This window comes from Roseivirga seohaensis (assembly GCF_001592945.1).
In the GTDB taxonomy this organism is placed as follows: domain Bacteria; phylum Bacteroidota; class Bacteroidia; order Cytophagales; family Cyclobacteriaceae; genus Roseivirga; species Roseivirga seohaensis.
The window spans coordinates 115,343-346,028 of record NZ_LRPB01000034.1 but is presented as its reverse complement, the minus strand read 5'-3'; the positions used below and the strand labels follow the sequence as shown (position 1 = coordinate 346,028).

Here is a 230,686-nt window from a genome sequence, read left to right as displayed (position 1 = left end):
AAGCATCGCCATTTTTAAATAAGGTTTCAAACTGCTCTAAAAATTGAGTTTTAGCCTTTGATTCATCATAAATATCTAGTCGATGGGTAGTTAGTTTCAGCCAATCTGCTGGCATATTTTCTAATACCTCTTTAATATAATTGAGCGTTTTACTGCCTTCCATAATTTGAAAATTAGATAGGCCGCTATAATACATCAATTCGCTTTATTATGTAAATCTTAGTGCAGGTTTTGTGTTCACTATAGCTTCAAAAATAGACTTGCTTTTTAAGTGGGCTTGCAAAGCATTACTGGTTTTTTCCGCGCTTTACGATCTTAACAATGCGGTTGTAAATTATGTCAGCTAAATTCCAGTTGTATAATTGGGGGTCTGTTGTATTTGTAAACTGAATAATCACCGTGTCGATGTCTTTGTGATACTTTGCAATGCTCTGATAGCCAGGCACCCAGCCCTTGTGTTCATATTCGTAAATTGACGAATAGATTTCCTGTTCTCCTTCATCGAATAATGATCCATCGTTCAATGCCCTTATGAAAATCCCCACATCCTCTGCCGATGCCAACATACCTTGGTTATCGGTTTTTAAATCATAAGGGTGTCCAACATGATAGCCACTCATTACATTATCTATATTCACATCATTAATGGAAGCAAATGTGTTTTTTAACTGAAGTCTATTAAGAATTTCTTCCTGAATGAACTGAAAATGAGTGTAGCCCAATACTTTATCCATAATTTCGGTGAGCAATAGGTAATTGGTATTGCTGTATTCATAGTCGGTGTCGGGTTTGAAATTGGCGGGTTTATCCAGCACTAATTCTAGATTTTCCTTATTGCTTTCTTTTGGAGCCGCCCAATAATCGGGGGTGTCAGTATAATTCGGAATTCCACTTCGATGCTGCACCATCATTCTTAGGGTAATCGCATTGGCATTCTCAATTCTTCCGTTGAGTTCAGGAAGATAATCAGTCAGCGTTTTATCCAGCGACAAGCGGCCATCAGCAGTAAGTTTTGTTACCGATACAGCAGTGAATAATTTGTTAATGCTAGCTAGTTTGAATAAAGCTTGTGGGTAGGCCGGTATTTTCTCTTCACGGTCGTGCCAGCCAGCGGCATAAAATGCGGGTGCTTTTCCGGCTTCGTCTACATAAACGATAATCCCTTCAAATCCATGATCAAGGGCTTCGTTGGCTTGTTCTTGTACACTATTTGGAAGTGGTAATATCCAAGCCCAAACTAAAATCCAAGGCACAAAAAATAAAGAACCTACGCTCGCCAGAATGAATATTATTTTAAAAAGTCTTTTGGCTTCTTTCTTTTTCATGCGTTTTGAAAATTTGAGATGAACATTAATGGAGCGCCTTTATGTTTTATTTTCTGAATTAGGTTTCTTTCTTTTTAAGAAGAAAAAATAAGCAAGAATTAGGGGGAAGAAAGTAAAGAATTTAAGGCCATTGGTAATGGCGCTATAAATGAAAATGCCGATCAATAAGCCGATCATAAAGGCAGTCGTAATCCTTTCCGATTTTAACTTTTTTTGCTTCTGAATTAATTCCTCTTCAGTTGAGGCTGTTTGTTGTTCTTGTTTCATAATTATGACTGTTCTACTTTTTTCCTCTTTTGAAAACTTTAGACAGGCCTTTAAAAAGCGTCAAGGCTATAATACCTACAATCAAGCCAACGATAAACTCACCCAATATTCCGGGTATGGCATGGATAAGCTCATGTATGAAATGAATGTTGTGAACATATATTCCTCCGGCCACTAAAATCATGGCGATGGTCCCCACAACGGTTAATACTCTGATCAAAACGGGCAAAGTCTTTATTAGGGCAGTGCCTATACTTTTTGATGCCCCAGCTTGAATGCCGCTCTTTGCAATCAGCTTATAGCCTATATCATCCATTCTTACCAGTAATGCTACTAAGCCGTAAACACCAATAGTGGCCAGTATGGCAATAACCGTTACCACAATAATTTGAACATTGATGGGTTCCTCAACCACTGAGCTTAACGCTATTATAACTATCTCTACTGAAAGTATAAAATCTACAATAATAGCAGATTTAATTTTTTTAGCTTCTCGCGCTAGTACTTCCGTCTTCGATGGTTTTATCAAGTCAACAGCTTGTTTAGTGTGGTTTCTATGGAATAGGTAGTGATATATTTTTTCGGCACCCTCAAAAGCTAAATACATACCGCCAATTAATAGAATGGGGACAATTGCTTCTGGTAGATAAGCACTCAATAGAAAAGCAATAGGCAGAATTATGAGCTTGTTTAGGAAAGAACCCTTAGTTATCTTCCATAACACTGGCAATTCTCTAGAGGAAACAAAACCCGAGGCCTTTTCGGCATTTACGGCCAAGTCATCTGCCAGTAAGCCGGCTGTTTTCTTGGTTGCCACTTTGGTCATCACCGCTACATCATCCATGAGCACTGCAATGTCATCGAATAGCGCAAAAAATCCTGAAGCCATATTATGTATTATCTGTTTTGAATAGGTTGAATTCCTCTACTTTAGAAATGTGAGTTAAATCTAGTGAAACTGTGCAACGGCTACAACTTTCAAGTGCAGTCTCTTTTCTTTCCCTGAGCCAGCTTCCGCAGGCAGGGAACAAAGGGGCTAAAACGTTAATGTTAGAGGTTTATGTTAAATCATGTCGGTTCGAAACCAATCTACTCATCCTCGATACAATCGAGGATGAGTAGATTGGTTTTCACAAACGGAAAAATTTTATTTTCTTTCTAATCTCTTTTTACGGCCCATCGTTAGGTAAAGGATTGATCCCAGCATGGGTACAAAAATTACGACAAGAACCCATATAAGTTTGTCGTTGCCGTTAAACTGATGCTTTAATATGCTCACCAGACATAGAATTGGCAAGAGTATAGCCAGTAATATGACAGATTGATACAAAATCAAACCAATACCCGGTGATATTAAATCCATGTTTTTTCTTTTTTAAAATGAAATGCAACCTTATTCATCAGTCACAAACACAAAGTATAGCCATGAATTTACTGATTTTAAAGACGTAAATAAAATAGATTTATCTTGAACCTCTGATACAATTGAGGAGAGTTAGATTAAACCGTGGGCTATATGAATGTATAACTTTAGTAAATGGTTTTAACCATTTTAATTGGGCTTATTGTCTACAAAAACTAAGGATGTAGATGACTGCTACTTGTTCATTTGTCCCAGTTTTTCGATTTTCTTCAACCATTTTAGCCTAAAATCTTCTTTGGATAGCCTTATTGGCCCAATAGCGGTGATCTTTACTTTTTTTACACCAATAAACTTCAAGGTTCCTCTTTTCATGGCATTATGGCTGGGCCCACGATAAACTAGTCTATAGTACCATGTTGGTTGATCCATTGTGCAGATTATTCTTGCTGTTTTCCCTCTCAAATGCGGATCCCACAGTAGTGACTTTTCTCTTTTACTAAAGGCAAACCCAGGAAGTAGTACCCGGTCTAAAAAACCTTTCATTATGGCAGGTACAGAACTCCACCAAATAGGATAAATCCAAACCAAATGATCTGCCCATTTTAATTTCTCTTGGGCGTCTAGTAAATCAGGCTCCAGTTCAGTTCGCTTCCGATAACCAAATTGAAGGTTTGGGCTGAAATTCAGTTCTCGAATATTAATTTCTTTGATCTCAATATTCGATTCTCGTGCGCCCTTCTTATATGCTTCTGAAATTGCAAAACTGAAACTCTCTGCATCAGGATGACCATTTATTATGAGTGTTTTTTTCATGTTCATCAGAAAATGGGTTTCAATTTTGATTCAAATTTAGAGCTTGTCAAATTTTCAATTTTGAAAAATTTATAAAGCACAAAACAGGCGGGCACAGTTAAGAAAAGCGTGCAGACAACGAAAGTACCCACGCTCGAGAAAATATCTAAAACTTGTGTGCCAGTTTCTCCAATGTATGATGCGATACCATCCTTCTGCTTTATGAAATATTGATGAACCGATAGTGAGTAATCGTAAAAGCGAATTGAAGTTTCGTAGCCCAACCAAGCAGGATAAAACCATTTTCTAATGGATTCCCACCACTTTCCCCAAATAGACTTAAGTTGTCTGTTGTTTTCTTCCATGGTTTGTTCTTTTCAACAAAAGTCACTCTAATGGAAGAGTTGGAATTTGATATAGATCAAATTGAGTTTTTAAGACCTCTTATTCTGCTCAAAGTTTCAAGAGTAATACCTAAATAGGAGGCAATATGAGTTAGGGGAATTCTTTGGGTTATATCGGGATATATATTTAAGAGGTGTTTGTACCTATCTTCCGCTTTATTGAATTGAATGGTATACAATCTTTCGCAAAGACCTAACATTGTTTCTGTTACCACTTTACTAATAAAACGTTCAAAATCATGATGCTTGCTGGATAGCTTTTCAACGGTGTCTTTTGAAAACTCCAGAACAACTGAATCTTCCACAAACTCAACATAGTGAGGGCTTGGTGCATCACTAAAAAAACTCACAACAGAAGCCATAAACTGATTTTCGAAGGTAAACCAATCTGAAATGTCTTTACCATCTTTTAAGTAATAAGCCCGTGCACAGCCTTTCATAATTAAATAGGCTTTTTTAGAAAACTGCTTTTCACGAATTACCACTTCACCTCTTTTGAAGGTGTTAATTTTTGAACTGGCAATGAATTCTTGTTTACATTCAGTTGATAGCGGAGTATATATTTCTCCAATTTCGTCTAATATTTTCTCACTATCCATTTCCAACGGTTTGTGTATAACTTTTCTTTTTTGAGCTATAGTATTGGCAAATATAGATAATGGAGTAAGAGTCTCCTATGTTGCTTGTAAAGAGGGGGTAATTGGTGTAAACCGTTGAAACGGTTAATGGAAACCTTTTACTTTATAGCCCACGGTTTAAACCGTGGGCTATTTGAATGCATAACTTTAGGAAATGGTTTTAACCATTTTAATCAGGTTGTTGGTTTAATTTTATAACCGAAAAGAGCGTTGAGTAACGCAAAGGGTAAATAAGTTGAACGACAATGATCTAGCGCCTACTGACCTTGGAAAGATTAATTGTTCGATGATGTCTCTTTTCTTTCCCTGAGGAACGAAGGGTCTAAAGCTTCAATGTTGTAATTTAGGTTAAATCGTGTCGGTTAAAAACCGATTTATCTTACCACCTCGATGCAATCAAGGATGAGTTGGTTATTTTTCGCTCTGTAGAATTTCTAGCAATTTTTTCGGGTTCTGTCGGTTATCCCAAAAGGCAGAAATCAGAATGGAATCTTTCGTTACTTTATAATAGATACTGAAGTTACCTAGCGAGGCTACGAAAACATCTTTAAAATCAGTGGATTTGTAAATGAAAGGAGATTGGGCGATTTGCTTAGTTCGTTCGGTAACTAAACGGACTAATTTTTTTGAATATCGGGGTGACTTGTTCCTATTTACCCAATATTCGAGTACTCCGACAAATTGGATATCGGCTGTTTTAGTCCATATCACATTGCGTTTAGCCATTCTAGATTTCTTTTGTCCATTTCAGCTTGTGAAATCAGCCTACCGTTTTTTATGTCTTCCTCACTCATTTCTAACATCTTTTTTTGTTCCTGCGAAAGTTGAACAGTTTGGCTTTCTGGTACACTAGAAGAAACGAGCTTGTCCAGTGCTTCCAAAACCTCCTTGTTTTGTATTGTTAGGATTTTATCAATCAATCCATTCCTTAATTTATCTACAGTTGCCATGTTGATTTTCTTTACCTAAATATCTTTAAAATTGATGAATTTGACTAATGCTTGATTACCTGATTAACTGGAAAACCAGATGCAAAGTTAATTTCTCTACTAGTTCGAAACCGATTTGTCTTAAAAACCTCGATGACTAGGGCAAACCGTTGAAACGGTTGATAGAAACCTTTTACTTTATAGCCTACGGTTTAAGCCGTGGGCTATTGGAATGCATAACGTTAGGGAATGGTTTTAACCATTTTAATCAGGTTGTTGGTTTACTTGTTTAATCGCAAAAAGGGAATTAGTTGAACGACAATGATCTAGCGCCTACTGACCTTGGAAAGATTAATTGTTCGATGATGTCTCTTTTCTTTCCCTGAGCCTGCCTGCCGCAGGCAGGGAACGAAGGGTCTAAAGCTTCAATGTTGGAGATGAATATGGTTTCCCAAGGACAGAGTCCTTGGTGAATAGTGGTCACAGGTTCGGAGAACCTGCGACAGTGGAATCGAGGATGTGTTGGGCTAACCGTCTGTTGGTAATAAAAATGAAATACCAAATTCAAGAATAGTCAAACCTATCAGAAGGCCGAACATTGAAAGGAATTGGATTAGAGCTTTACGTTTTGAAGTTGGGTCGTTCTTCTTAAATAGGCTCATCATAATTCGAGCAACAAAATAGATGATTATCCCTGCCTTTATTATGGTTAGAATTGCAAATACTGCCGATCTCATAGGTAGCTACTTTGGAAGCTGTGGTCTTTTGGCATACTCATCGGTTTGAAACCAACTTGTCTTTCATCCTCGATACAATCGAGGATGAGTTGGGTTTATTTGGTGGTTAGTTGAGGGATGCTGAAACCAGTTCAGCATGACGCTCCGAATGGGCTTCATTGAATCGTCTTCCTGAGCTTGTCTCAGGATCCGTTTGCTATACCCAGTGATTGCAAGGTTTCATTTAGCATATCAATCGGTTTGAAACCGATTTGTGTTACATCCTCGATACAATCGAGGATGAGTTGGTTAACCGCCTGTTGGTAATAAAAATGAAATGCCGAATTCAAGTATGGCCAAACCTATCAGAAGGCCGAACATTGAAAGGAATTGGATTAGAGCTTTACGTTTTGAAGTTGGGTCGTTCTTCTTAAATAGGCTCATCATAATTCGAGCAACAAAATAGATGATTATCCCTGCCTTTATTATGGTTAGAATTGCAAATATAGCCGATCTCATAGGTAGCTATTTTGGAAGCTTTTGTCTTTTGACTTACTCATCAGTTTGAAACCGACTTTTCTTACATCCTCGATACAAGCGAGGATGAGTTGGGTATAGCGATTTAATCGACTGCCGATATGTTATGTTTTATTTTTTCATTCAAATAATTGATAAATGCAGAGCAAGAAACGAGCATGAACTTCGCATCTTCGAAGGTGACTTCCACATCGTCTTCTAAAAGTGAATGTCTTATACCACCTGAGTCGCTCGTATATCCATATAAAGATGAGAAAGCACTTTTCAATGCTTTATGAAGTCTATATTTCTTTTCAATTACTTTAATAGCCGCTCCTAGGGTTGCACTGTCATCTTTGACAATGATTGCACAGATAGATTCTACTGCCGATATGGATTCTTTAATGGAGTTTCTGTAATCTGGGTTTTCGCGATTGCTCAGTAGTTCCAATGATGTTCGCAAATGTATGTTTACTGAGTTAATCGCTGATGAATCATTAATTGCTGTTTCGATTGCAGAAATCTCATCTTCACTTGTTGTCTTTATAACCTTATTGTCTATTAATCTGTATCCAGATAACTCTCTCTTGAGAACATAGTTACATTTCTCCATAAATTCGGTGTGCAGAATTTTGGAGTCTAACTCCGAGATGAATTCCAGAAGGTCATAAATCTCATACCAGTGCATAATGTCAAAAAACTTCGCCTTCAAGTAAGCTCGGAAATCACTATCGTACATTGTGTAATACTCTGGAGCTTCATCTTTACGTTCATTAAAGAATTCTGTCCAGATGTGATCACATACAGCCTGAGCATCTTTTTGTGTCAGCTGCTCAAGTTTTGCGAATAAGGTATTAAGAATTAGGTTCCAAAGTCTATTGTAGAGTGCTGCGTCAATCGAGTCCAATTGTAAAACCTCTCTTACTTGTTTCTTGCCAATTCTTTGTGAAAAGCGCATGTTATTTTCGAACGTTTGGTAACCTTATATATTAATTAGGTTTAAGGTATGTATACTTCATGAAATTTTTTAAAAACCACTTATAATTTTCAAATAGTGTTGACTAAAAAGTGTTTTAATGGTCTGTCTACACCAGCTCCCAACAAAAAAACCGCTCCTTTCGAAGTGGTTTTTTATACTTTATAGGCACTTTGGCTTAATACTCAATACGCATTACCGAGCTACGCTCGCGCAGCCACCCATTCCTTAGCATTTAAAAAGGCTTTAATCCACGGGCTGAGGATGTCTTTACGTTGCTCTATTGGATAGTGCGCCCAGTTCCAAGGGAAGATAGAACGCTCGAAATGCGGCATAATGGCCAAGTGTCTGCCGTCTTTACTGGCCAAGCCTGCTACATGGTAGTCAGAACCGTTTGGCGAAGCAGGGTAGGCCTCGTAAGAGTATTTAGCAATTACATTGTAAGCCGATTCTTTCTCTGGTAAAGCAAAACGGCCTTCACCGTGCGCCACCCAAATACCAAGCCTTGCACCCGAAAGCGAGCCTAGCATCACCGAGTCATTTTCTGGAATGGTTACATTCACAAAACCCGACTCAAATTTGCCTGCAATGTTGTGTTTTAATTTAGGATGCGTTTCGTGTTCTGGATACAGCAAACCAAGTTCGCCCATCAACTGGCAACCGTTGCAAATCCCCAATGAAATGGTGTCTTCACGGGCATAGAAATTGTCGAGGGCGGCTTTTGCTTTTTCGTTATACAAGAAAGCACCGGCCCAGCCTTTGGCAGAGCCCAATACATCCGAATTGGAGAAGCCACCTACAAAGGCAATAAAGTTTACATCGCTCAGGTCTTCGGCACCAGAAATAAGGTCGGTCATGTGAATATCCTTCACATCGAAACCAGCCAAATGCATGGCATAAGCCATTTCTCTGTCGCCATTCACGCCTTTTTCACGGATAATCGCTCCTTTGATTCCCGTTTTCTCTTTGCGGTCGGGGTTTAAGCCCAATGAAGCATATTGACCTTCGAAGCCTTGCGGGAAATTGAATTGTAAAGGTTGTTTTTTATAGTTTTCAAAACGGGTTTTGGCCAGTTCGGCACCGCTTTGTTTTTGGTCTAATAAGAAAGAGGTTTTGTACCACAGGTCTCTCATTTCCAATATATCGAAGTTGTAATCAGCGTTGGCTGTTTTAATCGATAGTTTGTCTTCCGATTTTGGTACGGCAATTTCATGGTAAGTAACGCCCAACGCTTTCAATCTGTCTTTTACCGAAACGTTGTTTTCGTTTCCGATTTGAATAATTAAACCTGGCTTTTCAGAGAAGAGCAATTGCGCATCGTCTCCAGCCTTGATGCCAGAAAGGTCTACTTCCAAACCAAATTCTTCTTGAGCAAAACACATTTCCAATAAGGCAGTCACCATCCCTCCAGCAGAAATATCGTGTCCGGCCAAAATGTGTTCTTCTTCAATTAGGGTTTGAATCAAATCGAAAGTTTTGGCAAATTTGGTGCTGTCCTTCACCATTGGTGCCGAAGTGCCCACTTTGCCAATGATTTGAGCAAATGAGCTTCCGCCCAGTTTAAAGTCATCTTCAGAAAGGTCGATGTACAATAAAGAAGAGTTAACAATCGGTTGAAGCACAGGCTCTACTACTTTCTTTAGGTCGGTTACTTCGCCTACGGCAGAAATAATCACAGTACCCGGTGAGTACACCACATCGTTCTCGTACTTCTGGGTCATCGACATGGAATCTTTCCCCGTAGGAATATTGATGCCCAATTCGATGGCAAACTGACTTACGCCTTCTACCGCTTTGTATAAACGAGCGTTTTCGCCTTCGTTTTTCGCTGGCCACATCCAGTTGGCGCTCAACGATACGTTTTTGATTCCACCTTCAATCGGTGCCCAAATAATGTTGGTCAAAGCTTCGGCAATCGAAAGCTGAGAACCTGCCACGGGATCGACCAAAGCCGACACTGGCGCATGACCGATAGAAGTAGCAATTCCTTTGATGCCTCGGTAATCGAGTGCCATTACGCCCACGTTGTTCAATGGCAACTGAATTGGCCCTGCCGTTTGCTGCTTGGCCACACGCCCCGTAACGCAACGGTCAACTTTGTTGGTAAGCCAATCTTTACACGCCACTGCTTCTAACTGAAGCACCGCTTTTAAATAGTCTTCAATTTTAGCGTTATCATAAGCCAAGTCCGCAAACTTGTTGGCTACGGTTTTGTCTTCCAAAATCGTTTTTGGAGAAGAACCAAACATGTGCGAGAGGTTCCAATCAATTGGGTTTTCACCCGAAACTTTATTTTCGAATTTGAAGTGTTGGTCGCCAGTGGTTTCACCCACTACATAGAAAGGAGCCCTTTCTCTTTTGGCCACGCGCTCCATCAATTCAATGTCTTTTTGCTTCATTACCAAGCCCATTCGCTCTTGAGATTCGTTACCGATAATCTCTTTGTCGGAAAGGGTAGGATCGCCTACGGGCAGTTTCTTCACGTCAATGGTGCCGCCCGTTTCTTCTACCAGTTCCGAAAGGCAGTTCAAATGACCGCCTGCTCCGTGATCGTGAATAGAAACGATTGGGTTGTCATCCATTTCGGCCATGGCGCGCACCGCGTTGTACACACGTTTTTGCATTTCTGGGTTCGAACGCTGAATGGCATTTAATTCAATACCACTAGAAAATTCACCTGTATCTACCGATGATACGGCACTTCCGCCCATACCAATGCGGTAGTTGTCGCCACCCATTACCACGATTTTATCGCCTGCCGCAGGAGACTCTTTCAAGGCATCTTTTTTCTTTCCGTAACCCACACCACCGGCCAGCATAATCACCTTATCAAAACCGTATTTTTTGTCGGCTTCTTGGTGTTCAAAAGTAAGTACCGAACCAGCAATCAGCGGTTGACCGAATTTATTTCCAAAATCAGAAGCGCCATTCGAAGCTTTTATCAGAATGTCCATTGGGGTTTGGTACAACCATTTTCTTTCAGGCATGTTGGCCTCCCAGTTTCTGTCGTTTTCTAAACGAGAATAGGAAGTCATGTATACGGCAGTTCCAGCTAAAGGCATAGAACCTTTTCCGCCCGCCATTCTATCTCTAATTTCTCCGCCTGCACCCGTGGCCGCTCCGTTAAAAGGCTCTACGGTAGTAGGGAAGTTGTGTGTTTCGGCTTTCAATGAAATAACCGAATCAAAGTCTTTGGTTTCGAACCAGTCGGCTTTGTCTTGGGTTTTTTGTGCGAATTGCTCCACACGAGGGCCTTCCACAAACGCTACGTTATCTTTGTAAGCAGACACCAATCTACCTGGGTGCGCTTCTGAAGTTTTACGAATAAGCTTGAATAGGGAAGTAGGCATTTCTTGACCATCGATAATGAACACGCCATTAAAGATTTTGTGACGGCAGTGTTCTGAGTTTACCTGAGAAAAACCGAATACTTCGCCATCGGTTAGTTTTCTGCCCAGTTGCTCGCTAACTCCGTTGAGGTAATCAATTTCTTCTTGGTTCAGCGCTAAACCTTCTTGCTGGTTATAAGCCGCAATGTCTTCGATATAAAGCACAGGTTCTGGCTTTACATCAATGCTATAAATCTGCTGATCTAAACCTTTATAGGCTGCTTGCAACATGGGGTCGAAAGCGGTTTTGTTTAAATCTACTTTGTCAAATTCTTCGATACGCTCAATTCCGGCAACGCCCATGTTTTGGGTAATTTCTACCGCATTGGTACTCCAAGGCGTAATCATTTCTTTTCTGGGGCCAACAAAGTGACCTTCCAACACATCGCTTTCAATCAAAGTAGCATTGCCAAAAAGCCATGAAAGCTTTGGTATGTCTTGATCTTGAAGGGGTTGAGTAAGGCCTAGAGCATAAATTTTGTCGTTTCCTGCATCGAAAAACTGAATCATTAGAACGAGGTTTTAAGGGGTGTAGATTTAGGTGAGCAAAATTAGTAAAAGATTCGGCATTGGGAATTAAAAACGTGGAGATTGAGCAATGTGATTTTTTAAAATTGGAAACCAAGATTGTTGATTTTATTTCAAGGGTTGAATCTTTACTTCATTCGAATGCAGATTTGAATGTTTTTGAAAAAGCAGATGGATTTTAAATAATTCATGATTGGCTGACTAATTAAATATACCCTCATAAGGGTATGTTTTTTATCATTGTGATAATGGTACTTTGAGCATCTCAATTATTGAGATACCTCAACCAAAGCTAAATTGTATCATGTCCAAACGTCTGTTGGCAGCCGTGTGTTTATTCCATATGTCGCTATGCGCTTATGCCGAACAAAGTGCTCAACTCGTTACAGCCTTAATAAACGGCTGTGGCCCTTCTGAAGGAGCCAGCGAATACCTGATAATCTATAGTGGGGGTAGTTCTTTTACAGCCAATTCCACCAATATTAATGTTCAATATTCTTCAACCGACATTGCTAGTTTAGGTACTATTACTGATTCTTTTGTTGCAGGTGGGAATTCTACCTATGTTTCTAGCCTTAATGCTCAATTGGTAGGTTGTGATTTTTCCTTTATCAATGTAATTCCAGGCTCTACCTCAATTGCTGCAGGTAGCCACATTTTGGTCTTGAATGACGATGTGGTAAACACTATTGATTTTAGCGCTTTTTGTGGTCAGAATTTAGGAAATATTTATGTTATGTTTTCTGACGATACTAGTTGGCCAGCAACTGGCAAATTTGCTAACTCTCCGTCATCAAATCGACTTTTTCGTTCGATTATAAATGGTACTCAAACCGATTTTACTTACATAGACAATTGGGACACAGACTCTGATGGGGATTATGTGACTTGGAATGATGGGGGTGGTGCGGGTTCAGTTTATAGCAACTATGCTAGCTGTGTTCCTGATAATGCTAACTCTCTTCCCGTAAATCTGTTGAGCTTTACTTGTCTCCAAATTGAAAATTACGTGCAAGTGGAGTGGAAAACAGCTTCTGAAGAGAATAATAGTCATTTCACAGTGTATCGATCTTCGGATGGGCGAGAGTGGCATGAAATAAGAATGTTATCGGGAAAGGGAACCACTAATGGACTTACATCTTATTCAATTACCGATACACCGCCTTATTCGGGAAGATGGTATTACCGATTAAAGCAAACTGACTATAATGGTGAGTTTGAATTTTTTGAAATTATATCCATTAAATTCAAAACCGAAGAGTCCGAATTGAAAATTTTTCCGAACCCAGCTAGCAGTGTGTTTCATGTAAGGAGCATGGCTTTTATTGAAGAGATATGGGTGATTAATAGTTATGGAAATATGATTACTAGAAAGCCTGTGTCAAGGGTTGATCAAGTAAGCACTTTCTCAATAACTGATTTGCCGCCTGGGGTGTATCATTTAATTATTTTTGACAAATCAGGTCAGCGCCAAAAGGTCAAATTTATGGTAGATAATTAATTATTAGCGCTGGAAGTTTAAATAAAAATAGAGTTTTCGGCTTCAGGTAAAAAAAAACCGCCAGCTCATCGTATGATGTTGAACTGACGGATGATTAATTGTTTTGTATGCCTAAGGCGGTTACTTCATTTTACTCAATTGCTCTTCTCCAGCTTTATTGATAGCGTAATCGCGCCATTTTTCATATTCTTCTGCATCCATATTTTTTTCTGCAGCACCTGCTGAAGGAGGGGTGAAGCTAAAGCTCGATTCCCACCATTGACGGGCATATTCTTTGGCTTGTTCTTTATCAATTTCAAATTGGCTGACCTGACCGTCACCCAATAACCAAGGTTTTTCTTGGCTGCTGTATTTTTGAAAAATCATTGTGCGCATTTTGGTACCCATTTCATCATTTCTTTGAAAATGAGCTTTTGAATAAGCCAGTGTTTCAGGCTCTATCATTTTGTTATCCCAAAAGCGTTTTGATTTAATAATCTGTGCGGATGTAAGAAGATAGCCTTCACCGAATTCTAATAGTGAGCCTTCTAAATCACAAGATCTAGCAGGTTTCTTCTTTTTCTTTCCGAAACTAAATAATCCCATTGTTGTTTGTTTTGAATTTTGATTTAACCGTTCGCAATATGCGAAGAAAAATATAATTTATTGTTGTCGCCTAGGGTAAACGACATTGATAAGCTGCTATTGTGAAATTAACTTTCAGCGGATTTTAACTCATTTACAAGGTCGATATAAGCTTTCATTGCATTCTCTTTGCTTTCACCTTTAAGTTTTTCCCACGCATTGTATTTGGCAGCAGCTTTAAAGTCGAAACCGCCCGGTCTTTCAGTATCGTTGTCTCCGTGGGTAGCTTGTTTGTAAAGGGCGTACAGCTTTAAAAGTTGTTCGTTGGATGGACGTTGGGTAAGGGTGTCCACTGTTTTTAATGCATTCTGAAATGCTTCGTTTGATTCCATTCCGATGTTATTTATATAAATTTGAAATCTAAAATTATTGAATCTTCAGCGATATGCAATTAAGAAAATGGGGCGAAATGATTTTAAAGAGCTCAATAGCGATTATCGCCTTTATGGGTTCGTTTTCTTTTGCTCAGGCTCAGGATTTTTATGACGTTAGTTATAAGGCAGGCCCTGTTTTTAAAATTGTTAGTCCGAAAATTAGAATCGATAGCGATTACGTCCGTATTCCGGAAGAAGGAAATGAGATTGGCTACCAGTTTGGCTTGTTTGCTAAAGTAAGGGTGAATAATGTTTATGTACAGCCTGAGTTACTTTTATCTACTGCCCAAAGTAGATTGGATTTCTTGAATTACGATGGTGTAGTTGGATTTAATCCTAGTGCTGAATTTGAATTTACCACACTAGAAATTCCGCTTTCGATTGGTGTTAATATTGGCAACTTGAGGTTAGATACTGGCCCCGGTTTTAGTTTAATGCTTTCTGGAAACGAGTATTTTTTGAATGAAAGGATTAACGTAACTCAAGAATATAATCAGATGACCATTCTGTGGCGGCTTGGTCTTGGGCTTGATATCAATCACCTGTTGCTTGATTTTAAATATGAATTTGGCTTGAGTAAAACTGAAGAGAGTTTATCCCGACTGATTGAGAGAGAATTGGTGCCTAAACAAAGCCAATTGGTTTTCAGTATTGGCTACTCAATTGTTAGGGATTAGCGGCATTTTAAAAAGCCCAGCTCAGTTTTAAACTTAGGTCGAAATTTGCCGACCAAGCTGTTTCTTTTTTGTTCGATGAATAACTTAAATCAAACCATTCCCAAAAGCCGGGTTGTTGGATGTAATTTTCAGGTATTGAAGGGTAAGTAACTTTTCTATGCCTTAACCCTATACCAAAATAGGTTTCAACAATAAAGCCTCGGGTTAAATAATACTGTAATCCAATATGGGGGGTGATGGAAACGAATTGTTTATTAATTCTGGTTTTTTCTCTAAAGTGAAATCGCTGATTAGGTATTGGCTCGGTGTAATAGCGGATGTCGGCATCGTTTTGCTTATGAAAGAACTCGGCTGCTATTCCTGAATACCAACGTGTGTTTTCATGGTTTCTGAAAAAGTACTTTTCCTCCAATACTATTTTATATCCCTTACTATTCCTAGCGAAATCATTGTCTCTGCTTAAAAAGTGAGTATAGCTTAGTTGAGTGCCAAACTTACTTCCGTGCAATCGCTCGTAGCTTACTTCAATTCCAGGGTGATATCCTATTACCATTGAGAATGGATTGAATCCAACTTTATTTTTTCTGTATAACAAAGTGCTGTCCATAGGGAAGTAAGCCGTATAAGCATTACCCGGTCTATTCAAGTCAATAAACACTTTCCTTGGGTATTTCCATTTCTTGCCTGTGATTTCATCCACTAAAAAGCCAGAAAAATAAGGACTGAAAGTGTTAAGCCAGTATACAGGTGCTTTTTTAGGGAGAATATGTACTTGCTTGGTTTTCTCCTCAGTAAAAATTGATACTGTAATAGGCTCTTTGCTGTTTTTGGCTACAAATGTAACGGGGTCACTCAGTTTGTTAACCACTGTGTCGCCTTCATAGATATAGTTGACAGCTTGGTCGGACTTTATACTTACCTGCGAATAATTGCCATTAATGACTGTAGCACAAGAAGAAATTAGCCATGCGAGGCTAATTAGAAGTAAAGTATTGCGCATACAAAAAGTATGGGGTTTTAAAAGTCTAAATTTCGTCTAATATAGAACTTCCTTCCGAAATATCTCCTGAGGCCCACTTCCAAGCTTCGTGTAGCCTAATTTTTCCATTACTAAGTATTTCTGGGCGTGAGTAGCACATGCCTTTTGATACTTCTCCCTTTTGATTTACTTGGTGGTAATGCATTTCGATATACCCTTGGTCATCAACTAATCCCGATATATGCCCTTTAACCACTTGTCCCCCTTGGTATTGAGCACTAAGAACTGATCCTTCTTGTATATATTCAAAAACTGTTTCGCTCGAAATTTCGCAGTTTGCTGTATTTATTACAGCTCTGAATTTGCGCTTATGATAGTTCATTAAGGTTTTTAGTGATGATGTTAGGGCACAATTAATGAAAATATCTTTACAGATATTGTACTCCTATTCAATGATAAAAGAAACTTAATATTGAAGTTGATTTACTGGTAGTGCTAAAATCACTTGGGTTGCATTAATGCTATTGTAAATGAAAAGGAGCAAACCACATTGATTTGCTCCTTCTGTATTCTGAAAATAGTGTTTTGCGTCAAGATTTTTTTACAGCCGCAAAGGCCTTCAGTCTTTCGTCTTTTAAAGCGCCATTAGAAAAGAAAGACATGCCCTTGGCTCCACCTGCCTTGGCAGCAGCTATGGCCTGAGCAATTTCTTCTGGTTTCATTTCTGGTAAATAAACACCTGTATGTAGAGGGAATTTACCATTCAAATCATTCACGCCTTGTTGTGTAGCATATTCAATCCAAGGAATATCTTCTTCATAGAAGTTGTGGTAAATCATAGGGAACACAATGTCCAAATCCCATTCGTTCCAAGACTGGCGCACGAGTTTTCTGGCCAATTCGGGGTAAGGGAATACTGCTGCCGACATTTTTTTGCCTTTGGCATGTACCGCAGCCGAAACCTGATTTACTAGTTTAGTAATGCTGTCCCAACGGTATTTTCTCCATTTTTCATCTTGGCTCGGGTCTTCTAAACTGTCGGGTCTGTATCCATTTTCTGCTTCGAAATTACCTTGGCAAGTTTCGCAATAGCAGAAGTCATATTCGGGCATTTCGTGGTCTTGTACTAAGTCGTATTTGGCCCAAAGCCCTTTGGGAAGAATGACATCGCAATAGCGAACATAATCTAAGTGAATGGCCGAAAGCCCTTCGATGTCGCAATGCGATACCATGAAATTCTTTACATATTCTTGCACTTCAGGTTTAGAAGGGCAAAGCCATTGGTAATAACCTACATACGGATTCACATCAAGACTCGACTCTCCATTTCTGCTCACGGCATACCATTCCGGATGCGCTTGTGCTTCGGTGTCGCCTGGGCGGTTCATGGTCCAAAGCCAAGCATGTACTTCTTGCCCAAGCTCTTGTGCTATCGGAATTAACTTCTCTAGCATTTGGCGTCCACCGCCAATAATAAGCCCGGTTATTCCTGCTTCGCGAAGCCCAGTTAATTCTGTTCTCCAGTCGGAAATAGTTTTTTCGTTGTTACCATCTACCCACACCCAGTATTTAAAATCTTCGTCTGTAGAAGTTGTTGTTCCGCACGAAGTAAGTAGGGTAGGTGCCAGCATAAAGGCTGCTGAACCAAGGCCAATGTTTTTTATAAAGTCGCGTTTTTTCATGGTTTTATTTCTTTCCAAATTCTACCTGTTTCATTAATGAACCAAGTAGCATCTGTCGTTTGTGCTTTTAATAAATAGGTCTGTTCCGTATTGTTCAAGCTGTAGGTTACAGCCTTTGATCCGTCTACTTGATTTGGTAGGTTGAAATTTTTGAGTGATTGATCAAATGCTTTATGTTCTCTTCTGAAATCAATTTGAGCACGATGAAAATAGTAAAGTACTTGCCTTATTTCTTCTTCGGCTTTATTAACTTTTATAGTACTAAAGCTTTCATCAAGCACATTTTTATTGGAAAACTGAACAATGCCCCAAAACTCAGGCTCATGCATGGCAATGGCCCTTTGTGGCGACCATACCCAATTGTGTTCTGGTAGATTTTTACCTGTTTTAGGGTCTTTCTGTTTTACATATTTTCCATCTATAACTTCCGTTTTCCATTGCACGCGAGAGAAATTCAAACGCCATTGGTCGCCATTATTGGGTGGGGTTTTCATACTAGTAGCTTCGCTGAGGGCATCCCAAGGAATGGCCACTTCAACTGACCAACCTTTATCTTTATCACTAGGGGCGTTTAGGGTTCCGTTGACATGTACAGCTGATTTTAGTCCGTGAATGTCCCAATGATCTATGGCGTGCCCGCCATTGCGGTAGGGGCGGGTAAGTAGTAAATCCCAAACAGTATTGAGGGCATTTACTTCATACTCATAGTAATTATGGGTGTCGCCATCTGGGTCGATGAAAATCTCGAAGTCATTATCGTAAAAAATCACTGCATCGCGTTCGGTAAGTGTTGCCCAAACATGCGGTTCTTCCATTTCAGCATAAAAGTAGAAGTAGTCTTCATCCCAGAGCATTTTCATTTTGGTATCGAAATAAGGCTTTGGTTTTTTACTTCCCTCAATATCTATAAAAGTATCTGTCCATGGCGCTGCCTGCCAAGCGGTTTCATTCCCTAAACCATCAATTTTGAGGGGAGTGCTTGTTTTATGGCTTAGGTAAGACCGCCCTTGAATAAACTGAAATTGGGCTTTGACCATAATGCAATGACCAAAAAGAATTACGAAAAATAGGAGATGTTTCAACTTCATAAATAAAAAAAACCTCTTCCGTTTCGGGAAGAGGTTCAATATCATAAATTCTTAAGAGTAATTAAAAAATGTCTACCCCAAAGTATGTTTTCAAAACAGTAATAATGAAAATGAATCCAAGAACAGCTGGAGCTAAGTAGCCTACAGCAAAATTCAGGTACTTCTGAAGGAAAGAGCCTTTGTAGTTAGGAGCACCGTGAGAGAGTTCTTCATCCAAATTGTGCTTTTTCCAAATATGTGCTGCAAAGAAAACTATCAAACAGCCACCCAAAGGCAGAAGCGTATCATTGGCTACGTTGGCAATAAAACTCAAGAAATCTGTAGCGGTTTCAGAGCCTGGGTAAGTAATAAAGTTGGAGAAGAAATCAGAGTAACCATTTCCTAACAAAGAAGGAATACCTATTAAGAAGATAGCACCTGCTACCAACCAAACCGCTCTGCTTCTTCTTACATTTTTCTCATCCACTACATAAGCTACTGGTACTTCAAGTAGAGATACAGTTGATGTAAGGGCAGCAAAACAAAGTAGTACGAAGAACAATGTTCCTGCTATTGCGCCAAAAGTTCCACCAATAGTTCCGAAAATTTGAGGAAGCGTAACGAAAATTAGACCAGGGCCACTACCTACACCGTCCATAGTTCCTCCACTCATAAAACCAATTAGAGGGAAGATCATCATACCCGCCAAAACAGCAATACCCACATCGGCAAGCGTAATAAAGGCCGCAGCAGAAACAATGTTTTCTTTTTTGTTTACGTATGAACCGTAAGTAATCAAGGCACCCATTCCCAAAGAAAGAGAGAAGAAAGCTTGACCCAAGGCATTGATAATTACCTCTGAACTTAGTTTAGAAAAATCAGGAATCAGATAGAATTTAATGCCGTCCATTGCATTTGGAAGGGTTAAAGAATAGCCTACAATCAGCAAAATCATGATTAACAGTGAAGGCATTAGGAACTTAGCCGCCTTTTCGATACCACCTGATATACCTTTAGACACTACAAAAGCAGTAGTAGCCATAAATACCATTCCGTAGGCACCTACTTTAAATACATCTTGAACAAATTCGCTGAAATGATCTGCGATAGCAAAGTTTCCAATGGCCATTTCATACACATAGCCAAAAGCCCAGCCCGCAATTACGTTGTAGAAAGAAAGAATAAGGAAGCCACTGAAGATTCCCATTTTTCCTACAAAATTCCATTTTTTAAAGCCTAAGGCATTGAATGCCCCAACAGGGTTTTTTTCGGTTTTTCTACCAATAGCGATCTCGGTAACCATTACCGGATAACACAATACAAAGCAAAAAATAAGGTACATCACCACAAATGCTGCACCTCCTCCTTGTCCTACTTCATAAGGGAACCCCCAAATGTTACCTAATCCTACTGCCGATCCGGCTGCCGCCATAATGAAACCCAACCGACTTGAAAAACCTCCTCTTGTAGCCATATTTGAATAGTTTAAAACCCGAATATATGTGTTTAAATTAATCCGTGCCCCCCATTGGTCATAAAATCTTTCAGAAATTCCCTTACTGGTAGCCTTTACATAGATTTCGACCTTAATTTCGACTTATTGGCAGAAGAAGATAGAATAGAAGGTTAGAAATACGATTAAAATCCCTTTTTTTAGGGTTCAAAATTTAAACAAGCATGGAGCCTTTTTTTACTAACGATGCCATAGTTCTCGGTTTACTTCTGATTGTGATTGCCGCAGTATTTCACACTTCGCATTCACCAAATCCTTTATGGAAGAAGTTTTACACTATTGTACCAAGTATTCTGCTTTGTTACTTTTTGCCTGCTTTACTCAATTGGCCTTTGGGTTTGATTTCGGGGGAAGAGTCAAACCTATACTTTGTAGCATCACGCTATTTACTACCGGCCAGTTTGGTCTTGCTTTGCTTAAGTATTGATTTAAAGGGAATTATTAACCTTGGGCCAAAAGCCCTGATTATGTTTTTTGCCGCCACCATCGGTATTGTGATCGGTGGACCGATTGCCATTTTATTTATTTCGGCCGTTGCCCCAAGTGTTTTAGATGTTGGGGGTGCCGAAGAAGTGTGGCGCGGTTTAACCACAGTAGCGGGTAGCTGGATTGGTGGAGGAGCCAACCAAGCCTCTATGAAGGAGATTTATGAAGTGAGCGATGAGCTCTTTTCTCAAATGATAGTAATAGATGTGATCTGCGCCAATATATGGACAGGCTTTTTGCTCTATGGAGCCAATCAGGCCAAAAGGGTAGACCGTTGGCTGAAATCAGATACTACTGCCATTGATGACTTAAAGAAAAGGGTAGAGGATTACCAAGCGAGTATTGCCAAAGTACCTACCCTCACCGAAGTAATGACTATTCTGGCGGTGGCCTTTGGGGCTACTGCTTTGGCACGTTGGGGAGCTGATTCTATTCAGCCCGTGATGGAAAGAAATATTGATTTTCTTGATAAGTATAACCTTACATCACTTAACTCAGACTTCTTTTGGTTAGTCGTGATTGCGACCACCGTAGGCGTAGGGCTTTCGTTTACCAAGGCCAGAAAACTAGAAGGTGCAGGCGCTAGCCGTTTAGGCTCAGTATTTATCTTTATTTTGGTGGCTACCATTGGTATGCAAATGAACATTCGCGAAGTGTTTGATAACCCAGGGCTGTTTGCGATTGGCATCAGCTGGATGTTCGTTCATGTGATTATCATGATTGTAGTGGCGAAGATTATTAAAGCGCCATTCTTCTTTGTGGCGGTGGGCAGCCAAGCCAATGTAGGTGGAGCCGCTTCGGCTCCAGTGGTGGCTTCGGCATTTAGCCCAGCTTTAGCCCCAGTAGGAGTATTACTTGCCGTTTTAGGCTATGCACTCGGTACATATGGCGCTATTCTCTGCGCTCAGCTAATGGAGTGGGTTTCGCCTTGAGGGGGGAGTTTTGGGCAAAATTTAAAAAGCTTATTTATTTTTCTTGACTATCATTATATTACAGTTAAATTTGTAACCAATGTGTAAGGTTAAGTAATGTGGTTATGGAAGAATATATATCATTATCGGAAACGGCTGAGCTTGTTGGTAAAAGTAAAGAAACCTTACGTAGATGGGATAAGGAGGGTGTTTTGAATGCCGTCCGTGAACCAGTTTCAAATTACAGAGTATATCGTAAACGTGATGTTCAGACTCTTTTAGGAACTCTATTTAATAAGGAGGTTGAGGATACAGTTTCAAATTTTATAGAACCAGATAACGAGTACTCTGTCTTAGAACTTTTTGCAGGTGCGGGTGGATTAGCTATAGGCTTGGAAAGGGCAGGAATTAAATGTAGAGCGCTTAATGAAATTGATAAATGGGCTTGTCAAACGCTTAGAAATAACAGACCAGCTTGGAATGTTCTTGAAGGAGATATTAAGGAATTCAATTTTTCTGAATTTCGTAATGAGGTTGATGTAGTTACTGGTGGTTTTCCGTGTCAAGCATTTAGTTATGCTGGAAAAAAATTAGGACTTAATGATGCAAGAGGAACTTTGTTTTATGAGTTTGCTAGAGCAGTACAGGAGGTAAATCCCGCAATTTGTATAGGTGAGAATGTACGTGGTTTGTTAAGTCATGAGCAAGGTAAGACACTACAAGGTATGATTTCTATTTTAGATGAAATAGGTTATAATGTAGTTCCTGTCCAGGTGTTAAAAGCTATACATTATAGAGTACCTCAAAAACGAGAGAGACTAATTCTGGTTGGAATAAGGAAAGATATAGATCTCCCTTTTTCATATCCTAAACCACATAAAAAAATATATAACCTTAAGGATGCCTTGAAAAAAGGAAGCTTATATAATAGTGATGTTCCAAAATCCAATGGAGCAAAGTATCCAGAGTACAAAAAGGATATACTTGATTTAGTGCCACCTAAAGGGTATTGGCGTGACCTTCCACTTGAGTTACAGAAAGAGTATATGGGAGGAAGCTTTTATTTAGGTGGTGGCAAAACAGGCATGGCTCGAAGGATAGGTTGGGATGAACCTTCTTTGACTTTGACTTGTAGTCCTGCTCAGAAACAAACTGAAAGGTGTCACCCAGATGAAACGCGGCCTTTTACTGTAAGGGAATATGCTCGAATTCAGACGTTTCCTGATGATTGGGAATTTGCTGGCTCTACGGCTCAGCAGTATAAACAAATTGGGAATGCGGTACCAGTTAACCTTGGTCAAGAATTGGGTTATTCGATTGTGAGATTTCTAAATGAGTATTATTCTTCAATGAAAAATTAATTTTCATCTTGGTTATTGAAGCTTCTTTTCAATCTCGATAGCTAGCGTTTTGATCGTTTGTTCAATAACTTTAGTTGCATCAACTTCCAAGGCGACTTCACCAACTGCATCAATAAGTTCAAAGTAGAAATTTTCTCTTCCCGTAAGTCTATGCCAAAAGTCTTTACCTGTGTAGACAGGGAAATTTTCATTGATTCTTTTGTAGTGTGAACTAAGCTCTGATTTTTCACCATAGACAACGCCAACAATCATGTCATTTATTCCGACATTTAGATTATTTGTTCTTGCTAATGACCTGACGCCATTGAAATGATTAACTATGGTTGTTACATCATCATGATTAATTGTATTCGGGCCTGCCTTGAGCTGACAGTATTTTTTACGTCCATCAATAGCATCAATGAATTCAATATCAATTCCCTGAGTGGTTGACCCTAAACCTTGAAATAGTGTGCTAATTAAATTTTGAATCTTCATTCCAAACGAAGTGGTGATAGAAGCTCCTAAAACCCTAGGTAATACTAAAGCTCTCGCTATGCTTTCTGAGTCATCATTACCCGTTAGGAAATTAGCTAAGTACTTAAATAAAAATGGATTGATATTATACTCAGAAAGCTTACTGGCTCTTTTGCAGGCACCATCAACATGGCTTTTAACAATTTTTTCACGAAAGAAGGTTTTGGCATTCTTTAATATTTGCTTTCTCTGTTTGTCATCCATGCTTTAGAAATTGTAGAGTTTAGATTCCTGAATTGGAAGAATTAAAGATATAAATTTATTTGAAAGACTAAACCACCTACCTTCTCTCAATCTCCGCCTGAATCTTTTTACGAATAGGTAGAAAAACCAATAAGGGGAATACCACACCTGCAATTACGAGAAAGGGGATCAACTGATAGGCTTGCGGATTATGTTTTACCAATGCAGTAACAACTAGAATAATTGCAGAGATGGCGGTTAAAACTAACATCATGATTTGTAGCCTTTTGAAGTGCTTTTTCTTTTTCTCCAGCTCTTCTAAAGTATATTTCGAAAACTCATTTTGTGTAGACATAACGGTAAAATCAAATGCTGATGAAAATGGTTTAGTAATTATCAAGAATCTGAAAAAGCTCGTCCAGTTTAGGGGTTAGAATAATCTCTGTTCTACGGTTTTTAGCCTTGTTTTCGGGGCTATCGTTTGCTACTACTGGAGTACTTTCTCCTCGACCCGAAGCTGTGATTGATGTGGGGCTTACGCCACCTTCTACCAGAATTCTAACAATAGAAGTAGCACGGAGTACGCTCAAATCCCAGTTGTCGCTCATGTATTGTGTTTTTCTAGAGAATGGAACATTGTCTGTATGGCCTTCTACCATAATATTAATGTCGGGATTGGTTTTAATGGCATTGGCCAATTGTTGTAATGCACTCACACCTTTTTGGTCAACGGCTATACTTCCCGTTCCAAACAATAATTGCTCGGCCAAAGAAACATACACCTTACCGTTTCTTACTTCTACTTTTAAATCGTCTTCATTAAAGTTGAGTAGCGCATTGGTTACTTTGTTTTTTAAAGCTTGCACAGCCGCTTCTTTGTCAGAAATTAGCTTTTCTAATTCGGCTACACGGGCTTCACGCTTGCTTAAATCTTCAGCCAGTTCTTCGTTTCTCTTTTTCTGAATATTAAGGTCTTCTTCCACCGCCAACAATCGCTTTTGCTGACGCGCCAAATCTTGGTTCAACTGCCCACTGTTGGTCAATAGGTTTTCATACAGTCCTTTAATTCTGCCGTGTTCAGAACGCAGAGCTTTTAGTTCCTTATCAATAATATCGAAGTCGTTTTGTAGAGCGTTTTTCTCAGTGGTTAAATCATTGAGCTGAACTTCTAAGCGGTTGATTTTTTCATTGGCTACGGCAAGCTCCCTTTCTAATTGAGCTTTGTCTGAGGCTAATTCGTTTTTCTCGGCCATTAGGGCGTCAAAATCTTTTTTTGCCACACAAGAAGATAAAGAAAGAACTATTACAATTGAGAAGTAAGAAAGAAGCTGTTTCATAGCATAAGGTTTAGTAGGCAAATATGTATAATCTGAATCAGAAAATCACGGACAATAACGATGGACGGCCTTAAAAAGATTGTGCTGCATGCATAATAATTTATATCTTGGTAATCGAAGCAAAAGAGACTATGAGAACAGACGGAATGCTCAAAGAAGGAGCACTAAAAGATCAGACTATAATTGTAACGGGTGGAGGAACTGGCCTTGGCCGTGCGATGGGTACTTATTTCTTAGAATTGGGTGCCAATTTGGTAATCACCAGTCGTAAGATTGAAGTATTAGAGCAAACCGCTAAGGAAATGGAAGCCGAAACGGGTGGAAAAGTTTTGGCCGTTCAATGCGATGTTCGTGATTACGAACAAGTAGAGAATGTACTGAAAGTAACCGAAGAGCGTTTTGGTCAAATTCACGCGCTTTTGAACAATGCTGCTGGAAATTTCATCAGTCCTACTGAGCGCCTTTCTAACCGCGCTTTCGACACTGTAATTGGTATTGTATTAAAAGGTACCACCAATTTCACTTTGGCTTTGGGTAAAAAATGGATAGCCAATAAACAACCAGGAACCGTACTGAACATTGTAACTACTTATGCTTGGACGGGCTCTGGCTATGTTGTGCCATCGGCATGTGCTAAAGCCGGTGTTTTGGCCATGACTCGCTCATTGGCAGTAGAATGGGCTAAATATAAAATTAGAATGAACGCCATTGCGCCAGGGCCATTCCCTACGGAAGGAGCATGGAGCCGTTTATTGCCAGGGGATTTAGTGAAGAAATTCGATCCAGCCAAGTTGGTGCCAGTTGGCAGAGTAGGAGAGCATCAAGAATTGGCCAACCTAGCGGCTTATTTAATGTCGGATTATTCGGCTTATGTAAACGGAGAAGTGGTGACCATTGATGGCGGTGAGTGGCTGCAAGGTGCAGGTGAATTCAGTCATTTAGAGAAAATTCCGCAAGAAATGTGGGACATGCTTGAAGCCCAGCGCGGAAAAAAGCAATAAGCCCCAAGCTACTTTGGGGCTACTGGAAAGCCAAGCGTAAAATTAAAGATATTGAGTTGTAGCGGATGTCTTTATGGCTCATTAAGATATTTCAAGAGTGACCAGCATGTTTTTGGTCACTCTTTATTTTTGCTATGCCGTTTGCGAAACAGCTTTTAAACCTACTATTGATCCAATAAGTGTGATCATAAAGAAAACACGCCAAAAACTGGCAGGGTCTTTAAAGAATAGAATTCCTACCAAAGCCGTACCCACTGCTCCAATACCTGTCCACACGGCATAAGCAGTACCGATAGGAAGTGTTTGAGTAGCTTTGATCAGTAAGGTCATGCTTATGGTTAAGGCAACGAAAAAACCAGCATACCACCAATACACTTCATTTCCTGTTGCCTCTTTAGCTTTGCCCAAACAAGAAGCGAAGGCCACTTCGAACAAGCCCGCAATAATCAATAGAATCCAATTCATAATTCTGAAATTTTATGAAGGCAAATTTCAGTAAACTGAAACGCTAACGGTTATACAAATGATAAAAAAGAGAAGGGAGTTACCGAATACTTGACCTGATTCTGCTGAGGCTCACTTGTGTAATACCTAGGTAAGATGCTATGTGTTTTAACTGTACTCGTTGAAGAAGGTCTGGGTTTTGGTTTAAGAGCTCCATATATCTTTCTGAAGCCGTTTTAAACTGCCTAGAGATTAACCGTTCTTCGGTTTTTATTAACTCTTGCTCTGCTAATTTTCTTCCCCAATTGGCAATATAAATATCTTGATCGAATAACTTTTGCAAGTGCTCTGATTGAATTTCATACAATTCAGAATCTTCCAGCAGTTCAATACTTTCATAGGCAGGTAATCCTTTCACATAGCTTTTCATGGAAAGCACAACGTCTCCTTCTTTTCCAAACCAAAAAGTAATCTCACCTTCGGGCTGCGCAACAAAGGCCCTTACAATTCCTTTTTTGATAAATAGTAATTTCGGTTCAACCCGATTGGCTTTTAAAACTAGAGATTGCTTGGCTAATCTTACTTCGTTAATAATTGTAAGAAGTTTAGCCCTGGAAATAGGAGGGATTTGGTAAACGTTGTCGATGATTTGTTCAATGGTCATTTATTATTCAAAAGTAGGGAATAACATGAAAAAATAGGCACGCTCCGCTTACACAGAGCGCGCCATGAACAAAACAACCACTATAAATCAACCTTCAAAGAAAGGATGATGTTTCTTCCGGCAGCGGTAATACCCGAACTGTACGGGCGGTAACGCTGATCGGTAATGTTTTCTACCCCACCGCTAATGGTCATGCCGTTGGATAGTTTGTAAAGTGCTTTGAAATTAAGTGTGTACCAGCTTGGCGAATAAGGGTTACCATTACTGTCGGCAGCATACATGTAATCTTTACCTTTTTCTTCAGCTGGCATATCATCGAAACTTACTTCGCCACCGTACATGGCATACAAATCCATTTTAAGGTTTTGATGATTGTAAGTGATTTTAGTTACACCAAACGAAGGAGCCGCATGTCTCGATGGGCTTAATGTACTATCGTCAAGTTCTTCTTCTCCATGCTGAAAGTTGTAGCGCGAAGAGAAGCCAAAACCAGAATCGAATTTAAATTCAATGCCAGCCTGAATACCATATACTTTTGTATAAGCAGCATTCTGAACCGCCTGAACTTGGCTCAGTTCACCATCGTACATAATCTCATCCTGCCCATTTAGGGTGAAATCTCTTCTCACCAAGGCGTTTTCTAATCTGGTATAAAAACCTGTAACATCAACTCTGATAGATGAATTGAAAATCTTAGCAATTCCCAATTCAGCATTATAGGCATATTCAGGGCCTAATTCTGGGTTCGGAACTACTACAGCACCAGGCTCAGAGTCAAACACTTTTCCCGCATCATCTACATTTGGCGACCTAAAACCAGTAGATAAATTGGTAGAAATTGTCATGTCTGTTTCTGGGTTGAACACCAAGCCTAAACTACCTGTAACAGCACCATTCGAAATTTCAGCTGTTTCAAAAGGGAAAGGGTAAAAACGTGTATCGAACTTAGCGTCTAACTTAAAGTAGTTGTAGCGCGTTCCTGCCTGAACCAGTAGTTTCGGTGAAATGCGGTGTTGCAACGAAGCATACAGTGCATATGATGCCCAAGAAGACTGCGGATAGCGGGCAGGACCTTCAACAACATCGCCAGTCGTAATGTCCTCATCTGTTCCAGTTGAGTTAACGTCATCATAAACAGCTTCGAAACCATAAAACAGTTCTGTGTCTGTTTTTAGGGCTTTGTCAAGGTCAAGATTGAAAGAATAGGCGTTTACTTTTTCTACTCTCGAAGCTCTTGTCGGCTTGTTAAAATCTCTGTCGATTCTACTTTCTTCAAAGAACTGATGTGCTAAGCGAACAGTCATTTGGTCATATAAGTGACTGTCACCTTGATGGGTGGCTGTTATATTATTCATTAACCAAACCTGCGGTCCGTATTGCCATTCTGCACTTCTCGGTAAACCCCCTCGGGTTCTGATTAATCTGTCGTAACGAGAATAGTTTGAAGTGGTAGAATAGTGTAAGCCATACACCAAATCCCAGTTTGCGTTTGGTTTGAACCGTACTTTCTGCATCAAATTGGTTTGTTCATACCCCGTTGGCTTCTGAACTAATGGATCCTCATTTGCCACCATTACGTCTACTCCATTTTGGCGTTCCACATAAAATGGTCTTAAATAATCATCTGGGCCATTGGTACCCATTCTCAAATCTCCAAAATTGGAATTCGAAAAACTGGTTACCGAAGCCCATTTGTTCCAACCAACATTGATGTCGAAGTGAGTTGTTTTCTCACCGTTTGCTGATGAGTATCTTGCTACAGCGGCACCTTTCACTAATGTTTCAGAGGTGTGAGATAATTGTGGGTTGAGTGTTCTAAAACTCATTACTCCACCAATCGCGTCACTACCATACATAACAGAACCTGGACCAAACAGAATTTCAGCGCTTTCTGTAGCAAAAGCATCGAGAGAAATTACGTTTTGTAAATTACCGCTACGGAAAATGGCGGTGTTCATTCTAACGCCATCTACTGTAATCAATAAGCGATTAGTAGAAAAGCCTCGAATCATAGGACTACCGCCTCCTAGTTGACTTTTCTGAATAAAAACATCTCCGGTGCTACCGAGTAAATCGGCTGCCGTTTGAGAGTTTTGCAATTGTATATCTGAAGGTGTAATGGTTTTAATTTTGTTAGGAACATCTTGCCGGTCTTGATGCCAACGGTTGGCCGAAACCACCACATCGTCCATAGATAACTTAGATGCAACTAATTCTACAGTAAAATTGGTTTGGGCAAGAATGGCATAACTCACCATTGCTTTTTCGTAGCCCAACATTCTTACTTCGATAATTTCAGCACCTTCAAAGGCTGTAATATCTGCTTGACCTTTAATGTTTGTAACCACAAAGGCCCTGGGTGAATTGCTCGCCAAAGTAGCTAACTCCAGCGGTTCACCAGTATTTTTGTCAATAATGGTAACGGTTTGCGCTATTCCTGAAAAGGTACATAGCACAAAGCACCACATGAATAAATATTTCTTCATTGGTAAAATAGAAAATGATGTATAAATTTTTACTCAGCCATACAGGCTTGTAACACATGGAATAGACTTCCATGATGCTTGAGTTAAAATACTATTTATACATTATAGCGCGGGGGAGGGCCATCCACACCTTGCGACCTAGGGTCGTAGGTCATTTCTATCTCGAAAAACTGAGTGGAAACAATGGGGTTAATAAAAGTTGTGGATTGCACACTTGGCTGGATGTAGAGTGCTTTAACCAAAGAGACCACCAATTGACTATCGTCTTGCTGATCTGATTTTCCACCAAAGTGAAGTGCAATTAGTTCGTTCAGTTTGTGGTTAACTATTGACTCTAGTTTATCCCAATAGGCATAAAAGTAGGTGGTATCACCTTTTACTTCTCGGGAAATAATATCGTACATCTGATCCTTATATTCGAACTCGCCATCGTGTTCCCAACGTAAATCAGACTTCATTTGAGCCTCTGTAAAGGCTAGGTGAACCATTTCTACTGGGTTTTCTTCGTTTGCTATTGCTAGGGTAGCATGTTGCTTTGCTTTTGCTCTTTCCATTTCAAGAAATAGGTAGGTACCTCCGAATGGGAGGGTAAGCAAAGCGAGCAATATGGTGGCAATAGTAGCTTTCAACGGAATAACAGATTCATAAATGTAACCTTATCAAAATCAAATTTCGAATCTTTTGTATGAAATGCGTGCTTGTTATAGGCTTGGTTCAAAATATGGATAACTGGGAAAACTAGTAAAATAGGAGGTGCTATTTTTCTTCGAAGTCAATTTTATAAAGAATTAAACCTGAACCCGGAGCTACCTGAAATATTTCTTTGGTGTGCTTACCTTTTAGTGAAAGACTAATTTCCTCCAAACTGGTTTCTCCTTTGCCAAGAAGAAAAAGTTGGCCTACCATCATTCTTATTTGGTGTCTTAAAAAACCTACGGCCTTTACTCTGTATATGTAGCTTTTAGTAGGGAAGAAGTTGGCGCTAAACTCTTGGTTCTCTTCAATTCTAGAAAAAAGTATTTCTCGTTGAGTAATGGTGTCTTCTTTGGGTCTTTTGCAATAGGCTTTAAATTCATGTATACCTTCAAATAATTTGGCGCCTTCTTTCATCAACTCAAGGTTTAATTCCTCAGGTACGGTTGTTATAAAAGGGGCGCTAAAAGGATGTGGTTTTTCACCAAAAGCGAAAAGGTAAATATACTCTTTGGTACGAGGTGATTTGATAATATTAAAACTCGAGTCTACTTTTTTGATGCCAATTGCTTTGATGTCTGGTGGCAGATTGAGGTTTGTTCTATGTAAAAAATCGGCTTCGTCTTGAATTGGCTCATGAAGAAAAAGCTCAAAGGCATTGTCTAAGGCTGAAACTTTAGAGTCGGTACGGCTACTGCCCATGGTTTTGAAGTCGCGGTGTCCGAGCACAAAAGCCAAGGTGCGGTCGATCATGTAGTGAATGGTTTTTACCTCTGGTTGTTTTGCCCAGCCATGAAACCTAAAGCCTATATATTGAATATGAATGAGGTAAAAGTGTTGCGCCTTCATTCCGCGAAATTAAGATAATTTGGTAGATGGTATTGGTACGACCCCGCTGGGGTCGGGAGATGATCCTATTGCATTGTGGTTTTTCTATAAAGATATGACCCCGCTGGGGTCGGTTATTACGAATAAAGCCAGCTGAGCATCCCATCGGGATGCCACATTTATAGCAATGAGATGTTTGAACAAGCCAGCAACCCTGAAAGGGTTGAACCTATTCTATTCGTCCAGCCAGTCGAATAGGTATTCATTTTTGAATTCAATTTTATATTTATTTAAAAATTCAATGTATTCTTCTTTGAAGGTCTTTTTTCGATGATGGTCTTTTTGGTTCATAATATAAACGATTACCTTATCAAGGTCAGAGTGGCTATAAGAAAATGCGCCAAATCCGATTTGCCATTCAAACTTCCCTTTTACATGTCCATGTTCGTTGATCCATTTGTTAGAGGCTTTTTTGACTTCTCTCACTAAATCTGACAAACAACAGGTTGGTCTCATTCCTATCAAAAAATGAATGTGGTCGGGCATTCCATTAATGGCAAGCATCTTTTGCTCCTTATTCTGAACAATCCCGGTGATGTATTTATATAAGTCATCCTCCCAAGCCCTCAGAATCAGGCTTTGGCGACCATTAACAGCGAAAACCACCTGAATATAAATTTGGCTGTATGTTCCTGTTGACATTTGAAACCAATTCTAGTTTTACTTCAGCGGCTATGTAAACACCCCCTTTCTACAACTCCTTAATTCGAATATTTCTAAAATAGACTTCATCTCCGTGGTTTTGAAGACTAATACGGCCTGTTTTTGACTTGGCGTAAAACTCATATTTCGCCCATTTACCTGCTTCTTTGCGTTCATACCAATCTTCGCTGCCTTCTTCAAATTCTAATATTTTTTCATCATTCAGCCAGTGTTCTACATGCCCATCCTTGTAAACAATTTTGATTTTATTCCATTCCATAAATGGATTTGGCTTTTTAGTTTCGGAAGGAGCATGCATTGCGTAGTTAGCGCCTACCATTTTATTGGCTTCACTTTCAGATCTAGAGAATTCATCGTCAAGTAATTGAAATTCTGGGCCTGTTAAGTAGTCGTGTCCATTACCTTCTAATTGCACCACATGGTAGAAAATACCACTGTTTCCGCCTTTCGAGATTTTGTATTCAAGCTCAAGTTCAAAGTTGCTGTAATCTTCAGTAGTCATGATCGACCTATTGAAACCAGCATTCTTTTCTCCTAAACCTACGTTACAAGCAATTGTACCGTCTACAATTTGCCATTGTTCCATAATGGGTTCTTCTCCATACATTTCCCAGCCACTAAAATCGTTACCGTTAAAAAGCGAAATCCATTCTTCGGTTTGGTTGGTGTTGTTTATAGATTTTTCTTCGTTGCTTTTAGAGTTTCCGCAACTCACAGCTAAAAAGGTGACAAATAGAAAAACTAAGCTGTATTGACGTTTCATAGGTTGATTTTTTTTCGAGCCTCAAGATAAATAAATTATGAAATAAATTTTGAAATGCTTTGTTCTTACCGATATTGAACACAAATCCCGAAATACTAATAACTTAGGGGCGAGAAACAAATAGAATTATTAAGTAACATGAACATTTTTGTAGGCCGGTTGAGCTACGAAACCCAAGAAAGTAACCTGCGCGCGTTGTTTGAACAGATTGGTCAGGTAAAAAGCTTAAAGATCATCACCGATCGTGAAACCGGTAAATCCAAAGGATTCGCTTTTGTAACCATGGCAAACAGAGAGGATGGCCAAAAAGCCATTACTCAGCTGGATGGTACATCTTTAGACGGAAGAAATATTTCTGTTTCTGAAGCTGAAGACAGAAAATCAAATGAACGTAAACCTGCTGGTGGCCAAGGTGGTCAGAGACCAGAGTTTAAGCCCAGACGAGAAGAAAGCCGAGAGGAAGATGATTTTGATGGTGGAGGTAGACCAGAGAAAGGCGGGCAAGGTTTGGATTGGTCTGAAGCACCAACAAAAGGAACACCAAGAAAAAATGCGCCCAACAAAAAGAAAAAAGAATCTTTGAAGGGCAGAGGTGGAGATGATGATGGCTTCAGGAAAAAGAAGATGCCACCAAAACCTTCTAAATCTAAAAAGAACCGTGGTTGGGGAGAAGATGATGATGACGATATCTTCGGAGACTTTAAGTTCTAAAGTGCTCTAATCTAAAAATAATATAACTTGGTGTATTCTAGCTTTCTTGGCTTGCGTGCACCAAGTTTTTATTTTTCCACTTGCCCGTTTTATACCAACCTAAGGTGATTAAAGCAGGAATTACATTAGAAATTGGGAAAGACCACCATAGGCCATTGTAACCCAACGCTGTGTGTGAGGATAAAAACCAAGCCACAGGGAATTGGATTGCCCAAATGCCTATTATGGTTAATATCATGGAAGAAATAGTATTTCCCGACCCTCTCAGGGCACCTATGATCGACATTTGCAAACCCATAAAGCCAAAGCTGAGAGATGTGATTTTGAGAAAATCAACACCCATTTCAACTACATGGTCATCACCTGTTAAAAATGCCCGCGTGAGTGGTTCAGCAAAAAGAAAAAATATTAACCCCACTATAGAAAGAGAAACGAAACCTATAACAGACGAGTAGTATGTAGTTTTCTCAGCCCTATCAATGCGTTTTGCGCCCATGTTTTGCCCTACTAAAGTAGTACACGCCTTTGAAAGACCTAAGCTGAGGATTACCACAAAGCTAATTAAACGAGAGCCCACTCCGTAAGCGGCCAACACTTCCGTACCGAAACGGGCTACCAAAACAGTCATAAGCGTAAGGCCTAAGGCTCTGGCCGAAATTTCGATTGAAGATGGAAAACCGAGTTTAAATGCTTTTTTAAGTAATGGCCAATCGAAGGAAAAAGCCTTCATACTCAACTTAATTTCTGTTGTGCCTTTGAATAAAATGTACATACCCACTGCAATAGATAAAAACTGGGTTACCAAAGTAGAGACAGCAGCACCTGTTACTCCATAAGCTTGAATTGGCCCCCAACCATAAATAAATAATGGGTCGAGAAAGAAGTTAAGAAGCAAGGTAGCGCCATTGATATACAGTGGTATTTTCACTTCGCCAACACCTCTTAATAGCGATTGGAACATGATAAAACCAAAGTTGAAAATCAATCCAATAAAAATGGTGCGCTGAAAAAGGTTGGCTTCATCAAAAATGATTTCTTCTACCCCAACAATGTTCAGTATTTGTGGTGAAAAAATATAGGCAACAATAGATACAATCAATGAAATTAAAAAGGCCATCAAAAGGGTCTGCCGTGCTACATGGTTTACCATTTTAATATTCTTAGCGCCAGCGTATTGCGCTACCAAAATGGCACCAGCAAAGGCAAAACCTGAGCTGAGAGAAATCAACAGAAAGTTAATCGGAAAACTGATTGAAACTGCTGCTACAGCATTGGCACCTAATCTACCCACCCAAAATGCATCTACCAATTGATAGCCCGTTTGTAATAGGTTTACACCAATGATGGGCAAAGCCAGCATGGTGAGCGTTTTTAATATTGGGCCTTCGGTAAGTGATTTACGAGGGGATTTCATGTCTGTGCAAATCTAAATGATTAGACAAAAGATGTAACCTTATTTAATCAAAGAATGCACTTGGAGCATAAAATTTTAAATAGAGAAAATAACTTGCTCACTCCGTTATAATAAGATTAAGGATATTTCTTAATTTCATTCTCCGGTTCGCAGCTTAAGGGGCTATCGGAATGAAAATATTAGTCAATTAAACTGTTTGAATTATGTTTTTGAAAATGATTTTGCCTGCCATACTTGGTGTCTTGTTGATGCCTAGTCAATTATCACCTAATAGTGAATCTGAAAACCATCTTTACTCCATAGGTGATGAACTGGAATACTTGGCGCAGAATGGTAAGTTTGGCATTACAATGCCAGGCGAGTATACGGTTTCGAAGGTTGTAGGTGAATCGACAAACACCATTAAAGTGACCTCTACAATTGGTGAAGAAACCTATTTGTTTAGCTGGACCTTGCACACTGAATTACTTGGAGATCATAAAGGCTTGGCAGATGTTTCTCTGGAGTCATTTAATGAACAAGTGCAGGGCGATATTCTAAACCAGGATATATATAAATATAAAAGCAACGAAGGCAAAAAGGCTACTATTAGTCTTATGGAAGGTCAAGCAATATGCTTTTATAGGGTTATTCTTATGGGGCAATATCAATTTCAAATGGTTGTGGTAACCGGAGATACAGAGCTTGATGAGGCTGGGAAAAAGTTTTTAGATTCGTTTAAATACTCAGAGTAAGAAAAGGGGCATTGGCCCCTTTTTTATTGCACTAGGTCATCGGTATTCACATCCATTACCTGAATAGCCAGAATGGAGATAATACAATAGGCCAAGAAATAGTTAAAGCCTTCATAAAGTTCGGCCCGAATGCTTTCGTTTTCGCCTGTGGCCAAGAAAGCCAGCAAAATACCCACAACAAATACATCGGCCATTGACCACTTTCCGATTAAGCCTACAAAACGATAAAGGGCCTTTCTCCCCGGTAGTTTTCTAAAGGCCAAAACAGCCAATAGAATTACGGCTTTAGCTATGGGCACTATGATGGAGAAGATAAGAATCAACCAAGCTACTAGGTCATTGTCTGTCTCAAAAAGTGACTGTATGCTTTCTACCACACTTTGTGTTCTTTCAAAAAGTGTGAATTCACCAATTAATGGCAGTTGGGCTCCAATGTTGATTTGAATAATGGGTTTTGTAAGGCCAGGGTAGAGGCAAACCAACGATGCAATAATTAATACGAGTGCTACAGCGTTCCTTTTATTCATAGTAAAATTCAGTTATGGCTAAGACGAACAATCTTTATAAATGTAATCAGAAATGAAAAAGAGCCTTGGTTTTCTGGCTCTTTTTCATTCTTTCAATCTGTATTTATTTAATTAGTACCCTTCAAACGTACACCAGAATTGGGCATCCATTCCAATTGGCGAGCCATCTGGAGGAGTCAATGCATTGGTTGGTGTTACTTCTTTAGGGTTTTCTAAAAAGCGAGTGATTTTAAACGCTAACTCATTTTGAAAAGTGTCATTGCTGCTGGCTAGTTTTTTAGCGAATTTTCTTAGTGCTGCCATGGCTTCGGCTTGGGTAGAAACAGAGGCTTGAGAGCTCATGCTTAACGACATCAATTCGCTGATAAAGCTGTCGGCAACTACTTTCTGTAGTTCAGCACGGTAACCAGTGTAATTTGCATCGAAGGCAAGGTTTGCCACGGCATTAATCACATCCTGAAGTCCAACCTGATTACTGTCCATTGCTTTTTGCTGAACCAAACGTGTAGCACGCTGCGAATTAAATAAGAAGCTCATTGTAGTTCCTGCTACGGCTTCTCCTGGAGAAACCGGATCGAAAAGCACTCCTGTTCTTACATTAAAGGTTTCTCTTGATCTTCCGTACCCTGGTGTTCTCGGAGGAATAATTTTAAGAATGTGAGCCGGTACTTCTAAATTCTCAGGTTTCAATACGTTGATTAAAGCTGAAAGCGCTGCTTTTTGCTCTCCAACAGGCACTGTTTGCTGCAAAGGCTGAGAGTCGCCCCTTAGTTTGTAGTTGTAATATGCACCTCCAATTACCTTAGAGGCTGCCTCTAACTGGTAGCGGTGTAGCATGTACATCGGTACAAATACTTCTTCCAAAGTTGTCATAGGAGCCTCCATAGGAATGTTTTGCTCAGAGAAGTTTTTCAAAGCAATTGCTCTTACTTCCATTAATCGGTTCAATTCATCCACAGGGCTTTTTCCGTTATCCCAAAGGTGAGAGAATGGGTGTGCACTACCCGGAGATCTAGAATCTGAATCGGTAATAAAATGCAAACCGTCTTTCAGTCCTTTTTCTATTATGTCATTTAACGCTTTGTCTTCATCTGTTCCTTTCGGAAAGTCTTGATAACCGTAAGTTACCGCTACTTTATCCCATTCGCCAATGCCAGTATCGTAAGGAGCGTCTAATGAGATTTTACCGTTTTTCAGACCAATTTGAGGGTGAGGGTAATCCATTACCGAAGCATCCCCATCGGCACTAGAAGCATAACTGTGGGCCAAACCAATAGTATGACCAATTTCATGTGCAGACAGTTGTCTTAAACGAGCAAGGGCCAATTTGAGCATGATGGGGTCAGGCGTAGTGCCGTTTTCATAAGGGTTGATTAAACCTTGAGCAATCAAGAAATCTTGACGAACCCTTAGCGAACCTAAACTTACGTGGCCTTTAATAATCTCTCCGGTACGCGGATCAGTAACAGATGATCCGTAAGACCAACCGCGAGTAGAACGATGTACCCATTGTACTAGGTTGTATCTAACATCCATAAGGTCTGCATCGGCTGGCATTTCGCGCACCTGAAAAGCGTTTTTATAACCAGCAGCTTCAAAAGCTTGGTTCCACCATCGTCCACCTTCAATAAGTGCAGATTTGATGGGCTCTGGAGCACCTCTGTCTACATAATAAATAATTGGTTCAACGGCCTCACTTACTTTTGCGGTAGGGTCTTTCTTGGCTAATCTATGTCTGTTTATAAATCTTTTTGTAATATCTTCCTGAATTGGTGTTGCGTAATCCATGTAAGAAGTACCAAAGTAACCTGATCTTGGATCTAGCTTTCGTGGTTTGTAACCAGCATCTGGTAATTCAACAAAAGAGTAGTGCATACGCACGGTTACAGCATCGGGGTTTGGCGTTACACTTCTAATGAAACCACCAGTTGCGCTTCCCACTAGTGTAATTGTAGCTTCAAATTCTGAATTTTTCGGAAAGTTCTTCAACATAGGAGGGTAGATGGCCGAGCGGCTAGCATCGAAACGGTAAGAACCCTGACGAGAACGATTAAGTGTATTGGCTACACCATAAGAATCGGTAAGAATCATCGGAGTGATATCTATTAATACTACACCATTCTCTTCAGCTTCTACTTTAAAGCCCTCTAATACCGATTCGGCAAAAGCTTGTTTTACAGCTTCCACTTCGTCTACATTATTAGAAACAGCTCGATATCTGTAATTTGGTTCAACCAAAAGTACTTTAGAACCAACTCTTCTGAATTCTACCACACTGGTACCGCCTAATTTACCACGGTCAAGACCAATGTCATTAGAACCAATACCGGCTGCTAGAGAGTTGATGTAGAGAAATTCTTTATCGAAATTCTTTATTTCTAGATAAATCTTACCGGCATCTTCGTTCCAGTAATAATTAAAAAAACCTTCTTTTTTAATGGCTCCTTTGGTGATTTCCGCAATGGTTTTTTGCGCAAAAACTTGGAAAGAAAGCACCATCAAAAAAGAGAATAAGAGTGTCTTTTTGAGCATGATGTTTTTCGTTTTAATTCAAGTTGATTCCGTCAATATAAGAAGTGTTTATATACTCTGCCTAACTTTTATATTTGTAAGGAATAGATAACAATTAGAAACTAAAACCTATGAAAACGAAAATCAGCTTATTTTCAATTTTCATGCTGTTTATGTTCTTTCAGGCAACCGCCCAAAAGAAACCACTAACACATGATGTTTATGATGACTGGAAAAGCCTGCAATCCACCACTATAAGCAATGATGGTAATTGGACCGCTTATAGAATTAGCCCTCAGGTAGGAGACGGCATACTTGAAATCAAGAGCCTAACCAACAACAAAACCTATACCCTCGATAGAGTAGGTAGGTATTCATTCACTAAGAATAGCGATTTTGTGGTAGCTACCGTTAATCCCGAATATGAGAAGGAGCATGCGCTGAAACTTAAGAAAACCACTAGCGCAAAAATGCCTAAAGATTCTCTTTTCATAGTAAACCTTAAAAGCGGTGATATCAAGAAAATTGCTAGGGTAAAAAACTATCAGTTACCAAACGAATCTACCGAGTTTGTTGCTTGGATTCATGAAGCTGCTTTGGAAGAAAAAGCCAAAAAAGAGGAGGGCGAAAAATCTGAAGAAGACAAAAAGCCGAAGTCTAAATCTAAAGGAACAGAATTGGTGCTTTACAACATGGTTTCTGGTAGCGAAAAGCGCTTTGAAGGTGTTATGGATTATGAGTTAACCACAAAAGGTAACTATCTGTATTTCGAAAAAGATGAAGCAGATTCATTGAATCCTGCTGGTGTATTTGCCTATAATACAAAAACTGGTAAAGAGGTTACTTTAAACTCAGGCTTAAAGGATTACAAAAAACTTACCACTACAGAGGATGGAGAAGAGTTGGTGTTTTTTGCTACTAATTCTGACAGCAAAGCTGATGATAAATATTTTAGTTTAATGCACTGGAAAGCAGGCAATAATGAGGCAAAAATCATTGCAGACACTACTACGGCTGGTCTTCCTAATAACTGGATGGTAAGTGATAATAGTAATCCACGCTTTTCAGAAAGCGGAAAAAGATTGTACTTCGGAACAGCTCCACGCCCTGTAAAATATGCATACGAAGAGGATACTACTTTATTAGATTCTGAGCGCCCTGCGGTAGATGTATGGTCTTATAACGATCCGTACATTCAGCCAATGCAAAAATTAAGAGCCAATAGAGATAAGAATCAGACTTTCGATGTAGTGATGGATTTGAAATCAATGAAAATGGTTCAATTAGGTACCCCGAACTTAGAGAGCATTTACATTGATACCGAAAATGACCGTGACTTTGTATTGGCTACAGACGACCAAGCTTATAGAATTCAGTCTACTTGGGATACTCAACAGCCACGTGACTACTACAAAGTTGACGTGAATACAGGTAAAGCCAAATTGATTATGGAAGCTGGCAGAGGCTTTATGTCTCTTTCACCAGAGGGTAACTACCTAACTTGGTACGATCCTGAATTGGAAGATTGGTTTGCTATGGATGTAGCTACTGAAACTGTAAGAAACTTGACAGAAGGGATTGATGTGAGTTTTGCCAATGAGTTACATGATTCCCCGTCTTTAGCTGGTTCTTACGGAGCGGCAGGTTGGAGCGAAAAAGATGCTGCTTTCTTTATTAACGATCGTTTCGATATCTGGAAAATTGATCCAAAAGGAAAATTAGCTCCTGAGAACGTAACCAATGGTTTTGGTCGTAAAAACAATATCACTTTCAGATATCAGTCACTAGATAGAGACGAGAAGTTTATCTCAATGAAAGCGCCAGTATTGCTTAGCGCCATGCACCAATGGACAATGCAAGATGGTTTTTACACTGCCAACCTGTCAAAAGCTTCTAACCCAACAAAAGTGGTTATGGAAGATGTGAGTTTTGGTAGGTTAATCAAAGCGGAAGATTCTGATCGCGTTATCTTTACTAAATCTACTTATGAAGAATTTGGCGAGTTGTATGTAGCTAACAGCTATAAAATGGATGGTTTGAAAAAGCTTACCAATGTAGGCGCACAAGAAGATCCTTACAATTGGGGTACTGCCGAACTAATTCAGTTCAATTCTTTACAAGATGGAGAAGAAATGCAGGCCATTCTTTACAAGCCAGAAAACTTCGATCCGAACAAGAAATATCCAATGATTGTTTATTTCTACGAAAGAAGATCAAACAGCTTACATAGCCATCCAAGTCCAGCGCCAAGTGCAAGTACAATCAATATTCCATATTATGTAAGTAACGATTACTTGGTATTAGTTCCAGATATTAAATATGAGTTGGGTTATCCTGGGCCTAGTGCCTATAACCATGTGGTTCCGGCTACAAATGCTGTTGTAAATATGGGCTTTGTGGATAAGAGCAAAATGGCGATTCAAGGCCAAAGCTGGGGAGGTTACCAAGTAGCTTACCTTGTTACTAAAACAGATATGTATGCTGCGGCAGGTGCAGGAGCGCCAGTTGTAAACATGACCTCTGCTTATGGTGGAGTGAGATGGGGTAGCGGTATGAGCCGTATGTTCCAGTACGAGAAAACACAAAGTCGTTTGGGCGGAACACTATGGGAAACTCCAACACGCTACATCGACAACTCTCCACTCTTTAGAATGGACGAAGTGGAAACACCTTTGTTTATTATGCACAATGATGAAGACGGTGCGGTGCCGTGGTACCAAGGTATTGAATATTACATGGCCTTGAGACGTTTGCAAAAACCATCTTGGTTAGTGGTGTACAATGGCGAAGACCATAACCTTGTTCAGCGTAAAAACAGAAAAGACCTTTCTATCAGAATGGGTCAATTCTTCGATCACTACTTAAAAGGTGCGCCAATGCCAGAGTGGATGGCGAATGGTTTGCCAGCTACACTTAAAGGAAGAACTTTAGGTTACGAATTGGTAGACGAAACCAATAACACTGTAGAAGGAGAAGGTGCTAGCTTAATGAAGGAAAAAACAAAAGGGAATAAATAGTTAAGCAATTAACAGATTAGATTTTTAAACTGGCGAGGCTTCTGCTTCGCCAGTTTTTTTATGTGCTTATGGTTCTAGTTTTTTTATTGAAGGAAAGGACTAAACTATAGCATTGGGTGTTGGAGTTCAACTTGTATCGAAAGATTATTCGCTTGGTTATTGCGCCTTTGCTATAGGCTACGGCCAGCAGTAAAAGCTAAGGCGTAAGCGTTGCAAACCAGCTGAAGTTTTTAGTAATGATGATATTGACGTGAAGCAATTTCACCATCTAGTTATAGAATGTATAAGGTTACTTCGCTATTGTGTTCTACAGAATCTCAGCTGACTAGAACGAAGCAATATTCTTATCTCGTCCTTACAGGACTTCTATTATAATATGGTTTCTTTTTTACGAAGGGTGCAACCCTTCGTTTTGTTATTTAGCCCTTTCAGGGCTTTGAATGACTGAATGCTATACAAATAATTTTCAAATGAGCTTTGTTGTAATTTTCAGCGGCAACGGAACTTCGGAGCGTCATTGCGAACCTGCCAAAGTTTTTCGAAGTGAGAATATTGACGTGAAGCAATCTCACCGCTAAATTGATTGACCATTAAGATTGCTTCGTCACCTTTCTTTGCTAACGCCAGAAAGTTTTCTCGCAATGACGGTAAACGCAAACTTTGTTGGCTATTAAATACCAAATGCCAATAGATATTACTGTTTTATTAATTAATTTCACTAAACTTATTGCTTGTTAAAAGGTGCGTATAGCATATCGTATTTGATGGCTATCCGTCACTTTTGTGCAATCATAATATCGCTATACGTCATGTTTGTGACGCATACATAACGTTAAGCACAATCAAGCTTATCACGAAATAAAGACTTATGAAATTAGAAGATTTAGGCGAACAGGTACTTAGAGACTACAAAACAGTCAAGTATTTTCCTTTTTTCAACTCAGCCGGATCTCCTTTCATATTGACTTCTGATTCTCTTGGATATCTCGAAGCATGGATTGATAGAAAGTATAATTCTATAAAACGAGATAAAGCTCGGATGAAAAAGAAATTAGAGAAAGCACGTTATTTCACTCAACTCTCAAAAGATTTCTATAATTCAGCATCTCATGCTAGCATGCCATCAAAGGGAACCTTAATCTACTATTCTTTCATCAATTTGGTTAAGGTGTTTCTAATTCTAAAAGGCGGTTTGGATTTAGAGACCAAAACAGAACATCATGGTTTGTCTTTACCGTCCGACTTTAAGTTAAAACTTAAACTTGCCAGTAACTCCGGGGATGGAGTTTCTATTTTCCACGAGTTTTCAAAGCATATAGGAAAAGAAGTAAAAAATACTGAAGGTGCTGAAATTCGATTCTTTGACTTATTGCGAAACCTTCCTGAAGTCCATGAAATCGGATATGCTCTCAATTTATTTCCTGATACCAAAAGGAAATTTTTACCAGTAGATGTTTATATACGTACCAATTCCTACCGAAATAGGATTTACTACACAATTTCTCATGAAAAAAAATTTGATAAGGAAATGAAAGTAGAAAAACTCACTAAGGGAATTTGTCAGAAAAAAATCTACCCATTGGAAATTGAAGATGATCAAAAATTCCACCATTATCGCTCACATTTTGAAGTCTCTTACACAAAAGGATCATCGAAAAGCTGGAACATATGCTACCCGAAAATAATTAAAGACATAAATGAGCTCAACATTGCCCCAATGCTAACTAGACAAGGGTATAGATATTATCTAGATTTAGAACCTTACAGACTGCATCGTCTATCCTCTATATTAGGTTTTGCTTACTACTTAGGAACAGTTGCCAGATATAGACCAACTTTGAATGAGGAAATACTTAAAGGTCAATATCAGTCCATAATTAATGAGGCGGTTATATCATGCCCGAACCAATTTTTTTATCTAATGGTGAGCCACATTACAAGTCAAGTATGCGCAATACCGATGGCTAACATCTCATAAATGTGCTTAACAAACACTATCATCCATAAGCTTAATGGGCTATTTGCAAAGGCTAGTGCGATGAGATACTTTTATAGATATTTGAAAACTCCAGCTTACGGATGATAGTTAGACGTTACCTGCAAGCTGAAAAAACGACACAACAGATAAGATGACACCAGAAGAATTTGCAAAGAATTTTTATCTAGAACGGAAATCCCTTGTGGACTTATATCTAAGTTCAGACAGCGAAATTGATGTTTCTAAACTAATTGCGGATTTACAACTTGACGAGCAGAAGACTGAAAAAATTCGACAAATATTGAATGGTGTTCTAAGAGATGCATTTTACACAACCTTGCTAGGGCTTGATGGAGAAGCTCAAATCGGAGAACGACAAGAGACCTATAAGATTGAAGATGAAAATGGAAATGAAATCACGGGTGGAGAAATTGAGAGTTATGCTTGGGAATATTTTCACAACAACAAATTTGAGTTCGATAATTCAACCGCTGACTTCATTGCGACTTTGACTTATAGAACTACTGAACAAGGCGGAAGGAAAACAGCAGCAAAATCGGGCTACAGACCACAATTGAAATTTGACTTCGAAGAAATGCAAACTTCAGGACAACAAACATTCATTGACAGAGAACTCGTTTTTCCGGGCGACACTGTCGAGACAGAAATAAAGATCTTGGCAGTAGACTATTTTGAAGGTAAATTGTCCGAGAAGATGGAGTTTGAATTTAGAGAAGGTCCAATCGTCATTGGAACAGGAAAAATAAAGCACATAAAAAATAAGAAATTAAAAAAAGCCAGCAGGTAACAAAGCATATAGCTTATGGCGGGTAAACGGCTGCCAGCAAGGTTTTCCCTTCATAGCTAGCTTTGGTTTCGGGGACAAGAAAGTGCTTCGAAACCGCCACAAAGCCATATGCAAACCATTAACTCCACAAAAAAAAGCACCTCTCGGTGCCTTTCAATTCTTCATCTTAATTAAAGTTCGTTTTACCACTTAATAGGCATTTCAGCAATGGTGTTTTCCCAGCCTACCATAAGGTGAGTACCGCCTTCCACTTCTTTAAACACCATAGAAAGGTATTCGATTGGCTCGTCAGACTTGCTTACTGGGCCGTCTACTTGCGCTACTTCTTTGCTGTCTTTTAAAGTGTAATTGCCCCAAGTGTTAAGTTTACTGTGCAGCACAAACGTCCATTTGTCGGTGTTGGGAATTGCAAATAGGGTATAAGTACCTGCTTTTACTCTTGTAGTACCTACGGTTACATCTTGGTAAAAAGTGATTTCATTGGCTTCGTTAGCGCCTAAACGCCACATTTGGCCAAACGGAGCGGCTTTTTCGCCTAGCATAGTTCTGCCTTTTAATTGAGGACGGCTGTAGTAAATTTTGATTTTAAGGTCTTTTACAGGTCTGCCCATTACTTCATCCAATGGTTGTTGGTCTGGGAAATAAGCAGCGTCCATTGGGCTTGCATCTGGCCCTGGGAATTTCTGTGCTTGCGCATTGAAAGTGACCAATAAGGCCGCAATAGCAAAAAGCGTAAAGATTGATTTTTTCATGGTTATGGTTTTGTTTGTTTAATGAATGCTTTGAACTCTAAATTAAAGCAATAGGTTTTGCCAGCCTTAATAGAAAAACAGATAAGCGATAAAAATTGCTGCAATTACGCCCACAAGGTCGGCTATAAGACCAGCGGTAACCGCATACCTAGAGTTTTTAATATTCACCGAACCGAAGTACACGGCCAGCACATAAAAAGTGGTTTCGGTAGAGCCTTGGAACACGCTAGATAGTCGACCAACAAAAGAATCGGCTCCAAAGGTGCGCATGGATTCCACCATCATTCCTCTGGCGCCACCGCCACTTAGGGGTTTCATTAAGGCAGTAGGGAGGGCATCCACAAAATCGGTGTTCATGCCGGTAAGGGCAAACACTTCGCGAAGCCCATTTACAAGAATATCTAAAGTGCCCGATTGACGAAATACGCCAATGGCCACCAAAATGGCGACTAAATAGGGGATGATCTTGATGGCTACATTGAAACCATCTTTAGCGCCTTCAATAAATGCCTCGTAAACGTTGATCTTATTTTTGAGCGCAAGCCCGATAAAGGAGGCAATCACTGTAAAGAGAATAAGGCTACTGGCTACCGAAGAAATCACTTGCACTTGCTCTTGCGGAATGCTTTGGAAATAGTAAATAGCAAAAACAATAAAGGCCGTGAGCGAGCCTAAATAGAGTAGTATGGTTTTATTGAGCAGGTTAATTCTTTGGTAAAGTGCAACCGTAACCAACCCCGCCAAAGTAGAAAAGAAGGTAGCCAATAAAATAGGGATAAAAATATCTGCCGGATTGGCTGCGCCTTCTGTAGCCCTGTAAGCCATAATCGAAACAGGAATAAGCGTTAAACCCGAAGTGTTCAATACCAAGAACATAATTTGGGCATTGGAGGCAGTGTCTTTGTTGGTGTTTAGTTCTTGCAAACCACTCATGGCCTTTAAGCCTAGTGGAGTTGCGGCATTATCGAGCCCTAAAAAGTTCATCGAGAAGTTCATGACCATAGGGCCAAATACTGGATGATCTTTTGGAACATCGGGGAATATTTTGGTGAACAGCGGACTGATAAATCGGGCAATAATGGCCACTACTCCACCTTTTTCACCCACGCGCATAATGCCCATCCACAAGGTTAAAACCCCAGTTAAGGCCAATGAAAGCTCAAAACCTGTTTTCGCCATGTCGAAAGTGCTTTGGATCATGGCAGGAAAAACTTCAGTATCACCAAAGAAGATCAGTTTGATGAGCGCCACCACAAAGGCGATCAGGAAAAAGGCAACCCAGATGTAATTTAAAGCCATGGGTGAATTTAGAATTAAGATTGACGATTTACAATTTTGTTGGTCGGGGTGCTATTTCGAATGAGGTATTTCAAACCAAATTCATCAAATGCACTGCTGCCATACCAGCCGTTTCGGTACGCAAACGATTGGCGCCCAAACTCACTTTTACAAAACCTGCAGCCAAGGCCATTTCTACTTCGCGTTCGCTGAAATCTCCTTCAGGGCCAATCATCACTAAGTTTGAAGCCGAATTGACCAGCTTGTCTTTCAATAAAACTTCGTTTTCAAAATCTACATAAGCGATAAACTTATGGTCGGCTGTAGCTTCATTGATGAAGTTTTTGATGGAAGTCAGTTCATCGAGTTGTGGCATAAAAGCCTGGCCGGATTGCTTCATGGCACCAATGGCTTTTTTTTGAATTCTATCCAGCTTCAATACTTTTCTTTCAGAATGATCGCCCAAAATGAATGAGATTCGATCTACGCCCAACTCCACTGCTTTTTCCACGAACCACTCGGTGCGGTCTAGGTTTTTGGTAGGGGCAATGGCCAAATGTCTGAAAGTGGAATGTGGCTTGACCTCTTCTTTGCTTATAATTTCGAAAGCACACTTTTTATGGTTCGCCTCGGTAATGTTAGCGGTATAAAAGCTGCCTTTGCCATCAGTAAGTTGAATGCTATCGCCTGATTTTAAGCGCATCACTTTAACGGCATGCCTCGACTCTTCGTCATCTAAATGCAAAGTGCCAGCGGGAATATCGGGTTGATAGAATAAATGCATAAACGGGTTTGGTCACTAAAATAGGAATAGATGCCTTGATTTCAATTATATTCGTTGCGAATGAAGGCAGAGAGAATTTTTTCACCCCAACAATACCGCTGGATTCAGCTGGTCATCAACCTGCTTTTTATTGCGGTTTGGTTCTTTGCCAACGAAGGCCTTTCGTTTTGGGACGATTATACTTACCTCAATTTTGCCAATGAAATCAATCAAGGCACTTTCGAAGTGACCACCAACCATTTCACAAGTAGGTTGGCCTTGATTTACCCCACCGCTTGGTTTATTGACCTCTTTGGGATTAACCAATACAGCATGGTGATTTTCCCCATGCTATGCGGTTTGGGCCTCATCAACCTCTTTTTCTTTTTGGGGAATAGGGTGAATTACTGGATCGGACTTTTGGGCGGAATGCTCATCCTTTGTGATTACCACATGATCAATTTTGCCATTCATCTTTTTCCAGAACTGCCATTAACGCTCTGCATTTTTATATTTCTGGTGGGCTATTATTTGGTGTTGAAAAATGAAGCCGATTATCGGCTGACTGGATTTATAACTGCCACTGCATTACTGGGCGCATTTCTGATTAAAACCACGGTGTTTCTATTGTTGCCGCTGCTGGCTTACCTATTTATTACCGACAGAATTAATAGAAGGAATAAAGGTTTTTGGCGCATCTTCATCAGTTTGGGGATTTTCTATTTTCTGCTCCACGGTTTTTGGTATTTAGAAACCAAAGGCAGCTTTATGTATCGGTTCGAAAATATCGCTAACAACCATGTGGCCACCGTAAAAACCTTTTTCGATAAAGAATCGCTGCTTTGGAAACGCCTGACTTATCTACCACTCATTACCTTCACCAAGGGTGGTTATTTTATTCCGCTATTATTGGCTTTGCCTGCCATAATTGGCTTAAAGCGAAAGGATTTCAACCTAAAACAAGCAGATAAATTTTGGCCGATCACGAGTCTAATCTTAATTCTGAGCTATTGGTTCTTTTCTACCAACTGGCGGTATTATAGTCCGCTGCCGCTAGAAACACGCCACATCGCTTTTTTCATTCCTGCTTTTATAATGACAGCCGTTACTTTTTGGGCTCAGCACAAATGGTTTGAATTATTGAAAAACAAAGCCGTACTAATTGCAGCAATACTTGGCTTTTTGATGATTCCGGCTTACACCATTTACAAATCCGGCAATCGAGGTTTTAAGGCGGAACAAAGCATTGTACAGCAATATTTGGTGGAAGATAAAGCAGCCCAAACCGTGATTACCGATGGACTCAATTCTTACGGCTATTCTTACTTTTACAATTTCGACAAAGTTGAAGATAAGTATTTCTGGTTTTCAGAAATGGATTTTTCTCAAATCGAAGTTGGTGATTATGTGCTGCTGAATGAAGCCTACTTCAATGAAGAATATAACGATACCGCCAACTTTGCCGCCTTTAAAAAGGCCGTTGCTGAAAAACAATGGCGCCTCGATTTAATTGAGGAAAAGGGAAGGGTGAGGTTTTATAGAATAAGCCGCTAATTTCTAACCCTTTGTACTTTGAATCGATTTTTGGATTGATTCAAAGCCTGAGAAATAAAGCAACAACCCTTTTCCTACTAAGTAAGGACTATACTTTTACTCAAATAATTCGTTAATTTGAATTATGGACATTCAAGCAGAGAAGCGAGATTTAATTCAATGGTTGTCAGGACTCAGTGATCTTCGAATGATCAAACTTGTCGGGACACTAAGAAAGGCATCTGAAGCAGATTCAGGTTCAAAACTCACCAAAGCTGAAATATCCGCTATCGATCAAGGCTTGAAATCCATAAAAGAAGGAAAGGTTAAATCTCATGAGGATGTTATAAAACTCACAAAGAAAGAATTCCCAAACCTTTTCGAATAGTCACCATGGAAGTCATTTGGTCAGATGATGCTTTTGAAGACTATTTAGAGAATATCAGATTTCTAATCAGACGGTGGTCTGAAAAATCAGCAATTAATTTTATTGACGAAGTAGATACTATAATTGACCTTTTAAAATTAAACCCTGAAGCATTTCCATTAAGCAATTATAAGAGTATTAGAAGGGCTGTTGTAAGGAAGTAAATCACACTTTTCTATAAGGTAGAAGATGAAACAATCATCTTGGTTCGCTTCTGGAATACTTATAAAAACCCAGAGTCCCTTAAAATCTGACTTAAAAGATGAAAAGGGCAGGGTGAAGCTTTATAGAATCAGGCTTTGATAACAAATTCATCTCTATCACTTATTCCTCAGTTCGAATTTTGGATTGATTCAAAGCTTGGGAAATGAAGCAACAACCCTTTTCCTACTAAGTAGGGGCTATACTTTTATTGCTATAATTCGTTACTTTGTACTATGGATATTAAAACAGAGAAACTTCATTTAATAGAGCGACTGATACAATTGCAGGACGCTACTATTGTTTCTCGTGTAAATGCTTTTCTGCAAAATGCACTGGAGGAGAGGGATGAATTATTGGAAAACTCTATTGATAAAGGGGTTGAACAATCCAAGTCCAACCAAGTTCATGACCACGAGAATGTAATGTCCGAAATGAGAGCTAAGTATGGCTCATGAATTTCGTGGTTAAATGGACAACTGAAGCCAAATTCACTTTGAACCAAAACCTTGACTATTTGAGCAAGGAATGGGATGTATTAACCATCAATAATTTCCTTGATCGAATTGATGAAGTAGTAAACTCAATTCAACAAAACCCTAAATAATATCCTGTCTATAGAAAGTCTGATCAGGTTCATAAGTGCGTTATAAATAAGCACATTACTTTGTTTTATAGAGTGTCAAAGTCAGCCAATAGAATTGATTTAATCACTTTTTGGAATACTCACCAAAACCCAGAATCCCTTAAAATCTGATTTTTGAGGTAAAGGGCAGGATGCAGTTGTTTGTAGTTTCATCTCTTTAGACCTTTTTTTTAGTTTTAATTTCTAAAAATATTAGCCTGACTAATTATTTTGGTTTTTCTGTGTTAGCTTTGATTCTACTTTCACAGCAAGCTGCATATGTCATTTGATAGAATTAAGGAGAAGTTGAATATACTGGCCGATGCTGCCAAATACGATGTTTCCTGCTCGTCTAGCGGAAGCAAGCGTACCAATAAAGAGAAAGGCTTGGGGAACTCCTCGGGCATGGGGATTTGCCATAGCTATACTGAAGACGGCAGGTGTGTCTCATTACTCAAAATCTTAATGACCAATCACTGCATATTCGATTGCGCTTATTGCGTTACGCGCAGAAGCAATGACATTAAGCGAGCCGCTTTTAAAATTCAAGAGGTGGTTGACCTTACCATCAACTTCTACAGAAGAAACTATATAGAAGGACTGTTCCTTAGTTCTGGCATTTTTAAGGATGCTGATTACACCATGGAGCGGTTGGTGGCTGTGGCTAAGAAGTTAAGGTTAGAGGAGAAGTTTAATGGTTACATTCACCTCAAATCTATTCCAGGGGCTTCAGATGAACTGATGCGCGAAGCTGGCCTTTATGCCGATAGGCTGAGTGTGAATATAGAAATCCCTACCGTTTCTGGTCTCAAACTTTTAGCGCCAGAGAAAGATCACAAGGATTTTTTGAAGCCCATGGCGAAGGTCAAAAATGAAATCATTCAGTATAAATCGGAAAAGAAGATTATTAAAAGCACACCTAAGTATGCACCTGCTGGCCAAAGCACTCAAATGATTGTGGGGGCAACAGGTGAGACCGATCAGCAGATTCTTCTTACTTCAGCTTATTTCTATAAGGAATTCAATTTAAAGCGTGTGTATTACTCTGGCTACGTGCCGGTGATTGCAGATGAACGTTTGCCTCAATTGGGCACACAAGTACCAATGCTTCGCGAAAACCGGCTTTACCAAACCGATTGGCTGATGCGCTTCTACGGTTTTGACGTGCGCGAGATTGTTGATAAAAACAATCCTAATTTGGATTTAGAAGTAGACCCGAAGCTGGCTTGGGCTTTACGTAACCTGCATGAATTTCCGGTAGATATAAATAAAGCTGATAAATTTATGTTACTGCGCGTGCCTGGAATAGGTGTGAAGTCTGTGAGCAAGATTATTCAGGCCAGACGTTTCAGAAAACTCAATTGGCAACACTTGGCTAAACTTGGGATTGCCTCTAATAGGGCGAAATACTTTATTACCTGTGAGTCTTCTGAATTTGAAAAGAGAGACCTAACGGCCGAACAAATCAGAGGATTCATTCTTCAAAATTCATCTTCAAAATTTCGCAAACTCGTATCTCCACAATTAAATGTATTCGGATAGTCTCAATTTTAATTTAACGGATTGCATTCTTGAATACGATGGGAGTTTCGATGGCTTTTTATGTGCCGTGCATGAGTTTTACGTTCTAAAGCTTAATCAGGGTGAAATTCAAAAAGAGGGAAGTGCTCAGGGAACTTTGTTCGCTAAAAGAATCAAGGTAATTACCCAATTACCGCTAGTCGAAAAAGTATGGAAGCGATTTAAAGTTAGGATTGGTGGTTCAGGTTGTAGTCAAATTTTTCGTGCTTTTCTGAGTGAAGAAATTGGGATTGAAAATACTTTGCTTCGTTATATTCAGCATGCACTAAACTCACCTCAGCCAATTCATTCAGATTTCTCTCATCCCGATGTGCTCAAGGTATCGCAAATGGTAAAAAGTGTGGGCAGAGAAAAGCATAGAATGGAAGCCTTTGTAAGGTTCAGACGCACTAAAGATGGAATTTATTTCACCCATATAGCCCCAGATTTTAATGTACTTCCATTAATCTCAAAGCATTTTCAAGAGCGTTACGCAGACCAAAAATGGATGATTTATGATGAAAAACGCCACTATGCACTTTATTATGATTTAAATAAAGTGGAAGTTGTTGAACTACACTTGAAAGAAAAGCTCGAGTTGTATAAAAACCCCGAGGGTGTATATGATGAACAAGAAATTGAATTTCAAGAGTTATGGAAAGACTATTTTAAAAGCACGAATATCAAATCGCGTAAAAACGATAAACTGCATACACAGTATGTACCCAAACGCTATTGGCGTTATTTAACGGAGAAACTTCCTGGTAATTAGTGTCACATTCTGAGATAAGATGACCCGTAACTGGTGCTTGCCTGCCTAGCGGAAAGCAGTACTAATGAAACAAAAAAAGAGTGCCTTTTCAGACACTCTCAATTTCTAATGTTGGAAAGTGATTTCCTTACTTCTTAAACTGCTTTGAAATAATCAGCTCTTTAGTACCGTGGTTCTGTATGTAAGCTTCCCCAAAACTAGTACAGTTTAAAAATAGAATTTATAACTTTAATAACTGTAATATGAGAAACCCTAGTGCTCACCTGTGGTGAGTACCTATTTTGTTATGCAATTTGAGTGCATAATTTAGAAAATAACAGAAAGACCAGCTTTAGAACAAGGCTGGTTTTTTATACATTAAGCATTGAGAAGGGGAATGAGACCAGTCCGCACTACATTGCAAACTAGTGAGACAGATTGAACGATAACGAATGAAAGAAATGAAACGAACACTTTTACTATTGATGGTAATAAGTCTAGGCCATAATAATATATATGCCCAGGATATGCCAAAGTATTATTTAAATATTCAGAATGTACTTTCATCTCCTTATACACTTCATGAAGAAAGTTCGGACTTGTATTTTAAATTCAGAGCTTTATCTGCCAGTCAAGAGGGACATTTTTACCTAATTATTGAAAAAATTAAGCTTGGAGAAGAGGGTAAGGACAAATCATTGATAGGTCATTTCTATCTGAGGAGTGAAGACTTCTCTCTATCCTTTATTGATGAAGTTGAGTTTTTAGAATGGATATCTAAGTATAAATTTCTAGTGAAAATTGGCGGCAAAGATGTTTATGAAGTTGATGTTTCCAAACATGGTACAGATAAGATTAAAGTCATGAAGTTGAAATAATAGGGCTAGTTAGTAATGTATCAAAGTATCTGATTTACACCCCTAGTGCTCAACTCTGGCGAGTACCTATTTTGTTATGCAATTTGAGCGCATAATTTAGAACATAACAAAAGGGTCAGCTTTATTCATGTAGTCAAAATCAGATAAAAAATGAAGAGTTGATTTTGCTTGAGACTGCTTTAAAAGATGTTGTTTTAGAGGCTTCTTTAGGATTTCATTATCTAATTAAGAGATATTATGAGTAGAGCTACTATTAATAGAATTGCAGTTTTTAGTATACTACTAGTGATTGTATTTGTGTCTGCCAGAAGAATATACCTAAATAGCCAGGATCAGTTATATACAGTTGGGCAGATTAATAGGATAATCAGCCCTTCAAAAGGTGGGCTTTCGGCAATCTTTAGTTATGAAATAGATAACCAAGAATATTCAGGTACGGTGAAGATTTACAAATATGAAGATGTAGCGGTAAGTGGTGCGAAGTTTATTGCCAGTGTACCGAAAGGATATAGTGCCGCAGGTATAATGCTATTGGACTTACCTGTTCCCGATGGAATTGAGGCTCCTCAAGATGGATGGAAAAAGAAACCAGCATTTGATTAGTTTAAATTGCTAGCCAATAACTTAGGTAGGGAACAAGATAATTATATTTATGAATAGAGATGCTCACTTACCCACTTTGGTAACTGGTGCTTGCCTGACTAGCGGAAAGCAGTACTAATGAAACAAAAAAGAGTGCCTTTTCAAACACTCTTAATTTCAATTTTGGAAAGTAATTTCCTTACTTCTTAAACTGCTTTGAAACAATGAGATCTTTGGTGCCGTGGTTCCAAGAATAGAAACCTTCGCCAGATTTCACGCCTAAATAACCAGCGGTTACCATGTTCACCAATAGCGGACAAGGAGCGTATTTCGGGTTACCGAAGCCTTCGTAAAGCACATTCATAATAGAAAGGCACACGTCTAGCCCAATAAAGTCGGCCAGTTGTAATGGCCCCATCGGATGCGCCATGCCTAGTTTCATTACCGTGTCAATTTCTTCAACACCCGCCACACCTTCAAACAAAGAAATGATGGCTTCATTGATCATCGGCATCAAAATACGGTTGGCCACAAAGCCAGGGTAATCATTTACTTCTACAGGTACTTTGCCCAATTTCTTTGAAGTTTCCATCACCAAAGCCGTCACTTCAGCCGAAGTAGCATAGCCATTGATCACCTCTACCAATTTCATGACTGGAACAGGATTCATAAAGTGCATCCCAATCACCTTGTCAGGTCTGTTGGTGGCGGCACCAATTTTAGTAATTGGAATAGAAGAGGTGTTGGAAGCTAAAATACATTCAGGCTTGGTGAAGGCGTCTAAATCGCGGAAGATTTTAAGCTTGATGTCTACGTTTTCGGTAGCCGCTTCAATCACCAAATCGGCATTGGCTACACCAGTTTTAAGGTCGGTGTGGGTGGTAATATTTGCTAAAGTCGAATTTTTAGTGGCTTCGTCAATTTTTTCTTTGGCCACCATTCGATCCAAATTCTTCTCAATGGTTTTTAGGGCTCTTGCCAAAGCGTCAGCAGAAATGTCTACCAAATTTACAGCAAAGCCGCTTTGCGCATAAACATGAGCGATTCCGTTGCCCATTGTACCCGAACCAATTACTGATATATTTTTCATAACCTATGTTTGATTTTTCTATCCTAAGCACAAATATAAAAGGGTGTTTAAGAAAATTGTTTCATCAGCGAGTTTATTGCCAAAGCTATTTCCATATTTGCCCTATGCTACTTGAAATTTGTGCCAATTCCATAGAATCTGCCCTGAACGCCCAAAATGGGGGAGCCGATAGAATCGAACTTTGTTCGCACCTTGAAGCCGATGGACTTACACCCAGCCACGGTTTGATTAAACTGACCAGAGAATTGCTTCAAATTCCTGTGTATGTGTTGATCCGTCCGCGAGCAGGTAATTTTGTGTATTCCAAAATGGAAATGGAACTGATGAAAGAAGACATTCGCCATTGTGCCGAAATGCGCTGCAATGGCGTGGTGATTGGTTGCCTTAATGAAGATAGAACCATTAACGAATATCAAACGGCAGAACTGCTGGAATGTGCTGGTTTTATGGATGTTACTTTCCATAAAGCTTTCGATCAAGTGCCCAATCCATTCGAGGCACTGGAAACATTGAAGGAAATCGGGGTTCAGCGCATACTTACTTCGGGCACCGCCCCAACGGCTTTGGAAGGTTTAGACACCATAGGCGAGTTAATTGAAGAGGCCGAAGGTGAAATGATTATTATGCCAGGCGGAGGCGTAAGGCCTAACAATTTGGAACGCTTATTTGAAACAGGCGCTACGGAATATCATAGCGCAGCCATTCCCAAAAACGAAAACACCACCAGTATAGAAATGGTGAGGGAATTGAAGGAGCTTTTAAGAAGGTCTAACAACGCGCTTTAAGTTATCATGCCCTCGAGTTTTTAGGTTCTTTGTTAATTGTGAAATTCAGAAGCCTCGAAACCTACGAAATGACTTGCTAAATGGGCTATGTTTAACCGTAAAGAACATCACTTACCGTCATTCTGATGAGCCCGGAGTGTAACGAAGGGTGAAGAAAGAATCCGTCTGTGTAATACGTGTCTCGTCCTGATTTAAGTTGACAGTTATCAATTGTTTTTGTCAACCTATTTCAGGAGGTGACCTTTGAGGTGTTTTTTGAGGGATACCGAAACACCCCGAGGCTTCGCGGGCGGCATAACGCTTCGAATGAGCTTTTTTAGACAGTCATCCTGTTCCGAAGTCTCGGAATGTTTCAGGATCCGTTTGCTATTACGAATAAACAGAGGTTTGAGGCTTTTACGAATATCTCTACTTGGGCCTTCATAGACCTAGATATGGCCAGAGCTTTTAGTTAAAGTTATGCGCGTCTGAATTTGGTAGGAATTAAAGCGTACTGCAGATTATTTATAATTCGTCACGGGCTATTCATAAAAATGGTATATTCATCGTCATAATCGTTTTTTACTCAATTGGTATGTTAATTAACTCAAAGGAAGCTTTTGATAAGAATATAGGGAGTGGTAATGAGTGGATAAGCTTTGATGAGGAGGTTAACTTCAATATTAATACGGCAGAAGAAAATGGTCTTAATTTTAGGATTGAAAACAAGGATTTTGCCAACTCAGTGAGAATTGATGGAGAGAAGTTAGGGACGATTGCTTTTGTAGAATGTACTTTAAAATCTATTGACTTAGGCCCTAATTTAAAAATGTCAAATATTCAATTCATTAGATGTACTATAGGAGAGTTTGATCTTGATTCATTCGCTGAATTGGGTAGATGCTTATTTCAAGCCTGCAATCGAATTGGGAAAATTTTCATTAGTCCAGAATGTCAGCTGTCATTGCTTTTGATTGTTGATAATAAAGACATTCAACGGATTGACGTAATGGGTAAAGTTGATAGAATATCTATCTCAAATAGGTCTAATGAATTTAAAGACAGCACCAATTGGGAATACTTAATACCCGAGTTATGGATCGATTTGAATGAGGTTCAACTGTTAAGTATCGATAGGCTATTAATTAATAAGTTAGACTTGAAGGATGCAAATTCTAACACTAAGATTGAATTAAAGAACTCAGGTGTAATGAGTTTGAAGCTTAAAGATTTAATAAAGCCTGATCTGAAATGCTATAATATTATGCCAATGGATAGTGATCATATACTTGATACAAGTTTTGATAATTGTGATTTAGATGGGGCGGTTTTTCATCATTGTGTCTTTAATGGTGTTAGTAATATTTATAGTTCAAAGCTTAGAAATGTTAACTCATTTGAAACGCAGTGGCCAATAGAATTCGGAACACATCCTAAATCATTAATGATAACCTGTCGAGAGTTGAAATTACTACATCAGAATACTGGTGATTATAGGAATCAATTCGTGTATCACCAAATGGAAATGGAAGCCTTTAAAAACTCTGAATGGGAAAGGCTTAAAAACATTAATGGCTTTTTCCCTTGCTTGCGGGAGTCTGTAGAGTATTTTATTAAAGTTAAGCTACCGTCATTTGCCAGTAACTTCGGCCTTTCTAGTTGGAAACCATTACTCAGCTATTTTACTCTACTTTTAATAGTAGTTAATGCCTTTATTTTATTTCAAGGACCTGAATTAGGGCTGGAATATGCATTTGGGATAAACCCATTAAGTTGGGATTGGTCATTGTTTTGGCACTTACTGTTACCCGTTCATAGTCGTGGGTTTAATGGTGTTGACTTGAATATTGGTATTGACTCGGTTTGGAGAATATTGGCTTCATTTTACATCTATCACCTCATTTTATCTTCAAGAAGACTTCTTCAGCAACGCTGATTGTAAGGTGGTTACTCAATTTAAATGCTTCATTTGTATTTCAATCTATTACTTATAACTTTGTATAACATACAATGTATATCTAATGAAAAACAAGGGGCTTGGTGAGTTTGAAGAGTTGGTGCTTTTGGCGGTCTGTATTTTAAAAGGGGAGGCCTATGGCATTAATGTAAAACAGGAAGTAGAAAAGCACAGCGGTCGCTCTATACTTTTAGGCGCGGTGCACATTACCCTCTACCGTTTGCAAGACAAAGGTTTGCTCAAATCTGAAATGGGCGGCAACACCGAAAAACGAGGCGACAGACGCAAACGTCTTTTCGAGATTACGCCTTCGGGCATGCGCCAATTGGAGGCCGCTCAAGATGTCCGCCAAAAAATGTGGCAGTTGATTCCGCAACTTAATGCAGGTCGCTAATGCCGAATAAGAAATTCAATACACCTAAACTCGCCAATTGGTTGGCGGCTAAGTGCATCAATAAAATGTACTTGGAAGAGTTTTTAGGCGACTTACAAGAAATTTACGAAGACAGAATGCTGGTCAAAGGCAAGCGGTATGCGCGGTTCATGTATTGGATCGATGCCCTCCATTTGCTTATAGGATTCTCGTCCTTTTCACTTTTTAAAACTCAAAGTAACAACACCATGATGATCAAAAACATGTTTAAAATTGCCTGGCGCAATGCCATCAGGCAAAAGCAATTTACCGTGCTCAACCTGCTCGGTTTAATTATCGGAATTAGCATTTCGCTCACGATTGGTCTTTTCATTCACCACGAAACTACCTACGACACATTTTTGCCCGAGATAGACCAGATATACCGTGTTAACCAACCTAATATATGGAGCGATTGGACCGCCCAAATGTCGAACACTGGGCCGAATGTGGCGGTAGCTTTACGAGAAGAAGTGCCAGAATTCGAGGCAGTCACTCGAATCATGTCCTTGGGCTCACAAATCACCAACTATAAAGCTGAGGCTAAAAAGGACAAGTCCTTTGAAGAAAGTGCCTTCTTCGCAGTGGAAAACAACTTTTTCGAAGTTTTTCCTTTTGAGTTTTCAGAAGGAAACCCAAAAACAGCCATTGAAGCACCCAATAGTATGGTGATAACTCAAAGTACTGCCGAGCGCTATTTTGGTTATGAAAGCGCCATAGGAAAAACGCTTGAAGTAAAACAATGGGACAACACATGGCAAAGCTTTGTGGTAACGGGTGTTTTGGTGGATGTACCAAGTAAATCTCACCTACAGTTTGATGTTTTGGTGTCGCTGAACAGCTACCAAGCCCAAATGGATCGTGATGGCTGGAAATGGATTTGGACGGCTTTTGGTACTTACGCAAAGGTAAATGACGGTACGAATATGGCTGTCTTGAACGATAAAATTCAAGCCATTCCGCCTAAATACGCACCAGCAACTACGGAACGAATTTTCAACCAGAGTTTTGAAGAGTTCACGGCTGGTAATCCTTGGAAACTCACTTTACAGCCTGTTAAAGAGATTTATTTATCGGAAGAGCCTCCTTACAATGCGTTCGGTCCGGTTGGGAATCCGCAAATAGTAAAGGTGTTTATAGCCATTGGAATTTTGGTGTTGGTACTTTCCTGCATCAACTTTATGAACCTTTCTACAGCCCGTTCTTCCAATCGCGCTAAGGAGGTAGGCATCAGAAAAGTGCTGGGTTCCGAAAGAGGTACTTTGATCAAACAATTCATCTTTGAGTCTACCTTGTTTGTGGCGATAAGCACACTAGCGGCACTCTTTATTGTCAATTCATCTTTGGGCTGGTTTAATGCCATTTCGGGGAAAGAGTTATTGCTCACGCCTTATTTAAGCCAACCTGTTTTTATTGCCGTATTGTTGGTTTTCGTTTTACTCTTGGGTTTTATCGCAGGAAGTTATCCAGCTTTCTACCTGTCTTCATTCAAACCCATTCAGGTATTTAAAGGTAAAATGAGCGCAGGTTTTAAGGGGAAGGGCATTCGAAATGGTTTAGTGGTTTTTCAATTCACCATTTCCATGACGCTGATTATTTGCACCTTCTTTGTTCAGAAACAGCTGAATTATACTTCCAATCTAGATTTGGGCTTTGCCAAAGAAAACGTGTTGCAAATAGGTAATATTGAGCAAATGGGCTTCGATACCGAACGCTTAAAGACAGAGTTGGCAGCCATGCCGGCTTTCTCTAAAGTTGGGAAATCCTTTGGTGTACCGCCTTATGTTGATTCGGGTGATCGGTATAAATCTACGGAACCAGAGGCGCCTGTGGTGGCTTTGAGCAATTTGCGAGTAGAAGCGGATTATTTGGAAGTATTGGGCTTAGAGTTTTTGGCAGGCCGTAATTTCGATCAAGCACTCACTACTGATAAATACAAAGTAATTCTGAATGAAGAAGCCGTGAAAGTATTGGGCTGGGGAGGCGATGACCCGACTAATGGCGTGGGTCAGTTTGTGGCTTTGGCATCAGGTAGCGAAGATAAATTTGAGGTCATTGGCGTGGTGAAAAATTTCAATTTCAACAGTGTGCGTCAAGAAATTGCGCCCCTAATTTTCATCAATATAGATAATGACAAGGTTTGGGATTATGGCGCTGGTCTGTCTTTTTATTCTATGCGTTTGAATCCCCAAGTTGTGGCCAATCCTGATGATTTACAGGCTGTACTCGATAAAGTAGAAGCAAGTATTAAGTCAGTAGATGCCACCATTCCTTTCGAGTACAGTTTTCTTGATGAAGACTTTGAAAATACATTTCAAGAAGAAAGCCGAATGAGTTTGGTGCTCAACATCTTCACAGTAATGGCCTTAATCATCGCCTGCTTAGGCCTTTTCGGTTTAGCTGCTTTCTCTGCCGAACAAAGGCTGAAGGAGTTGGGCATTCGCAAGGTTTTGGGTGCGAAAATTTCAGAATTGGTGGTACTGTTTTCTTCTGAATTCACCAAGCTATTTTTGATCGCGATGGTATTGGCATCGCCCATAGCTTACTTTTTAGTAGACCAATGGCTAAGTGATTTCGCCAACCGTACGCCTATTCATGTTTGGGTGTTTGCGGTGTCTACTTTAGGTACTTTGGCCATCGCTATTGTAACCATCAGTTATCAATCGCTAAGGGCTGCCCATAAAAATCCGGTGGATACGTTGAGGAGTGAGTAAGTATTAATCTTTAGCCCATGTAACCCGTATAGGTTACTTTAGAATCCATTCTAGCAGTTGAACATAAATTGTTAGAATGGATTTTCCTTTTAGGCTGCACTTTTATTTTCATTACGGAGGTCTTATCTTGTAAGGTGAGAGAGTTCATTTTTTGACTCATACTAGCTTTTCATAACCTTATAGAATGAGATTTTTTTTACGCCTAAGCCTAGTCCTAGTTTGTTGTTTCTCTGTTCAGTGGACTGACGCTGAACAATTGGAGCAAAACCAATTTTCTAAATACAGTCAAGAAATTGCCGGCTCAGATTTAGTCATTCACATGGTACCGATTACCGGAGGCCAATTTAAGGCCGGGAGTCCATTGACTGAAAAGGGAAGAAAGGAAGATGAAGGGCCCGTTCATCAAGTTTCGGTAGATGATTTTTGGATGGGAAGCTACGAGGTAACCTGGGACCTTTTCGAACTATTTTTGTATCGTGAAACCGACCATGAACTTTCGGAAGGAGATAGGGAGGTTGATATTCAAATTGATGGAATTTCTGGAGCAACCATGCCCTATGTAAATTTCAATAAGCCGGGTTATCCATTAATAAATGTGACCCAATACGCTGCTGCCACTTTTTGTAAATGGCTAAGTGCCAAAACGGGGCATTTCTACAGACTGCCTACTGAAGCAGAATGGGAATATGCAGCTAGAACCAATAGTGAAAAAGCATTTCCCTTTGAAGCAGATGCCATTAATGATTACGCTTGGTACAAAGAGAATAGTGGCGAAAATCTACAAAAAGGAGGTCTGAAAGCTCCAAATAAATGGGGTTTATATGATATGTATGGAAATGCATCCGAATGGGTTTTGGATAGTTACGATCCCAACTATTATAAAGAAATTGAAGGAGCTAAGAATCCAGTTCTATTTACCGATGAATTATACCCAAGGGTAGTGAAAGGAGGCTCTTTTAAAGATGATGCTGATAAACTAAGACCAGCAGCACGTGATTTTTCTGACAAAAGCTGGAAAAAAAGAGATCCACAAATTCCTAAAAGCCTTTGGTGGCTCACTGATGCTACTCATGTTGGATTTCGCATTGTAAGACCAAAAGTAGCCCCTCCTAAAGCTGAGTGGGAAAAGTATTGGGGTAAACCTATTAAAGAATATTAATCGAAATGTTATGAAAGACTTTACTGAAACAAACTTTACTACCAGAAGAAAATTTCTAGAAACTACCGCACGAGTGGCAGGAACGGGTGCTTTATTAAGTGCATTACCCCTTTCCATGAGTGCCTTTGTTGGTGGGGCAGGAGAAATAAAAGTAGCACTAGTGGGTTGCGGTGGAAGAGGCACAGGCGCTGCTTCACAAGCCATTGAAGCTGATCCTGATGTGCGTTTGGTGGCCATGGCCGATGTGTTTTCCGACCGATTGGAAGAAAGCTATAAAGGACTATCTGCAAAGTATGCAGACCAAGGAAAAGTGAAAGTGACAGAAGCTTCAAAATTCACCAGTTTTGATGGCTATAAAAAAGCCATTGATATGGCTGATGTTGTTATTTTGACTACCCCTCCAGGTTTCCGCCCCCAACACTTTGAGTATGCCGTTCAGCAAGGCAAGCATGTATTTATGGAAAAGCCAGTTGCCACTGATGTGGTGGGAATTAAGCGAGTATTGGAAGCAGGTAAGTTAGCTCGTCAAAAGAAGCTAAATGTGGTAGTAGGGTTGCAAAGGCACTATCAGAAGAATTATAGAGAAGTAGAAAAACTAATAAAAAATGGTAGTGTAGGCGATATCGTTTCGGGTCAGGTGTATTGGAACAGCGCAGGTGTTTGGACAAGGCCGCGCGTAGCAGGACAAACCGAACTGGAGTACCAAATGCTCAACTGGTATTACTTCACTTGGATTTGCGGAGATCATATTTTAGAACAACACATCCATAACATAGATGTGGCCAATTGGTACATCGGTGCACGTCCAATTTCAGCGCAAGGTATGGGAGGGCGAGAAACTAGAATTGGAAAAGATACCGGCCACATTTTCGATCATCATTTTGTCGAATTTGTATATCCAGAAGGTCAAGTAATTTCTAGCCAATGTAGGCATCAGCGCGGATGTATGAATAGGGTAGAAGAGGTTTTTCAAGGTACTAAAGCAAATATTACTGTGAATGGTGGAAATATTGGAATTGTAAAAGGAAGAAATGGCCAGTCCATTTTAAACTACAACGGACAGAACGATATCAACCCATATCAGCAAGAGCATAATGAATTATTTGCGGCCATAAAAGCAGGAGAGCATCGCCTAGATGATGTTGATTATGGAGCTGAAAGTACCATGACCGCCATTATGGGTAGGATGGCCACCTACTCTGGGCAAGTAATTACTTGGGATGAAGCCATGGCCAGCGATTTAAAGTTAGTGCCAGATCTCAATTCATTTAATGATGAAGCCCCAATTTTACCTGACGCCAATGGCGTTTATCCTGCCGCTGTTCCGGGCAAAACAAGATTCTTTTAAATCTATACTATGAAACGTAGAAACTTTTTTAAGACGGGCCTACTGGGTGCATCAGCCGCTTTGGTTGCAAATCCATATAGTGCCTTTGCTAATGCAACAACTCAAAATGGAACGTTTAAACTGAATTATGCGCCACATTTTGGAATGTTTAGAAGTTCAGCCTCTGGTGGTGTTTTGAACGAGTTGGACTTTATGCATGAAGCAGGTTTTAGGTCTATGGAGGATAATGGAATGAAAGGCCGAAGCTTAGATGAACAAAAGCAAATTGCCAGTAAAATGGAAAAGCATGGAATGACCATGGGTGTTTTTGTGGCGCATACCATTTTCTGGACGGAACCAAACTTGACTTCAGGTAAACAAGACTGGAGAGATCAGTTTTTGAAGGAAATCAAAGAATCAGTTGAAGTAGCCAAAAGGGTGAATGCCAAATGGATGACGGTGGTTCCTGGTCATGTTGATTTGCGGAAAGACATGGGCTATCAAACCGCCAATGTGATTGAGTCATTAAAACAAGCCGCGGCTATTTTAGAGCCGCACGGTTTAACCATGGTGCTTGAACCGCTCAATTTCAGAGATCACCCTGGGCTTTTTCTTACAAAATCCGCTCAAGCTTTTGAAATCTGTAAAGCGGTAGACAGCCCTTCGTGCAAAATTCTATTCGATATTTATCATCAGCAAATTCAAGAAGGAAATCTTATTCCAAATATAGATTTGAGTTGGGACGAGATTGCTTATTTCCAAGTGGGGGATAATCCTGGCAGAAAAGAACCAACTACTGGCGAAATCAACTACAAAAATGTGTTTAAGCATATTCATTCCAAAGGGTTTAAAGGAGTAGTAGGAATGGAACATGGTAACTCTATGTCTGGAAGAAAGGGCGAAGAGGCTGTAATTGAAGCCTATCGTCAGAGCGATAGCTTTTAACTTTAGAACAAGCCTACTTTGTATGTAATGGAAAGTGATAGATTGAAGTTATGGTCTATTACTTTCCAGAAGCTGCCTTATCTAAAAACCAAATCAGGTTACCATGGCTAGGCTTTATGTAAGTTGCTGGATAGCGCTCACAGTCGCCAGTGATACTTAGGACTTCGTTTACTTTTTCAGCTTTGGCTTGGCCGGTTACCAGAAAGCAAACTTCTTTGGCGTTGTTAATGACTGATCCTGTAAGTGTAATTCGTTTTTGGCCAGATATTGGGTGCTCTGCTACTTCACAAACTTCCTTTGAAGTGAGCAATTCCATTTGATGAGGGAAAATTGAAGCGGTGTGGCCGTCTTCCCCCAAACCAAGTATTATTAAATCGAATTGCGGTAAACCGTTAATCGGAGGTAGGTTTTCGGATATAAGTTTTCCATAACGGACAGCTTCTTCATCTGGGTCGCATTCACCGAAAACTCGATGTATATTTTCTTCAGGAATTTCTAAATGCTGAAAGAGGTACTCGTGCGTCATTCCATAATTACTTTCTCCAGAAGTAGGTGGTACACAGCGTTCATCACCCCAGTAGAAATGGAATTTAGGCCATTCAATTTTGTCTGAGTATTTATTTACTAGAATTTCAAATAGAAGTTTGGGGGTTGAACCACCTGAAAGTGCAATATTCAGCCTATTTACTTCTCGCTGAATTTCACACAGGTAATCTGCAAAGGCTTTTGCTGTAGCCTCGGGGTTTTTAAAGGTTTTTATTTCCATTGAATTAAAATCTTAACTCTTATTCATATTGGTAACTTCTATGGCAGCTGAAGCAATTTTTAATTTGCTATTGCTTGCCTTTATGGCTTCCAAAATTTTAATGTAGAGCATATCTTTTGTAGTTCTACGCATTTTGTAATTCACAACATATCGTAGCGTAAAAGTCATCCAACTTTCGTCAAAAGACATACTTACCATAGGTGTGATTTGTGCATTTTCTACATACAAACTCTGGGTCATTTTATTCCATGCATCTTGAGAGTTTTTGGCAAAGTTTCCCAATGACTCGTCCATAATCTTCAGAAAAACTTCTTTGGCATATTTGTAATCCGACTCGGTTTTGAGCGGAATCTTCATTTCATCCCATAGAAAAGGAAAATCAGCTGAATAGTTGAAAACAGGCTCTTTGAATACAAAGCTGTTCGAAATTCTTACAATCCTACCGTTGTATAAATCTCCATTTACCCACTGACCAACTTCCATAAGGGTGGTGCGCAAAACGCCAATATCCATTACATCGCCTTTAATTCCGCCAAGTTGAACACGGTCGCCAGTTTTATAGAAGTTCCCAAATACAATGGCCAACCAACCCGCAACACTTGTAATTACCTCTTGCAAGGCAAAGGCAATTCCAGCCCCAGCAACGCCTAGCGCTACACCAAAACCGCCTAAACGGTCGCTGTAAACAGTCGTAATGAGAATTATGGTCAAGAAATAACCTATGAAACTAATGAGTTTTTTAGTCCTGTGCCGGTTGTCAGCTGCTTTGATTTTTCCAGTGAATCTGTTCTGGATAAATTTAATCAGTATCCAGATGACAGATAGACCAACGAAAACGATCACCAAATTGCTGATAGTAGGGTCATTCATAAGTTCTTTAATACTCTTTTCCATAAGGCAAGAACAGGTGCTTGGTGAAAATACTTAATCTAAATCAATTTTGATGAAAACACCCCTAATCCTTTTTTAGCTGCAATTCAATTCTACTTACAATGGAGGATAATTTATCTATAGCGTTAATCTTGATAGCGTTTTTTGGTATTTCTAATGTAGCTAATTGCGATTGAATTAAGCTAGCCTGCATATAATGCTGCTTTCTATTTGCCAGCCTAGCAGTTGCTTCATGTTCAGTGATATCTAAAAATACCCATGTAATAGAAAGTCTTTGAGAAAGGTAATCTCTGTAAGATTGTTTTAAAGCTGAGCAGGCTAAAATAAATTCTGATCTGTGTGTATTTAAAATGTGTTCTACAATAGAGGCTAGCCAAGGCCATCGGTCGTCATCTGTTAATGGCGTTCCGCTGCTCATTTTCATTAAGTTAGCTTTTGAATGAAAATCGTCTGCATCTAAATATGGAAGGTGTAGAGATTTAGACAAAGCTTCAGCCACGTTACTTTTTCCCGCGCCCGAAATACCCATTATTACAATGATATTTTTCATATAACCCTTCAAATTTACCGAATATCAGAAATATAAAGGTTGTCCATTCTGTTTGGTTTTACTAAAGATGTATAAATCATTTTTATGCTATAAATTAAGGGGTAATGAAGAGCCTGCTCGTAGCAATATTGATTTTTGCCTGCTTGCCTACCAATGCCCAAGGTGTTGGAGAGCCTTCTTATATTCGGAGTGTGTTTTTTAGAGGAGGAAGTTCTTATGTGAGTTCTCAGGATTCTAAACAGTTATTGGCATTTCTTGACTCCATTCCGAGTGTACATAATTTTATGATTACAGTGCATAGTCATACAGATGATGTGGGCGGAAGTGAATACAATGAAGTGCTTTCTGAAGCACGAAGTCAGTCGGTTATAAAAATACTATTAAAGAATAAAGACATAAAAAGGGAGTCTATTGAAATCAAAGATTTCGGACTTTTTAACCCCACTTACGACAATTCTACAAACTATGGTAGGCGCATGAATAGGAGGGTGGACATTATTTTTTGGCTCACGATTTAATACGTTTATTATCTGTATTCCGGATTTTCAAAGCTCCATCGGTTGCCATTATCCCAATCTTTTCTCGAGTTACCATAAGCAGAATAACCACCAGCTTCTTTTAACATTTTTCCTAGGTGCAAAAGATTGTAGGTCATAAAAGTGGTATTACGATTAGTGAAATCATTTTGACTGGCGTTTGATTCTTTGTCTAAGTAACTCGGTCCAGGCCCAATTTCGCCAAGCCATCCGCAATCTGATTGAGGTGCAATAGAATAGCCAATATGTTGCAAAGCATAAAGTATTGACATGGCATTGTGTTTTACTCCATCTTCATTACCTGTAATTACGCATCCGCCTACTTTGCCATAAAAAAGGTATTGGCCTTTATCGTTTTGCATGCCACTCATGGCGTATAGGCGTTCAATAAGTTTTTGAGCCACTGACGACTTTTCACCCAGCCAAATGGGAGTTCCGATAATGAGAATATCAGCATCTAATACGCGTTTCACTAATTCTGGCCATTCGTCTTTTCCCCATCCTTGTTCGGTCATGTCGGGGTATACACCAAAAGCCACATCATGATCTACCAATCGAATGTGATCAACAGCAACTCCTTCCTTATCCATAATGTCCATAGAAACCCTCATAAGTCCATGAGTGTGACTTTCTTCTGGAGATTTTTTCAGCGTGCAATTGATATATAATGCTTTTAACGATGTGAAATCTATATCCTTCATAATATAGGGTTTGAGTTATTTAATAGTGTAACTGGTTTAGTCAGGGTATGTTAAAACTTATTTAGTGGCAGGTAGTTTTGTCGATAAACTTGTTTACAAGCTTCTACAGTTTGCGCAGTTTTCACCACGAGAATGTTTTACTAACTTATTGATTTATAGTTGTTAATTTTTTGGTACGGCAATGGTGTTAATGCCATTGAACTAAATTTTATAATGATGAAAAATATGCCCAGAATTAAAAACGAAAAACAATACGAAGCCTTGAGAGACCAAGGAATGAGTAAAGAAAAAGCTGCTAGAATTGCCAACACACCTGATAGTGGAGTAAAAGGAGGTAAAGCAAAACCTTATGAAGAGCGAACCAAGTCCGAACTATATGATAAAGCCAAACAAGTTGGAATTGATGGTCGATCTAAGATGAATAAGCAGCAATTAATTGACGCACTTCGCGAAGATTGAAAAAGGAAAGAGGCACCCTAAAAGCAGAATATTAAACCAAAAACCTGACATCCGCTTTACAGGTAGCCCCTTAAATTTTTAATGATAAGCTGTTTAGGCAGTTTGTTCTTCGTGTTTACCTTCAGCTACTTCTTCAACTACTTTTGCATTAAAAGCATCTAGGTCTTCTGGGCTTCTTGAAGTAACGAGTCCTTCATCAACCACTACTTCTTGATCTACCCAGTGTGCTCCTGCGTTTTCTAAATCTTTTCTGATGGAGGAAAAAGATGTCATTTTACGACCTTCTACTACTTCTGCCTCAATAAGCAACTGAGGTCCATGGCAAATAGCAGCTACAGGCTTATGCGCTTTAAAAAAGCTTCTTATAAACTCAATGGCTTTGTCATTTCTTCTTAATAAGTCAGGGTTAATTACTCCCCCCGGCAATACGAGAGCGTTATAATCCGAAGCATCTACGTTATCCAAAACAGCATCTACATCTACGTCTTTGCTCCAATTGCCATCTTTCCAACCTTTAATCGTTCCGCTTTCGGGAGCAATCACATGGGTAGTTGCTCCTGCTTTTTCCAAAGCACTTTTAGGAGATGTTAATTCTGATTCTTCAAAACCATTTGTGGCTAAAATGGCTACTTTCTTTCCTTCTAAATTTTCCATTTTTTGATTTGTTTTTTGGTGTTACGCATTGTTTAGAGTTAAACAAACCGATCGTTCACCGTGGGTTAAACAATAAATATTGATTAGTTGAAAAGCCCAGTGGATTACTCTACTGGGCCTTTTTAGGTTTAAAGGGAGTCAATGAATTTTTTTACTGATTCTTTTGACTCACCGGTTTTCTCTTGAATTCTGCCAATTAATTCATCTTCTTGGCCTTCGGCATAAGTCAAATCGTCATCGGTAAGGTTACCATACTTTTGTTTCACTTTGCCTTTAAGTTGATTCCAATTTCCTTTGATTTTATCTGTTGTTGCACTCATGATTTTTATTGTTTAGTGATGCTTCCTATGTTGCAACGCCTGTTCCAATAATTAATCACTTTCGTAAGTGTCTGTTTGTTAGTTTTTTATCTGTTGTTTGTATTGTTAATGTATGAATCGTTATGTGATAGTTTTCTACAAAGCATGGATAAGATTGCACACATCGTTAACTATATGAGCATAAAAAGCAACGCGCTTTTGTAACCTTTCTCAATGCTTTGAGTATATTGTTTACAAAAGTGATGATAATATTGATTCAATGAGAGGGACACACTTAGGAGAATTTGAGGAATTAGTGCTTTTAGCAGTTGCCGCACTCAATGATAACGCTTATGCTGTGGTGGTAAAAAGCGAAATTGAAGAGAAGGCCGATCGAAAAGTAAATATTAGCGCAATCCATACTGCGCTTTATCGGTTGGAGGAGAAGGGTTTTTTAGAATCAAGTGTAGGTGGAGCAACCAAGACTAGAGGAGGGAAGAGCAAGCGTTTTTTCAAGGTCACCGCTTACGGCTTTAAATCTTTGAGAGAAGCCCAATCACTGCGCCAGTCTTTTTGGAGTATAATTCCACAACTATCAACTCAAGAATGAAACAACAAGCACCTCCTTTACTACTAAGAAAACTACTGAAACGGATTATTGCCTATGAAATCTACGATGAGGTAGAAGGTGATTTAGCAGAACTTTTTCACGAACGATTGAATGAAATGAGTTTAGCAAAAGCCAAATGGCTTTATTTCATCGATGTGCTTTGCTCGCTTCGCAACTTCAACTTAAAACGAAAACTCTCATTTTATAACCCACTGGTCATGTACAAAAACTATTTTAAAATCACTTTTCGCAATTTGCTCAAACACAAGGGCTATTCTTTCATTAATATTTTTGGCTTGGCCTTAGGAATGGCCTCTTGTCTGCTCATTCTTCTTTTTGTAAACAACGAACTGAGTTTCGATGGATTTCATAAGAAGAAAGCTAGTATCTATCGACTAGATGAAGTGCAAAGTTTCGGTTCGGTTTCAGAACAAAAAGTAGCGCTTTCAATGTATCCAATGGGGCCGAATCTGTTGCTCGACTACCCAGAAGTGATTGATTTTACTCGGTTTTGGGGAATGAATAGAACCTTGTTGAAGCATAATAATCAATCTTTTTATGCTGAAAATCTGGCTCGTGTTGATACTTCTTTTTTGAAGATGTTTGATTTCGAGCTTGTTGAAGGGAATAAGGCTAATGTTTTTGAAGAGCCCAATAATATTATCATAAGCGAATCACTTGCTAAAGTGATTTTTGGAAACGAAAACCCCTTGGGACAACTGATTGATGTGGATGATGACAGAGAAAATCAGATGAAAGTGGCTGGTGTTTTTGCCGATACCCCTGATAACTCTCATTTACAATTTGATGCCTTAGTCAGTACAAAACTTTGGGAGGAGGAAAATAGAGGGAACTGGGGATGGAATTTTTTAAATACCTACATCCAATTGGCAGATAATACTGACGCTGAGAGGCTAGAAGCCAAGCTTGATGATTTCTTAGTGAAGTATTTGGGAGAGGATATTTTGAATGCATACTCTTTATTCCTTCAACCTCTATCTGATGTTCATTTAGGTTCAATGGACATAACCCACGATTATTATAACCATAAGAAATTCGACCGTAGTTCAGTGAATATATTTCTGATACTTGCCTTTTTCGTTTTGCTCATTGCCAGTATCAATTTCATGAATCTTTCTACAGCCAGAGCGGCTACCCGATCTAGAGAAGTAGGGGTTCGTAAATCAATAGGAGCCTTTAAAGGACAAATTACTGGGCAGTTTATGATAGAGTCCATTATGTTATCTTTCATTGCGCTAATTATTGCTTTTTTATTGAGCTGGGCCGCAATAGCTCCACTCAACGGAATTATTGATAGAAATCTTGATCTGAGTCTCATTTTCCAACCCATTAACCTAGTTCTTGTTTTGATTGTAACTACAACCATAGGGTTACTTTCAGGTGTTTACCCTGCTTTGGTAATGTCTAGATTCAATACAATAATGGCTCTAAAGGGAAGTGGAATGAAATCAGGAAAGTCGTTTTTTAGAAATGCACTGGTGGTTTTTCAATATGCTATTGCCATTACAATTATCATTGGTACCGTTTTGGCCACTGAACAGCTCAATTATATGCAAAATCTAGATTTGGGTTTTAAAAAGGATTTAGTCGTTGCTGTAAATATGTATAGCGATACAAATACTAAATATGATTTACTTAAAACCGAGTTAATGAGTCAAAAAAACATTACCAATGTAACGGCTACTAAACAACGCTTGGGCAATAATCTACATCAAAACGGAATGCAGTATAGGTCAGATACGGCATTAATAACGGGAGTTACTTCTTCTGTAGTAGTAGATCATAACTTTATGGACTTTTATGAGATGGAAATTGTAGAGGGAAGGGCTTTGAGTGGAGAATACGCTAATGATAAAGCAGGTTTAAGCTTTGTAGTAAATGAATCATTAGCAAAAGAACTGGGAGCTGGCGGTAAAGAGGTATTGGGTATGGCCTTTCACTACGATGGTATGGATACTTTAGGGACGATTGTAGGAGTGGTAAAAAATTTCAATTACAATAAACTAAACCTGAAGGTCGACCCACTGTTTCTATCCTATCAAGAATGGGGTTGGAGTGAGGTGAATGTTAAACTCAAGGCTGATAATATCCAAGAAGGACTTGCTGAAATAGAGTCGGTATGGTCTACACTATTCCCTCAGCGTCCATTCGAATACCAATTTTTAGACGACCACATTGATAAAATGTATAAGTCGGAACAGCAGCTCACTAAAGTAATCAGCATTTTGTCTGTCTTGGCCATTATCATTGCTTCCCTTGGCCTTTTCGGCTTGGCTTCTTTCACGGTGAAACAGCGTTTGAAAGAAATGGGAATCAGAAAAGTACTAGGTGCTTCGGTGAGTGAAATTGTAATGATTCTTTCAAAGAAATTCACAGCCCTGGTTTTGATCGCATTTCTTATTTCTGCACCAATTACTTTCTACTTAATGGAGGGGTGGCTAGCAGGTTACGCCTATAGCGTAGGTATTGGGGCTGGTATTTTCTTGATTGTTGGCGTAGGCTCTTGGCTGATTGCCTTACTTACTGTCAGTTTTCAATCTTATCGTGTGGCCAGTTCAAACCCTGTTGAAACTTTAAGGATAGAGTAAGGCATTGAATTAGTCTTTATATCTTTGGGCATGCCCCAAAATATAGCTGTTATTGGAGGAGGGGCGGCAGGTTTTTTTGCCGCCTTTTCTTGTAAAACCCATTCGCCCAATGCTAGGGTTACCATTTTTGAGAAAACCGGAAAGTTACTTTCTAAAGTGAAAGTTTCTGGTGGTGGACGCTGTAATGTAACGCATGCTTGCTTTAATAATAATGACTTAGTTAAATTCTACCCAAGGGGCGGTAAACATTTAAAAAAAGTATTCGGTCAGTTTACTACTAGCGACACAGTGGCATGGTTTCAAGAAAGAGGAGTAGAGCTGAAAGCTGAGGCCGATAACCGAATGTTTCCGATTACTGATAACTCGCAAACGATTATTGATTGCTTTTTAAAGGAAGCGACTAAGCTCGGTATTCAAGTAGTAGTTAACGCCAATGTAAATTCTATTCAACCTAAACAACCTGGTTTTGATTTAAAAATTGGAGAGAAAACCCAGTATTTCGATAAGGTAATAGTCGCTTCTGGTGGAAGCCCAAAAGCACAAGGTTTTGACTGGCTGAAAGCTTTAGGACACGAGATTATTCCTCCGGTTCCGTCACTGTTTACTTTCAATATGCCCAAAGAATCCATTAAGAACTTAATGGGACTGTCTGTTCCAAATGCTACAGTGCGTGTTCAGGGCACTAAATTGCAGCAATCGGGGCCATTGTTGATCACCCATTGGGGAATGAGCGGCCCAGCCATATTAAAGACTTCTGCATGGGGAGCTCGTGTGCTTTCAGATCTTAATTATGATTTTAAAATTCAGGTAAATTGGTTGGGTTCTATGAATGAAGAAGAGTTGAGGGCTTGGTTTACCAATTCTCTTCAAACCATAGGAAAAAGGAAAATCAGGAATAAAAATCCGTTTGAAATACCTAATCGACTTTGGGACTTCTTTTTAGAGAAAGTGGAAGTTGATGGAGAGGGCATTTGGGCAGAACTGAGCAAGAAAAGCCTTAATAGGTTAATTAATCTACTACTCAATGATACTTATCAGGTGAAAGGAAAAACTACTTTTAAGGAAGAGTTTGTTACCTCGGGAGGAGTTGCACTTTCTGATGTAGACTTTAATTCAATGGAAAGCAGAAAATGCCCAGATTTATTCTTTGCGGGCGAAGTAATTGATGTGGACGGTGTAACCGGAGGTTTCAATTTTCAGGCCGCTTGGAGTACAGGGTTTGTGGCTGGTAAAACTTCAGAATAGATTTATTAGACACAAAAAAAGAGCTCCTGATTTTTCAGAAGCTCTTTTGGGTTTGATAATTCAAACTCAATTTAGATTTTTACAAGCTCAGCTTGAATGTTATACTTTTCTATAATGCGCTGAGTGAACTGCATGCTACCGTGTGGAACATAAATCTGAAATTCACCACTTTTCATTTTAGCCAATAGTTCAAGTACTTTCCATTTGCTGGCTAATTCACCAGGGTCAACATCTTTCTTAGAGATTTCGAAATAACCTTTACCTCCCCATTTTTCACCTGTAATGTCAGGGATTAATTCAGATTCGTGATTTTGGCCTACGATACTTGCAGGTGCTTCATAAGGTTCAATAGTGGCTTTAATGTCAGTGTAACCTCTGCGCAAAAGCTTACTAATTACTTCTTCAATTTTCTCATCGTACTTTGAACCTTTAGATTCTGCTGTCATAACTTCTTTTTTGGATTAGAAATCCGTTCAATTAAACAATATATTCAAAAAAGCAGGATTGACGTTTGTTGATCAAACCCTACCTTCTATAAATTCTAATAGATTTTAATTTCCCTCCGGTGGGGTAATCATAATATGTGCCCGGTGTGTACCAGGGAACATCAACCAAGGATGACCAGGGCCATTTGGTCGTAAGGGTAATCCTGTCGAAGCCTGAGTAGCTTTAGGCGTGTAGATTACGTATCTATAACTCGCGCCTTCAATTTCCTCTGTATCAGGATTATATTTGGCATTTTGGCCATAATAGATGTGAAGTACAGAGCCATAGTTTGGCATTTTTAAAGTGCCAGCCTCAGCTTCTTCTTCTCTTATATTAAGTATTTCTGCTCGGCCTTTTCCTTTCGATTTTAAATCACGCCCGCGGGTCATAAAAGGTTCGGCATCAACACCATAACAAACTACCTCAAATCCTTCTTGATTTGGGTCGTCTGAGCGAACAATGAAACCGTTTGTTCCTTCACGCAGGGTGATAAACTTTCCATCTTCATCAAATCCATATACATGAGCCCCATCTCTTACTTCAACAGGTGCAGCAAGCAATGCCATTTTTATTTGATCTTCCTTATTGTCTTGAGCATTGCAGCTGACGCATAAGGCTAGTGAAAAACAGAATGAGATAAACTTTAGGGATTTCATTTGCGCAGATATGCCGCAATATACAAATTGTCTAGCATTTAACAGAATATAACGCTCAATAGAATTAATTAATAGTAAATAAATTGTTATGTTGGAAGGTTTTTCAAAAATAGGAAGCCCCAATTTCGCGCTTCAAACCTTATTAGCGTGGAATAGGTGTGGCCTAAATTGAAAAGTTTCCTCATCTTTAGCCCTATTGAGAATATCGTTATATGGAAAAATCAATTTACCGCACTGTTAATTATTCTAAAACCCTGATTACCGAATTAATGATTCCTTCTTACGCTAATTTTGGAGGTAAAATTCATGGGGGAACGATTCTGTCATTAATGGACAAGGTGGCTTACGCATGTTCGGCCAAGCATGCCGGTGGTTATTGCGTTACGGCTTCAATGAATGTGGTCGATTTTTTAGCACCTGTTGAGGTAGGCGACTTGGTGCATTTGCATGCTTCTGTAAATCACGTAGGTACTTCTTCTGTAACGGTGGGAATAAGAGTAGAGGCGGAGAGTATTATTACGGGTGAAATCAGACATACAAACTCTTCATACTTCACTATGGTGCGCTTGGATGCAACTTCTAAGAAGGCAATTCCAGTTCCAGGTTTAATTTTGGAAACCAGAGAGGACATGAGGCGATTTTTAGAGGCGATGAAACGTAAAGAATTGGTGCAGGAATACAAGGCCAACTTCAAAAACACTGTGGATAGCTTAGACCTAGATCATATTGAAGAATTGCTGAAGGGCCAGAACTGCCAGATTCAAGGGGCTTGAGCTAATTTTATTCAGAAATAATAGCCACACAGCGTACCGCACTCAAGTTCTGACTTATAGTAGTCCAATGCTGGCCTTTGTCCATCGAGGCATAGAGGTTGCCATTGTTTGTACCGAAGGCCAAAGTATTACCCTTGATGTCCATTGCATCGCGCAAAACCAAATCAAATGCAGGTTTAGGTAGTCCGTTTTCGAGCGACTCCCAGTTTTGCCCAGCATCTTTTGTATAATAAACGGCTAGTTTTTGATGATGTGGAATTCTCAAATGATCGCTCTGAGCCGGAATTACCCAAGCCTCTAAATCATTGTCTTCCGCAATGGCCATCGCAAAACCATAGACTGCTTTTCCTTTATGATCAGTAATGTCTTGCCAAGTTTTCCCTAGGTCTTCAGAGCGGTAGATTCCACAATGGTTTTGTTGCCAAAGCACATTGGAATTCAATTTTGATTGGCAAATCGTATGCGGATCGTGGCCTACTACGCTTTCTGTATTGGGTAAAAAGAAGGCTTTGAGCCCCGTATTGGTCGGTTGCCAAGTAATGCCACCATCATAAGTTTGAAAAACACCTGCACAACTAATGCCCACAATTAAATGGTTTTCATTTTCTGAATTGGAAAGAACGGTATGTAAAAATGGAGAGTTGCTTCCTTTTCCACCACCTTGCCAACTTGCGCGAGAAGGATGGTTGCTAAGGCCATTCATTTCGTTCCAACTTTTGCCTAAATCATCAGAATAAAATAAGGCAGCGGGTTCAGCGCCAATATAGAGACGTTGAATACTGCCAATATTTTGAGACTCAATCGTCCAAATGGATTTGAGTGTAAAGGGGCTTTCTGTTGAAAATTTGGGGCTGCTCACTTCGGTAAATGTTTCGCCCATATTTGCTGAAACATAAACCTTTGGTCCCCAGTGTTTGTGGTTAATGGCTACCCACCAATTTTGATTCTTATCGGTATGAAAAGCACCAATAGGCATTCCAATAAAGTGAATGTCGACCAAAACCCACTCGCTGTTTACCGCTTGCTTGTAAATAAGCAAACCCTTATCTGTGCCTACTGCTAACTTCATTATCCTCCTGATATGGCTTGTATAATGTGGATTTGAGCGGATTTTGGTAATACTGAATGTGCCTTCTCGTTATAAGGTTCATCGTCAATATAGAACTTTACGTGTTCTCTGATCTGACCTTTTTCGTCAGCCAAATAGCCTTGTATTCCTTGGTGTTTTTTCTCTAGTTCCGAAAGAAGTATTTCAATGCTGTCCGCTTCAATGTATTCTTCCTTTAAGTTAGGGAAGAAGGTTTTGAGGGCAGATGTAAACATTACATGAGGCATAAACTCAAAGCTATTAAAATCTGTAAGAATTCAATTCAAAATTAAGCTTGGCCAAAATCACTTTTCCCGCCTGTCTTTTTGATCAAACGGGTGTTTTCAATTTCGATATTATGAGAAAATGCTTTGCACATATCATAAACCGTTAAGGCAGCCACCGATGCGCCAGTCAAAGCTTCCATTTCAACCCCGGTTTTTCCAAAGGTTCTGGCCTCGCAGGTAATTTCAACCCTAAGATTTTCTAATAATTTGATGTCAATTTCAACTTTGCTCAAAGGCAGATTATGACAAAGTGGAATCAATTCAGAAGTTCTTTTTGTGCCTTGAATGCCGGCAATAATGGCGGTTTGAAAAACAGGGCCTTTCAAAGTTTTGATTTCACCTTCAGCAATATGAGCCTTCATTTCTTCTGGCAGTTGAACAATACTTTGAGCAATGGCGGTACGTTTGGTCTCTGCTTTATCGCCAACATCTACCATGGTGGGCTTGTTCCGATCTATATGGGTGAATTCTTTGCTCATGATTTAAACAGATTTCTAAAAGGTACAAAATCGTAGACTTCTCCTGCTTTGAAATCCGATTTTTCAGCAGGAAGAATTACGAAACCATCGGCCACAGCAAGATTAGCGAAATCTCCCGATCCATGTCCAATAAATGGTGAAGCTGTTAAGGTTCCGTTTTCATCAATATCAATGGCGCATTCTAAAAAGTAGGTTAGTGGGGGTGGAAAATTGACTTCTTTGTTGAGTTTCACTTTAATGCTTTTTGATTCAACCTTCAGCGAAGCATTTACCCAAGCTTGAATATAAACTGATGCGCACATAAATGATGAAACGGGGTTGCCTGGCAAGGCAAAAATGGTGCTTCCACTAGGCGCGATACCAAACCAAAAGGGCTTTCCTGGTCGCTGATTTACTTTGTGAAAATGCTTCTGAACACCCAATTCTTCTAAAATTTCAGGCAGGTAGTCAAACTTTCCTTTCGACACACCACCCGATAAAACGATGCATTGATAGGTTTTGATCAAGGCTGCCAAATCCTCTTTCATCACAGCCTTGTTGTCGTTCATGTGATGCATGGAGGTTTCGATTCCATATTGATTGAGCAAAGCCTGCACTCCATAATTTCCAGACCTTCTGATTTGATGCGCTTCAGGCGTACTTTCAATGGGTACTAATTCATCGCCAGTGGTAATTATCACCGCTTTGGGCGGAATAAGTACTGAAAGTTCAGCTTTACCAATGGCTGCTGCAATATTCATTTCTGGAGCGCCTAATCGAATTCCTTTTTTAAGAAGGGTGTCACCTAATTGTTTATCCATTCCTTTGAAATGGACATTCTGTTGAGGTTTAATCGTTTCAATATTTATGGTTGCGGTATCATCGGTAATCGATATGTCTTCGTAGCGAATAACGGTATCTAAGCCAATGGGCATCATGGCACCCGTCATAATTTGGACACATTTAGCTTCATTCTTGACGGTGTATTGTGGTGTGCCTGCCGAAATAGTTTTTTCGATTTTAAAGCTACGTTGCCCTTTTTCGAACTCGGAAAAGGTAATGGCAACTCCGTCCATCGTTACTCGGTCGAAAGGAGGGAAGGGACGATCGGCTTTGAGGTCTTCGTTTAAAATTAGACCTACACAGTCCTTTAATTCCCTTTGTTCAACCAAGGGAATGAAAGGGTGACTTTTAACAATATTAAGTGCTTCTGTAAACTGAATGAATTCCATAAGGTGATTTTATCCGCCAATGGTGGCCATTGATTCAAAAGGGTTTGATGATTTTTGTTGAGCTTCGAAGCCGTCTTTCGCTCGGTTGCTAAACAGCGTTCTGAATTGATTTCTAATCTCTTCGTCCGTAGCACCAGCTCGCATAAAGTCTATAAAACTGAAGCTTCCTCCATCGTAAAGACAGGTTTTTAGTTCGCCTTTGGGCGTTAGTCTTATTCTGTCGCAGGAATGGCAAATGGTACGTGTATAGGCTGGAATAATTCCAAAGCTTCCTTTGGCATTCGGTAATTGATAATTGAGCGAAGTAGAGCTCTCTGCGTCAGTAAGTTTTTCAACATTAGGATGATGACCTTGAATATGCGCTAGAATTTGTCGGGCATTCCAGGTGATTGGCGTGAATTTTTTCCCACCTCCGTTGAAAGGCATTTCTTCAATAAAACGAACGCTTACTTTATGTTGTAAAGTGAGTTCGCACATGGGGATGATGTCTTCCAAATTGTGCTCTTCCATCACTACCATATTGATTTTGGTGGTAATTCCTGAGTCCATCAGCGCCTGAAACGAATTCATTACCTGATCAAATTCGTCCCTTCTGGTGATTTTTAGAAACCGCTCCTTATCCAAGCAATCAAGACTAAGGTTGATGGCGTCTATACCAATGGCTTTGAGTTTGGGTAAATGCTCAATTAAGCTGGTGCCGTTAGTGGTAATGTTCACAGAATCAACACCTTCAATAGCACTGATATTTTCAATCAACTCCATTATGTTCTTACGAACGAAAGGTTCGCCCCCCGTAATTCTCACCTTATTGATGCCCATTTCGGCCAGAATACGCGTCAGCCTTTCCATTTCTTCAAAAGAAAGAATTTGACTCCGATGGCTGAAATTCAGTCCTTCTTCTGGCATACAATAAAAGCAGCGCAGATTGCACCTTTCGGTTACTCCTAATCTCAAATATCTGAGTTGTCTGCCGTGATTATCGTAAAGCAAGTGTATCTTCGTTTTTAGGGTGAATAATGGCCAGCAATGATTGATATAGTTTCAAGTATACGCAAATTAAATAGAGAAGGGCAAACTCTTGCCATAGCTTCGGTAATCAATACATGGAAAAGTTCGCCAAGACCAGTGGGCTCTGCCTTGATTATTTCCGAAAACGGAGAAATGACAGGTTCTGTGAGTGGCGGTTGCGTGGAAGGTGCTGTAGTGAAAAAAGCACTCGAAATTATTAAAAGTCAGAAGGCTGAAGTGCTTCATTTTGGTATTTCCGATGCTGATGCTTGGGAAGTAGGTTTGAGCTGCGGTGGGGCATTGGATGTATTTGTTCAACCTTTTTACCCTAAAGAAATTTGGAATGACATGGATGAGCTTTTAAAGCAAGATGAAGGCTTTATGCTTTTATCTACTTTGGAAGAAAACCCTCAGTATTCCATCGTAAAAGCCAATGGAGAAAGCATTGGAGCTGCCTTTGAAAAATCCCTTTTGCCTGAATTGGAGCAAGCTTTTTATGAAGGAGACAGCAAAGTGTTAAGCTCAGGGAATCATTTCGTTCAGGTGTTTTCGAAAAGGCCGGTCATGTTACTAATTGGTTCGGCACATATTACCGTAGAGCTGACGGAGTTGGCGCATATGTTTGGTTTCGAAACATTAATGATTGACCCAAGGGCTACTTTTGCAAGCAAAACTCAGTATAAAGAAAAACCTCAAACCATCCATATACAATGGCCTCAGGAAGTGTTGCCCAACTTAAAATTGGATAAGAACACTTATGCCGTAATTCTTTCTCACGACCCGAAAATAGATGACGAGGCTTTGAAGATTTTGCTAAAATCTAAGGTGGCTTATATCGGTGCTTTAGGCAGCCGGAAAACGCACGCCAAGCGTATTGAAAGATTAAAGGAATATGGGTTTAGTTCCGAAGAAATTGATGGTATTCATGCACCCATAGGGATTGATATTGGCTCCAAATTACCCCGAGAAATTGCTTTGAGTGTAATGGGAGAGGTGATTAAAGTGAAGAATGGTGGCAGGTAAGAATTACCCTAAAACGCATTGAAATTTCTATTTGATTAAGAATGTGTACTTAGTTGGATGATTACTGTTCCTAATCTCAATAGGTTCGAACTTGGAAATGTCAATATTGACATACTGCTCTGAGGGGTGGTTAAGGCAAATGATTGACTCAATTACTCCCTGATTGGTAGCATATATGATTATGGGTAATGGAGCTTTAATATCTATTTTTTCAGACTTCAACACTTTCTTAATCTTCTTAACGATATCAGGGTTAATCATTGAGCCGTCATCATTAACTATTTGTTTGAAATAGTACCCGTTACCAATAGTTGAATCTTTGGCAATTGCAGGATTCATGGCCTGAATTTTTGATGCAATGTATTTGAAGCCACTATTCTCTTTATCTTTTTTGATATCGGCTTGTGTCTTCTCATTTGGAAGCAGTGTTGAAATAGCTTCAACAGTTTTTATCATCTCACTATAAAGGGCTTCAGTATAATCCCAAGGCCCCAGTTCTAACTTTCTAGCAAAGGTTGCTACCGAAATAGTTTGCTCTTCTTGAAACATATAGTTGAGGATACTAGAAGAACTATTGATTTCAAGCGAAATGAGGTTGTCTTGTTTTTTGACTTGAAAACTATTGGAGTTTAACTCTTCAAGAGGAATTTCATTTAACCATTGGTAGAAATGAATTTCACCCTGTTTTGACTGCCTTATGTCTTGAATAAACAAATTGTTTTTGGTAGAGTCAATTTTGAAAAAATATTTCGAAAAAGTATCGAATACTGGAGCTTTAACCTCTTTATCTGTTAAGGGAAGACTGTTAAGATTGTAGAGTGGATTTTGCCCATGGACACTATTGATTATGAATAGAGTATATGTGAATAGTATGGCTACTTTTCTTTTCATGATGAATTTGATTAACCGATTCTAAAATAGAAATATAATTCCTAATTTTTAGAGTCAATCAATTCTTTTTATAAACTCTTCCTCCAACTTATTCAGTTTCTTTACAATCAAATCACGATTTTTAGAGGATTTCACCCATTGTGGAAGGTTGGTAATCATGGAGTATTTATGTCTGCTGTTGTCTTCTCTTAATTTGGAACTCACATAGTCCCTTAAGTAGGTGAGGTGTTCTAGGTTATAGAGCCATAGTACGTTATCTTTCACATCAGTTTGAAGCCAAAGGTCGAAGCCAAAATAGGGGTCGGTGGGTTTATTAGATATGTACCGGTACCATGCAATCTCATATTCTCTTGTTTGTTGACAGGTTTCGCAAGTAACTTTTGTGTTTGGATAAGGTTTTTTGGTGGGTTCTGTAGAATGACAAACTTTAGTTCCGCAATGGCCACAGCTTTGATTTACAAAACCTTGCAGATGGCCAGCCCATTGGTCATTTCCTGATTGATGAAAGCCGCAGTAACCACAAGTGCATTTCGATTGATGATTTAAGGGAAATGGAATACTGTACTTCCTAGGTTGGGAATTGACCAAAGCAGGTTCTGTACATTTCGGGCATGTGATCCAAATGTTTTCACTGAAATAGACAGTAGGGTAGGCAGGCTGATTAAATTTCATTTGATTTTGATTATTCCTTTTCTGTATAAATCCAGCGCGCTCTGAAGAAGCATTTCTATGGTGTTTTTGGGTAAATCTGCATTGGGGTTTACCCTGAAAATCTTCATTCTAGACCTTGTGCCGGTTTCTAACTTTGGGTGATCTAATAATTTTCCTTCCACAAAAAGAATGTAGGGTTCGTCTGTTTTTTTATCTGTCCACAAATAGCAAAACATTTTCTTCTTGAAGCAGAAGCAAGGCATTCCATACTTTTTGGTTTCGGTTACTTCATCGTCCTGATTCAGGATAAGGCTTCGTAAAGCCAGTAAACAGCTTTTGTTCGGTTCTTCTTTGTCTAGGTAATAACTATCAAAATCACTGATCATTTTTTCTGCTTTCAATGGCTTGGCGTAAACAAAGTATGGCGAGAATGGCGGTTACAATGGAAAATGATTTCTCGAAAGAGGTTTCAGCAAGGGCATTTCCTAAAGTGTTGAGTACAAATATTATGAATAAAACCCAGAGGCAAATTCGGGCAGTATTTTTGAGCTTTGGGGCTTTTGTGCGGTTTGAGTGAATGAGCACTGCCATGATGGATAGAGTCGTTACGAAAAATGATATAAACTCGAAGCCCAAGAGTTGGTTTTTTGTTTCCATTCTTCCACCCCATAAAAACTCAATAGGCGCGTAGTGGAAAAGAACGATACCAATGATGATAGCCAAATGAAAAAGAGCCAGTAGGCTGAATATTACCAGACTTAGGTTTGTGGCTACTTTGAAGCTAATGAGGTTCTTCATTTTTTAAAGTAAAAGTTTTTTTGGTTAGCATAAGTGGTTAGCAATTTTAGTTTAATTTATCACCGCCATCTTGCCAAATCATGACCACTTTTCCTTTGGTGCGCATGGCTTCAATATAGCCGATTGCTTCCGGGATTTTATGGTACGGGTAAGTTTTTTCTATATGTGGCCGAATACTTCCTGTTTGAATAAGAGAAGCTAGTTTTTCTAAATCGAATGGGTTTGGACTAGCGGTAAATTGGCTTAGCTTAAATTTGCTAAATGCCGAACTCAACAGAAGTGAGATCATGTGATTCATATTAGTAAAGCCTACAACTACTCCTCTTTGTCCTAATCGTTTATAGTCTTTGAGTGTAAGGTTGCCATGTGTATCTACAACTAAATCGTATTTGGCTTTATACTGATGAATATCCACTTGATCATATGCTATGACTTTATCAGCGCCTAATGACTTCACGAATTCGGCACTTTTACTTGAGCACACTGCCGTTACTTGAGCGCCATAGGCTTTAGCAATTTGAACTGCAAAATGGCCAACGCCACCAGAAGAACCGTTAATTAAAACCGATTCTCCTGCTTTAAGTTGACCATGCGTGATAAGGGCTTGTAAAGCTGTTAAACCAGCTATTGGCACAGCTGCCATTTTAGGGAAGTCAATTTCTTTAGGCATTTTCGCACAAACCGCATCCGATACGCAAATGTACTCCGCGAATGCACCTCCTAGCGTTTTCTCTCCGAATACATGGTCACCTACCTTAAAACGACTTACATTACTACCCACCTCTTCTACAATACCAGAAAAGTCAGCGCCCAACACTTTATCTTTTGGTTTTAGCAGTCCGAATGTGAATCGTGCAAAAAAAGGTTTGCCTCTTAATATATGCCAATCGGCTGGGTTGGCAGAATTTGCCAGAACACGGACTAAGATATGACCTTCTTTTATTGTTGGTTTTTCTATTTCCTCTAATTGAAGAACTTCGGGACCACCGTATTTGAGTTTTGTAAACGCTTTCATTTAAATCACTTGACCAGAGTTAAGGGTTTTCTTTACCCAATAATTTGAGAACAATCTAGCAAGATTAAGATTTGATTGAAAGTGGTCTCTAAGGATTGTTGGCCTTCTTTTCTCTAGTTTCGGAAATTATGAAAAAGTGGGCTTTAAAGAACAATCTTAAGCAGCAAGCTTTTCTAACTTTTCCCAAGTAAAATTTCCGCAATACCGGTGTGAAATATTTCCTGTTTTGTCTAGGGTCATTAAAAACAACCAGCCGTTGTCGCACAAATCTCTAATAGCGCGATGTTTTTCAAGAATTGAATTGATGGCTTCGATAGGGGCTTCAATAACAACATTTAGTTTCTGTGGTTCGTGTTGAAATCGCTCTCCATCGTGCAAGGCTTGCAGGGGTAAACCAACACGCAAGTCGCCAGAGTATCCTTCTAAAACTCCCAAGCCTGATGTTACGTTGTGCAAGGTTTTGTTGCCCGAACCATAATTTTTATTGTCGACCACTGAACCGTAGTATTGTAGATTTATCCAACTGGTGACTACCATTGGAGCGGTCATTATTAACTCAAGTACCTCGAAATTTTCATCCTTTGTCCAATCATATGAATGTAAAAAGGCTTTACCTTCAAGATTTAAGTCCATTGTTCTTTGGCGAGGTGCAACCACAAAAGCTGAACAACCGGCAAGTCCCCACTCAGGTCTTACTTGCGACCAATCAGAGCTCCGTACTAATACGGATCGGTCTGTATTATTTTTTTTGCTGTCCGAAAATCGCAATAATCGCTCTGTGCGTGTTGCTTTACCGGCCATGCTTAGCGATTCTTTTAGTAACTCTAAATCTTTTGTTTGTGATAAGGCCACGTCCTGCTCGTTGAAAATAGTCAGGTCATCGGTGGTCGTATCGTGTAAGCAGGCTAGAAAAACAGTGTCAAAAGGAATAAGAATGTTTTCTTTTTGCAAACCTGTTCGCACCTCTTTACTATTAAGTACTGCCGCCACCACACGTGCATTTGCTTCACCCGTGTGGCCTCCGCATGCACCACAATCATACCCAGTAGCATGCGGGTTGTTCACCATGTTAGACCCATGCCCTACAATGAGCACAAATTTGGCAAAGTTACTGGTGAGCGACATAGCTGTAAGGGCGTTTTTCCCCATTTCAATTTGCTTTTCTAAAGAAATACCATAGGTTTCATTATTGATTTTTTGTTCATTAATGTTGATTTTCTTTTTTAGATAATTTGTTTTTGAGAAACCAATTTTATCTGGTTGAGGTACTGGTCGAGTAAGTCCGAATGAATCAATAAAAAGCTTTGGTAGATATGAAATTCCGATGGGGCTAACAAAACTGAAACAGGATATTGCTCCTGACTTGAACGATTTCCAAACTTGCTGTAATTGTTTAGTGAGTATGCGCTTTTTTAACACTTCCGCATGTGTCTTTTCATTTTCCATTTGATCCATAATCTTTGGGCCAGGTGCCAATAATACAGGGCACTGTGCTTCGCCTTCACTATGGCCAATGGGTATATGTTTAATTGGGAAAGCAAAGAAGCCTGCAAACCCAAGGGTTTCAATAGTTTGGTCCACGCATTCTAAATTTCTGCGGTAAATCTCGGAACGTACATCTATGCAGAAAATAGCTTGAGCACTGGCCCGTTCTTTCTTGATAATCTTAGTTGTTTTTTTCTTTTCAAATTTACTAATCAGCTTACGTTGAGTAGCTAAATCGAAAGCCTCTTGCAAGATTAAGTTGTGTGCAACGTCTAAATTAAGCCTCTTTTCTACTTGATTTAGGGTTAGGATTTCACGTGTTTCTTTCCATTTTCTCTTCAATTCAGGGCTACTTAAACTTTCAAATAAACAGGCTTCCCAGCACACCAGTACAGCTAAAAACTCGATGAGCTTTCCGTCTTTTCCTCCGTATAATTCACTGTCCCAGTCTTGTTTTGCGGCAAAAGCTGCCCAACCGCCCACTCTTAACAATAGCCGATGGAGATAAAGAGCAGATTCGTTTTCTACAACATTGAGTTTTTTGAACGCCCATTTAATCGCTTCTAAAGGGTTTTCAGGAATAGAGTTGACTAGTTTTCTGAAATTCTTTAAGCCGCTGAGCTCTGTTGTTCTATCAATTTCTGCCTCAAATTTCCATGCTGAAAATATGCCTTCATTTTTGTTAGCTGCTACCCATCTGGCTTGACCTTTGTCGAAGTAAGAAGCAGCCCAAGTGGAAATTCTTGTGGTTACAAATCGGTTCCAATCTTTTTTCGTTATATCACTGGCTACATCGATTACCGTGGCGATTGCTGTTATTTCAATGCTTTTGTGCACTTCGCTAGCTACGTTTTCTATAAACGCATCCACATTTGTGTTGTAATTCTTTTTGCGTAAAACAAGGGCGATGTCTTCCTTCAATAATTCCCCTTCTTCTAGTTTTTGTAAGTAGAATGAAGCGGGCAAAGTCATTTGAATACCCCCAGCTGCAGCTAACTCTTGAGCTACTTGTTCAAATGGTTTATGGGTATGACCTAAGAAGGGATTTACCGCCACAAAATTTTCTAATGGCCATACCGGAGCAATTTTTTTGCAGACTTTTCTTAATAGTTCTAAAAACTGAGTCTGATCAGGTTTTACATTTTCCAAGAAATAAGAAACTCTATGATTCGTATTTTTCATTTTGCCCTTTATAGGGTTAAGGAAACGCTTCTTATTAGTTATTTGCTGCAATGGGTTGGTTTTCTAATTGAACAGTACTTGTCAAGATATTCTTCTCAAAACATTCTGAGCTATTTACAACTGCTGGTTTTTTCTCAGAACCATATGTATAAAGTGCTCGAACGGTATTGTCAAACAGGGTATTTAAGTAAAAACCATTTCTGAAATGAATAGCCAAAGCCTTGAAAAAGAATGATGAGGTTTGCGAAGGAGCAATAATTTGTATAAATACAGTGGCGGAAAAGGCAATTAGAATAATTACCATTAGAGCTAATGTGCTAAAGTTGGGTTTACTTAATTCAGGTAATTGAGCGGAAAGTAGCTCATGAGATCCGGCTTCGAGTGTGAAGAAGGCTAAAGCGACCAAAAGCGAAAGTAAGGCTGCGCGAAACAGTAATTTAATACTGCCTGATGAATCTAAGGCACTTGTGAATAACCTTGAAAGCCCAAGCGCAATAATGCTTCCAATGCCTAAAAGCGCGGTTTCGTTTTCTGAGTTAATGCCCCATAGTAGGGCCGAACCTGCGTAAACTCCAAGCCCTAATAATATACCGAGCACAATTCGGAATGGATTTTTTGTTCGTATAGCATCAGAAACTTTGGCAGCTCTTATTATATCGATCGCACTACCTGATGACAAAAATGAGTGTGCTTTGTAAAATGAATGTGCTACTAAGTGAAGCATTGCTGCAGAGTATACCCCCATGCCACAGGTCATCAAACTGAACCCCATATGAGCGATACTGGAGTACGCAAGGGCAGTTTTAACGGAAGTTTGTGTTAGAAAAGCAACTGAAGCAAATAGTGCTGTAAATCCGCCTATGGCAATAAGTGCCAGTGGTGCAAAAGCACTAGACTCTATTACGTATGCCATTCTGATGATAAGAAATGGCCCGGCATTCAATAAACCTGCATGGAGCAATGCTGAAACAGGAGTAGGGGTTTCCATTACCTCAATTAACCAACCATGAGTCGGGAATTGTGCAGATTTTAAGAGTGCTGCTATAACTAGCAGAATAGCCGCAACTTCTAAATTGGAACTGGTGAATTCTGATATAGAAGTTATTTTTAATTGCTGAAAAATGACTTCTAAATTGCCAGTGTCGAAATGAAGGTATAAAGCTATTAATGCACCGAGTAGGGAAACATCACCTAAGCGAGCCACCAAGAACTTTTTGCGTGCAGCAATAATAGCTCCTGGTCGCTCGTGGTAAAACACTAATAATCTATGAAGTGATATACTTGTGAAAACCCAAGCAAGTAAGAGTAATGCTACGTTACCAGATAAAACCAAAAGTTGCACTGCCGCGATAGTTGCAGCTAAGCGGCCAATAAATGCACCTTGACGGACATCTCCATCTAAATAGTTTTTACTAAAACGTAGAATGATAAAGCTCAATAGAGCAATCATTGAAAACATTAATACACTTACTGAATCTAACCTCAGGCTCAGACCAAATTGCTTATAACCAAAGAATGTAGATTCTATCAAGGGGTGTTGTGATATAAATACACCGCTTATCGCGGCAATTAATATGCTGAAAATCGTAGCTGCCGTAGCTATACTTTTTACATGTTTTGGGCGTAGACCTGGCTGGAAATACGATAGCAGGGCTGTAGCCAAAAATGCTAAAGGAGATAGATAAACAACGTTTACGATGTATTGAACTGTCATGCTAATTAGAATTGGCTAACAAAGTTTTACAACAGCTCTATTGAAACTGAAGAGTTAACCTGTAGATTTTTTTCTTCCATCTTAGCGCAATCAATCCAAGCAATAAGCTCAGCCTTGGCTGTCTTTAATTCATTAATTCTTTTTAATGAATTCTCATCAGGCTTTCCATATCGTATTTCATGACTAAAATTCTTTAGTTTATGAAAGTTGATTTTTTTTGTGATTAAGTGGTTCAGAATATCTTGAGCATCTTCAGGAGAAAATTCTCCTCTTACTAGTTCAAATTGCTTGTTCAGTAAGCTCATAGTTTCTTTAATTTCTATTGACTGCATGTTCTTTGTGTTTTAATGTTTGGCAAAGTTTATAAATCCAATTCATAAGTTTTTATTTATATTTGTTATGTTATGCATAAAATATATTTATGAATTATACCATACATCAATTACAAATCTTTCTGAAGGTGATTCAGACGCAAAGCATTACTAAAGCAGCCGAAGCCCTGTTTATGACTCAGCCTGCAGTTTCTATTCAGTTAAAAAATCTTCAAGATCAGTTTGATATTCCTCTTACAGAAGTGATTGGTAAACAGCTATATATCACCGATTTTGGTAAAGAGATTGCAATAATGGCTGAAAGAGTTATTCAAGAATTAGAGAACATTAATTATAAAACTCAGGCCTATCAAGGTATTATGACTGGCAGATTGAGTATCTCATCTGCCTCTACCGGAAAGTATGTAATTCCTTACTTTTTGTCTGGCTTTTTAGAGCAGCATTCGGGTATAGATTTGGTGCTTGACGTAACTAATAAGAGCAAAGTAATTGAAAGCCTAAAAAAGAATGAAACTGATTTTGCGCTGGTTTCTGTAGTGCCAGACAAACTGCCAATTGAAGAAGAAATACTTGTTGAAAATAAATTGTATTTGGTGGCTAACACACCTATTCGTGATGAAAGTAAACCTCATATTTACAGAGAAAGTGGCTCTGCTACCCGCTTAGCAATGGAAAATTATTTTGAAAGGCATCAGGGTAAACAGCGCAAAAGGTTAGAACTCACTTCAAACGAAGCGGTAAAACAAGCGGTGATTGCAGGCTTAGGGAATTCGATTATGCCGCTTATCGGGCTTAAAAATGAATTATTAAATAACCAAGTATATATTTTGGAATCACCGGGCTTACCGCTTAAAACGCAGTGGCGTTTAATCTGGTTAAAAGGAAAAAAATTATCCCCCATAGGTCAAGCCTTTTTGGCGTTTTTACGTGCAGAAAAACATCAAATTTTGACCAAGAATTTTGATTGGTATTTGAGGTATTGAGTTGAAGTAATTACGAAGCCTGTTAGAGCTTTTTCTATTTGTAGTAATTAAACAACTCTTTAAGCTTTTGTTGGTGACAGGAGACTGACCGAGGATGTTTTAGTCAAATTAAACATCAGAATAATATTTTGGGACAAGGTTTCCGTTTTTAATTCTCGGTCATACTCACAACACCCACAAGGACTAAAATTAGCGCACTGCTGTTTCAATAGGAGTTTCACCCGCTATGATTTCGAAAGTTTGGTTTTGCTGCACACCGTCTTCCAATACTTCTACCAAGGTTTGGGCTACATCGGCCCTTGAAATACTGCCCTGTGAGTCTAGTTTTTCTCTAAGCTGAATTTTGCCTGTACCTTCATTATCTGTAAGGCCACCCGGCCGTACAATGCTATACTCCAAGCCGCTATTCCGTAGATGGTTGTCGGCATTTTGTTTTGCCTTTAAGTAATCTTCGAGGTCATCGCTTACCGAAGGATTATCTGCGCCCATGGAGCTTAGCATTACATATTTGTTAACTCCTGCTTTTTTTGCAGCATCCGTCAAGCTTTTGGCTCCTTCTTGATCTACCGCGATTACTTTTTTGCCTTTAGATCCCGCAGCAAAAATTACTTTATCAACTCCAATTACTGCATGGCTCAAATCTTTTTCCAAGTCGGCCAGCACTGCTGCCACACCCTGTTTTTCAAAAGCTTCTTTTTGGTCTTCTTTTCTAACCATGGCGATAGGTCGATAACGGTTTGAGGTTTGAAGTAATTCAACAATAATTTTACCTGTAGTGCCGTTTGCTCCGGCTATTAATATGTTTTGTTTTTCGTTTGTCATGTTTTTTAAATTTGATCAAAGTGATTATTTGTGAATCGTTTCTTACGATTACGATTATTTTTCAACCTTTCTTATGTAAAGTTTGTGAAGTTTTGTTTTAGCCTGCTGGTTGTTTTGACAACATGAAATCACTAGATATGTTCCGAAAAACTCTAATAGACTTAATTGAAAGGGGATTAGATCAAAGCTAAAAAGGGATAAAAAAGAAGGCCATGAATTATTCATCCATGGCCTTGAATTAGTATTCAAATGCTTTTACCAAATCTTAATTCTTTCTTCTACAGGTTTGTAATTAGCATCACCTGGCTGAACATCAAATGCTTCGTAAAAAGGAGTGAAGTTCATTAATGGGCCGTTTACACGCCACATTGGTGGAGAATGGGAATTCGTTTTTACATAGTTGCGTAAATACTCGTCTCGGGTTTTTACTCGCCAAATACGGGCAATGGACATAAAGAAACGTTGGTCGGGTGTATATCCGCCAATCTTTACTGTGTCTTGGCCTTGCTTGGTTAGTTTAAAGGCATCGTAAGCAATTGAAATTCCACCATTATCTGCCGTGTTTTCTCCAACGGATAATGCACCTTTTAAATGCAAACTGTCCAACACAGTATAAGAACTGTATCGGTCGATAATCAATTGAGTTTTGGCCTGGAACTTCTCGTAATCTTCGTCAGTCCACCAGTTTTTCACATTTCCATCTTTGTCAAATTGAGCACCTTGATCGTCAAAAGCATGGGTCAATTCATGGCCAATTACCATTCCAATTCCACCATAATTAATGGCATCATCGGCTTGTAAATCAAAGTAAGGGAATTGTAAAATGCCTGCCGGGAACACAATCTCATTGAGGGGAGGGTTGTAGTAAGCGGTTACAGTCGATGGCGTTGTGCCCCACTCATCTTTGTTAGGGGCTTTGTTCAGTTTATCTAAACCGTACTGATAGTCGTTTTGTCTCAAGGCCACTACATTTTCAAAAAACTTGTCTTTATCTATGTTTACATTCCCGTAGTCTCTCCAAACATCTGGATAGCCAATCTTTTTGGTAATCGTGTATAATTTCTCTTTGGCCTGAACCTTAGTGGCATCACTCATCCAATCAAGCTCGTTAATTCTATTTTCAAAGGCTTTTTGAAGGTTGTTGACCAAATCCAATACCCGGCTTTTGGCTTCTTCATTAAAATATCTTTCTACGTATAATTGGCCTAGCGCAAAACCAAGCTGTCTATCTACCTTGTTTACCATGATTTGAGCGCGTGATTGTTTCACCGCTTGCCCAGAGATGATTTTTGAATATTCGAAAGCTGCCGTTTCAAAAGGCTCGCTTAAGATATCAGCGTAATTAGTTAATACTTTTGCTTTTAAATAGGTCTTCCAATCGGCTAAAGAAACGGAAGGAAGCATGGTGTTGAGTTTCGCATAATAAGCAGGCTGAGCGATATCGACAGAATCGGCTTCTGCACCAAAATGATCTAACAATTTGGACCAACCGATATTGGGTTGATTTATTTTAAGGTCTGCTACTGCGATTTTATTGTAATTGGCTTTTACATTTCTTCGCTCGATACGCGTTTTATGCGCTTCTGCCAATTGCTTCTCTATGCCATAAGCCGTGGAGGTACTTTGTTCTGCATTTTCATTACCTATTAATTCAAATAGCTTAGTTAAGTACGCTTGATAGGCCTTTTGAATTTCAAGGGTAGATTCGTCCGTTTTAAAATAATAATCACGGTCGGGTAAGCCTAAACCTGTCTGTCCAAAATGTAGCATGTTGACACTGCTATTTTCATTGTCGGGAGAGACTCCCATACTGATCAATGAACCGTTCCCCGATTTGTACTCATTGGCCACAAATTCCATCATTGCAGGTATAGAGTTGATGGCGTTGATTTGATCGAGCAAAGATTGAATGGGTTCAAAACCACGTTCGTTGATCAGCGCGGTATTCATGCCTGAACTGTAAAAATCGCCCACCATTTGATCAGCGCTTCCTTTTTCGTGGGTTCCACTAGAAACTTCCTCTAAAATGTTTTCTAAGAGCTTTTTCTGAGGAATATTTAAAAAGCTATAAGAACCAACTCCAGCTTGGTCGTCTGCAATTACAGCGTTGTCGTACCAAGTTTTGTTTACATGGAGGAAAAAGTTATCTCCTGGTTTGATGCTTTCATCGATTCCATCGAATTCGAATTTATTGGCTTCTACCTCTTTTTCCTTGCCGCAGGAAACAAGGGTAAAAAAGGCTAGCGTGAAATAAAATAGTTTTTTCATAGACCTGTTGTGGTTTCTAATGAGGGTCAATACGATACCGCACTCCATCACTAAATTGATCATTCAATCTAATCGTTTTAATTGAATTGGAGTAACCTACTGTGTAATAGGGGTAGAAGGTTTTCTGAAACCAAGAAGTAATAGAGGAATTTGAATAAGTCTAATACTTATCCAATTCGCCATTGAGCCATGCCCATAATCTGCGTAGCCCTTTTTTAGGGGCTTGCTTTTTAATAGCTGTTTTGGCGACTTTTTTAGGTTGCTCGGTAGTTTGTGCAGTTGTTGGCTTTGACTTCTTTTTCTTTGGTGCTGTGGTCTTTAGTTTGGCCTGAACTTTTTCTTTGTAGTGCTTTTCTTTTAGTGCTTTAATGCGCTTTTCTTCAGCCAATTTTTTACGCTTGGCTTCTTGTTCGGCCTTTCTTCTTTCTAATTCAACTGAGTTGGGTCTGCTGCGCTGATTTTGTCTTTTACGATCGTGGGTAGGAGTGTTCCTATTTTGTTTGGTGTTTCGCTGTTTTGGTTTTTCAGCAGCTTCTTTTGTTTCTTCTGGTTTGGCTTTTTCTTTCACTTTAGGTTCGGGTAAATCAATTTTACCCAAAACTTTTAAGCCCTCTAGTTTTAGCTTAGGTGCCTTTATCAATTCAGCATCTTTGTGTTTTTCTTGCGCTTCTTTTTCTAAACTATATACTTTAGGTGTTTCAGTTGGTTCTTTTTGTTCTACTGTTTTGGGCGCTTCTTTAACGGTATTTGGGGTAATAACTTCTTCAGTAGGCGTTTCTATTTCCTCAGTTACTTCCAAGGGGTCTTCAACGGCCTCAACTACCTCAATTTCTGCTTTTGGGCTTGCTACTGCGTTTGATTCTATAGAAGGTTTGGGCATTGGAACGATTGAAAGAATAAGACTTTCCTGTTCTTCGGTCAGTTTGTAATTAGGATCGTTTTCAATCTCGAGTCCATTTTTTGATAAAATGCCAATCAAATATTTGGGTTGAACTTGGAGTTTGCGGGCTAATTGTCTGAGGCGCATGGTATTAATTTAAGCTTGCAAATATAGTAAAGTGCCTTGCGGTAATGCAAAAATTATAAGTGTAGTTCTTGTAAAACCGAAAAAAGGAATGTTTTGATGTGGTTCACCTGAAAGCGAATCATAAATCATGGTAGTTGAGAAGACAGCAACATAGGTTGTTTTATTTGTTTTTTAGAAGCTGAAATGGTTTTACCGTTTGTGTAGAAATTAACTCAAAACCTCTTTTCAACAACTTAATTCAAACACTTCTCATTGTAGTTCTGTTATATAATTTGAACCTTTGAACTTGAATTAAACGAAATGAATATGATGAAAAAACAGATCAACGGAATGCTATTAATTTGTGCTGTGGCAGCCTTGACTTTTGGATGTTCTCAGAGTAAAGAAAAATCTGAAGAAAAAGTAGATTCGGCTACAGAAACGGCTGAAGAATCGCTGGAAAGCGTGATTGTAGACTTAGAAAGTAAAAGCGATAGTCAATTAAAAGGTACGGTTATATTTAAAGAATTGGCCAACGGAAAAATCAATATTGATGTTAATTTGATGAATATTGAACCGGGCGACCATGCCGTACACATTCATGCTATTGGTGATTGTTCTGCTCCTGATGGAACTTCGGCCGGAGGCCACTGGAACCCTATGGGCGTAGATCATGGAAATAGAGCCGAGGGTGGTGATTTTCACCAAGGTGATATTGGAAACCTTACTGTTGGAGAAGATGGAAATGGTTCGCTATCTATGGATGTAGAAGGTTGGACTATTGGCGGAGATGAAAATACCAATATCTTAAACCATGCGGTGATAGTACATGCAGGTCCAGATGATTTTACTTCTCAGCCTGCTGGTGCGGCTGGTCCAAGAATTGGATGCGGTGTAATCTCTCTTAAATAAAAATTAAAACCCTATAATTTGAAAGAGCTTAGTGTTTATCTAAGCTCTTTTTTTATGCCCTTAAATGGGGTTTTAAGAGTAATTTTAACGCTTAATGCTTTATTAGTGAATACAGCTTGCAACTTTTTAGTTATTATTTCGACTAAGCCTAAAGATTATTTTTATTGTCGTCTAAGTGTATTTATCATTTCAATCGTCATTAAAGTGGTTAGTCTATTTTAGGTCTAATTTTTTAAATCAAACAACAGGTCAAACTCTAAATTAATTATGCGAAAATTTTTACTTACGACATGTGTCGTATTGTGTACTGTTCTAGCTTCTGCTCAAGAAAAGGTCACCTTGAACGGATATGTACGAGACGCTTCCAATGGTGAGGAGCTTCTCGGAGTCACGGTTTTAGTAGTTGAAATTGGGAATGGAGTAGTTTCCAATAATTATGGTTTCTATTCCATTACGCTTGCCCCAGGAAACTACACGGTTAAGTACAGTTTTATTGGCTATAAAACCATTGAAAAGAAGATTACGCTGGACAAGGACATTGAATTGAATATTGCTCTTCCAGAAGAATTAACAGAACTGGAAGAGGTAGTGGTTACAGGTGAAAGTCCAGTTGCAAACGTGTCAAGCATTCAAATGAGTAGGAATGACTTGGACATTAAGCAAGTAAAGAAGCTACCTGCACTTTTTGGTGAGCCAGATATTATTAAAACTATTCAAATGCTTCCAGGTGTGATTTCTGCAGGAGAAGGTACTTCCAGTTTCTTTGTTCGTGGCGGAAGTGCAGATCAGAACTTGATTTTAATTGATGAAGCTCCTGTCTATGATCCTTCGCATTTATTCGGACTCTTTTCGGTGTTCAATGCCGATATTATCAAGGATTCAGAACTTTACAAAGGTGGAATTCCCTCTCGTTTTGGTGGAAGGCTATCTTCTATTTTAGACGTAAGAACCCGTGATGGAAACAACAAGGAATTTGAAGGCGAGGCTGGGATTGGTCTTTTGGCCAGTAGTATTTCGGTAGAAGGACCAATTAAGAAAGACGAAAGTTCCTACATATTTTCTGCTCGTAGGTCTTATGTGGATCTGTTTTTACGAGCTGCCAACAATGATAACTTGGTCTATTTTTATGATGTCAACGCCAAGGTAAATTGGAGAGCTAATAACAAAAACCGTTTCTTCCTTTCTGTTTATTCTGGTAGAGATGATTTTTCTTTTGGTGAAGATTTTGGATTTGATTGGGGAAATAAAACAGCCACCTTTCGTTGGAACCACCTCTTTAGCGATAAACTATTTTCTAATACCTCGCTGATTGCTTCAAGCTTCGATTACGGATTGGGGATTGAAGACCCAGTACAAGGAATTCGTTGGGATTCAAACCTACAAGAATATAGCTTCAAAAATGATTTTAACTATTTCGCGAGCCCACAATTCGAATTAGATTTTGGCTACCATGTGACTTATAAGCGTTTCGCTCCTGGTAAAATCACACCTTCAAGCGATGAGTCTATTTTCAAAGCAACGGAATTGCAGCATGAATACGCTCTGGATCATGCATTTTACTTAGGAGCCCAACACGAATTATCTTCAAAACTGACGATGAATTATGGTGCTAGATTATCAGCTTTTCAGAGCATAGGCAAAGGCGATGTGTATTTATATGAAGACCCGAATGACAATATTGACCCAACACGCACCGACACGCTTTCTTTTAAAAGTTTCGAGCCTATCAAAACCTATTTCAATTTTGAACCAAGGTTTTCTATGCGCTATATGCTCAATGAATCTAGCTCTGTAAAGATGAGCTATAACCGAATGGTTCAGAATACGCACTTGATTTCAAGCGGTACAGTGCCTTTGCCTTTTAATACGTGGGCGCCAAGTAGCTATTACCTTAAACCTCAAATTGCCGATCAGGTGGCTCTGGGTTACTTCAAAAACTTAAATGATAATATGTATGAGTTCTCTGTAGAGGCCTATTACAAAACAATGGATAACGTAACCGATTTTGCGGATAACGCGCAGGTTTTCTTTAATACAGATTTAAGTACAGAGTACCGCCAAGGCGATGCAGAGGCTTATGGTTTAGAATTTTTCTTACAGAAGAAAGAAGGCGCACTTACTGGTTTTATTGCCTATACCTTGTCGAAAACAGAGCGAACAATTGAAGGTGTGAATTTAGGTGAAACCTTTTTAGCCAATTACGATAGACGCCATAGCTTAAATATGCTTGCTACATACGATTACAGCGATAAATGGTCGTTTGGTGCTGGTTTTACTTATGGAACAGGAAGGCCAACGACCATTCCTTCAGGAACTTACGAATGGGGAGACGGATATTCTGCCGATGTAATTACAGAAAGAAATGGGTATAATCTGCCTTCGTTCCATAGATTAGATTTAAGTGCTACGCTAACGCCAAAATCAAATGCTCATAAAAAATGGAAAACCTCTTGGGTATTTTCATTATACAATGCCTACAGCCGTAAAAATCCATTCTCGCTGTACACCCGAGTAAAGCAAGATAAAGATGGAAATACCATTGGCGATGGGAATGAAAAAGAAGCTAGAATGATCTATCTGTTCCCAATTCTACCTTCAGTTACTTATAATATCAAATTTTAATCGAGACATATTAAGATGAAAAATCTATATAAATACATACTGTTTTCCTTGACTGTTTTCTTTGTTTCCTGTGAAGAAACCATCGATATCGATACCATTACCTCTGAACCTAAAGTGGTGATTGATGGGGTATTAACGAATAATTCTGAACTCAACTTTATTAAGCTTAGCTATACAAGAGGCTTTTATTCACTTGATCCAAATCCTGCCATTACAGATGCCGTAGTTACCGTTACAGATGATGCAGATAATGAAGTGGTTTATATACATAACCCAAATAATGAGCCATCGAAGAAAGGTTATTATTATCCGCAAACACCTTATGCTGGCAGTATTTGGACAACATACCGCTTAAAAGTGACTGTAGATGGAGTGGATTATACTGCTTCAGAAACTATGTTACCCGTCACCAAAATTGATTCATTAGTAGTAACTATTGATGAAGAAGAAAGGGAAGATCCTGACGAAGAAGGTGAGTTTTATGAGGTATTGTTTTATGCAAAAGAACCTCAGGATAGGGTGGACCATTACCTTTTTAAATTCTATAAGAATGGTTTAACACTCAGGGATTTTGAAGGCGATATCTATTTCTCTGAAGATGAATTTCTAGGAGAAGAAATTAGCGGAATACCTACTGCCGGATATTATAAGCTTGGCCAGTATGCTAAAGTGGAAATGTATAGTATTACCCGAGAGGCATTTATTTACTATAATGATTTATCGAACTTGCTCAACAATGATGGGGGAATGTTTACGCCTCCGCCAGCAAACCCAAGAACAAACTTGTCGAATGGGGCATTCGGATACTTTCAGGTCAGTGCGGTAGATATTATGGAGATAGAAATAAAATAACTCAATTAAGACATTTCACTTTTGTGAGTGATACAAAAACGGGATTGCCAAATGCGGTAATTCCGTTTTTTATTTAACATGGTCTATCGAAAAGGAAAACCTCTTTTGATGGACCCAGAGTTTATTCTTGCCGATAACCAATCCTATGCTAATAAGCCTGAATGTTTGAATTGAAGTGTTTTGTTATTCACCTCAAAGTGTTGGATTGTTCCACAATTTGAAGTGAATCCTATCGCCCTTTATTAAATAGCTAATAATGTAAGTAGCTGTAATTCAGTTGGTGTATTGATATTTGTGCTCTTGGCATGTCTTTTTCAATAAGAAGGGTAAAACAATTAATTCAACAAAAATTATAAAGTTATGAAAAAGGCAATTTTAAGTTTATTAGCAATAGGTACTTTAAGTTTCACATCTGTTGCATTCACTAGTGTAGGCGAAGCTGCTACAGTGCTTGTTCAGCAAGAGAAGAAAACAGAAATTCTGATGAAAAACCTTCCTGAAGAAGTGAAAAAAGGATGGGAAGAAGCAGAATACAAAGATGAAAACGTAGAGAAAATCTACAAAGTTGAAACTCCAGCACCAGAGAGCGAAGAGTACATCGAGTTCATCGTGAAAAAAGAGACTGGTAAAGTAGCTGTTCACTTTGGAATGGACGGAACGTTACTGAGAGAGGTAGCTATTGACGGAAAACAGTAATCAGTTTTTGGTTGAGTATTCACATAAGTGACCCTTTGTGTTAGTAGAGAAGGTTATCCGGACGGGATAACCTTCTTGTTTTTGTGCCCGATTTTAACGCATTTTACCACGCTGATTGTATTCCTTGATCTTCACATTCAAAGCCTTGAAATCTAATTTGCCCTGAACCTCAGTAAGGTGATCTAGAATAGCCAACCCTTTGTTCAACTGGCTGTCTATGCTTTTTACTTTCCCCACAATGTAAATGAGGCTACGTTGCTTACCAGGAGTAAGAGAATGGAAGAATTTAGAGCCAACCTCATCTTGATCTAGCAAAACGCTAAAGGTTTCAGGCATTGGTATTCCATATTCTGAATTGTCCTTTTCAAGCGTTACTTCCACCTTATCGCCTTCACTTATATTCAGCTCGGTTCTTATTTTTTGGTTAACGAGAATATAACTTCCCTCGTTAATGGGCATCAAAGCTGTATGAATAGTGATTTTGTTATTGATCAGGCACTTTACTCGTCTGTTATTGCCATTGGTAAACTGAGCCGTTATTTCTGGGCTTACAGGCAAATGGTAGCTCCAATGTTCATAATGGAATTGGGCTAAAGTGGTAGTAAAGCTGACCAATGGTTCAAAATTGTGAGTTTAATTTTCTGGGTTGGCCGTGAGTTTCAACACATAAATCAGTGGCCAAAGTTTGCCAGTTACGAGTAAAGACTTAGTTGATTCATGCCAAGCAATTCCATTTAAAACATCAGCATCTGGGTTAAGCAATCGGGTGCGGTAAGTTAGGTCGGAAAGGTCTAAAAAACCTTGTACTTCGCCTGTATTGGCATCAATCTTAGCAATTTGGTCTTTTAAGTAAATGTTTGCCCAAATATAGCCATCAACGTACTCAAGCTCGTTTAGGCTGCTTACGGCTACACCTTTATAAGTTACATTAAGCTTTTTTATTGGAGTTAAGCTGGCAGTATCTAAAAACGAAAGCGAGTTCGAACCGTCTGACATAATCAGATTTTTTCCATCGTGGGTTAATCCCCAACCTTCATTATTGTATTTGAATTCTCTTAACTGTTCAAAGGTTTCTAAATCGTAAACAAAGCCTACTTTTTGCTGCCATGTAAGTTGGTAGATTTTGTTATTCAGAATGGTAATACCTTCTCCAAAGAATTTGTCGTCTAGTATTACCTTTTTGTCTGGCTTTCCAGTGGAAGGATCTACAATTCCGATCCACGAAGCTTCTCTACCTGTACTCTCGTATATTTTTCCTTTATGAACCAGTAAGCCTTGCGTGTAAGCAGTAGAATCATGCGGCATGGTTTGCTCCACCTTGTAGCTGATCAATTCAGGGTTGGCCAAAGAATACTTATCTTTTTTAGAAGGAGTGCATGAAATAATGCCTAGGCTGAGTGATAGGATGGAAAGTTGTAGAAATTTCATGGAGGATCGTCAATGTTTATTTACAAAATAGAAACCAACCGATAATGGATTTGGCTTGAATTTAATAATTGCCTTATTGGCACATAAACTTAACGAACATCCCTTTATTTCTCAGCCAGCTTTAGCAAATATTTCTTGAAACGTTTGGTGTCGTAATTGGCCATTCCTGTTTTACTTACTACAATTTTACCTTCAGGAGAAACTACAAAAGTGGATGGAACTACGCCAGTTTCGAAAACATCGGGTAGAGGAGAGGCCAATTTGAATACAGGAAAATCGAATCCTTTGCGCTTTACCCAAGTGCGAGCTGTTTTCATTTCGTCATCGTGAGAAATCATCAAAAACACAATATCATCTTTGTTTTCAATTTTATTGTAGAGCGAATTGATGTTAGGCATTTCGGCAACGCAAGGCGGGCACCAAGTGGCCCAAATGTTAATGAAAAGCGTTTTCCCTTTTAAATCACGAACATCTATTTTGTTGCCTTCTTCATTTACCAAACGGAAATTGTAATCGGCATCAACCACTTCATCGGCATCTAAAGCAGTGGCGTTCGCAACACCAGTTACCAATACTGCCTGCTGCACTTTTCCGAAAACTTCGGCCTGAGAACCTATCAAATAGATGACCAGAAAAACCATTACAACAATGGATAGCTCAATGATATCTCGTTTGGTTACGCCTTTCTTTTTCTTATTTTTTTCCTCCATTGCTGAATTTTTTGGGCTTCAAGTTAACTAAACTTACAAAATAGTACGAGCATACTATTCATTCCAATGTAATGAGAATGGAATCAATACATAATTGGTTCACTAGAAAGGCAAGATTGACGGCAGTATAGTTTAAAAGCTAAGCCTCGAGTTTCAGAATATCATAAGCATGCTGTTTATACTGCTCCATAATTTCGTCTTTTTTAGCAACATTCTTTTCCATACATAAATAGTAATAGGCGCCTTCTAAGATGGTATAAATCAAATTTGCGGTTCGTTTTGGATCTTCTAGTTTCAGTGACCCCTCTTCTATACATTCCAACAAATGAGATTCTAACCAAACGCGTAAAGAGTCATGTAACTCTTTGTATTTAGAACGAATCACGTTGTTTCTAAAAATCAAGCTGTAGCAACTGTAATAAACATCATCGCTAATCAGAGCATTCCATTTTCTGGAGAAAAGGTTGTTGAGCACTTCCTTTAAATGGTCAATCGAAGTGCCATCTTTTTGAGTGCTATAGATTTTTTGATAACGACTTAGAATATAATCAATGAGGGCAAGCACTAGCTCATCTTTGTTCTTAAAGTTATGCAAGATTAAGCTAGGGTTAACATCCATGGCTTCTGCAATCTTAGCAATAGAGGTGTTTTGGAGCCCTTCTGCCTTGGCTGTTTTATAGAATGCTTTTACTATTTCTTGTCTTCTGAGGTCTTTAATGTTCTTTCTTCCCATTGAATTTGTGTGTGATTCTGAGGCCCAAATATGTGGAAAATAAATTGAACGACTATTCAATTAAAATTAAATCGCGGTTAATGATGGGGTAACATGCCGCGCCTACATTTGACAATCTAAAATCTGCTCTAAAACTAAAACAAAACTTATGAAAGGATTTACATCCACGATTTCAACCCAACATAGGAAGCTCCGCAGGGCTTGCCTCATGTTGATGTGTTTATGTGTGTCTGCGTTGGGCTATGCCCAAGAATTGAATGTTAAAGGCTTGGTCTCAGATACTGAAGGACAGCCTATTTTTGGTGTTACAGTTTTTGAAAAAGGAACTACAAATGGAATGGTTACTGGTGCTGACGGAAAATACAGCATTAAAGTAAAAAGCCAAGAATCAGTAATTGTATTCTCATTCGTAGGCTTTATTTCTCAAGAAGTAACAGTGAATAATCAGTCTACAATTGATATTACGCTTCAGGAAGACATTAAAGAACTTCAGGAGTTTGTAGTAGTTGGCTATGGTGTAGAAAAGAAGGTGAATCTTTCTGGTGCTGTAGACCAAGTAGATGCACAGCAATTAGCGAAAAGGCCAATCAGTAGTGTAACTGAGGGGCTTCAAGGGGTTATTCCTAACCTAAATATCGATAGTAATTCTGGTGCTCCAGGTTCTACCCCAAATATTAACATTAGAGGCGTGACTTCAATCAATGGTGGAAATCCATTGATTTTGATTGACGGTGTTCCTTCTGATGCGGTGGAGTTAAACCGCATTGCTCCTCAAGACATTGAAAGCATTTCAGTAATCAAAGATGCTTCTTCGGCAGCCATTTATGGTGCAAGGGCAGCATTTGGTGTAGTAATCATTACTACAAAGAATGGAGCTGATAAAATGAGAATCAGCTACTCTGGTTATACGTCAATGAATGAAGCCACAGTTATACCCAACAAAATCACCGATCCTTATATCTACTCAAGGCTGTTAGAAACTTCAACCGATAATACTCCTTGGGACAATATTAACTTCAGTGATCAGTATTATGCTTGGGCCAGAGATCGCTCTAACGATCCTTCATTGCCTGGGGTAAGAAGAAATCCAACTAACGAAGCCGCTTGGGAATATATGGGTGGCCAAGATTGGTCTCGTCATTTTATGAAAGATCAAACTACTTCAAGCAACCATCAGCTTTCAATTAGTGGAGGTGACGATCGTGTTAATTATTTACTTTCAGGTTCATATAGTCATCAAGACGGGGTTTTGGCCATTGCCGATGATTACTTTGATCGATACACGGTAAGAAGCAAAGTTTCATACAAAGCCAACGATTGGTTAACCATTAGCAACAACACCTATTTAACCACTACGGAAAGAAAAGAACCTTCGTATTTCGATATTACTTCAATCTATAATATAGCTCCTACATCATGGAATATTAACCCTGACGGAAGTTGGGCCAATTCTGAAGCTGGAGTAATTTCTGCCCAACTAACGGATGGAGGAGAAGATATTACTGAATTTACAAGTGTTCAGTCGCAGTTTGGCGTACAAGCAATATTGTTAAAGGATATTCTGACTTTTAATACTGATTTCACCTTTAGAAGAGGAAGACAAGATAGGAACTGGTTTCAAACAAAATATAACATTGGTTATGGCCCAAGTGACATTAGAGAGCAGGGCAATAATTCAGCTTACAGATCAAGCTCAGTAGAAAACTACTATGTGTTGAATAGCTATTTAAGCTACAAACAACAATTTGGTGATCATGCATTAAGCGGAACTTTAGGTTTTAACCAAGAGCACAACCGCTGGAACTCGTTTAGCGCGCAGCGAAACAATGTTATTTCTGCTTCGCTACCTACCATAGCACTGGCAACAGGCGATCAGTTTGTAGGTGAAAGCGTATCTGAATGGGCAGTGAGAGGTGTTTTTTACAGATTGAACTATATCTATAATGATAGGTACATTCTAGAATTGAATGGCCGATATGATGGCGCTTCTAAATTCCCTTCTGATAATCGTTATGGATTTTTCCCTTCGGCTTCATTGGCTTGGAGAGTAGATGAAGAAAACTTTATGGCTGGAATGAGAGACTGGGTAAGCCAGTTTAAACTCAGAGGTTCTATCGGGTCTTTGGGTAACCAAGCTATTGGCCCTTATGAATACATTTCAACCATGAGCGCATACCAAGGTAATTACCTGATTGACGGAAAGTTGCCGCTAGAAATTTCTTCACCTCAGTTGGTTTCAAATAACTTTTCTTGGGAAGAGGTAGTAACCAAAAACTTTGGTGTAGACTTAGGATTCCTCGAAAATAGAGTGTCTGCATCATTCGATATTTACAGAAGAGACACCAAAGGGATGTTGACTTTGGGAAGAGAGTTGCCAGATGTTTTGGGTGCAACTGAGCCAAAAGAAAACGCTGCTGATTTGAAAACTAACGGTTGGGAATTCTCTTTAGGTTACCAAAACGAAGTGGCCCTTGCTGGTAAGCCATTAAACTTTAAAGCGGGTTTCAACTTATCTGACAGCCGTTCTTATATCACTAAATTCGATAACCCAACAGGAAGCATAACTCAGTTTTATGAAGGAATGGAGTTAGGCCAAATTTGGGGACTTCAAAACGATGGTTTCTTCAGGTCTGCCGAAGAAATCAACGCACTAGATCAGAACGCGATTGTGCCTTGGGGTGCTATTTCAATTGTTGAAGGATGGCCAAAATACAAAGACCTAAACGGAGACAATAAGATCACTAAAGGCTATACTTTGGATGATACAAAAGATTTGTCAATCATCGGAAATCAATCACCAAGGTACCGTTATGGAATAAACCTTTCTGCCGATTGGAATGGATTCGATTTAAGCGTTCTCTTCCAAGGAGTAGGGAAGAGAGATTACTATCCTTTAGATTACTTGTATTGGGGGTTTTATCAGCAGCCCTATGCAGGTGGTTATCCGCATTTGAACGATTTCTACCGAGCTGAATCAGAAACTGGTGCCGATAGAGACAGGCATTCACAATCGTATTTAGATGCAGGTTTAGCAGATCAAAATTTAGATGCTAAATATCCTCACTTACAATCTTGGTTGGCCGATAGAAATTTGGGAGAAAGAATTGATCAAGCGCAAGGTTTGGCCATTCCTCAAACAGATTATTTGTTGAGCGCAGCTTATTTAAGGCTCAAAAACTTAACCATCGGATATACTTTACCAGTCGCATTAATGTCTAAAACAGGCCTTTCAAGTGTAAGGGTTTATGCCAGTGGCGAAAACCTTTTCGAGTGGTCGGCATTAAAAGATTTCTTCGATCCAGAAGCAGTAAACAATGCCATTCAATATAACCCAGCTGTAAGCGGAGGAAGAGGAGTAGGTAAAGGTTACACTTACCCTTTCCAAAGAAGGTATGTATTGGGAATCAACATCACTTTGTAATCATCTGATTTTTAAACGAATTCAAAATGAAAAATTTTAAAATACTGATTGCACTCTTCTTAATTGGTTTGGTTACAGCCTGTAACGACAACTTCTTAGATGTAGTGCCAGAAACTTCGATTGGCGTAGAGAACTTCTTTAACACAGAAGAAGACCTTAATATTTACGTCAATAGCCTTTATAATTTCCCAGGTTCGGGGATTTATTATGCCGATGGTGGAACAGACAATGCTGCCACTACAGGGAATACTGAAATCAAAACCATGATGGTTAGTACTGCATCTTCTTCTACCATTACATCGGGTTGGAACTGGGGTGCGCTAAGGTCAATCAACTTGTTTTTAGAAAACTTTGACAAAGCGAACATCTCTCAAGAAAAACTGAACCATTTTGAAGGCTTAGGAAGGTTCTTTAGAGCTCAGTTTTACTACGATAAGGTAAAAAGGTATTCAGATGTGCCATATTACGATTTTGTGATCGAAACAGGTGATACTGAAGCCTTGAACAAGCCGCGAGATTCGCGAGAAATGGTGGTAGATAAAGTTTTTGAAGATTATCAATTTGCTATTGAAAACATTTTCGAGAATCAGCCTGATGGCGCAGTAAACAGATGGGTGGCAAAAGCCTTTATGGCAAGAAACGCGCTACACGAAGGTACTTTCAGAAAATATCACAGCGAATTAAATCTTACTGCTTCGGCTGATAAGTATTTGAAATTGGCAAGAGATATTGCCAAAGACATTATGGATAATGGGCCTTTCAGTATTAAGAATACAGGCAATAGCGCAACTGATTACAGCAGCTTGTTTAATAGCACTGATTTAGAGTCAAATCCTGAAGTCATTTTAGGAGTATATAGCCTAGACCAAGTGAAAAACAGTGGCTGGTCCGAAACCGTGTTTGGTAACTATGAAACCAGTCCAGCGAAAGATTTATTGCAGTCTTACTTAATGGCAGATGGTTCGTATTATTCAAATCAAGCCAACTACGATAAATTCAGCTTTGTTCAAGAGTTTCAAAATAGAGACCCTAGATTGTCTCAAACATATGCTTATCCAGGTTTTGTGTTGGTAAACTCAAGAACTTACAGTCAAGGTGCGGGAATGTATGTGCAGCAATTGGCAAAGAATTTCTCGGGTTATCATCAATTAAAAGGTTTTGTGAATGTAACAGATCAGGCCACTATTAATAACTTGGACTTTCCGGTGTTAAGGTTTGCAGAAACACTTTTGATTTATGCCGAAGCTAAGGCTGAACTAAATGAAATGAATCAAGCTGTATTAAATGAGTCGATTAACCTGTTGCGCGATAGAGCAGGAATGCCAGCATTAACAATGGGCGCCACTGTAGACCCTGTATTACAGGCAAAATACCCTACTGTAACAGACCCAGTTTTACTTGAAATCAGAAGAGAAAGAAGAGTTGAATTGGCTTTAGAAGGGTATAGGTTCGATGATTTAATGCGTTGGAAAGCAGGTAAATTATTGGAAGAAGAGCCAAAAGGTTTGTATTTCAGTGGTTTAGGTAAGCACGATGTTACTGGCGATGGAATTGAAGACATTATATTATTAGATGCTTCGGCTTCAATTCCTGATACCAAAGAGCGAAATGCTTTAGATGTTCCTTTTGCCTATTACAGAGTTGGAAGTTTTGGTGAAAACGTAGGGGTGTTTTTATCAGATGGTAACAGCGGACATATTTTAACGGTAATTGAAAGAGGAACATTTGACGATCCGAAGTTCTATTATCGCCCTGTACCAGCTGCTCAAGTAGCGTTAAACCCAAATTTGACACAGATTTTCGGATGGAATTAGATTAGGTTGCAAATGTTGAAATACTGGATGAGGCCCTCGGCCTCTTCTGGTATTTTCTTCTTTTCACCTAACTTAAGCCCAACCACTCAACTAACCAGACAAAATTAACATCATGTTGAAATCAATAAGCATACTTTTTTTGGCCATAATTATGGCGGCTTGCAATTCTACACCAGAAAAAAAGGTGATGATTATCTTAGTAGATGGCGTTCCTGCAGACGTGCTTGAAAGTGTAGATACCCCGATTTTGGATCAAATTGCTACACAAGGAGGCTATACTCGTGCCTACCAAGGCGGAGGAAAAGATGAGTATACACAAACACCTACCATTTCGGCTCCAGGTTATATGAACATGATTACTGGGGTTTGGGGAAACAAACACAATGTTTGGGGCAACAGTGTTAGAAACCCGAACTATAACTACTGGAACATCTTTCGTACCGTTAAAACGGTAAATCCAGAAATGACCACTGCCATTTTTTCTAGTTGGGAAGATAATAGAACAAAGTTAGTAGGAGAAGGAAAAACAGAGGCTGGGAATTTCATGTTCGATTACTCTTTTGACGGTTTTGAGTTAGATACAGTGGCTTTTCCACATACAGCCGACCGTAGCTTTATGTTTAATATTGACGAAAATGTTTCGAAAGGAACAGCCGATTATGTGCTTACTGATGCACCAAATTTATCGTGGGTATATTTAGAGTTTACGGACGATATGGGGCATATGTATGGCGACAGCCCACAAATGATTGAAGCCGTAAAAGGTATGGATAACCAAGTAGGTAGAATGTGGGCGGCCATTCAGCAACGCGAAAAGGAATTCAATGAAGATTGGATGATTGTAATTACAACCGACCATGGAAGGACAGAATCCAATGGTAAAGGTCACGGTGGTCAATCAGAAAGAGAGCGTACTACCTGGATTGTAACCAATCAAAACAACCTCAACAAAAGGTTTGAAAATAACCCACCGGTAGTCGATGTCGCTGCTAGTGCGTTAAGGTTTTTAGGTATTGAAGCCCCTGATCAAATCAAGGAAGAAATGGATGGTGTTCCGTTCATTGGTGATATTTCAATAATGAATGCTAAAGCCAAAGTAGAAGGGGACGAGCTTATCGTTTCTTGGGAGGTAGCTGATGCATCAGGAAGTGTAGAAATCTACCAATCTTCCACAAACAACTTTGCCAAAGGGGAAAAGGATGAGTACTCACTTTTAGGCAAGGCAGATGTGAAAAATGGTCGATTTAAAACTGATTTTGTTTTTCCTGTAGGAACTACCAAGCTCTTACTAAAGGCGCCCCATAACTGGACAAATGTTTGGATAATCGTTGAATAAGCTGAAACAATGAATAGACGAAATATTCTAAAATCAATAGCCTTAGCTGGTACGGGAGCATTAATAGGGGGTGATTTAACTTCTATTCAACCTAAAACAAAAAGAGTTCTACGCCTTGCTCACCTTACAGATGTGCATTTACGTGATGCGGATAATGCGCCTGATAAATTTATCAAGTGTTTACATATTATGCAGTCGTTGAAGGATAAACCTGATATGATTTTTAATGGGGGCGATACAATTTTTGATGCTTTAGGTACCGATAAAACAAGCGTTGAAAAGCAATGGCAACTTTGGGATAAAGTCATTAAAGCTGAAAATGATTTGCCTGTAGTTAATTGTATTGGCAACCATGACGTATGGGGGGCTGGAGAAAAATCGGATCCGCTTTATGGTAAAAAATATGCTTTGGAGAAAATGGATTTAGATAAACCATATCATTCTTTCGAAAAGGCTGGATGGAAGTTTATTATTCTTGATAGCACACATCCCGTAGGAGAGGGCTGGTATACAGCTAAGTTAGATGATGAGCAATTCGATTGGTTTGAAAAAGAATTAGAGGCTACACCTTCAACTACACCTGTTATGATAATGTCGCATATTCCAATTTTAACGGCTACCGGCTTTTATGAAGGTAATGAGAAGAATGGAAACTGGTCAGTGCCTGGTGGATGGATGCATATTGATTTCAATAGAATCAAAAAGCTTTTTATGCAACATGCCAATGTAAAACTTTGTGTAAGTGGGCATATGCATTTATTGGATAAAGTAGAATATAATGGTGTAACCTATTGCTGCAATGGTGCAGTAAGCGGAGGCTGGTGGGGTAACGAAATGTACTACGAAACCCAAGCTGGTTTTGCTACTGTGGATTTATATGAAGGTGGAGAATTTGATGTGCAATACCACACTTACAGCTGGAATTAGTGAGTATTAATCAGAAATTAAGCTTTTTGGGTGAAATCGTTAAGTACTTCCATAACCAAGCTTTTTTAAAGACTATTGCAATACTTTAGTTTTTAACAGAACGGTTTATATGGTTTCTCAAACTCTAATAAGTTATAGTGTTCAAACTTTAGGGTGGCTTGGTACGCTACTTTTTATTGTGAGTTACATTCAGCTAAATCGTGGAGTTTGGACCCTTCAGGATACAAAATTTCACGTTTACAATATCTTAGGAAGCGTGTTTTTAGTGATTGACACTGTTTACGACTTCTCTTATGCTGCGGCTGCGGCCAATTTCTTTTGGGGAATTGTAGCCTGTTACGGCTTGATTAAATTTAGAAATCAAGAGAAAGTCAAAAGTGATGAATTTATAGAAAGTAAAAAGCCCAACCTCATCTGAAGTTGGGCTTAATTTTGTGGTCTGAATTTCTATCCAAAAACCATTTGATCCTTTACGAAAGGAATTTTATAAAGTCTGTTTCCCGTGGCTTTGGCCATGGCATTAGCCAGAGCACCGCCTGCAGGTGGTAAAGAAGGCTCACCCAAACCAGTTGGATCGTTCAAGCTTTCTACAAAATGAACATCTACGGTAGGTGCTTCTTTGGTTCTTATCAAACGATAATTATTAAAGTTAGAAGCTTGAGGTGTTCCATTTACAAAGGAGAAATCGCCATAAAGCGCATGTCCCATTCCGTCTACTACACCACCCTGAATTTGATTAATGGCCGCATCAGGGTTTACTACAATTCCGCAATCTACAGCAACCGTTACATTTTTCACGATCGGATTGCCATCCTTCATAATCACATCAGCCACTTCGGCCACATAGGTATTGTGCGAATAATAAGCACTGAAACCTTTGCTTACACCACTTTCGGCTTTACCCCAATTTCCTTTTTCGGCAGCCAATTTAATCACACCAATCATTTTTGCTGGTTCATAGTCAATCTCCCCAACAGGATTGTTTTTCGCCCGTTCAAGAATATCTAATCTTAGCTGAATCGCATCTTGTCCCATTTCAGCAGCTAATTCATCGAAGAAGCACTGCTCGGCTACGGCCAAGAAGTTGGTGATAGGGGCTCTCCATGCTCCTGTAGTAATGTTACTATCTACATAACTCGATTCTATTAAGTAGTTTTCGATGCCGCCTGCTGGAAACCAATCTGGACGAACCCAGTTGTTACGTCCTATTCCTGCACCAGATAAATGGTAGCCCGTAAGCTTTCCGTCTTTAATGGCAGCTCTGAATTTATATTTTGATGCCGGACGGTATGTGCCCGCGGTCATGTCGTCTTCCCTCGAGAAAATCACTTGAACGGCTTTGTTGGCTTTCTGAGAAATTTCGGCAGCTTCTAAAGCAAAGTCTCCATAAAGTCTTCGTCCAAAACCGCCACCCATTCGGGTCATTTCTAAGGTAATATCGTCAGGGCTTTTTCCAAGCAGTCGGGCAATTTGCCCTCGGGTACCGGCCGGTGTTTGAATTGGCCCGACTAGTTTAACTTTGTCGCCTGTAACATCGGCAAAGAAATTCATCGGCTCCATGGTGTTGTGTGGTAAAAAAGGAGCCTCGTAGGTTTTTTCAAATACTTTATCTGCCGAAGCCATTGCTTTTAATGCATCACCATCGCTACGACTTGGCCTTTCTACTCTTTTATTGAGCAGTTTGTTCATTTCACTATCGTGATAAGGCGTGTCTTCAAGCCGTCCACTCATGTCCCAATCGGCCACTAAGGCTTTTTTACCCTTCATGGCTGCCCAAGTGTTGTTACCTAAAACAGCTACTTTATCTCCAAATTGAATTACATCATTTACGCCATTTACTTTTCTGGCCTCTGTGTCGTCAAAGGATTTTAGTTTAGCGCCAAATGCAGGTGGGCGAAGCACCACGGCATATTGCATTCCTTCTTGCTTGTAATCAATTCCGAATACAGGCTTACCGGTAATAATTTCATCTAAATCAACATTTTTCTGACTCTTACCAATAATGGTAAAGTCTTTAGGCTCTTTTAAAGTAACTTCTTCTGGTATTTCTATACCTACGGCCTTTGAGGCCAATTCTCCATAACTTAATTTTTTACTGCCATTCAGCACATAACCACCCTTGGTGGTAAGGCTGTTGGCATCTACTGCCCATTCTTTGGCGGCAGTTTCTATCATCAGTCTTCTAGCAGTGGCACCTGCCATTCGCATGCTTTTCCAACTACTTCTAATGGACTGACTTCCGCCTGCTACCTGACGTGGGAATGCATTATCGAGCGGGGCTTGTTTTACGATTACATCTTTCCAGTCTACATCTAATTCTTCAGCCACAAGCATCGGCATAGATGTTTTTACATTCTGTCCAATTTCCGGATTTGGCGACATGATGGTGATTTCACCATTGTTGGCAATGGTGAGGTAGGCATTGATATCGAACCAAGCCGATGCTGGGTCTTTTACTTCTGCCGAAGATGAACAAGCCCAATTGAATCCGATCATTAATCCTCCTCCAGCAAGAGCAGAAGTTTTGAGGAATGATCTCCTGTCTACTTTTGTTTTTATAACTGTCATTTTTCCTTGATTTGGAGGTTATAGATTAGATGCAGCCGAAGAAATGGCGGCTTTTATTTTATTGTATGTACCACAACGGCATAGATTTCCGTTCATAGCGGTTTCAATTTCATCCATAGAAGGGGAGCTATTGCGTTGCAGTAAAGCTGCGGCATTCATAATTTGCCCCGCTTGACAATAGCCACATTGAGGAACATCATGTTCTACCCAAGCTTTTTGTAAAACGTGGTCGGCTTTTTTAGAAAGGCCTTCAATAGTGGTGATTTTAGCTTCAGAAACTGCTGAAACTGGAATCGAACAAGAACGAACTGCATTGCCGTCCATGTGAATGGTACAAGCCCCACATTGCGCAATTCCACAGCCGAATTTTGTGCCCTTAAGGTCTAGGTGGTCGCGCAAAACCCATAGCATTGGGGTGTCTGCATCAGCCTCAACGGTTTGTTGCTTGCCATTGATTGTAAGTTGGTAAGTTGCCATAACGGATGATTTTGAGAAATTTGAATTGATGAATATATGATTTATGAGTTCAAAATCATAGCTATAATTGATGAAGAGCCTTATCTAGATTTTATGCGATAATCTTCGTCTTATTTTTTCTGCCGTTGTGTCCGATAATTCCTTTTTCTGCAGAATAGAGGTTACTTTTGCGGCCAAATTAAATGTGATGTAATATGTGGTTCGCGAATGCGATTTTCGCAATTAAGCCGTTACGTTTTCAGAGTGTTTTACCAAATAATTATAAACGAATGAAATACAGATTTTTAACCGTATTAGTGCTGATGGTTGCACTATTGATAACAAATAGGACTCCATCTTTTGGGCAAGAAGAAGTTCAAGAAGAAGTAGTTAAAACAGATTTAATAAGCCAGTTGGAATCGCTAATAGAATCTTCAGGAACTTATGTAGATAAGAAAATTATTAGAATTACAAGTTTGAACGAATTTAGAAGTGCGCTAGGAGATAGCTTGGCTAGCTATTCAAATAGTATAGAAAGCTTGAATACCGAGAAAAATAAGATTGAACTTGAAGTTAATGCTTTAAGGTCAGAGCTGGAGTCGGTAAAAGCTGAGTTGGAAGCCAGTGAAAAACTGAATGATAATATGTCATTCTTTGGTATTCTTTTGAGCAAATCAGTTTATAATATTATTGTATGGTCTATAGTGGCGGTTTTGATTGGGGTAATATTAGTAATGTTAGCCCGTATGAAAAAGGTGGCGCAATCTGCAAAGCGAATTAAGGGCTCATTTACTCAAGTAAGTGAAGAGTTTAGAGCATATCAGTTTGAGGCAAAGGAAAATCAAATTAAGATTAAACGTGAACTTCAAACCGCATTAAATAAACTAGAATTGAATAGATAGTTCAATTCGACAGAAGAACCATCACTGTCAAATTTTACACCTCACAAAAACACTCATTTAAAATAAGAAAGGCTGCCTCATACGAAGCAGCCTTTTCTGTTTACATTATATTTTGTAGTTCAATTAAACGTTTGCGCTCACTTTAGGAGCTCCAGCAAGAATTTCCTCACTAGCATACTCTTTAAATTTCGCGAAATTCTCATTGAATTTAATCGCTAATTTATTTGCTTCTGCATCGTAAGCTGCTTTATCTGCCCAAGTATTTTTAGGACTCAATATTTCAGTTGGAACGTTAGGACATTCATTTGGCATTGCCAAACCGAATACATTGTGAGTAGTATATTCTACGTTATCAAGCTTACCTTCTAAAGCAGCTGTAATCATAGCTCTTGTATACTTCAGTTTCATTCGGCTACCAGTACCATAAGCACCACCAGACCAGCCAGTGTTTACCAACCAAACGTTTACACCAGCTGCTTCCATTTTTTGGCCAAGCATTTCGGCATATTTAGTTGGGTGTAAAGGCATGAATGGAGCTCCGAAACAAGCAGAGAAAGCCGAAACTGGCTCAGTAATACCTGCTTCTGTACCTGCTACCTTAGCTGTATATCCAGAAATAAAGTGGAACATGGCTTGGCCAGGTGTTAACTTAGAGATTGGAGGCAATACACCTGAAGCATCGCAAGTAAGGAAGAAAATATTCTTAGGATTAGCACCTACAGAAGATTCTTGAATGTTATTGATGTGGTAAATAGGGTAAGAAACTCTAGTGTTTTCTGTGATTTTACCACTTGTATAATCAGGCTCGTTAGTACCTTCTTTAAAAGTAACATTTTCTAATAATGCGCCTGGTTTAATTGCATTCCAAATGTCGGGTTCTTTTTCTTCAGAAAGGTCAATTACTTTAGCGTAACAACCACCTTCAAAGTTGAAAACAGTGTTTTCGCTTGTCCAACCATGCTCATCGTCTCCAATAAGTTTTCTGTTCGGGTCGGCAGAAAGAGTAGTTTTACCTGTTCCTGAAAGACCAAAGAAAATTGCAGTATCACCATCTTCACCAACGTTAGCAGAGCAGTGCATTGCTAAAGTATCTTTTTGATGAGGCAAGATGAAGTTTAAGGCAGAGAAAATACCTTTTTTCATTTCACCAGTGTAACCGGTTCCACCAATTAAAGCGATTTTCCTTTTAAAGTTTAAGATGGCAAAGTTGTGCTGTCTTGTTCCATCTCTATCCGGAACAGCCATAAAACCCGGAGCACACATTACGGTCCACTCTGGAGTGAAGTCTTTTATTTCTTCTTCCGTAGGGCGCAAAAACATATTAAATGTAAATAAGTTAGACCAAGGGAATTCAGTCACTACTCTTACATTAGTTCTGTATTTCGGATCTGCACAAACGTATGAGTCGCGTGCATAAATTTCTTTTCCAGAAAGGTAATCTGTTACTCTGTCATAAAGCGCATCGAATTTAGCTGGCTCAAACGGGATGTTAATATTTCCCCACCAAACCGAATCTTCGGTGATTTCATCTTTAACAATAAACCTGTCTTTTGGTGAACGACCGGTGAATTCACCAGTGTTTACATTTATGGCACCAGTACTGGTTTCTTGCGCCATTCCTTTTTCCACAGAAATTTTCGCCAGTTCTTCTGAGGATAGGTTCCAATGTACAATTGCATCTTTGATGCCCAATTCTTTCACACTCGCTTCGTTGGATTTAAGCCCGTTTTCTTGCATTTTCTTAGTTTTTAATACTCTGTTTTGCAAACGATTGCATTCTATTTAGGGGTGCAAAAATAGGGAAAAAAACTATTGATTAGAATTCCACGCAGTAATAATAAAAAGACTCTTATAAGTGGTTCAAAAACTCTGTTCGATGGTCATTAACATAATCGCATTTGTAAATACCCTTTTACCGTAGTAGTTTTATCGGTATTGAACTAAACAAAAATCAGAATCTATGTTGGATAAAGGAACTATTGAAGGTCCGCAGATGATGGGGCATCCCAAAGGTCTGTTCTATCTTTTTTTCGCTGAACTTTGGGAAAGGTTTAGCTTTTACGGAATGAGGGCATTGTTGACCCTATATATGGTCAACGAAATTTTTGAAGCTCTTACCTCTAGAGATTTGGCCGCTGCTGCGGTATATGCTTCTTATGGCTCTTTGGTTTACGCTTCTACTGTAGTTGGCGGAAGGGTTTCTGATACACTCTTGGGTTTCAGAAGGTCGATTATGCTGGGTGGAGTTTTAATGTCGCTAGGCCATTTTGTTCTTGCAGTAGAAAACGAGTATACATTCTATCTAGCGCTTGCCTTAATTGTAGTGGGGAACGGTTTCTTTAAGCCAAATATCTCAACTTTTGTAGGTTCTCTTTATAAAGATGGAGATACCAGAAAAGATTCTGGGTTTACCATTTTTTATATGGGAATTAATATTGGTGGTTTTGCTGCACCACTTTTGTGTGGTTGGTTAGGCCGTGAATATGGCTGGCATTATGGTTTTGGCCTTGCCGGTATTGGTATGCTTGCCGGACTTATTGTTTTTTGGCGTGGAATTAAAGCAGGGGTATTCCTAGATAAGGGAATGGCGCCTAGTGTTGAAAGGCTTGAATCAAGAGTTTTAGGTATCAAAAAGAAAACTTTCGTTCCAATTTTGGCTTTCTTAGCCGCGCCAGTAATTGCAATGATGTTATCTTCTTACGGAGCAATTGGTGGTGGCGATACCTTTTTAGGTGACCAGAATGTAGTGACATTAATATTTAAATTGCTCGGCTTCGCTATTCTCATCTATATGGCGGTAATCATGTATCAGGCTACCGCTTCTGAAAGGAAGAAGTTAGCGGTAGCATTAATGATTACCGTTTTCATGAGTATTTTTTGGGGTTTTCATGAATTATCGGGATCTGTAATTACGCTCTTTGCCAGCAGAAACGTAAATCTATGGTTGATTGACGCTGCTCAAACGAATGCGTTAAACTCGATGTGGATCATTATTCTATCCATTCCAATATCGTTGCTGTGGGGCTTTTTGGCCAAAAAGAAGTTAAACCCTAGAACTCCTTATAAGTTTGCTTTGGGGCTATCTTTAGCAGCAATCAGTTTCTTTGTACTGTCTTTAAGTGGAAATGCTGCTGATTCTGAAGGAATGGTGCCTTTTTTCTATCTCATGGTAATGTACTTCTTAATTTCAGTTGGTGAGTTATTCATGTCGCCAGTTGGCCTTTCTAAAATTACAGATCTGTCACCTCAAAGAATCGTAGCATTTATGATGGGTGTTTGGTTCTTGTCTTCTGCTTATGCATTCCAAATTGTTGGTTTTATTGGTAAGCAATTGGCAGTAGAGAGTACAGATAAGGACGTGAGAGGTTTTGAATCGTTAGATACTTACATTGGTGGCTTTGAACTAATTGCTAAATATGCATTCGGTGCAGCGATTATAGTGTTTATACTAGGTCCAATAATGAAAAGATGGATGCAAAACGTTCACTAGAAAGTTGTGTATGACATTAGAAGCCGCTCATAGAGCGGCTTTTTTTATGCCCTTACTAGCATAGCACCACTGGAATAACCACCGCCAAAAACGGTTACAACAGCCAGTTCACCTTTTTGCATAGAACCGAAGACCTGAGAATAACCGATAGAAGAACTAGCCGAGCCTGTATTGCCAAATTCAACCATGTTGATAACCACCTTTTCAATAGGGAAATTTAGAGTTTCAGCAACTTTATTGATTATCCTCATATTGGCTTGGTGTGGAATGAGGTAGTTTAAATCCGCTAGTTTACAGCCACTTTTTTCTAGGATAATCTCCGTTTTTTCCGACATGTATTTAATGGCATTGTAAAAAACATCTCTACCATCGGGCATAGAAATACCACCATCAAAAGGCTTTAAACATACACCGTTTGGCCCTCGTCCAATAGTCGCGTGGCCTTCAGTATTTACCCCAAGAACTTCATGGTCTTTATCAGTAACTCTTTGATTTGAAAGAAATACAGCAGAAGCCCCATCTCCCCATAGGTGTGCAGAAATAGGGTCTGATTCATTTAAATAAGCCCAATTGTGTTCTGAAGTTACGATTAAAGCCTTTTTAGCTTTTCCCGTGGCGAAATAACCTTCAGCAATTTCAATGGCATTGACAAACGAGCTACAGGCAGAAGAAACGGAAAACACAATGGCTCCGTTGATGCCATACTTTTGTTGAACCACATGAGCCAGAGTGCCAACAGTGTCATAGGGTGAATAAGTAGCACCTATAATCAAATCAACTTCGGTGATATCATAAGGTAGATTCTTCAATCCATTTTCAATGGCCGAAATGGCCATAGTATTTACATTTTCGTTTTCTGAAGTTCTTCTGCGGTTCTTAATTCCTGATTTACGGATAATGGTTTCATCGTCCATTCCATTTTTATCAAAGAAATAACTGTTCGGAATTATGTTAGAAGGTATATAATGTGACGCTAGATTAATGTACATGGAATCCTGTTACGGGTGGTTGTTTTAATATGTTGAGTTTTGACTTCGAAACTAGTACATATTTCGCTAATCTCTGTTAAAATTGGTGCTATTAGGTAATATTGAAGGCATTTAGATAGTGACTAGCCTAAAATTGATTTTACACTTTGCTGTAACTTTGGAATGATTTCTTCTTCAAACCATTGATTTTTCCTCATCCAAATTCCATTCCTAGGCGAGGGGTGAACCAAGGGGAAGAATTCTGGTAAATAATGGTTGTAATTCTGAACTGTTTCTGTAAGAGTTTTCTTCTTTCGTTCTCCTAAATAATAAGCTTGGGCATACTGACCAATCAAGAGTGTTAGTTTAACTTCTTTAAGAAGGTCTAAAATTTGGTTGTGCCATAGTGGAGCGCACTCTGGTCGAGGAGGTAAATCGCCTGATTTTCCTTTTCCCGGATAGCAAAAACCCATTGGTACAATGCCAAAAAGGTTAGTATCATAAAACTGTTCATTGGTTACACCCAGCCATTTTCTAAGGTTCTTGCCAGAGGCATCGTCCCAAGGAATTCCCGATGCGTGTACTTTGGTGCCTGGCGCTTGGCCAATCACTAATATTTTTGAATGAGCACTAATAGATACTACAGGTCGCGGCCCAAGTGGTAAATGTTCGGCACAAACCGTACATGCTTTAATTTGGCTTAGTAAGTATTCAAAGTTTGACATAGCATTCCAATTTAAAACAAAAATGCTAGAGAGAAATGGACATGGATTATTGACTGTATTGGAAATGACAAAAAGATAATGAAGCTGAATTAATGGCATTAGATTATCTTCGCCCAAAGTTTAAATGAATGAGTACCCAAGAATTAGTTTATTTTATTGATTTAGGAGGAACACTCGTGTTTGCGATTAGTGGATGGTTAGCCGCTTCTAAAAAGCAAATGGATCCTTTTGGTGCTTCTGTAATTGCTTTTATTACCGCAGTTGGGGGTGGTACTTTGCGTGATTTATTAATCGGCAGTCAGCCGGTAGGATGGATGGTCGATCAAAACTACCTCCTTATGATTGCTGGCGGAATTGGGCTTGGGTTTTTGTTTAAGCGTTATTTAGAAAAACTTCGAAAAACCATGTTCCTGTTTGATTCTATCGGGATTGGTTTGTTTACCATATTGGGAATCGAAAAAACACTTTCATTTGGTTTAACCCCTGTTATTGCCGTAATGATGGGCACCGTTTCAGCCGTTTTTGGCGGGGTTTTGCGTGATACTTTGGCCAATGAAGTGCCTTTAATTTTTAGGCAGGAAATTTATGCAACGGCTTGTTTAACAGGGGGTATTCTATTTCTGGTTTTAGGTCATTTTAATGTGAATGTTGATGTGAGAATCATTCTTACAGTGGTTTATATTATAGCACTCCGAATTGTTTCTGTAAAATATAAATGGTCGTTTCCAACTATTAAATAATACTGGCAATGAAAATTATTCATTCAACCAACGCCCCAAAGGCTTTAGGGTCTTATTGCTCAGCCATTCGTACGGGTAATTTACTTTTCTGTTCAGGCCAGACGGGAATTAACCCATTTACAAATAAAATAGAATCAACAACAGTTGAAGGACAAACTAAACAGGTGTTAGCAAATTTAAAAGCTGTTTTGGCTTCTGAAGGACTAGGAGTGAAGGATGTTGTGAAGTGTAATGTTTACCTCAGCGATATGGAGCATTTCGAACTATTGAACTCTGTATATGGTGAGTTTTTCGAAGGCCACACACCTGCTAGAACCACTGTGGCCGTTGCAGGCCTGCCCTTAAATGCCCTTGTAGAAATTGAGTGCATCGCTGAAATTAGATAGCTATTCTTCTCTTTCTAGGCCTTAGCCAATTTGGGTTGTTTTTTCTTATACAATGCAAAAACATTACCTACAATAAGCATTAGCATTCCAATAATGGTGTACTCCGTAATTATAAACCCTTCGAAAATAGTAGAAATAATAACGGCAACAACTGGAACTACAACGATGGTGTAAGCTGCCTTTCCTGCTCCAATTTTGCTGATAAGTGTGAGGTACATATTAAAAGCGATGATTGAGCCAAAAATCACTAAATACAGAAGTGAAAATATGTAAGATCCAGACCAGTCGATGGTAAATGGCCTGCCGAGCGCTACGGCAACAATAAGCATTGCAAGGGCTCCGTAAACCATAGCAAATGCTGTGGATTGCATTACAGGGATTTTCAATTTTGAATTATAACCCGAAGTCACATTTCCAAGACTGGCAATCATTACTGAAGAAACGCATAGAATTAACCCCGTGAATGATCCATCTGCGGCTGTAAATGCCATTAACTCCCTTTTAAAAATAACCATAGTGCCAATTACACCGAACAGTGCTCCAATGAATACTTTAGGTATAATGGGTTGTTTTAGGAATATAGAACCGAAAATCATATTGAAGAATATGATAAGTGAAAACCCAACAGCTACTAGTCCGCTTGTTAAGTATTGTTCAGACTGATAGACCAACCAATAATTGAAGCCATGGAGAAGGATGCCTTGCAGGGCGATTCTTAAATGAACCTGCCATTTGAAGGAAAGATTTTTCGACCTGATTTTGCAATAGGCCAAAAACAGCAAACCAGCCAAAGCAAACCGATAGCTTACTGACATTATTGGATCAACACTACCCAGTTGAAAAGTGATGACATACCAAGTAGAGCCCCAGATAAGCGCTGGTATAGCAAAAAGCACAAAATTATTCGATTCCTTCATGAGATTTGAAAGCCCGAATTTAGCGAGATGGTTCAGTTTTCAGTTGCTGGATTACTAGTTTTTTTTCAAGTGGATGAGAGGAGTGGAGCTCGCTTATTTTTTGTTTAAATAAGCTTTTAAATCAGCAATACTATCGAGTTCATAAAACGAGAAATCACCAATGGTGTGTTTGTCAATTTTTTCGTGTACCCAAGTATCGTGAAAGGGGATATGAATGGCATGCCCACCAATTTCGCAAACAGGAAGAATGTCTGATTTTAGTGAATTCCCGATCATAAGAAAATCAGACGGACTGATTTGATAACGGTCTAAAATGGTTCGGTAGGTAGATGCGTTTTTTTCGCTAACAATTTCAATATGATCAAAGTAGTCGGCTAAGCCCGATCTAGCAATTTTTGTTTCTTGATCCCATAAATCCCCTTTGGTAATCACAATCAGCTGATAATTGTCTTTGAGCCAGTCGAGATTCTCTTGAACTCCAGGTAATACTTCAACAGGGTGAGTAAGCATTTCTTTACCCAAGTTGATTACATTTTGTATATCGGCACCGGTTATTTTATGCTGTGTTAGTTCAATGGCCGATTCGATCATGGAGAGCATAAAACCTTTTATTCCGTAACCGAAAAGCCTTAGGTTTTTTAACTCCACTTCGTAAAGTTGATGCTCTAAATTGTTATCAATTTCAAAGTACTTAGAAAGAATAGTTTCAAACTGAAGTCTGGTTTTAGTGAAGATCGGTTCGTTTACCCAAAGCGTGTCATCGGCATCAAAAGCGATGGTTTTAATGTGCTTCATTTAATTTTTATCTGGCGGCAATATACTGTTCATAATGAAAAATGTCTCCATTGAAAAGCGATTGCCAAATCAGTGGAGACATTGAATAATTTAAGGTGTGTTTTACCAACCTGTTCTATACTCTCGTTTTACGTATTGATTGGCTTCATCAAAGTTGGTAACCCTCATGTTTTTGGCATCCCAATGCAACCTCTTTCTGCCATGGTATTTTGTTCCTCCCCAGAAACCTTGGTTTTTTGCATTTGGGTCTACTTCAAAATATGCTTTTAAGGCAAGGTTTCCTATAAGAATACTTTCAGTGAATGGCCCAGCGTAGTCAAATGAAGAACTTGTTTCAGCGTTTCCGTACCCAGCTATACATGCGTTTACCCACTGTAAATAGTGCCCTTCAGGAACTCTAGCAATAGTTTCTTTTACCGATACCTGCTCATTTAATGATAGAGGGAGTAATCTCGGGTTAGCGCCATAACAATCCGCTAAAAGCTTTCCTTTAGTTCCTATAAAGAGTACTCCACCATCCCAATTACCAAATGCTTCATCATCACCAAGCTCTTCTGGTCTTTCGGGCATTATGCCTCCGTCCATCCAAGCAACTTTTATATTTCCTTTGCCATCTGTTCTTGGGTAGTTTAAATGAATTTTACTTGCTGTAGGAAAGCTTTTTGGGAAATCGAGTGTTTCAAAATTAGCTTTGAAAGCATCAACAGCGCTACATTCAACTTGGTCTGGATATAGAATTGGTAGAATTCTATACACAGGATCCATAATATGACAGGCCATATCTCCTAATGCGCCAGTTCCAAAATCTGACCAGCCTCTCCAGTTAAATGGTAAGTAAGCATCATTGTAGTCGCGTTTTTCGGCAGTGCCCAGCCATAAATCCCAATCTAATTCTTTCGGAATATTATCTTTTCGGGTAGGCGTTGCCAATGCCATAGGCCAAATGGCTCGGTTTGTCCAGCATTGCACGGTATGGACTTCGCCAATTAATCCGGCATCATAGTATTCTTTTATCTTCCGAACACCATCTCCCGAAGCGCCCTGATTTCCCATTTGGGTAACTACCTTGTACTTTCGAGCAGCTTCTGTCAATTGCCTAGCTTCAGCAATATCGTGGGTAAGGGGTTTTTGAACATAAACATGTTTGCCTAACTCCATAGCCGCCATGGCCTGCACCGCGTGCATATGGTCCGGAGTAGAGACGGACACAGCATCAATGCTGTTTTTGTTTTCTTCCAGCATTTTGCGGTAGTCTTTGTACATTGGCGCATCTGGGAAATTCTTTACAGACTCCTTAGTACTTCTCTCGTCTACATCACAGAGGTAAGCTATTTTTACATTCGGGCTTTTGGCAAAAGAGGCTAAATCGCTTGTGCCTTTTCCTCCTGCTCCAATCCCTGCTATATATAAAGTATCAGAAGGCGCTACAAAGCCTTTGCCTAATACATGTCGTGGAACAATAGTAAATGCGGCTCCTGCAAAGCCTAATGTTTTAATAAAGTTTCTTCGGGTGGTAGAGGTTGAGGGCTCCTTTTTTTCTTCGTTAGCTGACATAATTAAGGTTTATATCTAAAAAGTATATTTTGAATCCCTTGAATTTATGAAATCGAATTGAAATTGACTAAATGATTGTACAACATTGTTTAAATAGAAAACCGAGATTTGGGAGTTAAACAAAACAAAAAAGGCAGCTTCAATGGCTGCCTTTATACATATTTAGGGTGAAACCTTATTTTATTTCTATTAGAGTATTCTTTTTGTCTTCATCCATTATTTTATACTGGGTCTGATTCAGGATGAAAATATTCTCACTTGTTTCAAGTATTTCGTTTGAGGCGCCAGTGAAATAGATAATCCCTTTGTCGAATTTTTTTGTTTTATGCTTGCCTTTTTTTAACTCACCTATGGTAATGTTTTCAACTATTTCACCTTGACCATAAGCATTAAGCTTTACATCGAATTTCGCTCTAATTTGCCCGTTTTGATAGTACTCGGTAAAGTTGCCATATAATTTACTCATATAATAGGTGCGCTCACTTTTGACTTCGCCATCGGGGAAAAACTCTTTGGCTACACCATTTAATCGGCCATCTAGTACGGTATATCGAAATTTCAATGTTTCGTTCTCGTAGTAATCTACAATGTCGCCATTAAATATTTTGTCTTTAAAAAAGTAGACTCCATCCTTATATTCAATTTCGTTAATCCTCACAGAATCAGCTAGTTTCTCATTATTGAATGAGGTAAACGATATTAAGAAAGTTAAAACGAAGGTTGCTATTTTCATGTACTAGTTGTGTTAGTTTGCTTCAAAACGATTTCAAAGATACTTTACTATAAAAATCAAGCCAAACTTTAGTGAAAATCTTTTTGAATAATTTCGCCATTTCTTTTCACATACAGTGTTTCGAAATAATGAATGTCAATAATTGCTAGACAGTAATTAAAATGAAAGGGTTGGAATGGAGTTAGATTATTAAGGCAAAACACTATCAGCTTCTGATTCTATTTAGAGCTTACACTTGAGTGATACTAGAAATGTGTAATTTCGCCTGATTTCTGAAATTCAAATATTACTGTTCTTGAAAACGAAAACCTTACTTGTTACTTTACTCATTTTGGTTGTGTCTGCGGCAGTCGGCTACATCTATTTTTTTGAGAAAGATGGCGACACCGAAATACAAAAATTGATACCCGCCAATAGTCTTGCGCTAATAACGATCGATAATGTTTCGAACGCTATCGATGAGTATTCAGATTTTCCATGGTGGGACGAGGCAAGTTCTTTGCCTTTTATCAATGCGCTCACCGAAGCCAATACTAAAATCGATTCATTGGTAAAGGCTGGAGTGTTACAGTCTAAAATCAATGAAAACCCTGTTTATGTGTCTTTTCATTTGACTTCAAACAACAGAATCGAACCGCTTTTCTTCATTGGTTCAGATGGTTTTGAATGGTTGCCTACAAATATTAAGAAACTGGCCAATCTATGGTTCAATAAGGAATTACTATTTGAAAGCCGAATATTTAACGAGAAACTCATTTACGAAGCAGATGTAAAGCAGTCTAAATGGGGTTTTATAAGCTTGGGCAATTACCTGGTGATTTCTACAAATTCAGTTTTGCTAGAAGATGTAATACGTGCTGAAGAAGATGAATCTAACCGACTGGTTAAATCAGAAATGAAGGTTGATGAAAACCAAAAAGGAGTGAATTTATTACTCAATACAGACCGAATTGGAAGGCTCAAAAATGTGTTTACAAGTAGTACAGAGCCTTCTCGAAATCAACTCAAAGGACTGATAAATATTACCGTAGAGCCGTCAAATGAAGGACTTACTTTCAATGGTATTAGTGTTACAGGACAAAATTTAGACCAACGTTTGCCTTCCAATGCAATTGTTAATGTTGAAAATTTCATACCTAGTTCTGCAAGTTTTGTTCGTTGGTTTGGACTTGAAGAAGGCCAGAATTCTTCGCTGAATGGCTTTGATATTACATCTTTTCAAAAACTTCAAAATTTCGAAGTGTGCGAGGTGAATATTGTACTTGGATCAAACACCATGTCTCAGGTGCTTTTATCTGAGGTTTCTGATGTGTCAGAAATATCGAAAATGCTTGAAAATATTTCGAAAGCCAGCAGGGCAGAAGGTGACACCTTGTTTACCGAAAGTTTTATTAATAACGAGATTAGGTTTGTGAATGATGGTCAGTTTTTGGCCAAAACATACGGAGAGCGATATCAGAAATCAGGCAAGCCATACTATGCTTTCTTTAATAATGTAATGCTCATTAGTGATAATATTGATGCCTTAAAAACGGTTTTAATTGATTACGATGCTGAAAACACATGGGGGCGAATTCCTGAAAAAAGAAGGTACTTAGATAACCTGGTTCAAGAAGCCAACATTACACAACTCAATAATTTTGAATACTATTTAGACCCGCTCGTTAATTCCTTTAACCCTAAATGGAAGGCCTTTTTTAAAGAGCATATTCAATTGTTTTCTTCATTCGATAATTTCAATTTTCAAATCAATGAGGCTTCTAATCGATTGATTGTGAGTGCAGAACTTACTTTTAACGAGTCGGTGAAAGGCACTGTAGCTCGAAATACCAATAGCAGTACGGAGCCAGTCAATCGCGAAGTTGGACTGAATTTAGTGACCAATGCTTATGGAAACAGTAAGCTGATTACTAAGCCGTATATCGTTAAAAACCATGTCAATAATGAACAGGAAATCGCTTTCCAAGATGAGCTGCATCAACTCTATTTGGTAGATAGAACGGGCAATATTTTATGGAAGAAACAACTTGAAGGAAAAATTAATGGGGCGATTGAGCAAGTGGATTTCTATGCAAATCGTAAGCTTCAGTATCTGATTTTCACCGATTCTGCAGTTCATTTAATTGATAGAAATGGAGATGACGTAGAGGGTTTTCCTGTTCCATTTAACACGGAACTTCCTGTGGTTCAATACTCAGTTGTAGATTACGATAACAGTAAAAATTATAGATATGCTACTACGGATAGAAGGGGTAACGTTTATTTATTGAGTAAAGAAGGTGAAATGCTGGAAGGCTGGGCGCCAAAGGTGATAGGTTCTGCATTGCGTGCTGCACCAGAGCATGTTAGAATTAGGGGAAGAGACTGTTTTGTAATTGTAGAGACTAACGGAAATGTGCATCTGTTGAATCGTAGGGGTGAAGAATACCCAGGTTTTCCTTACAATACCGACAAACGAATTTCTGGAGACTATTTTATTCAACAAGGACCGTCCTTTAATGAGTCGTATATTAAGATTTTGAGTGAAGATGGAGAATTGCTCTCCCTTGATTTCAATGGAACTGTTAAAGGGCGAAATCAAATGGTTAAACCTTCAGTATCTAGTCGTTTTATAGCCGTAAGAGATAAGTTGAATACTGGACTATTAACTGTAAGAAAAGACAATAATCAGTTTACTGTGTTTGATGAAAAGGCGCAGCGCAAATTTGATCATGACTTTAAGGGCCAAGGAGATTGGGTTTTTGAATATTATAATTTCAGAAACGACAGTGAGTTATATGTTGCTCAAAATCTAGCCACTGGAGATCTGGTAATTCTAGATGATCAAGGCAAAGAGATATTTTCTAAAGAAGCTTTTTCTACAAATCCAGTGGGTATTCTCTACTATCAGAACAAAAGAGAATATGAGCTTTTTGTTAATTTCGACAACCAAATGGCTATTTATACATTTACCAAATAGGTTAAATCACCATGAAATTATTTTTTTCATTTCTATTACTAGTTGCAGTTTCAGGAGTTTCAGTAGCTCAAAACGACAGTTTACCCGATCGTTTTAACTCTCCTTACGATGCCATTCTGAATCACCTTAAATATTTGCAAGAGGATAATTACAATCCTGCTCAAGCCGCAAAATCTTTGCGACAAGCAGATATGTCTCAAGAAGAAATTGAGAACGTGGCAGTAGAGCTAAAGCAAATATTTGATGGCTCTGGTAACTATGTTTATTTAGACGATGTTCCGAAAAATCCTGATTATTTAGACAGCGCCACCATGAAAAAGCGCTATGTTCTTTTTAGCGAGTTTCCAGATATTTATGTTCAAAAGGAAACAGAGGGTTGGTTCTATTCGGGTAAAACGGTTCAAAGTATTGACCTAATTCATAAGTCGGTTTATCCTTTTGGTACAGATCGCCTTTTGAATTTGTTGCCGAAATTAGGCTCTAAAAAGTACATTGGGCTACACATGTGGCAGTTAATCGGTGGTCTAATCATTATTACTGTTGCTTATGTATTGCATTTGCTACTCACAGTGTTATTGAGGGTTGTTATTTTCCGATTGCTTCATAAGTACGGAAAGGTCGATTTGGCGAATAATCTCATATTGCCCGTGGCAAAACCTTTTAGTTTGGTTATTGTATTTGCTTTCGTAAGTATTCTAATTCCAACGCTACAATTACCCATTGCTATTTCTAAATACTTGATTTTAGGAGTAGGTGCATTACTTCCGCTTTTCGCTACCATGTTCTTTTATAAAATGGTGGATGTTTTGGGAGCATACATGAAAAAAGTAGCAGAAAGAACACAAAATACCCTAGATGACCAATTGGTACCATTGGTGCGGAAGATTTTAAAAACATTTGTGATCTTGGTGGGAATCATGGCCATACTTGATGGGCTTAAATTCGACATTTGGCCTTTAATCACAGGTTTGTCCATAGGAGGATTGGCAGTAGCCTTAGCTGCTCAAGATACCCTTAAAAACTTCTTTGGTTCTGTTATGATTTTCATTGACCGCCCATTTCAAATCGGAGATTGGATTACTTCTGATGATGTGGATGGAACAGTAGAAGAAGTAGGTTTCCGTTCTACGCGTATTAGAACTTTCAGAGATTCATTAATGTATGTACCGAATAGTGTGATTTCTAACAGAACTGTAGATAATCATGGTAAACGTCAATTCAGGAGGTACTTCACCAAGCTGGCCATTACATACGATACTCCAGCTGATTTAATCGAAGTGTTTGTGAAAGGGGTAGAGAAGATTGTTTTGAACCACCCTCATACTCGTAAAGATGCATACAATATTTTCCTCAATGATTATGGAGCTTCTTCCTTAGACGTTATGCTTTATATTTTCTTTAAAGTGCCTACTTGGAATGAAGAATTAAGGTGCAGACAAGAGGTAATGTTAAGTGTAAATCGTTTGGCTGAAAAACTAGGAGTGAGGTTTGCCTTCCCAACACAAACACTTATGGTTGAACAATTCCCAGGAAAGCTATCTTTAACACCTAACTACAACCAGAGCAAAGAGGAAATGCACAAAGAAATGGAAGACTTCTTTGCTAAAAACGAAATCAAGGATGGAAAAGGAGGTAAGCAATAAATTTGGGACTAAGGCGGTTCATGCTGGAGTAAAGCCTGACCCTGCCACAGGCGCCATCATGACACCCATTTATCAAACAACAACCTATGTTCAGCGCTCCCCAGGCGACAATTTGGGTTATGAATATTCAAGAACGCAAAATCCTACCCGATCTGCTTTACAACAGAGTATTGCTGCGCTAGAGAATGCAAAATATGGCTTGTGCTTTGGCTCAGGAATGGCAGCAATCGATGCTGTAATCAAACTTTTAAGCCCAGGTGATGAAGTAATTGCTGGTGATGATCTTTATGGTGGAACCTATAGAATTTTCACTCAAGTATTCGCCAAGTATGGAATCAAATTTAATTTCATCTCTTTGGAAGATGTATCGAATATTGAAAAGCATATTACTCCAAATACTAAATTAATTTGGATAGAGACGCCTACAAACCCTATGATGAACATTATTGATATCAAAGGAGCTGTGGCAATTGCCAATAAATATAAGGTTATGCTAGGGGTGGATAACACCTTTGCAACCCCTTACCTTCAGAATCCATTGGATTTAGGTGCAGATATTGTAATGCATTCTGCAACTAAATACTTATCGGGTCACTCAGATGTAGTGATGGGTGCTTTGGCTACTAATAACGATCAGTTAGCTAAAGATTTGGCCTTTATTCAAAAGTCCTGTGGAGCTGTGTGTGGCCCGCAAGATTCATTTTTAGTGTTAAGGGGAATCAAAACTTTGCATTTGCGTATGCAAAGGCATTGCGAGAATGGCGAGAAGGTGGCCACGTATTTGGCTGCTCACCCGAAAATAGGCAAGGTATACTGGCCTGGTTTTGAAAGTCACCCAAACCATGAGGTTGCAAAAGAGCAAATGACAGGTTTTGGCGGTATGATTTCTTTCGTTTTTAAAGAGGATAATCAACAGCAAGCTTTTAGAGTATTAGAAAGGTTGAAATTATTTGCTTTAGCCGAATCTTTAGGCGGTGTAGAGTCGTTATCTAACCATCCAGCTACAATGACTCATGGGGCCGTTCCTAAGGAAGAAAGGATGAAAGTTGGACTGTTGGATTCATTAATTCGATTAAGTGTTGGAATTGAAGATATAGAAGATTTGATTAAAGATTTAGAGCAAGCCTTGGCTTGACCAAATATTATATCAGTGAAATGGCCTGCTTCAAGCAGGCTTTTTTGTTAGTAGTACTTGATTCGGAATATTATTCTGTTAATACTTCTTAATATGCGGGTAATAAAAATATTATACTTTTTTTCAGCCAAATCATAAACTTTTGTTGACCTTTGTCGTCATATAGAGAGTAAGAAAAAACAACAAACAAACAGATAATTCTTACGATCTGACACTTAAGTGAAAAAGAGTAGAAAAGTGAAGAAAAAAACAGAAAAACAACAAACACAGGTCATGAAACAAGCATTAAAAAAACAAAAAACGCTGTCCGCCTTTGTGGCATTTGGTTTAGCAGCAGTAATTACGCTTTTCGCAGCTTCAAATTCATTTGGAGTTCCTTCTCACGAAGACATTTCAGACATCGATGCTAGAGTTGATATGGAGCTTTTAGCAGAGGCAGTTGCTGAAATTGAAAAAGACATGTACTCATTCGATTTCGAAGTTGACGACATTAGACACATTAAGGTGTTCAACGCTGATAATAAACTTGTAGGTGAGGTGTCATTAAAAGGTAATGAAGTAATTGAGGATAAAGACTTACAGGTACTTGTAAATCGCTCAGAGTTCCTTTCGAACTACGGCACTACCGCTATTTATAGAATTTCAGAATAAAGTTAGTAGTATATTTAAACATAGTTTAAAAGCTAACCAACTGGTTAGCTTTTTTTGTTTGTAAAGCGTAGGTTTATAGATAGTTGTGTCAAGCTAAGGCTCGTTTTAAGTAAGGGGTTAGGCTTCATTTCATACTCTACACACAAGTATTTTCTTTAGATATTCAATTGCTTACTCTTTATTAATTAAGAGAGTAATACTCTTTAGATGTCCTTTCTTTGAAAGATTATATGGTTAGTCTTTTAAGTATATTCAGGTGTTTCCATTCATATAAAATGTGAATTGATATCTCAGTTTTTCATTTGTTGTTTTTATCTTTTGCTCATGAGCAAACCGTCAAAAAATATATGACGGAGAACAAAAACCACAACTATGAACAGAATAAAAACTACTATCAACCATTTTGGCTTGTTGGTTCTTATCGGTTTGGTGTTTTTTGCCTTTGATACGCAAGCGCAAAGAAACCGAAAGAATTCACCGCCACCACCGCCTAAACAAGACCTTCAGGCACAAATCTACAACGATATTCAATGGCGCTCCATAGGCCCTTTTAGGGGAGGGAGAGCCTCTTCAGTTACTGGTGTTCCAGGTAAACCGAACCTCTATTATATGGGAGCCACCGGAGGAGGTGTTTGGAAAACAGAGAACGGAGGAGAAACCTGGGCGAATATTTCTGATGGTTATTTCGGTGGTTCTATTGGAGCTGTTGCGGTAAGCGAATCAGACAATAAGGTGATTTATGTAGGGCAAGGAGAGCAAACTGTTAGAGGTAATGTGTCTTCTGGGTTTGAAGGCATGTGGAAGTCTACAGATGCTGGTAAAACATGGCAGAACATTGGTTTGAAAGACGGAATGCATGTGGGGCGTATTAAGATTCACCCAGAAAACGCTGATATCGTTTGGGTAGCAGTTATGGGCGATTTGTTTAAATCGTCTGAAACAAGAGGTGTTTATAAAACTACCGATGGTGGTAAAAACTGGAAACGTGTATTGTTTGCAAATAACGATGCCGGAGCGGTAGATATAAGCCTTGACCCGAATAACCCTGATTTTATGATGGCCAGTACATGGAGAGTGAGAAGAACACCGTATAGCCTCACTTCAGGAGGAGAAGGTTCGGCAATCTATAAGTCAACCGATGGTGGTGAAACTTGGACGAACATCATAGAAAACCAAGGTATGCCAAAAGGTCCAATTGGAATTAGCGGTGTTGCTATTTCTCCAGTAAACCCTAGTCGTGTTTATGCAATGATTGAAGCCAATGATGGTGGGGTGTATCGTTCAGATGATGCTGGCGAAACTTGGCGAAAAGTAAACTCAGATAGAGGCTTACGCCAAAGGGCATGGTACTACACACGAATTTATGCAGATACCAAAGACGTTGACAAACTATATGTATTGAATGTAGCTTACCATACTTCAACCGATGGAGGAAGAACTTTTAGAGGCCGAAATGCACCTCATGGAGATCACCATGATTTATGGATTGCTCCTGAAGACAATCAAAGATTAGCCATAGCCGATGATGGAGGGGCGCAAGTTTCTTTCAATGGAGGAGATGCTTGGTCTACTGATAACAATCAGCCTACGGCTCAATTTTATAGAGTGACTACCGATAACCATTTTCCTTACAGAATTTATGGTGCACAACAAGATAACTCTACAGTAAGAATTAACCACAGGTCTTTTGGTGGAGCAATTACCGACAACGATTGGGAAAGCACTGCCGGAGGTGAAAGTGCTCATTTAGCGCCAGACCCAAAGAATCCAGAGATTGTTTATGGAGGTAGTTATGGTGGGCTTTTAATTCGTCAAGATCACGCTAAAGGAATAAGCAGAAATATAAATGCTTGGCCAGATAACCCAATGGGGCATGGTGCAGAAGATTACAAGTACCGTTTCCAATGGAACTTCCCAATTGTATTCTCTCCAAATAACCCGAACAAGCTTTATACAGCTTCTAACCATTTACATGCCTCTACAAATGAAGGGCAAAGTTGGGAATTGATTAGTCCGGATTTAACAAGAGCAGAACCAGACAAGCTGGGTAAATCAGGTGGGCCGATTACTTATGACGATACATCTGTGGAGTATTACGCAACCATTTTTGCGGTTACTGAATCGCCTTACGAAAACGACTTGATTTGGACAGGTTCTGATGATGGTTTAATTCATGTAACCAGAGATGGAGGTAAAAACTGGGAAAATGTAACTTCACCAGATATGCCTAAATACTTAATGATCAATAGTATTGATGCTGACCCATTCGTGAAGGGTGGTGCTTATGTAGCTGGAACACAATACAAATTAGGGGATTACCAGCCTTATCTATATAGAACAAAAGATTACGGCAAAACATGGACGAAAATCACCACAGGTATTCCAAAAGATTATTTCACAAGGGTAGTTAGAGCCGACCCTAAACGAGCGGGGTTACTTTATGCAGGAACAGAACGCGGTATGTTCATTTCTTTTGACGATGGAAACTCTTGGAAACCTTTCCAAATGAATTTACCAATTGTGCCTATTACCGACCTCACCATTAAAGATGATAACCTAATTGCAGCTACTCAAGGTAGGGCGTTTTGGATGATCGATGATTTGACAATTATTCATCAGCTTTCAGATGAAGTAGCTTCCAAATCAGTACACATGTTCAAACCAATGGACGCTTACAGAATTAGTGGAGGTTTCCGATTTGGTAGAGGAGGCGGATCAGGTGGTGACGCCAGTCTGCTTTATGGTGAAAACAAACCAGGTGGTGCGGTAATCTATTACAACGTGAAAGAAGCATTAGCGAAAGGCACTAAAGTTTCTATGGAAATTTACCGTAATGGTGAAAAAATTGAAACCGCTACTCTTAGACCAGAAGTTGGGTTGAACTCTTACAACTGGAATATGATGTTCGAGAATGCTGAGAACTTCGAAGGCAATATCATGTGGGCTGCATCGCTTCGTGGTCCAATGGCGCCTCCAGGAGAATATACAGCAAAGTTGATTGTAGGAGATGAGGTACAAGAGCAAAAGTTTAAACTTTTGGCCGACCCTCGTTATGGCTCAACAGATGAGGAATTGGTTCGCCAGTTCGATTTCTTAATTACCGTTAGAGATAAACTGACTGAAACGCACAGAGCGATTAAAGACATAAGAGAAGCAAGGTCTCAAATGAATGACCTCATGTCTAAAATCAAAGGTGAAGATCGCTATAAAGAAGTAGTAGAGGCAGGTAAAGCCTTAATGGAGAAAATGACAAAGATTGAAGAAGCGCTTTATCAAACCAAAAATGAATCAGGTCAAGATCCTCTGAACTTCCCAATTAGGTTAAACAACAAGCTTGCTGCATTAAATGGCGTAGTCGGAAGCGGACATTACCCACCAACAGCTCAGGCGGAAGAAGTTCGTGTTGAACTTACCAAGCAAATAGATGCTGAATTAGCCAAGTTGAAAACCATCATGCAAACTGATTTACCAGCCTTTAATGATTTAGTAAAGCAGAAGTCTGTTGATGCTATTGTGATTAAAAAGAAGTAATACAAACAAGACGTTTTTCCGTCTTCATTACCATATTTGAAAATTAAACCCGTTATTTATTGACGGGTTTTTTTATTAATTTTTGAAATAGTTATTTTTATCAACAGAAAACAACGCTTATGAAAAAGATATTAATGCTAATGCTGTGTTTTGGGTTATTCGCTCCATTTGCGGTGAGTGCTACCGATGTTAAACCTGATGAAGTAAAGGTGGCCAAAAACTTTATTATTGTAGTAGGGCAGTATCCAGCCAAAAGCAATGCTGACGATTTGCTTAAAAAAGTAAAACCTGACTATAAAGATGCGGGTATTTTTTACGATGATGCTGAAAAGAAATACTACGTGTATATCGAAACCTATTACTCTAAATCTGGTGCAGACTATGCCGTTTGGTGGATGAAGAAAAACCGTCCAACATTACCTAAAGTATGGGCAAAGACCATCGAAGTTGAGTAATCGTACTAATTATTAATTTCTTTTTTAAAATAATCATCCGATACAAAGGTCAAGTTTACGCTTGGCCTTTTTTATTTACAAGAAAATAAATTCATCAAAAATTACCGGTCAACGCTAAACTACTTGATTTCGAGTGATTTAAATTGCTAGCTTTATTCTCTGAAATTAACTTATTCTATGAAAACATTATTGAAACATCGACTTGTAGCATTCTTGTCGCTCGTGATTATTCTTTCCGCCTGTACTGGTGGGGTTGAAGAGCAGGAGAGTACAGAATTTAAATTGAACTATGAAAAATTCACACTAGACAATGGGCTAGAGGTGGTCGTTCATAAAGATAATTCTGACCCTAAAGTGGCAGTAGCGGTATTGTATCATGTAGGTTCTAACCGCGAAAAACCTGGGAAAACTGGCTTTGCTCACTTTTTTGAACACATGCTTTTCCAAAATTCAGAAAACGTAGGGGCAGGTAACTTTATTAAAAATGTAAACGACTTAGGAGGAACTTTCAACGGAGGAACCTGGACTGACGGAACTATCTACTATGAAACAGTGCCAAGCGATGCTGTAGAGCAAATGCTTTGGATGGAATCTGATAGAATGGGCTTTTTCATCAATACCGTTTCCGACTGGGGACTTGAAAACGAAAAGCAAGTAGTAAAGAATGAAAAAAGACAAGGGGTAGACAACAGGCCATATGGCCACAAAGAATATGTAAAACTGAAAAATCTTTACCCAGAAGGGCACCCTTATAGCTGGGATGTGATTGGAAGCTTAGAAGATTTGCAAAATGCTACCGTAGCCGATGTGAAAGAGTTTTACGACAAGTGGTATGGCCCAAACAACGCAACTTTAGTGATTGCTGGCGATGTGGAGCAAGCTGAGGTTAAAACACTTGTAGAAAAATACTTTGGCGAATTTGAGCCAAGAGCTGAAGTAGAGGCAATAAAACCGAAATCTGCTGTTCTTGACCAAACTAAATTGTTTTATCACGAAGATAAATTCGCTAACCTTCCTGATTTAGAAATGACATGGCCAACCGTAGAGCAATATCACCCAGATTATTGGGCTTTAAATATGCTTGGGCAAGTATTAACTGATGGAAAAAAATCTGCTTTGTATAAGGTGGTTGTTGAAGAGAAAAAGTTGGCACCTGGCGTTTTTGCTTATAATTCCTCAGCAGAAATCGCTGGAACATTTTCGATTGGGTCTAGAGCTTTTGATGGCGTGAATTTGAATGATTTAAGAGCTGCAATTTTTGAAGGTTTAAAAAGGTTTGAATCGGAAGGTTTTTCTGACGCTGACTTAACAAGAATAAAAATTGGTCAAGAAACAGGGTTTTACAACGGAATGTCAAGTGTGTTTGGTAAGGCATCTTCGTTAGCCAATTATAATACTTTTGCTGGCGATCCCGGTTTTATTGTTGAAGACTTAAAGAAATCTCAAAGTGTAACTCGAGAGGAAATCATGAAGGTGTACAATAAGTACATTAAAGATAAAAACTACTTGGCGACCAGTTTTGTACCAGTAGGACAAAAAGAATTGGTATTGGACGGCTCAGAAAAAGCTTCAGTAGTAGAAGAGGCCATTGTTCAAGGAGCCGAAGACAATCCCTATGAACAAGGGGTGACATTTGAGAAAACCGCCTCAAAAATTGATCGTAGTGTAGCGCCTCCGTTAAAAGGAACGCTTAGTTTTGACCCTCCTAAGATTAATAATAGCAAGCGAGATAACGGAATGAAAGTATTCCATATTTATCAAGATGAGCTGCCAATGGTGCAGTTTAGCCTTAGAATTAAAGGAGGAATGTTCTTAGATGATCCAGCCAAGATTGGAACTGCCGCCTTGTTAGATAACATGTTAATGGAAGGAACTGCCAATAAAACTCCATTAGAACTTCAAGAGGCCATTGGGCAACTAGGCGCTAGAGTTAGTGTTTTTGCTTCAAAAGAGTACATCACAATTAGTGGTAGTTCATTAGCTAAAAACTATGATCAAGTACTAGATTTAGTTGAGGAAATTTTATTCGAGCCAAGATGGGATGAAGGAGAGTTTGACAGAGTTAAAAAATCCGCCTTAAACTCAATTCAGCAGAGTGCCGCAAACCCAAATGCTATTGCGTCAAATGTTTTCAATAAGGTGCTTTATGGAAAAGAGCACATCTTCGCTTACCCAACCTCGGGAACAACCGAAACGGTTAGCAATATTACCTTAGACGATTTGAAAGACTACTACAATAAGAACTTCTCACCATCATTGGCTTCGTTCCATTTTGTGGGCGCATTAGATGAGCCGACTGTTATGAATTCTTTAAAGAGATTCGATAAGTGGGAAGCCAAGGATGTAGAATTCCCTGAGTATGAAATTAAAACTGCAGACGAAGGTTCTAGAATATACTTTGTTGATTACCCAGATGCTAAACAGTCGGTTATAAATATTGGTACCATAAGCATGAATGGTGATAACGAAGATTTTGCTGCGGCTGAAGTGGCCAATTACCGATTAGGAGATGGTTCAGGGTCTATTCTTTTCAAACAACTGAGACTCGAAAAAGGATACACTTACGGTGCTTACTCTGGCTTTAGTAGAAACATGAACGGAGCACCGTTTACTGCCTCTTCCAGTGTAAGAAGTAATGTAACAAAAGAGTCTGTCGATCTTTTCAAAGAAATACTTGATAACTACGGAAAGAACTTCTCAGAAGAAGATATGGAAAGCACCAGAACAACAATTTTGAGAAGCAACACGCAATCATATGAAACTCTTGGAAGCTTGGTAGGAATTCTTCAGAATATATCTACATACAACCTTCCAATGGACTACATTAAAAAGGATGAAGAAAGGTTAAAATCAATGACTTCTGAAGATGCTAAAGAGATCATTGGAGAATATATGAATCCAGATAAACTGATTTATGTGGTTGTGGGAGATGGTAAAACGCAATTGGACCTTTTGAAAAATACAGGTTTAGGAAAGCCAATTGTAGTCAATCCAAAAGACGAAAAGTTAGAACTTAAGAAGAAATAAGTTTCCTCTTTAAGAACGGATACTAATACATTGTAAAGGCTTCCAGATTAATCTGGGAGCCTTTTTCTGTTAATACCGATGATCTTTGAATTAATCTTTGGTTCGCCCCGCTGGGGCTTGTTGTATGAAATTTCACGTTCGATTATCTACAAACGGATCACCCCGATGGGGTTTCATGATAATGTTAAATGATTTTTTGGGTTACTGATCTAATTCGCAAGATTAGGTAAAACCCGATTCGGAAATCCTTTTTTTCTTAGCCTATGACCACTTTTTTAATGATTGTCTAATATTGAGATTGATTTCTTAAGCGATTGATTGGTTAATAGGTAGATAACTAGATGAGTAGCCTATGAATTTATTTCCTGTTTAGCCCCCTCGCGGGGCAACCTATTCTTTATTTGTAACAGATGGATACCTGTAAAAAAGCCCCATCGGGGCGAACTGTTTGTAGCACCAAGGCAAACCAATACCATTAAGCTCCGTAGGAGCGACCCTTTATTGATTAATTACCTTCTCACAAATAACATTTGATAATTGCCTAAGAACATAGAACTTCGAACCGAAATATGAAATACTATATCATAGCAGGAGAGGCCTCGGGCGATATGCATGCTGCCAACTTAATGAAGCAGCTGAAAATGCGTGATTCCAATGCTTTTTTCAGGGTTTGGGGTGGCGATAAAATGCAAGCGGAAACCAATGAAATGGTGCGTCATTTTAAGGATTCCTCCTTTATGGGGATTTTCAACGTGCTTTGGAACATCAGAACCATCAAGAAAAACTTCACCCTCTGCGAAAATGATATTATGACTTTTAAACCGGATGTGTTGATTTTGATCGATAATTCGGGTTTTAATCTGCGTATTGCTAAATATGTACGGTTATCAAAACTTCCTACTAGAATTTACTATTACATTCTTCCACAAGCTTGGGCATGGAAACAAAAACGCGTACACACTATTCACCAATGGTGCCACAGGGTTTTTGCTATCCTTCCATTCGAAAAGGACTTTTATAAATCATATGGCTACGATGTAGACTATGTTGGCCACCCCATTTTAGATGCTTTAGAACAGCGTAAGCCTAGTTTATTAGGTTCGGACGAACTGAGGAAGGAATTCAACCTTACTGAAAAGCCCATTATTGCACTTTTACCCGGCAGCAGAAAACAAGAAATAAAAACGAAGCTACCTGCGATGCTAAAGGCGGTAAAACATTTTCCAGATCATCAGTTCGTAATTGCTGGTTCCGAAACGATTGACAAGACTTTTTACCAAACCTATATGGATGATAAGGTTGAACTCATATTCAACCGAACTTACGATATTCTGAATAATGCCACTGCCGCCTTGGTGACTTCAGGAACGGCTACTTTAGAAACCGCCTTGTTTAAAGTACCACAAGTGGTGTGCTACAAGCCCGGTTATGTTACTTATCATCTGCTTAAGCGAATCGTTAAGATCAAATTTATATGTATGGTCAATTTGATTTTAGACCGAATGGCGGTGCAAGAATTAATTGGAGAAGACCTCAACGAAAAGCGCTTGGTCAAAGAATTAAATTTGATTCTAAAAGGGGAGAAGAGAGCGCAAATGCTTAAAGACTATGATGAACTCGAAGTCAAAATGGGTGGTACTGGTGCTTCGGTACGAACAGCGGAGTTGATGTGGGAGGATGTTTCAAAAGCCAATTGATTACGGATTTCTGCAGTTAATCTATCCAAAGAATAACAGAATTTACTTACCGATCATTCAAACCTTTGCCTTCAAATATGATTGGTGTACACTTCTCTATTCTTGACTCACGGGTTTTGGATTGTTTGGGTTGAGAAAAATGGAGTAGATATCCTCTTTGTCGTCCTGGGGTTAAAGCTTCGAATGCTGTTTTTAAATCGGGGTTTTCATCCAACGCCTTTTGAAATTCTTCAGGCATACTAAATTCGGAGGTTTCCTTTAAAGGAACTTTCAAACCAGCTTTTTCTACTTCAATGGCCTCATAGATATAGGCTTTCAAAATAGTTTCCTTCTCTGTAATTTCTTCAAGGTTAGTAAAACGAATCTGGCGGGCAGACTGCACATTTTCTGTTTGCTGAATCAGAATGTTCTCAGTGTCCTTTAGTAACACACCTTTGTGAAATAAATAGGCACAGTATTCTTTAAATCCATGAATCAAAACAATATTAGCCCCCTTAAATGTATAACAAGGGCATCCCCATTTCAACTCTTCCGTCAAGCCACAATCGAGAGCAATGGATCTCAAGTGGGTATATTCAGCTTTCCATTTTGTGTCTTTTTCGAAAAACCAATCGACTTCGGGATTCATACTTAAAAAATAAGGTTTACTAATTTTAACTCAATTATGGTATAAACTCTTTTTCATCAAAGGCAAAAAACGTCCTTTAGGCAAGCTTTCCTTTTGGCCATAAGTGACAAAGCCTTGGTTTGCATAAAATGCTTCGGCATTGGGGTCAGCTTCAACCACGATTAGTTTATTATTGAGCACTACTTTTTCAATGCAGAAGGAGAGAAGCAATTTACCAAAGCCTTTTCCTATTTGCGTTGGTTCAATCCAAAGGTTTGTAACATCATAAACTTCGGGTAATTCTTGAATAGCGCAAAAGCCAATAATCATTTTTTCCAGTACCAATTTGTAAATCTGCTGTACTTCAAAATCGCGCTCAGTGAGCAGTAAATCCTCTTTCCATAATTCCATCCATTCTTCAGGATAACCCCAATGTTGTTTGGAGGCGAAAGATATTCGATTGAGTTCGTTAATGTCTTCGATTTGGGCTAGTATGATTTCAGTAGAGTTCATAAGTAACTGATAGAGAATAGTAAATCATCACTTTCTTGAGTGTACTTTTCGTTGTACTTTCTGTTCAGTCCGATTTTCTGTAATAGACGTTGAGAAGCACTATTCTTTGAGCTTGTAATGGCCAAAATGGTCTTAAAGCCCAGTGTACTTCGTCCATATTCAAGCATGGCTTTAGTTGCTTCGGAAGTGTAGCCTTTGCCTTCGTGTTTGGGCAGAGTTGCATAACCGATATCAGGATGATCAAGGAAATCGCGTGGCAAAAATCCACACAGACCAATAGGAGAGTTGTCTTGTTTTAAAATGACTTTGTAAAGCCCAAACCCCACCTCCTTATAGCTTTTGATTAGTGTGTTGTTAATATAGTTTTCGGCATCGGTTAGCGATTTAATCCCTCGGTCGCCAATAAATTCAATCCAGTTAGGACTGTTCAATAAATTGAAAATAAACACTTGGTCATTTAGAGAGCCTTCTTCGAGGCGTAAGCGTTCTGTTTCTAAAACAATCATGTTGGAAATAATGTCGTTTTAATTTAGTGAATAGAACTCTAATAACAGATAACAAAGTAATTTACTCTTTGTCAATTTATGAATGAATTGGAGATGTGAAATGGTTAAAGTAGTTTTCGGTATGAACGGTCGCTTGTCAAAGCTGTATTGCCTATTTGTTTTCATTGCATTTGCAATGCCAGTTTTTGGCCAAATGGAAGAGGTAATTGAGACCGAGACAATGATTGAATGGAGTGAATCGCGTCCATTAGAATGGAAAGATTACACTTACAGACGTATTCGGCTTAAAGGAAGTATGGCCTTAACAAAGGTAAAGCATTCTGTGAAGGGCTACATGAGAAATGGTTTGCCAGAGTTTGAAATTAAGGTGCTTTTTAGAAAGCCTCATTCATGGACATCGGATACTACAAATTTGGATTTGCTTAAACATGAGCAGCTACATTTTGATATAGCGGAGCTTTATCGAAGAAAAATAGAGCACGAAATCATTAAGCTTCAACAGAGTCAAGAGAAAAATGCTGTTGTATACAGAGCAGAGATTAGTCGTATTTTGGCTGAGTTCAATGCTTATTCAAGACAGTATGATCGGGAAAGCAATCACGGAAAGCATAAGTTGGAACAAGCCCGTTGGAAACAAGAAGTATTAAACAGTTTGAAGGTCGTTCAAAACAAATAATTAATATATGATGTTATTTAAATATGTTTATTTAACAACTTGTTTTAATTTATTTGTTGAACGCTTTGAACGGTAGGCGAAAAGCGAGGCTATGATATAGCCAGAGAAAATATCCCAAACTCCCCACCAAGCTGCAATAAGTGCCATTGGCCCATTTCCGTCAAAAAAATTAAAGATAAGTACAAGGGCCAACCCTCCATTTTGAACCCCAGTTTCAATAGATATAGTTCTGCAATCCTGTTCGCTGTTTTTGAAGAGTTTGCCCGTAAAATAGCCAATTCCTAGAGCCATCAGGTTGTGTAGTAACACCAGTGCAACTACATAATGAATGTAGTTTTTGAAAACATCAAGGTTATCTATGGTAGCAACCGCAATAAAAGCCATTAGGATAACAAAGGAAATCACCTTGACAGGCTTTTCTATCATGCTTGCAATTTTGGGTGTTTTGCTACTTACAAGCAGTCCAAGCAGGAGGGGGAATACTAAAATTATAGATACCGTTTTAAACATGTCTGTAAAACTCAAGCCTATGCTTTTTATAATTTCAGATGTTTCAGGAGATAAGTTACCCCAAAAACTAAAGTTAAACGGGGTAGCGAATGCAGCAACAACCGTAGCAATTGCTGTAAGGGTAACTGATAATGCGATATTCCCTTTCCCTACCATTGAATAGAAATTAGAAACATTACCACCAGGGCAGGCTGCTACCAATATCATTCCCAAGGCTAACCCAGGATGAGGCTTAATTAAAAAGATTAATAAAAAGGTAAAGGCGGGAAGCAAAAGAAACTGACTCGCCAAACCAGTGAAAACAGCCTTTTTGTTATTGATTAGGCTAATGAAGTTGTCTTTTTTAAGGTTTAGGGCAACGCCAAACATGATAAACCCTAGACAAAAATTCAGAAGGCCAACGCTGTCATTGCTAAAGTTAATTCGGACTTGTTCGAGTGTAGACATCCGCCAAAACTAAAGAAGAACACGGTGATAACAAATTTGATTTAGTGAGGTGAATAAACTTAAATTCTACTTTCCTTATAAAGAAGAATTCACCAATTTCGCGTCAAATTAAAAAGCTATGTTGATTATCGGTTTTGTATTGGTGTTGTTCGTATTTGCAATCATTTCTCCAATGATCCTTCCAAACAATAAAGTTAGCAATCACAAAAAGGACTGGGAGGTTTAATTCTTTGACCACCAATTCTATTTAATTTCCTCTTTTCCATCTGCGTGTAGGGCAAAACGTCCTTTGCTTTTGTTGTGCGTATGATCGTGTGTAGGCCATGGCCAACCCCCAAACTGAGTGTTTTGGTATTCTTGCATTGCCTGCTGAATTTCGGCATTACTATTCATTACAAACGGACCGTATTGTGCTACGGGTTCATTAATGGGCTTACCCTGTAACATCAAGAGTTTAGCCTCTTCTTTTCCATTTAATACTGTTGTTGCTTTGGTGGCGTCTAGTTTAATCGTGTTGCCTCTTTTTACTGTGCTACCATCTATTTCCATGTCTACACCAGCATAGAAATACAAACTTCTATTCACTCCTGCTGAAGCTGTTGGTAATTGCCATTCTGCATCTGGAGACAGCACAATTGTCCATATAGCTACTTCGTTTTCTGGATTCGCTGCCCAAGAGTCAGGGGCTGGAGAGGGAGAAACGTAATGCTCAATTTTACCATTGATAACATTCACTTTAGTCATATTTCCGTGAGCGTCTGTGTGTGTAAAAACAGGGATGTCTTCACTCCAAAGCATAGCGAAATGCGGCTCCACCAATTTATTGACTTTTGGCAGATTTAACCAAATCTGAAAAAGTACTAATGGATTTTCCTCAGTTTCATTCAGCAATGGGAACATTTCTGAATGCTGAACACCTTTGCCAGCCGTCATCCATTGCACATCGCCATTACCAAAACGGCCGGCAGCACCAAGTGAATCGGAATGATCTACTAATCCTTTTTCTGCAATCGTAACAGTTTCAAAACCTCTGTGCGGATGGGCAGGAAAACCGGGTACGCTTTGTCCGTGGTACATACTCCAGCCATCCTTTCCTGCAAAGTCCGAACCTAAATTCCGCCCCGAAAGATTTGCATTTGGCCCCATTTGACCATTTCCTTTTGGGTAATTGTCTTTATGAAAAGCACAGAAAAGAAAGGGATCGCTCGTTTGCCATGGGAATGTCAAAGGTTGAACGGATAGAATAGAGTTGCTCATAATTTCTTATTTAGATGTACCAACATGTAAATTATTCAGAAGGTTTCCTTTTTGTTTTCAGTAATTAAATTCTGGATGAATACAGTCAATATACGCTGATATCCATGCCATAAATGATAACAATTGTTATCTTCGCGCCAAATTAAAATCGAATGGACAAGTTAGTTGGGTTTATAAGAACGGCAAGTTATCTCATCTTTTTGGCCGCCCTTATCTGGGCTTATGCTTCTTTAGCTGGTCAGGTCTCTTATAGATTCGATGGTGATGGGTCGGCCCTAGAGCTTGTAGATAGAAACACCTTCTTTTTTTCAAGTGTAATTATCTTTCTGGTGGCCAATGTAATCTGTGTGTCATTTATCAAAGTGCTTAAGAAAATTAAGACTTCAGATGATGGTGTTGGGATTCGAAATAAAGGACTTAAAACAGATGTAATCACATGGGTAAGAGGTTTTGCCGGAATTTTGAATATCATGTTCACCACAATTGTATTCTTCATAGGCTACATGAATATGAACGAACTCAAACTAGATGTTCTAAGCGTTTATCTCTACATAGGGCCAATCCTTTTGGTGTTTTGGTTTTTCTATTTGGTTAAAATTCTTTCGGTACGAAGAAACTAAAAGATAAAAATAACTCACCTCATATTTATCTTTACTTGACTTTCAATTCCTTAAACCGTTTTAAGGTTTTTATAGGGCAAAGTCAATAGTGACTTTTTAGTTTTTATATTTTAACTTCCGCCTTAATTTGTGCGGAACAGCACAGAATTTCTACTTGAATCTTATTGGAGTTTTTGAATGGCGAATGAAGTAGCGAATTATACCGAGGATAGTATTCGGTCCCTCGATTGGAAAGAACATATCAGACTTAGACCAGGAATGTACATCGGTAAATTGGGAGACGGTAGTGCCCAAGACGATGGAATTTATGTACTTGTAAAAGAAGTAATCGATAACAGTATTGACGAACACATGATGGGCTTTGGTAAAACCATCGATGTGAAAGTATCTGAACTAAAGGTGGAAGTGCGCGATTACGGTCGTGGTATTCCACTCGGTAAAGTGGTCGATTGCGTTTCCAAAATCAACACGGGTGGTAAATATGACAGCGGTGCTTTTCAAAAGTCTGTTGGTCTTAACGGAGTGGGTACAAAAGCTGTAAATGCGCTTTCTAGTTTTTTCAAGGTACAATCTTATCGCGATGGCCGCACCAAAGTAGCCGAATTTGAAAGGGGAGAAATTAAGAATGATGAACCCGAAACTACGAGCAGTGGCCGAAACGGAACCCTCATCGTTTTCAGGCCCGATGATACCATTTTCAAGAATTACCATTTCATTCCAGAATACCTCGATGATTTGATTTGGAACTACAGTTTCTTGAACGCTGGGCTCACTATTAATTTCAACGGAACCAAATACCATTCAGAAAAAGGTCTTTACGATCTGTTGTTAAGAAAAACCAATGCCGATAGTTTAAGATATCCTGTTATTCACCTTAAGGGAGAAGATATTGAAATCGCTATGTCGCATAGCAATCAATATGGCGAGGATTACTATTCGTTTGTAAATGGGCAATACACCACTCAGGGCGGAACGCATCAAGCGGCTTTTAGAGAGGCTGTAGTGAAAACCGTTAGAGAATTCTATAACAAGAACTTTGAAGCCACCGATGTTCGCGCTTCTATCGTAGGTGCAATTGCGGTAAGGGTGCAAGAACCTGTTTTCGAGTCGCAGACCAAAACCAAACTAGGTTCGCAAAATGTTGCGCCTGATGGGCCAACCATGAGAACTTTTGTGAACGACTTTGTGAAAAAAGCACTTGACGATTTTCTACACAAAAACCCAGACACAGCTAACCTGCTATTAAAACGAATTCTTCAGTCAGAACGCGAAAGAAAAGAGATAGCAGGAATTAAGAAATTGGCGAATGAAAGGGCAAAGAAGGCCAACCTGCACAATAAAAAGCTTAGAGATTGCCGCATTCACCTCGATGATAAGAAGGGTGATGATGACTTGAGAAACGCGACTACATTGTTCATTACCGAAGGGGATTCTGCCAGTGGTTCAATTACAAAATCTAGAAATGTGCAAACTCAGGCCGTATTTAGTTTGAGAGGAAAGCCTTTGAACTGTTACGGATACTCTAAAAAAGTAGTGTATGAAAACGAGGAGTTCAATTTGCTTCAGCATGCGCTAAATATCGAAGATGGACTAGAAGGTTTACGCTATGATAAAATTGTAATTGCCACCGATGCCGATGTGGATGGAATGCATATTCGTCTGTTACTCTTAACATACTTCCTTCAGTTTTTTCCCGACTTGGTAAGGAGAGGCCACGTCTATATTTTAGAAACACCTTTGTTTAGGGTTCGAAATAAGAAGGAAACAATTTATTGCTATAGCGAAGAAGAAAAGCAAACGGCTGTGGCTAAGCTCGGCAATAAGCCTGAAATCACTCGATTCAAAGGTTTAGGTGAAATTTCGCCCGAAGAATTCAAAGGCTTTATTAATGCCGAAATGCGTTTAGAACCTATCATTCTAAGAAAGGACACTAGCATTGAAGAATTACTAAAGTTCTATATGGGTAAAAACACACCAGATCGTCAAAACTTCATCATCGACCGACTAAAAGTTGAGAAAGACTTGGTGACAGAAACTGTTTAAGAATATATGTCTAAATCAGAATTTAAAGAATTTTAGAAATTACAGAATGGAGAAAGATGAGCTGACATATGCAGTTATCGGTTGCGCTATGAAAGTTCATAATACTTTAGGCTCTGGTTTTCAAGAAGTCATATACCAACGCTGTTTGGCTATTGAATTGGAAAGAGCAAGTATAGGTTACCAAAGAGAACAGGAACAAGTAGTTTTTTATGATGGAATTGAAGTCGGGACTCGTAGGGCAGATTTCATTATTGAAGATCGGGTGGTGGTAGAGTTAAAAGCTTTGGTTCGGTTGGAAGATGCTTATTTGGCTCAGGCGAAGAACTATACTGTGGCTTACGATTTTCCGAAAGGCTTGCTTATCAATTTTGGTGGCAAAAGCCTTGAATACAAATTAATGTTTAACCCAAAATACCAAGATCAGAAATAGCTTTTGGGTAGCTGTGAATCTTGAAAATTTTCAGATTCTGTATAATTCTGATCCAAGATGAATATGACTGAGAATACTGAAGAATTGAACAACGGAGAGGAGAGAGGGCTACAGGAAGTAAGGCCGGTTTCTGGCATGTACGAAGACTGGTTTCTCGATTATGCTTCGTATGTAATTTTGGAAAGGGCTGTGCCAGCCATTGAGGATGGTTATAAACCTGTGCAACGCAGGATTCTCCATGCTATGAAAGAGATGGACGATGGCCGTTTCAATAAAGTGGCCAACGTTATTGGACAAACCATGCAGTATCACCCGCATGGGGATGCTTCCATTGGTGATGCCATTGTAAACATAGGTCAGAAAGATTTACTGATTGAAACCCAAGGAAACTGGGGCGATATCCGTACAGGTGACAGTGCAGCCGCGGCAAGGTATATCGAAGCCAGACTTTCTAAATTTGCATTAGAGGTCGTCTTCAATCCGCAAACCACCAATTGGCAGCTTTCCTATGATGGTCGTAAAAAAGAGCCAGTTACATTGCCTGTTAAATTCCCAATGCTTTTGGCTCAGGGGGTTGAGGGAATCGCAGTAGGACTTTCTACAAAAATTCTTCCACACAATTTTATTGAGCTTATTCAAGCCACTATTAAGGTATTACAGGGCAAAAGTGTAAAGCTGTACCCTGATTTTCCTACGGGTGGTATGGCCGATTTTTCAGAATACAACGATGGCCTTAGAGGAGGTAAAATTAAGGTAAGAGCCAAAATTCATGAAGAAGATAAGAAGAGCCTAATTATTAAAGATATTCCCTTCGGAACAACAACAACGAGCGTGATTGACTCGATTATTAAGGCCAACGACAAGGGGAAAATCAAGATTAAAAAGGTGGTGGATAATACTGCCGAAGACGTAGAAATCTACATCGAATTGGCACCAGGTCAGTCGCCTAATATTACCATTGATGCACTTTATGCATTTACCGATTGCGAGGTGAGCATTTCTCCAAACTGCTGTGTAATTATTGAAGACAAGCCTCATTTTATAGGGGTTACAGAGGTGCTGAAAATATGTACCAATCAGACGGTAGATTTATTAAAACGAGAGCTAGAAATTAGAAAAGGCGAACTCCTCGAAAAGCTTCTTTTCTCTTCATTGGAAAAGATTTTTATCGAAAATAGAATTTACCGCGATATTGAAGAATGTGAAACTTGGGAGGCCGTAATTGCTACAATCGATAAAGGCTTAGATCCATTTAAGCCTGATTTCTATCGTGAAATTACTGAGGAAGATATCGTAAGACTTACCGAAATTAAGATCAAACGAATTTCAAAATTCGATGCTTTTAAAGCTGATGAATTGATGAAACGTCTTCAAGATGAACTGGCTGAGGTAGAATATAACTTGGCTAACCTAGTAGAGTATGCGATTGCTTACCACGAAAAATTACTAGAAAAATTCGGGAAAGGCAGAGAGCGTAGAACCGAAATCAAGTCATTCGAAAGTATTGCAGCAACTGTTGTTGCGGCCAATAATGCCAAGCTCTATGTAAACCGTGCCGAAGGTTTTATCGGTTACGGAATGAAAAAAGACGAGTTTGTTTGCGATTGCTCCGATATTGATGATGTAATCGTATTCCGTAAGGATGGGAAATTCCAGGTGGTTCGAATCTCCGATAAAATATTTGTAGGCAAAGATATTATTCATGTAGGCGTATTCAATAAGAATGACGAGCGTATGGTGTATAATATGATTTACCTCGATGGAAAAACTGGCCGAAGTATGGTTAAGCGATTCCAAGTGTTGGGCGTTACTCGCGACAAGGAATATGACCTTACAAAGGGGGAACGAGGATCAAAAGTACTTTACTTTACCGCCAATCCAAATGGCGAAGCTGAGCTTGTAACGATCTACCTTACCTCTGGTTGTAAAGCTAGGGTGAAAGTTTTCGACTTTGATTTTTCTGAAATTGAGATCAAGGGAAGAGGCGCTGGAGGAAATATAGCAACCAGATACCCTGTGCGCAAAATTCAGCTCAAAATGGAAGGTAAATCTACTTTGGGTGGAGTAGATATTTGGTATGACGATTCTATCGGAAGAATTAACCGTGACGAACGTGGTGAATACTTAGGTAATTTCCAAAGTGAGGACAAAATTCTTGTAATCTACGACTCGGGAGAATATGAATTGACCTCTTTTGAATTAACCAATCGTTATGAAGCGGATAAAATCATGCTGATTGAAAAATTCGATCCAGAAGGTGTTATTTCGGCTATTCACTACGATCCCGATGCCCAATATCATTTGGTAAAACGTTTTCAGATTGAAACCAGCACAATGGATAAAAAATTTGGTTTCATAAGCGAAGAAAAAGGAGCCAAGTTGCTTTTAGCCACTACGGTGCCGCAGCCTCAGGTGGAGGTAACTTATACGGTAAAAGGCGCTAAGGAAAGACAAACCATGACTGTTGATTTGGACATGGTGATTGATGTGAAAGGCTGGAAGGCCATGGGGAATAAAATTTCTCAACATTCAGTGAAAAAAGTGACTTTACTGAATAGCAAGGATAAGTCGAAGGCCAAAACACAGACTGATAATTCTGACCAAAACCCAACGCCAAAAGCCGTTGACCAAAATGAGGTGAAAACTGAAGCGCCAAAGTCAGATGCTCCAAAGCCAGAACAGGCTAAAGAGACTAAAGAAGATAAACCAAAAGGCAAAGAAGGCGGTGGTTTTAATGTAGGCGAAACCATCGATCTATTTTAAAGAATAGGGGTAAATCCCTGAACAACTGTTTTTTAGCTGTAAGCATGTTAAAACGTGCCAATGGTTGAAGGATATTGTTTGTAAAATTAAAAGCTACCGGTAAAATGCTGGTAGCTTTTGTTTTTCATTACTTTTGCGATCTAATTCAATAAGTGTTTTGCAGGCAGAACTTATAAAAATTCTTGAAGAATTCGTTACCGAAAATAAGGTTAACCTTATCAACAAGGTGCTTTCTGAACGTACAAGGCATTTAACCGTAGTGTTAGAAGATGTCTATCATTCGCACAATGCCAGTGCCGTTTTAAGAACTTGCGATTGCTTTGGAGTACAAGATTTACATATCAGTCAGAAACTTCACGACTACCACATCAACCCAAATATTGTGCGTGGCGCATCCAATTGGGTTACATTGCACAAATACGACAGGGGAGAACAAAGTAGCTCGAACTGCTTAAACGATTTAAGAGAAAAAAAATATAGGTTAGTAGGTACAACCCCAGACCAGAATTCTACATCTATACATGAGTTAGATATTACTGAAAAAACCGCCATCATTTTTGGGACAGAACTGGAAGGTATTTCAGACAATACCAAAAATGAAGTAGATGAACTGGTTCACATTCCCATGTACGGCTTTACAGAGTCATTTAATATGTCGGTAAGCGTGGCCATGGTTTTACAAGATTTGGTCAGAAGACTTCGCGAAAGCGATGTGCAATGGCATTTGACAGAACAAGAAAAAGAAGATCTTAAATTCGAATGGTACCAACGCATTGTGAAGAGGTCAGATCTCCATATAAAAAATTATATGAAGGAACATTCTATTAATAATAATGGTTGACAACAGAATATGAATAGGTCAGTATACTTTTTAAGCCAACCAGCGTTAAGCACTAATAACCTCAGAAACTCAAGAGTTTGAAATCAAAATACATTTTTACACTGCTATTCTGCTTTACCACAAGTTTCGTCTTTGCGCAGCAAACCATTATTCGAGGTAAAGTAACCGATGCCGAAACTGGTGACCCAGTACCTTTTGCTACGGTGGTTATTCAGGGGAGTCAGATTGGAATGGCTACCGATTTTGATGGTAACTATGAGCTTAAAGGGCAAGCTGAATCAGATACAGTCCTTTTCTCTTATGTGGGTTACGAAACCCGTAAGAAACGCTACGAGAAAGGAGTCACCCAAATAATCAATGTTCAGTTACAACCAAAAGCCACTAGTTTGGCAGACTTCGTGGTGCTGTCAGGTAGGGCCGAAAACCCTGCCTTTGCGATTATGCGTAGCGTAATAGACAATAAAAACAAGAATGATAAAAGAAGACTAGAGGCATACGAATACGAGTCGTATAACAAGATTGAAATCGATGTAGATAATATTACAGAAGAGTTCAGAAAGAAGAAGTACATGCAAAAAGTGACTTCAGTACTCGATAGTATCGACATTATTGCTGGAGAAGATGGCAAGCCTATTCTGCCGCTTTTTATTTCGGAATCACTTTCAAAATTCTATTTCAGATCTAACCCTAGGCTACAGAAAGAACAAATAATCAAAACCAAAATCACCGGAATCGGAATCGAAGACGGTTCACTCATTTCTCAAGTAATAGGTTCATCATTTCAGGAATATAATTTCTACCAAAACCGAATGAACATCGTGGAAAAAGAGTTCGCCTCACCAATAGGAGATGGCTGGCGACTGATCTACGACTACGACTTAACAGACAGTGTGAGTTTAGAGGGTGAGTTCTGCTACGTGCTTGATTTCAAGCCAAAAAATGATCAGGAATTGGCCTTTGTAGGCACCATGTGGATTGCCAAAGAAGATTTTGGCTTGAAGCGAATGGATGCGACAATGCAACCGACCGCTAACCTTAATTTTATAGAGAAGATCAAGATACAGCAAGAGCTAGAACGAATGGAAGGCGGAGCTTGGCTTCCTGTAAAGTCAAGAATTCTGATTGATGTATCAGAAATCACAAAGAAATCAGCTGGTTTTTTGGCAAAATTTTATTCCTCAAATAAAAACCTTGCACTTACAGAACCTAAACCCAATAAGTTTTTTGAACGAACAATTGAATTAGAAGAAGATGCGCGAATTTCTGATGAACAGTTTTGGATAGAAAATAGACACGACTCACTGACGACAACCGAGATCAGTGTAATTGCAATGATCGACTCCTTAAAGCAAATTCCCATTGTAAAAACTTGGACAGAGTTGCTCAAAACATTTGCTAGAGGTTATGTAGAAGTGGGACAATTAGACTTAGGGCCTTGGCCAGTGTTGGTTTCTTCAAATGACGTAGAAGGATTTAGAACCCGAATTGGAGGAAGAACCAATGAGAACTTTAGTTTGAGATGGCAGTTCAACGGCTATGTAGCTTATGGTTTTAAAGACAAAAACTTTAAATATGGTTTAGGCGCCACCCATTTTATTTCTAGAAAGAAGTGGACTACCATATCAGCCAACTATAGAAAAGATATTGATCAACTGGGCTTGCAACCAGACGGAATTACAGATTTCGACAATGCAAATGCTTTTGTTGCACTAAGTCAGCTGGGAAACCTTATTCGCCCATTTGCCTATGAAACCTATCAGATCGACTTGACCAGTCAATTGTCTAAGCCTTTTTCTTTTAGTTTAAGGTTGAAAAACCAAGACTTCACTCCGCTGTATGATGGCTTTAGTTATTACACCGAGCCTTCAGATATTACATCGCCAATTGGAACCGAGTTTACCAGCACTGAAGCTACTTTAAAGCTAAAATACGCTAAAGACGAAACCTTTATCATAAACGATAACAGTAGAATTAGTTTGGGAACTGTACGTTGGCCAACCTTCATTGTGGGGTATACGCATGGTTTTAAGGGGCCTTTAGGTGGTGATTTTGATTATAATAAACTCGATGTTGGAATTTCTCAACGGCTGAAGATGGGTTTTTGGGGCATTTCGCATTATCAAATTACGGCCAGTAAGGTTTTTGAAGATGTTCCGTATCCTTTGTTAACGGCTCATATTGGTAATGAGCAACCCGTTTATGCCAGTTTTGCTTTCAATACCATGAATTTCTACGAATTTGTAAGTCAGCAATATGTTTCCATGCGCTATCAGCATTTCTTCGAAGGCTTTATTTTAAACAGAATTCCACTCTTAAAAAGGCTTAAATGGAGAATGGTAGCCAGTGGTAACATACTTTATGGAGATATTAGTGAGAGTACTTTGGCCGCACAACCCACAGTTGATTTCTTGAGCCTAGATCCAAATAAGCCATATTCAGAGGTTGGAATTGGAGTAGAAAACATCTTTAAATTTTTTAGAGTCGATTTTTTCCAACGCCTTACCTATCTTGATAATCCAGATATTAAGAAAAGGCAAATAAAGGTGAGTTTTAACCTTTCACTTTAAACAAGAAATCTAAAAATCACTTTAGTAAGAATTGGCCGAGATTTGGGGCTTGGTTCAAAGGATTAACCTAAATAATATTGCATATTTGCGATTCGAAAGAATCATGAATCAAATCCAAATGGTTTGTAGCATTTGGTGAAATTAATTATGAGTGCAGAAAGTATAAAAATCACCCTTCCAGACGGAACTGTAAAAGAATTTGCCAAAGGAAGTTCAGCAATGGACGTAGCCTTAAGTATTAGTGAAGGTTTGGCAAGAAATGTATTGGCAGCCGAAATAAATGGCGAGGTAAGAGATGCCAATAGACCGATAGAATCCGACTCGGATGTAAAACTATTGACGTGGAATAATGATGAAGGAAAGGCAACTTTTTGGCATTCATCTGCGCACTTGATGGCCGAAGCGCTAGAAGCTCTTTATCCTGGTATTAAGTTCGGGATTGGCCCATCAATTGAAAATGGTTTTTATTACGATGTTGATTTTGGTGAAAATCAAGAATTTGACCATTCTCATTTAGAAAAAATTGAGGCCAAAATGTTAGAGTTGGCCCGTCAGAAAAATGAATACAAAAGATCAGAAGTAAGTAAAGCAGATGCAATTGCTTACTTCAAGGAAAAGGATGACGAATATAAACTAGACCTTTTGGAAGGTTTAGAAGACGGTTCAATTACATTTTACCAACAAGGTAATTTTACTGACTTATGTCGTGGACCTCATATTCCAAACACTGGCTTTATAAAGGCTGCTAAGGTGTTGAGCATTGCCGGAGCTTACTGGCGAGGTGACGAAAACAACAAGCAACTCACACGTTTGTATGGAATTACTTTTCCTAAACAAAAGGAATTGACTGAATACCTTCACATGTTGGAGGAAGCAAAAAAACGTGACCACAGAAAACTAGGTCAGGAATTGGAGCTTTTTACTTTTTCACAAAAAGTAGGGTTAGGGCTTCCGCTTTGGTTACCTAAAGGAGCTAAGCTTCGCGAAAGACTTGAAACTTTTATGCGTAAGGCACAAGTAAAAGCTGGCTACGATCCTGTGGTTACTCCTCATATCGGCTCTAAAAACTTATACGTAACTTCTGGTCACTATGAGAAATACGGGGCTGATTCATTTCAGCCTATAAAAACGCCTAACGAAGGCGAGGAGTTCTTGTTAAAACCAATGAACTGTCCTCATCATTGCGAAATATATAAATCAAAACCACGCTCATATAAGGAGCTGCCAGTGCGCTTAGCCGAATTTGGTACTGTTTATAGGTACGAACAAAGTGGAGAGTTACATGGTTTAACCCGTGTAAGAGGTTTTACTCAAGATGACGCTCATATTTTCTGTACCGAAGATCAGGTAAAAGAAGAGTTTATTAAGGTAATTGATTTAGTACTTTATGTTTTTGAATCACTTGGTTTCGAGAATTTTACGGCACAAATCTCTTTAAGAGATCCAGAAAATAAGCAAAAATATATTGGTAGCGATGAAGCTTGGCATAAGGCAGAGTCGGCCATTGTAGAAGCGGCCGCAGAAAAAAATCTAAACACAGTAACCGAATTAGGTGAAGCGGCATTTTATGGGCCTAAACTTGATTTCATGGTGAAAGATGCTTTAGGTAGAAAGTGGCAATTAGGAACAATTCAGGTAGATTACAACCTTCCTGAACGTTTTGAATTAGAATACACTGGCTCAGATAACCAAAAGCATAGACCAGTAATGATTCACAGAGCCCCTTTTGGCTCTTTAGAAAGATTTGTAGCAGTATTGATTGAGCATTGTGCAGGAGAATTTCCACTTTGGTTAACACCAGATCAAGTAGCAATTCTTCCTATTTCTGAAAAGTATGCCGATTATGCTCAAGAATTATATAATAAGCTTCAGTCAGAAGATATTACAGGTTTTGTTGATCACAGAGATGAAAAGATTGGAAGAAAAATCCGTGATGCTGAAGTTAAAAAGATACCTTTGATGCTTATCGTTGGCGAAAAGGAAAGAGATAACAACGAAGTGGCCGTGAGAAGACATGGTCAAGGTGATGTAGGTACTATGAGCATAGAATCATTTGTTGATTATTTTGCCAAAGAGAAAGCCAAGTCGCTAAATATTCAATAATTTTACCTGCTCAATATCGGAGTATTGATTATTAGAAAATTATACCGATATTTGCAGTCATTTTAACAAAAGAAGGAGGTTAACATCGCAAAAATGAGGAGAAAATACCCCCCGAGAGGCAGGGTAGAAGAGCCATACAAAGTCAATCTTAAGATTCTTGCACCTAAGGTGCGGGTAGTTGGCGAGAACGTTGAAGTAGACGTCTATGATATAGATAAAGCACTTCAAATGGCTAGAGATCAAGGACTTGATCTGGTAGAGATTTCTCCCAAGGCAGACCCGCCTGTTTGTAAGATTGTTGACTACTCTAAGTTTAAGTATGATCAGAAGAAGAAGCAAAAGGAAATAAAGGCCAAGGCTTCTAAAACTGTGATTAAAGAAATCAGATTCGGTCCCAATACGGATGATCATGATTTCAACTTTAAGCTTAACCATGCTATAGGGTTTCTAAAAGACGGTTCAAAGGTTAAGGCCTATGTTCATTTTAGAGGAAGAACTATTGTGTATAAGGAAAGAGGTGAGATTTTATTATTAAAGTTTGCCCAAGCCTTAGAAGAATATGCAAAGGTTGAGCAGCTGCCTAAATTGGAAGGAAAAAGAATGTTTCTTTACCTTACTCCTAAGGCCATAAAAAAGTAGAACCAGTATTTATTAAATAAATTTAAAATGCCTAAAGCAAAAACTAAATCAGGAGCTAAAAAGCGTTTCAAATTGACAGGGTCTGGCAAGATCAAAAGAAAGCATGCTTTTAAAAGCCATATCCTAACCAAGAAAGAAACGAAGCAAAAACGTAATCTTACCGGCACAGGACTTGTTCATAAGTCGGATGAGAATAACGTTAAAGCAATGCTCAACATTTAAGACCCATTAAGGTTATTGTTTCACCAGATGTTTGGTTTTAAGTACTCAGTAAAATGAGACACCAAAGGTCAAAAAAATTAAAATTATGCCAAGATCAGTAAACGCGGTAGCGTCAAGAGCAAAAAGGAAAAGAATACTCAAAATGGCCAAGGGCTATTTTGGTAGAAAAAAGAATGTATGGACAGTAGCGAAGAACCAGATAGAGAAAGGTCTTCAGTTTGCATACAGAGATAGAAAAGCAAAGAAAAGAGAGTTTAGAAAACTTTGGATTCAAAGAATCAATGCAGGTGCAAGATTGCACGGGATGTCATATTCTCAGTTAATGGGAGCTATTGGTAAATCAGGCATTGAACTTAACCGTAAGGTTTTAGCTGATTTAGCTATGAATCACCCAGAAGCTTTCAAAGCAGTAGTAGAGAAAGTGAAGTAAGATAAACTCCATAAGATATAGAGTGGAAGACCCCGGCCTAGGCTGGGGTTTTTTATTGCCCAATTTTTAATGGGAATTCAGCCTCAAGGCAATGATCAAGTTTTGGGCAAAAATAAAGCCCAGCTCATAAATGAACTGGGCTTTTTTGTAGCGAGGACGGGAGTTGAACCCGTGACCTCAGGGTTATGAATCCTGCGCTCTAACCAACTGAGCTACCTCGCCTTCAAAATCGGAGTGCAAACATACGAATTAGAGTAAAGAAAATGCAATAGGAATTGAAGAATTTTATTCAACTTTATTGAAAGGTTTTAGAGTGCTAAAAAACGGGTGATTTAACAACCCAAAAGTGAGGTGGGTTAATGCTCAACCTTCTTAATTTCCTTTGTCGACTTTTTAGTTTGTTGTATTCCTTTATTAGTTCTATATTATCGACATAAGTTTTTTAATATGGCAAAGAATAAGTTTGTAACAGAGTTTGAAGTGAATGCCTCTCAAAAAATACTTTTTCCGTATTTGAGCACGGCAAGCGGGTTGGCGCAATGGTTTGCTGAAGATGTAAATATCAATGAAGATAAAGTCTATAGCTTTTTGTGGGATGGAGAAGAGTTTAAAGCGACTAAGGCCTCTCAAAAGACGAACCACTTTGTTAAATTCGAATTTCTCCCAGAAACAGAAGAGGATGAGGATGATCCTTCCTATATCGAGTTAAGACTCTTGATTGGGGAGTTAACCCAGTCAGTATTTATTCAAATTACTGATTATTCAGATATAGACGATCCAGAAGAGCAGCAAGACCTTTGGGAAAATACTGTACATAACTTGAAAGAGATTATTGGAGGTTAATCAATTAGGTTTGCTTCGGTATTTGCTTTTAGTTCTGCAAGGCATGATCTTTGTGAGCAAGGCCTGAGATCGCGAAGAATGAAGAAGATTGATAAATTGGTGTTTGGCTCGTTCATTGGGCCCTTTTTGCTTACTCTAATTGTTGTAGATTTTATTCTGCTCTTAGTAACTCTGCTCAAGTATTTCGATAAGATTATGGGTAAGGGGTTAGAGTTCTCTGTTTTTGCAGAACTCATCGCATATTTCTCAATATCTGCTTCGCCCGATGCTTTTCCTTTAGCAGTGCTCCTTAGCGCTATTATGACCTTTGGTAATTTAGGAGAACACTCAGAATTGACGGCTGTCAAAAGTTCCGGAATATCTTTGGTTAGATCTTTAGCATCCATTTTTGTTTTTGTACTCTTCCTTACCGGCTTTACGTATTACTTCAATACCCAGCTTGTTCCTAAAATCAACCTTAAAACTTACAGCCTTCTTTGGGATATGCGTTCTAAAAAACCTGCTTTAGATATACGAGAAGGAGTTTTTTACAACGGAATTCCAGGTTATAGTATTAAAGTGAACAAGAAAATTGATGATGAACGTTTGCTCGATATCATTATTTACGACCATACAAATCGTAGCAAAAGAGGAAATAAGGAAGTGATTTTGGCAGATTCTGGCCGCATGTACACTTTTATGAATCAAAGGTACTTGGCCTTAGAGCTCTATAATGGAATCAAATATGATGAAGGGAGTAATGATAAATACGACCAAAAAATTGATGGAGGCCAGTTCGTAAGAAATCGTTTTGAAAAAAGTATTATAAGGTTCGATCTTTCCTCATTTGATATGGGTGAAACCGATCAGAATGCTTTTAGTAGAAGTCGACTGGTACAAACAAGAGATGACTTGAAGGTTGGAATAGACTCTATGAGTTTGGATATTCTGAGAAGTAAGAAAACGCTTTTTAGGCAAGTTGGGGCTAAGTTTTCTTATCACATTCTTAGAGATGTGGAAACCCCAAGTCAAATAGAAAAAGAGCTTAGTTTTTATGATTCTCTTCGAACTGCGAGAAAAAAGGTCGTAGCTGAAAATGTGGATGTTAACACAGATTTGTCGGAAGTAGAAGATTTGAACTCAAGGGATATTCCGGTAGATGATCTTCCAGAAGTTGCCTTTATGAGAACTCCCGCTCCCCCAAGTGCAGAGAAAAAAACTGAGGTTAAGGGTAAAGTAATGTCGGATGATGAAGTAATTATGGCGGTTGAGGCTTTCTATAATACTCGGGCAAAAAAAATGAATGTTTACGCAACAGCACTCAATAGTGCTAGAGGAAGTAATGCGACTATCAATGCTAATATTAGCACCTTGGCAACTGTTCAGAGAGATAAGAATAAATTTAGAGTTACTAGAACCCAACAAATTTCAAGGTCTTTTGCCTGTTTGGTAATGTTCTTAATTGGAGCGCCAATAGGTGCTATTATTAAAAAAGGAGGCCTTGGCTTACCAGTTATCATCTCTGTAGTTTTCTTTTTAATCTATTATACTTTAAATACTCTCGGAGATAAATGGGGTAAACAAGGAGTTGTAGATCCTTTGTTTGCCATGTGGTTGTCTAATATTATCCTTTTACCTTTTGGTTTTTTCTTTTTACGTCAAGCCAGCAAAGATGCCCGTTTATTCGAAGCCGATTTTTATGCGGTATGGACAGAGAAAGCAAAGAAATTCTTCTCTAGGAAGAAGGAATTAAAAACAGCCTAACTTGTTTACTAGTCGCATATAAATTATCTTTGCGGCTGTTTTTAAATTTTAATAATCAAATTTTAGCTAAGCATGTATTTATCAAGCGAAAAGAAAGTTGAGTTGTTTGAGAATCATGGTCGGTTAAAGGCAAAAAATGACACAGGGTCTCCTGAGTCTCAAATTGCACTTTTTACCTACCGTATCAATCACCTTACAGAACATTTGAAGAGCAATAAAAAAGATCACTCTTCAAGAACTGGACTACTTAAATTAGTAGGTAAAAGAAGAAGATTGTTGGATTATCTTATCAAAGTTGATATTGAGAGATATAGAGCAATCATTGCTGAATTGAACTTACGTAAGTAATACAAGTAATTTAAAGAAGGGAGTTCAATGCGGATTCCCTTCTTTACTTATTCGCATACTGCTGGTTGTTTTTGATCTCCCCGCGCTGTACTACACAAAAAATATTTTATGCTGAATGTAATAACTAAAGCCATCAAAATGCCTGATGGTCAAATCATAACGATTGAAACGGGTAAGCTAGCGAAACAAGCCGATGGTTCGGCTGTAGTAAGAATGGGTGACACCATGTTACTCGCCACAGTAGTATCTGCTCAAGATGCTAAAGAAAATGTCGACTTTCTTCCTCTCTCTGTCGACTATCAAGAAAAATTTGCTTCTGCAGGAAAAATTCCTGGAGGATTTTTGAAAAGAGAAGGTAGATTGTCAGACCATGAAGTATTGATTTGCCGTTTGGTAGATAGAGCACTTCGTCCTCTTTTCCCTGATGATTACCATGCCGACACGCAGGTAATGATCTCAATGATCTCTTATGATAAAGATGTACAGCCTGATGCACTTGCTGCACTTGCTGCTTCTGCTGCTCTATCTGTTTCTGATATTCCTTTTAACGGACCTATTTCTGAAATTAGAGTAGTAAAACACGAAGGTCAGTTCAAGTTAAATCCAAGTAAAGAAATTGCCGAGGCATCTGAACTTGAGATTATCGTAGCTGCCGATATCAATAATATTATGATGGTAGAAGGTGAAATGAGCGAAGTCTCTGAAGCCGATATGCTAGAAGCAATGAAAATTGCTCACGATGCCATTAAAATCCAATGCCAAGCTCAAATCGAATTAGCAGTTGAGGCTGGCAAAACAGAAAAGCGTGAATATTCTCATGAAAATAATGATGAAGCGCTTTACGAAAAAATGAAGTCTGAGCTTTACGACAAGCTTTACGCTTCGGTAGCAAAACAAACTGCTGATAAATCCATCAGAAGTAGTGATGTAAAGGCAATCAAAACAGAATGGGTAGACGCTCTTCCTGAAGATCATGAGTATGATTCATTCTTGATTGGCCAGTACTTCAAAAAAATACACAAGACTGCTGCTAGAAACTTCGTTTTAGATTCAAGCAAAAGACTAGACGGTAGAGAATTCAATGAAATCAGACAAATTTGGTCTGAGGTAGATTATTTACCTTCTGCACACGGTTCTGCAGTATTCACTAGAGGTGAAACCCAATCTTTGACTTCTTGTACTTTAGGTACTAAGTTAGATGAGCAAATGATTGATGGTGCTACAGAGCACGGCACAAACAAATTTATTCTACACTATAACTTCCCTGGTTTCTCAACTGGTGAAGTAAGACCAAACAGAGGGCCTGGTAGAAGAGAAGTAGGACACGGTAACCTTGCAATGCGTGCATTGAAAAAAGTATTACCTCCTGCGGATAAGAACCCTTATACAATTCGTTTAGTATCAGATATTCTTGAGTCAAATGGTTCGTCTTCAATGGCAACAGTTTGTGCAGGTTCATTATCATTAATGGATACAGGTGTTAAGATTTCTGGTCCGGTTTCAGGTATCGCAATGGGGATGATCTCAGATGCTGAAACAGGAAAATATGCTATTCTTTCCGATATCTTGGGTGATGAAGATCACTTAGGAGATATGGACTTTAAGGTAACTGGTACCGAAAAAGGAATCACTGCTTGTCAAATGGACATTAAAGTAGATGGTCTTTCATACGAAGTACTAGAGAAAGCCTTGAACCAGGCGAGAGAAGGTAGACTTCATATTCTTAACGAAATGAAGAAAACCATAAGCGAGCCAAGAGAAGATTACAAACCTCACGTTCCTAGAAGTGAGAAAGTGATTATTGCAAAAGACCAGATCGGTGCGATTATCGGGCCTGGAGGTAAAGTGGTTCAAGAAATTCAGAAAGAAACAGGAGCAACTGTTATTATTGAAGAAGAAGCTAACAATGGTGTGGTAACAGTTTTTGCTGATAGCAAAGAAGTTATGAACGCTGCTCTGGCTAGAATTAAGGCCATTGTTGCTATTCCAGAGGTAGGTGAAACTTACGAAGGTAAGGTGAAATCAATCATGCCTTTTGGTGCATTTGTTGAGTTTATGCCTGGAAAGGATGGTTTACTTCATATTTCTGAAATTAAATGGGAACGCGTTGAGAAGATGGACGGTTTAATGGAAGTAGGAGAAGAAATTACCGTTAAGCTTGTTGAGGTTGATAAGAAAACAGGAAAGTATAGATTGTCTAGAAAGGCACTTCTACCAAAGCCTGCAAAAGATTAATTAACTAAAGCAGCATAAAGGCGTTAATATTAGAGGAACTTTTCATAGATTCCGTGATGTTTAGTTCCTTGTCACAGTTTTAAATCACAATTAATTGAATGAGACAGCTTAAAATTAGTAAGCAGATAACGAATAGAGAGTCTCAATCTCTAGATAAATACTTACAGGAAATCGGTAAGGTAGATCTTTTGACTCCTGATGAGGAAGTAACACTTGCTCAAAGAATTCGTGAGGGAGATCAATTGGCGTTGGAGAAGCTTACTAAGGCAAACCTGAGGTTTGTGGTTTCGGTAGCAAAACAATATCAGAACCAGGGCCTTTCTTTAGGCGATTTAATCAACGAGGGTAACCTTGGTTTGATTAAAGCAGCTCAGAGATTTGATGAAACCAGAGGTTTTAAGTTTATTTCTTATGCCGTTTGGTGGATTCGTCAATCTATTCTTCAAGCACTTGCCGAACAATCTAGAATTGTAAGGTTGCCGTTGAACAGAGTAGGTTCTTTAAATAAAATCTCAAAAACTTTTTCTGAGTTAGAACAAAAATTCGAACGTGAACCATCTCCAGATGAGCTTGCGGAAGTATTGGAGGTAACTACCAACGAAATCGTTGACACCATGAAAATTTCAGGTCGTCACGTATCAATGGATGCTCCATTTGTTCAAGGTGAAGAAAATAGTCTTTTGGACGTTCTCGAAAATGACATGGATGAAAAGCCAGATACTGGTTTGATGAATGATTCATTAAGAAGAGAAGTTCAAAGAGCTCTTTCAACACTTACTCAAAGAGAAGCTGATGTTATTTCTTTATACTTTGGTTTGAATGGTGAGCACTCAATGACCCTTGAGGAAATTGGTGAAAAATTCAATTTGACCAGAGAAAGAGTTCGTCAGATCAAAGAAAAAGCAATCAGAAGATTAAGACATACGTCACGAAGCAAAGCTTTGAAACCTTATTTGGGTTAAGTAGAATATACATTATTTTAAAGGTCTCTTGAGAAGGAGACCTTTTTTATTTGGACTAGGGAACAAGGATTGCCCAAGTGCTGTTAATCGTTTAGTTTTGAAAATCAAGCAACAAAAAAATGACTGAAGAAAAAGTAAAAGTATTAATCATTGGTTCGGGTCCTGCAGGTTATACTGCAGCCATTTATGCTTCTAGAGCAGGTTTAAACCCAGTTTTATACACGGGTGGAGAACCAGGCGGCCAACTAACCACTACAAACGATGTGGAGAATTATCCTGGTTACCCAGAAGGAGTGAATGGCCCTCAAATGATGATTGATTTTCAAAAACAAGCAGAAAGATTCAATACCGATGTCCGTTATGGCTTAGCTACAAAAGTTGATTTTTCTGGCTATCCTCACAAAGTTTGGATCGATGAAGGCAAGCATTTAATAACTGCTGATGCTGTAATTATAGCTACAGGTGCTACTGCAAAATACTTAGGCTTAGAATCAGAAAAAACTTATGCCAATAAAGGCGTGTCTGCCTGCGCGGTATGCGATGGATTTTTCTACAAAGGAATGGATGTAGCGGTTGTTGGAGCAGGTGATACTGCTGCCGAAGAAGCTACTTACTTGGCCAATATTTGCCCGAAAGTGCACCTTTTTGTAAGAAGAGACGAAATGAGAGCGTCTAAAATTATGCAGAAGCGAGTATTAAATACTAAGAATATTGAGGTACACTGGAATACCGAAGCTGAAGAAGTTTTAGGAGATGATACTGGCGTAACGGGTGTAAGAGTAGTGAACAACCAAACTGGAGAAAAGAAAGAGATTGATATCAAAGGTTTCTTTGTGGCCATTGGTCATAAGCCAAACACCGATATTTTTAAAGGCTTCCTTGATATGGACGAAACAGGTTACTTGAAAGTAATTCCTGGTACTTCTAAAACCAATATTGAAGGAGTGTTTGCTACTGGCGATGCTGCGGACAGAGTGTATCGTCAAGCTGTAACCGCTGCTGGTACTGGTTGTATGGGAGCTTTAGATGCTGAACGATTCTTGACTGCGAAAGAAGAAGAGCTAGAAGAGGCTAAAAACTAAAAAAAATAAATTGATAACGAGGGTTTGAATTTGATCAAGCCCTCTTATTATTTTAAAGATTATGAAATTAGATATTCTTGCCCTCGCTGCCCACCCTGATGATGTTGAACTTTCATGCTCAGGTACCTTACTTAAAGCAATTCTTAACGGTAAAAAAGCAGGTATTGTAGATTTTACCAGAGGTGAATTAGGAACACGTGGCACACCAGAAATTAGGCAACAAGAGGCCAATAAATCGGCTGAAATTTTAGGTTTGAGTGCAAGAGAAAATTTAGGCTTTCGAGATGGCTTCTTTAAAAATGATGAAGAACACCAACTGGAAGTGATTAAAATGATCAGAAAGTATCAGCCGGAAATCGTTTTGGCTAATGCTTTTGATGATAGGCATTCAGATCACGGAAGAGCTTCTCAATTATCTAAAGAAGGCTGTTTTCTTTCTGGTTTGAAGAATGTTAAGACAGAAATTGATGGTGTTGAGCAAGCCGCGTGGCGTCCTAAAGCGGTATATCATTATATTCAAAGCATTCCGACACAACCAGACTTTGTAGTGGATGTTTCAGAAGTTTGGGAAAAGAAGATTGCTTCAATCAGAGCCTTTGCTTCACAATTCTTCGACCCGAATAGCAACGAAGCAAATACCTACATTTCTTCTCCCGAATTTATGAAGATGGTTGAAGCTAGGGCCATCCATTATGGTCATGAAATTGGAGTGCAATACGGTGAAGGCTTCAATGTGGAACGAATGACAGGAGTGGGAGACGTTTTTGACTTGCTTTGACCTGCTTAGCTCAAAAACAACACTGCATATATGAAGTTAACTATCATATTGATAGACTTTTTTGACGACTCCATTCTCAAATTCAATAAAGAGAAAACTAGGGTCAATATTGAGTAAACCTGGAAGAATTCCTAACCCATAGGTAAGGCCGTCTTCATTATTTAAATAGTATTTATCTCCTAAGAGAGCAATGACCTGTTCTTTCGTTTTACCAACTAATATTTCGCTTTCGATAATGTTTTTCGACATCTTAAAACGCTCTTCTGTATTTGATTGCCAAATTTCTTGATCGAAATCTATTGTTGAATAGTAGGAAATGGAAAATACCCAAAGCGTTATAATTACTACATAAACAAGTGGGCTAAGTACTATCGTTGGTAATACGGCTAGGTATTTTCTGTTTTTATCGTTTCCAAACTTTAATCTTCTTAAAGACCACTTACATACCATGTAAATAGGTATTGAAACGATGAGAATGAATAGAAAAGCCATATAATTCATTTCACTTAATAAAGGGTAATCAAGGTGCCATTCTAAAAGTAGACCAGTCTTCATTCTCTAATTTCTGGTACATAATTCTATCATGAAGCCTGCTTTGGCGTCCTTGCCAAAACTCGAAAGTTTCTGGAACAATTCGGTAACCACCCCAAAAATCAGGTAAAGGTACTTTCCCCTCCATAAATTTGGCTTTCATTTCCTGAAGCTTCATTTCCAAAATACTTCTCGACTTAATTACCTGACTTTGGTGAGAAACCCAAGCACCTAACTGGCTGCCATGCGGGCGCGAAGTGAAATAAGCCAAAGACTCCATTTTAGTAACTTTTTCAATTCTTCCCGTAATAGCCACTTGTCGTTCAAGCGCATACCATGGGAAAAGAATCGAAACTTGAGGGTTTGCATCAATCTGCTGGGCCTTTCTACTTTTGTAATTGGTATAAAAAACAACCCCAGTATCGTCTAAAGCTTTCATTAAAACTGTACGCTGAAAGGGTTTTCCACCCTCTGCCACAGTGCTCAATACAAAGGCGTTAGGTTCTAAAACCTCACTTTTGATTGCTTCGTCAAACCATTTTCTGAATTGGGTAAATGGTGAAGGGGCAACGGTGTCTAAATCCAAACTGGCTTTGGTATATTCCTGTCTTAAATCAGCAATGTTAGTCATAGAGAAAAGCTTCTGTTCTTACAAATATAACAGCCTAAAGACGAATCTTTGTTTTCTAAATTAGGCATTCCAAAATTCGTTCTATAAATTCAAAACTCACAGCAATGAGATTAGAATACGATAAAAATATTCCCGACCCGCAAAACGGAGACCTTCTGATTTCCGAACCTTTTTTGCATGACCCTAACTTTGACCGCACGGTAATTTTGGTGTGTGAAAACGGAGAAGAAGGCACCTTTGGCTTGGTAGTCAATAAAATGACGGACTTGCTTTTGGATGAAGTAATGAACGAAAGTTTTGATCTAAACGGCTTTAATGGTCGACTAAACCTTGGTGGACCCGTGGAACAAAACACGCTGCATTATATTCACAGAATTCAAACACCAGTTGAAGGAGCGATAGAAATAGGAGAGGGCTTGTACTGGTCGGGTAATTACGAGCAAATAAAAGCGATGATTTCTAATGGAGAGGTTGCTGAAAATGAAATTAAGTTTTTTCTGGGCTATTCGGGGTGGTCAGAAGGACAACTGAGAAAAGAGTTGGACAGCCAATCTTGGTTTGTGAAGCCAAAAGCTACTGCTCGCCAAATTTTTGATCTGAATGAAGACGAACTTTGGAAGTCTATTTTGAAAGAAATGGGCGGAAAGTATAAAGTGTTCTCAAATTACCCCGCAGACCCGCGTTTGAATTAATAGTTTTGTTAACTTTGGTTTGTTACGGAGCGACCCTGAGGTCGATTAGAATTTATGAGTGAAGAAAAGAGTATGCAGACAGGTGATCAGAATATCGAAAATTCGAAAACTGATAAGAATACCGAAAATTTAGAAACCCCTCAAACGGAAGCAGTTTCTGAAACAGTAGAGGAAGGTGCTGCCGCATCAGCCGCTGAAGTTAAACCTGAGGTTGATGTTCCTCAAGAAGAAACTAAGGTTGAAGAACAACCTGTAGTTGAAGCTAAGGAAGAAGTGTCTGCCGACACTGAGGTAACTCCAACCGAAAATGTAGAGGAAGTTTCCACACCTAAGGTTGAATCTGAAGACAGTGTATCGGCCTCGGAAGAATCTGAAGAGGAGGATGCTGAGGAAGATCACGACCATGATGATGAAGAAGATCATCAGGTAATTGATTATTCGAATCATACCAGAGAACAGCTGGCTGAGGTGATTGAAGAATTAACTTCTGAAACCAATTTCAAAAAGATTGACGCAATTCTTGCTCAAATTGAGCCATTGTTTCAAGAAACAGAAGATGCTGCTCGTCAGGAAGCACTAGATAAATTCATTGCTGATGGTGGTGAAGAGGCTGATTTTGAATACCGCCACGATAAATTATATAATCGCTTTGATGCTTCTTTGCGCCTAATCAAAGATAAAAAGCATAACTACTACAAGGAACGCGAAGCCACTAAGGAGAAAAATTACCAAAAGAAAACTGAGCTTTTAGACAAACTTCGAGAATTGGTAGATGAAGAAGCGACTACCAGCTTAAATCCAATTAAGGAAATTCAGGAAGAATGGAAAAAAGTAGGGCAGGTACCAAATCAGCACAACCGAACACTTTGGGCCAATTATAATGCGCTTATTGACAGGTTCTACAATAACCGTCATATCCTTTTTGAACTCAAAGAATTAGATAGAAAGAAAAACCAAGAGGCCAAGACTGAGCTTTGTGTAAAAGCTGAAGCGCTTGATCAAATGGATAACCTTAAGGAAGCAATCATTCAATTGAATGAACTCCATGAGGAGTATAAAAATATTGGACCTGTACCTAAAGAGGTGCAAGAAGAACTTTGGCAACGTTTTAAAGCTGCTTCTGATAAGGTTTATCATAAACGTAAAGAATATTTAGACAGCCTGAAAGGTGAGCTAAACGAGAATCTAGAGAAGAAAAAGGTATTGGCTGCCGAGCTGAAAACCTTTACCGAGTTTGATTCAGACCGCATTAATAAATGGAATGCCAAGACCAAAGAAATTCTGGCTTTACAGAAAAAATGGGATGCTATAGGTGGTTTGCCACGAGAGCACGCCAAAGAAGTGAACAAACTTTTCTGGACAGATTTTAAGAAATTCTTCAGTAACAAAAATGATTTCTTTAAGAAGTTGGAAGGCATGCGCCAAGAAAACTTAGAGAAGAAAGAAGCTTTGATACATAAGGCTATTGAGTTGCAAGAAAGCACGGATTGGGATTCAACTGCCAATAAGTTAAAGGCGCTTCAACAACAATGGAGAGATATTGGGCCAGTTCCGGAAAAGGTAAGAAACTCAATTTACGAGAGATTTAAAGCGGCTTGTGATGCTTTCTTTAATAATAGAAGAGCAAATCTAAGTAAAGCAGATGCTGAGTATGCAGAGAACCTAAAGAAAAAGGAAGCTATTATTCAATCTATTTTGGATGCAGCGGCTAAAGGTACAGGCTCTGAAAAAGAAATGGATGAATTCTTAGCTCAATGGCAAGCCATAGGCTTTGTGCCAAGAGGTGCTATGAAGTCTATTGAGCAAAAATATTCTGAGGCCCTTGCCAAGTACGTGAAAGGACTTGATGTAGAAGGACAGGAAGAAGAGCAGTTGATGATTAAGGTTGAACTAGGAGGTTTGCAAAATGGACCGAATGCTGATCGAAAATTGAACAAGAAAGAAGGAGATTTGCGTAGACAAATTCAAGAGATTGAAAATAACATCGCGCTTTGGAATAACAACCTTTCATTCTTTGCCAATTCTAAAACTGCTGATAAATTAAAGGCAGAATTTGATGAAAAAATAGAGAAGGCAAAAGAAGAAATGGACCATCTGAAGAAGCAATTGAGAATGGTGCGCAGTATGTAATTTTGGCCTCTGAAATTAATTTTAAAAAATTTCAGTTTCACTTTTGCATTATAAAAACAGAGGCCTATATTTGCACTCGCTTTGAACGAAAAGCATCTCGGAACCTCCTTAGAAATCGCTAGTTTACTAGTGTATGAGTACCGAAAAAAGAGTATTGCCTCCTTAGCTCAGCTGGTAGAGCAACTGACTTGTAATCAGTAGGTCATTGGTTCGATCCCGATAGGAGGCTCAAAAGAGTCACAGAAATGTGACTCTTTTTTTATGTTCAAAGGTGTATAAAGTCATTGGTTCCTCCCAAGCTTTAGAGCCGATAGAAGACTCATAAAATGGCTGCCTTAACTTTTCTCGCAGTCTTTTGTCTTGAATAAAAGATTCGCGAAAGCTAAAATTGATCTTTTATAGTTCATTTGGTCTCTATTTTTTACTGACCTGCGAGGTTTTAAGAAAAACAGAATAACCAATTTGGAATTCGGTAAAGTTATTGTTCAAATATTTTAATTCGTGGTTGAATCTGAATCTTCCGAAAATCTGATTGTCAGAACCTGTATTCCACGACAACAAAAATTCCCAAGTAGTTATCATGTCATTGGCTTTTTCATTATAAACGTTCTTTTCTACGGAGGCAAAATTGAAATTATCACTTAGAGGTTTGAGTTTTGTGAACTTAGATGACAACTGATAACTCCATCGAGACTCTGGGTTAAATAGAAATTTAATATTTGCCCCATACATTAATGTATTTACGTTTTCATCATAGGCTGTTTCTACGGTGTTTACCAAAACAGTATCCTTAACATTAGTAATTCCAATTCCTCCAAAAGCATTCAGGTGAATTGAGACTGACGGCCCCTGCAAATCATAAATATTAATTTCATTAGAGATTCGTGCATAGCTATAGCGATACAGCTCAAGTGGATTTAAATAATTAGTGATTTGGCCGCCATCATTGAACTGCGAAAGCTCTATACTTCTGTTATTTTCCTCAATTTTTGAAATCTCAAGGCTTGGAAGTAAGTGAGTAAACCATCCTTTGCCAGAATTAAACCAAGCGTCAGTTCGTTTTGTCCATAAATTAATGCGTTTGGTAAACTCCAATTGTACCAAACCATTAGGGTTATTCTCGTTTAACCCAACAAAATCTGAAAAGAAATTCAGCTGAAAAAGTTTTGCGGAAGGTGCTTTAAATAACTCTTGCGTTTTTTTAGGGTAAAGCACTATTGCAACATCGGCAGGGCTGAAGTCATTGGTTCTGAGATCCACCTTTCTTTCATATTTTATTACTTCACTCAGCTTAATCGGGTCATACTCCTTAGATAGTTCAGGGTTCAAGCTTATATTGTTGAAATTGAGGATGTTTGCCCTTGTACTAACGCCTATGGAGTAAATATTTGAAAAAATAACCTTTTCTCCAGTTGAGTTGCTTAGCTCAATGATTATGTTTTTTATTGTGCCATCTTCGAAAACTAATTGTGCAGAACCCACCCTTAGGCTATCCACAATATTATTCGATTTATCTCTTAGGTAAACCTTGTCCATCAAAGTGATTTCAGCAATCTTCTGACCGCTATCTGGCGTATTATACAGGGTTGAAATCAATTCTAGAAATGAATCAGAGAGGTTCTGGTTTTCAGCCGCTAGTATTGCGTCAATATTAACTACAAGTGGGGTTAAATCTCCCGCAGCGATTTTTCTCGCTTTTTTGTTATTGATGTGTTCATTCACTACCATGCTTTTGAAGGCACTTAATGTAAAGTAGTTGGTGGTTCTTGTAACATCGAACTGGTCTCCATCGGAGATTTTTATTTCATAAGTGCCTTTATCTGTGCTTGCTTCAATTTTGTAATCTATGTCTTCGATTTTTGTGGTGATGGTTGAGGTTTGAGCAAAAAGAGGAGCGGAAAAAACTAGAAAGAATAAACATGCTAAAAAGTGCCTGGCACCTAATGCAATGTGTTGGTTTATAGGGTTTTTCATGTCATTTTGATTGGTTCTATGAAAATGTATAAATAATTTACTAGTATAAAAAATAAAATGTTATATGTTTTTAGTTATATTATTTTTAATCCAACCCCTTATATGATTTCCTAACTTACATTTATCGCTTAATAGAAGCATGATAATGCGAAATACGGATACTATTCTATTTAATATCTATTAAGCTAAACAGTGTGGTTGGAATATTTTGGTATGAATGTCTGTGAGCTTTAACTATATGTTCTATCCTCTTAAGTCAATCACCTAAGCATATACCTCTTTAAGGTTAAAATGGAGAACACCTCTTTATTATTACATATTTACTTTCAGTTTCCTTCAACTTTGGTATGTCTTAAATAATGCGCATTTATGATAAGATAAGGCGGTATCCGAAAAGCCTGTTTTAAAGAGAGTAGGAATCAATTCAAACTTTAATACCATGTCAATTCAAGTAAAATTCGCAGTTTATGGAGCCCTTAGGGACGGCAATGAAAATCAAGATCAAACAGCCGATGTTACGGAACGGTTACAGCAACTGATTGATGAATCAGGAGGGATAGTGACTATCAATAACAATAGTTTCGGTGATCCATGTCCCGGATTTGGGAAGCACTTTGGTGCGCTATTACTCAATGATGGTACGCCTGTGGCATATGCCTGTGGAGAAGGTCAAACTGTAGACTTTTTACATTGGATAGCTCCGCAAGCTTAATAAATTTTAGACCAGTCAGGTTTTTATACCTGACTGGTCTTTAAATAACTCAGAGCCTTTTAAAATAACTTTTAAACTAATAGTACATGGGTAGTGTTCCACAACCACAATGTGGTTAGCTTTAAATATTCACAGAGAACCTATTATATGCAGATAACAAGAAGTTGGAGAGAGCAAAGAGTAATGCTAAAAAATAGGTTTTCCGTGCTTAATGATGCGGACTTCGAGTTTGAGGAGGGACAAAAAGAAAGTATGATGGATAAACTTTCGGTGAAACTCAAAAAAACGAGGTCGGAGCTTGAACTGCTTTTTGCTGAACTACAGACTTATTAATTGGAACCCACCAAATACACGCATTCCTTTAATCACTTTCTAGAGATTAACCGATTACAGTCAATCCTGTTTTCTCGTTAATTGATTTCCTAAATCTTCCGACATTTTACGTCAATTGCCGTATTGAGTTTTGCCATGACATAAGCTAAGTTTGTAGTAGAATTAAACCGTTTTGGCCATGCGTAAATTCTCAATTGTAGCACTTCTTATTTCAGTCGTTTATTCATCTTCCTTCGGGCAACAGCAGACAGCCGATGTCGAAATTTTCGAGACCTATTATGAAATGAGTCCGCTGCTGATGGATAAGATGAAGAAGAAATTCACCCTCGAATTAATTGAGGATGGAGGCATGCTGGAACTGGATAAAATTGAGGTCGATGGAATGAAGTTGACCCTGGAATCTAATATCGAAAACAGGAAAAAGTATAAGAAAATAGTCTTTGAAATCGGGGGAAGAAAGTTGATTACTTCTGGCAAGATTATTATATCCAGGACTCAAGTATATAATCAAGAAATGAAGGCTCATGAGTATGTGATGGACTATTTCAATATCTGGCCTGAGAAAGATATTCGCTTTTTGGAAAGCGGAAAGGTGTTTGCCGAAAAAGAAAATATCACCAATGAAGTGGTGACTTATGAGGGTGGCTTGCCCTTTGAAGATGGCTCGGTAGAGTATTTCAGAGAAAATGTGCCGCCTTATATTTATTCCAGTCAATTAGACTCTACAGGGCGGTTTGCGAACAAACAGGCGGTGACCCGCTCCGGTGAATACCTGTTTAAAATGCAGACCATTGGTTCATCAAGGCCGGGTATTACCGACCCCCAAATTGGCTATTATAAACCTGGCTTTTTTTATCCAAACTCCTCTTTATCCAGTGATCGAGTCATTGCGCCAGATGCTTATGAGACGGCTGTGATTACGCTAAGGAATGAAGACAAATATGTAGGTTACTCAACAACGGGCATCTACCATTCAAAAGTTTATGGAACATTCACTGGCTATATGTTGCCATTGCTGAAGGAAATAGGCAACGGCTCGGTGCTTTTCAGGGAATTCAATGGCCAATATGAGTGGGCGCTCGTGGTAGACGGTGCCGTTGAAATGACTCTCCCTGCTACTGAGGCAGATAAGCCGCAGCTGAATGAATTGATGAGCAACCTGGACAGCCGGGTTTCTGTGGTAACCCCCAATTACCCCATGGATGCGCCAGCCAAAAAGCAGATTGGTTTAACCTATCCAATAATTTTCGGTGAATTTCAGACGAGAGAATTTGAAAGTCATTCCGGATATGGCGTAAAGTATCACACTACAGATTCTCTGTTTAAGGGCGATCATGGTTTTCTGGAAGTGGGTTTTTTCAAAAATGGAAAGCTCGATGGATTGGGATATAGGGTGAAAATGGTGCACACTTATAATCCTGAGTTTCCGCACGCTTCAATTGATTATGAGTATAAAGCTTATGCCAAAAAGGTGTATGCAGAAGCAGGAATATTTGAAAACGGAAATATGAAGGAAGGAAGAGTGATCGACATTCCGAATGATATAATGTATAAATTCTATAACCAATGGTCTGAGCCGGGCATTGAAGGTTTTCATTGGATTGGCAGGGGAGAAGTGCCGATAGATACGCTCACCGAATATGAAACTATTCCTTTTTCCTACCCACTCATTCGTAATACAGAGGTTTATGTAGAAGCATTGAACAGACATCTCAGGGTTATAGACTTCGATGCCGATTTAAAAGCTTTAGTGGTTATGAATGATGATGATCAGAAAACATATATCAATGAGCAATCAGGCAGGGTATTCCAGAGATACAAAAGCAGTCAGACCATCACATACAAATGTCCAACTACTGTGGAACGGGCAAATTACAAAGAGGTAAATGTCAATCATGAAATTCCGCGCTATACCGCTTCTTATCGACAAGTGAAAGGGGTGTACATGACCACTTATTATACTACCACTGTCTATGACCCCATCAGGTATTCTACCAAAAAGACGGTGGTAGATAGTTATGAGCAGGTCGCTTGCCCCAAGTGCAATGGTGAGGGATCCTATAATGTAGGCTATACTACCGATCAATATAGGTTGGTGGATTTTAAGCAGTAGCAAATATGAAATGCTCAGCACTGCGTCTTGTTGGTCATAGTCATTGTGAGCCTGCCTGCCGCTAGGTAGGAAATGAAACCTTAGAAAAGGTTTATTTTAAGAGAATTAGTAAGGTTTTATGGCGAAGGAATCTGTCAGTGGGGAAAGGAATGCCAGAGCCATGGAGATTGCCGGGTCACACCTTTTACCCCAATGAATTGTGATAAAATCTTTGTTCCTCGCAATGACGGCAAGAATAGGCTCCTCCTGTTTCCTGATATACTGATTTCCGATCAACTGAGCTCTAACTTTACGTCAATTGCCCTATTGAACTCGCCTTTGTAGCTGAATAGCTTTGTTGAATCCAACAAACAACGTAAGGCTCACCATGAAAAGAATACAGCTCACAATTATTATTGCTTTCATTCATTTTAACCTTTTCGCTCAAAACTGTACTGAGTGTGTAAAAGGCGACTGCCAGAATGGTTATTCATTTGCCAAACTACTTGGGGCCGATGGCAAAGATTATGGCTATCAGGTAGGGTTTTACGAAAACGGTCAGCTCAATGGCATCGCCAACCAAACAGGCGATTTTGGTAAGTTTTGGGGCACTTTTAAAAATGGGAAAAAGCACGGTTTCTTCAGTTATGAAAGTGATGGAAACCTGTATGCCTTTGGTCAATATATAGAAGGGAAGAAGGAGGGGCTGCACGTGGTCAGAACTAAGGCGGGTTATGAGTTTAAAGACTATAAAAATGATGTTCATGTGAGTAATAGCCCTTTGCCAACAACTGGCACCGCACCTTGTGTTATGGGGAATTGCGCCAACGGAAAAGGAGTTTCGATCAACGGAAATGACGCGGTGTATAGCACTTGGAAAAACGGAAAAATGGATGGAATGACCATGCAATTTCTAGTGTCTGAAAGTAAAATCATTTTTGCGGAATACACTGAAGGAATTGCAAATGGAGTTCAAATGACTTGGTATTTCGACCAAACCGCGGAAATAGCTCAGATGAAGAACGGTGTGAAGCACGGAAATTTCTTAAAAAGAAATACAGAGAACCAGCACGAGGCGGCAACCTATACGGACGGCACATTGGTAAAATCATTCTAAGACCTCGCATCATTTACAAAGCATAAAATTCACTCACTATGAAAAGATATTTCACATCCATCGCTCTTATTTTATTTTACCAATTGGCTATAGCTCAAGTAAGTGTTCCGCCAGCGCAAATAGAAGCTCACCCTAGTTACGCAGCCTATCAACAGGCCAAGCAATCAAAAAATATTAGCGCTAAACTCAATGCTGCAATCAATCTGTTAGAGGTTTATCCAGAAAACTCTCAAGCCTTTATTTTGGCTTCTACAGCGCTTTACGATAATAGTAAGCCCACCAATGCGGTCGATTTGGCCCAATGGTCGGTGGCCTATAACAGCTACGATATTCCAAATAGCTATTATGGGTTTATTTATGCTGTTTTTGCAAATCAGCCAATAGAGGCAGAACAGTTTTTAAGAAATATGCAAACCATGGGGGCAGATGCTACCACAATGCAAAGGAATTACGAAAATCTAAGTGCTTATGTAAACTCCCTTTCAAATTATCCTCAACTGGCCAATTCGGTGCAAAGGACCAGGGCTGCACTGACAAACTTTAGCCAAGAAAGTATAGCTAGGGCCAAAGCTACTTTCGAAAATTTGGCATCTAGCCTTGGGGCAACATATGAAGGTATAGCAAACAACACCACTGCCGATAAGATTTTAGTCGATTGGGTAGCTGCTGAAGCTGCAGTGAAAGAGGGTTTGATTTCCAGGTCATTATATGCAGATGCCTTTGTGAGTATTGTAGGTATGGCCGAAAAGGTGAATTTTACTTTCGGGCAAAAGTTAGAGCCGCATTTAGAGAAGATCGTTTTCGATCAGGCCAACTATAGTATTGCTTCGCGCTACCGTGCATATGTAAAGTTAGCCAGTCTTCAAGCATCGTTAAAGCGTTGGGATAAAGTAGAGTCTGCCAGCAACCTAATGTTGGCCGACTTGAAAGGCAACATTCCTTCAAACGCTGTATTGGCCAAAATTTACTTCTACCTTACTATGTCGCTTACCGAGCAGCGAAAGCTTGCAGACGCTTCGGGAATGGCCGATGCCTATGTGAATATTTTACCGAAGATAAAATCGCCAGAATATTTGGCCGAGGCTTATTATGTAATCTTAAGGGCCTATGCTTTCAATAAGGAAGTGGAAAAGGGTAAGGCCATAGTTCAGCGTGCCGAAAACTTCCTTAAAATTCCGGGAGTCGAAAAATACGATTATGTAAACTTTGCGAAAAACGGAATTTCTACCACGGCCAATATTCTTGGGGGTGGAGGAGCATTGGAACTCACGGGCAATCCCTACAATGATGGTGTTCGATTGATGGACGCTAAACAATATGCCGAAGCAGTTGAGCAGTTTGAAAAGGCCAGAGCAGAAGAAATATCTGCTTTAGAAAAGTTAGACCCTTTGGCGCAGCGTGGTTACCTCGATAAATTTCAGCGTATTAATGGTTTTTTGGCTTCAACTTATTACGAAACCAAGCAGTTCGATAAAATTTATGATGTGATTGAATCCAATCGATCTTATTCGCTTTTGAATGACAAAAGGAGTGGAAAGAAACAACTCAGCTTAAAGGAACTTCAGGCTATTCTGGGTGAAAAAGAAGCCTACCTTTCTTTTATCGATGTTTCTAAAGGTACAACCTACGAAGGCACCTACTTAATGTGTTTGGTTACCAAAAATGAAGTGTTTACCCGATACAACAGATCGGCTGGGGCTTTTGTAGATTTATTAGAGAACGATCCTGAACTGGTTGTTTTAGAGAAGGAACTGGCAAAACAAGAGTTTAGAAGTCCGAACCTAGATTATTTAACAGGCGAGAAAACCCGCAAACTCAATATGTTTGCTCCAGGCGAATTTAAACTGATGACCCAGTATTTACGCAAGCATATGGAAGCCAAAGTAGTGGATGGACAATATGTTTTCTTTCAGAAAGAGAAAGTACCTGACCTGTTAAAGCGCTTCCACATCACGTTTATCGATGGTTTGGAAGAAAAACTGCAAGGCATTACCAAGCTCACCATCAGCCCAGAAGGCTTAATCAGTACTATTCCCTTTGATGCCCTAATTGATATTAACGGACGCTATTTGGCTGAACGCTTTGAGGTTGGTTACATCCCCAATGCCGCATTGCTTGCTACTTTGAGAAGTCAACCGAAAAAGACTTATGAGAAAAACGTACTAGGTTTTGGAGGTGCAACTTATGCTAACTACACTGCTGCTAAGGCACCGTTGAATTCACTGGGTGATTTAGAAAAACTGCGATACCGTGTGCGCGAAGATTTGCAAAAAAACCAACCGCTTGACTATGCTTTTGCCACTTTTCAAGGAGAAGAGCCTATGGCATACTTGCAGGGTGGAAGAAAGGAAGTGGTAGTGATTAACGACCTTATTCCAAATAGTGAAACTCGCTTAGACGATATGATGACTGAGCAGGAGCTGAAGCGCATGAGCAAAGCGAATGAATTAGGCAAGTTCAAGGCTGTCCATTTGTCGAGCCACGCCAGCGTACATCCTTATGTTTTTGATTTAAGCTCTATTGCCATGACGGTAAAGCCAACGCCAGTAAACGGAGAAGACGGAATGCTTGTAGTAGGAGAGCTAGAAAAACTGAATTTGCCTGTTGATTTTGTAATGCTTAGTGCTTGTCAAACTGCGCTAGGAGTAGAGTCGCCAGGCGATGGCATTAAAGGCTTGAACCAAGCCCTTTTCAATGCAGGCGTCAACAGCAGCCTTACTTCTTTATGGAGTGTAAGTGACACGGGAACCATGTATTTAAGTGTAGAGCTTTACCGCAGAATGTTCAATCAAAAAATGGCGACTACAGCCGCTTTGGCCGAAGTAAAACGCAATTTTATTACAGGTGAATACGGAGATCAAACCCACCCATACTTCTGGGCTCCATTTATCTATACTGGGTATTGATTGTTTAGAAGTTTAATATTCAATGTTTTGCCGTGGGCTTATGGCTCACGGTTTTTTTGATTTGGGGCATCGCGAACCTGCTGTACTTCTTCGGAGTAATGGTGTTTACGTGAAGCAATCTCAATTTCAAATTATATAATCTGCTTGCTAGAGACTGCTTCGTTACAGTCCATTGCTGCCGCATGGCCTGTGCCTCGCAGTGACGCTCCGATTGGGCGTTTGTGGTGGTTTTGATTCAGGAATAATGTGTGAATGAGACTGTTATTAACCGAATATACCTGCGTTACCCGTAATTGCGAGAAACAAGCTTCGCGATAGCGGAAGTTTGTGACGAAGCAATCTTCTGTCCCGTGAAGCAATCTCAATTTCAAATTATATAATCTGCTTGTTAGAGACTGCTTCGTTACAGTCCATTGCTATCGCATGGTCTGTGCCTCGCAGTGACGCTCTGATTGGGCGTTTGTGGTGATTTTGATTTAAAAATAATGTGTGATTGAGACTGTTGTTAACCGCACATATCTGCGTTCACCGTCATTGCGAGAAACAAGCTTCGCGATAGCGGAAGTTTGTGACGAAGCAATCTTCTGTCCCGTGAAGCAATCTCAATTTTAAATTACCTAAGCTGCTTGTTAGAGACTGCTTCGTTACAGTCCATTGCTACCGCATGATCTGTGCCTCGCAGTGACGCTCCGAATGAGCTATGTCAGTTGAACCGTCTAGCAATAAAACATTATTCTATTCCCCTGATCCACCGATCACTGTTTAACTGATTTCTGTTTCACAATCCCCCAATGACCAATGACTAATCAACCATTGACCAATCGACCAAACATTACGCCATTTGCCGTATTGAACTGCTTAAGATGAGTAGTTATTTTTGTTGCGCACATAAACTCTTCACTAATGCATTTTAAAAATAAAGCCCTCGTACTCTTATTCGTTATATTTTCAATTTTTGCTTGCGACCCCAAGGAAGACATAGACCCAACGGTTAAGACTGTACAAAACCTCAGCTTTAAAAAGATTATGGAGCTTTCTCCCTTTGCCGCTGCGGAAAATATCAGTGTAAGCCCTAATGAGAAATACATGATATTTTCATACCGAGAGAATACCTCAGTAAAGAATTATTATTCCAAAGATGGAGGGGAATCAGTTCAAGAGCTGTTTATCTATGGAAATGACAAGGACAAGCCGATTCAAACCAATATTAGCAATAATGGTTTATTCGTAACTTCCGATGGCGGAGTTTATGACCTCAACAATATCAGGTCAGGTTCTGCGGCTGTGCATTATGCTACTGGAGTAACAGATTCTGGAAAGTTAATCTACATTCAGAATGAGGGTGCCAATGGCAAAACTTTCTTTATCGACAATAATGGTACTTATGAAAGTACTGGAGTTCAGTTAACCATGGATGAAGATTTCTACCTCGGTACTTCAGGCGAAAAAATGGGCTTTTTCGATTGGCGGAACAGAATTATTGCTGAATTCGATGTGAGTACACAAACCTACACCCAAACTACTTTAGCCGACTTAAACTATTCAAGCCTATATGGACTTGGAAATAGCCGGAATAAAGTAAAAACAGCCTATAGCTATGGTCATTTTGCTTATGCAAAAGAGGGCGGGGTAATTATTATTACCCCAAGCCAAGAAATTCGGTACTATAATTACCCGGCCGATTATCAGATTTGGCAAAACACCGAAGGCGGTATGAAGCTCTTTGGCGACCATGCTTATGTAAATATTTTCGATAGGTGGGGTGCGAAAAAAGTATATGTAGCTTCAGGCACCACCGTAGAACCAGTTGACCATGATTTTGCCGTTTGCCGAGTAGGAGAAACAACCTATACACAAGGTTTTATTGAGAATGGTGACCGATTCAGAGGTGGAATCATCAAAACTGTGAACGCACGTCTAGAATATCTTCCTTTAGATATGGGCTATAAGTATCCATCGGGCTATATGTTCGGAAAAACTTATCTGGTAGGTGATTATGCTTATGCCGAAGACAAGGTTTTCGATACCAAAAGTGGAAAATATGCCACTTCTCCGACAGGCGAGATTACCAGCATATTCTATGATGGTGGAAGAACTATTGCTTACACCGAATCGGGAACATATACGACTGTCAACGGAAGAGACTGGAACCTGGAGACGACAGATAAGCCTGCTCCAGAACTCGTGACCAAAGGAACTGATGGAATTTATCATGCATTGACGGTCCATTTAAAAGTTTATGTATCACCTGGTACCCAAGCCAGAACCTATTCGGTGGACTTAAAAGCTTATACCTCTAACAATGGTATCAATTGGACGGAAGTAACCGGCTCTGCTGCGAATCACTTGGGCTATGGACCGCGCCTCATCAGTTCAGATGGTGTGGTCTATACTAAAGACACGAATGCAGGAAGTATAGGCTCTGCCAAATTGAGTGAAGACTATGGTGCAAGCTGGCAAGGAATATTAAATGGTAGAAACTTGACTAAAGATGAGCCACTGCCTGACGGTTTCAAAACCAGTCAGTTTGAGTTGAGCACAGGGAAGTTTGTATCCATTGTATTCGAATTTAGTGGAGAAATGGGGATTTCAGTTTGCGACAGCTCCACAGGTGGATGCACAGATCAAGTACTTCAGGTGAGTTTCGATGCTTCTGACATGTATACGCATGATGAAGAAATTACCTTAACAGCTAACGATGAGTTTGTATTCAATACGTTAGACGGTATTTACTTATCGAGTAGTATTCGCTAAGCCTAATGAAAGAACAACTGCCATTAGCACCCGAAGACATTAAGAGGCTGAGAAAGCACCTTATTCCCATGATGATATTTCCAATCATGGTGGTGGCGATGTTTGGCCTTTTTGCCTCCTTTGTTTTTAAAGATATTTTTGAAACTTTCGGTAACGACAGCAGCGGAAAAATTATGCTGGCTGTATTTGGCTTGTTCTTTTTCGGAATTATCGGTTATATGATATGGTCCGCTTCAGTCGACTTAAAAAGAGGTTTTAAATATAGAATTACAGGCAAAGTTACCGACAAACGCTTAAATGTAACCACATCAACCACCACAGGCAGTGGTGGTTCAAGAGGGGCAAGTGGAACTAGTACTAAGACAACCAGAAATTACTTTTTATACATAGATGGAGAGGAGTATTCTGTAGAGTATAAAGAGTATACGCGAACCAAAGTTGGTTCCCATGTGGTGCTAGACCAAGCTCCAAAATCTAAACTCACTTTAAAACTGACCGAAGAACAGCCAGCAGATTTCGATCAACAAGTAGCGGAAGAAAAGAAAACCGAGAATAGAAAGTTTTTAGAAAGCACAGTTCAAGAAGTTCGCCTTAGCGACCGCGACCTAGAGGCCATAAAGGGTATTTATACTGCCGAAAAGAATAGACGGTTTATGTTTATGGGGCCTGTGCTAATTTTTGACCTGATGTTAATTGCTAATGGTTTATGGACTTTCGTGTTGGTGATTTTTCCGCTTCTGCTGGTGCCTTTATATCAGTTTTATAGGGTGTTGAGAAGTTATATGAGGTATAACAACGCTAAGCTTTACGGATACAAAATAGGATACACAGCCTTGGTAGAAGATAAATTGACTTTTACTTCTAACCGTTCGGGCAATGTAAATAGAGTAGTTATCACCAGAGGTACTATTAATGTAAATACCCTTCTTTACGATAAGCTTTCCGTAGGCGATAAAGTTATTTTATTCGCTCCAAAGCAGGGTAAGCACTACTTAAGTTTGGTCACTTTAGACAAAGAAGAGTTTCATTTGGGATAAAGGGAATGGCTAATGATTTTCAAATCGTAAACTTAAAAACTCAATAATCCAAATGACCAATGCCTAATGACTATTGACCAATGTTACATTATTTACCCTATTTATTCCCGGCTTGAGTTTGAGTAACTTTGTGATGACTAAATACCATATTCCGATGAAGAACATGAAACAACTAAAGCAATCGACTCAATCAGTTTTTGGTGTGGCTATGCTCGTGTTGATGAGTTTCAATCTTTCGGCACAAGAAATTGTAGAGGGAGGACTTTTTCAGCATTACTACCGCATGAATAAGGAAAAGTTAGAAGAATTTACGGTGCTGAAAAGACTCTCTTGGTCGGCATTTAGTAAACTGGTCGACAATAATTATGTAAAGGTTGATGGAGAATATGCGGTTGTTAAGAAAAATAACAAGAAGTACGATGAGATTACCTTCACCTTAGATGGTAGAAAGCTTGTTACTTCTGGCAAACTTTTCATCGACAAAAACAAGACTTATGTCAATGGCCTCAAAAGACCTCGGCTTACAAATGTTACTATTCAACCTACCTCAGATATTCGCTATCAGAGCAATGGACAACTGTTTGCCAGCATAGACGATATCGAAGGTAGTATCATCAAACCATCGGGTAACCTCTACAACGAGGATGGAAGCGTTTTTTATAGTGAAGAGTTAGACGAAACAGGTAAGTACATCTACCGAACAGCGTCAAGGCCAAATGGCGAATACGAATTTATGTTGTACTCACCTAATGGTTCGGAAAGAGAGAAATCAGATGAATTTGGAGTTCATAGTCCAAATATGGTTTATCCGTATAATGTAGGTGGCACTCAGTATATCTCGCCAGAGGCAAAGGAAATTTCACTGCTCAATTTTGAGAATGGAGATAAGTATATCGGCTTCGCTACCGCAGGAACTTATGATACTTTCCGATCAGGGACTTTTACCGGCTATATGCCCACACTTTTTATGGAATATGGTAACGGAGGCGTATTTTTTCTAGAGCGACCATGGGCAGAGAATCCTTACCAATGGGCTTTGGTGGTAGATGGCGAAGTAGAAATGACTATTCCTGCCGATATATCTGAAAAGCCGCAAGTCGATAGTCTGCTGAATAACCTAGAGGTGAACATGTCCTACTATCCGTACCCCACCTATATGTTGGATGAGAAGGAGAAAAAGGATGCTATTTGGTGGCCAACCATGTCGGGGCACATGCTCAGTAAAGACACCGCCAATCTCAATGGTTACGGCATCAAGTTTCATACGACCGATTCTGCTTTTAGAGGCGATCATTCTTATCTGGAAGTGGGCACATTTCAAAACGGGAAACTGCATGGAATGGGGTATAGAGTGAACATTACCAGACTTTATAACAACAAATTTTCAAGCCGACCGAAAAACGAAACCGAAAACTATGATGCTTTTGCTGCTCGCGTAAAAGGGGCTGCTGGAGTTTTTAATAATGGTGAATTGGTAGATGGCCGCGTACTTGATATTGATAATGCCCGTAAAACCTATAAAAACGGTAACCGCTGGAAGCACATTCCGGTTGAAGGCTTTGCCTCTATTGGAAATGTGCCACTTAGCTTTAAAGGAAGTGTGTATTATGGTGATATGCCTTACACTGGCATAACTTCGGATAACCCCTATGTCTATGTGTCAGATATTCAGCGCATTATAAAGGTGTTGGAAATTGACACCACCAGAAAGGCCATCAAAGTAATGGGTGACTTTGACGAACCCGTTTGGCTAGACGAAAACTCAGGGCCGCTTTATTGGCTTTACTCCGCCAAAACAGCTACTACAAGCTTTTGTCCAAAAACGATTACGCGTAAAAAGTTTAAAGAGATTAATGTAAACAAGTCTATACCGCGCAATACCACGACAGTACGTAAGGTAGATGGGGCGATTGTGGACTATTACTACATCACTCGTAAAAGCGACCCGATAGAATATACCGTAAAACAAACAGTGTTAGACGGCTATGAAACCGTTACTTGCCCCATTTGCCATGGTGAAGGAATTGTGAGCATAAGCGCCAATAGTAGCCAGTATAAACAGCTTGTGTTTCATTGATAAAATAAAAAGTAGTCTTTAGTTGAGTCTCGGGTTTTACACCTGTTTAGTTGAAAAAGCAGCACTGTACGGTGCTACTTTTTTTAATTGTCTCAGGTATGATATATAGATATTTAAATTGACTAACTTTTCAATTAAATAAAAAGGTCCAAAAGGCACAGGCCTTGAAGGTTTGTGTTTTCTTCTCTTTTTTTAGAAAATGTTACCAACAGTACTATCTCAAAATCTTGTTCATATATATGTTGGATATTATTAGAATTCCCATAAGCATTAAAAGTAAAAACATAATAAAGATAGAATCCTTATGTTTGATATGTGCGATTAAAGCCGTTATTAAAAATAATCCAACACCTGCATAAGTCCATTCTTTAAGTTGAATAGGAGCAAATGGTAAGAGTAATACCACGGCAGCTATCAATTTTAAAATAGCTAATTCTATCCTGAAAAAATCAGGAAACCCTAAAGCTTTAATCCCTTGAATTGTGCTTTTACTGAATACATAACTATAAGAACTTAAGAAGAGGAATGCAGATATAATTACTGTTGAAGACCAATAAATAGCTTTCATACTATAAAAAACTATCAGTAATTTGTTTCACCAATTTGGTACCATCTGGGTCTGCTTTTGTTTTTAGCTCACAAAAATCTTCTGCCCATTTTGAGGTTCGGATTCTTAAAGGTGGATTTTCGTTTTGAGCAATGCCGAAAACAACTTCAGCTACTTCAAGGCCTGTTTGATATACTTGATCTTTACTTTCTGTAGCTCTTTTTTGATTGCCAGCCATGTATCTTTCGAATATTGGTAAATATTCACCTGTTGCAAATTGTCCATCAGTGGCTGTTTTTTCAATAGCAGAGGTCATAAACTCGGTAGCTATTCCACCAGGTTCAACACAAGTGATCTTAATATTAAAGGCATCGCTAACATAGGCTGCAAGTCCTTCCATAAAACCTTCTACGGCAAACTTTGCACCACAATATAATTCGTTAAAAGGTTGTCCTACTAAACCACCAACCGAGGTAATACTAATGATCTGACCAGATTTTTGTTTTCTCATATAAGGCAGTACGGCTTGGGTGCAGAACACAACTCCGTGATAATTAACGTCAGTAACCCATCTAATTTCTTCTTCAGAAGCCTGCTCTGTTGTTTTCGCAAATCCAGCACCTGCGTTGTTCACTAAAACATCTATTTTCCCATCTTTTTCTACAATAGTTTGTACGGCTGATTCTATTGAATCTATTTTAGTTACATCTAAAGGAAGTATTTCTATATTAAGATTGTCTTCCTTAATTGTCTGTTTAAGCTTTTCCGATTTTTCAATATTTCGCATTGTAGCGTAAACTTTGTAGTTGTTTTTAGCGAATAGAATAGCACTTTCAAATCCTACTCCTGTTGATGTTCCTGTGATTAATACATTTTTAGTCATAATTGATATTTGCTGGAACGAACGTTCATTCCATGTTATTGATAAATTTTTTTTATTCTTTGATAGCATCCCAAACCATTGTTACTTGATTTTTAAGGGAGGCTTGTTTTTTCTCTGTTTGATTAAAATACCATCTTAAATAGGATAGAATAGCACCACCTATAAACATTAAAATTTCTTCAATGTCAATGTTTTTGATAATGCGTTGTTGTTTTCCCAACATTAAAAGTTCAAAAACAGGAGTAATAGATTTCCGGCCTTCTTCTTTGCTATTTTCCGTTATAATAGGAGATGCTTGTAATTGCTCCATAAATCTGAAATAGTTAGGATTATTAATGAAGAAAGTAACAGCAATAGTAAAATAGTTTTCAAATTGAGTTTTGATTGGCTTATCCGATTCAAAATTCTCAAAGAGTAATTTTTCCTGTTTTTTTATATCTGTGTAAATTTCATTAATTAAAACTTCTTTATTTGGGAAATAGTTATAAATAGTTCCCATTCCAGTTTTTGCTGCTTTTCCAATAGCAGACATCGGAGTATTATGAACTCCTTTTTGTACCAGTAACTCGAGTGCTGAAGCTAATATGATTTGTTTCTTATTCACGTTGCAAATATACGTTAATTGGAATGATTATTCCAAAATTTTGACCATTATTTGAAGTCTTAGTGATTCTTAATAACAGCTAACGTTAGCTTTTGTGTTTTTTTCACGATGGTCCTTGCTACTCTATGGCTACCGCGACTTTTTGCTTTGTGAAAACTACAGAAGTCTAAAAAATACATGTGTGTTTTTTCTTCTCGGAAGAAAAGAATTTAAAAGAATAATTACAAGGGAGGGCAGTAATAAGTTGTCACATGCCTGAGTTTCAGTTCCAAACCCGATTAACTGATAACTAATACACCAATCACCAATTTTCCGAGCCAAGTGCAAGGCCGTGAGAGATGCTGAAACAAGTTCAGCAGGACGCTGTATGACTGGCTTTGAGCTAACCCCAACTTTTAATTATGAACCAAGAACTCGGAACTTTCTTCCTCTTTTCCGATTAACCGATAACTGATCCACCAATCACCAATTTTCCTAGTCAATGCCGTGAGAGATGCTGAAATAAATTCAGCAGGACGCTGTATGGCTGGCTTTGAGCTAACCCCAACTTTTAACCATGAACTATAAACTAGAAGCTTGCTTCCTCTTTTCCGATTAACTGATAACTGACCCACTAATCCCCCAATGACCAATGACCAATGACCAATATTACGTCAATTGCCCTATTGAATGCCGTAAGCAAGCAGCCTAAGTTTGATTTATAATTTAGATTAAAATAGGAGGTACATTATGAATAGAAAATTATGGTTGTTTATGCTAGTCGCGATGTTTGCTGGCTTAACACTCAAAGCGCAATCAGTTGGTGAGATTAAAGTGAAAAAATTAGGACCCGCTAACCTGAATTATCGCAAAAGCCCTAAACGAGTTGCCATTTCAGATTTTCAGGTAAACTATCAAACTGCACTTACTTTAGAAGATGAGAAAAAGGGCGGAAAAATGTGGAGAGGTGGAATTAAAGGAGACGCCAAAGCCTCACTTACCGTTGTGCTCGATGGTTTGAACCCAGATGATTTACAAAAACTTACTAACCAGTTATATGCTCAGTATGTTAATGATTTAAAAGCCCAGGGTTTTGAAATCGCTTCCATTGATGAAGTTTGGAACCACAATGCTTTTGTAAAAAACCGTGAGAAAAGGTGGGAGTTAAAGGCAGGTGAAGGACCCGAACAAGGCAAGGCCTTTGGTGTGATTCTTACTAGACCGTCTACGCAAAAGTTTGTTGTTCCTCTTAAAACATTCGATAAGAATAAGCCAGGTCTTGCCAGTTTGGCCGATTATGTAGAAGGTACCGAAAACAAAGTGGTTAACCAGAAACGTGACTTTATTTGGAACAAAGTAGTGATTGAGGTTACTGTTTTTGAAGATGGGCAAGGCGAGATGTCTAAAACGCTAAACAGACATGCAGGTTCGGCTCAGGTAAAAGTCGAAACCAATTTTAAGGTAAACGAAGCCAGCACAAACCGATTTGATATGGGGACTTTCATGGCCAGAGGCGGAGTGGAAATTCAGGATGTTTTGGAAAGACAAAAGTTTGAGGCAGGTATGAATGCCGACAGAGATAAATTAGGAACAGATTATGGTGTTTTGAGAGTATGGAGTGTTGAAGATAGAGAGAAAACCAATTTTGCTACCGTGGTTTGCGATCCTTCTAAATACTTAAAAGGTGCTGAAATGGCAGTAGACGCATTCTTAAAATCTACTGTTCAGGAAATGGCCGCTAAAGCCAATTAAGAATACTTTTTATGGTGATGTGCAAAAGCTCGTTGGGTTCCCGGTTTATTCAGAACTCGCGAGCTTTGCCTTTCGGGTTTCAATTGGCACTACTTACTTTTCTTTCTTTTTGTATGATTCTGTTTTTTCTTTAAGAAAGTTTTAAGAAAGTTGTTCAGGCCTGCTTCAAACTAAAACTTATTAATAATCTAATTAGGTTTGATCTTATTAAAGACTTGATCAGATGATGAGTAAAAAAATATTTGAAATACTTTAAAGCCTAACTCTACCAATTAAAATTCTTCTCTATTTTTATTACATGCGTTCATTTCATAAACTTCGTTTTCTAATAGTCATTTCGCTGTTACTATTAGCTAGTGTCTGTTTAAAGGCACAGAATACACCTCAATCGGTTATCGATGCCCTTAAAGATTCACTCTCACTGAAGAGTGGAAAAGAGCGAATTGAGTTTTTAGGAGATATCGGTTTTAAGTACCGAACCATTAATAAAGACAGTGCATGGCATTACGTTCGCCAAGCCTATAAAGAAGCAGAGGCTTTTGGAGACAAAGACCTTCAAGGTAGAATATCAATGAATTTGGCCATTCTGAAAACCGAGGCCGGAGATTACGAGGATGCCATCAAGTCTTATAAACTCGCCATGAATTTGGTAGACTCTACCAATGGTTCGCAAACGCTGAGTTTTGTATATCACAATATGGCCAATGCCTATGAACGCACTGGCGTTATAGATACCGCAATTTACTATTCCTTAAAGGCGCTTAGACGTTATGAAATCGCCAATGATTCGCAAAGAATTGCATCGGTAAAGCTGAACATTGCCAGCCAATATCGAACAATTAAAGAGTATGAGTTGTCGGAAAAAGTGAATATGGAATCGTTGGAAATGTACCGTGCTTTGGGCGATGTATTCTTTCAGGCCGCAATTGAAAACAATTTAGCTTTGCTCAATAATGATCAGGAACGATACGAAGAAGCACTTCAGCATGCAAAAAAGTCACTCGAATTATGGCAATCTATTGGGCAAAGGTTAGTAGTAGCTTACAGTTATACCAATTTAGGTATTGCGCAAAAAGGACTGGGCCAACTAAATGAGTCAGAGCAATCTCTTAAAAATGCCTTGGCACTTCAGCAAGAAAGAGGAGATAGGTACGAGGTAATATTCTTGAAAATGCACTTGGCTGATGTATTAAATAAAAGGGGAAATTATACCGAAGCGGCAAACTTAGCTAAAGATGCTTATCAAGGAGCTGTGGATGACGACTTGCTTATCTTTCAACAAAAAACAGCACTTACGCTTTCAAGCATTTATGAAAATAAACGCAATTATCAAGAGGCATTGATTTATTTAAAAAAGAGTAATGCGGCTCAGGATAGCCTATTTATAACAGATAAGGCCAAAGAAGTTTTAAAGCTTAAGCAGCAATACGAAACAGAACAAAAGGAAAACGAAATCCTTCGTCAACAAAATGAACTGGTTGAAAACGAACTGATTATTAAAAAGCGAAACAACCTGCTTTTGGCTAGCGGTGGCTTGGTTATACTTATTCTTGTGATAGGTTATGGGGTTTTTAGAGATCAGAAGTTGAAAGCACAAGCGCAAAGGCGAGAGGCCGAACTGCAAAAGGCAATGGTAGAAGCGCAAGCACAAGAAAATTTAAAGGAACAACGTATTCGTATTGCCCGCGATTTACACGATAATATAGGGTCTCAACTTACTTATATTACCTCAATTACAGATACCGCAAAGCGCAATATAGATAAAGGAGAGGTGTTTATGGCCGAAAAACTAACCCAAATGAAGCAGTTTACCTTGGTAACCATTGCTGAATTGCGCGATACCATTTGGGCGATGAATAAAGACGAAATCAGTTTAGAAGACATTCAGGAGCGTACAAACCAATTGGCGGCCACCATTCATGATGCCACCGATGATGCCATTAGCGTACGCACATTTGGCGATAATAGCGATAAAGTGCTGAATGCTTTTGTGGGTATGAACCTTTTTAGAATTATTCAAGAATCTATTAATAATGCCGTAAAACACTCAGGAACTAGTGAAGTGGTGGTGTCTTTTAAAGAAGTTGGAAGTAAGGTTGAAATCCTGATTGAAGATTTCGGAAAAGGCTTTGACACTAAAGCAGAATCTGCTGGAAACGGACTTTATATTATGAAAAGTAGAGCGGAAAAAGCCGGGATTGAATATAAGCTTAGCAGTAAAGTAGGAGAGGGAACAAAAGTAGAATTGACTGTGGAAGCCTAAAATGTAGAAATTAAGACAGTTAGAATTATGAAATTAAGATTGGCTATAGTAGATGACAATACCTTTTTAGCGAGGGCGATTAATGAGAAACTGTCTCCGTATAGTGATTTAGATATTAAGTACACCGTACACAACGGAAGTGAATTTCTGGCCAAATTGGAGAAGAATCATAACCTTGATTTGGTATTGATGGACATTGAAATGCCCGTGCTCGATGGTATTGAAACCGTTAATATTGTCAAGCAGAAATACCCACATATCAAGGTGCTTATGCTCACCGTTTTCGATAATGATGAGAACATTTTCAATGCCATTCGTGTAGGGGCAGATGGCTATTTGCTCAAGGAAATTGAAGGAGATAAACTTCATAAAGCCATTATAGAAACCATTGAAGGAGGGGCAGCCATGAGCCCATCCATTGCGGTAAAAACCTTGAAACTGCTTCGTTATCCCGAAAAACAAGATTCACTCCGAATAGAAGAAGATATTGTAGACTTAAGTACACGCGAACAAGAAGTGTTGGAGCAGTTGGCAGAAGGCCTTAGCTATACTGTAATTGCCAATAACCTATTCCTTTCGCCCAGTACAGTAAGAAAGCACATCGAAAATATCTACAAAAAGCTACAAGTGCATAATAAGCTAGAGGCCGTTCAAAAGGCCAGAAGACAGAGTTTGATATAGAAAACTTAAAGCCGAAAATTTTCTTATCGATTAAGGCTTTTGTTACTTTAGAAGCAGATATAAAGTAATCCAAAATGAGCGGTAAAGTGGTTGATAATTCTAGAAGAAAATTTCTTAAAAACAGTGGTTTAGTTACGCTGTCTACCTTTTTACCGCTTTCAATCTATGCCTGTCAACCAGGCAAGACTTCTAAAATCAGATTTGGCCTTACTACCGATTCACACTATGCGGACAGAAATCATTCTGGTACTCGCTATTATCGCGATTCTATTGCGAAAATGAATGAGTTTGTGGAGGTAATGAACCGCGAAAAAGTCGATTTCGTAGCGCATTTAGGCGACTTCAAAGATGAAGACCTAAATCAGGAAGAAGCGGATACGCTACGCTATTTAGAAACGCTAGAGAATGCTTATGCAAAATTTGATGGGCCGCGTTTTCACTGTGTAGGCAACCATGATGTAGACAGCATAAGGAAAGAACAGTTCCTAAGTCATATAGAAAACACGGGCATTGATAAGTCGAAGAGTTATTATTCTTTCGATAAAGAAGGTTTCCATTTTGTGGTGTTGGATGCGAATTACCATGCTGATGGGAGAGACCAGTTTTACAAAGAAGGAGCCGATTGGCAGGATGCAAATATTCCCGAAGTGGAGTTCAATTGGCTCAAGCAAGATTTAGAAGAAAACGATTTACCTACGATTGTTTTCTGTCATCATCCGCTTTATGAATTCAATAAAGAAGGCGCTAAGTTTCATGTCAACGATTACCAGAGGTTTCAGCAATTGTTCGAAGCCTCAGGCAAAGTGTTGGCCGTATTCCATGGTCATGTTCATGCAGAAGAGCACACTCAAATCAATGGAATCCATTATGTCACCCAGTTAGGAATGGTAGATTACGAAGGCTTGGAAAACAACAGCTTTGCCATTGTTGAGATTGATGACCAAGCCATTCATATCAAAGGCTATAAAAGAGTAAGCAACCTGACGCTGGAGGTTTAAGATTATCGGTGACTTTGGTGGTGATTGATGATTAAATCCTAAGAACCGCCAGTTAGATAGTTCAAGGACAGAGTCCTTTTTAAATAGATGTTCACAGGTTTGGAAAACCCTTGAATATGGGAAAGCGTGAAAAGATGCTTACAGCATGACTTAGCTTTGGGTGTTGTGCCAATGCCATTTCTGTATTGGGTAAGCTGGCTAGAAAGTCACCCTGTAAGGGTCTTTATCAGAAACACAGATAGAAACACTAAACTGAGAAGGATGCCGAGATTTACCGAATTAAATACCCCAAAATGCCATGTGCATAATTAAGTGTTGAAGGTCAAGCAAAGCGAAAACGCTTGCTTTCTTTCCCTGAGGTACGAAGGGTCTAAAGTTTTATTGTTATCTGTGAATTTTATAATGATTGATGATTAAACCCTAAGAATCATCAACTGGATAGTTCAAGGGCAGAGTCCTTTTTAAATAGATGTTCACAGGTTCGGAGAACCTGCGACAGTAGATACTCAAACGGTACGTCCAGAATACGGTACTGTACGGCTCGCTTATACTCCAAATACTAACCTGACTTAAGTCAGGTTATTCATTGACTCCTATCATTAGGCGAGCAGAATAATCAAGGTACATTTGTTTTAAATAAAATAGACATGAAGAAGATTTTATCCCTGTTTTTACTCTGTTTTCTAGCACTTAGTTGCTCAGAAAAACTATATGTAACCTCCGACCAAGAAAAGGACATTGACTTTACTCAGTATGAAAGTTTTGCATGGGCAGAAGGTCAAGAAAAACCTGATAAATCGAATCCAATGTTTGATAATGAGCTCAATCGTAAGCGAATTATGGAGGCGGTAGAAGCTGAAATGGAGATACTCGGCATTAAGAAAAAAACAGGAACTCCTGATTTAATACTTGATTTTCATATTGTAATAGACCAGAAAATAAGCTCTCTGACTCATAACGATTACCCCTACGATGTGAAATATTGGTCAGAATATCAGGCAGAATCTTATACGTTTAACCAAGGTAGTATCGTGATTCATATGGTAGATAATCAAAAAGAGCTTTTGGTTTGGCAGGGCATTGGCAGTAAAACCCTTAATGATGTTCCGCCTAAAGACGCAGAAGAAAGAATCAAAAAAGGAGTAAAAGCTATTATGGCAAAATTCCCTACAGCGAAAAAATAATTAACTCTATTCTAAAAATGCCCTTGTTGATTTTGATCAGCAAGGGCGTTTTTGTCACAAATCATTTAGCTCTTACACCCGATTTTTTTAACAGTAGTAAAGCGAGCTGATTTTAATCTTTGAACTTATAGGTACTTACATAGTCATTGACTTGCCCATTGTATAACTCTATGTGAGTAATCTTCTTCACTGGATACCCCTTTTTATGATATTGGTAAGTGTAGGTGTTCGTGCTAGATACTTCACCCTTGTTGTTTTTTATTAACATTTGCCCTGGGTTATTCTCACTCAACTTTATAAGTGGATTAAAGGGATTGATTGAAAACATGTTTTCTCCATTGACTCTATCATCATACCCGCTATACGAGAAAGTAGTAATGAGCTGTGGTTCATCTTCGTTGGGGGTATAATAATAAAGACGATGTTCGGTTAAATTGCCTTTTGAATCATAATCGTAACTATCACCACTTACCGGAATTACCCCACCTTCCTCTGGGATATCTTGAAAGGTAACAGATTTGGAAAGTTTTCCTTCTTCATTGTATTCAAACGTATGGATTTGATTATGTCTTGAATAAACATATTCATCCGTTCTTACAATCTTGTCATCATCGTAGGTATAAACCATTCTCCAACCATTGTCAACATGAGATTCTGTTAATACACCTTCATCATTGTAGAAGTAAATTTGAGTAGATTCACCCCAGCTTTCATCTGAATATTTAGAAACCATGTAAATTCTGATCAACCTATACTGGCTATCAAAATAAAGTGTTCGACTATAATTTAGCTCCGAATAGGTTTCTGGTAATAAACGCTTGTCGGGTACCGCACTGTCATCTGATGAGCAGGATGAAATGAAGGCTAGCGTAAATAAAAGCATAAGCCTAAATGACCATTTAGTGGTATGCATAAAAATTAAATTTTGAGTTTTCGACCTGTTAATTCTTGAAAAATAAACTAACAATGATCCCTAGACCCAAAATCGAAATACAAGGTTGGAGAGGGGAGAAAATATTTTGGAAAGGTGCTTATAAGGCCAAGGCCTTTTACGTAGCGAAGAAATTGAGGTAAGCAGAATATAATGCTTTCATACTTTACGCAGTGATAGACCCTTCGTTTCTCTCAGGGAAAGAAACAGACGGATGACTGACATAATTAACTAAATCGGCAAGTTCATCCCCTTATACACAGAGATTCCAGTGATCCTGAAAACTGACTAAGCCTCCTTTTCTCCTGAGTGCAGCAAAGAAACTAATAACACATCTTCGGATTTTTTGTAATGAGGCTACATCAAGGCAATAGAAAAATATTCATTTTACTTCACTTCAATAGAGTCCTCTATTTGAATCTCTTGAACTACTCCGCCTTGCATTGTAGTTATAATACCTCTTATTATTTTAGTGCCTTTAGATTTTGGTGTGTAGTCAAATAGAGCATTTGTCTCAGAATTAATATGTTCTTCAATTTCTTTGGTTTCTTGATCTATTATATCAAACTCTACAAGATTCTTTAGGGTAGATAACCCTACGGATAGATAGACTCTTCCGCGTGTAGTTTTTCCCTTTTGTAGACCATTTGAACCAAAATTCACTTGGGCAAAGGCCATGTCTGATAGTAAAAAATAATCCATTAACATTTGGCTCGTCTTTGCTATCAGTATATTCTCTTTAACAAACAATGATTCAGGGTCTGTAACTTTTGAATCAAAAAAGGTTAAATCCTTGCTTAAGGAAGGGTTTAATTTTCGAGCCTGTTCTACAACCAAACTCAATTGGTTCTTATAATCGCTATAATCACCATAAATGATAGCTACTTTACCTAATTCTCGTGCTTTTTTCAGTGCTTCGATTGGCTCCCTAACAAAATCAATATGGCCAGTGACTTGTTGTTTGTTTAATAGGTAATCTAGTGCTTGTTGGTTTGTAATATCTAGAAGCGATAAGGATTTACTTGCTGAATCATTTTGACATGAGAAAGCGAATAAACAAATGACAATCAGAGAGAGTGTTTTCTTAATCATAGTTTTATTGTTTAAATAACCGCCTCCCACAACACCTCCACCGGATGTTTGGCTATTCTACTCGTGCCATCTTTGATTTGATGACGGCAACTGGTGCCAGCAGCAGCAATAATGACTTCTTTAGGTTGCTGGCGCACGGTAGGGAAGAGCACCAATTCGCCAATTTTCATAGACACCTCATAATGCTCCTTTTCATAACCAAACGAACCTGCCATACCACAACAGCCCGAAGCAATCATATGTACGGTAAAATTCTTGGGCAACGAAAGCATTTTCTTGGTGGGCACCATAGACGAAAGCGACTTCTGGTGACAATGTCCGTGTACTTTAATGAGCTTAGTTTCCGTATTGAACTGAGCAGAAGTAATATTTCCTTTATCAATTTCTTGGGCCAAAAACTCTTCAATGGTAAACACATGTGCCGAAAGTGCTTTTGCTTTTTCCTGCATTTCGCCCCGCGTTAGGCTGATGTATTCATCTCTAAAGGTCAGAATAGCGGAGGGCTCAACGCCAATTAAGGGTGCATTAACATCGATCAGCACACTGAATTGCTGAACGTTCTGTTCTGCCAAAACTTTAGCTTCGTCTAACAAACCTTTAGAAAGCTGAGGACGACCAGAATCGGCATGAGGAACAAATAGGACTTCATAGCCTAGCTTGTCCAACAGCAAGACAGTGGTTTTTCCAATTTCAGCATCATTGTAATTGGTAAACTCATCACAAAAGAAATAGACTTTACGATTTGAGGTTCTCGGCTTAAATTCCTTTTTCAACCACTGGGCCAAAGGCTGCTTGGCCAAAGCGGGCATGCTTCGTTCTTTCGCAAAGCCCGCAATCGACTTAGCTATATTTCCCGTTAGGCGATTTCCAAACACTAAATTATAAGCCCAAGGCGCTTTACTGGCCAGTTTCATGCTTTTAGAAAAGTGCGCAATCTGTTTGGTGCGGAAAGGAATTCCGTTGCTTTTGTGGTACTGATGCTGCCATTCTCCTTTTAGCTTGGCCATGTCTACATTAGAAGGACATTCTGAAGAGCAACCTTTGCACGACAGGCATAAGTCCATCACTTCCTTAATCTCTGGATTATCGAAAGGATTGGCCTCTGTAGAATGCGTAAGGATTTCACGCAAAATATTGGCCCTGGCACGGGTAGTGTCCTTTTCATCGCGGGTGGCCATATAACTCGGACACATTGTTCCGCCACTCAGTTCTGTTTTTCGGCAGTCGCCCGAACCGTTACATAATTCAGCGGAGCGCAAAATGCCTTCATGTTCCGAAAAGTCGAAAACGGTGTCAAATTCAGGCGTGACCTGATTTTTTTCGTAGCGCAAGAAAGTGTCCATCGGAGGAGTGTCCACAATCTTATTAGGGTTGAAAATATTTTCAGGATCCCAAATGCGCTTCATTTGCTTTACCAGTTGGTAATTATGCTCACCAATCATCTGAGGCAGAAACTCACCGCGCAAACGCCCGTCACCGTGTTCGCCAGAAAGCGATCCTTTGTATTTCTTTACCAAAGTGGCAATTTCTTCGGCAATGGTGCGGAAGAGTCTTTGGCCTTCTTCTGTCTTTAAATTTAGAATAGGGCGCAAGTGCAATTCTCCCGAACCTGCATGTGCATAATGCACGGCAAACAGGCCATACTTCTCAAGAATTTGGTTGAATTCACGAATGTAGGCGGGCAAATCTTTAACATCTACTGCGGTATCTTCAATTACAGGTGCAGGCTTGGCATCGCCTGGAATATTAGACAACAGTCCTAAACCTGCTTTTCGTAAATCCCAAACGAGTTTAATTTCATCACCTTTTACTACAGGGTAGGCATAGCCATGGCCAGTAGTCTTCAGCTCTTCAATAAGCGCCAATACTTTGGCATCGGCTTCTTCCGCTGTTTCTCCATTAAGTTCCACCACTAAAATGGCCTGCGGGTCGCCCTGAACAAAGAAGCGATTGGCCTTGTACATGGCGTTTCGCTTGGTGGCTTCTAAAATATAATGGTCCATCAACTCACAAGCCGATGGTGCATATTTTAGCGCCACCAAATTCGCCCGAAGGGAATCATCAATAGTTTCGGAATGAATACAGACCAAACGTTTGTGATTGGGTGGGAGTGGAGTGAGCTTTAGTTTGGCTTGGGTAACAAAACATAAGGTGCCTTCTGATCCCGCTATTAAGCTGCTAAGATTAAAGGGGCTACCGTTTTCGGTAAATGGCTGCTGACGCAAAAGCATATCGAGCGCATAACCGTTATTTCTTCTGGGTACATCTGGTTTTGGGAAACCATCAATAATCTCCTTTTGGTTAATGGGTTGCTGCAACATTTCGAGTGTTTCAGCATAGATTTTACCCTGAAGCGATTTCTGCTGCTGTAACTCATTTACCTCCACAGGGCCAAAATGGGCTTCACTACCATCGGCTAAAATGGTTTTCACTTCAAGTAAATGCTCTCTTGTACTTCCGTATACCACCGAATTTGACCCGCATGAATTGTTGCCAATCATTCCGCCAATCATGGCGCGATTGGCGGTGGAGGTTTCTGGTGCGAAAAAGACCCCATATTGTGCTAAGTGTTTGTTCAGGTCGTCCCGAACAATTCCGGGTTCTACCCATACATAACCTTCTTCGGTATTTACTTCTAACACCTTGCCGTAGTGTTTTGAAAGGTCTACTACAATACCATTGCCTACTACTTGGCCTGCCAATGAGGTGCCAGCAGTTCTTGGAATCAGCCCTGTTTTATTTTCCCGAGCAAAATTAACTAGGGTGATAAGGTCTTTCTGGCCTTTAGGAACAGCTACTGCTAAGGGAAGCTCACGGTAAGCAGAAGCATCAGTAGCGTAAAGTTTCCGTGTAGTGGTATCGGTAAATAATTCGCCTTGAAGAGCAGATTGAAGGACATTCCAGTTCATAAACGCAAATTAATTGATTCGCTTAGAACTGAGCCGTTTGTTTGAAGGAATTAATTGAGGCTATCAACTTATTTTTTCCGTGGCTAAACAATTGCATTACACTTTAGTTTCAACCCTATAATCCTTGATTTTGCCAACTCAACTCAAATATCTCACATCAGAAACGCCCATTGAAGAAAGGATAGCAATGCTATTGGCTGACCGCGATAGAACGGCTGTTCGGCTTATATACCAAAACTATTCGCCCATTTTACTTAATGTAATTTTAAGAATAGTAAAGTATGAGGATGTCGCCAAAGATGTACTTCAAGACGCTTTATTAAAAATTTGGCGTAATTCTACTAATTTCGATGCTTCAAAGGGAAGTTTGTTTACTTGGTTAGTCAGAGTTTGCCGAAACGCTGCTATAGACAAGACACGATCTAAAGATTTTAAGCAAAGGCAAAAATCTGAACAATCGGTTGACCTCGTATTTGTTTCGGAAACGTTTGGGAACGAATCTGAGGTAAATGATGAATCGGTCAGAGAATTAATGTTTCAACTTCCTGAAAAACAGCGTACGCTTATTAGTATGTCGTTTTTTGAGGGATACAGCCATCCAGAAATTTCTGAACGACTAAGTATTCCTTTAGGAACAGTGAAAACGCGCATTAGAATGGCGCTACAACATTTAAGGTCAGTAGTAGAATGAATATTCAAGAGTACATAGCATCAGGTATTTTGGAGTCTTATTGGGCAGGTGAGCTCAGTGATGAGGAAATGCAGAAAGTAGATGCAATGGCAGTTCGTTATCCAGAAATAGCGGCTGAACTCGATGAATTGAGGAATATACTTATCAATTTGGCCAATAGCCAAGCGGGTGCTGAAGATTTGGCCGTACTTGATTTTGTAACGAGTACCATTCGTGACGAGGAAAAGGAAGCTTTTTTAAGGGTCATTGAAGAACCCGAAACTCAAATAAAGAAAATTACAGTAATTCCTAGATGGATAACCGCGGCAGCTGTTTTGTTGTTTTTGAGCATTGCATTCAATGTTTATTTCTTTTTAAGAATGCAAAGCGCAAAAGACGATGTGCGTAGAATTGCTGCTGAAAATTCAAAAATGGCTTATAAAATTGAGTCTACTCAACAAGAATTAGACTATGCCGAATTACGTGTAGCTCATTTTTTGAATGATGATAATATACATGTGCGATTGGATGGTTCTGAACTCTCGCCAAAATCATTTGCTAATGTTTTCTGGAATAAGAACACCAATGCTGTATTTATTAGTGTAGATAATTTACCTGAGCCACCAAAAGGACATCAATATCAGCTTTGGGCTATCAAACCTGGGCAAGCTCCAATCGATGCCGGAATTTTTGACCATAACCAGTTGGTGCAAGAATTAAAAGTGATCAAAGGAGAGGTGCAAGCTTTTGCCATTACGCTCGAAGAAGAGGGAGGTACACCTGTTGCTACCGTAGATCAAACCTATGCCAGAGGTTTTTTGAAAAAAAGTTAGGGATCAAAAATCTATAGCCACCTCATTGGTCGTAGTTAGAGTGAATTTAAACTAAAACACTTTCAAATCATTCTAATTATGAAAACTCAAAAATTAAGAAATCTAATTTTAGGTACAGTTGTAGCTTTATTTGCTACTATCAATGTTGCCAAAGCGCAATCTAAAGACATCGTTGATTTAGCAGTAGGGAACGACAACCTAAAAACCCTAGTAGCCGCTGTTAAAGCTGCTGGCTTGGTTGAGACTTTGAAAAGCACTGGTCCTTTCACTGTTTTTGCCCCAACCGATGCCGCATTTGCCGCTTTGCCTGCCGGAACGCTAGATATGTTACTAAAGCCAGAAAACAAGGATAAGCTAGTAGCAGTGTTAACCTACCACGTTGTTTCGGGTAAAGTAATGTCAACCGACCTTTCTAATGGTCAGGAAGCAGCTACCGTACAAGGAGAGAAAGTTAAAGTGATGATGGCCAATGGTAAAGTAATGATTAGTGGGGTTACTGTTGTGGCGGCCGATGTGAAAGCTAGCAACGGAGTAGTGCATGTGATTGATAAAGTGATTTTGCCTCCGAGCATGATGAAATAGTTCATCGTTCATTTTGGTTATGTTGTTGGGCCCTCGATGAAAATCGAGGGCTTTTTTTGCAAATGGGAGTAGCGACTTGTGAGTGGGCTTAACGATTAGTATTAAACGGAGGGAGCTAAAACCCTCGTAACAGGCTGTTACGAGATTTGTACAGCATGTGGTGTGAGAGGCGCACCGTGGGCTTATGGCTCACAGCCGTCTACTCGATTGTATGCCGTGCCATTTTTCCTTTTGAAACACAAACCTTTCTGTTTACCACTGTGGGTTGGGCAGACATACTCTTTGACAAGTTTTGGCTCGTGTGTTTGGCTTTTGAGCGACTTGGCAATGTGTATGGCTGAGAAGGGCTGGCATGTCAATTAGATATCTTTAATGATCTTTAAGAAATCTTCCAGTTTATATGCTCCATCAACAGTGCGTCTTTCGTAGACCATAAAATAGCGATAGTCGTTCCCCGCCTTACTTGCCCATAATGCACCCAATCTTATTTTTTGTTCGGCATCTAGATGATCACCTTTTGTTTCCAGTACTATTGTTTTTCCACTTTTGGTTTGAATCACAAAATCAGGGTAATGATTTATAAAGCCATTTATGCGAAATCCTTTTCGGTCAGTGTTTCGTGACCAAAAGGAAATATTGTTCATGTTGCCAATTTCATTGATTACACGCTCTTCAAATCCATTCATTTTTCCTTCTTTTTCATAGAGGGATTTTGTGATGTCCTTTGCCGTTTCTCCTGGTGAAATACTTTTGGGTAAGGTATAAGAAGGCTTAATGAATACTTTATCAGTATCTAAAAAGTCTTTGAATTTTTGTTCTGCATAAGCTTCGGATAGAGAGGTGATTTTTCTTTTTATCTTATCCTTATAAGTGTATTCATTATTGCGAAAGTCGGCAAATTGCTCGTCTGTGAAATCTTCTAAAATTCGATTGATATACCGTTCAATTTCTTTATCAGGTAATGGGTACATGTTGCCAATCAAATCCATAAGCCTTTTGGTTAGATTCTTAACCCTGCTTTCTTTTCTTGAAGGATCAAGAATGTAGGTCATAACGCTTTCTTTCACGCCTCCATCTAATCGAACAAAAGTTGGTGTGTGTTCTTTTTTGGTTTCGTCCAAATCAACTTTGTATAGTTCAGAAGTGATACTATCAAATGCGATGTTGGTATCTGATTTACTCAATGCAAAACCTTCCAGCAGGTTTTCCTTTTCTAAAGGCAGCTCTTTTTCTCCTGAACTGAATAAATCGTTGGAAGGCACTTTAAGATAAAATTGAGGAAGGTTTACTTTCTCTGCTTCGTCCTTAAAGACTTCCTTTATTGTATAAGTCTTCACAAGTTTTTGGATTTCGTTTGGTAAAACTGGAATATTACTAGATTCCATTTCTGAAACTGTTTTTTCAAAAGCTTCATTTTGTTCCAATGCAGTAGTTTCTATTTCTGAAACCGACTCATCTATTGAATCATCGTCTGAAATAGAAATTCTAGATGTATCAATATCAAGGGTAAAATCATCATCTGTTTCTTGATCTCCTTGAGTTTCACCAACAGCTGGAATCAAAGTGAGCTGTTGTAGTGGGTCAATCGGTTTTTGCGTTTCAAAGGAACTAGAATCTGCTAGTTTATAATCCTTATCACTAAACCCTGCTTTGTTCAATCCTTTTACAATATTGTCTAAGGTGTCTAAGAATCTGGAAGAAGCGGTTAATACATAGCTTACATTAAGCAATGGAAAATTATGCTTCATTACATAGGGTTGTCTCAATACACGACCCAATATTTGCTCTACATCTACAGCAGAGCTTTTATCCGCTAATGAAGCCAATATGTAGGCAAAAGGACAATCCCAACCTTCTTTCAGTGCGTTTACTGTGATGATATATCGCACTTCGCATTCCCGACTCATTAAATCAATGTTTTTTAACTCGTTGAGATTGGCAGTTTTAATTTTGATTTGCTCTTCGGGTATTTTTAGCTCGATGAGTTTTTCTTTTAGTTTTTCAAAAGTGGTATTGTCATCTGCATTGCGGGGTTGAGCTTGAAAGAGAACGATTGGACGAATATATTTCCCTCCATTCTTTTCTTCCTCTAAAGCTTGTTTCTCCAATCTTCTTTGCAATTGAAGTGACGAGTTGATTACCTCTGTTTTGTCTTGATGATTATAGACAATCACAGGCAGCTTTACCATGTTCTCTTTTTTGAGTTCCATAGCATCAATAAAGCTGATGATGTTACTGTTCTTGCGTGGTGTTGCGGTAAGGTCGAGAATGAAACACGGATTGATTTCTTTGAGCATATCTACACTCAAATCACTTTCTGCATTGTGACTCTCATCTACAATTACGATTGGGTTAAGGTGTTTTATGACAGCTCCTAAAGTGATCTCTTCGTTTTTATCCAATAGGTTTTCGAACGATTGCAGGTTACCATTTTCCTGAAATACTTTTCTATCTTCTTTGTTTTTGGCTTTTAAACTGTCGAAGCTAAAAACCATGATGTTTAACTGCTCCTTTACCGAAGTGGCATTAAATCCACTTCCTTGTAATAGGGTTGCCTTATCAAAAACTTCTACTTTGTTGCCGAACTGAGAATTGATTTTTTGGCGATAGGGATGTGAAGGGTCTTTTAGGTTTTTGATAGTTTGTTCCAGAATAGTAATAGAAGGTACTAACCAAACTACTGCTTTAGGCTTGTCATAGTTAAAGGCATCAAAAATAGTTTTGATGGCATTGCAGGCAATAAATGTTTTACCACCCGCTGTTGGCACTTTCAAACAAATATGCGGTACACGAGGCACATTATTTTTGTAAGGCTCAATGGCTGTTCCTGAGTACGGGAAAAGTGGCGTTTTTGGGTGTTCTGACCAAAAATTATAGAAAGCTTCAGCCGTGTCTTTAGTTTCTTGTATTCGCTCTAGAAACAACGACAAATCATTGATTACTTCTTGTTGATAGGGCTTTAGTTCCATCTTTTTTATTTACGATTTACGATTGTGGATTTACGACTGTAGAATTTTGATTCACCTTGGATCGGCTGGTTTTGATCGAGGCTACTACTATGGACAGTATTTCATTGACTTCCTTTTTGAGTGCTTCAATTCTTCTTGCTTCCACCAGCCCGCCTTCTTCCAATATTTCCAACCAATAGATGGTTTCGTCTGCTTCCTCCTCCACGATCTTCAATTTATTGATAAAATCTGCCGTTGATTTTGCACGACAGGCTGCACGATAATTGGCTCCAACTGACGTAGAGCTACGCACAATCTGTTTGGCAATAGCCCACCCCGAAGGTTTATTGGGTAATTCATCAATCAAATGGATGACTTCCAAGCCTATCTGCTTCGTGCGTTTTTTAATTTGCTCTGTCATAATCTTTAAATCGTAATTCGTCAATCTAAAATCGTCAATCTTTAGTCTTCATTCTTTTCACCTGCTTGTCAAAGTCAGAGATAATCTTTTGCGTTTTATTGAACTCATCGTATTCACTGACTGCTTTTTTGTCGGCTTGTAGTTTGGTGATTCTCCCTTTTCCTGTGAGGACTTTATATTCATTAAAAGTCAAAAACTTGTTCACGCTTTCAGCCAAGCCTTCCATGGTAAAGGTGTTTTCTCTTTCAATCAGCCCTTCTATGTAATCGAAATATCCAGTAACTGTTCTTTCCAGTTGTTGAATCTCTTTTTCCTGTAAGTAGTTTTTGGCAATAATTACATCAGACTTTAGCACTCTGCCATCAGGGCTGTTCTTCCAAGTGGTGAGCCCCATGTTTTCTTTCTTGGCATTGGCAGAAAGATGAATGATTTCCGCTGCTGTTTTACCAGTAATGGCAAAATGAAACTTGTTTTGCACCATGGCATAGAAATTCTTGGTAATCTCCGATTTTGGGTCATAATCTATGCTGCACTCTGCAAAAATATCGGTGACCTGTTGATAGATTCTTCGTTCGCTGGCACGGATGGAACGAACCCTGCGGAGCAATTCCTTAAAGTAGTCTTTGCCAAAGGTGTTAGTGCCTTGTTTCAGTCGCTCATCATCCATCACAAACCCTTTGATGATGTACTCTTTTAAGGTTTGGGTAGCCCAAATTCTAAATTGAGTGCCTCTTTGTGACTTTACACGGTAGCCAACTGAAATGATTACATCTAAGTTGTAGAACTTTACAGGTTTATCAGAACCACTAATGTGCAAAATTTGCACATTGCTTTTTTCTTCGAGCTCGCCTTCACTAAAAACATTTCCTATGTGCTTGGTTATCACACTTCGTTCACGGTCAAAAAGCTGACTCATTTGTTCTTGTGTCAACCAAATAGTTTCATTTTCCAACAATACATTCAGCTTCACCTCACCTTCATTTGTGGTGTAGAGAATAAAATTGTTTTGTTTTGGCACTAAGTCACTCATAATTCCTTTTTTTCAGTTGTTTCCAAAATGGAAATAGCTTAATTCATTCCTTATCACTTAAAACTTGGTGATGTCTCTTGGTATCTTTTTAAATATGATGTGGTGTTTCACCATAAATGCTTTGGTCAGCAAACAATTATCTGCATAGATCACATATTGCTCTGCCTTGGTTTTCATACTTGCCAAAAAGCTATGATCCAAAGTAGTAACAGCTTCTGCTTCGTAATTGAAGTAATAGGACGTATCTATATGTTTACCCAGAAAATGAGGATTGTCTTCGTGCTTTTCCTCCACTAAAGATGTTTTTGTTTCCGTATACCACACATAGTTTCTAATTTTCGCCAGACCAACGGATTCGTTGAGGTTGCCCTCTTCGTCAAATAGTGGCTGACCGAGCTGGTAAAAGTCAAAACTACCACCTGTGCCTGCTACGGCTTTTTTGTCTTCACCATAGCCTTTGATGACCCGTTTTACACGCTCTGCGGTAATGGTCTCGGCATAGTCTTCCATCTCTATGCAGATAAATTGACGATTGCCACCATCTTGTTTGTTGAGGTTGAGCACGGCATGAGCGGTAGTGCCTGAACCTGCGAAGGAGTCTAGGATCAGGTCGTCTTTGTTGGTAGCGATTTGGAGGACTCTCTCGATTAAGCGTGACGGTTTTGGAGTATCGAAGGGAAACGAGCCATCATTAAATATCTGCTTCAAGACTTGCTTGGCTTCTTGATTGTCTCCTACTTCTTCTCTTAGCCAAAGGGTTAAAGGTACTGTGCCTGATTGAACATCTGTTACGAATTTTTTCAATGAAGGAACATTGCTTCCATTTGTTCCAAACCAAATTCTATTATCATCAACCAATTCTCGGAATTTGTCTTTGCTAACGCCCCAACATCTTCCATTTGGAGGATTAACAATTCTTCCAGAAGGAGTGGTTATTGGATAGTCAGCATTCTCATTATATGTCTTTACTGATAAGTCACTTGGTTTCCATGAGCCTCTTGGGTCATTGTCTACGTTTTTGTATCGTTTATTTTGAGCCTCGGTTCTTGGCAAAAGGTTTCTTTCCCATGCATTTTTGCTTTTCGAGTAGGTAATCACAAAATCATGCATATCTGAGAAGTATCGTGCATCATTCTGTGGGCTGTACTTCTTTTGCCAAATCACATTGTTTATAAAATTCCCTGCTCCAAAAATCTCGTCACATATCAATCGCAAATGTGCCTGTTCGTTATCGTCAAGCGAAATAAAAATTGCCCCATCGTCTGCTAATAGTTTGTGAAGGAGTTTTAGGCGTGGGTACATCATGCAGAGCCATTTGTCGTGGCGGCTCAGGTCTTCGCCTTCTTTACCCACTACCTTTTCAAGCCATTTTTTAATCTTGGGGTCGTTTACATTGTCGTTGTACACCCAGCCTTCGTTGCCAGTGTTGTAAGGAGGGTCTATATAGATGCACTTTATTTTACCCTCATACTCAGGGAGCAGGGCTTTGAGGGCTTCTAGGTTATCGCCATGTATTATTTTGTTGCCACTTTGGGTTTCTGTTTTGGTTTGTTTGCCATTATCAAAACCATAGCTATGTTCCAGCACCTTAAAAGGCACATCCATGTGGTGGTTAATTACTTTTTCTTTTCCTATCCAGTGTAGTGTGGGCATGGCTATTTACTGTCTTTGTTTGGTTCTACAATGATTTCCTTCTCATAATTTTTAAGAATGGAATTTGATTTATATAGCACTCTTCCGCACGGGATTTTTTTACTAGAGTCACTTAAATGTGTATGCTGATCGTCAAAAAAGATATGAGCTCCGAAAGCTTCTAATACTTTCTCTTTGGGTAGTCCACCCATAAAATATGCTTCATCCACGTATACATTCCAATGTCTTAAGGTTTTAATAACCCTCATATGACTTGGTGCATTTCGTGCTGTTACAATTGCTATACGCAATGGTGATAGTTCTTTGTCAATAGGCAGGAAATCTTGAATATCTGACAATTTCCGAAGCAGTACCGCAAACGGACCATCATTTAAAGGAACATCTTCATTTTTCTTTTCATGCTTATGAAAGGCATTAATATCTTGTGTTTTATAAATGATTTCAGATTCCTCAGAAAAAACTACTGCATCCGCATCAAAAGCAAACTTTACTTTATCTGTTTCGGGTTCAAAATTTTTTGGTGGGTCGTATATTAAAGCAGTTGCACAGTTTGCGGTGTCTGCAAGTTTTTGAACATCACTTTCATCACGAGAAAGGAAAAGGTCAACATCAAAAGCATCTATAAATGGTGCAAGCGGTTCACCACCCGAAAACGCCCATCTTGTAATTGGAAGGTTGTAATGTTCGATTGCCTTTAAAACTCTTACGCCTGTTTCAGGGCTATTTCTTGACATAACCACAACTTCAACGATTGGGTTTTCAACGTGTGTATTGAGTTTTAGTAGTGCTTGCACAAGAGGAAATGCAGTTCCTTTTTCAAGTAGCTTATCTTCATTGGCCAGTTGAAAATCTCTAAATCCGCGAATATTTTTTTCTCTAAAGATTTGCTCTTCTTCTTCGAGATTGAAAAGTGCTCTTGAAGAAACACCTACTACCAATATTTTTGAAAAATCAACTGGCATTTAATTTTCTTTATTTGATACAATTAATTCTCTTACATCAATATCCAAAATAACGGCAATCTCATGGAGTACTTCCAGTCTTGGTTGCTGTCGATTTTGTACATATCCGTTCACCATGTTGTAACTCTTTCCAAGTTTTTCAGCCAACCAAGTCTGTTTAATCCCTTTCTGTTCGAGTACTTCCTTTATTCGGTTCATGTCCGTCTAAAATTATCGAGACAAGATAGTATTTTAATATTAATTATCTCGTTTTTCAATATAAAAATAGTTCGAATTATTATCGTCTACCGAGCGTGGGGAGATTTTAGCTCTTTTGGTTTTTTGGGGTTGGCAAAGAGCGTTGGCAAAAACCAAATGTGCTAAAATGTGCGGTGGGTTTTCGCTTACCGCATGGCATACAACATGTCTGTATACTCAACTAGTTGCGTATATATCCCATGTAAGATATTAAAACTTCCTTATTGCACACGCCACATAGGTGGCTTATTGTAGAAGAAGACTTTGACCGAGTGTATTTTGGGTGATTTCAATTTTATGGTTAAACTCGAAATTCATAATGAATAGCGTTGGTTCATAAAGTGATCCTTTAATTTCCGAATGATTTGTCTTAAATAGTAAGTTAATTCACGCTTATGAAAATAATTGAATGCCCAAGGGATGCCATGCAGGGTCTCCATGATTTTATACCTACAGCAACCAAAGCGGCTTACATCAATCAACTGCTCAAAGTTGGTTTCGATACCATCGACTTTGGGAGTTTCGTTTCGCCTAAAGCCATTCCGCAATTACGCGATACGGCTGAAGTTTTAAGTCGTCTTGATTTGTCAAATACCAAGTCGAAATTACTCGCCATTATCGCCAACACAAGAGGGGCAGAGGACGCTGTGAATTTCGAAGAAATCACCTACTTAGGATTTCCACTTTCCATTTCGGAACAGTTTCAAATGCGGAACACAAACAAGTCCATTGCTGAAGCTTTGGTGCAGTTAGAAGCCATCCAAAATCTCTGCATCAAACACAACAAAAAACTGGTGACTTACATTTCTATGGGCTTCGGTAACCCTTATGGCGAAACCTTTAATGCTGAAATTGTAGCTGAGTTTGTGGAAAAGCTTGCTCAATTAAAAGTTGAAATTATAAGTTTATCTGATACGATAGGAGTAGCTGAACCACAGGTGATTAAAGATGTTTTTAAAAATAGCATAACCGCTTATCCAACTACGGAAATAGGGGCGCATTTCCATTCTACACCCCAGAAGATTGTTGAGAAAGTAAGCTCGGCTTACGAGGCTGGTTGTCGTAGATTCGACACGGCCATGAAAGGCTTTGGCGGTTGCCCAATGGCTACCGATGCACTCACGGGTAATATCGATACTGAAGTTTTGGTCCGTTATTTTGATGAGCAAAAAGTGGAGTTAGGCTTAGATCGAAAGGCTTTCTCAGAAGCCATGTTGATGGCCAGTGAAGTGTTTCCAGCTTAGCATAAATTTTTAATAAATTGATGAAGTATTCAAGCTTGATATATTCGAAAATGATCCGCAATATTTTTTTATTAACCAGTTTATTTCTGGCCTCTTTTTCTTCAATGGCTCGGCAAACTGACTTTCAGGTAAAGGAGAAAACGCCTGTAAAGGTTGAAAGCATTTTCAATAAATTAGTTGATGGAAAACCTGAAGATGTTGGGATCAATTCAGCTGCTCTTGAGGCTGGAATTCAATCCATCATTCAGCAGGCTTTAGATTCTGCTGCCTTTCCGGGATGTCAACTATTGATTGCCAAGGATGGTATTGTGTTCTATGAAAAATCATTTGGCTACCATACTTACGATAAGAATATAGAAGTCAAAAACAGCGATATCTATGATTTGGCTTCGGTAACGAAAACTACCGCAGCTACTTTGGCGCTTATGAAGCTTCACGATGAAGGGAAGTTCAGTTTGGAAGAAACCTTCGGACATTACTTTCCCAAAATAGCTACTGGTGATAAAGCTGATTTGCCAATACGGGATGTTCTGGCGCATCAGGCCGGATTAAAAGCATGGATTCCCTATTGGTCTGAGGTGCAGCGCAAGAATGGTAAATACAAATGGAATACAGTGAAATCGGATTCCTCAAGAAGATTTCCATATCGCATTTCTGAAACAGGCCTTTTTCTACACAAGGATTTTAAAGAGAAGAAGATTTATAAAATGATTAAACGCTCGAAAGTGAGCGATGACAAGAGCTATCTCTATTCTGGTTTGCCCTTTTATTTATTTCCCGAACTGGTAGAAAGGGAGACTGGTGAAGCATTTGACGAATTCTTGAATAATAACTTCTATAAGCCCTTAGGAGCAGAAACATTAGGTTTTAAGCCCAAAGAAAGGTTTTCCTTAGATCGAATTGTACCTACCGAGGTAGATGACTTTTTCAGAATGGAAGCATTGCATGGAGATGTGCATGACGAGGGAGCTGCCATGATGTTGGGGGTGTCGGGCAATGCTGGCTTATTCTCTAATGCCAGAGATTTGGCCAAAGTATACCAAATGCTCTTGAATGGGGGAGTTTACGATGGAAAGGAATACTTGAGTGCAGCCACTATTAAAGAGTTTACTGATTGTCAGTTTTGCGAAACCGGAAACCGCAGAGGTTTAGGCTTCGATAAGCCATTGATTGATTACAGTTTCTCGGCTTCTAGCGTAGCGCAACACGCTAACTCAGCAAGTTTTGGACATACAGGCTATACAGGAACTTTCGTTTGGGCAGACCCTGCCACTGGGCTTTTATTTGTCTTTCTTTCTAACAGAGTTAATCCTACAAGAAACAACAGCAAAATCTATCAATTGAATGTGCGTCCGAATATTCACAACTTGGTGTATAACCTGTTAGAGGAGGGAAGCTACGGCTTAGGGCAGCGGTAATTGAGTTTTATGTGAACCGCAAAGAACGCTAAGGGTCGCAAAGTATGAATTAGGATCGTCACTGCGAGGCGTAGGCCATGCGTTAGCAATGGTCTACAACGCGGCAGTCTCAATGTAATCAAACCAACCTAAACTCTTTCCCTGGCAAAGGCTTAATGTAGCCAGCAAACTCCATTTGCAAGAGCAGAGAAGCCAATGTGCTCATGTTCAATTGACTTTGCCAGCTAAGTTTGTCAATGTGCATTTGTTGCCCGTTTTTTAGTAAAACCTCAACAATAGTCTTTTCATCACCTTGTAAATCCTTGTACTTTAATTCTGGATTCTTGGCTTGCGTACTTTCCTGAACATCCCAATTAAGCGCTTCCACTACATCTTGAAACGAGGTGAAAATGGCAGCCTTCATGTTTCTGATCAATAAATTACAGCCTTCGGAATAAGTGTTTCCAATTTCTCCAGGTACGGCAAAAACAGGTATGTCATAGCTGTCGGCAATATTTGCTGAAATTAGCGCACCTCCTTTTTTGGCCGCTTCCACTACAATCAGCGCATCCGACATGCCTGCAATTACCCTGTTTCTGGCAGGGAATAATCGAGGGTCGGCTTCTGTGCCAATGGGGTATTCGCTAACTAAACCACCGTTCTCTAGCATTTTAATAGCCGTATTTCTATTACCCGAAGGATAAATTTTATCTAAACCGCAGGCCATAGCTCCAATGGTTGGTAATTGCTGCTTCAAAGCGGATTCGTGTGCTTTTACATCAATGCCATAAGCCAAACCTGAAATGATAGAGGCGTTCTGTGGTTTTATTTGTGCTACAATGTCTTCTGTCATTTGTAAACCATACTTTGTCGCCCTGCGTGTTCCTACAATTCCAATAGTTCTGGGTGGATTTAGGTCTACTTTACCAACAGAATATAACAAAATAGGAGCGTCCGAAATGTTCATTAACCTTTTCGGGTAGTGCGCTTCTTTGTAGTAGTGTATTGAAATGCCCTTTTTGATGGAATCTTCAATGATCTTTTCTGCTTTTACCAGAAGCTCCTTTTGGTTTGGAATCAGTGCAGAAAGCTTTGGACCAACGCCCGGTATTTTTGAAAGTTTGCCCTTGGTAGCATTAAAAACCTGCTGAGGGGTAGAGAAATAGTTAATGAGTTGCCTTGATAGGGAAGGGCCAATTTTAGGAATAAGCGACAAGGCTACTTGGTGTAGCTTGTCTTGGTTCATGGCAGTTGGCTTTTCATTTCTTCTAAGAAACCACGGATTTTCTTCAAAGAAGTAATCATTTCAGCATCGGTGCTTATAGTTTCTTTATGGTTTTTAATATGCTCTTGCGCACCTTGTAGGGTATAACCCTTCTCCTTCACCAAATGATAAACCAGCTTGATCTTTTTTAAATCTTCTTGAGTGAATTTACGATTGCCTTTTTTGTTCTTTTTTGGACTAATAAAGGTGAACTGACTTTCCCAAAATCTAATCAATGAAGTAGCCACGCCTAGCTCTTTGGCTACTTCGCCAATTGTGAAGTATTTCTTTTCTATAGGTTTCTCTTTGTATGGCATATCAATGGGTTATGAATAGAAGTAAAAGAATTACTTTAAGCTAAACAAAAGGTCGTTATTTCAAATGTAAGGAATTTGAACTGAATATTTAAACCCAATTAAATATGAAATAGTGGCCTAAATTTAACGGTAAGAATATGAACCCAGCGACTGGTTTTCTATAGAAGAAAGTCTCAAAATCTCTTCATACTCAGCAGCATTCAAGTCTTTAAAGAAGTAGTTGACAGGGTCTTTAGCTACTCCGTTAATGTGTACTTCATAATGCAAATGAGGCGCAGTAGACTTTCCTGAGTTTCCAACATAACCGATGACTTCACCACGTTTCACCTTTTGTCCCGGGCGAACTGCAAAGCGGCTCATGTGTCCGTAAAGAGTTTCGTACCCAAAGCCATGATCAATAATGATGTGCTTGCCATAGCCAATTGTGCTCGATATAGTTTTAGAAACCACACCATCGCCAGTGGCATAAATAGGAGTGCCTTGTTCTGCAGAGAAGTCAGCTCCGTAGTGCATTCTTTTTACTTTAAAAATAGGATCGGTTCGGTAGCCAAAACCCGAAGAAAACCTTCTTAAGTCTTTATTTGAAACCGGCTGTATGGCAGGCATTGAAGAGTATAAACGTTCTTTATCCAAAGCAAGAGCCATAATCTCGTCATAAGACTTGGTTTGGATGTACATTTTCTTTTTAACGTTATCTATTTTCTCTAGCGCGCTCACCACCAGACTCTTATTTTCCATGTCGCTTTCAAGAAGCTCACGGTAACGTAAAGCCCCGCCAGAACCTGCTTCTCTTACTGTTTCAGGAATAGGTTCAGCTTCAAAAACCACGCGGTAAACATTATCATCTTTCTCTTGAAGTACATCTAGCATGGCATCCATTCCGTCTACCTGATCTTTCATCAGGTCATAATAGAGTTTCAGTTCGCTATTTTCTTCTTTTAAAGCAGCCTCTTTTGGGGAATCGAAATATTGACCGAGTACTACAATAATGCCCACAGAGAGCATTAGAGCTAAAGATAAGAAGCCGAGTGCGTTAATGACTACATCGCGCTTTTTGACCTTTATGCGCTCGTATTTACATGTCTCGGTGTCGTAGTAATATTTTATTTTTGACATTAAGAATCCTTTTTGAAATTCTCCTAATTTTGTGCCCTTACAGTTGGAAACACAAAGTTTCCTGCAAAGGTACTAAAATTAAGCTTTAGCTTAAACGCAAATAATTCATCTGAGATGCAATCCAAAGAAATTAGATCGAAATTTATCGAATTTTTCAAGTCAAAATCGCACCAATTTGTGCCTTCAGCGCCTTTGGTGATCAAAAATGATCCAACCTTGATGTTTACCAACGCGGGGATGAATCAGTTCAAAGACCTTTTCTTAGGCAACTCAAAGGCTGATTATAACCGTGCGGCCAATAGTCAGAAGTGTTTGCGTGTATCTGGAAAACACAACGATTTGGAGGAAGTAGGAATTGATACCTATCACCACACCATGTTCGAAATGCTGGGGAACTGGTCGTTTGGAGACTACTTTAAGAAGGATGCCATTACTTGGGCTTGGGAATTATTGACCGAAGTTTACAGTCTGCCAAAAGATAGATTGTACGTTACCGTTTTTGAAGGTGATAAATCTGAAGACCTTGATTTTGACCAAGAAGCATTCGATTTATGGAAGCAATACATAGATGGAGCCCGCATTTTGGGTGGAAATAAGAAAGATAACTTCTGGGAAATGGGAGATACAGGGCCATGTGGGCCTTGTTCCGAAATTCATATCGACCTTAGGTCAGAAGAAGAAATAGCTAAAACACCAGGAAAAGACCTTGTAAACAATGACCATCCGCAAGTGGTGGAAATTTGGAACTTGGTTTTTATGCAATACGATAGAAAGGCTGATGGACATTTAGAAAGCCTTCCTGCGCAGCATATCGACACTGGAATGGGCTTTGAGCGCCTGTCAATGGCTTTGCAGCAGAAGGAATCTACCTATGACACAGACGTATTTACTCCACTGATCAATTATATCGCTAAGCAATCTGGAATTGCATATGGCACTTCTGAAAAAACAGACATTGCCATTAGGGTAATTGTAGACCATATTCGCGCAATTTCCTTTGCTATTGCCGATGGTCAGTTGCCTTCAAACAACAAGGCGGGGTATGTAATCCGAAGAATCTTGAGAAGGGCTGTGCGTTACGGTTACACTTTCCTCAATTTTAAAGAGCCTTTCTTATACGGCTTGTTGCCAATTTTGGCAGAACAATTCGCTGGCGTTTTCGATGAACTTGTAAGTCAGCAAGAGTTTATTGCTAAGGTGATTAAAGAAGAAGAGGCTTCGTTCCTCAGAACGCTTGAAAATGGCCTTAAGCGATTAGATCAAGTTCAGGCCAACATGAAAGCCGAAGGTGCTGATGTCATTGACGGCAAAATAGTTTTTGAACTTTACGATACTTTCGGGTTCCCTGTAGATTTAACAGGCTTGATTGCAAGAGAAAACGGCTTGAGTATTGACGAGAAAGGCTTTACAGAAGCTATGGCGGTGCAAAAACAACGTTCAAAAGCAGACGCAGCCCAAGTAAAAGGAGATTGGATTCAAGTGTCGGAAGAAGAAACTTCTGAGTTTGTAGGCTACGATGAAGTAGCTGTAAAAACCAGCATCATCAAATATCGCGAAATCAAAGAAAAGAAAGGAACGGTTTATCAATTGGTGCTAGACCAAACGCCTTTTTATGGCGAAAGTGGAGGTCAAGTAGGAGACAAGGGAGTGTTGAAGAATGAGACCGAAACCATCAAAGTGTTAGACACACAGAAAGAAAACGACCTGATTGTTCACTTTGTAGATCGTATTCCGACTCAGCCCCAAGCTGACTTTGAAGCCGTTATAGATGCTTCAAGAAGGGAGTTGATTAAGAACAATCACTCTGCCACTCACTTATTGCATTCTGCTTTGCGTCAAGTACTTGGCGATCATGTGCAGCAAAAAGGATCCTTGGTTTCAGATAAGATATTGCGCTTCGATTTCTCGCATTTTGCTAAAGTAGAGCCAGCGCAAATCGAAGAAATTGAAAGAATTGTAAACGACCATATTCGTCAGAATATCAAGTTGAACGAGCAAAGGAATGTGCCTATTGAAGAAGCTAAGAAATTAGGTGCAACAGCCCTTTTTGGTGAAAAATACGGTGAGTTTGTACGTGTCATCACCTTCGACCCAAGTTATTCTGTAGAACTATGCGGAGGAACTCACGTGGCTGCAACAGGCCAAATAGGCATGTTTAAAATTACTTCGGAAGGAGCTGTAGCGGCAGGTGTGCGCAGAATTGAGGCGTTATCTGGCCCTAAGGCTTTCGATTTGGTTCAGGAGCAAGATAAGCTGCTGAAGGAAATCAAGGAAATGCTGAAAAGCCCTAACGATGTGGCCAAGGCCATTTCTTCTCTCATGGAAGAAAGACAAAAGCTAAACAAGGAATTAGAAACTTTACATGCCAAGCAATCTGGTCAATTGAAAGAGGAATTGGTGAAGAAGATAATGGCCGAAAAGGGACTCAATGTGATTATTGAAAAAATCACGGTTCCGAATGCCGATGCCTTGAAAAAAATCTCTTTCGAACTAAGAAACGAAGTAGAAAACCTATTTGCTGTTTTGGCGGCTAATGTGGGTGGAAGTCCGCAAATTGCGATTGTGCTTTCCGACAATGTGGTAAAAGAAAAAGGCTTGAGCGCTGGTGTAATGATCAGAGATTTAGCAAAAGCCATCAAAGGTGGAGGAGGCGGGCAGCCTTTCTTTGCGACTGCTGGTGGAAAAGACTTGTCTGGTTTGGACCATGTAATTACCGAAGCCAAAGCAAAACTTGCCGGTCTTGAGTAGTATTCAAGAAAAACTATATCAATCAGGTTATAAGTCGGTTATAGGGCTTGAGGTTCATGTTCAGTTGAATACTGAATCGAAGATTTTTTCTTCCGATCCAAACGACTTTGGTGCTGAACCCAACACCCATGTAAGTGTGGTTTCTTTGGCGCACCCAGGTACTTTACCTGTGTTGAACGAGGCTGTTTTAGAAAAGGCGATTAAGATGGGATTGGCTTGTCAATCTCAAATTACCGAAGTGAATCACTTCGCCCGAAAGCATTATTTTTACCCAGATTCCCCGAAGGGTTTTCAAACCACCCAAGACAAAACGCCCATTTGCGTAGGAGGGAAGATTGAGTTGTTTGGGGAACAATTGGAAAAGCCATTCGTGCAATTGCATCACATTCATTTAGAAGATGATGCGGGGAAGTCCATTCATGATGAAGGCCCAGACACGCTAATCGACTTGAACAGAGCGGGCACACCACTGATTGAAATCGTAACCGATCCCGACATGAGTCTTTCTGAGGAAGCTGCGGCTTGTCTTCAGGAAATAAGACGTTTAGTGCGTTATCTCAACATCAGTTCTGGAAATATGGAGGATGGAGAATTGCGTTGCGATGCCAACATTTCCATTATGCCGATCGATGCCAAGGAGTTCGGAAACAAAGTGGAGGTCAAAAATATGAACTCCATTAGCAATGTAAAGCGAGCGATTGACCATGAGCTTGAAAGGCAATTAGAAATGGCCTTAAAAGGCGAGGCTATTGCTGTTGAAACCAGAACCTTCGACCCAGTAACAGGCACTACAGCTGGCATGCGCTTTAAGGAGACTATGAACGATTATCGTTACTTTCCATGCCCTGATTTGGCTCCTGCAATTGTTACAAAGGAGATTCTCGATGAAATCACCTCAGAAATGCCAGTGCTTCCTTCCGTACTAAGAAGAAAGTTTACAGAAGTTTATGGTTTGGCCGCCTACGATGTGCTTTTGCTAACAGAAGAAGCCGAAACCGCTTATTACTTTGACGCGTTATGCAATGGAAACACAGCATATAAAGCGGCTGCCAACTGGATGAATGGCCCAATAAAAGGCCTATTGAACGAAAAAGGAATTGAACTTTCCCAAACCAATTTGACGGTTGAGCGACTTAGTGGCTTGATTAATTTGGTGGAAAGTAACCAAGTAAGCTTTTCTATCGCCTCTCAGCGTATCTTGCCGAGGCTTTTAGAAGAAGAAACCACGGCCATGGAACTAGCTCAGTCGCTTGATTTGTTGATGGTGGCTGATAGTGATGAGTTGTTAGACTTGATCAAAGAAGTCTTACTATCTTTGCCCGAAAAGGTGAAAGCCTACCAAAGCGGGAAAAAGGGTTTACTTGGGCTGTTTATGGGCGAAGTAATGAAGAAAAGTGGGGGCAAAGCAGATCCTAAAAAGTTGAAACAATTGTTAGAAAAGGAACTTTCATAAGTATGAAATTGAAGAAAAATATTGCGATTGTATTGGTGTTATTGATCATCAGTGCTTGTTCGGCTTCCAAAAATGATGGAACTGTAAAAGTATCGGGTGTGATTAAAAACCCGATTCCGCAAGGAGAAATCATTTTAGAAAAGTTTGAAGTAGGTCAAGTGGTGCCTGTAAAAACGGTTAATGCAGATACTGACGGAAATTTCGAAATAGAAACCGAAGTAACTGAGCCAGGTTTTTACCGCATCAATGTATATGGCCAGCAGTTTGAAATTCTAGTGTTGGATAAAGAAGATATTACCATTACTGCCGATGGCCAAGGCGGACAGATGATTGAAGCTAAAGGTTCAGAAGACCTGAAACATCTAGCTCAAGTACAGGATTATATGGAGCAATATTCTTATGTAGTACGTGACTTTAACGAGCGTTACAGCAAAGCACAACAGTCGGGTGATAACCTTAAAATGGAAGAGCTTGTTGAAGAAGGAACCGCTTTAGAAGCTGGAAAAGTGAAAAAACTGAAGGCCATGGCTTGGGAAATGGATGGTTCAATTGTGCCTTTAATGGTTACGGATTATTTTCCAGACAAATCAGAAGAGTATAAATTTTTAGATAGCCTTGGGCAGAAATTGCAGAAAGAATTGCCAGGTTCAAGTCAGGTGGAAATGTTTGTGAATAACTTGGCTTACTTTAAACCCGCAGTACAAATGGGTGATGTTGCGCCAGATATTTCATTACCTAACCCTGATGGTACAACCATGAGTCTTTCTGATTTAAGAGGAAAGTACGTTTTGCTCGATTTCTGGGCAGGCTGGTGTGGCCCTTGCCGCAAGGAAAACCCAAATGTGGTGGCCATGTACAATAAGTACAACAAAGATGGATTTGAGGTATTTAGTGTATCCTTAGATAGAACCAGAGACAAGTGGTTGTCTGCCATTGCCGAAGATGGTTTAGTATGGCCTACGCACGTTTCTGACCTTAAGTACTTCCAATCAGAAGCTGCCATGACCTACAAAGTGAATGCGATTCCTTTTGCATTGCTTTTAGACCCTGAAGGCCGCGTAATTGGCAAAAACCTAAGAGGTAGAGCACTCCAAAACAAGCTTGCGAGCATATTTGAGTAAATAGACTTCTCTTATTAAAAGAAAATATCAAAACCAGTTTTCCCGAATATAGGGAAGGCTGGTTTTTTAGTTTGGATGAATAACTTGAAAGTATTATGAAGAAGTTGTCCGTTGCAGTATTAATGATTTGCTCGTTTGGCTGCCAGAAAAGTTCAAGATTCGATTATTTAGACTCAAATACTGAGCTTTTGACCGGAACTTTTGAACTTATTTTTAAGAGCCTTCTAGATACTATTCCTAATGAAAAATCTATTTTTTTTGTTGATACATTATCATTGGAGTCAGATGTTCATAAAGTAGGTATATCTGAATGGATTGAAGGTTTGCCAGAAAGGTGGCCTAAAAATGAGCTTCTTGATTTGGTGGAAGGGTTTACTCTTAACACGGAGAATATTTTGATTGATGAGTTGACACTGCCATACAAATTTATAGACAATCCTAAAGAGATAAATAACCTGAGCCTTGCTGATCAAATTAGAAATTTCGGCACCATTAGACTGTCAAATTTTGTATACAATGAATCAAAAACTAAGGTTGTTTTTTTCTTTATATGCTATTGTGGAAACTCCTGTAGTAAAGGAGGTTTGATTTACGTTAATCGGTCTTCGAGTCGTGTAGACTGGGAAAACGTAGAAGTATTGGATGTTTGGGGTTCTTAACTTCACTCAGTTCTTCTCCTTCGGGTGATTCACAAACAGAAAGATAAAGCACAGTGCGAAAACTATATAAAGCACGGTGAATACTACCATATATTCCCAATGCATGGTAATGGTAGAGAGCATTTTGAGCAAGGCAAAAGCACCTACTACAAAGTGCATAAGATTGCCCATGGCCACGGGTTTGCCATAAATGCCACCCATTAAATTATCCTTCGCCATCCAGTTCAGCATGGCAAAACCTAGGTAAAGTGCACCCAATAATTGCGTGGCAAGTTCCGTGTATTGGTCTGAACCCATATTTAAAAAGACAGCAACCTCTTGTGGCATAAATGTAAGTGTGACTCCTATAAGGCCTAAAAATAGGGCCGTGATCATCATAAGTATTTTTGTGTTCATCTGCTTGTGTATAGGGTTTAGGATAAAGGTACTCGCTTTTAGCTAAGGAGGCGCTAAAATCCATCGAACGGATTAAATCAGCTGGGAATAGTATCCTCAACTGGTCGTTGCGTCTCGCTGCGACCTAACTAGCATTAACAGCCAAGCCCATTTTCCAAACTTTTTAGAAAGGCTAATCTCACCGAAATTTGTTAGTCTTCTGCCACTCAAATCATTTTACTTCATAGGCCAAAAGAAATCATCTAGTTTAGTACTAGACCTTAAAAATCAATTATGAAAAAACAATGGAAACCATTACTACTCGCAGCATTTTTTGTCCTCGCTGCGTGTGAGCCTAAACAAAAAGAGGTAGGAGATATGACCGAAGCCGAACTAACAGAATATGCGAAAGGAATTCACGAGCGTGTGATTACCCTCGATACGCATGATGACATCAATACTTCAAATTTTACCGCTGAAAGGAACTATACACAAAGACTTTCTACTCAAGTAAACCTTCCTAAAATGGAAGAAGGAGGGCTGGATGTAGCTTGGTTCATCGTTTACACTGGTCAAGGAGAATTGACGGAAGAAGGTTACGCTAAAGCTTATGAGAATGCTGATGATAAGTTTAATGCAATTCACAGGCTAACAGAAGAAATTGCGCCAGATAAAATTGGCTTGGCCCTTACTTCTGACGATGTAAGAAGCATTGTAGCTTCTGGAAGAAAAGTAGCCATGATTGGTATTGAGAATGGTTACCCAATTGGTACCGATATTTCTAGAGTGAAAGAATTCTACGACAGAGGTGCACGCTATATGTCTTTGGCACATAACGGACACAGCCAATTGAGCGACTCGAATACAGGGGAGCGCGATAGCGTTTGGTTACACAATGGCTTGAGCGATTTAGGCCGTGAAGTAATTGCAGAAATGAACAAATGGGGAATCATGATTGATATTTCGCACCCTTCAAAGGCAGCGAATATGGAAATGATGAAGCTATCAAAAGCACCTGTAATTGCTTCGCACTCGTCTGCGCGAGCATTGAACGATGTAAGCCGTAACCTAGACGATGAACAATTGATGATGTTGAAAGAAAATGGTGGTGTTGTTCAAACAGTAGCCTTTAGAAGCTACTTAAACACAGATAAAAATAGCGCTAATAGACAGAAGTCTAATGAAGTGAATGCAAGAATAGCTGAGAGAGAGAATTTTGAGATAAAGCCGGGAGGTATGTTTAGAGCAATGACTGGCGGTGCGCAATCGGATTACTTAGAGGCTTACAGAGCTTTCCAAGAAAAGCATAGTGCTGAAATAACTGAAGCCATAAATGCAGAAGCTCCTCCAGTAGACGTTTCTGATTTTGTAGATCATATTGACTACTTGGTAAATAAAATTGGTTTAGAGCACGTTGGAATCAGTTCTGATTTTGATGGTGGTGGTGGAGTTGAAGGCTGGAACGATGCTTCTGAAACTTTCAATGTAACCTTAGAATTAGTGCGCAGAGGTTATACCGAAGAGCAAATCGGAATGCTTTGGAGCGGAAACTTACTTCGCGTTTTAGACGAAGTGCAAGCTGTAGCTAAGCAGATTCAAGGAAAATAAGAATCATTTTTGGTTTATAATTGTAAAGGGCAACTGTGAAAACGGTTGCTTTTTTTATGTTCTAGTGATTTTGGGATTACTTACCTTCCTTACCCTGCTCTAGGAGGGGATACTTTTACGGTTGTAATGGTGGATGTTTGCTTGAGTTAGGACGTAGATGCACTAAATAGATGATGAACTATTCTCCTCTACTTAGAGGGGTTGGGGGAGTGTTATTACCGTCCTGAAATAGGTTGACAAGTATCAATCCAGTCTCAAAAAATCAACTCAAAACTAGTTCCTTCGCTGCTCGATTTAACCGCAATACTGCCCTTGTGGAGCCCCATAACCTGACGAGAAAGAGAAAGACCAATGCCTGAACCGCTTTGCTTTGTGGTGTAGAAGGGTACAAAAATATTATCTAAAACCTCATCTGGAATTCCTGGGCCATTATCTCGAACAGACAGAATCACTTTATCCTGTTCGAGGCGAGTGCTCAATTGAATAGATTTATAAGGCTGATTCTTAATTGCTTCAATGGCGTTTTTCACCAGGTTGATCAGCACTTGATCTAAAAGGTTCGGATCGGCATTGACTTCATATATTGGGTCTACCTTTACTTTAAAGTCGATATTAGCTGCTTCTAAGTCGGGTTTAAATAAGCTTTTAATGCGATTGACCAAGGGGAGAAGCTGCACTGCGCTGAACTCAGGTTTTAATACTTTTGTGAGCTGATCGTATGTATTTACAAAATGAGCCAAGCCCTTGCTTCTGGCTTCAATGGTTTCCAGTCCACCCACAATATCCTGATAAGCTTCTGCCTCAGTTTGGCTGTTATTTTTGGCTTGCACCTCTGTTTTGAATACCTGAAGAATTACTTCTGAAAGCGTTGAAATAGGGATTACAGAATTCTTGATTTCATGTGTAAGTACACGAATAAGCCGCTGCCACGATTCTATTTCCTTTTCTTCCAGTTCGTTCTTAATGTCTTGAAAAGACACGAGTTTGTAGTCTTTGTTCTGAAGTTTGAACGTGGTGACTTGTACAGAAAGGTTGAGCAGCGTTCCCCCAACCTTAACTTTTACCAATTCTCTTTCGCCCGATTTAAGTTGCTCAACTTTGCTCGCAATTTCTTCAGATACTTTTGCCAAGGACGCCAGTGAACTAATATGGTCTTTCTGGAAAAGCTCCTTTGCAGCTTTGTTTGACAGGGTTACCTTATCGTCTTCATCAAAACAAAGTACTGCCACCCGAACATGCTCCACCACCGTTTGTAAATAGAGGTAATTCGATGCCTTTTCATTTCTAAGGTTTTTCATTACCTGATTGATTTCATGAAAAGCAAAATTCAGTTCATCGGTTTTTTCATAGGGAAATGAATTACTAAAATCATTCTGCTTTATGGACAGGAGAAAGTAAGTTAAATCCCGTCTGGAGCGCTCTACATAGCGAATAAGGCCGATTAATATAATTATAAGTGCTAGAAAGAGCCAGAAGGAAACCAGCCAAAAATGGGTTTGGGTAAGAATATAGAAGCCAGAATAGCCCAAAATCAGTAGGGCCAGAATACGCAGTACTACGTTTAATCGAAAGTACTTATACCTCATTCAGTTTCTTTTACTTGATAAAAAATAAGCAGTTTGAGTTTAGTTCGAAGCATTTTTGAACAGCCCCATCGAACTCCAAAGCGAATAACCATCGTAGCATCTTTTTCATAAGTGTAAAGCACTGTGGTAGCTTTAAAACCATCTATTTCGGTTTCTAAACTGTTCTTGTCACTTGAGCCAAAAACGTAACGTGTTTCTGGGTCGCGTACGTCAAAATAAGTAATACAGTCCGTTTTGGCTATTAAATACATTCTTACTGTAGTTCCAGCTTCTATGTTCAGCCTATAATCACCAGAGTTTTGAGTGCCTGCTACTTCGAAGTTGAGTGTGCCGAAATGTTTCCACTCATAATTTTCATCCGCTAACTGATTATCTTTAATTCTGTCGTGTATTTCTTCTAAGCTTCGCTGTCCCATTGTGTGGGAGCGAATTCCAATCAGACAGATTAAAATCAGAAGAGTACGCATATTTCTGAATAACAGACACATCTCAGTTAGATTCATGTATTATTCAACAGTCTGTAAATAAGTGTGTTGAATATGTTTTGTTAAATCAAACTCTAAAGAGAAGAGTGGGTGACTGAATGTTTAGGTTTATTAAAATTGAGGTGAATCTAATCTATTTATATTGATTATCAGAGTCCGTACTTGGTCATTTTTCGATATAGAGTACTTCGACCGAAACCTAACTCTTTTGCCGCTTGGGTTAAGTTTCCTCCTGCTTTACGTACTGCATTTTGAATGGCCATTTTTTCCATCGCCTCAATATTTAACGATTCAGGATGGTTCATATCTACGCTATCATCTTTTAAAAGAAAATCCTCTGGGGCTAAAAGGGGAGAGTTGGCCATAATCACAGCTCTTTCAATAGCATGTTGAAGTTCGCGTATGTTCCCTGGCCAATTATAGCCATGTAGTTTGTTCAGTGTAGTCTCATTTAGCCGCATTTTTTCCTTTTGGTACTTTTTGGCATAAACAGTCAGAAAATGTTTGGCCAAAGGAGCAATATCTTCTTTTCTTTCTCTTAAAGGGGGAAGTTTAATTTCCACCGTATTTATTCTATAGAGCAAATCTTGTCTGAACTCATTCTGCTTCACCATTTCGTAAAGTGGCATATTGGTGGCGCAAACCAAACGAATGTTTAAGGGAATTACTTTATTAGACCCAACTCGACTAATCTGTTTAAACTGTAGTGCTGTTAAGAGCTTTGCCTGAAGAGGCAAAGATAGATTTCCAATCTCGTCTAAAAAGAGTGTTCCGTTAGTGGCCAACTCAAACCTTCCTGGTCGATCTTCTTGCGCATCGGTAAAGGCACCCTTCACATGTCCAAATAACTCAGATTCGAAAAGAGAAGAAGATATCGCACCCAAATCTACTTTGATGAAATTCTCATTAGCGCGCTTCGATAGGTTGTGAATCTCCCTAGCAATAAGTTCTTTACCGGTTCCGTTTTCACCCAAAATAAGCACGTTAGCATCTGTTTGAGCCACTTTTTCGATGGTATGGAAAATAGGCTTCATTACAGGGCTTACAGAAATAATGTCGCTAAACTCTTTCTGCTGATCTTTCATCAGAATTTTTTGACTCGACTTTAATTCTTCAACTTTTTTTCGGCTTTTGCTCAATTCATAAATGGCTTGAACAGTGGCTAATAACTTTTCTTTCTGCCAAGGTTTTACCAAAAAATCAACAGCTCCTTCTTTCATGGCTTCCACTGCAATGTCAATATCGCCATAGGCAGTATTCATAAGTACATGCGCTTTAGGATCTTTCTCCAAAACTCTTTTCAAAAGCTTGATTCCTTCTTTTCCTCCGGTCAAACCATAGGAGAAATTCATGTCCAATACAATTACATCATATTCGTGCTGGTTAAGTAGAAAGTCTAATTTGGCAGGGTCTTTCTCTGTAATTACAGTTTGAAAGTGTTGTTTTAAGATCATGTTGGCTGTGTAAAGCACTCCTTGATCATCGTCTAGTACTAGTATCTTGGCGTCAATTTTTGACATTGGTCTTTGTGGTTCTGTGATGGAGGTTAAAGGTAAGAAATGTATCATTGTGATACATTCATTTGTTCCATAATGGTACGAATTAAATGATAAACGGAAGACTTAATTCTGTAAGTCATTATATTTTAGAGGGTTGTATATTCGGCATGGTTATAGGCTGATGCCTCTAGTGTCCGTATAGGATTTGAAGTGATAGATATAAATGAATAACTAAGAGATGATGATCAGGAACCACATCAAAATGTCCTTTAGAAACCTTTCTAAACGCAGGTTATATAGTGCTATAAACTTTGTGAGCCTGTCCATCGCTGTGATGATTGGTCTTCTGGTTTTTGTATTTGTAAAAGATGAGTTGAGTTATGATGGTTTTCATACCAAAGGAGACAATCTGTTTCTTCTTTATAGAACGGACTACAAAACTGACGACCCAAAATTGGAGCCTGGTTGGTTTGATGCCACACCAGGCAAAGGAGTTGAGAAGAGCATTTCTCATAACCTTCCATTTTTAGAACTTGTAAAAGAAAGTATACCTGAAATTGACAAGGTAATTAGGGTTGAAGGAAATTTTATAAGTATCAAAAGGAATGAAAAGCAATTGTCGGAGTATGTAAACTATGTTGATTCAGACTTCTTTGAACATTTTAGCTTTAATTTTTTGTATGGCGAACCAAGTACGGCATTAAAGGAGATTAAAAGTGCTGTAATTACAGATGACATGGCCATGACCCTTTTTGGAAGAGTTGACGTTGTGGGTGAAACTTTTTCGAGTGGGGCAGAAGAAGCCAATATTTACCTTATTTCTGGGGTAATAGAAAAGCCGGTAAATTCTTCTTTAGAATTCAATATAGTACTGAACCTTGCGAATTCTTACTATTACAACGAGCATTCAGATGACTGGCATTACAATGCCATTTCATGCTTTCTACTTCTTAATAATTCAGAAGATGCCAGTATAGTAAGCCAAAAAATAAGTGAAATTTATTCTGAAAGATTTGCGGATGATATTTCCAGTCAACGCGAAATGCTGAAACTATCAGCTTCCAATCCTGTTGTGCAATATGGCTTAAAGAATATCCAAGGTTTATACCTCGACCCGAGCATAAGTTACGGAAAGAGTTCTTCTCCGCTTTATTCCATCATACTTATTGGTATTGGGTTACTCATCCTCTTAATCGCTTGTATCAATTACCTTTCTATTAACGTGGCTTCTTCGGGCAGCAGGCAGCTTGAAGTGTCCGTAAGGAAAGTGATGGGGGCAAGTGGAACGCATTTGCGCGTCCAATTTTATTTAGAAGCACTGATTATTTCTGCATTTTCGGTTCTCGGTGGATTCACTTTGATGCAATTGTTGTTGCCAAAATTTAATGCATTGGCCGGAAAGTCAATTGAATTAAGCTTAATAGAGAATATTCAAATACTAAGTATCAGCCTTCTTTTTGCATTAGTGTTGGCTTTTTTGGCTGGAATTTACCCAGCTCAAATTTTATCTCGATTTAAAGTGGTGAATGGCCTTAAGGGGAATACTACCTACAAAATAAAACCGCTGTTGATAAGGTCTATGGTGGTGTTTCAATTTGTGCTTTGTCTGTTCTTTATTTCCATGGGTTTGGTGATGACACGTCAATTCAATTATATCAATAACAAAGACTTAGGATTTGACAAAGAGCAGATAGTCTATGTGCGTGGGCTTTGGGGAAAGACTCAATTGATGAAACAGGAACTAGCTTCGAATACAGAAATTGAATCAGTGACTGGAGTAAATGGAATTTTCACTCCTTCAACCAGCAGGGGTGGTATTGTGGTTAACAACATTCAATATTGGGTGCAGAGCGCTAGGGTAGATTTCGACTTCTTTAAAACCTTTAGTATTCCTCTTTTGGAAGGTGAATATTTTAGCGAAGAGATGGGAGTAGAGGCCTTAGAAAACCGAACGATCATAAACAAAACACTTTTTGATCTTTACAAGTTTGATACGGCAATGTATAATCTTGTGCAAAAGGATATTCAAGGGGTAGTCAACGATTTTCATTTTGAGTCGCTTCAGAAATCCATTGGCCCATTTCGCTTCAATGTGGCCAATAGCAATAACCTTTCAGATTTGTTTGTGAAAATTAGCGCAGGAAAAACTGAAGCAGGAATTGCCGCCATTAAAGCTGCCGCAGAGAAGATTGTTCCTGAAAAGGAAATTGAGGTTCGCTTCTTAGAAGATTACCTCAACAGCCGCTATAAGGACAACCAAAAATGGAAAGAGATTATTAATGTAGCTTCTGTATTGGGGGTAATTATCGCTTGTATTGGGCTCTTTGGGCTAACGGGCATTAATATGGCCAATCGAACTAAGGAAATTGGCATTAGAAAAGTATTAGGAGCAGGTTTCTCTGATGTACTCATTCTCTTAAACAGACAAACCATTTGGTTGATTCTGTTGAGCACAGCCGTATCACTACCCATATCCTATTATTTCATGCAGCAGTGGCTTTCGGGTTTTGCCTACAGTACTTCCATTACGGCTGATATTTTTCTGTTATCAACCTGTATTTGTTTTTTAGTGGTGGTCATAACCGTTTCTTTTCACTCGGTTAAATCAACCTTATCAAACCCAATCGATTCACTCCGCTACGAATAAACTCAAACAACATTATTACAATAAAAGTCATCATCATGTTCAGAAAAAACCTAATTGTTGCCCTTAGAAATATAAAGAAGAGAAAGTCATTCGCTATCATAAACATCTTTGGTCTTACTGTTGGCATGACTGTCTGTTTTCTAATCTTGACTTATGCTAGGTTTGAAATGAGCTATGATCGATTTCATCCTCAAGCGGAAGATATCTATAGAGTAACAGTGGATTTATATGCTGAAGGTACTTTTCAAACTGCCGATGCTCAGTGCTATCCGGCAGTTGGGCCTATGGCTGTGGCGGAATTTCCAGAAGTAGAAGAATTTGCCATGGCGCGCCATATTGGTCGCTTTTTGTTTAAAAACGAAGAAAAGGCCTTTAATGAAGACCGCGTGTATTTTGCTAATCCTGGTTGGTTAAATGTTTTTGATTGGGGAATGACTCAAGGCGATAGAGCTTTGGCACTGAATGAAGTGGCTAAAATTGTTATAACTGAAAGTGTTGCTAAAAAGTATTTTGGAGATGAAGACCCAATGGGCAAAATTCTAACCGCGGTACCTGGCGGTGCTGAAATTCCCATGCAGGTAACTGGGGTCGTTAAAGATGTTCCAGAAAACGCGCATCTTAAATTCGATATTTTAATTTCTTATCAAACTGGAGTTCAATACTTAAAGTGGGATTACAATAACTGGAGTGGGAATAATGAATTTATGTATTTAAAAACTAATGGTGCAAATCTAGATAACACTTTTACCGAACGTTTGAACCAGAGTTTTTTAGCCAAAACAGAAGGAGATAGATCAGAGAAGCTAGTTATTCAACCTTTAACCGACATTCACCTTTATTCGGATAGAACTTTTGAAGCAGAGGTGAATGGTAGTGAGTCTACTGTGAATGTTTTGCTGTTAGTGGCCCTGTTCGTTTTGGTAATTGCTTGGGTAAATTATATCAACCTTTCCACAGCAAAGGCTTTAGAAAGGGGTAAAGAAGTAGGAGTGAGAAAGGTTTTAGGATCTAACAAAGGGGCTTTATTAAGTCAGTTTTTGACTGAATCTTTCATGATTAACTTTTTATCATTAATACTTACTCTCACATTGATTCAGGCCGTATTACCTATCTTCAATCAGTTCTCTGGCCTTGATTTAACTTTCAATGTTTTTTCAGACCTAGCACTTTTTGGTTTCGTAATGGGACTGCTTTTTATAGGTACATTGGCTTCAGGAGTTTATCCTGCTTTAGTATTGGCAAATTATAAGCCGCTCGAAGTATTAAAAGGTAGCCTTAGCAGTTCTAAAAAAGGGGTTGTGCTCAGAAAGGGATTAGTAGTGTTTCAGTTTATGATTACCATGGTGCTTTTAGCTGGAACCATGGTGATTTATACACAGGTGCAAGAAATGCGAAATCAGAAATTGGGTGTAAATATAGCCCAAACCGTAGTGGTGCGTTCACCATTGTTGGCAGATTCTAATGAGTCTCAATTGCAGAAGCGTAAAGCCTTAAAAACTGAGCTAAAACGATTGCCGCAGGTGTTGAATGTAGCCTACTCTGAAACCTTGTTTGGCCAAGGTACAGTTGAAATGAATACTGGAACGGGTGTTTATGCTACAGGTCATGAGGAAGGAAAAGGGAATGTATATTTCTTTTATAGAGTAGATGCTGAGTTTGTTCCAACCTTTGGTTTTCAGGTGCTTGCTGGAAGAACCTTCGACAATGAAAGAGATATTTCGGCTAGCGAAAATTTCACTTCTATTATGGTAAATGAAACTGCCAGAAGATTGTTGGGCTTTAATTCAAATGAAGAAGCAATAGGGGCTAAGGTGCATTTCTGGGGTAATGAGGTCAAGATATTGGGCGTGTTTAATGATTATAACCATCATTCACTCAAAACAAGTATTGACCCTACTATATTTTGGTTTGACAAAGAGGGCAATAACGGAAATTATATTTCTGTGAAATTGGATGATAGAGACTCTGGAAATTCCTACAAGGAAATGGTAGCTAAAATCGAAAGCGTATATCGGGATGTTTATCCGAATAGTGATTTCGATTACTTCTTCCTTGACGAGAAATTTAACGAGCAATACAAAGCAGATCAACAGTTTGGAGCCGTTTTCGGTGTTTTTGCTTCCATTACCGTTTTTGTTTCTATACTTGGCTTATTTGGTTTGGTGCTTTACGAGGTTCAGCAGAAAATTAAAGAGATAGGTATTAGAAAGGTTTTGGGCGCAAATGTTTCTAGCATCATAAAAATGCTCTCTACAAACTTTATGAAGCTAATTCTTCTCTCCGTAATAATTGCCCTGCCTATCACTTATTTTGGAGCTCAAAAATGGCTTCAAACTTTCTCTTATCAAATTGATTTGGCTTGGTACATCTTTGCCATACCCGCACTTTTAATCCTTGGGGTGGCTTTTTTAACGGTGGTTTTCCAGGCCATTAAAGTAGCCAGGCGAAACCCAATAGAGGCATTGCGTTATGAATAAGTAAGGCGCCCAAAAAATCTATATATAGGCTTGGCTCAAGAAATAAGACTTCAGCCAGGCTAATTCATTTTAAGCTAAGGTTATGTTTTAATGCAAGTTTTCTGACTTCAAAAAAACTACCGAAATATTGTAATAGATTTCGGCCTAGATAGAACGAAATGAATATTTACGAATCAATGGGGTTGCTTGGGGCAATCTTGAGTAGCCTTACTTTTTTACCTCAGGTTATTCGCACATGGAAAATTAAAAGTGCGGAAGATTTGAGTATGGGAATGCTTGTTATTGTTTTTTGCAGCACTATTGTATGGCTTATTTATGGTTTTGCTTTGTGGCTTATTCCTGTAATTATTGCCAATTCCGCAATATTTATACTCAGCCTTACTTTGATTTACTTTAAAATTACCTTTAAGAAAAAGAATAGAGTAGTTAAGTAGAACTTATATAAATAAAAAACCCGTTACCATTTAGATAACGGGTTTATAACCACTGAAAAAACAAATTCAATTATTGTCCGCCTCGGCCACCGCCTCCGCCTCTTCTTCCTTGAGTTTGAGGATTCTCTTTCTTCCAAGTTTCATATGCAGTCCATTGAGTAGCACTGAAAATCTTTTTTAACTCTTTATCTTGATCTTCTTGCATTTTAGTCATTGCAGCTGTCATAGCCTCACGATCCATCGTACCACTACCTCGTAGCTCAGTCATTTTTGCGGTACGTTTTTCTGCAGAAGCTACAAGTAGCTCATATACTTTGGTGTGTTGTTCATCAGACAAGCCAAATTTTTCTTGCCAAGTATCTGCCGTGGTTTTAGCTTGAACTTTAGGGTCAGGTCGTTGTCCGCCTTGCCCTTGGCCACCGCCACCCCGTTGAGCGAATGCTGATGCTGCTACAGCAAAGAATATCGCCACAATTAATAGAGTTCTTTTTCTCATTTTGATTTTGTTTGTAGCCTTGGACATACTTGGGCGACAATGGTTTAACTTAACAGAATCATTTACATCAAGGGTAGAAATTGGGTCTAAAATGTAGGTGCTTTATTTAAAGTCTACTTCGCTGTCTTTAATATTTCGTTCGTAAAGCATGTGCATTATGCCATCCTTTAAACCTACATCGGGCACCATAATTTTGCGGCACTTTGCAGATTTCATTACGTGCATGTAAATATGTGAGGCAGGAATGATTACATCGGCCCTATCGGGGTTCAATTGCAGTTTATGAATTCGTTCTTCTAAAGTAAAACCTGCAACATAAGATTGTACATCTAGTACTTCTTTTAAGGTTAAAACCCTGTCTATTTTGCGTTTATTAGCCAGTTCGTAAGTTTTATTAATGTTTCCGCCCGTACCAATAGCTGTTATTGTTTTATACTTACCAATTACATTGGCTTTCACCCAACTGTCAATTTTTTCAAGAATATCAGAAGTACCCAACTGCTCAATACTTCTTACAGACCCGACCTTGAAAGATTGAGAAGCCACTTTCTTTCCATTGGAAATTAAATTGAGTTCAGTGCTACCACCACCAACGTCAATGTGTAAGTAATTCTGGTCATCAAGCTTTTTTAGAACAACTTTGTTGATGAGTTCTGCTTCTACATCTCCGCTAATAATTTTAATTTTAAGCCCTAAAAGTTGGTTAACTTTTTCGGCTAGCTTGTAGCCATTTTCTGCTTCGCGCATGGCTGAGGTAGCGCAAGCATAATAATCATCTACTTCGTATAAGTCGATCAGAAGTTTAAAAGCGTGCATCAGCCTCAAGAATTTATCTTCCTTTTCTGGTCCAATTTTTTTGAGGGTAAAAACATCTTGCCCCAATCTCAAAGGAAACCTCACATACTCTAATCTCTTGAAGATATGCTGACCTTCATAACTCAAAACATTAGTGACCTGAAATCTTATGGCGTTAGAACCAATATCAATTGCTGCTAATCTTAGACTACTCATAGATGGGCATTAAATTAGAGAATATTCTTGTTAGAAGGTGCATTCAAGCAATTTTTATAAAAATCGAACGATAGATTTTTCTGAAATATTTAGATCAAGCAGCTTCGGTTTAATCTTTATTTACTTTCTTTGCATCACTTATCAAGAAAGACTGAGGGACTAGGCCCTGTGACGTCTTAGCAACCTGTAGAAGCTGGTGCTAATTCCTAGCCTCGAATTTATTCGAGGAAAAGATGAGCCTGCAAAACTCTCCCTGCCTTTCTTGATAAGCATTCTAAATGCAAATTATGTCAAGAAATATTAAGGAAATTCTCAAAGAACGAATCTTGGTTTTAGATGGTGCAATGGGCACTATGATTCAAAGGCACCCTTTAGAGGAAGAAGATTTTAAAGGAGATAGATTCAAAAATCATCCACATTCTTTAAAAGGGAACAATGACCTGCTTTCTATCACCCGGCCAGAAATCATTAAAGATATCCATCGCCAATATTTTTTAGCGGGTGCCGATATTGTAGAAACAAATACCTTCAGTGGTACTACAATCGCTCAAGCAGACTATCATTTGGAAGGTGCAGTATATGAAATCAACTTTGAGTCGGCTAAAATTGCTAGAGAAGTAGCTGATGAAATTACCGCGCAAGAACCCCATAAACCTCGGTTTGTAGCAGGCTCCATTGGGCCTACAAACAGAACCGCTTCTTTATCTCCTGATATAAATGATCCTGGTTTTAGAGCCGTTACTTTCGATGAATTAGTACAAGCCTATAAAGAACAGGTGATTGCACTTACTGACGGTGGTGTAGATTTGCTATTAGTCGAGACGGTGTTCGATACGCTGAATGCTAAGGCCGCGCTTTTTGCGATTGAAGAAGTTTCTGAAGAAAAAGGCAAAGAATGGCCAATCATGGTTTCAGGAACGATTACCGATGCCAGTGGCAGAACACTTTCAGGGCAAACTACTCAAGCTTTCCTTATTTCTGTATCACATATGCCGTTGCTCTCAATAGGACTTAACTGCGCTCTAGGAGCCAAACAGCTTCGCCCTTATTTGGAAACGCTCTCTGAAAAGGCTAATTTCTTTACTAGTGCTCACCCTAATGCAGG

Annotated in this window: 206 protein-coding genes, 2 tRNA genes and 1 riboswitch (2 of these 209 cut by a window edge); of the genes, 103 read left to right on the top strand and 105 right to left on the bottom strand. The window is 39.1% G+C overall.

The genetic code is table 11. The annotated features are described in order from the left end of the window. The 14 genes from AWW67_RS11645 to purL form a co-directional block, all read right to left on the bottom strand. On the bottom strand, positions 1–163 hold the 5' end (the start) of the coding sequence (locus AWW67_RS11645; RefSeq protein ID WP_062301975.1) for a PLP-dependent aminotransferase family protein. The gene continues 1,679 nt to the left of window position 1, outside the view; the window shows 163 of its 1,842 coding nt (coding positions 1–163); the start codon lies at positions 161–163; the stop codon falls past the left edge of the window. Between the two features lie 124 nt (positions 164–287). Further along, positions 288–1,325: a serine hydrolase domain-containing protein gene (locus tag AWW67_RS11640; RefSeq protein WP_062301931.1), complete on the bottom strand. Its 1,038-nt coding sequence runs from the start codon at positions 1,323–1,325 to the stop codon at positions 288–290. A gap of 39 nt (positions 1,326–1,364) precedes the next feature. Further along, positions 1,365–1,592: a hypothetical protein gene (locus AWW67_RS11635; protein ID WP_062301930.1), complete on the bottom strand. Its 228-nt coding sequence runs from the start codon at positions 1,590–1,592 to the stop codon at positions 1,365–1,367. Between the two features lie 13 nt (positions 1,593–1,605). Next, on the bottom strand, positions 1,606–2,481 hold the full coding sequence (locus tag AWW67_RS11630) for a DUF808 domain-containing protein (protein ID WP_062301928.1): 876 nt from the start codon (positions 2,479–2,481) through the stop codon (positions 1,606–1,608). A 258-nt stretch (positions 2,482–2,739) separates the two neighbouring features. Continuing rightward, complete coding sequence (locus AWW67_RS11625) at positions 2,740–2,955, bottom strand: PLD nuclease N-terminal domain-containing protein (RefSeq protein ID WP_062301927.1); 216 nt, start codon at positions 2,953–2,955, stop codon at positions 2,740–2,742. Between the two features lie 234 nt (positions 2,956–3,189). Beyond that, positions 3,190–3,768, bottom strand: a complete 579-nt coding sequence (locus AWW67_RS11620) for an NAD(P)H-dependent oxidoreductase (protein ID WP_062301974.1) — start codon at positions 3,766–3,768, stop codon at positions 3,190–3,192. Between the two features lie 5 nt (positions 3,769–3,773). Continuing rightward, positions 3,774–4,112 carry a hypothetical protein gene (locus AWW67_RS11615; RefSeq protein WP_062301925.1) on the bottom strand — a complete coding sequence of 113 codons (339 nt, stop codon included), beginning with the start codon at positions 4,110–4,112 and terminating at the stop codon, positions 3,774–3,776. Positions 4,113–4,168: 56 nt separating this feature from the next. Then, complete coding sequence (locus AWW67_RS11610) at positions 4,169–4,750, bottom strand: Crp/Fnr family transcriptional regulator (protein ID WP_062301923.1); 582 nt, start codon at positions 4,748–4,750, stop codon at positions 4,169–4,171. 450 nt (positions 4,751–5,200) lie between these two features. Further along, on the bottom strand, positions 5,201–5,515 hold the full coding sequence (locus AWW67_RS11605; protein WP_062301922.1) for a type II toxin-antitoxin system RelE/ParE family toxin: 315 nt from the start codon (positions 5,513–5,515) through the stop codon (positions 5,201–5,203). Next, complete coding sequence (locus AWW67_RS11600; protein ID WP_062301920.1) at positions 5,497–5,739, bottom strand: hypothetical protein; 243 nt, start codon at positions 5,737–5,739, stop codon at positions 5,497–5,499. The genes AWW67_RS11605 and AWW67_RS11600 overlap by 19 nt, the downstream gene beginning before the upstream one ends. Before the next feature lie 506 nt (positions 5,740–6,245). Next, complete coding sequence (locus tag AWW67_RS11595) at positions 6,246–6,455, bottom strand: hypothetical protein (protein WP_062301919.1); 210 nt, start codon at positions 6,453–6,455, stop codon at positions 6,246–6,248. Positions 6,456–6,743: 288 nt separating this feature from the next. Continuing rightward, positions 6,744–6,953: a hypothetical protein gene (locus tag AWW67_RS11590; protein WP_062301917.1), complete on the bottom strand. Its 210-nt coding sequence runs from the start codon at positions 6,951–6,953 to the stop codon at positions 6,744–6,746. Between the two features lie 103 nt (positions 6,954–7,056). Beyond that, on the bottom strand, positions 7,057–7,908 hold the full coding sequence (locus tag AWW67_RS11585; protein WP_071387117.1) for an AbiJ-NTD4 domain-containing protein: 852 nt from the start codon (positions 7,906–7,908) through the stop codon (positions 7,057–7,059). Positions 7,909–8,129: 221 nt separating this feature from the next. Beyond that, positions 8,130–11,825, bottom strand: coding sequence for a phosphoribosylformylglycinamidine synthase (gene purL / locus AWW67_RS11580; protein ID WP_062301915.1), 3,696 nt, complete (start codon positions 11,823–11,825; stop codon positions 8,130–8,132). A 322-nt stretch (positions 11,826–12,147) separates the two neighbouring features. On the opposite strand from purL, the gene AWW67_RS11575 reads away from it, so the two are divergent. Continuing rightward, positions 12,148–13,344, top strand: a complete 1,197-nt coding sequence (locus AWW67_RS11575) for a T9SS type A sorting domain-containing protein (RefSeq protein ID WP_141655441.1) — start codon at positions 12,148–12,150, stop codon at positions 13,342–13,344. 120 nt (positions 13,345–13,464) lie between these two features. Here AWW67_RS11575 and AWW67_RS11570 read toward each other — a convergent pair whose 3' ends face one another. Continuing rightward, positions 13,465–13,929 (bottom strand): hypothetical protein, encoded by a 465-nt coding sequence (locus AWW67_RS11570; protein ID WP_053221858.1) that lies wholly within the window; start codon positions 13,927–13,929, stop codon positions 13,465–13,467. Positions 13,930–14,036: 107 nt separating this feature from the next. Continuing rightward, entirely contained in the window at positions 14,037–14,300 is a 264-nt protein-coding gene (locus AWW67_RS11565) for an acyl-CoA-binding protein (protein WP_062301912.1), read from the bottom strand. Positions 14,301–14,353: 53 nt separating this feature from the next. On the opposite strand from AWW67_RS11565, the gene AWW67_RS11560 reads away from it, so the two are divergent. Then, positions 14,354–15,019 carry an outer membrane beta-barrel protein gene (locus AWW67_RS11560; protein WP_062301911.1) on the top strand — a complete coding sequence of 222 codons (666 nt, stop codon included), beginning with the start codon at positions 14,354–14,356 and terminating at the stop codon, positions 15,017–15,019. 7 nt (positions 15,020–15,026) lie between these two features. Here the strand turns inward: AWW67_RS11560 and AWW67_RS11555 are convergent, their stop codons facing one another. From AWW67_RS11555 to AWW67_RS11535, 5 genes are all read right to left on the bottom strand, one after another. Continuing rightward, positions 15,027–16,019, bottom strand: a complete 993-nt coding sequence (locus tag AWW67_RS11555; protein ID WP_062301909.1) for a hypothetical protein — start codon at positions 16,017–16,019, stop codon at positions 15,027–15,029. A gap of 25 nt (positions 16,020–16,044) precedes the next feature. Beyond that, entirely contained in the window at positions 16,045–16,380 is a 336-nt protein-coding gene (locus AWW67_RS11550) for an avidin-fold protein (protein WP_062301907.1), read from the bottom strand. Between the two features lie 208 nt (positions 16,381–16,588). Continuing rightward, positions 16,589–17,680, bottom strand: coding sequence for a glycoside hydrolase family protein (locus tag AWW67_RS11545; RefSeq protein WP_062301906.1), 1,092 nt, complete (start codon positions 17,678–17,680; stop codon positions 16,589–16,591). Continuing rightward, on the bottom strand, positions 17,677–18,717 hold the full coding sequence (locus tag AWW67_RS11540; RefSeq protein WP_071387116.1) for a carbohydrate-binding family 9-like protein: 1,041 nt from the start codon (positions 18,715–18,717) through the stop codon (positions 17,677–17,679). The genes AWW67_RS11545 and AWW67_RS11540 overlap by 4 nt, the downstream gene beginning before the upstream one ends. A gap of 112 nt (positions 18,718–18,829) precedes the next feature. Then, entirely contained in the window at positions 18,830–20,221 is a 1,392-nt protein-coding gene (locus AWW67_RS11535) for a sodium-dependent transporter (RefSeq protein ID WP_062301902.1), read from the bottom strand. 203 nt (positions 20,222–20,424) lie between these two features. On the opposite strand from AWW67_RS11535, the gene AWW67_RS11530 reads away from it, so the two are divergent. Both AWW67_RS11530 and AWW67_RS11525 read left to right on the top strand, forming a co-directional pair. Further along, complete coding sequence (locus AWW67_RS11530; protein ID WP_062301900.1) at positions 20,425–21,678, top strand: DUF819 family protein; 1,254 nt, start codon at positions 20,425–20,427, stop codon at positions 21,676–21,678. 104 nt (positions 21,679–21,782) lie between these two features. Continuing rightward, entirely contained in the window at positions 21,783–23,018 is a 1,236-nt protein-coding gene (locus AWW67_RS11525; RefSeq protein WP_062301899.1) for a DNA cytosine methyltransferase, read from the top strand. A 12-nt stretch (positions 23,019–23,030) separates the two neighbouring features. Here the strand turns inward: AWW67_RS11525 and AWW67_RS11520 are convergent, their stop codons facing one another. The 3 genes from AWW67_RS11520 to AWW67_RS11510 all read right to left on the bottom strand — a co-directional run bounded on the left by AWW67_RS11520 (position 23,031) and on the right by AWW67_RS11510 (position 25,054). After that, positions 23,031–23,738 (bottom strand): PmeII family type II restriction endonuclease, encoded by a 708-nt coding sequence (locus tag AWW67_RS11520; RefSeq protein ID WP_062301894.1) that lies wholly within the window; start codon positions 23,736–23,738, stop codon positions 23,031–23,033. A gap of 76 nt (positions 23,739–23,814) precedes the next feature. Next, positions 23,815–24,072 carry a hypothetical protein gene (locus AWW67_RS11515; RefSeq protein ID WP_062301893.1) on the bottom strand — a complete coding sequence of 86 codons (258 nt, stop codon included), beginning with the start codon at positions 24,070–24,072 and terminating at the stop codon, positions 23,815–23,817. Positions 24,073–24,103: 31 nt separating this feature from the next. Then, a complete protein-coding gene (locus tag AWW67_RS11510) occupies positions 24,104–25,054 on the bottom strand; it encodes an OmpA/MotB family protein (RefSeq protein ID WP_062301891.1) in 951 nt (316 codons plus the stop codon). Positions 25,055–25,185: 131 nt separating this feature from the next. On the opposite strand from AWW67_RS11510, the gene AWW67_RS11505 reads away from it, so the two are divergent. Beyond that, on the top strand, positions 25,186–26,055 hold the full coding sequence (locus tag AWW67_RS11505; RefSeq protein ID WP_062301889.1) for an SDR family oxidoreductase: 870 nt from the start codon (positions 25,186–25,188) through the stop codon (positions 26,053–26,055). 132 nt (positions 26,056–26,187) lie between these two features. Here the strand turns inward: AWW67_RS11505 and AWW67_RS11500 are convergent, their stop codons facing one another. The 7 genes from AWW67_RS11500 to AWW67_RS11470 all read right to left on the bottom strand — a co-directional run bounded on the left by AWW67_RS11500 (position 26,188) and on the right by AWW67_RS11470 (position 32,656). After that, positions 26,188–26,520, bottom strand: a complete 333-nt coding sequence (locus AWW67_RS11500; RefSeq protein WP_062301888.1) for a DMT family transporter — start codon at positions 26,518–26,520, stop codon at positions 26,188–26,190. A gap of 79 nt (positions 26,521–26,599) precedes the next feature. Next, positions 26,600–27,163: a Crp/Fnr family transcriptional regulator gene (locus AWW67_RS11495; RefSeq protein WP_062301886.1), complete on the bottom strand. Its 564-nt coding sequence runs from the start codon at positions 27,161–27,163 to the stop codon at positions 26,600–26,602. Between the two features lie 80 nt (positions 27,164–27,243). After that, positions 27,244–29,649 (bottom strand): TonB-dependent receptor, encoded by a 2,406-nt coding sequence (locus AWW67_RS11490; protein ID WP_062301884.1) that lies wholly within the window; start codon positions 29,647–29,649, stop codon positions 27,244–27,246. A gap of 95 nt (positions 29,650–29,744) precedes the next feature. Continuing rightward, complete coding sequence (locus AWW67_RS11485; protein ID WP_062301883.1) at positions 29,745–30,278, bottom strand: hypothetical protein; 534 nt, start codon at positions 30,276–30,278, stop codon at positions 29,745–29,747. Between the two features lie 127 nt (positions 30,279–30,405). Beyond that, complete coding sequence (locus tag AWW67_RS11480) at positions 30,406–31,191, bottom strand: tRNA pseudouridine synthase A (protein WP_062301881.1); 786 nt, start codon at positions 31,189–31,191, stop codon at positions 30,406–30,408. A gap of 213 nt (positions 31,192–31,404) precedes the next feature. Then, complete coding sequence (tnpA, locus tag AWW67_RS11475) at positions 31,405–31,872, bottom strand: IS200/IS605 family transposase (protein ID WP_062301880.1); 468 nt, start codon at positions 31,870–31,872, stop codon at positions 31,405–31,407. 49 nt (positions 31,873–31,921) lie between these two features. Then, the gene (locus tag AWW67_RS11470; RefSeq protein WP_053221839.1) at positions 31,922–32,656 is read right to left on the bottom strand and encodes a 3-keto-disaccharide hydrolase; all 735 of its coding nucleotides are present in this window, start codon (positions 32,654–32,656) and stop codon (positions 31,922–31,924) included. Between the two features lie 138 nt (positions 32,657–32,794). Here AWW67_RS11470 and rbp point away from each other — a divergent pair, with 138 nt between their 5' ends. Then, on the top strand, positions 32,795–33,367 hold the full coding sequence (rbp, locus tag AWW67_RS18625; protein ID WP_071387115.1) for an RNA-binding regulator: 573 nt from the start codon (positions 32,795–32,797) through the stop codon (positions 33,365–33,367). A 37-nt stretch (positions 33,368–33,404) separates the two neighbouring features. Here rbp and AWW67_RS11460 read toward each other — a convergent pair whose 3' ends face one another. Then, a complete protein-coding gene (locus AWW67_RS11460) occupies positions 33,405–34,781 on the bottom strand; it encodes an MATE family efflux transporter (protein WP_053221838.1) in 1,377 nt (458 codons plus the stop codon). A gap of 203 nt (positions 34,782–34,984) precedes the next feature. On the opposite strand from AWW67_RS11460, the gene AWW67_RS11455 reads away from it, so the two are divergent. After that, a complete protein-coding gene (locus tag AWW67_RS11455) occupies positions 34,985–35,515 on the top strand; it encodes a hypothetical protein (protein ID WP_053221837.1) in 531 nt (176 codons plus the stop codon). 23 nt (positions 35,516–35,538) lie between these two features. On the opposite strand, the gene AWW67_RS11450 is transcribed toward AWW67_RS11455, so the two are convergent. Together AWW67_RS11450 and AWW67_RS11445 are read right to left on the bottom strand one after the other, a co-directional pair. After that, entirely contained in the window at positions 35,539–36,042 is a 504-nt protein-coding gene (locus AWW67_RS11450; protein WP_053221836.1) for a paraquat-inducible protein A, read from the bottom strand. A gap of 111 nt (positions 36,043–36,153) precedes the next feature. Further along, a complete protein-coding gene (locus AWW67_RS11445) occupies positions 36,154–38,574 on the bottom strand; it encodes a zinc-dependent metalloprotease (RefSeq protein WP_062301878.1) in 2,421 nt (806 codons plus the stop codon). 110 nt (positions 38,575–38,684) lie between these two features. On the opposite strand from AWW67_RS11445, the gene AWW67_RS11440 reads away from it, so the two are divergent. The 3 genes from AWW67_RS11440 (at position 38,685) to AWW67_RS11430 (ending at position 44,356) form a co-directional block, all read left to right on the top strand. Next, positions 38,685–41,570, top strand: a complete 2,886-nt coding sequence (locus tag AWW67_RS11440; protein WP_062301876.1) for a S9 family peptidase — start codon at positions 38,685–38,687, stop codon at positions 41,568–41,570. Between the two features lie 868 nt (positions 41,571–42,438). Beyond that, positions 42,439–43,548 carry a YaaC family protein gene (locus tag AWW67_RS11435; RefSeq protein ID WP_062301875.1) on the top strand — a complete coding sequence of 370 codons (1,110 nt, stop codon included), beginning with the start codon at positions 42,439–42,441 and terminating at the stop codon, positions 43,546–43,548. 202 nt (positions 43,549–43,750) lie between these two features. Beyond that, complete coding sequence (locus AWW67_RS11430; protein WP_062301873.1) at positions 43,751–44,356, top strand: EF-Tu C-terminal domain-related protein; 606 nt, start codon at positions 43,751–43,753, stop codon at positions 44,354–44,356. Between the two features lie 182 nt (positions 44,357–44,538). Here AWW67_RS11430 and AWW67_RS11425 read toward each other — a convergent pair whose 3' ends face one another. From AWW67_RS11425 to AWW67_RS11415, 3 genes are all read right to left on the bottom strand, one after another. Further along, positions 44,539–45,108 (bottom strand): DUF2911 domain-containing protein, encoded by a 570-nt coding sequence (locus AWW67_RS11425; protein WP_062301872.1) that lies wholly within the window; start codon positions 45,106–45,108, stop codon positions 44,539–44,541. Between the two features lie 66 nt (positions 45,109–45,174). After that, entirely contained in the window at positions 45,175–46,407 is a 1,233-nt protein-coding gene (locus AWW67_RS11420) for a spore maturation protein (protein ID WP_062301870.1), read from the bottom strand. Between the two features lie 70 nt (positions 46,408–46,477). Next, entirely contained in the window at positions 46,478–47,170 is a 693-nt protein-coding gene (locus AWW67_RS11415) for a 16S rRNA (uracil(1498)-N(3))-methyltransferase (RefSeq protein WP_062301868.1), read from the bottom strand. A gap of 60 nt (positions 47,171–47,230) precedes the next feature. Between AWW67_RS11415 and AWW67_RS11410 the strand changes: the two genes are divergently transcribed. The 9 genes from AWW67_RS11410 to AWW67_RS11375 all read left to right on the top strand — a co-directional run bounded on the left by AWW67_RS11410 (position 47,231) and on the right by AWW67_RS11375 (position 53,727). Next, positions 47,231–48,703, top strand: a complete 1,473-nt coding sequence (locus AWW67_RS11410; RefSeq protein WP_062301867.1) for a glycosyltransferase family protein — start codon at positions 47,231–47,233, stop codon at positions 48,701–48,703. Positions 48,704–48,827: 124 nt separating this feature from the next. Beyond that, the gene (locus AWW67_RS11405) at positions 48,828–49,070 is read left to right on the top strand and encodes a hypothetical protein (protein WP_062301865.1); all 243 of its coding nucleotides are present in this window, start codon (positions 48,828–48,830) and stop codon (positions 49,068–49,070) included. A gap of 5 nt (positions 49,071–49,075) precedes the next feature. After that, positions 49,076–49,273, top strand: coding sequence for a type II toxin-antitoxin system RelE/ParE family toxin (locus tag AWW67_RS11400; protein ID WP_062301863.1), 198 nt, complete (start codon positions 49,076–49,078; stop codon positions 49,271–49,273). Between the two features lie 273 nt (positions 49,274–49,546). Continuing rightward, positions 49,547–49,768, top strand: coding sequence for a hypothetical protein (locus AWW67_RS11395; RefSeq protein ID WP_053224546.1), 222 nt, complete (start codon positions 49,547–49,549; stop codon positions 49,766–49,768). Next, the gene (locus AWW67_RS19065) at positions 49,765–49,917 is read left to right on the top strand and encodes a hypothetical protein (protein WP_176700040.1); all 153 of its coding nucleotides are present in this window, start codon (positions 49,765–49,767) and stop codon (positions 49,915–49,917) included. Before AWW67_RS11395 ends, AWW67_RS19065 begins: the two co-directional genes overlap by 4 nt. 297 nt (positions 49,918–50,214) lie before the next feature. Continuing rightward, positions 50,215–51,477 (top strand): putative DNA modification/repair radical SAM protein, encoded by a 1,263-nt coding sequence (locus AWW67_RS11390; RefSeq protein WP_062301862.1) that lies wholly within the window; start codon positions 50,215–50,217, stop codon positions 51,475–51,477. Further along, positions 51,464–52,267, top strand: a complete 804-nt coding sequence (locus tag AWW67_RS11385; protein WP_062301860.1) for a TIGR03915 family putative DNA repair protein — start codon at positions 51,464–51,466, stop codon at positions 52,265–52,267. The genes AWW67_RS11390 and AWW67_RS11385 overlap by 14 nt, the downstream gene beginning before the upstream one ends. Before the next feature lie 431 nt (positions 52,268–52,698). Next, positions 52,699–53,124: a hypothetical protein gene (locus AWW67_RS11380; RefSeq protein WP_062301858.1), complete on the top strand. Its 426-nt coding sequence runs from the start codon at positions 52,699–52,701 to the stop codon at positions 53,122–53,124. 237 nt (positions 53,125–53,361) lie between these two features. After that, on the top strand, positions 53,362–53,727 hold the full coding sequence (locus tag AWW67_RS11375; RefSeq protein WP_062301857.1) for a hypothetical protein: 366 nt from the start codon (positions 53,362–53,364) through the stop codon (positions 53,725–53,727). Between the two features lie 178 nt (positions 53,728–53,905). Here the strand turns inward: AWW67_RS11375 and AWW67_RS11370 are convergent, their stop codons facing one another. After that, positions 53,906–54,796, bottom strand: coding sequence for a 3-hydroxybutyryl-CoA dehydrogenase (locus tag AWW67_RS11370; protein ID WP_062301855.1), 891 nt, complete (start codon positions 54,794–54,796; stop codon positions 53,906–53,908). A 104-nt stretch (positions 54,797–54,900) separates the two neighbouring features. On the opposite strand from AWW67_RS11370, the gene AWW67_RS11365 reads away from it, so the two are divergent. From AWW67_RS11365 to AWW67_RS11335, 7 genes are all read left to right on the top strand, one after another. Continuing rightward, complete coding sequence (locus AWW67_RS11365; RefSeq protein WP_062301854.1) at positions 54,901–55,581, top strand: copper homeostasis protein CutC; 681 nt, start codon at positions 54,901–54,903, stop codon at positions 55,579–55,581. A gap of 574 nt (positions 55,582–56,155) precedes the next feature. Continuing rightward, positions 56,156–57,496: a hypothetical protein gene (locus tag AWW67_RS11360; protein WP_062301853.1), complete on the top strand. Its 1,341-nt coding sequence runs from the start codon at positions 56,156–56,158 to the stop codon at positions 57,494–57,496. Positions 57,497–57,581: 85 nt separating this feature from the next. Continuing rightward, the gene (locus AWW67_RS11355) at positions 57,582–57,911 is read left to right on the top strand and encodes a PadR family transcriptional regulator (protein WP_062301851.1); all 330 of its coding nucleotides are present in this window, start codon (positions 57,582–57,584) and stop codon (positions 57,909–57,911) included. Beyond that, a complete protein-coding gene (locus AWW67_RS11350) occupies positions 57,911–60,643 on the top strand; it encodes an ABC transporter permease (RefSeq protein WP_062301850.1) in 2,733 nt (910 codons plus the stop codon). Before AWW67_RS11355 ends, AWW67_RS11350 begins: the two co-directional genes overlap by 1 nt. Before the next feature lie 184 nt (positions 60,644–60,827). After that, positions 60,828–61,802: a formylglycine-generating enzyme family protein gene (locus AWW67_RS11345; RefSeq protein WP_062301849.1), complete on the top strand. Its 975-nt coding sequence runs from the start codon at positions 60,828–60,830 to the stop codon at positions 61,800–61,802. 10 nt (positions 61,803–61,812) lie between these two features. Further along, complete coding sequence (locus tag AWW67_RS11340; protein WP_062301847.1) at positions 61,813–63,150, top strand: Gfo/Idh/MocA family protein; 1,338 nt, start codon at positions 61,813–61,815, stop codon at positions 63,148–63,150. Between the two features lie 9 nt (positions 63,151–63,159). Further along, complete coding sequence (locus AWW67_RS11335) at positions 63,160–64,074, top strand: hydroxypyruvate isomerase family protein (RefSeq protein WP_062301846.1); 915 nt, start codon at positions 63,160–63,162, stop codon at positions 64,072–64,074. A gap of 58 nt (positions 64,075–64,132) precedes the next feature. Here AWW67_RS11335 and pgl read toward each other — a convergent pair whose 3' ends face one another. The 3 genes from pgl to AWW67_RS11320 form a co-directional block, all read right to left on the bottom strand. Continuing rightward, positions 64,133–64,840: a 6-phosphogluconolactonase gene (gene pgl / locus AWW67_RS11330; RefSeq protein ID WP_062301845.1), complete on the bottom strand. Its 708-nt coding sequence runs from the start codon at positions 64,838–64,840 to the stop codon at positions 64,133–64,135. A gap of 12 nt (positions 64,841–64,852) precedes the next feature. After that, positions 64,853–65,734: a mechanosensitive ion channel family protein gene (locus AWW67_RS11325; RefSeq protein ID WP_062301843.1), complete on the bottom strand. Its 882-nt coding sequence runs from the start codon at positions 65,732–65,734 to the stop codon at positions 64,853–64,855. Between the two features lie 61 nt (positions 65,735–65,795). Next, positions 65,796–66,281 carry a gluconokinase gene (locus AWW67_RS11320; RefSeq protein WP_062301842.1) on the bottom strand — a complete coding sequence of 162 codons (486 nt, stop codon included), beginning with the start codon at positions 66,279–66,281 and terminating at the stop codon, positions 65,796–65,798. Between the two features lie 104 nt (positions 66,282–66,385). On the opposite strand from AWW67_RS11320, the gene AWW67_RS11315 reads away from it, so the two are divergent. After that, positions 66,386–66,799, top strand: coding sequence for an OmpA family protein (locus tag AWW67_RS11315; RefSeq protein ID WP_053224528.1), 414 nt, complete (start codon positions 66,386–66,388; stop codon positions 66,797–66,799). 8 nt (positions 66,800–66,807) lie between these two features. Here the strand turns inward: AWW67_RS11315 and AWW67_RS11310 are convergent, their stop codons facing one another. Further along, the gene (locus AWW67_RS11310) at positions 66,808–67,518 is read right to left on the bottom strand and encodes a flavodoxin family protein (RefSeq protein WP_062301841.1); all 711 of its coding nucleotides are present in this window, start codon (positions 67,516–67,518) and stop codon (positions 66,808–66,810) included. Between the two features lie 225 nt (positions 67,519–67,743). Between AWW67_RS11310 and AWW67_RS11305 the strand changes: the two genes are divergently transcribed. Then, entirely contained in the window at positions 67,744–67,977 is a 234-nt protein-coding gene (locus AWW67_RS11305) for a Rho termination factor N-terminal domain-containing protein (protein WP_245620832.1), read from the top strand. Between the two features lie 93 nt (positions 67,978–68,070). Here the strand turns inward: AWW67_RS11305 and AWW67_RS11300 are convergent, their stop codons facing one another. Next, complete coding sequence (locus AWW67_RS11300) at positions 68,071–68,631, bottom strand: type 1 glutamine amidotransferase domain-containing protein (RefSeq protein ID WP_062301839.1); 561 nt, start codon at positions 68,629–68,631, stop codon at positions 68,071–68,073. A gap of 128 nt (positions 68,632–68,759) precedes the next feature. After that, positions 68,760–68,951 carry a CsbD family protein gene (locus tag AWW67_RS11295; protein ID WP_053224525.1) on the bottom strand — a complete coding sequence of 64 codons (192 nt, stop codon included), beginning with the start codon at positions 68,949–68,951 and terminating at the stop codon, positions 68,760–68,762. Between the two features lie 259 nt (positions 68,952–69,210). Here AWW67_RS11295 and AWW67_RS11290 point away from each other — a divergent pair, with 259 nt between their 5' ends. Genes AWW67_RS11290 through AWW67_RS11280 form a run of 3 tightly spaced genes read left to right on the top strand, consistent with a single transcriptional unit; the run spans position 69,211 to position 73,394 of the window. Then, positions 69,211–69,540, top strand: coding sequence for a PadR family transcriptional regulator (locus AWW67_RS11290; RefSeq protein ID WP_053224524.1), 330 nt, complete (start codon positions 69,211–69,213; stop codon positions 69,538–69,540). After that, positions 69,537–72,149, top strand: a complete 2,613-nt coding sequence (locus tag AWW67_RS11285) for an ABC transporter permease (protein ID WP_062301838.1) — start codon at positions 69,537–69,539, stop codon at positions 72,147–72,149. The genes AWW67_RS11290 and AWW67_RS11285 overlap by 4 nt, the downstream gene beginning before the upstream one ends. A 30-nt stretch (positions 72,150–72,179) precedes the next feature. Beyond that, positions 72,180–73,394 (top strand): BaiN/RdsA family NAD(P)/FAD-dependent oxidoreductase, encoded by a 1,215-nt coding sequence (locus AWW67_RS11280; protein ID WP_062301836.1) that lies wholly within the window; start codon positions 72,180–72,182, stop codon positions 73,392–73,394. A gap of 71 nt (positions 73,395–73,465) precedes the next feature. On the opposite strand, the gene AWW67_RS11275 is transcribed toward AWW67_RS11280, so the two are convergent. Both AWW67_RS11275 and AWW67_RS11270 read right to left on the bottom strand, forming a co-directional pair. Then, a complete protein-coding gene (locus tag AWW67_RS11275; protein ID WP_053224521.1) occupies positions 73,466–73,840 on the bottom strand; it encodes a hypothetical protein in 375 nt (124 codons plus the stop codon). Positions 73,841–73,945: 105 nt separating this feature from the next. Further along, the gene (locus AWW67_RS11270; RefSeq protein WP_260311423.1) at positions 73,946–74,446 is read right to left on the bottom strand and encodes a hypothetical protein; all 501 of its coding nucleotides are present in this window, start codon (positions 74,444–74,446) and stop codon (positions 73,946–73,948) included. A 302-nt stretch (positions 74,447–74,748) separates the two neighbouring features. Between AWW67_RS11270 and AWW67_RS11265 the strand changes: the two genes are divergently transcribed. Then, on the top strand, positions 74,749–75,309 hold the full coding sequence (locus AWW67_RS11265; RefSeq protein ID WP_053224520.1) for an acyl-CoA thioesterase: 561 nt from the start codon (positions 74,749–74,751) through the stop codon (positions 75,307–75,309). Between the two features lie 7 nt (positions 75,310–75,316). Here the strand turns inward: AWW67_RS11265 and AWW67_RS11260 are convergent, their stop codons facing one another. The 5 genes from AWW67_RS11260 to moaA are packed head-to-tail and all read right to left on the bottom strand — an operon-like array spanning position 75,317 to position 79,363. Further along, positions 75,317–76,378: a WD40/YVTN/BNR-like repeat-containing protein gene (locus tag AWW67_RS11260; RefSeq protein ID WP_062301833.1), complete on the bottom strand. Its 1,062-nt coding sequence runs from the start codon at positions 76,376–76,378 to the stop codon at positions 75,317–75,319. After that, on the bottom strand, positions 76,378–76,632 hold the full coding sequence (locus AWW67_RS11255) for a ubiquitin family protein (RefSeq protein ID WP_141655439.1): 255 nt from the start codon (positions 76,630–76,632) through the stop codon (positions 76,378–76,380). Before AWW67_RS11255 ends, AWW67_RS11260 begins: the two co-directional genes overlap by 1 nt. A 53-nt stretch (positions 76,633–76,685) precedes the next feature. Beyond that, positions 76,686–77,162, bottom strand: coding sequence for a cyclic pyranopterin monophosphate synthase MoaC (gene moaC, locus AWW67_RS11250; RefSeq protein ID WP_062301830.1), 477 nt, complete (start codon positions 77,160–77,162; stop codon positions 76,686–76,688). Further along, positions 77,159–78,373 carry a molybdopterin molybdotransferase MoeA gene (locus AWW67_RS11245; RefSeq protein WP_062301829.1) on the bottom strand — a complete coding sequence of 405 codons (1,215 nt, stop codon included), beginning with the start codon at positions 78,371–78,373 and terminating at the stop codon, positions 77,159–77,161. The genes moaC and AWW67_RS11245 overlap by 4 nt, the downstream gene beginning before the upstream one ends. A gap of 9 nt (positions 78,374–78,382) precedes the next feature. Continuing rightward, complete coding sequence (gene moaA, locus AWW67_RS11240) at positions 78,383–79,363, bottom strand: GTP 3',8-cyclase MoaA (protein WP_062301827.1); 981 nt, start codon at positions 79,361–79,363, stop codon at positions 78,383–78,385. A 36-nt stretch (positions 79,364–79,399) separates the two neighbouring features. Here moaA and AWW67_RS11235 point away from each other — a divergent pair, with 36 nt between their 5' ends. Beyond that, positions 79,400–80,404: an XdhC family protein gene (locus tag AWW67_RS11235; RefSeq protein ID WP_062301826.1), complete on the top strand. Its 1,005-nt coding sequence runs from the start codon at positions 79,400–79,402 to the stop codon at positions 80,402–80,404. Positions 80,405–80,431: 27 nt separating this feature from the next. On the opposite strand, the gene AWW67_RS11230 is transcribed toward AWW67_RS11235, so the two are convergent. The 8 genes from AWW67_RS11230 to AWW67_RS11195 all read right to left on the bottom strand — a co-directional run bounded on the left by AWW67_RS11230 (position 80,432) and on the right by AWW67_RS11195 (position 88,472). Next, positions 80,432–81,295, bottom strand: a complete 864-nt coding sequence (locus tag AWW67_RS11230) for a hypothetical protein (RefSeq protein ID WP_062301824.1) — start codon at positions 81,293–81,295, stop codon at positions 80,432–80,434. A 54-nt stretch (positions 81,296–81,349) separates the two neighbouring features. Beyond that, positions 81,350–81,967: a hypothetical protein gene (locus AWW67_RS11225; protein WP_062301823.1), complete on the bottom strand. Its 618-nt coding sequence runs from the start codon at positions 81,965–81,967 to the stop codon at positions 81,350–81,352. Then, the gene (locus tag AWW67_RS11220; protein ID WP_062301821.1) at positions 81,964–82,332 is read right to left on the bottom strand and encodes a DUF1801 domain-containing protein; all 369 of its coding nucleotides are present in this window, start codon (positions 82,330–82,332) and stop codon (positions 81,964–81,966) included. The genes AWW67_RS11225 and AWW67_RS11220 overlap by 4 nt, the downstream gene beginning before the upstream one ends. Next, the gene (locus AWW67_RS11215) at positions 82,322–82,744 is read right to left on the bottom strand and encodes a hypothetical protein (protein WP_062301820.1); all 423 of its coding nucleotides are present in this window, start codon (positions 82,742–82,744) and stop codon (positions 82,322–82,324) included. The genes AWW67_RS11220 and AWW67_RS11215 overlap by 11 nt, the downstream gene beginning before the upstream one ends. Positions 82,745–82,790: 46 nt before the next feature. Next, positions 82,791–83,759: an NAD(P)-dependent alcohol dehydrogenase gene (locus tag AWW67_RS11210; RefSeq protein ID WP_062301819.1), complete on the bottom strand. Its 969-nt coding sequence runs from the start codon at positions 83,757–83,759 to the stop codon at positions 82,791–82,793. Between the two features lie 156 nt (positions 83,760–83,915). Continuing rightward, positions 83,916–86,426 carry a YbcC family protein gene (locus AWW67_RS11205; RefSeq protein ID WP_071387124.1) on the bottom strand — a complete coding sequence of 837 codons (2,511 nt, stop codon included), beginning with the start codon at positions 86,424–86,426 and terminating at the stop codon, positions 83,916–83,918. 34 nt (positions 86,427–86,460) lie between these two features. Then, positions 86,461–88,140, bottom strand: coding sequence for a proton-conducting transporter transmembrane domain-containing protein (locus tag AWW67_RS11200; RefSeq protein WP_082794025.1), 1,680 nt, complete (start codon positions 88,138–88,140; stop codon positions 86,461–86,463). 26 nt (positions 88,141–88,166) lie between these two features. Next, positions 88,167–88,472 carry a hypothetical protein gene (locus AWW67_RS11195; protein ID WP_245620831.1) on the bottom strand — a complete coding sequence of 102 codons (306 nt, stop codon included), beginning with the start codon at positions 88,470–88,472 and terminating at the stop codon, positions 88,167–88,169. An 89-nt stretch (positions 88,473–88,561) separates the two neighbouring features. Here AWW67_RS11195 and AWW67_RS11190 point away from each other — a divergent pair, with 89 nt between their 5' ends. Next, positions 88,562–89,455, top strand: a complete 894-nt coding sequence (locus AWW67_RS11190) for a LysR substrate-binding domain-containing protein (RefSeq protein ID WP_062301817.1) — start codon at positions 88,562–88,564, stop codon at positions 89,453–89,455. A 189-nt stretch (positions 89,456–89,644) separates the two neighbouring features. Here AWW67_RS11190 and AWW67_RS11185 read toward each other — a convergent pair whose 3' ends face one another. The 3 genes from AWW67_RS11185 to AWW67_RS11175 all read right to left on the bottom strand — a co-directional run bounded on the left by AWW67_RS11185 (position 89,645) and on the right by AWW67_RS11175 (position 93,572). Then, complete coding sequence (locus tag AWW67_RS11185; RefSeq protein WP_062301816.1) at positions 89,645–90,277, bottom strand: SDR family oxidoreductase; 633 nt, start codon at positions 90,275–90,277, stop codon at positions 89,645–89,647. Positions 90,278–90,532: 255 nt separating this feature from the next. Next, entirely contained in the window at positions 90,533–92,545 is a 2,013-nt protein-coding gene (locus AWW67_RS11180; protein WP_062301810.1) for a M13 family metallopeptidase, read from the bottom strand. A gap of 160 nt (positions 92,546–92,705) precedes the next feature. Next, positions 92,706–93,572, bottom strand: a complete 867-nt coding sequence (locus tag AWW67_RS11175) for a hypothetical protein (RefSeq protein WP_062301807.1) — start codon at positions 93,570–93,572, stop codon at positions 92,706–92,708. Positions 93,573–93,878: 306 nt separating this feature from the next. Here AWW67_RS11175 and AWW67_RS11170 point away from each other — a divergent pair, with 306 nt between their 5' ends. From AWW67_RS11170 to AWW67_RS11155, 4 genes are all read left to right on the top strand, one after another. After that, on the top strand, positions 93,879–94,463 hold the full coding sequence (locus tag AWW67_RS11170; RefSeq protein WP_071387123.1) for a superoxide dismutase family protein: 585 nt from the start codon (positions 93,879–93,881) through the stop codon (positions 94,461–94,463). Positions 94,464–94,730: 267 nt separating this feature from the next. After that, positions 94,731–97,085 (top strand): TonB-dependent receptor, encoded by a 2,355-nt coding sequence (locus AWW67_RS11165; RefSeq protein ID WP_062301806.1) that lies wholly within the window; start codon positions 94,731–94,733, stop codon positions 97,083–97,085. Between the two features lie 15 nt (positions 97,086–97,100). Then, positions 97,101–97,937 carry a DUF4249 domain-containing protein gene (locus tag AWW67_RS11160; RefSeq protein WP_062301804.1) on the top strand — a complete coding sequence of 279 codons (837 nt, stop codon included), beginning with the start codon at positions 97,101–97,103 and terminating at the stop codon, positions 97,935–97,937. A gap of 360 nt (positions 97,938–98,297) precedes the next feature. Continuing rightward, positions 98,298–98,633 carry a hypothetical protein gene (locus tag AWW67_RS11155; RefSeq protein WP_053224502.1) on the top strand — a complete coding sequence of 112 codons (336 nt, stop codon included), beginning with the start codon at positions 98,298–98,300 and terminating at the stop codon, positions 98,631–98,633. 93 nt (positions 98,634–98,726) lie between these two features. Here the strand turns inward: AWW67_RS11155 and AWW67_RS11150 are convergent, their stop codons facing one another. From AWW67_RS11150 to AWW67_RS11135, 4 genes are all read right to left on the bottom strand, one after another. Further along, on the bottom strand, positions 98,727–99,248 hold the full coding sequence (locus tag AWW67_RS11150) for a YdeI/OmpD-associated family protein (protein ID WP_062301801.1): 522 nt from the start codon (positions 99,246–99,248) through the stop codon (positions 98,727–98,729). Positions 99,249–99,266: 18 nt separating this feature from the next. After that, positions 99,267–100,061, bottom strand: a complete 795-nt coding sequence (locus tag AWW67_RS11145) for a glutaminyl-peptide cyclotransferase (protein ID WP_062301800.1) — start codon at positions 100,059–100,061, stop codon at positions 99,267–99,269. A 104-nt stretch (positions 100,062–100,165) separates the two neighbouring features. Continuing rightward, the gene (locus AWW67_RS11140; RefSeq protein WP_062301798.1) at positions 100,166–100,771 is read right to left on the bottom strand and encodes a TlpA family protein disulfide reductase; all 606 of its coding nucleotides are present in this window, start codon (positions 100,769–100,771) and stop codon (positions 100,166–100,168) included. A gap of 139 nt (positions 100,772–100,910) precedes the next feature. Continuing rightward, positions 100,911–101,504 carry a TetR family transcriptional regulator gene (locus tag AWW67_RS11135; RefSeq protein ID WP_053224498.1) on the bottom strand — a complete coding sequence of 198 codons (594 nt, stop codon included), beginning with the start codon at positions 101,502–101,504 and terminating at the stop codon, positions 100,911–100,913. 148 nt (positions 101,505–101,652) lie between these two features. On the opposite strand from AWW67_RS11135, the gene AWW67_RS11130 reads away from it, so the two are divergent. The 5 genes from AWW67_RS11130 to AWW67_RS11110 all read left to right on the top strand — a co-directional run bounded on the left by AWW67_RS11130 (position 101,653) and on the right by AWW67_RS11110 (position 109,420). Then, positions 101,653–104,925: a SusC/RagA family TonB-linked outer membrane protein gene (locus tag AWW67_RS11130; protein ID WP_062301797.1), complete on the top strand. Its 3,273-nt coding sequence runs from the start codon at positions 101,653–101,655 to the stop codon at positions 104,923–104,925. A 26-nt stretch (positions 104,926–104,951) separates the two neighbouring features. Next, positions 104,952–106,739 (top strand): RagB/SusD family nutrient uptake outer membrane protein, encoded by a 1,788-nt coding sequence (locus tag AWW67_RS11125; protein ID WP_062301796.1) that lies wholly within the window; start codon positions 104,952–104,954, stop codon positions 106,737–106,739. Between the two features lie 112 nt (positions 106,740–106,851). Then, positions 106,852–108,075, top strand: a complete 1,224-nt coding sequence (locus tag AWW67_RS11120) for an alkaline phosphatase family protein (RefSeq protein ID WP_062301794.1) — start codon at positions 106,852–106,854, stop codon at positions 108,073–108,075. A 9-nt stretch (positions 108,076–108,084) separates the two neighbouring features. After that, the gene (locus tag AWW67_RS11115) at positions 108,085–109,002 is read left to right on the top strand and encodes a metallophosphoesterase family protein (RefSeq protein ID WP_062301791.1); all 918 of its coding nucleotides are present in this window, start codon (positions 108,085–108,087) and stop codon (positions 109,000–109,002) included. Between the two features lie 109 nt (positions 109,003–109,111). Further along, complete coding sequence (locus AWW67_RS11110) at positions 109,112–109,420, top strand: CBU_0592 family membrane protein (RefSeq protein ID WP_053224493.1); 309 nt, start codon at positions 109,112–109,114, stop codon at positions 109,418–109,420. Between the two features lie 29 nt (positions 109,421–109,449). Here the strand turns inward: AWW67_RS11110 and AWW67_RS11105 are convergent, their stop codons facing one another. Both AWW67_RS11105 and AWW67_RS11100 read right to left on the bottom strand, forming a co-directional pair. Next, positions 109,450–111,570: a xanthine dehydrogenase family protein molybdopterin-binding subunit gene (locus AWW67_RS11105; protein ID WP_062301790.1), complete on the bottom strand. Its 2,121-nt coding sequence runs from the start codon at positions 111,568–111,570 to the stop codon at positions 109,450–109,452. Between the two features lie 18 nt (positions 111,571–111,588). Continuing rightward, positions 111,589–112,047: a (2Fe-2S)-binding protein gene (locus AWW67_RS11100; protein ID WP_062301789.1), complete on the bottom strand. Its 459-nt coding sequence runs from the start codon at positions 112,045–112,047 to the stop codon at positions 111,589–111,591. A gap of 269 nt (positions 112,048–112,316) precedes the next feature. Here AWW67_RS11100 and AWW67_RS11095 point away from each other — a divergent pair, with 269 nt between their 5' ends. Beyond that, complete coding sequence (locus AWW67_RS11095) at positions 112,317–112,928, top strand: hypothetical protein (RefSeq protein ID WP_053224490.1); 612 nt, start codon at positions 112,317–112,319, stop codon at positions 112,926–112,928. A 123-nt stretch (positions 112,929–113,051) separates the two neighbouring features. Here the strand turns inward: AWW67_RS11095 and pckA are convergent, their stop codons facing one another. Next, complete coding sequence (gene pckA / locus AWW67_RS11090) at positions 113,052–114,665, bottom strand: phosphoenolpyruvate carboxykinase (ATP) (RefSeq protein WP_062301787.1); 1,614 nt, start codon at positions 114,663–114,665, stop codon at positions 113,052–113,054. 223 nt (positions 114,666–114,888) lie between these two features. Between pckA and AWW67_RS11085 the strand changes: the two genes are divergently transcribed. Beyond that, on the top strand, positions 114,889–116,418 hold the full coding sequence (locus AWW67_RS11085) for a peptide MFS transporter (protein ID WP_062301786.1): 1,530 nt from the start codon (positions 114,889–114,891) through the stop codon (positions 116,416–116,418). A gap of 44 nt (positions 116,419–116,462) precedes the next feature. On the opposite strand, the gene AWW67_RS11080 is transcribed toward AWW67_RS11085, so the two are convergent. Continuing rightward, entirely contained in the window at positions 116,463–117,407 is a 945-nt protein-coding gene (locus AWW67_RS11080) for a 3-oxoacyl-ACP synthase III family protein (protein ID WP_062301784.1), read from the bottom strand. Between the two features lie 122 nt (positions 117,408–117,529). Next, the gene (locus tag AWW67_RS11075) at positions 117,530–118,111 is read right to left on the bottom strand and encodes a uracil-DNA glycosylase family protein (RefSeq protein ID WP_053224485.1); all 582 of its coding nucleotides are present in this window, start codon (positions 118,109–118,111) and stop codon (positions 117,530–117,532) included. Between the two features lie 128 nt (positions 118,112–118,239). Here AWW67_RS11075 and AWW67_RS11070 point away from each other — a divergent pair, with 128 nt between their 5' ends. Continuing rightward, positions 118,240–118,851, top strand: coding sequence for a trimeric intracellular cation channel family protein (locus AWW67_RS11070; protein ID WP_053224484.1), 612 nt, complete (start codon positions 118,240–118,242; stop codon positions 118,849–118,851). An 8-nt stretch (positions 118,852–118,859) separates the two neighbouring features. Then, positions 118,860–119,237: a RidA family protein gene (locus AWW67_RS11065; RefSeq protein WP_062301783.1), complete on the top strand. Its 378-nt coding sequence runs from the start codon at positions 118,860–118,862 to the stop codon at positions 119,235–119,237. Positions 119,238–119,251: 14 nt separating this feature from the next. Here the strand turns inward: AWW67_RS11065 and AWW67_RS11060 are convergent, their stop codons facing one another. The 4 genes from AWW67_RS11060 to AWW67_RS11045 form a co-directional block, all read right to left on the bottom strand. Further along, a complete protein-coding gene (locus tag AWW67_RS11060; RefSeq protein WP_062301782.1) occupies positions 119,252–120,154 on the bottom strand; it encodes a DMT family transporter in 903 nt (300 codons plus the stop codon). Between the two features lie 93 nt (positions 120,155–120,247). Beyond that, on the bottom strand, positions 120,248–120,949 hold the full coding sequence (locus tag AWW67_RS11055; protein WP_062301780.1) for an HAD family hydrolase: 702 nt from the start codon (positions 120,947–120,949) through the stop codon (positions 120,248–120,250). Between the two features lie 102 nt (positions 120,950–121,051). Next, positions 121,052–122,503 (bottom strand): Gfo/Idh/MocA family protein, encoded by a 1,452-nt coding sequence (locus AWW67_RS11050; protein ID WP_062301779.1) that lies wholly within the window; start codon positions 122,501–122,503, stop codon positions 121,052–121,054. A gap of 175 nt (positions 122,504–122,678) precedes the next feature. Then, positions 122,679–123,236 carry a toxin-antitoxin system YwqK family antitoxin gene (locus AWW67_RS11045; protein WP_062301778.1) on the bottom strand — a complete coding sequence of 186 codons (558 nt, stop codon included), beginning with the start codon at positions 123,234–123,236 and terminating at the stop codon, positions 122,679–122,681. A gap of 295 nt (positions 123,237–123,531) precedes the next feature. On the opposite strand from AWW67_RS11045, the gene AWW67_RS11040 reads away from it, so the two are divergent. The 8 genes from AWW67_RS11040 (at position 123,532) to lpxB (ending at position 138,334) form a co-directional block, all read left to right on the top strand. Then, complete coding sequence (locus AWW67_RS11040; protein WP_062301776.1) at positions 123,532–126,195, top strand: hypothetical protein; 2,664 nt, start codon at positions 123,532–123,534, stop codon at positions 126,193–126,195. Positions 126,196–126,206: 11 nt separating this feature from the next. Beyond that, positions 126,207–127,838: a mechanosensitive ion channel family protein gene (locus tag AWW67_RS11035; RefSeq protein ID WP_062301775.1), complete on the top strand. Its 1,632-nt coding sequence runs from the start codon at positions 126,207–126,209 to the stop codon at positions 127,836–127,838. Continuing rightward, entirely contained in the window at positions 127,816–128,973 is a 1,158-nt protein-coding gene (locus tag AWW67_RS11030; RefSeq protein WP_062301774.1) for a cystathionine gamma-synthase, read from the top strand. The genes AWW67_RS11035 and AWW67_RS11030 overlap by 23 nt, the downstream gene beginning before the upstream one ends. Before the next feature lie 273 nt (positions 128,974–129,246). Then, the gene (locus tag AWW67_RS11025) at positions 129,247–129,624 is read left to right on the top strand and encodes a hypothetical protein (RefSeq protein ID WP_141655438.1); all 378 of its coding nucleotides are present in this window, start codon (positions 129,247–129,249) and stop codon (positions 129,622–129,624) included. A gap of 372 nt (positions 129,625–129,996) precedes the next feature. Then, positions 129,997–133,155 carry a WD40/YVTN/BNR-like repeat-containing protein gene (locus AWW67_RS11020; protein WP_062301773.1) on the top strand — a complete coding sequence of 1,053 codons (3,159 nt, stop codon included), beginning with the start codon at positions 129,997–129,999 and terminating at the stop codon, positions 133,153–133,155. A 119-nt stretch (positions 133,156–133,274) separates the two neighbouring features. Next, entirely contained in the window at positions 133,275–133,610 is a 336-nt protein-coding gene (locus AWW67_RS11015; RefSeq protein WP_053224474.1) for an SPOR domain-containing protein, read from the top strand. A 177-nt stretch (positions 133,611–133,787) separates the two neighbouring features. After that, complete coding sequence (locus AWW67_RS11010) at positions 133,788–136,637, top strand: M16 family metallopeptidase (RefSeq protein WP_062301771.1); 2,850 nt, start codon at positions 133,788–133,790, stop codon at positions 136,635–136,637. A 569-nt stretch (positions 136,638–137,206) separates the two neighbouring features. Then, positions 137,207–138,334, top strand: coding sequence for a lipid-A-disaccharide synthase (gene lpxB / locus AWW67_RS11005; protein WP_062301770.1), 1,128 nt, complete (start codon positions 137,207–137,209; stop codon positions 138,332–138,334). Between the two features lie 46 nt (positions 138,335–138,380). On the opposite strand, the gene AWW67_RS11000 is transcribed toward lpxB, so the two are convergent. The 3 genes from AWW67_RS11000 to AWW67_RS10990 are packed head-to-tail and all read right to left on the bottom strand — an operon-like array spanning position 138,381 to position 139,960. Then, positions 138,381–138,962: a YdeI/OmpD-associated family protein gene (locus AWW67_RS11000; protein WP_062301769.1), complete on the bottom strand. Its 582-nt coding sequence runs from the start codon at positions 138,960–138,962 to the stop codon at positions 138,381–138,383. A 30-nt stretch (positions 138,963–138,992) separates the two neighbouring features. Beyond that, positions 138,993–139,454 carry a GNAT family N-acetyltransferase gene (locus tag AWW67_RS10995; protein ID WP_062301767.1) on the bottom strand — a complete coding sequence of 154 codons (462 nt, stop codon included), beginning with the start codon at positions 139,452–139,454 and terminating at the stop codon, positions 138,993–138,995. Further along, positions 139,451–139,960, bottom strand: a complete 510-nt coding sequence (locus AWW67_RS10990; RefSeq protein WP_062301766.1) for a GNAT family N-acetyltransferase — start codon at positions 139,958–139,960, stop codon at positions 139,451–139,453. Before AWW67_RS10990 ends, AWW67_RS10995 begins: the two co-directional genes overlap by 4 nt. A gap of 82 nt (positions 139,961–140,042) precedes the next feature. On the opposite strand from AWW67_RS10990, the gene AWW67_RS10985 reads away from it, so the two are divergent. Next, a complete protein-coding gene (locus tag AWW67_RS10985; RefSeq protein ID WP_082794024.1) occupies positions 140,043–140,636 on the top strand; it encodes a DUF922 domain-containing protein in 594 nt (197 codons plus the stop codon). Positions 140,637–140,663: 27 nt separating this feature from the next. Here AWW67_RS10985 and AWW67_RS10980 read toward each other — a convergent pair whose 3' ends face one another. Together AWW67_RS10980 and AWW67_RS10975 are read right to left on the bottom strand one after the other, a co-directional pair. After that, the gene (locus AWW67_RS10980) at positions 140,664–141,593 is read right to left on the bottom strand and encodes a bile acid:sodium symporter family protein (protein ID WP_062301763.1); all 930 of its coding nucleotides are present in this window, start codon (positions 141,591–141,593) and stop codon (positions 140,664–140,666) included. A gap of 243 nt (positions 141,594–141,836) precedes the next feature. Beyond that, a complete protein-coding gene (locus AWW67_RS10975) occupies positions 141,837–142,850 on the bottom strand; it encodes a pirin family protein (RefSeq protein WP_062301762.1) in 1,014 nt (337 codons plus the stop codon). Between the two features lie 152 nt (positions 142,851–143,002). On the opposite strand from AWW67_RS10975, the gene AWW67_RS10970 reads away from it, so the two are divergent. The 10 genes from AWW67_RS10970 to rplT all read left to right on the top strand — a co-directional run bounded on the left by AWW67_RS10970 (position 143,003) and on the right by rplT (position 155,508). Next, the gene (locus tag AWW67_RS10970; RefSeq protein WP_062301761.1) at positions 143,003–143,470 is read left to right on the top strand and encodes a hypothetical protein; all 468 of its coding nucleotides are present in this window, start codon (positions 143,003–143,005) and stop codon (positions 143,468–143,470) included. A 177-nt stretch (positions 143,471–143,647) separates the two neighbouring features. Further along, complete coding sequence (locus tag AWW67_RS10965) at positions 143,648–145,513, top strand: DNA topoisomerase IV subunit B (RefSeq protein ID WP_062301759.1); 1,866 nt, start codon at positions 143,648–143,650, stop codon at positions 145,511–145,513. 46 nt (positions 145,514–145,559) lie between these two features. After that, complete coding sequence (locus AWW67_RS10960) at positions 145,560–145,943, top strand: GxxExxY protein (RefSeq protein WP_062301757.1); 384 nt, start codon at positions 145,560–145,562, stop codon at positions 145,941–145,943. 63 nt (positions 145,944–146,006) lie between these two features. After that, positions 146,007–148,706, top strand: a complete 2,700-nt coding sequence (locus AWW67_RS10955) for a DNA gyrase/topoisomerase IV subunit A (RefSeq protein WP_053224453.1) — start codon at positions 146,007–146,009, stop codon at positions 148,704–148,706. Positions 148,707–148,863: 157 nt separating this feature from the next. Then, on the top strand, positions 148,864–149,547 hold the full coding sequence (locus AWW67_RS10950; protein ID WP_260311420.1) for a TrmH family RNA methyltransferase: 684 nt from the start codon (positions 148,864–148,866) through the stop codon (positions 149,545–149,547). 77 nt (positions 149,548–149,624) lie between these two features. Then, entirely contained in the window at positions 149,625–152,114 is a 2,490-nt protein-coding gene (locus AWW67_RS10945) for a DUF5686 and carboxypeptidase-like regulatory domain-containing protein (RefSeq protein WP_062301754.1), read from the top strand. 147 nt (positions 152,115–152,261) lie between these two features. Then, positions 152,262–154,217: a threonine--tRNA ligase gene (gene thrS, locus AWW67_RS10940; RefSeq protein ID WP_062301753.1), complete on the top strand. Its 1,956-nt coding sequence runs from the start codon at positions 152,262–152,264 to the stop codon at positions 154,215–154,217. 93 nt (positions 154,218–154,310) lie between these two features. Then, positions 154,311–154,856, top strand: a complete 546-nt coding sequence (infC, locus tag AWW67_RS10935) for a translation initiation factor IF-3 (RefSeq protein WP_053224449.1) — start codon at positions 154,311–154,313, stop codon at positions 154,854–154,856. A 27-nt stretch (positions 154,857–154,883) separates the two neighbouring features. Then, positions 154,884–155,078, top strand: coding sequence for a 50S ribosomal protein L35 (gene rpmI, locus AWW67_RS10930; protein ID WP_053224448.1), 195 nt, complete (start codon positions 154,884–154,886; stop codon positions 155,076–155,078). Between the two features lie 85 nt (positions 155,079–155,163). Next, positions 155,164–155,508, top strand: coding sequence for a 50S ribosomal protein L20 (gene rplT, locus AWW67_RS10925; RefSeq protein WP_053224447.1), 345 nt, complete (start codon positions 155,164–155,166; stop codon positions 155,506–155,508). Between the two features lie 148 nt (positions 155,509–155,656). Here rplT and AWW67_RS10920 read toward each other — a convergent pair. Beyond that, positions 155,657–155,730 (bottom strand) — tRNA-Met (locus tag AWW67_RS10920). A 225-nt stretch (positions 155,731–155,955) separates the two neighbouring features. On the opposite strand from AWW67_RS10920, the gene AWW67_RS10915 reads away from it, so the two are divergent. From AWW67_RS10915 to bshB1, 7 genes are all read left to right on the top strand, one after another. Further along, on the top strand, positions 155,956–156,351 hold the full coding sequence (locus AWW67_RS10915; protein ID WP_053224446.1) for an START-like domain-containing protein: 396 nt from the start codon (positions 155,956–155,958) through the stop codon (positions 156,349–156,351). 78 nt (positions 156,352–156,429) lie between these two features. Continuing rightward, positions 156,430–158,094, top strand: a complete 1,665-nt coding sequence (locus AWW67_RS10910; protein WP_062301752.1) for an LptF/LptG family permease — start codon at positions 156,430–156,432, stop codon at positions 158,092–158,094. A gap of 72 nt (positions 158,095–158,166) precedes the next feature. Continuing rightward, positions 158,167–158,442 (top strand): 30S ribosomal protein S15, encoded by a 276-nt coding sequence (gene rpsO, locus AWW67_RS10905; RefSeq protein WP_062301750.1) that lies wholly within the window; start codon positions 158,167–158,169, stop codon positions 158,440–158,442. A 108-nt stretch (positions 158,443–158,550) separates the two neighbouring features. Further along, positions 158,551–160,677: a polyribonucleotide nucleotidyltransferase gene (gene pnp, locus AWW67_RS10900; RefSeq protein ID WP_062301749.1), complete on the top strand. Its 2,127-nt coding sequence runs from the start codon at positions 158,551–158,553 to the stop codon at positions 160,675–160,677. A 98-nt stretch (positions 160,678–160,775) separates the two neighbouring features. Next, the gene (locus tag AWW67_RS10895) at positions 160,776–161,639 is read left to right on the top strand and encodes a sigma-70 family RNA polymerase sigma factor (RefSeq protein ID WP_053224442.1); all 864 of its coding nucleotides are present in this window, start codon (positions 160,776–160,778) and stop codon (positions 161,637–161,639) included. Between the two features lie 119 nt (positions 161,640–161,758). Further along, the gene (gene trxB / locus AWW67_RS10890) at positions 161,759–162,721 is read left to right on the top strand and encodes a thioredoxin-disulfide reductase (RefSeq protein WP_053224441.1); all 963 of its coding nucleotides are present in this window, start codon (positions 161,759–161,761) and stop codon (positions 162,719–162,721) included. Between the two features lie 61 nt (positions 162,722–162,782). Further along, the gene (gene bshB1 / locus AWW67_RS10885; protein ID WP_062301747.1) at positions 162,783–163,499 is read left to right on the top strand and encodes a bacillithiol biosynthesis deacetylase BshB1; all 717 of its coding nucleotides are present in this window, start codon (positions 162,783–162,785) and stop codon (positions 163,497–163,499) included. 36 nt (positions 163,500–163,535) lie between these two features. Here bshB1 and AWW67_RS10880 read toward each other — a convergent pair whose 3' ends face one another. Together AWW67_RS10880 and pdxH are read right to left on the bottom strand one after the other, a co-directional pair. Next, positions 163,536–164,054, bottom strand: a complete 519-nt coding sequence (locus AWW67_RS10880; RefSeq protein ID WP_260311417.1) for a hypothetical protein — start codon at positions 164,052–164,054, stop codon at positions 163,536–163,538. Then, a complete protein-coding gene (gene pdxH / locus AWW67_RS10875; RefSeq protein WP_062301746.1) occupies positions 164,020–164,661 on the bottom strand; it encodes a pyridoxamine 5'-phosphate oxidase in 642 nt (213 codons plus the stop codon). Before pdxH ends, AWW67_RS10880 begins: the two co-directional genes overlap by 35 nt. Positions 164,662–164,765: 104 nt before the next feature. Between pdxH and AWW67_RS10870 the strand changes: the two genes are divergently transcribed. The 3 genes from AWW67_RS10870 (at position 164,766) to AWW67_RS10860 (ending at position 167,712) form a co-directional block, all read left to right on the top strand. Next, positions 164,766–165,353, top strand: a complete 588-nt coding sequence (locus tag AWW67_RS10870) for a YqgE/AlgH family protein (protein WP_053224437.1) — start codon at positions 164,766–164,768, stop codon at positions 165,351–165,353. 54 nt (positions 165,354–165,407) lie between these two features. Further along, on the top strand, positions 165,408–167,483 hold the full coding sequence (locus tag AWW67_RS10865) for a DUF349 domain-containing protein (protein WP_221405262.1): 2,076 nt from the start codon (positions 165,408–165,410) through the stop codon (positions 167,481–167,483). A gap of 156 nt (positions 167,484–167,639) precedes the next feature. Continuing rightward, positions 167,640–167,712 (top strand) — tRNA-Thr (locus tag AWW67_RS10860). A 185-nt stretch (positions 167,713–167,897) separates the two neighbouring features. Here AWW67_RS10860 and AWW67_RS10855 read toward each other — a convergent pair. After that, positions 167,898–169,457, bottom strand: a complete 1,560-nt coding sequence (locus tag AWW67_RS10855; RefSeq protein ID WP_062301745.1) for a hypothetical protein — start codon at positions 169,455–169,457, stop codon at positions 167,898–167,900. Positions 169,458–169,896: 439 nt separating this feature from the next. Between AWW67_RS10855 and AWW67_RS10850 the strand changes: the two genes are divergently transcribed. The 8 genes from AWW67_RS10850 (at position 169,897) to AWW67_RS10815 (ending at position 182,485) form a co-directional block, all read left to right on the top strand. Next, positions 169,897–170,169 carry a hypothetical protein gene (locus AWW67_RS10850; protein ID WP_053224435.1) on the top strand — a complete coding sequence of 91 codons (273 nt, stop codon included), beginning with the start codon at positions 169,897–169,899 and terminating at the stop codon, positions 170,167–170,169. Positions 170,170–170,316: 147 nt separating this feature from the next. Beyond that, complete coding sequence (locus AWW67_RS10845) at positions 170,317–170,502, top strand: hypothetical protein (RefSeq protein ID WP_062301743.1); 186 nt, start codon at positions 170,317–170,319, stop codon at positions 170,500–170,502. A gap of 178 nt (positions 170,503–170,680) precedes the next feature. Next, on the top strand, positions 170,681–172,615 hold the full coding sequence (locus AWW67_RS10840) for a hypothetical protein (RefSeq protein ID WP_062301742.1): 1,935 nt from the start codon (positions 170,681–170,683) through the stop codon (positions 172,613–172,615). Between the two features lie 367 nt (positions 172,616–172,982). Continuing rightward, on the top strand, positions 172,983–173,711 hold the full coding sequence (locus AWW67_RS10835) for a toxin-antitoxin system YwqK family antitoxin (protein WP_062301740.1): 729 nt from the start codon (positions 172,983–172,985) through the stop codon (positions 173,709–173,711). Between the two features lie 38 nt (positions 173,712–173,749). Beyond that, complete coding sequence (locus tag AWW67_RS10830) at positions 173,750–176,617, top strand: CHAT domain-containing protein (protein WP_062301736.1); 2,868 nt, start codon at positions 173,750–173,752, stop codon at positions 176,615–176,617. A gap of 903 nt (positions 176,618–177,520) precedes the next feature. After that, positions 177,521–179,371: a hypothetical protein gene (locus tag AWW67_RS10825; protein ID WP_062301735.1), complete on the top strand. Its 1,851-nt coding sequence runs from the start codon at positions 177,521–177,523 to the stop codon at positions 179,369–179,371. Between the two features lie 5 nt (positions 179,372–179,376). Next, positions 179,377–180,408, top strand: coding sequence for a hypothetical protein (locus AWW67_RS10820; protein ID WP_062301733.1), 1,032 nt, complete (start codon positions 179,377–179,379; stop codon positions 180,406–180,408). A 154-nt stretch (positions 180,409–180,562) separates the two neighbouring features. Continuing rightward, positions 180,563–182,485 carry a hypothetical protein gene (locus AWW67_RS10815; protein ID WP_062301732.1) on the top strand — a complete coding sequence of 641 codons (1,923 nt, stop codon included), beginning with the start codon at positions 180,563–180,565 and terminating at the stop codon, positions 182,483–182,485. A 214-nt stretch (positions 182,486–182,699) separates the two neighbouring features. On the opposite strand, the gene AWW67_RS10810 is transcribed toward AWW67_RS10815, so the two are convergent. Genes AWW67_RS10810 through AWW67_RS10800 form a run of 3 tightly spaced genes read right to left on the bottom strand, consistent with a single transcriptional unit; the run spans position 182,700 to position 184,519 of the window. Then, positions 182,700–183,053, bottom strand: a complete 354-nt coding sequence (locus AWW67_RS10810) for a DoxX family protein (RefSeq protein WP_062301731.1) — start codon at positions 183,051–183,053, stop codon at positions 182,700–182,702. A 1-nt stretch (position 183,054) separates the two neighbouring features. Next, positions 183,055–183,915: an SDR family oxidoreductase gene (locus tag AWW67_RS10805; RefSeq protein ID WP_062301729.1), complete on the bottom strand. Its 861-nt coding sequence runs from the start codon at positions 183,913–183,915 to the stop codon at positions 183,055–183,057. Between the two features lie 52 nt (positions 183,916–183,967). After that, positions 183,968–184,519, bottom strand: coding sequence for a TetR/AcrR family transcriptional regulator (locus AWW67_RS10800; RefSeq protein WP_062301728.1), 552 nt, complete (start codon positions 184,517–184,519; stop codon positions 183,968–183,970). Positions 184,520–185,248: 729 nt separating this feature from the next. Here AWW67_RS10800 and AWW67_RS10795 point away from each other — a divergent pair. From AWW67_RS10795 to AWW67_RS10775, 5 genes are all read left to right on the top strand, one after another. Further along, positions 185,249–186,250: a hypothetical protein gene (locus AWW67_RS10795; protein ID WP_062301727.1), complete on the top strand. Its 1,002-nt coding sequence runs from the start codon at positions 185,249–185,251 to the stop codon at positions 186,248–186,250. 298 nt (positions 186,251–186,548) lie between these two features. Beyond that, positions 186,549–188,513, top strand: a complete 1,965-nt coding sequence (locus tag AWW67_RS10790) for a tetratricopeptide repeat-containing sensor histidine kinase (protein WP_062301725.1) — start codon at positions 186,549–186,551, stop codon at positions 188,511–188,513. 27 nt (positions 188,514–188,540) lie between these two features. Then, entirely contained in the window at positions 188,541–189,194 is a 654-nt protein-coding gene (locus tag AWW67_RS10785; RefSeq protein WP_053224421.1) for a response regulator, read from the top strand. A 74-nt stretch (positions 189,195–189,268) separates the two neighbouring features. After that, positions 189,269–190,192, top strand: a complete 924-nt coding sequence (locus tag AWW67_RS10780) for a metallophosphoesterase family protein (RefSeq protein WP_062301724.1) — start codon at positions 189,269–189,271, stop codon at positions 190,190–190,192. Between the two features lie 647 nt (positions 190,193–190,839). Further along, entirely contained in the window at positions 190,840–191,376 is a 537-nt protein-coding gene (locus tag AWW67_RS10775) for a DUF4136 domain-containing protein (RefSeq protein WP_062301723.1), read from the top strand. A 112-nt stretch (positions 191,377–191,488) separates the two neighbouring features. Here AWW67_RS10775 and AWW67_RS10770 read toward each other — a convergent pair whose 3' ends face one another. The 3 genes from AWW67_RS10770 to AWW67_RS10760 form a co-directional block, all read right to left on the bottom strand. Next, positions 191,489–192,289 carry a hypothetical protein gene (locus AWW67_RS10770; RefSeq protein ID WP_141655437.1) on the bottom strand — a complete coding sequence of 267 codons (801 nt, stop codon included), beginning with the start codon at positions 192,287–192,289 and terminating at the stop codon, positions 191,489–191,491. 405 nt (positions 192,290–192,694) lie between these two features. After that, entirely contained in the window at positions 192,695–193,399 is a 705-nt protein-coding gene (locus AWW67_RS10765) for a hypothetical protein (RefSeq protein ID WP_062301720.1), read from the bottom strand. Between the two features lie 11 nt (positions 193,400–193,410). Further along, the gene (locus AWW67_RS10760) at positions 193,411–196,308 is read right to left on the bottom strand and encodes an FAD-binding and (Fe-S)-binding domain-containing protein (RefSeq protein ID WP_062301719.1); all 2,898 of its coding nucleotides are present in this window, start codon (positions 196,306–196,308) and stop codon (positions 193,411–193,413) included. 130 nt (positions 196,309–196,438) lie between these two features. Between AWW67_RS10760 and AWW67_RS10755 the strand changes: the two genes are divergently transcribed. From AWW67_RS10755 to AWW67_RS10745, 3 genes are all read left to right on the top strand, one after another. Beyond that, positions 196,439–196,999 (top strand): RNA polymerase sigma factor, encoded by a 561-nt coding sequence (locus AWW67_RS10755; protein ID WP_141655436.1) that lies wholly within the window; start codon positions 196,439–196,441, stop codon positions 196,997–196,999. After that, complete coding sequence (locus tag AWW67_RS10750; RefSeq protein WP_062301717.1) at positions 196,996–197,811, top strand: anti-sigma factor; 816 nt, start codon at positions 196,996–196,998, stop codon at positions 197,809–197,811. The genes AWW67_RS10755 and AWW67_RS10750 overlap by 4 nt, the downstream gene beginning before the upstream one ends. 78 nt (positions 197,812–197,889) lie before the next feature. Next, complete coding sequence (locus AWW67_RS10745) at positions 197,890–198,393, top strand: fasciclin domain-containing protein (RefSeq protein WP_062301716.1); 504 nt, start codon at positions 197,890–197,892, stop codon at positions 198,391–198,393. Positions 198,394–198,752: 359 nt separating this feature from the next. On the opposite strand, the gene AWW67_RS10735 is transcribed toward AWW67_RS10745, so the two are convergent. Genes AWW67_RS10735 through AWW67_RS10710 form a run of 6 tightly spaced genes read right to left on the bottom strand, consistent with a single transcriptional unit; the run spans position 198,753 to position 205,605 of the window. After that, entirely contained in the window at positions 198,753–201,362 is a 2,610-nt protein-coding gene (locus AWW67_RS10735; RefSeq protein ID WP_062301713.1) for a DEAD/DEAH box helicase, read from the bottom strand. A gap of 16 nt (positions 201,363–201,378) precedes the next feature. After that, on the bottom strand, positions 201,379–201,762 hold the full coding sequence (locus tag AWW67_RS10730; RefSeq protein ID WP_062301712.1) for a four helix bundle protein: 384 nt from the start codon (positions 201,760–201,762) through the stop codon (positions 201,379–201,381). A 34-nt stretch (positions 201,763–201,796) separates the two neighbouring features. Next, the gene (locus tag AWW67_RS10725) at positions 201,797–202,792 is read right to left on the bottom strand and encodes a virulence RhuM family protein (protein ID WP_089082037.1); all 996 of its coding nucleotides are present in this window, start codon (positions 202,790–202,792) and stop codon (positions 201,797–201,799) included. 57 nt (positions 202,793–202,849) lie between these two features. After that, positions 202,850–204,445: a site-specific DNA-methyltransferase gene (locus AWW67_RS10720; RefSeq protein WP_062301710.1), complete on the bottom strand. Its 1,596-nt coding sequence runs from the start codon at positions 204,443–204,445 to the stop codon at positions 202,850–202,852. Positions 204,446–204,447: 2 nt separating this feature from the next. After that, positions 204,448–205,407, bottom strand: coding sequence for a 5'-nucleotidase (locus AWW67_RS10715; protein ID WP_062301709.1), 960 nt, complete (start codon positions 205,405–205,407; stop codon positions 204,448–204,450). After that, positions 205,408–205,605, bottom strand: coding sequence for a helix-turn-helix domain-containing protein (locus AWW67_RS10710; protein ID WP_062301708.1), 198 nt, complete (start codon positions 205,603–205,605; stop codon positions 205,408–205,410). Between the two features lie 434 nt (positions 205,606–206,039). Between AWW67_RS10710 and AWW67_RS10705 the strand changes: the two genes are divergently transcribed. Beyond that, positions 206,040–206,888, top strand: a complete 849-nt coding sequence (locus AWW67_RS10705) for a hydroxymethylglutaryl-CoA lyase (protein ID WP_062301706.1) — start codon at positions 206,040–206,042, stop codon at positions 206,886–206,888. Positions 206,889–206,938: 50 nt separating this feature from the next. Further along, a complete protein-coding gene (locus AWW67_RS10700; protein ID WP_062301705.1) occupies positions 206,939–208,306 on the top strand; it encodes a serine hydrolase domain-containing protein in 1,368 nt (455 codons plus the stop codon). Positions 208,307–208,424: 118 nt separating this feature from the next. Here the strand turns inward: AWW67_RS10700 and dprA are convergent, their stop codons facing one another. The 3 genes from dprA to AWW67_RS10685 all read right to left on the bottom strand — a co-directional run bounded on the left by dprA (position 208,425) and on the right by AWW67_RS10685 (position 210,982). After that, on the bottom strand, positions 208,425–209,531 hold the full coding sequence (dprA, locus tag AWW67_RS10695; RefSeq protein ID WP_062301703.1) for a DNA-processing protein DprA: 1,107 nt from the start codon (positions 209,529–209,531) through the stop codon (positions 208,425–208,427). Next, complete coding sequence (locus tag AWW67_RS10690; RefSeq protein ID WP_053224189.1) at positions 209,528–209,866, bottom strand: MerR family transcriptional regulator; 339 nt, start codon at positions 209,864–209,866, stop codon at positions 209,528–209,530. The genes dprA and AWW67_RS10690 overlap by 4 nt, the downstream gene beginning before the upstream one ends. Before the next feature lie 123 nt (positions 209,867–209,989). Further along, entirely contained in the window at positions 209,990–210,982 is a 993-nt protein-coding gene (locus tag AWW67_RS10685) for a M23 family metallopeptidase (protein WP_053224188.1), read from the bottom strand. Between the two features lie 114 nt (positions 210,983–211,096). On the opposite strand from AWW67_RS10685, the gene alaS reads away from it, so the two are divergent. The 4 genes from alaS to AWW67_RS10665 all read left to right on the top strand — a co-directional run bounded on the left by alaS (position 211,097) and on the right by AWW67_RS10665 (position 216,963). Continuing rightward, positions 211,097–213,730 carry an alanine--tRNA ligase gene (alaS, locus tag AWW67_RS10680; protein ID WP_062301702.1) on the top strand — a complete coding sequence of 878 codons (2,634 nt, stop codon included), beginning with the start codon at positions 211,097–211,099 and terminating at the stop codon, positions 213,728–213,730. Then, positions 213,723–215,183: an Asp-tRNA(Asn)/Glu-tRNA(Gln) amidotransferase subunit GatB gene (gene gatB / locus AWW67_RS10675; RefSeq protein WP_260311416.1), complete on the top strand. Its 1,461-nt coding sequence runs from the start codon at positions 213,723–213,725 to the stop codon at positions 215,181–215,183. The genes alaS and gatB overlap by 8 nt, the downstream gene beginning before the upstream one ends. A 2-nt stretch (positions 215,184–215,185) precedes the next feature. Next, entirely contained in the window at positions 215,186–216,304 is a 1,119-nt protein-coding gene (locus AWW67_RS10670; RefSeq protein WP_062301700.1) for a peroxiredoxin family protein, read from the top strand. A 95-nt stretch (positions 216,305–216,399) separates the two neighbouring features. Continuing rightward, positions 216,400–216,963 carry a hypothetical protein gene (locus tag AWW67_RS10665; RefSeq protein WP_062301699.1) on the top strand — a complete coding sequence of 188 codons (564 nt, stop codon included), beginning with the start codon at positions 216,400–216,402 and terminating at the stop codon, positions 216,961–216,963. Positions 216,964–216,969: 6 nt separating this feature from the next. On the opposite strand, the gene AWW67_RS10660 is transcribed toward AWW67_RS10665, so the two are convergent. Next, positions 216,970–217,359, bottom strand: a complete 390-nt coding sequence (locus tag AWW67_RS10660) for a hypothetical protein (protein ID WP_062301698.1) — start codon at positions 217,357–217,359, stop codon at positions 216,970–216,972. Positions 217,360–217,632: 273 nt separating this feature from the next. Here AWW67_RS10660 and AWW67_RS10655 point away from each other — a divergent pair, with 273 nt between their 5' ends. Beyond that, positions 217,633–218,946: a dipeptidase gene (locus tag AWW67_RS10655; protein WP_062301696.1), complete on the top strand. Its 1,314-nt coding sequence runs from the start codon at positions 217,633–217,635 to the stop codon at positions 218,944–218,946. A gap of 254 nt (positions 218,947–219,200) precedes the next feature. Here the strand turns inward: AWW67_RS10655 and AWW67_RS10650 are convergent, their stop codons facing one another. From AWW67_RS10650 to AWW67_RS10640, 3 genes are all read right to left on the bottom strand, one after another. Continuing rightward, positions 219,201–220,532, bottom strand: a complete 1,332-nt coding sequence (locus tag AWW67_RS10650; protein ID WP_062301695.1) for a sensor histidine kinase — start codon at positions 220,530–220,532, stop codon at positions 219,201–219,203. Then, positions 220,529–220,948 (bottom strand): hypothetical protein, encoded by a 420-nt coding sequence (locus AWW67_RS10645; RefSeq protein ID WP_062301694.1) that lies wholly within the window; start codon positions 220,946–220,948, stop codon positions 220,529–220,531. Before AWW67_RS10645 ends, AWW67_RS10650 begins: the two co-directional genes overlap by 4 nt. Positions 220,949–221,166: 218 nt before the next feature. Then, positions 221,167–222,537, bottom strand: coding sequence for a sigma-54-dependent transcriptional regulator (locus tag AWW67_RS10640; RefSeq protein ID WP_062301692.1), 1,371 nt, complete (start codon positions 222,535–222,537; stop codon positions 221,167–221,169). 217 nt (positions 222,538–222,754) lie between these two features. On the opposite strand from AWW67_RS10640, the gene AWW67_RS10635 reads away from it, so the two are divergent. The 3 genes from AWW67_RS10635 to AWW67_RS10625 all read left to right on the top strand — a co-directional run bounded on the left by AWW67_RS10635 (position 222,755) and on the right by AWW67_RS10625 (position 228,074). After that, a complete protein-coding gene (locus AWW67_RS10635; RefSeq protein ID WP_082794022.1) occupies positions 222,755–225,163 on the top strand; it encodes an ABC transporter permease in 2,409 nt (802 codons plus the stop codon). 35 nt (positions 225,164–225,198) lie between these two features. Beyond that, positions 225,199–227,640, top strand: coding sequence for an ABC transporter permease (locus AWW67_RS10630; protein ID WP_071387112.1), 2,442 nt, complete (start codon positions 225,199–225,201; stop codon positions 227,638–227,640). 158 nt (positions 227,641–227,798) lie between these two features. Then, a complete protein-coding gene (locus AWW67_RS10625; RefSeq protein ID WP_053224177.1) occupies positions 227,799–228,074 on the top strand; it encodes an SWEET family sugar transporter in 276 nt (91 codons plus the stop codon). A 70-nt stretch (positions 228,075–228,144) separates the two neighbouring features. Here AWW67_RS10625 and AWW67_RS10620 read toward each other — a convergent pair whose 3' ends face one another. Together AWW67_RS10620 and AWW67_RS10615 are read right to left on the bottom strand one after the other, a co-directional pair. Then, on the bottom strand, positions 228,145–228,570 hold the full coding sequence (locus tag AWW67_RS10620) for a DUF4890 domain-containing protein (protein ID WP_141655435.1): 426 nt from the start codon (positions 228,568–228,570) through the stop codon (positions 228,145–228,147). A 102-nt stretch (positions 228,571–228,672) separates the two neighbouring features. Next, complete coding sequence (locus AWW67_RS10615; RefSeq protein WP_053224175.1) at positions 228,673–229,581, bottom strand: Ppx/GppA phosphatase family protein; 909 nt, start codon at positions 229,579–229,581, stop codon at positions 228,673–228,675. A gap of 135 nt (positions 229,582–229,716) precedes the next feature. Then, positions 229,717–229,821, top strand: a riboswitch (SAM riboswitch). 47 nt (positions 229,822–229,868) lie between these two features. Between AWW67_RS10615 and AWW67_RS10610 the strand changes: the two genes are divergently transcribed. Continuing rightward, positions 229,869–230,686, top strand: the 5' portion of a protein-coding gene (locus AWW67_RS10610) for a homocysteine S-methyltransferase family protein (RefSeq protein ID WP_089082041.1). The gene runs 202 nt beyond the window's last position; only the first 818 of its 1,020 coding nucleotides appear in the window; the start codon lies at positions 229,869–229,871; its stop codon lies beyond the right edge, outside the window.

Excerpts from the sequence above, each read along its gene's own strand:
- AWW67_RS11640 (WP_062301931.1), bottom strand. The coding sequence starts at position 1,325 with ATGAAAAAGAAAGAAGCCAAAAGACTTTTTAAAATAATATTCATTCTG.
- AWW67_RS11635 (WP_062301930.1), bottom strand. The coding sequence starts at position 1,592 with ATGAAACAAGAACAACAAACAGCCTCAACTGAAGAGGAATTAATTCAG.
- AWW67_RS11630 (WP_062301928.1), bottom strand. The coding sequence starts at position 2,481 with ATGGCTTCAGGATTTTTTGCGCTATTCGATGACATTGCAGTGCTCATG.
- AWW67_RS11625 (WP_062301927.1), bottom strand. The coding sequence starts at position 2,955 with ATGGATTTAATATCACCGGGTATTGGTTTGATTTTGTATCAATCTGTC.
- AWW67_RS11620 (WP_062301974.1), bottom strand. The coding sequence starts at position 3,768 with ATGAAAAAAACACTCATAATAAATGGTCATCCTGATGCAGAGAGTTTC.
- AWW67_RS11615 (WP_062301925.1), bottom strand. The coding sequence starts at position 4,112 with ATGGAAGAAAACAACAGACAACTTAAGTCTATTTGGGGAAAGTGGTGG.
- AWW67_RS11610 (WP_062301923.1), bottom strand. The coding sequence starts at position 4,750 with ATGGATAGTGAGAAAATATTAGACGAAATTGGAGAAATATATACTCCG.
- AWW67_RS11605 (WP_062301922.1), bottom strand. The coding sequence starts at position 5,515 with ATGGCTAAACGCAATGTGATATGGACTAAAACAGCCGATATCCAATTT.
- AWW67_RS11600 (WP_062301920.1), bottom strand. The coding sequence starts at position 5,739 with ATGGCAACTGTAGATAAATTAAGGAATGGATTGATTGATAAAATCCTA.
- AWW67_RS11595 (WP_062301919.1), bottom strand. The coding sequence starts at position 6,455 with ATGAGATCGGCAGTATTTGCAATTCTAACCATAATAAAGGCAGGGATA.
- AWW67_RS11590 (WP_062301917.1), bottom strand. The coding sequence starts at position 6,953 with ATGAGATCGGCTATATTTGCAATTCTAACCATAATAAAGGCAGGGATA.
- AWW67_RS11585 (WP_071387117.1), bottom strand. The coding sequence starts at position 7,908 with ATGCGCTTTTCACAAAGAATTGGCAAGAAACAAGTAAGAGAGGTTTTA.
- purL (WP_062301915.1), bottom strand. The coding sequence starts at position 11,825 with ATGATTCAGTTTTTCGATGCAGGAAACGACAAAATTTATGCTCTAGGC.
- AWW67_RS11575 (WP_141655441.1), top strand. The coding sequence starts at position 12,148 with ATGTCCAAACGTCTGTTGGCAGCCGTGTGTTTATTCCATATGTCGCTA.
- AWW67_RS11570 (WP_053221858.1), bottom strand. The coding sequence starts at position 13,929 with ATGGGATTATTTAGTTTCGGAAAGAAAAAGAAGAAACCTGCTAGATCT.
- AWW67_RS11565 (WP_062301912.1), bottom strand. The coding sequence starts at position 14,300 with ATGGAATCAAACGAAGCATTTCAGAATGCATTAAAAACAGTGGACACC.
- AWW67_RS11560 (WP_062301911.1), top strand. The coding sequence starts at position 14,354 with ATGCAATTAAGAAAATGGGGCGAAATGATTTTAAAGAGCTCAATAGCG.
- AWW67_RS11555 (WP_062301909.1), bottom strand. The coding sequence starts at position 16,019 with ATGCGCAATACTTTACTTCTAATTAGCCTCGCATGGCTAATTTCTTCT.
- AWW67_RS11550 (WP_062301907.1), bottom strand. The coding sequence starts at position 16,380 with ATGAACTATCATAAGCGCAAATTCAGAGCTGTAATAAATACAGCAAAC.
- AWW67_RS11545 (WP_062301906.1), bottom strand. The coding sequence starts at position 17,680 with ATGAAAAAACGCGACTTTATAAAAAACATTGGCCTTGGTTCAGCAGCC.
- AWW67_RS11540 (WP_071387116.1), bottom strand. The coding sequence starts at position 18,717 with ATGGTCAAAGCCCAATTTCAGTTTATTCAAGGGCGGTCTTACCTAAGC.
- AWW67_RS11535 (WP_062301902.1), bottom strand. The coding sequence starts at position 20,221 with ATGGCTACAAGAGGAGGTTTTTCAAGTCGGTTGGGTTTCATTATGGCG.
- AWW67_RS11530 (WP_062301900.1), top strand. The coding sequence starts at position 20,425 with ATGGAGCCTTTTTTTACTAACGATGCCATAGTTCTCGGTTTACTTCTG.
- AWW67_RS11525 (WP_062301899.1), top strand. The coding sequence starts at position 21,783 with ATGGAAGAATATATATCATTATCGGAAACGGCTGAGCTTGTTGGTAAA.
- AWW67_RS11520 (WP_062301894.1), bottom strand. The coding sequence starts at position 23,738 with ATGGATGACAAACAGAGAAAGCAAATATTAAAGAATGCCAAAACCTTC.
- AWW67_RS11515 (WP_062301893.1), bottom strand. The coding sequence starts at position 24,072 with ATGTCTACACAAAATGAGTTTTCGAAATATACTTTAGAAGAGCTGGAG.
- AWW67_RS11510 (WP_062301891.1), bottom strand. The coding sequence starts at position 25,054 with ATGAAACAGCTTCTTTCTTACTTCTCAATTGTAATAGTTCTTTCTTTA.
- AWW67_RS11505 (WP_062301889.1), top strand. The coding sequence starts at position 25,186 with ATGAGAACAGACGGAATGCTCAAAGAAGGAGCACTAAAAGATCAGACT.
- AWW67_RS11500 (WP_062301888.1), bottom strand. The coding sequence starts at position 26,520 with ATGAATTGGATTCTATTGATTATTGCGGGCTTGTTCGAAGTGGCCTTC.
- AWW67_RS11495 (WP_062301886.1), bottom strand. The coding sequence starts at position 27,163 with ATGACCATTGAACAAATCATCGACAACGTTTACCAAATCCCTCCTATT.
- AWW67_RS11490 (WP_062301884.1), bottom strand. The coding sequence starts at position 29,649 with ATGAAGAAATATTTATTCATGTGGTGCTTTGTGCTATGTACCTTTTCA.
- AWW67_RS11480 (WP_062301881.1), bottom strand. The coding sequence starts at position 31,191 with ATGAAGGCGCAACACTTTTACCTCATTCATATTCAATATATAGGCTTT.
- tnpA (WP_062301880.1), bottom strand. The coding sequence starts at position 31,872 with ATGTCAACAGGAACATACAGCCAAATTTATATTCAGGTGGTTTTCGCT.
- AWW67_RS11470 (WP_053221839.1), bottom strand. The coding sequence starts at position 32,656 with ATGAAACGTCAATACAGCTTAGTTTTTCTATTTGTCACCTTTTTAGCT.
- rbp (WP_071387115.1), top strand. The coding sequence starts at position 32,795 with ATGAACATTTTTGTAGGCCGGTTGAGCTACGAAACCCAAGAAAGTAAC.
- AWW67_RS11460 (WP_053221838.1), bottom strand. The coding sequence starts at position 34,781 with ATGAAATCCCCTCGTAAATCACTTACCGAAGGCCCAATATTAAAAACG.
- AWW67_RS11455 (WP_053221837.1), top strand. The coding sequence starts at position 34,985 with ATGTTTTTGAAAATGATTTTGCCTGCCATACTTGGTGTCTTGTTGATG.
- AWW67_RS11450 (WP_053221836.1), bottom strand. The coding sequence starts at position 36,042 with ATGAATAAAAGGAACGCTGTAGCACTCGTATTAATTATTGCATCGTTG.
- AWW67_RS11445 (WP_062301878.1), bottom strand. The coding sequence starts at position 38,574 with ATGCTCAAAAAGACACTCTTATTCTCTTTTTTGATGGTGCTTTCTTTC.
- AWW67_RS11440 (WP_062301876.1), top strand. The coding sequence starts at position 38,685 with ATGAAAACGAAAATCAGCTTATTTTCAATTTTCATGCTGTTTATGTTC.
- AWW67_RS11435 (WP_062301875.1), top strand. The coding sequence starts at position 42,439 with ATGAAATTAGAAGATTTAGGCGAACAGGTACTTAGAGACTACAAAACA.
- AWW67_RS11425 (WP_062301872.1), bottom strand. The coding sequence starts at position 45,108 with ATGAAAAAATCAATCTTTACGCTTTTTGCTATTGCGGCCTTATTGGTC.
- AWW67_RS11420 (WP_062301870.1), bottom strand. The coding sequence starts at position 46,407 with ATGGCTTTAAATTACATCTGGGTTGCCTTTTTCCTGATCGCCTTTGTG.
- AWW67_RS11415 (WP_062301868.1), bottom strand. The coding sequence starts at position 47,170 with ATGCATTTATTCTATCAACCCGATATTCCCGCTGGCACTTTGCATTTA.
- AWW67_RS11410 (WP_062301867.1), top strand. The coding sequence starts at position 47,231 with ATGAAGGCAGAGAGAATTTTTTCACCCCAACAATACCGCTGGATTCAG.
- AWW67_RS11405 (WP_062301865.1), top strand. The coding sequence starts at position 48,828 with ATGGACATTCAAGCAGAGAAGCGAGATTTAATTCAATGGTTGTCAGGA.
- AWW67_RS11400 (WP_062301863.1), top strand. The coding sequence starts at position 49,076 with ATGGAAGTCATTTGGTCAGATGATGCTTTTGAAGACTATTTAGAGAAT.
- AWW67_RS11395 (WP_053224546.1), top strand. The coding sequence starts at position 49,547 with ATGGATATTAAAACAGAGAAACTTCATTTAATAGAGCGACTGATACAA.
- AWW67_RS19065 (WP_176700040.1), top strand. The coding sequence starts at position 49,765 with ATGAATTTCGTGGTTAAATGGACAACTGAAGCCAAATTCACTTTGAAC.
- AWW67_RS11390 (WP_062301862.1), top strand. The coding sequence starts at position 50,215 with ATGTCATTTGATAGAATTAAGGAGAAGTTGAATATACTGGCCGATGCT.
- AWW67_RS11385 (WP_062301860.1), top strand. The coding sequence starts at position 51,464 with ATGTATTCGGATAGTCTCAATTTTAATTTAACGGATTGCATTCTTGAA.
- AWW67_RS11380 (WP_062301858.1), top strand. The coding sequence starts at position 52,699 with ATGAAAGAAATGAAACGAACACTTTTACTATTGATGGTAATAAGTCTA.
- AWW67_RS11375 (WP_062301857.1), top strand. The coding sequence starts at position 53,362 with ATGAGTAGAGCTACTATTAATAGAATTGCAGTTTTTAGTATACTACTA.
- AWW67_RS11370 (WP_062301855.1), bottom strand. The coding sequence starts at position 54,796 with ATGAAAAATATATCAGTAATTGGTTCGGGTACAATGGGCAACGGAATC.
- AWW67_RS11365 (WP_062301854.1), top strand. The coding sequence starts at position 54,901 with ATGCTACTTGAAATTTGTGCCAATTCCATAGAATCTGCCCTGAACGCC.
- AWW67_RS11360 (WP_062301853.1), top strand. The coding sequence starts at position 56,156 with ATGTTAATTAACTCAAAGGAAGCTTTTGATAAGAATATAGGGAGTGGT.
- AWW67_RS11355 (WP_062301851.1), top strand. The coding sequence starts at position 57,582 with ATGAAAAACAAGGGGCTTGGTGAGTTTGAAGAGTTGGTGCTTTTGGCG.
- AWW67_RS11350 (WP_062301850.1), top strand. The coding sequence starts at position 57,911 with ATGCCGAATAAGAAATTCAATACACCTAAACTCGCCAATTGGTTGGCG.
- AWW67_RS11345 (WP_062301849.1), top strand. The coding sequence starts at position 60,828 with ATGAGATTTTTTTTACGCCTAAGCCTAGTCCTAGTTTGTTGTTTCTCT.
- AWW67_RS11340 (WP_062301847.1), top strand. The coding sequence starts at position 61,813 with ATGAAAGACTTTACTGAAACAAACTTTACTACCAGAAGAAAATTTCTA.
- AWW67_RS11335 (WP_062301846.1), top strand. The coding sequence starts at position 63,160 with ATGAAACGTAGAAACTTTTTTAAGACGGGCCTACTGGGTGCATCAGCC.
- pgl (WP_062301845.1), bottom strand. The coding sequence starts at position 64,840 with ATGGAAATAAAAACCTTTAAAAACCCCGAGGCTACAGCAAAAGCCTTT.
- AWW67_RS11325 (WP_062301843.1), bottom strand. The coding sequence starts at position 65,734 with ATGGAAAAGAGTATTAAAGAACTTATGAATGACCCTACTATCAGCAAT.
- AWW67_RS11320 (WP_062301842.1), bottom strand. The coding sequence starts at position 66,281 with ATGAAAAATATCATTGTAATAATGGGTATTTCGGGCGCGGGAAAAAGT.
- AWW67_RS11315 (WP_053224528.1), top strand. The coding sequence starts at position 66,386 with ATGAAGAGCCTGCTCGTAGCAATATTGATTTTTGCCTGCTTGCCTACC.
- AWW67_RS11310 (WP_062301841.1), bottom strand. The coding sequence starts at position 67,518 with ATGAAGGATATAGATTTCACATCGTTAAAAGCATTATATATCAATTGC.
- AWW67_RS11305 (WP_245620832.1), top strand. The coding sequence starts at position 67,744 with ATGCCCAGAATTAAAAACGAAAAACAATACGAAGCCTTGAGAGACCAA.
- AWW67_RS11300 (WP_062301839.1), bottom strand. The coding sequence starts at position 68,631 with ATGGAAAATTTAGAAGGAAAGAAAGTAGCCATTTTAGCCACAAATGGT.
- AWW67_RS11295 (WP_053224525.1), bottom strand. The coding sequence starts at position 68,951 with ATGAGTGCAACAACAGATAAAATCAAAGGAAATTGGAATCAACTTAAA.
- AWW67_RS11290 (WP_053224524.1), top strand. The coding sequence starts at position 69,211 with ATGAGAGGGACACACTTAGGAGAATTTGAGGAATTAGTGCTTTTAGCA.
- AWW67_RS11285 (WP_062301838.1), top strand. The coding sequence starts at position 69,537 with ATGAAACAACAAGCACCTCCTTTACTACTAAGAAAACTACTGAAACGG.
- AWW67_RS11280 (WP_062301836.1), top strand. The coding sequence starts at position 72,180 with ATGCCCCAAAATATAGCTGTTATTGGAGGAGGGGCGGCAGGTTTTTTT.
- AWW67_RS11275 (WP_053224521.1), bottom strand. The coding sequence starts at position 73,840 with ATGACAGCAGAATCTAAAGGTTCAAAGTACGATGAGAAAATTGAAGAA.
- AWW67_RS11270 (WP_260311423.1), bottom strand. The coding sequence starts at position 74,446 with ATGGCATTGCTTGCTGCACCTGTTGAAGTAAGAGATGGGGCTCATGTA.
- AWW67_RS11265 (WP_053224520.1), top strand. The coding sequence starts at position 74,749 with ATGGAAAAATCAATTTACCGCACTGTTAATTATTCTAAAACCCTGATT.
- AWW67_RS11260 (WP_062301833.1), bottom strand. The coding sequence starts at position 76,378 with ATGAAGTTAGCAGTAGGCACAGATAAGGGTTTGCTTATTTACAAGCAA.
- AWW67_RS11255 (WP_141655439.1), bottom strand. The coding sequence starts at position 76,632 with ATGTTTACATCTGCCCTCAAAACCTTCTTCCCTAACTTAAAGGAAGAA.
- moaC (WP_062301830.1), bottom strand. The coding sequence starts at position 77,162 with ATGAGCAAAGAATTCACCCATATAGATCGGAACAAGCCCACCATGGTA.
- AWW67_RS11245 (WP_062301829.1), bottom strand. The coding sequence starts at position 78,373 with ATGGAATTCATTCAGTTTACAGAAGCACTTAATATTGTTAAAAGTCAC.
- AWW67_RS11235 (WP_062301826.1), top strand. The coding sequence starts at position 79,400 with ATGATTGATATAGTTTCAAGTATACGCAAATTAAATAGAGAAGGGCAA.
- AWW67_RS11230 (WP_062301824.1), bottom strand. The coding sequence starts at position 81,295 with ATGAAAAGAAAAGTAGCCATACTATTCACATATACTCTATTCATAATC.
- AWW67_RS11225 (WP_062301823.1), bottom strand. The coding sequence starts at position 81,967 with ATGAAATTTAATCAGCCTGCCTACCCTACTGTCTATTTCAGTGAAAAC.
- AWW67_RS11220 (WP_062301821.1), bottom strand. The coding sequence starts at position 82,332 with ATGATCAGTGATTTTGATAGTTATTACCTAGACAAAGAAGAACCGAAC.
- AWW67_RS11215 (WP_062301820.1), bottom strand. The coding sequence starts at position 82,744 with ATGAAGAACCTCATTAGCTTCAAAGTAGCCACAAACCTAAGTCTGGTA.
- AWW67_RS11210 (WP_062301819.1), bottom strand. The coding sequence starts at position 83,759 with ATGAAAGCGTTTACAAAACTCAAATACGGTGGTCCCGAAGTTCTTCAA.
- AWW67_RS11205 (WP_071387124.1), bottom strand. The coding sequence starts at position 86,426 with ATGAAAAATACGAATCATAGAGTTTCTTATTTCTTGGAAAATGTAAAA.
- AWW67_RS11200 (WP_082794025.1), bottom strand. The coding sequence starts at position 88,140 with ATGACAGTTCAATACATCGTAAACGTTGTTTATCTATCTCCTTTAGCA.
- AWW67_RS11195 (WP_245620831.1), bottom strand. The coding sequence starts at position 88,472 with ATGCAGTCAATAGAAATTAAAGAAACTATGAGCTTACTGAACAAGCAA.
- AWW67_RS11190 (WP_062301817.1), top strand. The coding sequence starts at position 88,562 with ATGAATTATACCATACATCAATTACAAATCTTTCTGAAGGTGATTCAG.
- AWW67_RS11185 (WP_062301816.1), bottom strand. The coding sequence starts at position 90,277 with ATGACAAACGAAAAACAAAACATATTAATAGCCGGAGCAAACGGCACT.
- AWW67_RS11180 (WP_062301810.1), bottom strand. The coding sequence starts at position 92,545 with ATGAAAAAACTATTTTATTTCACGCTAGCCTTTTTTACCCTTGTTTCC.
- AWW67_RS11175 (WP_062301807.1), bottom strand. The coding sequence starts at position 93,572 with ATGCGCCTCAGACAATTAGCCCGCAAACTCCAAGTTCAACCCAAATAT.
- AWW67_RS11170 (WP_071387123.1), top strand. The coding sequence starts at position 93,879 with ATGATGAAAAAACAGATCAACGGAATGCTATTAATTTGTGCTGTGGCA.
- AWW67_RS11165 (WP_062301806.1), top strand. The coding sequence starts at position 94,731 with ATGCGAAAATTTTTACTTACGACATGTGTCGTATTGTGTACTGTTCTA.
- AWW67_RS11160 (WP_062301804.1), top strand. The coding sequence starts at position 97,101 with ATGAAAAATCTATATAAATACATACTGTTTTCCTTGACTGTTTTCTTT.
- AWW67_RS11155 (WP_053224502.1), top strand. The coding sequence starts at position 98,298 with ATGAAAAAGGCAATTTTAAGTTTATTAGCAATAGGTACTTTAAGTTTC.
- AWW67_RS11145 (WP_062301800.1), bottom strand. The coding sequence starts at position 100,061 with ATGAAATTTCTACAACTTTCCATCCTATCACTCAGCCTAGGCATTATT.
- AWW67_RS11140 (WP_062301798.1), bottom strand. The coding sequence starts at position 100,771 with ATGGAGGAAAAAAATAAGAAAAAGAAAGGCGTAACCAAACGAGATATC.
- AWW67_RS11135 (WP_053224498.1), bottom strand. The coding sequence starts at position 101,504 with ATGGGAAGAAAGAACATTAAAGACCTCAGAAGACAAGAAATAGTAAAA.
- AWW67_RS11130 (WP_062301797.1), top strand. The coding sequence starts at position 101,653 with ATGAAAGGATTTACATCCACGATTTCAACCCAACATAGGAAGCTCCGC.
- AWW67_RS11125 (WP_062301796.1), top strand. The coding sequence starts at position 104,952 with ATGAAAAATTTTAAAATACTGATTGCACTCTTCTTAATTGGTTTGGTT.
- AWW67_RS11120 (WP_062301794.1), top strand. The coding sequence starts at position 106,852 with ATGTTGAAATCAATAAGCATACTTTTTTTGGCCATAATTATGGCGGCT.
- AWW67_RS11115 (WP_062301791.1), top strand. The coding sequence starts at position 108,085 with ATGAATAGACGAAATATTCTAAAATCAATAGCCTTAGCTGGTACGGGA.
- AWW67_RS11110 (WP_053224493.1), top strand. The coding sequence starts at position 109,112 with ATGGTTTCTCAAACTCTAATAAGTTATAGTGTTCAAACTTTAGGGTGG.
- AWW67_RS11105 (WP_062301790.1), bottom strand. The coding sequence starts at position 111,570 with ATGACAGTTATAAAAACAAAAGTAGACAGGAGATCATTCCTCAAAACT.
- AWW67_RS11100 (WP_062301789.1), bottom strand. The coding sequence starts at position 112,047 with ATGGCAACTTACCAACTTACAATCAATGGCAAGCAACAAACCGTTGAG.
- AWW67_RS11095 (WP_053224490.1), top strand. The coding sequence starts at position 112,317 with ATGAAATACAGATTTTTAACCGTATTAGTGCTGATGGTTGCACTATTG.
- pckA (WP_062301787.1), bottom strand. The coding sequence starts at position 114,665 with ATGCAAGAAAACGGGCTTAAATCCAACGAAGCGAGTGTGAAAGAATTG.
- AWW67_RS11085 (WP_062301786.1), top strand. The coding sequence starts at position 114,889 with ATGTTGGATAAAGGAACTATTGAAGGTCCGCAGATGATGGGGCATCCC.
- AWW67_RS11080 (WP_062301784.1), bottom strand. The coding sequence starts at position 117,407 with ATGTACATTAATCTAGCGTCACATTATATACCTTCTAACATAATTCCG.
- AWW67_RS11075 (WP_053224485.1), bottom strand. The coding sequence starts at position 118,111 with ATGTCAAACTTTGAATACTTACTAAGCCAAATTAAAGCATGTACGGTT.
- AWW67_RS11070 (WP_053224484.1), top strand. The coding sequence starts at position 118,240 with ATGAGTACCCAAGAATTAGTTTATTTTATTGATTTAGGAGGAACACTC.
- AWW67_RS11065 (WP_062301783.1), top strand. The coding sequence starts at position 118,860 with ATGAAAATTATTCATTCAACCAACGCCCCAAAGGCTTTAGGGTCTTAT.
- AWW67_RS11060 (WP_062301782.1), bottom strand. The coding sequence starts at position 120,154 with ATGAAGGAATCGAATAATTTTGTGCTTTTTGCTATACCAGCGCTTATC.
- AWW67_RS11055 (WP_062301780.1), bottom strand. The coding sequence starts at position 120,949 with ATGAAGCACATTAAAACCATCGCTTTTGATGCCGATGACACGCTTTGG.
- AWW67_RS11050 (WP_062301779.1), bottom strand. The coding sequence starts at position 122,503 with ATGTCAGCTAACGAAGAAAAAAAGGAGCCCTCAACCTCTACCACCCGA.
- AWW67_RS11045 (WP_062301778.1), bottom strand. The coding sequence starts at position 123,236 with ATGAAAATAGCAACCTTCGTTTTAACTTTCTTAATATCGTTTACCTCA.
- AWW67_RS11035 (WP_062301775.1), top strand. The coding sequence starts at position 126,207 with ATGAAATTATTTTTTTCATTTCTATTACTAGTTGCAGTTTCAGGAGTT.
- AWW67_RS11030 (WP_062301774.1), top strand. The coding sequence starts at position 127,816 with ATGGAAAAGGAGGTAAGCAATAAATTTGGGACTAAGGCGGTTCATGCT.
- AWW67_RS11025 (WP_141655438.1), top strand. The coding sequence starts at position 129,247 with ATGAAACAAGCATTAAAAAAACAAAAAACGCTGTCCGCCTTTGTGGCA.
- AWW67_RS11020 (WP_062301773.1), top strand. The coding sequence starts at position 129,997 with ATGAACAGAATAAAAACTACTATCAACCATTTTGGCTTGTTGGTTCTT.
- AWW67_RS11015 (WP_053224474.1), top strand. The coding sequence starts at position 133,275 with ATGAAAAAGATATTAATGCTAATGCTGTGTTTTGGGTTATTCGCTCCA.
- AWW67_RS11010 (WP_062301771.1), top strand. The coding sequence starts at position 133,788 with ATGAAAACATTATTGAAACATCGACTTGTAGCATTCTTGTCGCTCGTG.
- lpxB (WP_062301770.1), top strand. The coding sequence starts at position 137,207 with ATGAAATACTATATCATAGCAGGAGAGGCCTCGGGCGATATGCATGCT.
- AWW67_RS11000 (WP_062301769.1), bottom strand. The coding sequence starts at position 138,962 with ATGAATCCCGAAGTCGATTGGTTTTTCGAAAAAGACACAAAATGGAAA.
- AWW67_RS10995 (WP_062301767.1), bottom strand. The coding sequence starts at position 139,454 with ATGAACTCTACTGAAATCATACTAGCCCAAATCGAAGACATTAACGAA.
- AWW67_RS10990 (WP_062301766.1), bottom strand. The coding sequence starts at position 139,960 with ATGATTGTTTTAGAAACAGAACGCTTACGCCTCGAAGAAGGCTCTCTA.
- AWW67_RS10985 (WP_082794024.1), top strand. The coding sequence starts at position 140,043 with ATGAATTGGAGATGTGAAATGGTTAAAGTAGTTTTCGGTATGAACGGT.
- AWW67_RS10980 (WP_062301763.1), bottom strand. The coding sequence starts at position 141,593 with ATGTCTACACTCGAACAAGTCCGAATTAACTTTAGCAATGACAGCGTT.
- AWW67_RS10975 (WP_062301762.1), bottom strand. The coding sequence starts at position 142,850 with ATGAGCAACTCTATTCTATCCGTTCAACCTTTGACATTCCCATGGCAA.
- AWW67_RS10970 (WP_062301761.1), top strand. The coding sequence starts at position 143,003 with ATGGACAAGTTAGTTGGGTTTATAAGAACGGCAAGTTATCTCATCTTT.
- AWW67_RS10965 (WP_062301759.1), top strand. The coding sequence starts at position 143,648 with ATGGCGAATGAAGTAGCGAATTATACCGAGGATAGTATTCGGTCCCTC.
- AWW67_RS10960 (WP_062301757.1), top strand. The coding sequence starts at position 145,560 with ATGGAGAAAGATGAGCTGACATATGCAGTTATCGGTTGCGCTATGAAA.
- AWW67_RS10955 (WP_053224453.1), top strand. The coding sequence starts at position 146,007 with ATGACTGAGAATACTGAAGAATTGAACAACGGAGAGGAGAGAGGGCTA.
- thrS (WP_062301753.1), top strand. The coding sequence starts at position 152,262 with ATGAGTGCAGAAAGTATAAAAATCACCCTTCCAGACGGAACTGTAAAA.
- infC (WP_053224449.1), top strand. The coding sequence starts at position 154,311 with ATGAGGAGAAAATACCCCCCGAGAGGCAGGGTAGAAGAGCCATACAAA.
- rpmI (WP_053224448.1), top strand. The coding sequence starts at position 154,884 with ATGCCTAAAGCAAAAACTAAATCAGGAGCTAAAAAGCGTTTCAAATTG.
- rplT (WP_053224447.1), top strand. The coding sequence starts at position 155,164 with ATGCCAAGATCAGTAAACGCGGTAGCGTCAAGAGCAAAAAGGAAAAGA.
- AWW67_RS10915 (WP_053224446.1), top strand. The coding sequence starts at position 155,956 with ATGGCAAAGAATAAGTTTGTAACAGAGTTTGAAGTGAATGCCTCTCAA.
- AWW67_RS10910 (WP_062301752.1), top strand. The coding sequence starts at position 156,430 with ATGAAGAAGATTGATAAATTGGTGTTTGGCTCGTTCATTGGGCCCTTT.
- rpsO (WP_062301750.1), top strand. The coding sequence starts at position 158,167 with ATGTATTTATCAAGCGAAAAGAAAGTTGAGTTGTTTGAGAATCATGGT.
- pnp (WP_062301749.1), top strand. The coding sequence starts at position 158,551 with ATGCTGAATGTAATAACTAAAGCCATCAAAATGCCTGATGGTCAAATC.
- AWW67_RS10895 (WP_053224442.1), top strand. The coding sequence starts at position 160,776 with ATGAGACAGCTTAAAATTAGTAAGCAGATAACGAATAGAGAGTCTCAA.
- trxB (WP_053224441.1), top strand. The coding sequence starts at position 161,759 with ATGACTGAAGAAAAAGTAAAAGTATTAATCATTGGTTCGGGTCCTGCA.
- bshB1 (WP_062301747.1), top strand. The coding sequence starts at position 162,783 with ATGAAATTAGATATTCTTGCCCTCGCTGCCCACCCTGATGATGTTGAA.
- AWW67_RS10880 (WP_260311417.1), bottom strand. The coding sequence starts at position 164,054 with ATGAAGACTGGTCTACTTTTAGAATGGCACCTTGATTACCCTTTATTA.
- pdxH (WP_062301746.1), bottom strand. The coding sequence starts at position 164,661 with ATGACTAACATTGCTGATTTAAGACAGGAATATACCAAAGCCAGTTTG.
- AWW67_RS10870 (WP_053224437.1), top strand. The coding sequence starts at position 164,766 with ATGAGATTAGAATACGATAAAAATATTCCCGACCCGCAAAACGGAGAC.
- AWW67_RS10865 (WP_221405262.1), top strand. The coding sequence starts at position 165,408 with ATGAGTGAAGAAAAGAGTATGCAGACAGGTGATCAGAATATCGAAAAT.
- AWW67_RS10855 (WP_062301745.1), bottom strand. The coding sequence starts at position 169,457 with ATGAAAAACCCTATAAACCAACACATTGCATTAGGTGCCAGGCACTTT.
- AWW67_RS10850 (WP_053224435.1), top strand. The coding sequence starts at position 169,897 with ATGTCAATTCAAGTAAAATTCGCAGTTTATGGAGCCCTTAGGGACGGC.
- AWW67_RS10845 (WP_062301743.1), top strand. The coding sequence starts at position 170,317 with ATGCAGATAACAAGAAGTTGGAGAGAGCAAAGAGTAATGCTAAAAAAT.
- AWW67_RS10840 (WP_062301742.1), top strand. The coding sequence starts at position 170,681 with ATGCGTAAATTCTCAATTGTAGCACTTCTTATTTCAGTCGTTTATTCA.
- AWW67_RS10835 (WP_062301740.1), top strand. The coding sequence starts at position 172,983 with ATGAAAAGAATACAGCTCACAATTATTATTGCTTTCATTCATTTTAAC.
- AWW67_RS10830 (WP_062301736.1), top strand. The coding sequence starts at position 173,750 with ATGAAAAGATATTTCACATCCATCGCTCTTATTTTATTTTACCAATTG.
- AWW67_RS10825 (WP_062301735.1), top strand. The coding sequence starts at position 177,521 with ATGCATTTTAAAAATAAAGCCCTCGTACTCTTATTCGTTATATTTTCA.
- AWW67_RS10820 (WP_062301733.1), top strand. The coding sequence starts at position 179,377 with ATGAAAGAACAACTGCCATTAGCACCCGAAGACATTAAGAGGCTGAGA.
- AWW67_RS10815 (WP_062301732.1), top strand. The coding sequence starts at position 180,563 with ATGAAGAACATGAAACAACTAAAGCAATCGACTCAATCAGTTTTTGGT.
- AWW67_RS10810 (WP_062301731.1), bottom strand. The coding sequence starts at position 183,053 with ATGAAAGCTATTTATTGGTCTTCAACAGTAATTATATCTGCATTCCTC.
- AWW67_RS10805 (WP_062301729.1), bottom strand. The coding sequence starts at position 183,915 with ATGACTAAAAATGTATTAATCACAGGAACATCAACAGGAGTAGGATTT.
- AWW67_RS10795 (WP_062301727.1), top strand. The coding sequence starts at position 185,249 with ATGAATAGAAAATTATGGTTGTTTATGCTAGTCGCGATGTTTGCTGGC.
- AWW67_RS10790 (WP_062301725.1), top strand. The coding sequence starts at position 186,549 with ATGCGTTCATTTCATAAACTTCGTTTTCTAATAGTCATTTCGCTGTTA.
- AWW67_RS10785 (WP_053224421.1), top strand. The coding sequence starts at position 188,541 with ATGAAATTAAGATTGGCTATAGTAGATGACAATACCTTTTTAGCGAGG.
- AWW67_RS10780 (WP_062301724.1), top strand. The coding sequence starts at position 189,269 with ATGAGCGGTAAAGTGGTTGATAATTCTAGAAGAAAATTTCTTAAAAAC.
- AWW67_RS10775 (WP_062301723.1), top strand. The coding sequence starts at position 190,840 with ATGAAGAAGATTTTATCCCTGTTTTTACTCTGTTTTCTAGCACTTAGT.
- AWW67_RS10770 (WP_141655437.1), bottom strand. The coding sequence starts at position 192,289 with ATGCATACCACTAAATGGTCATTTAGGCTTATGCTTTTATTTACGCTA.
- AWW67_RS10765 (WP_062301720.1), bottom strand. The coding sequence starts at position 193,399 with ATGATTAAGAAAACACTCTCTCTGATTGTCATTTGTTTATTCGCTTTC.
- AWW67_RS10760 (WP_062301719.1), bottom strand. The coding sequence starts at position 196,308 with ATGAACTGGAATGTCCTTCAATCTGCTCTTCAAGGCGAATTATTTACC.
- AWW67_RS10750 (WP_062301717.1), top strand. The coding sequence starts at position 196,996 with ATGAATATTCAAGAGTACATAGCATCAGGTATTTTGGAGTCTTATTGG.
- AWW67_RS10745 (WP_062301716.1), top strand. The coding sequence starts at position 197,890 with ATGAAAACTCAAAAATTAAGAAATCTAATTTTAGGTACAGTTGTAGCT.
- AWW67_RS10735 (WP_062301713.1), bottom strand. The coding sequence starts at position 201,362 with ATGGAACTAAAGCCCTATCAACAAGAAGTAATCAATGATTTGTCGTTG.
- AWW67_RS10730 (WP_062301712.1), bottom strand. The coding sequence starts at position 201,762 with ATGACAGAGCAAATTAAAAAACGCACGAAGCAGATAGGCTTGGAAGTC.
- AWW67_RS10725 (WP_089082037.1), bottom strand. The coding sequence starts at position 202,792 with ATGAGTGACTTAGTGCCAAAACAAAACAATTTTATTCTCTACACCACA.
- AWW67_RS10720 (WP_062301710.1), bottom strand. The coding sequence starts at position 204,445 with ATGCCCACACTACACTGGATAGGAAAAGAAAAAGTAATTAACCACCAC.
- AWW67_RS10715 (WP_062301709.1), bottom strand. The coding sequence starts at position 205,407 with ATGCCAGTTGATTTTTCAAAAATATTGGTAGTAGGTGTTTCTTCAAGA.
- AWW67_RS10710 (WP_062301708.1), bottom strand. The coding sequence starts at position 205,605 with ATGAACCGAATAAAGGAAGTACTCGAACAGAAAGGGATTAAACAGACT.
- AWW67_RS10705 (WP_062301706.1), top strand. The coding sequence starts at position 206,040 with ATGAAAATAATTGAATGCCCAAGGGATGCCATGCAGGGTCTCCATGAT.
- AWW67_RS10700 (WP_062301705.1), top strand. The coding sequence starts at position 206,939 with ATGATCCGCAATATTTTTTTATTAACCAGTTTATTTCTGGCCTCTTTT.
- dprA (WP_062301703.1), bottom strand. The coding sequence starts at position 209,531 with ATGAACCAAGACAAGCTACACCAAGTAGCCTTGTCGCTTATTCCTAAA.
- AWW67_RS10690 (WP_053224189.1), bottom strand. The coding sequence starts at position 209,866 with ATGCCATACAAAGAGAAACCTATAGAAAAGAAATACTTCACAATTGGC.
- AWW67_RS10685 (WP_053224188.1), bottom strand. The coding sequence starts at position 210,982 with ATGTCAAAAATAAAATATTACTACGACACCGAGACATGTAAATACGAG.
- alaS (WP_062301702.1), top strand. The coding sequence starts at position 211,097 with ATGCAATCCAAAGAAATTAGATCGAAATTTATCGAATTTTTCAAGTCA.
- AWW67_RS10670 (WP_062301700.1), top strand. The coding sequence starts at position 215,186 with ATGAAATTGAAGAAAAATATTGCGATTGTATTGGTGTTATTGATCATC.
- AWW67_RS10665 (WP_062301699.1), top strand. The coding sequence starts at position 216,400 with ATGAAGAAGTTGTCCGTTGCAGTATTAATGATTTGCTCGTTTGGCTGC.
- AWW67_RS10660 (WP_062301698.1), bottom strand. The coding sequence starts at position 217,359 with ATGAACACAAAAATACTTATGATGATCACGGCCCTATTTTTAGGCCTT.
- AWW67_RS10655 (WP_062301696.1), top strand. The coding sequence starts at position 217,633 with ATGAAAAAACAATGGAAACCATTACTACTCGCAGCATTTTTTGTCCTC.
- AWW67_RS10650 (WP_062301695.1), bottom strand. The coding sequence starts at position 220,532 with ATGAGGTATAAGTACTTTCGATTAAACGTAGTACTGCGTATTCTGGCC.
- AWW67_RS10645 (WP_062301694.1), bottom strand. The coding sequence starts at position 220,948 with ATGGGACAGCGAAGCTTAGAAGAAATACACGACAGAATTAAAGATAAT.
- AWW67_RS10640 (WP_062301692.1), bottom strand. The coding sequence starts at position 222,537 with ATGTCAAAAATTGACGCCAAGATACTAGTACTAGACGATGATCAAGGA.
- AWW67_RS10635 (WP_082794022.1), top strand. The coding sequence starts at position 222,755 with ATGATGATCAGGAACCACATCAAAATGTCCTTTAGAAACCTTTCTAAA.
- AWW67_RS10630 (WP_071387112.1), top strand. The coding sequence starts at position 225,199 with ATGTTCAGAAAAAACCTAATTGTTGCCCTTAGAAATATAAAGAAGAGA.
- AWW67_RS10625 (WP_053224177.1), top strand. The coding sequence starts at position 227,799 with ATGAATATTTACGAATCAATGGGGTTGCTTGGGGCAATCTTGAGTAGC.
- AWW67_RS10620 (WP_141655435.1), bottom strand. The coding sequence starts at position 228,570 with ATGAGAAAAAGAACTCTATTAATTGTGGCGATATTCTTTGCTGTAGCA.
- AWW67_RS10615 (WP_053224175.1), bottom strand. The coding sequence starts at position 229,581 with ATGAGTAGTCTAAGATTAGCAGCAATTGATATTGGTTCTAACGCCATA.